This is a genomic window from Rosistilla carotiformis (assembly GCF_007753095.1).
Taxonomy (GTDB): Bacteria; Planctomycetota; Planctomycetia; order Pirellulales; family Pirellulaceae; genus Rosistilla; species Rosistilla carotiformis.
The window spans coordinates 5,261,796-5,492,481 of record NZ_CP036348.1 but is presented as its reverse complement, the minus strand read 5'-3'; the positions used below and the strand labels follow the sequence as shown (position 1 = coordinate 5,492,481).

At 57.7% G+C, this 230,686-nt stretch carries 170 protein-coding genes, 3 tRNA genes and 3 pseudogenes (2 of these 176 only partly in view); 98 read left to right on the top strand and 78 right to left on the bottom strand.

Annotated elements, in window-relative coordinates; translation table 11 throughout:
- The 4 genes from recO to Poly24_RS19875 form a co-directional block, all read left to right on the top strand.
- Window positions 1–732 carry the 3' portion of a DNA repair protein RecO gene (recO, locus tag Poly24_RS19890; RefSeq protein ID WP_145099611.1) on the top strand. It extends 42 nt beyond the left edge of the window, so only the last 732 of its 774 coding nucleotides appear in the window; its start codon lies beyond the left edge, outside the window; its stop codon occupies window positions 730–732.
- 82 nt (window positions 733–814) lie between these two features.
- A complete protein-coding gene (locus Poly24_RS19885) occupies window positions 815–2,026 on the top strand; it encodes a tetratricopeptide repeat protein (protein WP_197452038.1) in 1,212 nt (403 codons plus the stop codon).
- An 8-nt stretch (window positions 2,027–2,034) separates the two neighbouring features.
- A complete protein-coding gene (gene lptE, locus Poly24_RS19880; protein ID WP_145099605.1) occupies window positions 2,035–2,586 on the top strand; it encodes an LPS assembly lipoprotein LptE in 552 nt (183 codons plus the stop codon).
- 111 nt (window positions 2,587–2,697) lie between these two features.
- Window positions 2,698–2,768, top strand: a tRNA-Gln gene (locus tag Poly24_RS19875).
- A 511-nt stretch (window positions 2,769–3,279) separates the two neighbouring features.
- On the opposite strand, the gene Poly24_RS19870 is transcribed toward Poly24_RS19875, so the two are convergent.
- The 3 genes from Poly24_RS19870 to Poly24_RS19860 all read right to left on the bottom strand — a co-directional run bounded on the left by Poly24_RS19870 (window position 3,280) and on the right by Poly24_RS19860 (window position 6,285).
- A complete protein-coding gene (locus tag Poly24_RS19870; RefSeq protein ID WP_145099602.1) occupies window positions 3,280–3,585 on the bottom strand; it encodes a hypothetical protein in 306 nt (101 codons plus the stop codon).
- A gap of 32 nt (window positions 3,586–3,617) precedes the next feature.
- Complete coding sequence (locus Poly24_RS19865) at window positions 3,618–4,586, bottom strand: DUF1559 domain-containing protein (protein ID WP_197452037.1); 969 nt, start codon at window positions 4,584–4,586, stop codon at window positions 3,618–3,620.
- A gap of 463 nt (window positions 4,587–5,049) precedes the next feature.
- Entirely contained in the window at window positions 5,050–6,285 is a 1,236-nt protein-coding gene (locus Poly24_RS19860) for a Glu/Leu/Phe/Val family dehydrogenase (protein WP_145099599.1), read from the bottom strand.
- A 318-nt stretch (window positions 6,286–6,603) separates the two neighbouring features.
- Here Poly24_RS19860 and Poly24_RS19855 point away from each other — a divergent pair, with 318 nt between their 5' ends.
- The 4 genes from Poly24_RS19855 (at window position 6,604) to Poly24_RS19840 (ending at window position 12,068) form a co-directional block, all read left to right on the top strand.
- On the top strand, window positions 6,604–7,020 hold the full coding sequence (locus tag Poly24_RS19855) for a PilZ domain-containing protein (protein WP_145099596.1): 417 nt from the start codon (window positions 6,604–6,606) through the stop codon (window positions 7,018–7,020).
- Window positions 7,021–7,056: 36 nt separating this feature from the next.
- Entirely contained in the window at window positions 7,057–8,940 is a 1,884-nt protein-coding gene (locus Poly24_RS19850; RefSeq protein ID WP_145099593.1) for an efflux RND transporter periplasmic adaptor subunit, read from the top strand.
- 2 nt (window positions 8,941–8,942) lie between these two features.
- The gene (locus tag Poly24_RS19845) at window positions 8,943–11,084 is read left to right on the top strand and encodes an HlyD family efflux transporter periplasmic adaptor subunit (protein ID WP_145099590.1); all 2,142 of its coding nucleotides are present in this window, start codon (window positions 8,943–8,945) and stop codon (window positions 11,082–11,084) included.
- 81 nt (window positions 11,085–11,165) lie between these two features.
- Window positions 11,166–12,068 (top strand): efflux RND transporter periplasmic adaptor subunit, encoded by a 903-nt coding sequence (locus Poly24_RS19840; protein WP_145099587.1) that lies wholly within the window; start codon window positions 11,166–11,168, stop codon window positions 12,066–12,068.
- 33 nt (window positions 12,069–12,101) lie between these two features.
- Here the strand turns inward: Poly24_RS19840 and Poly24_RS19835 are convergent, their stop codons facing one another.
- Together Poly24_RS19835 and Poly24_RS19830 are read right to left on the bottom strand one after the other, a co-directional pair.
- Window positions 12,102–13,067, bottom strand: coding sequence for a ZIP family metal transporter (locus tag Poly24_RS19835; protein ID WP_145099584.1), 966 nt, complete (start codon window positions 13,065–13,067; stop codon window positions 12,102–12,104).
- Between the two features lie 179 nt (window positions 13,068–13,246).
- Window positions 13,247–14,275 (bottom strand): class I SAM-dependent methyltransferase, encoded by a 1,029-nt coding sequence (locus tag Poly24_RS19830; protein ID WP_145099581.1) that lies wholly within the window; start codon window positions 14,273–14,275, stop codon window positions 13,247–13,249.
- A gap of 363 nt (window positions 14,276–14,638) precedes the next feature.
- Between Poly24_RS19830 and rpsB the strand changes: the two genes are divergently transcribed.
- From rpsB to pyrH, 3 genes are all read left to right on the top strand, one after another.
- Window positions 14,639–15,388 carry a 30S ribosomal protein S2 gene (gene rpsB / locus Poly24_RS19825; RefSeq protein WP_145099578.1) on the top strand — a complete coding sequence of 250 codons (750 nt, stop codon included), beginning with the start codon at window positions 14,639–14,641 and terminating at the stop codon, window positions 15,386–15,388.
- Between the two features lie 183 nt (window positions 15,389–15,571).
- Window positions 15,572–16,405: a translation elongation factor Ts gene (tsf, locus tag Poly24_RS19820; protein ID WP_145099575.1), complete on the top strand. Its 834-nt coding sequence runs from the start codon at window positions 15,572–15,574 to the stop codon at window positions 16,403–16,405.
- A 123-nt stretch (window positions 16,406–16,528) separates the two neighbouring features.
- Window positions 16,529–17,278 (top strand): UMP kinase, encoded by a 750-nt coding sequence (gene pyrH, locus Poly24_RS19815; RefSeq protein WP_145099572.1) that lies wholly within the window; start codon window positions 16,529–16,531, stop codon window positions 17,276–17,278.
- 198 nt (window positions 17,279–17,476) lie between these two features.
- Here the strand turns inward: pyrH and Poly24_RS19810 are convergent, their stop codons facing one another.
- Window positions 17,477–18,361 (bottom strand): ATP-grasp domain-containing protein, encoded by an 885-nt coding sequence (locus tag Poly24_RS19810; protein WP_145099569.1) that lies wholly within the window; start codon window positions 18,359–18,361, stop codon window positions 17,477–17,479.
- 650 nt (window positions 18,362–19,011) lie between these two features.
- Here Poly24_RS19810 and Poly24_RS19805 point away from each other — a divergent pair.
- Window positions 19,012–20,703, top strand: coding sequence for a DUF1598 domain-containing protein (locus tag Poly24_RS19805; RefSeq protein ID WP_145099566.1), 1,692 nt, complete (start codon window positions 19,012–19,014; stop codon window positions 20,701–20,703).
- 21 nt (window positions 20,704–20,724) lie between these two features.
- Here the strand turns inward: Poly24_RS19805 and Poly24_RS19800 are convergent, their stop codons facing one another.
- The 4 genes from Poly24_RS19800 to Poly24_RS19785 form a co-directional block, all read right to left on the bottom strand.
- Complete coding sequence (locus tag Poly24_RS19800; RefSeq protein ID WP_145099563.1) at window positions 20,725–21,075, bottom strand: rhodanese-like domain-containing protein; 351 nt, start codon at window positions 21,073–21,075, stop codon at window positions 20,725–20,727.
- A gap of 99 nt (window positions 21,076–21,174) precedes the next feature.
- On the bottom strand, window positions 21,175–24,360 hold the full coding sequence (locus tag Poly24_RS19795; RefSeq protein WP_231753240.1) for a hypothetical protein: 3,186 nt from the start codon (window positions 24,358–24,360) through the stop codon (window positions 21,175–21,177).
- Between the two features lie 181 nt (window positions 24,361–24,541).
- Window positions 24,542–25,534, bottom strand: a complete 993-nt coding sequence (locus Poly24_RS19790; RefSeq protein WP_145099557.1) for a hypothetical protein — start codon at window positions 25,532–25,534, stop codon at window positions 24,542–24,544.
- A gap of 121 nt (window positions 25,535–25,655) precedes the next feature.
- Window positions 25,656–27,005, bottom strand: coding sequence for a PQQ-binding-like beta-propeller repeat protein (locus Poly24_RS19785; protein WP_145099554.1), 1,350 nt, complete (start codon window positions 27,003–27,005; stop codon window positions 25,656–25,658).
- Between Poly24_RS19785 and arfB the strand changes: the two genes are divergently transcribed.
- From arfB to Poly24_RS19740, 9 genes are all read left to right on the top strand, one after another.
- Window positions 26,992–27,414, top strand: a complete 423-nt coding sequence (arfB, locus tag Poly24_RS19780) for an alternative ribosome rescue aminoacyl-tRNA hydrolase ArfB (RefSeq protein ID WP_145099551.1) — start codon at window positions 26,992–26,994, stop codon at window positions 27,412–27,414. The genes Poly24_RS19785 and arfB overlap by 14 nt on opposite strands.
- A 255-nt stretch (window positions 27,415–27,669) precedes the next feature.
- The gene (locus tag Poly24_RS19775) at window positions 27,670–29,433 is read left to right on the top strand and encodes a c-type cytochrome domain-containing protein (protein ID WP_197452035.1); all 1,764 of its coding nucleotides are present in this window, start codon (window positions 27,670–27,672) and stop codon (window positions 29,431–29,433) included.
- Between the two features lie 259 nt (window positions 29,434–29,692).
- On the top strand, window positions 29,693–30,874 hold the full coding sequence (locus Poly24_RS19770; protein WP_145099544.1) for a hypothetical protein: 1,182 nt from the start codon (window positions 29,693–29,695) through the stop codon (window positions 30,872–30,874).
- Between the two features lie 93 nt (window positions 30,875–30,967).
- The gene (locus Poly24_RS19765; protein WP_197452034.1) at window positions 30,968–32,836 is read left to right on the top strand and encodes a caspase family protein; all 1,869 of its coding nucleotides are present in this window, start codon (window positions 30,968–30,970) and stop codon (window positions 32,834–32,836) included.
- A gap of 620 nt (window positions 32,837–33,456) precedes the next feature.
- Entirely contained in the window at window positions 33,457–34,515 is a 1,059-nt protein-coding gene (locus Poly24_RS19760) for a Gfo/Idh/MocA family protein (RefSeq protein WP_231753239.1), read from the top strand.
- 149 nt (window positions 34,516–34,664) lie between these two features.
- Entirely contained in the window at window positions 34,665–35,081 is a 417-nt protein-coding gene (locus Poly24_RS19755) for a secondary thiamine-phosphate synthase enzyme YjbQ (RefSeq protein WP_145099539.1), read from the top strand.
- 50 nt (window positions 35,082–35,131) lie between these two features.
- Window positions 35,132–35,689 (top strand): molybdopterin adenylyltransferase, encoded by a 558-nt coding sequence (gene mog, locus Poly24_RS19750; RefSeq protein WP_145099536.1) that lies wholly within the window; start codon window positions 35,132–35,134, stop codon window positions 35,687–35,689.
- Between the two features lie 87 nt (window positions 35,690–35,776).
- A complete protein-coding gene (locus Poly24_RS19745; RefSeq protein WP_145099533.1) occupies window positions 35,777–36,697 on the top strand; it encodes a hypothetical protein in 921 nt (306 codons plus the stop codon).
- Window positions 36,698–36,726: 29 nt separating this feature from the next.
- A complete protein-coding gene (locus Poly24_RS19740; protein WP_231753238.1) occupies window positions 36,727–37,389 on the top strand; it encodes a class I SAM-dependent methyltransferase in 663 nt (220 codons plus the stop codon).
- Window positions 37,390–37,733: 344 nt separating this feature from the next.
- Here the strand turns inward: Poly24_RS19740 and Poly24_RS19735 are convergent.
- Both Poly24_RS19735 and csrA read right to left on the bottom strand, forming a co-directional pair.
- Window positions 37,734–37,806, bottom strand: a tRNA-Glu gene (locus Poly24_RS19735).
- 268 nt (window positions 37,807–38,074) lie between these two features.
- Window positions 38,075–38,272: a carbon storage regulator CsrA gene (gene csrA, locus Poly24_RS19730; protein ID WP_145099527.1), complete on the bottom strand. Its 198-nt coding sequence runs from the start codon at window positions 38,270–38,272 to the stop codon at window positions 38,075–38,077.
- A gap of 451 nt (window positions 38,273–38,723) precedes the next feature.
- On the opposite strand from csrA, the gene Poly24_RS19725 reads away from it, so the two are divergent.
- The 19 genes from Poly24_RS19725 to Poly24_RS19635 all read left to right on the top strand — a co-directional run bounded on the left by Poly24_RS19725 (window position 38,724) and on the right by Poly24_RS19635 (window position 66,680).
- Entirely contained in the window at window positions 38,724–39,305 is a 582-nt protein-coding gene (locus Poly24_RS19725) for a pyroglutamyl-peptidase I (RefSeq protein WP_145099524.1), read from the top strand.
- Between the two features lie 454 nt (window positions 39,306–39,759).
- Window positions 39,760–41,118 (top strand): sigma-54-dependent transcriptional regulator, encoded by a 1,359-nt coding sequence (locus tag Poly24_RS19720; protein ID WP_145099521.1) that lies wholly within the window; start codon window positions 39,760–39,762, stop codon window positions 41,116–41,118.
- A gap of 387 nt (window positions 41,119–41,505) precedes the next feature.
- On the top strand, window positions 41,506–42,933 hold the full coding sequence (locus Poly24_RS19715) for a glycosyltransferase family protein (RefSeq protein ID WP_145099518.1): 1,428 nt from the start codon (window positions 41,506–41,508) through the stop codon (window positions 42,931–42,933).
- Window positions 42,878–44,830: a MutS family DNA mismatch repair protein gene (locus tag Poly24_RS19710; RefSeq protein WP_145099515.1), complete on the top strand. Its 1,953-nt coding sequence runs from the start codon at window positions 42,878–42,880 to the stop codon at window positions 44,828–44,830. Before Poly24_RS19715 ends, Poly24_RS19710 begins: the two co-directional genes overlap by 56 nt.
- A 164-nt stretch (window positions 44,831–44,994) precedes the next feature.
- Window positions 44,995–45,732: a TetR/AcrR family transcriptional regulator gene (locus Poly24_RS19705; RefSeq protein WP_145099512.1), complete on the top strand. Its 738-nt coding sequence runs from the start codon at window positions 44,995–44,997 to the stop codon at window positions 45,730–45,732.
- On the top strand, window positions 45,729–47,096 hold the full coding sequence (locus Poly24_RS19700; protein WP_145099509.1) for an efflux RND transporter periplasmic adaptor subunit: 1,368 nt from the start codon (window positions 45,729–45,731) through the stop codon (window positions 47,094–47,096). Before Poly24_RS19705 ends, Poly24_RS19700 begins: the two co-directional genes overlap by 4 nt.
- A 42-nt stretch (window positions 47,097–47,138) precedes the next feature.
- Window positions 47,139–50,354, top strand: a complete 3,216-nt coding sequence (locus Poly24_RS19695; protein WP_145099506.1) for an efflux RND transporter permease subunit — start codon at window positions 47,139–47,141, stop codon at window positions 50,352–50,354.
- A gap of 161 nt (window positions 50,355–50,515) precedes the next feature.
- Entirely contained in the window at window positions 50,516–51,799 is a 1,284-nt protein-coding gene (locus Poly24_RS19690; RefSeq protein ID WP_145099503.1) for a prepilin peptidase, read from the top strand.
- 148 nt (window positions 51,800–51,947) lie between these two features.
- Window positions 51,948–52,634, top strand: coding sequence for a cytochrome c3 family protein (locus Poly24_RS19685; protein ID WP_145099500.1), 687 nt, complete (start codon window positions 51,948–51,950; stop codon window positions 52,632–52,634).
- Window positions 52,631–55,981, top strand: coding sequence for a TAT-variant-translocated molybdopterin oxidoreductase (locus tag Poly24_RS19680; RefSeq protein ID WP_197452032.1), 3,351 nt, complete (start codon window positions 52,631–52,633; stop codon window positions 55,979–55,981). Before Poly24_RS19685 ends, Poly24_RS19680 begins: the two co-directional genes overlap by 4 nt.
- A gap of 112 nt (window positions 55,982–56,093) precedes the next feature.
- Window positions 56,094–57,512, top strand: a complete 1,419-nt coding sequence (nrfD, locus tag Poly24_RS19675) for an NrfD/PsrC family molybdoenzyme membrane anchor subunit (protein ID WP_145099494.1) — start codon at window positions 56,094–56,096, stop codon at window positions 57,510–57,512.
- A 140-nt stretch (window positions 57,513–57,652) separates the two neighbouring features.
- On the top strand, window positions 57,653–59,386 hold the full coding sequence (locus Poly24_RS19670) for a quinol:electron acceptor oxidoreductase subunit ActD (protein WP_145099491.1): 1,734 nt from the start codon (window positions 57,653–57,655) through the stop codon (window positions 59,384–59,386).
- A gap of 132 nt (window positions 59,387–59,518) precedes the next feature.
- Window positions 59,519–60,763, top strand: a complete 1,245-nt coding sequence (locus Poly24_RS19665; RefSeq protein ID WP_145099487.1) for a hypothetical protein — start codon at window positions 59,519–59,521, stop codon at window positions 60,761–60,763.
- A gap of 116 nt (window positions 60,764–60,879) precedes the next feature.
- Window positions 60,880–61,194: a hypothetical protein gene (locus Poly24_RS19660; RefSeq protein ID WP_145099484.1), complete on the top strand. Its 315-nt coding sequence runs from the start codon at window positions 60,880–60,882 to the stop codon at window positions 61,192–61,194.
- Window positions 61,181–62,080: an SCO family protein gene (locus tag Poly24_RS19655; protein ID WP_197452031.1), complete on the top strand. Its 900-nt coding sequence runs from the start codon at window positions 61,181–61,183 to the stop codon at window positions 62,078–62,080. The genes Poly24_RS19660 and Poly24_RS19655 overlap by 14 nt, the downstream gene beginning before the upstream one ends.
- 12 nt (window positions 62,081–62,092) lie before the next feature.
- Window positions 62,093–63,148 (top strand): cytochrome c oxidase subunit II, encoded by a 1,056-nt coding sequence (locus Poly24_RS19650; RefSeq protein ID WP_145099478.1) that lies wholly within the window; start codon window positions 62,093–62,095, stop codon window positions 63,146–63,148.
- Window positions 63,149–63,252: 104 nt separating this feature from the next.
- On the top strand, window positions 63,253–64,965 hold the full coding sequence (gene ctaD, locus Poly24_RS19645; protein ID WP_145099475.1) for a cytochrome c oxidase subunit I: 1,713 nt from the start codon (window positions 63,253–63,255) through the stop codon (window positions 64,963–64,965).
- Between the two features lie 127 nt (window positions 64,966–65,092).
- Window positions 65,093–66,265, top strand: a complete 1,173-nt coding sequence (locus Poly24_RS19640) for a cytochrome c oxidase subunit 3 (protein ID WP_145099472.1) — start codon at window positions 65,093–65,095, stop codon at window positions 66,263–66,265.
- A 67-nt stretch (window positions 66,266–66,332) separates the two neighbouring features.
- Window positions 66,333–66,680 carry a cytochrome C oxidase subunit IV family protein gene (locus tag Poly24_RS19635; protein ID WP_145099469.1) on the top strand — a complete coding sequence of 116 codons (348 nt, stop codon included), beginning with the start codon at window positions 66,333–66,335 and terminating at the stop codon, window positions 66,678–66,680.
- 443 nt (window positions 66,681–67,123) lie between these two features.
- Here Poly24_RS19635 and Poly24_RS19630 read toward each other — a convergent pair whose 3' ends face one another.
- The 5 genes from Poly24_RS19630 to ubiE all read right to left on the bottom strand — a co-directional run bounded on the left by Poly24_RS19630 (window position 67,124) and on the right by ubiE (window position 72,290).
- Window positions 67,124–67,948: a hypothetical protein gene (locus Poly24_RS19630; RefSeq protein ID WP_145099467.1), complete on the bottom strand. Its 825-nt coding sequence runs from the start codon at window positions 67,946–67,948 to the stop codon at window positions 67,124–67,126.
- A 687-nt stretch (window positions 67,949–68,635) separates the two neighbouring features.
- Window positions 68,636–69,781, bottom strand: coding sequence for an aminofutalosine synthase MqnE (gene mqnE / locus Poly24_RS19625; RefSeq protein ID WP_145099464.1), 1,146 nt, complete (start codon window positions 69,779–69,781; stop codon window positions 68,636–68,638).
- 207 nt (window positions 69,782–69,988) lie between these two features.
- Complete coding sequence (locus tag Poly24_RS19620) at window positions 69,989–70,921, bottom strand: UbiA-like polyprenyltransferase (protein WP_231753237.1); 933 nt, start codon at window positions 70,919–70,921, stop codon at window positions 69,989–69,991.
- A complete protein-coding gene (locus Poly24_RS19615; protein WP_145099461.1) occupies window positions 70,918–71,559 on the bottom strand; it encodes a UbiX family flavin prenyltransferase in 642 nt (213 codons plus the stop codon). The genes Poly24_RS19620 and Poly24_RS19615 overlap by 4 nt, the downstream gene beginning before the upstream one ends.
- Complete coding sequence (ubiE, locus tag Poly24_RS19610) at window positions 71,556–72,290, bottom strand: bifunctional demethylmenaquinone methyltransferase/2-methoxy-6-polyprenyl-1,4-benzoquinol methylase UbiE (protein WP_145099458.1); 735 nt, start codon at window positions 72,288–72,290, stop codon at window positions 71,556–71,558. Before ubiE ends, Poly24_RS19615 begins: the two co-directional genes overlap by 4 nt.
- A 166-nt stretch (window positions 72,291–72,456) precedes the next feature.
- Here ubiE and Poly24_RS19605 point away from each other — a divergent pair, with 166 nt between their 5' ends.
- The 5 genes from Poly24_RS19605 (at window position 72,457) to glpK (ending at window position 81,018) form a co-directional block, all read left to right on the top strand.
- Window positions 72,457–72,885 carry a thiol-disulfide oxidoreductase DCC family protein gene (locus tag Poly24_RS19605; protein WP_145099455.1) on the top strand — a complete coding sequence of 143 codons (429 nt, stop codon included), beginning with the start codon at window positions 72,457–72,459 and terminating at the stop codon, window positions 72,883–72,885.
- 301 nt (window positions 72,886–73,186) lie between these two features.
- Complete coding sequence (gene topA, locus Poly24_RS19600; RefSeq protein ID WP_145099452.1) at window positions 73,187–75,928, top strand: type I DNA topoisomerase; 2,742 nt, start codon at window positions 73,187–73,189, stop codon at window positions 75,926–75,928.
- Between the two features lie 49 nt (window positions 75,929–75,977).
- The gene (locus Poly24_RS19595) at window positions 75,978–77,969 is read left to right on the top strand and encodes a thioredoxin domain-containing protein (protein ID WP_231753236.1); all 1,992 of its coding nucleotides are present in this window, start codon (window positions 75,978–75,980) and stop codon (window positions 77,967–77,969) included.
- On the top strand, window positions 77,966–79,525 hold the full coding sequence (locus Poly24_RS19590; RefSeq protein ID WP_145099448.1) for a glycerol-3-phosphate dehydrogenase/oxidase: 1,560 nt from the start codon (window positions 77,966–77,968) through the stop codon (window positions 79,523–79,525). The genes Poly24_RS19595 and Poly24_RS19590 overlap by 4 nt, the downstream gene beginning before the upstream one ends.
- On the top strand, window positions 79,522–81,018 hold the full coding sequence (gene glpK / locus Poly24_RS19585) for a glycerol kinase GlpK (protein WP_145099445.1): 1,497 nt from the start codon (window positions 79,522–79,524) through the stop codon (window positions 81,016–81,018). Before Poly24_RS19590 ends, glpK begins: the two co-directional genes overlap by 4 nt.
- A gap of 6 nt (window positions 81,019–81,024) precedes the next feature.
- Here the strand turns inward: glpK and Poly24_RS19580 are convergent, their stop codons facing one another.
- Window positions 81,025–82,038 carry a sugar phosphate isomerase/epimerase family protein gene (locus tag Poly24_RS19580; RefSeq protein ID WP_145099442.1) on the bottom strand — a complete coding sequence of 338 codons (1,014 nt, stop codon included), beginning with the start codon at window positions 82,036–82,038 and terminating at the stop codon, window positions 81,025–81,027.
- 224 nt (window positions 82,039–82,262) lie between these two features.
- Here Poly24_RS19580 and Poly24_RS19575 point away from each other — a divergent pair, with 224 nt between their 5' ends.
- Both Poly24_RS19575 and Poly24_RS19570 read left to right on the top strand, forming a co-directional pair.
- Window positions 82,263–82,943 carry a GntR family transcriptional regulator gene (locus Poly24_RS19575; protein WP_145099440.1) on the top strand — a complete coding sequence of 227 codons (681 nt, stop codon included), beginning with the start codon at window positions 82,263–82,265 and terminating at the stop codon, window positions 82,941–82,943.
- A gap of 3 nt (window positions 82,944–82,946) precedes the next feature.
- Window positions 82,947–84,590 (top strand): sodium:solute symporter, encoded by a 1,644-nt coding sequence (locus Poly24_RS19570; RefSeq protein WP_145099437.1) that lies wholly within the window; start codon window positions 82,947–82,949, stop codon window positions 84,588–84,590.
- Here the strand turns inward: Poly24_RS19570 and Poly24_RS19565 are convergent.
- Together Poly24_RS19565 and Poly24_RS19560 are read right to left on the bottom strand one after the other, a co-directional pair.
- Window positions 84,587–85,336 carry a metallophosphoesterase family protein gene (locus tag Poly24_RS19565; RefSeq protein ID WP_145099434.1) on the bottom strand — a complete coding sequence of 250 codons (750 nt, stop codon included), beginning with the start codon at window positions 85,334–85,336 and terminating at the stop codon, window positions 84,587–84,589. The genes Poly24_RS19570 and Poly24_RS19565 overlap by 4 nt on opposite strands.
- Window positions 85,337–85,455: 119 nt before the next feature.
- A complete protein-coding gene (locus Poly24_RS19560) occupies window positions 85,456–86,208 on the bottom strand; it encodes a metallophosphoesterase family protein (protein WP_145099431.1) in 753 nt (250 codons plus the stop codon).
- 160 nt (window positions 86,209–86,368) lie between these two features.
- Here Poly24_RS19560 and tsaB point away from each other — a divergent pair, with 160 nt between their 5' ends.
- On the top strand, window positions 86,369–87,151 hold the full coding sequence (gene tsaB / locus Poly24_RS19555) for a tRNA (adenosine(37)-N6)-threonylcarbamoyltransferase complex dimerization subunit type 1 TsaB (protein ID WP_197452030.1): 783 nt from the start codon (window positions 86,369–86,371) through the stop codon (window positions 87,149–87,151).
- Window positions 87,152–87,199: 48 nt separating this feature from the next.
- Entirely contained in the window at window positions 87,200–89,101 is a 1,902-nt protein-coding gene (locus Poly24_RS19550; RefSeq protein WP_145099425.1) for a 6-phosphogluconolactonase, read from the top strand.
- On the opposite strand, the gene Poly24_RS19545 is transcribed toward Poly24_RS19550, so the two are convergent.
- The 3 genes from Poly24_RS19545 to Poly24_RS19535 all read right to left on the bottom strand — a co-directional run bounded on the left by Poly24_RS19545 (window position 89,098) and on the right by Poly24_RS19535 (window position 93,832).
- A complete protein-coding gene (locus Poly24_RS19545) occupies window positions 89,098–91,353 on the bottom strand; it encodes an efflux RND transporter permease subunit (protein ID WP_145099422.1) in 2,256 nt (751 codons plus the stop codon). The genes Poly24_RS19550 and Poly24_RS19545 overlap by 4 nt on opposite strands.
- Window positions 91,354–91,400: 47 nt before the next feature.
- Complete coding sequence (locus Poly24_RS19540) at window positions 91,401–91,793, bottom strand: hypothetical protein (protein ID WP_145099419.1); 393 nt, start codon at window positions 91,791–91,793, stop codon at window positions 91,401–91,403.
- Between the two features lie 128 nt (window positions 91,794–91,921).
- Window positions 91,922–93,832 (bottom strand): hypothetical protein, encoded by a 1,911-nt coding sequence (locus Poly24_RS19535; RefSeq protein WP_145099416.1) that lies wholly within the window; start codon window positions 93,830–93,832, stop codon window positions 91,922–91,924.
- 253 nt (window positions 93,833–94,085) lie between these two features.
- On the opposite strand from Poly24_RS19535, the gene Poly24_RS19530 reads away from it, so the two are divergent.
- The 7 genes from Poly24_RS19530 to Poly24_RS19505 all read left to right on the top strand — a co-directional run bounded on the left by Poly24_RS19530 (window position 94,086) and on the right by Poly24_RS19505 (window position 102,257).
- Window positions 94,086–94,739 (top strand): BON domain-containing protein, encoded by a 654-nt coding sequence (locus Poly24_RS19530; RefSeq protein WP_145099413.1) that lies wholly within the window; start codon window positions 94,086–94,088, stop codon window positions 94,737–94,739.
- A gap of 11 nt (window positions 94,740–94,750) precedes the next feature.
- On the top strand, window positions 94,751–95,530 hold the full coding sequence (locus tag Poly24_RS19525) for a M90 family metallopeptidase (protein WP_145099410.1): 780 nt from the start codon (window positions 94,751–94,753) through the stop codon (window positions 95,528–95,530).
- Window positions 95,531–95,930: 400 nt separating this feature from the next.
- Window positions 95,931–96,533 (top strand): helix-turn-helix transcriptional regulator, encoded by a 603-nt coding sequence (locus Poly24_RS19520; RefSeq protein WP_231753235.1) that lies wholly within the window; start codon window positions 95,931–95,933, stop codon window positions 96,531–96,533.
- A complete protein-coding gene (locus Poly24_RS27950; RefSeq protein ID WP_449314252.1) occupies window positions 96,451–96,624 on the top strand; it encodes a hypothetical protein in 174 nt (57 codons plus the stop codon). Before Poly24_RS19520 ends, Poly24_RS27950 begins: the two co-directional genes overlap by 83 nt.
- Window positions 96,621–98,150, top strand: coding sequence for a GIY-YIG nuclease family protein (locus Poly24_RS19515; protein ID WP_145099408.1), 1,530 nt, complete (start codon window positions 96,621–96,623; stop codon window positions 98,148–98,150). Before Poly24_RS27950 ends, Poly24_RS19515 begins: the two co-directional genes overlap by 4 nt.
- Before the next feature lie 302 nt (window positions 98,151–98,452).
- Complete coding sequence (locus tag Poly24_RS19510) at window positions 98,453–99,907, top strand: SWIM zinc finger family protein (protein WP_231753234.1); 1,455 nt, start codon at window positions 98,453–98,455, stop codon at window positions 99,905–99,907.
- Between the two features lie 142 nt (window positions 99,908–100,049).
- Window positions 100,050–102,257 (top strand): DUF1549 and DUF1553 domain-containing protein, encoded by a 2,208-nt coding sequence (locus tag Poly24_RS19505; RefSeq protein WP_145099405.1) that lies wholly within the window; start codon window positions 100,050–100,052, stop codon window positions 102,255–102,257.
- Between the two features lie 49 nt (window positions 102,258–102,306).
- On the opposite strand, the gene bcp is transcribed toward Poly24_RS19505, so the two are convergent.
- Entirely contained in the window at window positions 102,307–102,786 is a 480-nt protein-coding gene (gene bcp, locus Poly24_RS19500) for a thioredoxin-dependent thiol peroxidase (protein ID WP_145099402.1), read from the bottom strand.
- A 438-nt stretch (window positions 102,787–103,224) separates the two neighbouring features.
- Between bcp and Poly24_RS19495 the strand changes: the two genes are divergently transcribed.
- Together Poly24_RS19495 and Poly24_RS19490 are read left to right on the top strand one after the other, a co-directional pair.
- Window positions 103,225–104,280, top strand: a complete 1,056-nt coding sequence (locus Poly24_RS19495) for a cytochrome c family protein (RefSeq protein WP_145099399.1) — start codon at window positions 103,225–103,227, stop codon at window positions 104,278–104,280.
- A gap of 511 nt (window positions 104,281–104,791) precedes the next feature.
- Window positions 104,792–105,220: a type II toxin-antitoxin system VapC family toxin gene (locus Poly24_RS19490; RefSeq protein WP_145099396.1), complete on the top strand. Its 429-nt coding sequence runs from the start codon at window positions 104,792–104,794 to the stop codon at window positions 105,218–105,220.
- Between the two features lie 6 nt (window positions 105,221–105,226).
- Here the strand turns inward: Poly24_RS19490 and Poly24_RS19485 are convergent, their stop codons facing one another.
- Together Poly24_RS19485 and Poly24_RS19480 are read right to left on the bottom strand one after the other, a co-directional pair.
- Complete coding sequence (locus tag Poly24_RS19485) at window positions 105,227–114,259, bottom strand: beta strand repeat-containing protein (RefSeq protein ID WP_145099393.1); 9,033 nt, start codon at window positions 114,257–114,259, stop codon at window positions 105,227–105,229.
- 346 nt (window positions 114,260–114,605) lie between these two features.
- Window positions 114,606–116,225, bottom strand: a complete 1,620-nt coding sequence (locus tag Poly24_RS19480) for a hypothetical protein (protein WP_145099390.1) — start codon at window positions 116,223–116,225, stop codon at window positions 114,606–114,608.
- Window positions 116,226–116,743: 518 nt separating this feature from the next.
- Between Poly24_RS19480 and Poly24_RS19475 the strand changes: the two genes are divergently transcribed.
- The 8 genes from Poly24_RS19475 to Poly24_RS19440 all read left to right on the top strand — a co-directional run bounded on the left by Poly24_RS19475 (window position 116,744) and on the right by Poly24_RS19440 (window position 130,293).
- A complete protein-coding gene (locus Poly24_RS19475) occupies window positions 116,744–121,726 on the top strand; it encodes a DUF11 domain-containing protein (RefSeq protein WP_145099387.1) in 4,983 nt (1,660 codons plus the stop codon).
- A gap of 344 nt (window positions 121,727–122,070) precedes the next feature.
- Entirely contained in the window at window positions 122,071–123,912 is a 1,842-nt protein-coding gene (locus Poly24_RS19470) for a hypothetical protein (protein ID WP_145099384.1), read from the top strand.
- A 164-nt stretch (window positions 123,913–124,076) separates the two neighbouring features.
- Window positions 124,077–125,168 carry a dipeptidase gene (locus tag Poly24_RS19465; protein WP_145099381.1) on the top strand — a complete coding sequence of 364 codons (1,092 nt, stop codon included), beginning with the start codon at window positions 124,077–124,079 and terminating at the stop codon, window positions 125,166–125,168.
- A 486-nt stretch (window positions 125,169–125,654) separates the two neighbouring features.
- Window positions 125,655–126,008 (top strand): hypothetical protein, encoded by a 354-nt coding sequence (locus tag Poly24_RS19460; protein ID WP_145099378.1) that lies wholly within the window; start codon window positions 125,655–125,657, stop codon window positions 126,006–126,008.
- Between the two features lie 257 nt (window positions 126,009–126,265).
- Window positions 126,266–127,309, top strand: coding sequence for a tetratricopeptide repeat protein (locus Poly24_RS19455; protein ID WP_145099375.1), 1,044 nt, complete (start codon window positions 126,266–126,268; stop codon window positions 127,307–127,309).
- A gap of 80 nt (window positions 127,310–127,389) precedes the next feature.
- On the top strand, window positions 127,390–127,896 hold the full coding sequence (locus tag Poly24_RS19450) for a thioredoxin family protein (RefSeq protein WP_145099372.1): 507 nt from the start codon (window positions 127,390–127,392) through the stop codon (window positions 127,894–127,896).
- 30 nt (window positions 127,897–127,926) lie between these two features.
- On the top strand, window positions 127,927–128,526 hold the full coding sequence (locus tag Poly24_RS19445; RefSeq protein WP_145099369.1) for a DUF4332 domain-containing protein: 600 nt from the start codon (window positions 127,927–127,929) through the stop codon (window positions 128,524–128,526).
- A 90-nt stretch (window positions 128,527–128,616) separates the two neighbouring features.
- Entirely contained in the window at window positions 128,617–130,293 is a 1,677-nt protein-coding gene (locus Poly24_RS19440) for a DUF4332 domain-containing protein (protein WP_145099366.1), read from the top strand.
- Window positions 130,294–130,323: 30 nt separating this feature from the next.
- Here the strand turns inward: Poly24_RS19440 and Poly24_RS19435 are convergent, their stop codons facing one another.
- Window positions 130,324–132,144, bottom strand: coding sequence for a sigma 54-interacting transcriptional regulator (locus Poly24_RS19435; RefSeq protein ID WP_145099363.1), 1,821 nt, complete (start codon window positions 132,142–132,144; stop codon window positions 130,324–130,326).
- Between the two features lie 161 nt (window positions 132,145–132,305).
- Between Poly24_RS19435 and cysC the strand changes: the two genes are divergently transcribed.
- The 4 genes from cysC (at window position 132,306) to Poly24_RS19415 (ending at window position 135,723) form a co-directional block, all read left to right on the top strand.
- Window positions 132,306–133,004: an adenylyl-sulfate kinase gene (gene cysC / locus Poly24_RS19430; RefSeq protein WP_231753233.1), complete on the top strand. Its 699-nt coding sequence runs from the start codon at window positions 132,306–132,308 to the stop codon at window positions 133,002–133,004.
- Window positions 133,004–133,852, top strand: coding sequence for an amidohydrolase family protein (locus Poly24_RS19425; RefSeq protein WP_145099357.1), 849 nt, complete (start codon window positions 133,004–133,006; stop codon window positions 133,850–133,852). Before cysC ends, Poly24_RS19425 begins: the two co-directional genes overlap by 1 nt.
- Before the next feature lie 162 nt (window positions 133,853–134,014).
- Window positions 134,015–134,422 (top strand): hypothetical protein, encoded by a 408-nt coding sequence (locus tag Poly24_RS27150; RefSeq protein ID WP_197452029.1) that lies wholly within the window; start codon window positions 134,015–134,017, stop codon window positions 134,420–134,422.
- Window positions 134,423–134,754: 332 nt separating this feature from the next.
- A complete protein-coding gene (locus Poly24_RS19415; protein ID WP_145099354.1) occupies window positions 134,755–135,723 on the top strand; it encodes a serine O-acetyltransferase in 969 nt (322 codons plus the stop codon).
- Window positions 135,724–135,801: 78 nt separating this feature from the next.
- Here Poly24_RS19415 and Poly24_RS19410 read toward each other — a convergent pair whose 3' ends face one another.
- The 3 genes from Poly24_RS19410 to Poly24_RS19400 form a co-directional block, all read right to left on the bottom strand.
- Complete coding sequence (locus Poly24_RS19410) at window positions 135,802–136,332, bottom strand: helix-turn-helix domain-containing protein (RefSeq protein WP_145099350.1); 531 nt, start codon at window positions 136,330–136,332, stop codon at window positions 135,802–135,804.
- Between the two features lie 360 nt (window positions 136,333–136,692).
- On the bottom strand, window positions 136,693–140,052 hold the full coding sequence (locus Poly24_RS19405; RefSeq protein WP_145099347.1) for an aminotransferase class I/II-fold pyridoxal phosphate-dependent enzyme: 3,360 nt from the start codon (window positions 140,050–140,052) through the stop codon (window positions 136,693–136,695).
- 402 nt (window positions 140,053–140,454) lie between these two features.
- A complete protein-coding gene (locus Poly24_RS19400) occupies window positions 140,455–141,771 on the bottom strand; it encodes a replication-associated recombination protein A (protein ID WP_145099344.1) in 1,317 nt (438 codons plus the stop codon).
- Window positions 141,772–142,166: 395 nt separating this feature from the next.
- On the opposite strand from Poly24_RS19400, the gene Poly24_RS19395 reads away from it, so the two are divergent.
- The 5 genes from Poly24_RS19395 to Poly24_RS19375 all read left to right on the top strand — a co-directional run bounded on the left by Poly24_RS19395 (window position 142,167) and on the right by Poly24_RS19375 (window position 145,439).
- Entirely contained in the window at window positions 142,167–142,724 is a 558-nt protein-coding gene (locus Poly24_RS19395) for a TetR/AcrR family transcriptional regulator (protein ID WP_197452028.1), read from the top strand.
- A gap of 441 nt (window positions 142,725–143,165) precedes the next feature.
- On the top strand, window positions 143,166–143,741 hold the full coding sequence (locus Poly24_RS19390; protein WP_145099338.1) for a carboxymuconolactone decarboxylase family protein: 576 nt from the start codon (window positions 143,166–143,168) through the stop codon (window positions 143,739–143,741).
- Between the two features lie 78 nt (window positions 143,742–143,819).
- Window positions 143,820–144,290, top strand: a complete 471-nt coding sequence (locus tag Poly24_RS19385) for a nuclear transport factor 2 family protein (RefSeq protein ID WP_145099335.1) — start codon at window positions 143,820–143,822, stop codon at window positions 144,288–144,290.
- Window positions 144,291–144,301: 11 nt separating this feature from the next.
- Window positions 144,302–144,910: a pyridoxamine 5'-phosphate oxidase family protein gene (locus Poly24_RS19380; protein ID WP_145099333.1), complete on the top strand. Its 609-nt coding sequence runs from the start codon at window positions 144,302–144,304 to the stop codon at window positions 144,908–144,910.
- A gap of 43 nt (window positions 144,911–144,953) precedes the next feature.
- Window positions 144,954–145,439, top strand: a complete 486-nt coding sequence (locus Poly24_RS19375) for an anthrone oxygenase family protein (RefSeq protein WP_145099330.1) — start codon at window positions 144,954–144,956, stop codon at window positions 145,437–145,439.
- A gap of 324 nt (window positions 145,440–145,763) precedes the next feature.
- On the opposite strand, the gene Poly24_RS19370 is transcribed toward Poly24_RS19375, so the two are convergent.
- From Poly24_RS19370 to xseA, 10 genes are all read right to left on the bottom strand, one after another.
- A tRNA-Lys gene (locus tag Poly24_RS19370) sits at window positions 145,764–145,836 on the bottom strand.
- Between the two features lie 106 nt (window positions 145,837–145,942).
- On the bottom strand, window positions 145,943–149,965 hold the full coding sequence (locus tag Poly24_RS19365) for a hypothetical protein (protein ID WP_145099327.1): 4,023 nt from the start codon (window positions 149,963–149,965) through the stop codon (window positions 145,943–145,945).
- A gap of 220 nt (window positions 149,966–150,185) precedes the next feature.
- On the bottom strand, window positions 150,186–151,121 hold the full coding sequence (locus tag Poly24_RS19360) for an AAA family ATPase (protein WP_391556923.1): 936 nt from the start codon (window positions 151,119–151,121) through the stop codon (window positions 150,186–150,188).
- 47 nt (window positions 151,122–151,168) lie between these two features.
- Window positions 151,169–152,437: a hypothetical protein gene (locus tag Poly24_RS19355; RefSeq protein ID WP_145099321.1), complete on the bottom strand. Its 1,269-nt coding sequence runs from the start codon at window positions 152,435–152,437 to the stop codon at window positions 151,169–151,171.
- On the bottom strand, window positions 152,434–153,330 hold the full coding sequence (locus Poly24_RS19350) for a DUF4129 domain-containing protein (RefSeq protein ID WP_197452027.1): 897 nt from the start codon (window positions 153,328–153,330) through the stop codon (window positions 152,434–152,436). The genes Poly24_RS19355 and Poly24_RS19350 overlap by 4 nt, the downstream gene beginning before the upstream one ends.
- Window positions 153,327–154,265 (bottom strand): hypothetical protein, encoded by a 939-nt coding sequence (locus Poly24_RS19345; RefSeq protein ID WP_145099315.1) that lies wholly within the window; start codon window positions 154,263–154,265, stop codon window positions 153,327–153,329. The genes Poly24_RS19350 and Poly24_RS19345 overlap by 4 nt, the downstream gene beginning before the upstream one ends.
- Window positions 154,255–155,235: a stage II sporulation protein M gene (locus Poly24_RS19340; protein ID WP_145099312.1), complete on the bottom strand. Its 981-nt coding sequence runs from the start codon at window positions 155,233–155,235 to the stop codon at window positions 154,255–154,257. The genes Poly24_RS19345 and Poly24_RS19340 overlap by 11 nt, the downstream gene beginning before the upstream one ends.
- On the bottom strand, window positions 155,232–156,224 hold the full coding sequence (locus Poly24_RS19335) for an RDD family protein (RefSeq protein WP_145099309.1): 993 nt from the start codon (window positions 156,222–156,224) through the stop codon (window positions 155,232–155,234). Before Poly24_RS19335 ends, Poly24_RS19340 begins: the two co-directional genes overlap by 4 nt.
- Window positions 156,225–156,360: 136 nt before the next feature.
- On the bottom strand, window positions 156,361–156,960 hold the full coding sequence (locus tag Poly24_RS19330; protein WP_145099306.1) for a 2Fe-2S iron-sulfur cluster-binding protein: 600 nt from the start codon (window positions 156,958–156,960) through the stop codon (window positions 156,361–156,363).
- Window positions 156,961–157,114: 154 nt separating this feature from the next.
- A complete protein-coding gene (gene xseA, locus Poly24_RS19325) occupies window positions 157,115–158,368 on the bottom strand; it encodes an exodeoxyribonuclease VII large subunit (protein ID WP_145099303.1) in 1,254 nt (417 codons plus the stop codon).
- Between the two features lie 390 nt (window positions 158,369–158,758).
- Here xseA and dapA point away from each other — a divergent pair, with 390 nt between their 5' ends.
- The 3 genes from dapA (at window position 158,759) to Poly24_RS19310 (ending at window position 161,084) form a co-directional block, all read left to right on the top strand.
- Window positions 158,759–159,649: a 4-hydroxy-tetrahydrodipicolinate synthase gene (gene dapA, locus Poly24_RS19320; RefSeq protein ID WP_145099300.1), complete on the top strand. Its 891-nt coding sequence runs from the start codon at window positions 158,759–158,761 to the stop codon at window positions 159,647–159,649.
- Window positions 159,650–159,896: 247 nt separating this feature from the next.
- Complete coding sequence (locus Poly24_RS19315) at window positions 159,897–160,229, top strand: hypothetical protein (protein ID WP_145099295.1); 333 nt, start codon at window positions 159,897–159,899, stop codon at window positions 160,227–160,229.
- 129 nt (window positions 160,230–160,358) lie between these two features.
- Window positions 160,359–161,084, top strand: coding sequence for a hypothetical protein (locus Poly24_RS19310; RefSeq protein WP_197452026.1), 726 nt, complete (start codon window positions 160,359–160,361; stop codon window positions 161,082–161,084).
- 185 nt (window positions 161,085–161,269) lie between these two features.
- Here the strand turns inward: Poly24_RS19310 and Poly24_RS19305 are convergent, their stop codons facing one another.
- Window positions 161,270–161,653: a DUF3127 domain-containing protein gene (locus Poly24_RS19305; protein ID WP_145099292.1), complete on the bottom strand. Its 384-nt coding sequence runs from the start codon at window positions 161,651–161,653 to the stop codon at window positions 161,270–161,272.
- A 258-nt stretch (window positions 161,654–161,911) separates the two neighbouring features.
- Between Poly24_RS19305 and Poly24_RS19300 the strand changes: the two genes are divergently transcribed.
- Window positions 161,912–163,510, top strand: a complete 1,599-nt coding sequence (locus tag Poly24_RS19300; RefSeq protein WP_145099289.1) for a C25 family cysteine peptidase — start codon at window positions 161,912–161,914, stop codon at window positions 163,508–163,510.
- A gap of 2 nt (window positions 163,511–163,512) precedes the next feature.
- On the opposite strand, the gene Poly24_RS19295 is transcribed toward Poly24_RS19300, so the two are convergent.
- From Poly24_RS19295 to Poly24_RS19275, 5 genes are all read right to left on the bottom strand, one after another.
- Window positions 163,513–164,514: an AAA family ATPase gene (locus tag Poly24_RS19295; RefSeq protein ID WP_145099286.1), complete on the bottom strand. Its 1,002-nt coding sequence runs from the start codon at window positions 164,512–164,514 to the stop codon at window positions 163,513–163,515.
- Window positions 164,515–164,616: 102 nt separating this feature from the next.
- Window positions 164,617–165,075, bottom strand: a complete 459-nt coding sequence (locus Poly24_RS19290) for a hypothetical protein (RefSeq protein ID WP_145099283.1) — start codon at window positions 165,073–165,075, stop codon at window positions 164,617–164,619.
- Between the two features lie 15 nt (window positions 165,076–165,090).
- On the bottom strand, window positions 165,091–166,185 hold the full coding sequence (floA, locus tag Poly24_RS19285) for a flotillin-like protein FloA (RefSeq protein ID WP_145099280.1): 1,095 nt from the start codon (window positions 166,183–166,185) through the stop codon (window positions 165,091–165,093).
- Window positions 166,186–166,267: 82 nt separating this feature from the next.
- A complete protein-coding gene (locus tag Poly24_RS19280; protein WP_145099277.1) occupies window positions 166,268–166,870 on the bottom strand; it encodes an NfeD family protein in 603 nt (200 codons plus the stop codon).
- Between the two features lie 122 nt (window positions 166,871–166,992).
- Window positions 166,993–167,538: a PSP1 C-terminal domain-containing protein gene (locus Poly24_RS19275; RefSeq protein ID WP_145099274.1), complete on the bottom strand. Its 546-nt coding sequence runs from the start codon at window positions 167,536–167,538 to the stop codon at window positions 166,993–166,995.
- 301 nt (window positions 167,539–167,839) lie between these two features.
- Here Poly24_RS19275 and Poly24_RS19270 point away from each other — a divergent pair, with 301 nt between their 5' ends.
- The 4 genes from Poly24_RS19270 (at window position 167,840) to Poly24_RS19255 (ending at window position 172,539) form a co-directional block, all read left to right on the top strand.
- Entirely contained in the window at window positions 167,840–168,766 is a 927-nt protein-coding gene (locus tag Poly24_RS19270; RefSeq protein ID WP_145099271.1) for an ABC transporter permease, read from the top strand.
- A 40-nt stretch (window positions 168,767–168,806) separates the two neighbouring features.
- Window positions 168,807–170,033, top strand: coding sequence for an ABC transporter permease (locus tag Poly24_RS19265; protein ID WP_197452602.1), 1,227 nt, complete (start codon window positions 168,807–168,809; stop codon window positions 170,031–170,033).
- Entirely contained in the window at window positions 170,030–171,010 is a 981-nt protein-coding gene (locus Poly24_RS19260; RefSeq protein WP_145099265.1) for an ABC transporter ATP-binding protein, read from the top strand. Before Poly24_RS19265 ends, Poly24_RS19260 begins: the two co-directional genes overlap by 4 nt.
- Window positions 171,011–171,180: 170 nt before the next feature.
- On the top strand, window positions 171,181–172,539 hold the full coding sequence (locus Poly24_RS19255) for a Gfo/Idh/MocA family protein (RefSeq protein WP_145099262.1): 1,359 nt from the start codon (window positions 171,181–171,183) through the stop codon (window positions 172,537–172,539).
- 379 nt (window positions 172,540–172,918) lie between these two features.
- Here the strand turns inward: Poly24_RS19255 and Poly24_RS27480 are convergent.
- Window positions 172,919–173,187: pseudogene (locus tag Poly24_RS27480) on the bottom strand (sulfatase-like hydrolase/transferase); the annotation flags it as partial.
- A gap of 544 nt (window positions 173,188–173,731) precedes the next feature.
- On the opposite strand from Poly24_RS27480, the gene Poly24_RS19245 reads away from it, so the two are divergent.
- Both Poly24_RS19245 and Poly24_RS19240 read left to right on the top strand, forming a co-directional pair.
- Window positions 173,732–173,947 carry a hypothetical protein gene (locus tag Poly24_RS19245; RefSeq protein WP_145099259.1) on the top strand — a complete coding sequence of 72 codons (216 nt, stop codon included), beginning with the start codon at window positions 173,732–173,734 and terminating at the stop codon, window positions 173,945–173,947.
- A gap of 109 nt (window positions 173,948–174,056) precedes the next feature.
- A complete protein-coding gene (locus tag Poly24_RS19240) occupies window positions 174,057–174,533 on the top strand; it encodes an SET domain-containing protein (protein WP_197452024.1) in 477 nt (158 codons plus the stop codon).
- 28 nt (window positions 174,534–174,561) lie between these two features.
- Here the strand turns inward: Poly24_RS19240 and Poly24_RS19235 are convergent, their stop codons facing one another.
- From Poly24_RS19235 to Poly24_RS19215, 5 genes are all read right to left on the bottom strand, one after another.
- Complete coding sequence (locus Poly24_RS19235; RefSeq protein WP_145099256.1) at window positions 174,562–176,034, bottom strand: sigma-54-dependent transcriptional regulator; 1,473 nt, start codon at window positions 176,032–176,034, stop codon at window positions 174,562–174,564.
- Between the two features lie 7 nt (window positions 176,035–176,041).
- Entirely contained in the window at window positions 176,042–177,415 is a 1,374-nt protein-coding gene (locus Poly24_RS19230; protein WP_231753232.1) for a sensor histidine kinase, read from the bottom strand.
- A gap of 99 nt (window positions 177,416–177,514) precedes the next feature.
- Window positions 177,515–178,255 carry a dienelactone hydrolase family protein gene (locus Poly24_RS19225; protein WP_145099253.1) on the bottom strand — a complete coding sequence of 247 codons (741 nt, stop codon included), beginning with the start codon at window positions 178,253–178,255 and terminating at the stop codon, window positions 177,515–177,517.
- Window positions 178,256–178,391: 136 nt separating this feature from the next.
- On the bottom strand, window positions 178,392–179,900 hold the full coding sequence (locus tag Poly24_RS19220; RefSeq protein WP_231753231.1) for a TonB-dependent receptor: 1,509 nt from the start codon (window positions 179,898–179,900) through the stop codon (window positions 178,392–178,394).
- 195 nt (window positions 179,901–180,095) lie between these two features.
- Entirely contained in the window at window positions 180,096–184,166 is a 4,071-nt protein-coding gene (locus Poly24_RS19215) for a VWA domain-containing protein (protein ID WP_197452023.1), read from the bottom strand.
- Window positions 184,167–184,784: 618 nt separating this feature from the next.
- Here Poly24_RS19215 and Poly24_RS19210 point away from each other — a divergent pair.
- The gene (locus Poly24_RS19210; protein ID WP_145099247.1) at window positions 184,785–186,254 is read left to right on the top strand and encodes a DUF1501 domain-containing protein; all 1,470 of its coding nucleotides are present in this window, start codon (window positions 184,785–184,787) and stop codon (window positions 186,252–186,254) included.
- 123 nt (window positions 186,255–186,377) lie between these two features.
- Here the strand turns inward: Poly24_RS19210 and Poly24_RS19205 are convergent, their stop codons facing one another.
- Window positions 186,378–186,770: a VOC family protein gene (locus Poly24_RS19205; protein ID WP_145099244.1), complete on the bottom strand. Its 393-nt coding sequence runs from the start codon at window positions 186,768–186,770 to the stop codon at window positions 186,378–186,380.
- 1,182 nt (window positions 186,771–187,952) lie between these two features.
- Between Poly24_RS19205 and Poly24_RS27945 the strand changes: the two are divergent.
- The 4 genes and pseudogenes from Poly24_RS27945 to Poly24_RS19195 all read left to right on the top strand — a co-directional run.
- Window positions 187,953–189,179, top strand: a pseudogene (locus Poly24_RS27945) (preprotein translocase subunit SecA); the annotation flags it as partial.
- Window positions 189,153–190,001 (top strand): annotated as a pseudogene (locus tag Poly24_RS27940) (preprotein translocase subunit SecA); the annotation flags it as partial. The pseudogenes Poly24_RS27945 and Poly24_RS27940, both read left to right, overlap by 27 nt.
- On the top strand, window positions 189,987–191,660 hold the full coding sequence (locus tag Poly24_RS27935; RefSeq protein ID WP_449314251.1) for an SEC-C metal-binding domain-containing protein: 1,674 nt from the start codon (window positions 189,987–189,989) through the stop codon (window positions 191,658–191,660). The pseudogene Poly24_RS27940 and the gene Poly24_RS27935, both read left to right, overlap by 15 nt.
- Window positions 191,661–191,813: 153 nt before the next feature.
- Window positions 191,814–193,175, top strand: coding sequence for a 3-deoxy-D-manno-octulosonic acid transferase (locus Poly24_RS19195; protein WP_231753230.1), 1,362 nt, complete (start codon window positions 191,814–191,816; stop codon window positions 193,173–193,175).
- 129 nt (window positions 193,176–193,304) lie between these two features.
- On the opposite strand, the gene Poly24_RS19190 is transcribed toward Poly24_RS19195, so the two are convergent.
- The 4 genes from Poly24_RS19190 to Poly24_RS19175 form a co-directional block, all read right to left on the bottom strand.
- Window positions 193,305–194,180, bottom strand: coding sequence for an MIP/aquaporin family protein (locus Poly24_RS19190; RefSeq protein WP_145099238.1), 876 nt, complete (start codon window positions 194,178–194,180; stop codon window positions 193,305–193,307).
- A 165-nt stretch (window positions 194,181–194,345) separates the two neighbouring features.
- Entirely contained in the window at window positions 194,346–196,403 is a 2,058-nt protein-coding gene (locus Poly24_RS19185; RefSeq protein ID WP_145099235.1) for an efflux RND transporter periplasmic adaptor subunit, read from the bottom strand.
- Window positions 196,400–197,344, bottom strand: a complete 945-nt coding sequence (locus Poly24_RS19180; protein WP_197452022.1) for an HlyD family secretion protein — start codon at window positions 197,342–197,344, stop codon at window positions 196,400–196,402. The genes Poly24_RS19185 and Poly24_RS19180 overlap by 4 nt, the downstream gene beginning before the upstream one ends.
- 90 nt (window positions 197,345–197,434) lie before the next feature.
- On the bottom strand, window positions 197,435–199,417 hold the full coding sequence (locus Poly24_RS19175; protein WP_145099229.1) for an HlyD family efflux transporter periplasmic adaptor subunit: 1,983 nt from the start codon (window positions 199,415–199,417) through the stop codon (window positions 197,435–197,437).
- 403 nt (window positions 199,418–199,820) lie between these two features.
- Between Poly24_RS19175 and Poly24_RS19170 the strand changes: the two genes are divergently transcribed.
- Complete coding sequence (locus Poly24_RS19170; RefSeq protein WP_145099226.1) at window positions 199,821–200,741, top strand: sugar phosphate isomerase/epimerase family protein; 921 nt, start codon at window positions 199,821–199,823, stop codon at window positions 200,739–200,741.
- Window positions 200,742–200,847: 106 nt separating this feature from the next.
- Here the strand turns inward: Poly24_RS19170 and Poly24_RS19165 are convergent, their stop codons facing one another.
- From Poly24_RS19165 to hemP, 3 genes are all read right to left on the bottom strand, one after another.
- Window positions 200,848–201,834 carry an adenosine kinase gene (locus tag Poly24_RS19165; protein WP_145099222.1) on the bottom strand — a complete coding sequence of 329 codons (987 nt, stop codon included), beginning with the start codon at window positions 201,832–201,834 and terminating at the stop codon, window positions 200,848–200,850.
- A gap of 244 nt (window positions 201,835–202,078) precedes the next feature.
- Entirely contained in the window at window positions 202,079–202,249 is a 171-nt protein-coding gene (locus tag Poly24_RS27140) for a hypothetical protein (RefSeq protein WP_197452020.1), read from the bottom strand.
- Between the two features lie 10 nt (window positions 202,250–202,259).
- A complete protein-coding gene (gene hemP / locus Poly24_RS19160) occupies window positions 202,260–202,436 on the bottom strand; it encodes a hemin uptake protein HemP (protein ID WP_145099219.1) in 177 nt (58 codons plus the stop codon).
- Between the two features lie 457 nt (window positions 202,437–202,893).
- Here hemP and Poly24_RS19155 point away from each other — a divergent pair, with 457 nt between their 5' ends.
- Entirely contained in the window at window positions 202,894–204,444 is a 1,551-nt protein-coding gene (locus Poly24_RS19155; protein WP_145099216.1) for an outer membrane beta-barrel protein, read from the top strand.
- Window positions 204,445–204,452: 8 nt separating this feature from the next.
- Here Poly24_RS19155 and Poly24_RS19150 read toward each other — a convergent pair whose 3' ends face one another.
- The 3 genes from Poly24_RS19150 to Poly24_RS19140 all read right to left on the bottom strand — a co-directional run bounded on the left by Poly24_RS19150 (window position 204,453) and on the right by Poly24_RS19140 (window position 208,503).
- Window positions 204,453–206,615, bottom strand: coding sequence for a serine/threonine-protein kinase (locus Poly24_RS19150; RefSeq protein WP_145099213.1), 2,163 nt, complete (start codon window positions 206,613–206,615; stop codon window positions 204,453–204,455).
- A gap of 62 nt (window positions 206,616–206,677) precedes the next feature.
- Complete coding sequence (locus Poly24_RS19145; protein WP_145099210.1) at window positions 206,678–207,286, bottom strand: sigma-70 family RNA polymerase sigma factor; 609 nt, start codon at window positions 207,284–207,286, stop codon at window positions 206,678–206,680.
- Window positions 207,287–207,417: 131 nt separating this feature from the next.
- Window positions 207,418–208,503: a redoxin domain-containing protein gene (locus Poly24_RS19140; RefSeq protein WP_145099207.1), complete on the bottom strand. Its 1,086-nt coding sequence runs from the start codon at window positions 208,501–208,503 to the stop codon at window positions 207,418–207,420.
- Window positions 208,504–208,658: 155 nt separating this feature from the next.
- Here Poly24_RS19140 and Poly24_RS19135 point away from each other — a divergent pair, with 155 nt between their 5' ends.
- Window positions 208,659–210,488: a DUF5691 domain-containing protein gene (locus Poly24_RS19135; protein WP_145099204.1), complete on the top strand. Its 1,830-nt coding sequence runs from the start codon at window positions 208,659–208,661 to the stop codon at window positions 210,486–210,488.
- A 246-nt stretch (window positions 210,489–210,734) separates the two neighbouring features.
- Here Poly24_RS19135 and Poly24_RS19130 read toward each other — a convergent pair whose 3' ends face one another.
- Genes Poly24_RS19130 through Poly24_RS19120 form a run of 3 tightly spaced genes read right to left on the bottom strand, consistent with a single transcriptional unit; the run spans window position 210,735 to window position 215,105 of the window.
- Window positions 210,735–211,943, bottom strand: a complete 1,209-nt coding sequence (locus Poly24_RS19130) for an efflux RND transporter periplasmic adaptor subunit (protein ID WP_145099201.1) — start codon at window positions 211,941–211,943, stop codon at window positions 210,735–210,737.
- Window positions 211,944–211,966: 23 nt separating this feature from the next.
- The gene (locus tag Poly24_RS19125) at window positions 211,967–214,330 is read right to left on the bottom strand and encodes an ABC transporter permease (RefSeq protein ID WP_145099198.1); all 2,364 of its coding nucleotides are present in this window, start codon (window positions 214,328–214,330) and stop codon (window positions 211,967–211,969) included.
- A gap of 52 nt (window positions 214,331–214,382) precedes the next feature.
- Window positions 214,383–215,105 carry an ABC transporter ATP-binding protein gene (locus tag Poly24_RS19120; RefSeq protein WP_145099195.1) on the bottom strand — a complete coding sequence of 241 codons (723 nt, stop codon included), beginning with the start codon at window positions 215,103–215,105 and terminating at the stop codon, window positions 214,383–214,385.
- Window positions 215,106–215,402: 297 nt separating this feature from the next.
- On the opposite strand from Poly24_RS19120, the gene Poly24_RS19115 reads away from it, so the two are divergent.
- Entirely contained in the window at window positions 215,403–215,834 is a 432-nt protein-coding gene (locus Poly24_RS19115; RefSeq protein ID WP_145099192.1) for an NINE protein, read from the top strand.
- Window positions 215,835–215,838: 4 nt separating this feature from the next.
- Here Poly24_RS19115 and Poly24_RS19110 read toward each other — a convergent pair whose 3' ends face one another.
- From Poly24_RS19110 to Poly24_RS19095, 4 genes are all read right to left on the bottom strand, one after another.
- Window positions 215,839–216,453, bottom strand: a complete 615-nt coding sequence (locus tag Poly24_RS19110) for an amino acid kinase family protein (RefSeq protein ID WP_145099189.1) — start codon at window positions 216,451–216,453, stop codon at window positions 215,839–215,841.
- A complete protein-coding gene (locus Poly24_RS19105) occupies window positions 216,450–217,505 on the bottom strand; it encodes a hydantoinase/oxoprolinase family protein (RefSeq protein ID WP_145099186.1) in 1,056 nt (351 codons plus the stop codon). The genes Poly24_RS19110 and Poly24_RS19105 overlap by 4 nt, the downstream gene beginning before the upstream one ends.
- Window positions 217,502–218,587: an ATP-grasp domain-containing protein gene (locus Poly24_RS19100; RefSeq protein ID WP_145099183.1), complete on the bottom strand. Its 1,086-nt coding sequence runs from the start codon at window positions 218,585–218,587 to the stop codon at window positions 217,502–217,504. The genes Poly24_RS19105 and Poly24_RS19100 overlap by 4 nt, the downstream gene beginning before the upstream one ends.
- A 65-nt stretch (window positions 218,588–218,652) precedes the next feature.
- Window positions 218,653–219,858: a VWA domain-containing protein gene (locus tag Poly24_RS19095; RefSeq protein WP_145099180.1), complete on the bottom strand. Its 1,206-nt coding sequence runs from the start codon at window positions 219,856–219,858 to the stop codon at window positions 218,653–218,655.
- A gap of 346 nt (window positions 219,859–220,204) precedes the next feature.
- Here Poly24_RS19095 and Poly24_RS19090 point away from each other — a divergent pair, with 346 nt between their 5' ends.
- The gene (locus Poly24_RS19090; protein WP_145099177.1) at window positions 220,205–221,365 is read left to right on the top strand and encodes a baeRF3 domain-containing protein; all 1,161 of its coding nucleotides are present in this window, start codon (window positions 220,205–220,207) and stop codon (window positions 221,363–221,365) included.
- 98 nt (window positions 221,366–221,463) lie between these two features.
- On the opposite strand, the gene Poly24_RS19085 is transcribed toward Poly24_RS19090, so the two are convergent.
- From Poly24_RS19085 to Poly24_RS19060, 6 genes are all read right to left on the bottom strand, one after another.
- Window positions 221,464–222,735, bottom strand: coding sequence for an aminotransferase class V-fold PLP-dependent enzyme (locus Poly24_RS19085; protein WP_145099174.1), 1,272 nt, complete (start codon window positions 222,733–222,735; stop codon window positions 221,464–221,466).
- Between the two features lie 20 nt (window positions 222,736–222,755).
- Window positions 222,756–223,193, bottom strand: a complete 438-nt coding sequence (locus Poly24_RS19080; RefSeq protein WP_145099171.1) for an iron-sulfur cluster assembly scaffold protein — start codon at window positions 223,191–223,193, stop codon at window positions 222,756–222,758.
- Between the two features lie 164 nt (window positions 223,194–223,357).
- Complete coding sequence (locus Poly24_RS19075; RefSeq protein WP_145099169.1) at window positions 223,358–223,756, bottom strand: acyl-CoA thioesterase; 399 nt, start codon at window positions 223,754–223,756, stop codon at window positions 223,358–223,360.
- Window positions 223,757–223,834: 78 nt separating this feature from the next.
- Window positions 223,835–224,917 carry a M42 family metallopeptidase gene (locus tag Poly24_RS19070; protein WP_231753229.1) on the bottom strand — a complete coding sequence of 361 codons (1,083 nt, stop codon included), beginning with the start codon at window positions 224,915–224,917 and terminating at the stop codon, window positions 223,835–223,837.
- Window positions 224,918–224,962: 45 nt separating this feature from the next.
- A complete protein-coding gene (locus Poly24_RS19065; RefSeq protein WP_145099161.1) occupies window positions 224,963–225,409 on the bottom strand; it encodes a DUF1499 domain-containing protein in 447 nt (148 codons plus the stop codon).
- 29 nt (window positions 225,410–225,438) lie between these two features.
- A complete protein-coding gene (locus tag Poly24_RS19060) occupies window positions 225,439–225,933 on the bottom strand; it encodes a hypothetical protein (protein ID WP_145099158.1) in 495 nt (164 codons plus the stop codon).
- Between the two features lie 453 nt (window positions 225,934–226,386).
- On the opposite strand from Poly24_RS19060, the gene Poly24_RS19055 reads away from it, so the two are divergent.
- Window positions 226,387–226,680: a Trm112 family protein gene (locus Poly24_RS19055; protein WP_145099155.1), complete on the top strand. Its 294-nt coding sequence runs from the start codon at window positions 226,387–226,389 to the stop codon at window positions 226,678–226,680.
- On the opposite strand, the gene Poly24_RS19050 is transcribed toward Poly24_RS19055, so the two are convergent.
- Together Poly24_RS19050 and Poly24_RS19045 are read right to left on the bottom strand one after the other, a co-directional pair.
- A complete protein-coding gene (locus Poly24_RS19050) occupies window positions 226,655–227,917 on the bottom strand; it encodes a PDZ domain-containing protein (protein ID WP_145099152.1) in 1,263 nt (420 codons plus the stop codon). The genes Poly24_RS19055 and Poly24_RS19050 overlap by 26 nt on opposite strands.
- Before the next feature lie 53 nt (window positions 227,918–227,970).
- Entirely contained in the window at window positions 227,971–228,585 is a 615-nt protein-coding gene (locus tag Poly24_RS19045; protein ID WP_145099149.1) for a DUF4254 domain-containing protein, read from the bottom strand.
- Between the two features lie 282 nt (window positions 228,586–228,867).
- Here Poly24_RS19045 and Poly24_RS19040 point away from each other — a divergent pair, with 282 nt between their 5' ends.
- Together Poly24_RS19040 and Poly24_RS19035 are read left to right on the top strand one after the other, a co-directional pair.
- Window positions 228,868–229,848 (top strand): aldo/keto reductase, encoded by a 981-nt coding sequence (locus Poly24_RS19040; protein ID WP_145099146.1) that lies wholly within the window; start codon window positions 228,868–228,870, stop codon window positions 229,846–229,848.
- Window positions 229,849–229,971: 123 nt separating this feature from the next.
- Window positions 229,972–230,686, top strand: partial view of a YjhG/YagF family D-xylonate dehydratase gene (locus tag Poly24_RS19035; RefSeq protein ID WP_197452601.1) — the beginning only. 1,271 nt of this gene lie beyond the right edge of the window; only the first 715 of its 1,986 coding nucleotides appear in the window; it begins with the start codon at window positions 229,972–229,974; its stop codon lies off the right edge, out of view.

Genomic DNA, 230,686 nt, shown 5'->3' with positions numbered 1-230,686 from the left:
CCGTTCAGCGAATCGAGCGTCGTTTTAACGATGTTGACGCGCGATTTCGGGAAAATCTCGGCGCTCGCCAAAGGGGCCTATCGGCCCAAAAGCGCTTTTGAAGGCGCGATTGACCTGGGCTGCCATTGTCGCGTAGTGTTCATCAAGAAGTCCTCCGATGCCTTGGATCTATTGACCGAAGCCAAACTGGAACGCCGGTTTCGCGCGGCCAATAAATCTTTGCAGCGGTTGTACGTTGGTTATTACATTTTGGAACTTTTGCGTGAGTTGACCGAATCGGATGAACCACATCCCGACTTGTTCGAACTCGCGCTATGGACACTCCGGAAGATTGATAGCGCCGACCTAAACCCCGGCGATCTATTGGACCTTGTGGCGACCTTTGAATTGCAAGCTTTAAAACACCTTGGACACGCTCCCTCGATGGACGTTTGTGCTACGTGCGGCAAGACTGTCGGCGAGATGCCATCGGTCCCTTTTGGGATGATCAGTGGCGGTGTTTTGTGCTTGGCGTGCCGTCCCATCTCGCGACAGGTGGTGATGCTGTCAAAGCAAACCCGTGATGCGATGCGACAACGGATCAATGGACCGCCAGGGCTTCCCGCGGTAAACCAAACTCAAAAAAGTCAACGAAACGGCGAACTGCGTGGCGTGCTGCGTCGATATATGTCGCATCACGTCGGCCATGAATTAAAGATGCCTCGGTTGATCGATGGCATCGGCGGCGGCTAGACCGCAGCGTTGCAAATCCCGTTGCCTCAGCAACCGGTTTGCCAGAGACCCTTTTATTAGCTCAGCGACATGGAAGTCGATCATGCGAATTAATATCTTCACGCTGCTTGCGATCGGATTGATTGCCGTTCCCGGCTGTAGTTCGTTTCAAAAGACTCCGTGGGGTGATGGGCTGGCGGCGCAAGAGATTGCTTCACCACCGAACAGTCCCGATGCCGGCGAGGGCTTGGAGATCGAAGACAAACGCAACGCCGCGGTAGCGCTAACCGATTACGTGACGGGCAAGGGGCCTGCGGATCGGGAAAAGGCGCGGCAACTGTACCGCGACGCGGAGGCATTGTTCGAACAGGCTTCGGCGGCGGAAGGGAAGCCGCGGATGAAATTGTTCCGCAAGTCGGCCGGTGTGTTTGTGAAGGCTTCCAAGGAATGGAAGGATTCGGCATTGGAAGAGGACGCGCTGATGATGGCGGGAGAAAGCTATTTCTTCGCTGACGATTTCCCCGAATCGGACAAGATGTATGGCGAGTTGTTGGAACGGCATCCGCGCAGCCGGCACATCGATCGGGTCGTCGCACGGCGTTTTGAGATCGCCAAGTATTGGTTGGCGGTCGACAAACAGGGTGGCCAAATCTTGCCGGTGAACCTGACCAACCACCGCCTGCCGGCACTGGATGTCGATGGCTCGGGAATCAAATTGTTGGATCAGATCCGTTACGACGCGCCGACCGGCAAGCTGGCCGATGACGCTACGATGGCGGCTGGGTTGGAGTATTTTGAACGCAAGAAATGGACGACTGCCGACGGGTTTTTCTCCGACTTGCGGGAATCGTTTCCCGACAGCAACCATCAGTTCAATGCGCACCTCTTTGGCTTGAAGTGTAAACTGGAAATCTACCAAGGTCCGAAGTATAGCGGCACGGTGTTGAACGAGGCGGAAGATTTGGTGTCGCGGATGCAGCGACTTTTCGCCAACGAGCTGGAGAAGCAAGAGAACCGCGACATGGTCAGCAAGGCTGTCGCGGAGATCGACCACTTGCAAGCCGAACGGCTGTATTCTCGGGCCCAGTTCCGCGAACTTCGCTCGGAAAACGGGGCGGCGAAATTTTATTATCGCCAGTTGATCGAAGAGCATCCCAAGACCAGTTACGCCGAAACGGCTCGCGAGCGGTTGGCGGCGATCGAAGGGAAACCGGACAACCCGCCACAACGTTTGGCTTGGTTGAACAAAATTTTCCCCGACAGCGAGCCAGCAAAACCAATCATGGTTGGCAGTCCCAGCAACATGCTTAGGTAAACAGTCCTGTGAGATCGATTTACATTGGGTTGGAAACTCGGTTTGCGGTACGGATGGCATTCGCTTGCCTGTGGATCGCCGTCAGCGGATGCGCTGGCTACCAATTAGGCAACCAATCCCTCTATCGTAACGACGTGCGGACGGTTTACGTTCCCGTGATTCGCAACGATTCGTTCCGCGAAGACCTGGGCGTTCGGCTGACTGAAGCCGTCCAAAAGGCGATCGAACAGCGAACCCCGTTCAAAGTCACCGGCGATCCGACCGCTGACAGCGTGCTGACATGCCGCGTGATCGGCGACAGTAAACAGGTGCTGACCGAAACCAACACCGACGAACCACGCGCGATCGACAACGCGATCGCGATTCAAGCGAGCTGGATCAACCGACAGGGAAGCGTGTTGATGGAAAACCGCATCCTACCGGCCGGCCAGTTGGCGTTCTATTTCCGGCAGAGTAGTCGGATGGTTCCCGAAGCGGGACAAACGAGCGCCACCGCGTTCCAGGAAGTGATCGACGATCTTGCCAATCAAATCGTCAATCAAATGCAGGTCCGTTGGTAACGATCGGCCGACCGGAGGCGAAAAATAGCCTCAAGAAAATTAGCAAAAATCCTGTGAACCCCTGTTACCCAAAACCGATCTTTTCAGGTACACTTTCCCACAGTTCAAGGCTGCCCGATGGTGTAATGGCAACACTACGGTTTTTGGTACCGTCATTCTAGGTTCGAGTCCTAGTCGGGCAATTTTGATTCGTCCTGCCAGTCGAGTTGGATGAGTCGCTTGTTATTGAACAAAACGATGAAAGGCTCGCCGTGAATCACGGTGAGCCTTTTTTCGTGATCTTCATGGCGTTCGCCAGCCCGCTCACTTCCGACGGGGCTCGGCTTGAACGTTACGCGGCAATCGTCTTGCCGCCTCGTTCAGTTCTCTGCCTGCGGCGCGTCGAAAAATCGGTGCCCAGACGCCCATCGGGCGATCGCCGCGCAGGGCGCCTCTGCCAAGCACCGCTGGCCGTAATTCGATCGGAGCGGTCGCTAATTCAATGAGGTCATCCATGAAAAATCCCCCCACCGGTAACGACCAGCAGGGGGAATGCACGCAACGGTAATCGTGGTGAATGGATGAACCTGGATTGAAAGCAGGCGGGATATTGTGAGCGGCCGATTCTATCGGGCAGGGAAAGGGATTTGCGGAATGCCGCGTCCTCCCCTTCACCCAAATCTGAGCGGACCCGACCCCACCGAACTGCCCGTTTTAGAGCAGTTCCTGCATGCCCTTTGCAATCGAAAGGACCTTCGACTTCGGGGCTTCTTCCAGTTGTTTGCATTCCGCTTCCAACTTGGCAGCTTTCTCCGGATCGGTTTCCTTGATCACTTCGATATTTTGTTGAATGGTGAGTAACTCGCTACCTACAGTACCCGAATCGATGATGTACTGAAGGTCCGCCCGAATCGATTCCTCCGGCGGTGTGGTGCTTGCCGGTACTGGCGTGCTGCCAGGCCCGCACCCCAAACATGTCCCAATCAAAACGCTGGCGACGAATAATTTTGCATGAACCATAATTTTACTTTGCTCGAAATCAATGCGGATTGCTACGGAAGTTGAAGCGGCGTGCCGTCGTTGCGAGCGCCGAAGTTTTGCCAGGTGCTGAGATCGATGGTTTCTCCGACAAACCGGACCGACGCGTCGCCGACCGTCGCCATGACGCCTCCGGGGTGTCGGCTTCGCGGAGTGTAGACCCCGTCACGATCCGAGGCAAAACCGCTCGAGCTTGTTTGACAGTTTGGGTACCGCCAGTTGGGCGTTGCCAAGGTGTTGATCATGGTCTGAGTTGGCAAGCCGGTAATCCAGAACTGCCCATTCGAACCGTTGTGGTCTGAAACGGCCTCGCAAGCAGCACCAAACGTATCCAGCTGGGCTTGCGTTGGGAACGTGTTAAAGCCCGCGGAAGATCCCTTGCGAGGTTCCGAGGAATTGCCGTTCATCAGCGAGGAGGTTTCGTTATCGCCAACCAAGTGTTCGGACATCATCAACGTGTTGGACAATCCATCAAGCACGTCACGCATCTTTGTTTCCACACCTGGTTTGGAGTGATCGGTTTGCGGCCCACGGAACATCCCGTTTTGATTCGTGGGATTCGAAAACGAGGTGGTGGTTCCGTAGCTAACCGCGTAGTTGCAGCCCGGACTGCCCGACGGATAGGCTAAATCGGAAGGACACAGGAATGCGTCAACCTTGGCGTTCTTGTATTGAGAAGCGACGTTGTGCCACCGTTTGTAAAACTGATCCGACGATTGAACGATCCCTTGGTGCAACGCGTCTTGCTCAATGAATGGCAGGATCTGCACCCAAGCGCTATACCCCAAATAGGCATAACCGTCGTCTTCATTTGCTGTGTAATTGCAGGCGGGAAAGGCAAGATGGACGTCGTGGTAGTTGTGCATCGCCAGTCCAAGTTGCTTCATGTTGTTCGAGCAACTCATCCGACGCGCCGCTTCGCGCGCCGCTTGAACCGCTGGCAACAGCAGGCCCACTAGGATGCCGATAATGGCAATCACCACCAGTAGTTCAACTAGGGTAAAGCCGCGTTTAGAAGGTGATCGGGGTAACATAGACTGACTCCAGGAAGGACGTGATGATAAACGAGCTAGTCTGAGGGGGGAGAGTGCCGCCACGTGATAGAAGTGGCTTGTTGGCAACCCTTGAGTGGCTAGCTGGGGATTTTAAGGCACCATATTACTCTTCGTCATTGCGCATATCAATGGTGGACTTACACTGCGGTTCGGGAAATCTCTTTACCCATCCGCTAAAGGTTCCCATCGTACAGTATGAAGCGAATTCTCCGTGAGGGGGGGCGGTAGAGGCTCCCGATGAAAGGGGCACATTCGTCGGCGTTTACCCCAAGGGAGGGGTGACGCAGGATCGGGGCTCGCATTCCGCAGTTGCAGCGCTGCGCGTCAAACTTTGGCTACCCGCTTGGCTCCCTGCGGGAGCCAAGGTCACCGTCGACAGCAAGATCCGCTATTAGAACGAACCCGAAAGTTCGGTGGCCCGTTTGACCCGTTGAATGCCGACGCCAAAAGCCGCCTCGCGCAGCGATATGCCTTTATCTTGCGCTGTATGCCAGACATTCTCAAAAGCTTCGCTGAGCGTGCGGTCGAGTTCTTGCCGCACGCGGTCGAGACTCCAACGGTAGTGCTGACGGTTCTGCACCCATTCGAAATAGCTGACCGTCACGCCGCCAGCATTGGCCAGGATGTCGGGCAGGACGACCACGCCGCGCTCGTTCAATTGTTCATCGGCGTCGGGCCAGATCGGGCCGTTGGCCGCTTCGATGATGATTCTGGCCTGGATCTGGTCGACGTTTTCGCCGGTAATCACGCCGCCGAGGGCCGCCGGGATCAGCACTTCGCAATCGGTTTGCAGCAGCGCCTCACCAGGCAATCGTTCGCACTCCTTGAAACCTTCAAGCGATCCTTTGTGCATCAGCGTGTGCCGCAGCAATTGTGGGATGTCCAAGCCCCGCGGATCGTAATAGGTGCCGCTGACATCGCTGACTGCCACGATTGGAAATTCCGCTTCGTGCAAAAATTTGGCGGCGTGCGAACCGACGTTGCCAAATCCCTGAATCGCCACGCGGGATTCGTGAGGGCGGCGGCCTTTGCGTTTGAGCAGCTTGAAGGTTAGCAGGCCCACGCCGCGGCCGGTCGCTTCCTCGCGTCCCTTGGCTCCGTACTCTTCGACCGGTTTGCCGGTGATCACGGCGGGATTAAAGCCGTGGTACTTTTCCCACTGATTGCGAATCCAAGCCATCGTTCGGTGATCGGTGCCCATGTCGGGGGCGGGAATATCGGTGTCGGGGCCAATCACATCATGGATCTGATCGACAAACGCCCTGGTCATTCGTTCCAGTTCCGATGGGCTGAGCGTCTTGGGATTCACCCCAATCCCCCCCTTGGCCCCACCATACGGAAGGTCGACGACGGCGGTCTTCCAAGTCATCAGGCTGGCCAACGCTCGCACTTCATCCAGGTTGACTTCGTGATGATAACGGAGTCCCCCCTTCATCGGACCACGGCTGTTGTTGTGTTGCACCCGATAGCCGACGCAATTCATCACGCTGCCATCGTCCTTGTGGAACGAGACTTGAACCTGCAGTTCCCGCTTCGACATCTGCAAGCTCTCCCGCATGCTGTCGCTCATTTCGACGTGCTCGGTGGCGCGGTTGAAGTAGGTTTGCGTTGCCTCAAATGCATGCATAGGTTCTTCCTTCTCGTGATACCTAAATTTCGGGGACCCGATAACGCACGTTCTTGGGGACCAATACCGTGGCAATCTCTAATATAGCCCATCCCTGCGGTTCGCCGACCGCGGTGGGAACGTCTTGTCAGGTTTTGCTCCCCCACGCAACCGATCGGCCCGTAGCCAGACATCGTGTGGTGCGGGCTATTCCGAATATGCCAGCCATGGTGGCGCAACGGTGGGCCGAACCGGTGCCTGTTTGCCTGCTTGCGCCCCGGGTTGACCTAGATTTTCTCAACCCGTCCATTCCGCGATTTTCCGACGAAGGCACAGATCATGCTTGGCGAACATCTAGTTGCAGGCGAACAACTGCTTGGCGCAGACAACGATCTCCGCGCGCTCGAAGAGCTTTGCCGCACGACAAGCAACGAATCACAACGCGTCGCCGAACGGCGGGCGCTCGATACGCCGGTTCATATTCAGCCCGCCAATTCGCGGGAGCGGAACGCTTGGAAACTGGCTGGAAAGCTACGCGATCTGTCGGAAACCGGCTGCGGCGCGCTGACCGACAAACCGCTGATGGTGGGCGACGTCTACTGGATTTCGACCTCCGAGGGATCGTTGCAAATGGGAAACTTCTTCGCCCGCTGTGTCCGTTGTCGGATGATCCGCGAAGGAAGTTTTGAACAAGGGTTCACGTTTTTCAGCAATCCACGGCAGGATCACAGTGAATCGTTAACGTCCGCGTTTTAATCGGCGAACCGGTTTTTCATCTCAAGGATTCGCCGCATGTCAGCTCCCGCAAACATCGACCAACCGAGCACATCCAACAATTCCAGCGCCGACACGTTTGTGTTGGGGCATCTGTCGCGATTGGTTCGCCAATTAAGCGCCAACGGAACCTCCGCGGCCGCGGTTTACCGTCAGTTGTTCGCGACAATCGTCGACCACTACAAGCCGCTGGTTGCCAAGATCGATGTTCGCGGCCAAGCCACCAACTACAACGACTCACATCAAAGCCAGCGATTGTCGGGAACGATGCTGATCGAAGTTGGATCGATCGCCGTTTCCGAAACGCTGACCGACGCGATCTGCGAAGAAGCGCCGGTCTTTCGGATCAATTCCCTCGACGCCACGAAAAAATATGTCACCATCGGTGTTCCTATTCGCGATCCCTTGCAACGCGAGACGACCGGCGGACTTTCGGTAGCCTTGGTCCCACGCAATCAATCCGACATCAACGCGTTGGTTGCCGAATTGAATTCGTTAACCCTGGCCGCGGCCGGATGTATCAATTCAAGTCCCACCCAGGATAAGACGCACCGCAACGCCGACTGGGCGCGTGTGCTGTCGCGCGTTGCCAAGATGGGCGACCGCCATGAATTTGCGATCACGTTGGTCAACACCTTGGCCGACCGCTTTGTATGCGGCAAAGCGGGGCTCGGATTGATTCGCGGCAAGCGTGTCGAAGTGCGAGCGATTTCAGGACTCTCGACGATCAAAGCGAACAGTCCGGGAGTGGCCGACATGCGGCAGGTGATGGAGGAATGTTGCGACCTCAAAACCCCGATCTTTGCCAGTCGGCGGAACGACGAACAACAGCGGACGTTGCCGATACATCGCGGTTGGAGCGAGCGAAACAACTGCGCCGCCATCAGCGTGCCGATCATGCTCGACAGCGACGTGTTGGCCGTTGTCACGTTGTCGCGCGGCGCCGATAAACCGTTTTCCAATGAAGACTTGGAATCGATCACGAAACTGTTGGAGCCCTTTGGCCCCTCGCTGCAATTGATCGAAAAATCGAGTCGATCGATTGCCGAACATGTGCGTGAAGAAGGCCGCGGTGCGATCCTGCCGTGGTTGAAACCTCAGTCGCATGCGCGGAAGGCGGGGATGATCACCGCGGGATTATTTTTTGCCTGGTTCCTGTTTGGCAGCTTAACTTACCGGCCGATGTGCGAAAGCGTCCTCTCGCCCGCTCAAGTGGTCAACATGGCCGCGCCGTTGGATTCAAGAATCGAAAGCGTCTTGGTCAGCTCGGGGGATCGCGTTGAAAAAGACCAGGTGTTGGTGGTCTTGGACAGCCGCGAATTGCAGCTGCAACGCAATCAATTGCGCGCTCAAATCGCCAGCAGCGAAGTCGTCGTTGGCCAAGCGATCGCTGATCGCAAAGTCGGCGAAGCGGCGTTGGCCAAGGCGGATGTCCGCGTCCTGCACAGCCAATTGGACAGCATTGAAAATCAAATCGAACAATCGACCCTGCGGGCTCCATCCGCTGGAATCGTGGTTGCTGCAGATCTGAAAAAACGCATCGGCCAAGTGCTGCCTCAGGGCGAACCGTTGGTAACGTTCGCGCCGGGAGAACGCTGGGTTGTTGAGATCATGGTTCCCGACCATGTCGCACCGTATGTTGCTCAGGATCAGTCCGGCGTGTTCCGCGCCTATTCGCACCCCGATCAATCGATCGCCTTTAAGATCGATTGGGTCGGCGGCGCGGCGCAGGTTGTCGATGGGAAAAACGTCTTCATCGCCGAAGCGGAATTGGATTCGCAAACCGATTGGATGAAGGCGGGAATGAAAGGCGTGGGCCGGATTCAGGCTCAACGCAAGGCGGTTTGGTGGGTCAGCATGCATGGCCTGCTCGATTATTTGCACATGAAATTCTGGCTGTAGCGATGACCGATTCCCCCGCACCACCGACTCTTGCCGAGCGTCTTGCCGACGCCCGAGCGATGCTGCGCAGCGATGTCACCGTCAGCCGGCATCTGTTTCAGGGCGAACCGTCGTACATGCTGCACGATCCGATCAGCTTCCAAAACCATCGGTTGAGCTTACAGGATTATTCGATCGTCGCTGGACTGGACGATGCACTGACATTGCAACAATGTTTTGAAGCGATGGTCGACCGCGGCGACCTGGTCCCTTCCGAGCAAGAAGGCTACTACCGGTTCGTTTTGAAACTGCAGTCGCTGGGTGTCTTGTCGTTGCCCGCGAACAACGGTCCCCAGCTGTACGAACGCTACAAACAGACTCAAAAAGCCAAGATGAAATCGCTGCCGATGCAGCTGATGTCGCTGCGCATTCCGTTGGCCCGGCCCGATGCGTTTTTGGATCGAACCGCGAGCTGGTTCGGTTGGCTGTTTTCGATATGGTTTGTTCCGGTGTGGTTGTTTGGTCTGGCGGTCGCGACTTCGATCGTGGTGCTCCGCCGCGACGAATTTTTTCAACCGCTCAACGCAACCCTCACGACATCCAACGTGGTCACGCTGGCGGTTGTATTGGCGATTCTCAAAGTGTGGCACGAACTGGGGCACGGATACGCCTGCAAGCTGTTCGGCGGTCGCGTTCCCGAGATGGGGATGATCCTGATGATGGGAGCGCCGCTGGCGTATGTGGATGCCAGTGCCGCGTGGACTTTTCCCCGCCGCATCCATCGCTTGATCGTGTTGGTAGGTGGGATGTACTTTGAGTCGCTGGTGGCGATTCCGGCGGTCTTCGTGTGGGCCTTTTGGGGACCTTCGACATTGCTGGGATCGATCGCCTACCAACTGGTTTTTATGGCCACCGCGATCACCGTCTTGTTCAACGCCAACCCGCTGATGAAATACGACGGCTATTTCATCCTCAGCGACTTGCTGGGAGTTCCCAACCTTCGCCAGCGGGCGACCAACGAAATCAATTCGACATTCCAACGCCACGTGCTCGGCTTGCGAAACATCGCTGCCGGCACGGCCCAGCCGTCGATGCGAATCGTGTTGCTGGCCTACGGGATTTCGGCCTCGATCTATCGCTGCTTCGTCTTCTTAGGACTCGCGGCACTCTTGGCATCGCACGCTTTTTTGCTGGGCATGTTCTTGGGGGCGCTGTTCCTTGTTTATTCGATCGGCGGCAGTCTGAAGAAGTTCATCAACTATCTATGGTACAGCGAACAAACCGCGTCGGTGCGGCCGCGAGCCTATGCGATCAGCGTGCTTCCGTTGGTCGTGTTGCCGCTTGGGTTGATGGTTCTGCCGACGCCGGGCGGAATTCGTGCGACGGGGGTTGTCGGCGGCCAGCAGGAATTTGTGATCCATGCCGATTCGCCAGGGTTCGTCGAACACGTGGATGTTCGTGTCGGCCAACCGGTTGCCGCTGGAGAACCCTTGGTTCGCTTACGCAATCAAAATCTTGAACTGCAATTTGCAACCGATCGAGCGTTATTGGAACGCGCCGAATTGGAACTGCAAGCCGTTGGGCAAGCCGACCTGTCACAGATGGCCCAGATGCGGCATCAGGTCCACAGCTTAAAACACTCGCTGCTGCATGCCCAACAAAACATGACGAATCTCGTCGTCCGCGCTCCCGCCACCGGAGCGCTCGTCGAAAGCATGACGCCGCGCGATCAAGGACGTTTTGTCCAAGTGGGCGATCCGTTGGCGACGGTCGTCGACGGCACCACCATCGTCAACGTTTGGTTGACGGGGGAACAGATGCGGATCATTTCGCCCGAGATCGGCGACCGTGTCAATGTCCGTTTTCCGGGGGCTCGGCTCGGTTCGTTCACAGCAAAAATCCAACATGTCGCCCCCGCGGCTCAGGTCGAAATGGACGAGATCGCCGCAACCCATCTCGCTGGCGGCGATATCCCCATCGATCCGGTGACGGGCAGGTCGATCGAACCGTTGGTTCAGCTGAAGGTCGAATTGCCCGAGACGATTCAAAAATTGGTCCGGCACAAAAGCCAAGCGAGTCTGAACTTTGGTCGCCGCTACGAACCTTTTGCGTTCTGGATGGCCCGGAGATTGATTGTCTTCATCGAAAAACTGTCGATGAGCTAATCCGCGTCGCGGGTGCCCAGGTTTAACCCGAATCCCAGGCTGCAACCGAACGCTAACTATTGATTGAATGAGACGACAATTATGAAAGCTTTTTATCTTCTGTGGATCCTGTTGCCGGCGGTGGCGATCGCGTCGGGGCTGCCGACGCGCGTTGTCGCAATCGAGCCGGTCGGGGCAGATAAATGGGATGCGTTCCCTTACGACCGATCGATTCTCGAAACACGTAGCCAATTGCATGGCATCGCGCGAGGGAAATTAGACAGCGAGATGCGGTTCGAGATTCCCGGAGTTGTCGCAAACGTTCATGTCCGCGATGGCCAATGGGTCCAGCAGGGAGAACCTTTGTTGTCGTTAAACGATGCCGTGGTTCGGGCCGCCTGGAAAGTGGCTCAAGCCCAGGCGTCGCAGTACGGCGCAGTGGAATCGGCGCGACTGCAAGCCGAACTGGTGGGGCGACAATTGAAACGCTTGGAACTCGCGTTTCGCGAACAAGCGAGTTCTGAATTCGAGCTCGATGAAAAAAGGAGTCAATTCGCTCAGGCCCAGGCGGTGCTGACCGTACAGCAAGAAGAAGCCAAAGCGGCGGAAGCGAATTTGGAATTGAAGGCGGCTGAACTGCAGAAGTTTCATCTGATCGCCCCATTTGCAGGTCAAGTCGTTCGCATCGACAAGAAGCAGGGGCAGCCGATCGATCCAAACGAAACAGCGCTAATGATCGTCGACGCGCGGCAATTGGAGATCGAGATGTTTTTGCCGATCGCGCTGTTTGGTGACATCGTTGTCGGCCAAACGTATTCGATGCGTGCCGATGCGCCGGTCCACCAATCCTTGCCGGCAAAGGCGATCTATGTGGCGCCAGTCGTCGATGCGACCAGTGGGACGTTTCGTTGTGTGTTCGAGATCGAAAACGCCGATCGAAAACTGCCCGCGGGGTTCGCAGTCCGGTTGGAATTGAAATCCGATCTGGCATCGGTCCGCCAATAAACCGCCATGCCAACCGAGCGACAGCCGTTGCGTTTACGAATGCGTGTGTAGGGCTTCGATCGCGATCGCGATGAACAAACCTAAAAGCAACGCAGCGGTTAACTTGCCGCGATCGTGCGAATGGAACTGGACTTCGGGCAAGAGATCTCCCAGGGCGATACACAAGAAAAACCCTGCGGAAAAGCCCAGGCTGCATCCCAAAAACAGATCCATCGTCGGCGAGCCGCCCAGCGATGCCAGGCTGCTCCAAGCCAAGATCGCGCCCAACGGACAGGCCATCGCAAAACCGCAATTGACAAGCATCTGATTCTCCAGCGACGTGCCACGCGCACGCATCAGCGAAGTAATCGACATCGCGTCGAGTGGCTTGTGCAACATCACCGCCAGGAACGTCCCCAGTCCCAGGAAGGTCATGCTGCCACCGGATTCGCTGCGCACGCTGGCTGCCAATGCTACTCCATCGATCAACGTGTGAATCGCCAAACCGACAAACAGCCCCTGCCAACTGAATCGGCTGGGAAGTTTTAAGTTGACGACTGCATCGTCGTGTGCGTGGTCATGGGAGTGGCTGTGTGAATGATCGTGTGAATGGCTATGGTCGTGAACATGAGGATCTGCGTGGCCTGGTTCCGAAAGCGTGACCAAATGCGGATCGCCATCGACCGATTCGGCGACCGGATGGTCGGCATGATCGTGATCGCAACGACTGTGATCCGGATCGGTGTGGTGATGAACGTGGAACACCCGCAGCAGGAAGAACATCATCACGACGCCGCCCAGCATCGAATAGGCGACCGGCAGAAACGAATCGACGCGCATTGCGGCGTGCGGCAGCATATGGATGATCGCCACGCCGAGCATCAGCCCGGAAACGAGGCTCATGACGACCTGCATCCGCAGGTGGGTCAGCCGCAGGATCGATGGCAAAAGTCCACCCAAAAGCGATGCGGCCACGATCATTGCGCAGTACAGAATGATCAGAAGGGTCGGTGGCAGCATGGACTTGAAAGGTTACCGGCAGCTTAGGAGCAAGAGACTCAAGCCCCCGAGAGAGACTTGCCCGCCAGACCACAAGACACTTCCGCCTCGCAATCCGTTAGGGCTGCCACTTTACGCCGGATGCGGCTTTTAGACAATTCGCCATCCGCGAACGACGAACCGCTACCGCTCCGAATCTCCTAGCCCGAGGCGCAAACAGCACTCGCCATAGCGGTTTGCGGCAACGAGCTATTCCCCGAGCGAACGGTGCTGACTACAGGTCGGTCGGCTCGCAGCCGAGCCACCTGGCTCGATGCAAACAAAAACTCGTCGACGTGATCGATCGCCTTGCCGATCGCCGTCCGCAATTTGGCTGGCCGCAAGTGGTACTCCAGCGGCGTATAGCGATGGTATGCATCGACAGCCATTCGATAGCCGTTGACCATCGGAACCTTCTCCGCATCGGGATCGGGAGTCAAAACCATCGCGAGATTCGGCAAATGACTGCTCTTCAGCGAGACCGGCTGGGTTCGGAAGCCAGCTTTGTGTGCCACGTTGCGGAGCGAGATCTCGGTGAAATTGTAGATATGTCCATAATGAAAGACACGATTCGGGGCGGCGTGCGGACGGCCGAAATCGGGGACTTCCACAAACAGATGGCCATCGGGTCGCATCAGTTGACGGATCTGCCGCAGCGCGTCGACGGGGTTGGGCAGGTGTTCGAGGACATGCACTAACAGGACCAGCGATTGATCCTGCCGCGCTTCGTCGGCTAAATCTTCCAGGAAGGCACAGCGAACGTTCACGCCCAACTGCTGTCGAGAATATTGGCAAAACCCTTCACCCGGCTCGATTCCGTTGACCGAACAGCCAAAATTTTCGAACTGCCGTAAATTGCAACCGATTCCCGAACCGACCTCGAAAACTTGGTCTCCCGGTTCGACAAAGGGTCTCAGAGCGTCAAAACGCTCGCGTCCGCGACGCCATTCGCGATAGACGCGGCGGTTGCTGGGAGTCGCTTCGCCGTTGTAGTCGATTCGGTACTGGGAGCTGTAAAATTCCGCAAGCTCTTCGCTGGTAGGGATTTGCGCGTGCTGAACGAGTCCGCAACTAGTGCAGACGACGGTTTCCAAAGCCTGGCGTCGGCGATCGCGGGTCGAAATCAGTTCCAGCCCAGCGGAACTACAGATGCGGCAAGCGGCTTGGCCTGCTGTTTTCCCAAGAACCATGGCGGCTTCCAAAAATTAACAATCGGGCTCCTGCGGCACCTTTAGGGTGGATTGGGAGCTTGAAAAACCGATCAATAACAGATGCAGCGATCGCAAGTAAATGACAGATCTGCCGCCGATGGGGGGGGGGCGTCGAACGATCAGCAATTGACCTAAATTTCAGGCTGCGATAGACTTAGCGGCACGAGATTTTGCGCATCCACCCGGTCGGTCGCCACAAGCGATCAACCAGGGTGTTCAAAACCACTTTTTTATAGCTTGGGGAAGGCGAAGGGCATGTTGCCCTGGACGGCTTGCTTGCGGCAAACGCCCGCGAAGCGTCCGTCTCGAACTCCCGTGCTCACTCTGGAGAAGAATAAGTCGATGTCAGATTCTATCGTGAAGGACATGATCGAGGCGGGTGTTCACTTTGGACACCGAACCAGCCTTTGGAATCCTAAGATGGCCCCGTACATCTTTGGACGCAAAAACCAGGTTCACATCCTCGACATTCGCGAAACACTGCGTGGCATGTTGCGTGCCAAAAAGTATCTGTCGCAGGTCGCCGCTGGCGGCAGCTTGATCCTGTTCGTGGGAACCAAGCGCCAAGCAGGCGAAGCGATCGAGAAGGAATCGCTGCGTTGCGGCATGCCTTTCGTTTCGGAACGTTGGTTGGGAGGAACGTTGACCAATTTCCGAACCATTCGCAGCCGCCTGACTCGCCTGGAAGAGTTGGAAAAACTGCGCGACAACAACCAAATGGACATGTACAGCAAGAAGATGCAATCTTCGCTGAACCGCGAACATCGCAAGATGTACCGCAACCTCAACGGTCTGCGAACGATGAATCGTATTCCTGAATGTTTGGTGATCATCGATCCAGGCAAGGAACGCAATGCGATCCGTGAAGCCAAGCGATTGGGAATCACCACCATTGCGTTGATCGATTCGGACAGCGATCCCGATTTGGTCGATCTGCCGATCCCAGGCAACGATGACGGTATCCGCTCGATCGAATTGATCGTTCGCCAATTGGCCGACGCCGTACGCGAAGGCAAGGGCGAAAGCGCGAGCGAAGAAAAGGATAGCGCACCGGCTGTGGAGACCATGGCACCCGCTCCGGCAACCACGTAAACCCGATTCGGGAAACAAGACGTCGCACGCAAGCATCGCTTGGTGCATGGCGTGGACGTCGGGAATTCGGCAACGGCTGGCCACAACGGTCAGCCGCCGCTGGGATTCCCGTTATCACATCTCACAACCCCACCGGCGGCGTCACGGGCGTCGCGACGGAATCAGACAGGGAGAATCTTAGAAATGAGTCAGGTTTCCGCAGCAGCGGTTAAGGCTTTCCGCGTTCGAACCGGCCTTCCATTGATGGACTGCAAGAATGCGCTGCAAGAGGCAGGTGGCGACGAAGAAAAGGCGTTCGAACTGCTCCGCAAAAAAGGCAAGGACATGCTCGATAAGCGTGCCGATCGCGAAACCGCGTTTGGTCGTTTCGGGATGTACATGGGGCAGGACAAATCGAGCGGAGCGATGGTGGAACTGCTGTGCGAAAGCGCACCGGTAACCACGAACGAAGGCTTCGTTCAACTGGCCAACGACTTGGCTCAACAATTGGCAACCGGCCCCGGCGCGAGCACTCCCGAAGAACTGCTCAGCCAGCCCTCCCCTTCGGACCCCAGCAAGACTCTGGGCGATCAGAAGGACGAACTGTTCAACAAGATTCGCGAAGTCTTCAACGTTGGACGTCTTGTCCGCGTCGACAATACATGTGGCGGATACCAGCACAACGCGGGTACCGTTGCAGGCGTATTGATTTCGGTCGAAGGTGGCAGCGACGAAGCGGCCAAAGACGTTTCGATGCACATCGCCGCCATGCGTCCTTCGGCGCTCAGCGTCGACGAATTGGATGCCGACGAAGTTGCCAAGGAGCGTGAAGTTTTGCGTACCGCAGCGATTGCTGAAGGCAAGCCCGAAGCGATTGTCGACAAGATGGTCGAAGGCCGGATGCGCAACTACTACGCCGAAAAGGTGTTGTTGGAGCAATCGTTTGTGAAAGAAGAATCGCAAACCGTGGGCGAATACGCCAAAGACAAGGGAATGACCGTGAAGGGTTACACCCACTGGATCTTGGGCGAAGCGTAATCGCGAACCCGAGTGTCGTTTGAAATCGAAATCCCGGTTTGACTCCGCTGTCAGACCGGGATTTTTTTGGGCTCAAGTGCCCCGTCCCTGAATACCCTTGTTGGGAAACCTACCGGAAACATCATGACCATCGAATCTGCTAGCCCCGCCCTGCGATACAAACGCGTCGTCCTTAAACTCAGTGGCGAAAGCCTGGCCCATTCGGGTGAACGCGGCATCAGCATGGATGAAGTCGGGGACATCTCGGCGCAAATCAAACAAGCCACGCAAAGCGGTTGCCAAGTTGCCGTGGTGATTGGAGGCGGCAATATCCTGCGAGGGGCGCAGTTCTCCGGTCGCAGCAGTTTGATCAACGAGGCGACAGCCCACTACATGGGGATGTTGGCAACGGTGATGAATTCGCTGTCGCTGCAAGACGCGCTCGAACAGATCGGCTGTCCGACTCGCGTGATGTCTTCGATCCGCATGGACGGCGTTTGCGAAACCTTCGTCCGTCGCCGCGCGATCCGGCATCTGGAGAAAGGACGCGTGGTCATTCTGGCCGCTGGAATCGGACGCCCCTTTGTGACCACCGATACCGCGGCAGCGCAACGAGCGCTGGAACTGGAAGCCGACGTGGTGCTCAAAGCGACCCGCGTTGATGGCGTCTACAGCGAAGATCCCGAGAAGAACCCGCACGCGCTGCTCTATGACCGATTGACCTTCAAAGAGGTGATCGAACGGAACCTTCGCGTGATGGATGCCACCGCGATTGCGATGTGCCGCGAGCATTCGCTGCCGATCCTCGTCTTCAATTTCAAGAAAGACGGCAACATCGTCCGCGCTGTTTCCGGCGAAAACATCGGCACCCGGATCGAAGAATCGGTAGGGTGATTAACCGGAGTGCGGTTCGTGTTGGGCCGCCAGCGAATTCCCGCACCTGGCATTCTTCCCTGGCTAACATGAGTCCGGCTTGAGTGTGCCAGCGTGATCGCGCATTCCATCCGTGGATCGCAAAATGAGTAACGATCTCGCTCTGTGGCGTAGCGCTGGCTCGCAGCATGCTCCGAACTTCTGCCCACAGGCTGTGCCTTAATCGCCGCCTGAATTTTGTTCGCCGTAGCGGACGATCGCGTTGGCAAATAATTTTGGCGAGTGTTCGGCGAATTCGAAATAGAGTCGTGGTTCGATGAGCTCAAGTTCCATCAATGCAAACGACTCTTGTTGTGTGCGAACGAGGTCGACGCGAGCGTATAACGGAACATCATCCAGTGCCGCGATCACTCGGTCAGCGGCAACAACCAGTGTCGCTTCCGGTTCTGGGATGAATGTCACTCCGCCGCCGTGCTGGGACTGAACGCGGAAGTCGCCGTCGCGGACCGTCTTCAAAATCGTGTGGCTCAATTGCCCATCGATGTAGATCAGCGAGAACTCCCCTTCCGCAGTGATCCCATCCATAAACGGCTGGATAAAACAAGATCTTCTCGCAAGCGTTTGACAGTGGCTTACGAGATCCTCCTGCGCGGTTGCCTTCGTGATGCGGAAGGTATCGACCGAACCCGCGCCGACGGTCGGCTTGATCACGATCTGTGGTGCGTCAAAGTGCACTAGCGCTCTCCGGATGTCAGCAGGTGTCGGAGATAGAACGTGCAATGTTGGAACGGTTTCGATCCCGCGGCGTTGCAGATCAAACAGGTAGCTCTTGTCCGCATTCCACCGAACGGTCGCCAGGGAATTGCACAGCGTCGCACGGGATTCGTCGATGTCCTTGAGAACGTCCAGGAACCGATCCATCGCGTATTGATAATCCCACGTGCTGCGAATCACCACGACATCCAGCGCGTTCCAATCGACATCGCCATCCCAGGCCAAATCGACAACATCCCACCCCAGTTGTCGCAAAGGTTCATGGACCAGATGGTCGTCGATCTTCCAGCCGTCTTGGTTGGCAATCGTCAGAAAGGCACAACGTGGCATTTTGCTGTTCGGTTGGTGAGAGGGTGCTTGAGAAAGATATCCAGCCGTTTAAGAATTGGACGGTTCAGGATAGGCTGTTCCCGTCAGATGCCGGAAAGGCGTGTCGACGGTTCCCAACACTTTACAATTACTTTTATGGGAGGCAACTCGCGGAGTGCTTGTCCAATGACGATGGCTCGAAAGTATCTCATCGATTCCGTGGTGACGCGTTGGTTTCATGCTATCTCACGTCGTGTGCGACAACGCTGCCTCCATTGAACCTCGCTACCTGCTCACCTGGAAGCAACCAAATGCGCGTCCCTCCTTTGTTGACACGTGTTCCAACTTCACTCCCATAGGGACATCCAAAATCTGATTTTGAACCAATCACACCGCCGGTTTCTGGACTCCCTGAGGGCGATCTTTGTTGACTGTGGGCAGCGAGCCTATGACTGCAACCGCTGGGGTGACGTGATCTCACCTGCTGGGGGCAAAAGCCCTCGCTTGTGCCTCGTGTCGCAGTCGGCCAACGCGATTGAGCCTGTTCGTAACCATAAGAAAGCTTGACTTACGTCTCCGATAGCGTCACGATAGATCGCACCGTGGTCGCCGGTTCGGTTGGCGACAAGCCCCCAACGGACCGCTTCTCTTCTCGATCGCTAGGTTTGGTCATGTCACGACGCCGACACGCAGCTTTGCTGCTGGCAGCTATCGCTTGCCTGTTTCCACTGGCCAATCCGGGGGCCGCCCAGCGGCCGACCGATCGCGCCCGGCGGCATCTGGCCGCTGGTGAGTTTGCGGCGGCCAAGCAGATCGCGCTGTCGCTGCCGGTAGAGAATCGAGCTGAGCTGTTAGCGCAAGTTGCCGACGGACAAGCTGCCACGGGGAGCCCAACCGCCGCGGCTAGCAGCCTGCTGGGGACCAACGGTCTCAGCGGTTCGGCCGCTCCGATGGGAATGCCCGCCGCTGGAATGGCTGGCGGAGGCGCGATTGCCGACTTCGATTCGTTGATGGAGCTGATCCAAACCACCGTCGTTCCCGACACGTGGGAAGCGTTGGGCGGCCCGAGCACGATGAGTCCCTATCCAGCGGGTGTGTGGGTCGATCCCAACGGCTTGATCCGCGACGTCGTCGCGACAGCAGACGCCGACCAATTGACGCTGTTACGATCGCAGAGTTTGCGACAATCGGTGTCGCTCCAACGCGACTGGATGGAAAAATCGCCGCTCCGCAAAGTCTCGCTGAATCGGTTGCAGCACGAACTCGCGCGACAGCTGCTCAGCGGTTGCTCGCTCGATTCGGCGATCCGCAACTTGGCGGGACTGAGTACGATTCAGTACGTCTTCCTGAGCGAATCGGGAGACGACGTGATCCTGGCCGGGCCGGTCGGCGGGATTCGCCTGGATGCCGACCAACAACCTATCGACATCGAAACGGGGCGAGCAGCGCTGCGGATCGATTTGTTGGGGATGGCATTGGCTGCCGTGGAGCAGCGCCAGCCGTTTGGATGCACGATCGAACCAACGCCCGAAGGCATCGTCCGTTCACAACAGGTTGCCGCCGATATTCAATCGGGTAACCTCGCCGCGGCGGCGGCGAGCCCCAAGCTGAAGGAAGCTCTGGGGCTACAAGACATTCGCGTCTTCGGAACCGCGGATGACACGCCGATGGCGATGCTGATGATCCAAGCCGATCGGCACATGAAGATGCTTGCGTTGGGAACCGAACCAATGCCCCGCGGCGTTGCGAATTACATGGAGATCGTCGAAGCGACACTCGATCAAGGTCCGTTGACGGGAAGCTTCTTGCGGATGTGGTTCGCGCCGCAACAGCTGGACGTCCGCTGCGATTCGCAAAAGCAGTCGTTTGAATTGTCGGGCCTGCCGCTGCGATTGATTACCGAACAACAGGCATCCGACGCGCAAGGGGAACGGTTTGCCGTGGCTGCCGACCCGCGAGCTCAGCAATTTGCGGAGACTTTCAATCGACATTTCGTCGACATCGCGCGGCAGTATCCGCTGCACGATCGCCTGCGTGGCCTGTACGATCTGACCGCGATCGCGCAATTGCTTCACAATCAGATGCCAGCCGAACAACGGATCGCTTCGACAGGACTTCTAGCACGCCCCGATCAATGGGTGGAGCCGAATGCCCAACCGGCGCGGCAGACCGAATCGCTTATCGTCCATCGCCGCTTCCGTAAAGGGAAGACCATTCATTCGGTGGTCGTTGCCAGCGGAGGAGTCCTCTTGGAACCGAGCAGGCCGCTGACCAACGAACCGATTGTTTACGCGGCGTTGTCGAACGTCGCAGCGGGGCAAGCGAAGCGGCCCGCGCGGCAAGACCATTGGTGGTGGGACTGAACCGTCGATCGATGCGAACCGCTAGTACCGCGGTACCGCAGCATCGATCTGTTGGGACCATTGATCGATTCCCCCGGCCATGTTTTGGACGCGTGGAAACCCGTTGGCAAGCATCATCTGGGTGAGCCGCATGCTGCGTCCGCCGTGGTGGCAATGGACGACGACGTGGCGTTCGCGGAGTGGTTCCAGTTCGTTAGCCTTCTGCGCCAGTTCGCTCAACGGAATCAAAACCGAACCATCGATCTTGGCGATCTCGTATTCATTCGCTTCACGGCAATCGACCAGAACGAAGTCCTGGTTCTGATCGAGCATCGATTTGACGGTGGTGACGTCGACTTCCAGCGGAAGGGCATCGTTTTCGGGAGTCTGCATGGGAAGAGACCAAGGTGGTTAGCGGGACGATCGAATGGTGGCAACCGAAGGTCGCCGGAGGATTGCGGCGACCATGATCGCATACCCGCCCCAGGCAGATCAAGCGGCGTCTTCTTTCTTGAACGGAACCACATCGGGTTTCGAAGCGACGTCGGACATTTGCCCGATCTCACGACGCATTTCGCGGATTTGCGCGGTGCTTGTATGCAGCCGATTTTCCAATTCGCGGACCTGTTCTTGCGCCTTCGCGTTGGCGTCCAAACTGGCGTCGTATTCGCCGCTGATCCGTTTCAGATGAGTCTTCGCTTCGTGCAATTGGGCACGCAGGTCTTGTAACTGTAATTCCAGTTCCTCACGCAGGCCGACGTCTGCCTTCAAGCGGTTGGTCAATTGCACCTGGCTTTCCAGTTGATCGATTGTCTTGGCCTGTTCTTGCGATGCTTTCGCCAATTCTTTCTGAGCGTGCGCTTGGTCGCGTTGCAGTTGCTCGATCAGCTTGGCTTGTTTGTCGACATCGCGTTGCAATGTCGCATGTTGATCACGCAGCGCGTGGCTGGCATCAATCGCTCGGTCGCGTTGGGCTTCGGCCTGTTCCAATTGATCCGATTTGACACTGAATTCCGCCTGCATCGCTTCCAGTCGGCTTTGAATCAAATCGAGGTCGTCGCAACGTTCGTGCAGCGTTTCGTTCTCGGCCAACAGGGCCGTGCTCGCCTTGCGTAGCTTGTCATTTTGAGTGACTTCCGCATCCAGCTTGCTGGAGACATCTTCCAATTTCTGTTTCAGCCGCTGCAGGACTTCCAGTTCGGCAACCAATTCGCTGCGCTCTTGTTTTTGCTTTGCGACGACTTGTTCGAGGGTTTCATTGTCGTCGCGTTCTTCCATCAGTTCCGCCTGCGCGGTCGCCAACTGAGCTTGCGTCTTGGCCAAGTCCTTCTGCAGCGGTTTGATCTGCTTGAGTTCGGCTTGCAGCGCTTCGTTGTGCGTTTGGTGCTGGGTCACTGTATCGGTCAAGCGATCGATCGTCGCACGTTGGGTGCGGATCTCGTTTTGCGATTTGTCCAAGTCTTGCTTGATCTGTCCCAAGACTTCCAGTTCGCTGGTCAACGCGTCGTTTTTCTGTTGCCGTGCGTCGAGCGAACGCCGCAGTTCGGCACAGGTCTGCGTTTGTTTGTGCAATTCAGCCGATGTGGCAACCAGTTCTTGTTTCAGTTGCCCAAGCGATTCCAGTTCTTCGCTGAGACGGACGTTTTGCGTTTTGAATTGTTGCAACGCATCGGACATCTTGCGATTCTCCAAACGCTCGTTGCCCAATTCTCGTGTTGCGGTTTCCAGTTCGACACGCGTTTTCTGCAGGTCGTCCATCGCGGTTCGAACATCTGCCAGTTCGTCCAATTGCGTCGTCAGCCCGGCAATCTCTTGCTGTTTTTGCGTCAGCGTCGCGGACAAGGACTGATTCTTGTCGACCTGCGCCCTGATTTGTTTCGCTTGTTCGGCCAACTGCTTCTGCGATTCGGAATCTGCCTTGGCAAGCTTGGCTTGGAAGTCGGCAATCGTTTGACGCAGCTGAGCGTTGGCTGGTTTCAGTTCACCGATCTGTTGGTTCAGTTTGTCCTTGTCGGCTTGGACGCTTGCCAACGTGGCGGCAACCGCAGTTTGCTGTTGTTGGGTATGGTTCAGCGACGCCAAGGTCGATTCAAGCTTGGAGCGTAGTTCGGCGTTGTCGGCTTCGCGCTGGGCGATCGCGTCCCGCAATTCGGCCGATTGCTGTTGTTCGGTCTGTAGTTTGGTTTGCGTGCCGGCGAGTTCCGTTTGGATGCGGTTGCGGTCGGAAACGTTTTGCGTCAGTTCGGCGATTCGATCGCGTAGCTCTGAAGCGATCTTGCCCCGTTCGGCGATCCCGGCCTGCAATTGTTTCCGCTCGCGATCGAATTCGGTTTGCTGTTTCTGGGCCGCCTGCAATTGCAATTCGTTTCGCGCCAATTGTTCGGCCATCGCAGCCTTTTGTTCGGTCAGCGATTCCATCTTCGCAAGCGCCGCGGCCAATTCGGTTTGAACGCGATCGCGATCCTGGGCGACCAGGCTGCCCGATTTCAGTTCTTCCCGCAGTTCATTGGCTTGAGATTGCAGATCCGCCTTCTCCGCACGTTCGGCTTGCAAATCGGCATGGGCGTTTTTCAGTTGCTTCTGAACGTCCGCGATCTGATCGGCTTGCGCGTTGAATTCCGAACGCAAGCTGGCCAATTCGTCGCTGGTTGAAGCCAGGTTGGCGGCCACCGCATCGTGCTTCTGTTGCAGCGGGCCTAATTGGGTGGCGAGTGCTTCGAGTTCGGTGATCCGTTGGCCGCGTTGGTCGATCTCGAAACTTAACGCTTGTTTCTCTTCCGCGCGTGTCCGCAGTTGTTTCTGCATTTGGTCGCAGGCGTTGGTCGCTTCGGTCAGCTGTTGTTGCTGAGTTTGGACGACCTTTTCCAATTGAGCGATCTTGCTGACGGCTTGGTCGCGGGCTTCGCTTAGTCGCGGGATCTGGCGGTTGGCAATCACCAACGATTCGTTGCGACTTTGCTGTTCGCCCAGCTGAGCGCTCGTCTGATCGTAATCGCTTTGCAATTCTTCAACATGCTTTTCGATCTCGTCGAGATCCGCTTCCAATTTGGCGACCAGATCGGTTTTCAGCTGCTTCTCACGGTCCAAATCTTCGCACTGCGAGACCAGTTTGCCGATCGCGTCGTCGGCATTGCAGGATCGAGCTTCGAGTTCGCGCGTGACGCCGTCGAGCTGCAGTTTCAATTGTTTGGCTTGCTTTTGAGCCGATGCGTTCTGATCCAACAAGACGCGCAGTTCTTGGATCTCGCGTGTCTGTTTGGTGCTGTGCGCGGAACTTTGTTGCAGTTTGACTTGCAGTTCGTGCAGTTGTTGGTTGAGCCGTTCGTGCTCCAGATCAAATTCCTGATTCGCACTGACCAGGTTGTCGGTGATTCCCTTGGCGGCGACCAATTCCGCTTCGGCGGCTTTCAGCTGCGTCGCGAGCAGTTCGTTTTGGTCTTCGTGTTGCCGCGCAGTGGCCTGCAGCGTGCGGAATTCGCGGTCCAGCGTGGTCAGTTCTTCGGATTCGTCCGATCCATTGCGGTTCGATAGCAAATAACCAACGATGATTCCGACAAACAGGACTGCGAAATAGGCAGTGATCATGAAACCGAACTCCGAACCAAGGACATGAGACAAAGTAAATGACTTCGCCCACTGAATTGCATTGCTAGCGGCCGCTAATCCAAATGCATACATGATGTGGATTCGGCGGGTTGCCCCAATGCTCTTAACTGAAACGATAAAAACGATCAAAGCTAATAATGCTGGCAGCCTGCCGGAGGTTTAGGGTGCCCAGTGCAGCGGACGACCGTAGCCTGTTGCCTAACATGTCGATGTCTGTCCGGTCGCGATCGAGAAGTGTGATGACGATCGGCGGCTACCACGGTGTGTTGACCATCATGCCAATATAGAGGCCGACATCGAAGCGATCGGCGATCGTTTCGTCGGTCGATGTTCCCGCTTGCAGCCCGGCTTCGAAACCGACACGTGTGCGTTGATCCAAGCGGATGGGGCGGCCGTTTTGATCGAGGACCGCGGGAGGTTCGGGGCCGATCGGAAACTCGTACCGGAAGCCGATCGAGCCGACACCGATGGGAGCGCCCCCGCCGTCGGTGCCACCATTTGATAGCGCCGTTGTGATCCCAAGCCCCAGCGTGGCGCCAAATCGCCAGCCGAGATCGTGCAGCGACACTTTTTTGCTGTGCTCATCGGCGAAGAAGTCGGTGACAAGCTTCAGCGGTTTATAGATCTCCAAAACGTCCAACGATGCCAGGATCGAACCGTTGCGAAACAGATCGAATTCGGAATCGTTGTCCCGTTTCAGATCGAAGAAGACGCGGGCCTTGGGCTGCAAAAAACGGACCTGCGGTCGCCACGATTGGTCGTCGTGGACCTCGATAAGATCGCCGTGCACTCCCTTTTGGGTGATCTCGCTGTGCAGCAAAATCTCGTCGTCGGGAACTTCGTAACGGACGACCCGAATCGTTTTTTGGGCTGGATCTTCGGAGGGAATATCCATCAGTTTGCCTTGGATGCCATTGGCTCGAAACAGACTGTGGGCCGTGTCTTCGCTCAGCGGCACGTCGTAGCGAACGATCCGATGATCGACGCCCGACGGCGAAGAGTGCAGGTACGAAGGGATCCGTTGGGCGGCGGAGATCACGTTGGGCGTGGCTGGTTCGGAAGTGGCGATCGACATTGCGCCGGCGAGATCCAAACGCAACGGTTCGGAGGGGGATTGGTCTGCAGCGATCGGGTCGAAACGCAGCGAGGGGGGCGGTTCGACCAACGAGGGAGGCATCTCAAATTGCTGGGCGCGCGCAGCGTGGCAGCAAACGCAGGCTGCCATCAGCAAGAGATATCGTTGCACGCTCCATCACCTTTCCGCAAAAATCGCTCCCCCGAACGAGTCCATTGGGCAGATTACGAAATCAGGCGATGACCAGGCAAGATGGAATCTATGGCGGTTCGACAATGCTAGCGAGTGCCCGCTATGTCCCATCCGGTGGGATCAGCTGGAAACAGGCGACGCGGTTGGCTCCGCGAACGTACAGCAATCCGTTGGCAACGATGGGGGCGGCCCAACAGGGGGACCTTAAAAACGGCCCCTCGGTGTCGCCGAGCGCTTCGGAGAGATCGATCTCGGTGACCGGTTGATACGCATCGCTGCTGTCCTTGATCAATTCCATATGTCCGCGTTCGTCCAGGACGACAAAATGATCGTCGATCCACAGCAGGCTGGTGCGGATCCGGTTCGGTTTAACCCACATCACTTCACCGTCGGACCAACGGATGCAACGCAGATCGCTATCGGGTTCGTTGCGTCCGCTGCAGCCAAACAGATAGCCTTCGTGTTGGATCGGCGTCGCCCAGTGGGCTCGCATCGATTGGTTGCGGCGCGACGCGGGATCTTGTCGCAATAATTGATAATCGTTTACGGTGAACTCCAGCAGTGCACTGCCGATGTCGTAGCATTCCGAAATCAGCACTTCGTTGTCGCGAACGATGGGTAGCGCCGCGTTGACGCTCTCCAATCGCGGCGCACGCCACGGGAAGTGCCACAGTTCCTTGCCCTTGGTGGGATCAAAGGCCAGCAGGCCGCCGCGCATGAAGGCAAGTCCCACATCTTGGCCATCGACGTTGGCGATCACCGGAGTGCTGTAGCTGGCCAGTTCGTCGGACAGCTGATAGACCAGTTTGCCATCGGATTGGCGGAACGCAACGATTCCGGAATTGTTGCCGCTGACGCGATCCAGGCTCCCCAACGGCAAGCGTTGATCGGCGGCCGGGCTGCCGCCAACCATCACGATCACCATGTCTTTGTAGATCACCGGGCAACAGGAGACGCCAAAGAAGTTTTGGATCACACCAAACTCTTCGTTCAGTGATTGCGTCCACAACAGCTTGCCGTTGGTCTTGTCGAAGCAGCTGAGTCGTCCGGCGACTCCGTAAGTGAAAACACGACTTCCCGCGATCACAGGCGAACTTCGCGGCCCGTTGTTGTATCCATACATATCGCGGTAGGCGACCGGTTGATCGGCGTGCCAAATTTCGCGACCGGTTTGGGCGTCCAAGCAAATCAAACGCTCGACGTCGCCGACGCGATCGAATTGGAAATAACGTCCCTGATCGACCGCTCCGATGCCATAGCTGGTATCGAGATCGAGAGTCCACATCAGCTTCAGTTTGCCGTCGCTCCAATCGGTTAAGATGCCGGTCTCGGTCGATTTCCCATTGGCCGTGGGGCCAAGAAAACTAAGCCAATCGGCGGCGGCAAGCGGCCCGCTGGTTGACACGAATACAACGAGCCAACAGATTGTCCAGGCGATGAAAGATCTCATAATCAACTCTCGGGTGACGATTCCAGCGGACCAGCTGACGGTGACGCATGCCCGCAGCAGCGGGCCAGGTGGGCAAAATGTCAACAAGGTGAACTCGAAAGTTACTGTATCTTGGCAGGTCGACGACAACAACATCCTCGATCCGGAATGGACGCGTCGCGTGCAAGTGCGACATCAAAATCGCATCAACCAGCTGGGACAGTTGTCGCTGACCAGCCAGCAATACCGCCAACAACCGCGGAACCTTGAAGATTGCCTTAGCAAACTTCGTGAACTGCTGCTGCAGTGCCAACATCCGCCCAAGCGCCGCCGAGAAACAAAACCGACGTTTGGGTCGAAATTGCGGCGTTTGGAGACCAAGCGACAACAGAGTTCGAAAAAACAGTCGCGTGGCGGGAAGTGGGACTGATACCCCCCCGCCCGGTTCGTTAGCATCACTCGTGCAAACCTTGCGCGCTTTGGCGGGGAGACGTGTGCGGGGAAACTTTGCTCCCCATCGCTGGAATCCCTGTCCGCTGCGGGGACGTTTTCGGGATAGTCAGCGATAGCACGCGACGCGGAAGCTTTATGACGTCGATCGATCGGCGACTGGAGTGCGCCCCGGCCCTACGACGCTTCCTCGCAAGTTTACACTCGGTCAGTCTTCGCCTGGAGAATGCTTTCGATGATCCGATCTCTGCCCTTGGCCCTTGGCCTCATCTGTAGTTTGTCGGCGATGGGAGTTCACGCCGCGGATCCCGATTTGGCGGTGCGTGCGGCCGGGATCTTGAAAAGTCGCTGTTACTCGTGCCATGGCGTGAAGTTTGAAGTGCCTGGTTTCGATGTGCTTAACCATGCCACATTGGTCGCTCAACCGGCCGATGCGATGGCCTATGTGACTGCCGGGGATCTCGACGAATCGATGCTTTGGCAGCGCGTCGCGGTCGACCAGGACATGCCTCCCAAAGTGGTAAAGAACAAGGTCACCGAGCAGGAATTGGAAGTGCTGCGTCAGTGGATCGTCGCGGGGGCTCCGGCTGCGACGTACACCGGACGTGAATTCATTGACGAAGCCGATGTGTTGCGGGCGATTCGCAACGATTTGCAGGAGATGCCGCCGGAGAATCGACTGCATCAACGGTACCTCTCGCTGCACGCGATCAGCAATAACCCACGCTACACCGATGCCGACCTGCGGCTGTATCGGGCCGCGGTGGTGAAACTGCTCAACAGCGTCAGCCGCCGCAGCCGGATCGTCCAGCCGCCAATGGTCGACGCCCCTGCGGAACGATCGACCGAAGGGACGGTCTTTCGCGTCGACCTCCGCGACTTTGGCTGGAAGGCGTCGGATTGGCAAACCGCGTTGCAAGGGTATCCGTTTGGGCTGTCTTGGAACGACAACAAGTTGCAAGGGTATTCCAAAGACATCGAACAGCTGGTCGGTTCGCTGTCGTTCGACGGCATCGCATACGTGCGGGCCGATTGGTTCGTGACGAAAGCCTCGCGAACCGCGACCTACCATGCCCTCTTGAATGTTCCCGAGACGGTGGAGGCATTAGAAGCTCAGTTGGGCGTCGATCCGCAGCAGGACTTTCTGCAAGATCGACTGATCCGGGCGGGGTTTGCCGGCAGTGGCGTAAGCCATCAAAATCGTTTGGTCGACCGGCACGAAGGTTCGGTGGCGTCGTATTACTATCGCAGCTACGACTTCGACAAAGCGTTCGGCCGCGGCGTCTTGTTCCGCTTTCCGTTGGGACCGCGGTTCACCGGGAACCCACACGATCAATTCGCCTTTGAACACGCAGGGGGTGAGATCATTTGGGACTTGCCCAACGGGATGCAAGGTTACATGTTGATCGACGCCGACGGAAAAAGGATCGACAAAGGGCCGATCGAAATCGTCCGCGATATGCGTGAAATCGCGGGTACGCCGGAGATTGTCAACGCGGTCAGCTGCATCGGTTGCCACCGCCATGGTCTTTTGGATTATCGCGATATGGTGTCGGGATCGCAAAGTTTGACGTCCGACGCGCGAACGAAAGTCGATGCGTTGTTCACCCGTCCGGACCGATTGCAGGAAATTTTGAATTCCGACCGCGACCGCTTTCTAGCGTCGCTGAAGCGTGCGATCGGCCCTTACGTGCAACTTCACGAGGCTTCGGAAAAGGCGATCACCGAGTTTCCTGAACCGATCAGCACCGTGGCTAAATGGTACGACCAAGACATGTCGCTTGCCGATGTCGCCGCTGAGCTGGGGTTTGAGGATGCGACGGAGCTGGGGCCGACGATCCAGTTCAACCAGAAACTCAAGGACCTCGGTCTGGCTCCGCTGGCGTCGGAGTCCACGATTCCGCGACGCATGTGGGACACGCAACAGGAGAGTCCGTCGTCGATCTTCCAGCGGACGGCCGTTGCGTTGGGCGTCGGCAGTGGGTTGAACCCCAACTGAGCGTTTGTCCAGATTGTTCAAGTCGCCACCCCGGCGGGGTCGCGTCAACGAAAAGCCCGTGGTTGTTAAACTGCGGGCTTTACTCGTCTTGTGGGGGCGTGAGACGACTGGAAATGCGAAGGCTTCTCAAAAAAATTCCGCAAATGGTGTCCACTGGGGATCTGAAACCGGTATTCATTAGGGGGGGGGCGACTCTGCGTTTCTTCCCCCCGCGTCACCAGGAACGAACAACGATACACCTCACAAGGACAACGGAACGATGAGAAGCAGTTCTTGCCCGCCGCAAGCATTCAGAATTTGGAGCTTGATCGGTTTAGTATCGGTTGTGATTTGGAATCCCGTTTCGGCTGCCGACGGAGACGTGACGCCGACAGTCAACGAGGCGATGATCAAATTGGGCGACGAAATCGCCCGTTACGTTGCGAGCGAACCCGACGCTAAAAGGCAGTTATCGATCGGAGCGTTTCAAGGACCCTCCAGCAGTGGCGCAGGCGCGCGGATCGTTCAATCGCTGCGTGAGAATCTGAAATCGAAATGTGAACTGGTCGATGTCGGAGCGGCTTATACGGTCAGCGGTCGCTTCATGGGAAAGAAGATCGATGGTCAATTTGTCATCGTGATCGAAGCGGAGATTGGCGATGCGTTGGGAAATTCGGTGCAGAAGCTACGTCGCAAAGTAGTCACCGCGCTCGACGAAGGTTTGGCATTCTTTGGGCCCAGCAGTGTCGACCTGTCCGCCGAGTCGGCCACCGCCAAATCGGATATTCCGGCCGTTGAACAGCCCGAAGACGATGCGACGGTGACGGCGGAGAAACTGGTCAGCAGTATCGTCAAACCGCAGACACATCTGGACGCCAGCCGTAAGACGCGGATGAATCCCTCCGACAATAGCCCCTACGGTTTGGAGATCGTTGTCAAACAGGCCGACGGCACCTATCGCAGTCTGTCTGTCAGCGATTCCGATGGAATCGCCACCGTCGATCTCCAGTCCGACCAGGTCTACGCGGTCCGATTGTTCAACGACTCGCCACGTAACGTCGGCTGTCGGCTGACGATCGACGGTCTGAACGCGTTTGCCTTGAGCTTGGACGCCAATTTCCGAGGCAAGGACACGATCATGGAGCTGCGGCCACGCGGCAAGTTTCTGATCAAAGGTTGGCACCACACCGGCGACATCAGTCACGAGTTTCGGATCAGTGACTATGGCGACACTCCGGCGGCCAAGTTTGGTGTCTTTGATGGCGTAGGGATGGTGACGGCCACCTTTTATGAAGCCAAGGTCCCCGACGGGTATTACGCCACGCGTGAATTCGCCACGGGGATCGGCGATGAAACTCAGATGAAATATAGCGATGGGAAGTCAACGTTTGGCAAACCGGTCGCCGCCGTCAGCGTTCGCTATGTGCGTCCGGTCCATCCGACCGATCTTCCGGTCGACTAACCGCTTGAGGGAACCATGTTCTTAAAACAAAACCAAGCAACCCGTATCCATCACCTTTCCACCGACTTTCAAAATTTGCCACGGAGTAGTGCCATGATGACGCCAAAGATTCGAATTGCGATCCCGCTTCTATTACTGGTGTCGCTGGCCAGCGTTAGCGTCGCCGCCGAGAACACCAAGCTGCACGCGATGGTGATTGGAAACGGAGAGTACAAAATCGGCAAGCTTGCCAATCCGAGCAACGATGCCCACGCGATGTCCGCAGCATTGAGCGAACTTGGTTTTAAGGTCACCACGGAAACGGATCTGACGCATCACAACATGGACCGTGCCATCACGAAATTTTGCCAACAGGTCGACGAAGGGGGGCTCGCGTTTTTCTTCTTCGCGGGACACGGGATTCAAGTCGATGGAGAAAACTATTTGATCCCGATCGACGCGGAAATCCCCGACCAAAGCTTTGTGAAGTACAAAGCGGTGTCGCTCAGTTTGATTCTTGATTCGTTGGGCAAATCGCGCAGCAACATGAACGTTGTTGTGCTGGATTGCTGTCGCAACAATCCTTTCGAACGCACTTGGTCGACCCGTTCCTTGGGCCAACGCGGTCTCGCCGCCCAAAACAACATTCCCGAAGGAACGATCATCGCGTATGCCACTTCGCCCGGTAAAACGGCTGCGGATGGCGACGCAGGCAATTCACCTTACACCACCGAACTAACCGCCGCACTCAAACAGCGTCCGCGAACTGGATTGTTGCTGCGGGATGTATTTTTCACCGCCAGCCGCGCTGTGAAGGAAAAGACCGGACAGAGCCCATGGGTCAATATGGAAGCTTCGTTGGATAACTTTTATCTACATCCAAGCGAAGGCGACGAGACCGCTTCGGTTCCACGTCCGGAGCCCGAAGTGGAACTGGAGGTGATTCCTGCGGGGTTGGCGAAGCCCGAACCGATGGCGGCGGCACCGGTTCCTGCGAAACCGTCGATCAGCCTGGAGGACAAGACGCTGTTCGATCAAGCCGAAGTCTACTTGCGTCAAGGGAAATACGACAACGCGATCATGGCTTATACCGCGATTCTTGAAAGCGACTCATTGTCCCCCGCCTCCCGGCAAAAGGCCCGCAAGAGTCGTGGTGCTGCCTACTTGGGACGGGGCACAAAAAAGGATCTCAACTATGGGATCATCGACCAACTGGCTGCCGGGCTCGATGGGATTCGTGTTACCGTGCGAACCGATGCGGCCGATTTGAAAGTCGGGACCTCGAAGAGTGGCTACGTTTCCCGAGGTCAGGTTTTGCTAATTACCAAATCGATGGAACACAACGCATTGGATTGGTTCTGGGTCGCAGCGGTCAATGGCGATGAAACGCTCAAGGGCTGGGTCCCTGCGTCTGCGGTCGTCAAGTCGGACGATTCCAGCAAACCTGCATCCCTTGCGACCTCCGCGACGCCACGTCACCCCGCTTCCAGCGGATTGCTCGGAAGTGGTTCCGTATCGGAGTCGTTGCCTCGTCCTCAGAGTTCGCAGCCTCAGCCGCATGTTGTGCAGACACCGTCGACGCCGTCATGGCAAGACAATCGTTCGGCGATTCCGCAATCGCAAAGCGGATTCAGTCCATCTCGCAATTCCGGGGTGACATCCAATAGCGTCGTTCGTCAACAGCAAACACCGATGCAGCCACAGTCCAACGGCTGGCAAGGCAATGCCTGGCGAAGCAATAGCAACCACAACAACTTGCAAGGCAATACCCAAAGTTGGAACAACAACCAAGGTATGAACTTACAGAGCAATAATCGTTGGCAGGGCGGTAACAATAACAACAACTGGGGGCATAACAATCACGGGAGCGGCAATGGGGGGATGCGTTCCAATTCGGGTGCGAAAAGCATCTGGGCAACGCCCAAATGGGAAACGCCCGCGGAAATTCGTCGCGGCATCGCCAATGGAACGCTCCGCTGGTAATTGGAGGATTGAGGATGCCCCGCTTGTTCAACAGGCGGGGACGCAGGGGCTCGCGGGCTACGATTCCTCGCGGTGGATTCACGTGGCAATTTAAAACAACCCTGTTCTTCAACAGCCCTAACTTTCCGAAACACTCTGCCCACCAACGTCACTTCCATCGCGTTGCATCCGCAGCGAATTCACTGTTGCCACGGACGGCTCCGAGCACACGGAGCCTTCCGACGTTTGGGGATCTTCCACGGTGTGTTTCCCGACCTTCGTGGCACGCTTTTTTTCTGGTCCTCGTCGCGGACAGATAGGGCCGTGGCGGAGGCTCTCTTGTTGCCACCGACGGATCCGAGAACACGGAGCTCCGTTTTTTTGCGAACGTCTCCGTGGATTCAGTGACCTCGGTGGCGAGCTGCTATTTTTAGACGTGCTTGGACGATGTGGCGCCATGTATGGGAATCCCGTTCAGAATCGTTTCTCGAAGCCAGAGAATCCACGCAGGCCGCTCGGCTGAAAAATATGGGTGGACTCCATTTTTGGACTGTCCCTAACCGGTCGCGATGGCAGCGAGTATACTCAGGGTCCCCAACATTCCAACGTTGCCCGCCCCTCTCCTTCGAAGGTATCCCACCATGCAGTTCTCTTATTTGGCTAAGCGTTTCATGTTCCCCGTGTTGGCTGTCGCCGTAGCTTTATCTTCCGCAAGTGTCGCATCGGCCGATGAGCCACTGAAAGTCGGCATCATCGGTTTGGACACGTCGCACGTGACAGCGTTCAGCAAAGTCATGAACGATCCCAAAGCGACCGGTGACTTGGCGAAGATGAGTGTCGTCGCCGCGTTCCCCGGTGGCAGCCCCGACATCGCGTCGAGCCGCGATCGTGTTGAAGGTTTCACCAATCAATTGCGAGATATGGGAATCGAGATCGTCGATTCGATTCCGGCGCTGTTGGAAAAGGTGGACGTTGTGATGCTGGAAAGCGTCGACGCGCGTCCTCACTTGGAACAAGTCCTGCCCGTTTTCAAGGCCGGCAAACGCGTCTTCATCGACAAGCCGCTGGCTGCGTCGCTGGTCGATTGTCTGGCGATCCAGCAACTGTCGAAGAAGTACGATGTGCCGTGGTTTAGCAGTTCGTCGCTGCGATTCAGCCCCGATATCTACCGCTTCCGAACCGGGGATCCCAAGGTTGGCGCTGTATTGGGCGCGACCGTCTGGAGCCCCTGCTCGCTGGAACCGACCCACCCCGATCTGTTCTGGTACGGCGTGCACGGTGTCGAAACCCTGTACACCATCATGGGAACCGGATGCACCCAGGTCTCTCGCGTTTCGACAGCCGATAGCGACGAAGCGACGGGCGTCTGGGAAGGCGGCCGCGTTGGCACCTTCCGTGGACTTCGCGCCGGCAAAAAGGGTTACGGCGGGATCGTCTTTGGCGAGAAATCGATCGCCGACGCGGGCACCTACGCCGGTTATCAACCGTTGGTACAACGCGTTGCATCGTTTTTCTTGACCGGTGAAGTTCCCATCGACCCGAACGAAACGATCGAGATGTTCGCCTTCATGACAGCCGCCGACGAATCGAAGAAGGTCGATGGCGCCGCGGTTTCGATCGCCGACGTGATGAAAGCCGCCGAAGCGAAGGTCGCCGACCGAATCGCTGAAGTCGAAAAGCAAATCGCGGCCAGCAAATAGCGGCTGCGACCACGGTGGCCTCAAGCCGTGGTGCGGAACCGAACCGAAGTTCGTAGACTGTGCTGGCCGCAACGTGTTTGCGGCCAGTCCAGTCATCCGGTACTGGACTGTCTGTCGCTTCGATCCCATCGAATCAGAAAGTCGCTGTCGTGTGGTTCCAAAAACAGATTGCACTCGCTGCGAAACCGCGAGGCTTTCATCTGGTGACGCGTGAAATCGTGTCCGCGTTGCCCGAACTTGCCGAGGTTCAAGTTGGCCTGCTGCATGTCTTTATCCAGCACACAAGTGCCAGCCTCACAATCAACGAAAACGCGGATCCTGACGTGCGGACCGATTTCGAAATGGTTGCCAATCACCTGGTCCCCGAATCGTTGCCCTATGTCCATACGCTCGAGGGAAGCGACGACATGCCGGCTCACGTCAAAGGAGCGTTGATGGGATTCAGCCTCTCGATCCCCATCTCCTCGGGGGAACTGGCTCTGGGGACGTGGCAGGGGATCTATCTCTGTGAGCATCGCAATCATGGCGGTCGACGCCAGTTGGTGCTGACGATTCAGGGCGAATAAGCAGGCCGCCAAGGCGAGCCCCTTCGCGGTCCAATAAAAGGGAAACGAAAATGGCTGACCCCAAGCCCGCGTCGATCGGTATCGTCACGGTATCGGATCGCGCCAGTCGTGGTGAATACCAAGATCGCGGCGGTCCAGCGATCGACGCCTATTTGCAGGAGGTCTTGCAAAGTCCATGGCAAGCGGTCCTCAGGTTGGTTCCCGACGACATCGATGCGATCGCCGATACGCTTCAAGAATTGGCCGAACAAGGATGTTGCTTGGTCATAACGACGGGTGGGACCGGGCCAGCGCTGCGCGATGTCACCCCCGAGGCGACCGAGCGGGTATGCGACAAGATGATGCCCGGCTTTGGCGAACAGATGCGGCAGGTTTCGCTGCAGTTTGTCCCCACGGCGATCCTCTCGCGGCAGACCGCCGGGATCTGCGGCAGCAGCCTGATCGTCAATCTGCCGGGGCAGCCCAAAGCGATCGCTGAGTGCCTTGATGCGGTCTTTCCAGCAATCCCCTACTGCATCGACCTGCTGGAAGGGCCTCGCCTGGAAACCGATCCCGCCCGCTGTCAAGCGTTTCGTCCCAAGAGCAAGCCGGCGTCGGATTCCCAATAGCGGCCGAAGCGGCTGGATTTACGTCGCCCAAGTTGCCTGCTAATTTACGATTCCGATGAGGTCCGCCCGTACGATAAAGGAAAACCGATGGCGACTGCTCTGGCCGACGGATCGCAAACGACCGACAGTCGGCTGATCCGTTCGCTGGAAGTCCCCAATTGCCTCTCCTTGGACGCTCCTTTGGTGGCGGTAACGTGGCAATGGTTGCTGGCAAGCGTCTACTCGAATTCCCCTTCGACCGATGGCGTCTCACGGGCGATGGATCGATCTCAATTGGCCGCGATGGCTGTCTTGTGTGTCACGGTTTGGCTGATCTACATGGCCGATCGGCTATTGGATTGCCGGCGATTGAATTTCACCCGCGACGTTCCCTGGCGACACCGTTTCGCCAACCGGCATTCGCGAATCCTGTGGCCGATCTGGTTTGGGATGCTTGCCCTCGATGGCGGCCTTACGCTGCGGATGCTGGATCGGCAGTTGCGGATTGCCGGGGCGGGGCTGATGGGAATCGTGCTCCTCTACTGTGTGGCGGTACATGGTTCCCGTTGGTTGCGGGGCGGAGTTCCTAAAGAATTTGTTGTCGGAACCGTCTTTGCCGCCGGCGTCTGTTTGCCAATCGCTTTGACGGAGTTCTCGTTGTCGTTGGTCCTGACCGCTTGCGTGATGGCGGCGTTGTTTAGCCTGAACTGTTTGTGTGTCGCCAAAGTCCAAAGCGGCAGCGACCGCCAGCAGCAGGTCGGATCGGCGATCTTGATGTTCCCCTGGCTTGCATCGCGGCTGCCGCTGTTTTCGGGGACGCTTGCGATTCTCGCTACCGCGCTTGGCTGCTGGGGCTTGATTCCGGCGGCGATTGCCGGGGCGACGACACTCGGTGCCGCCGGCTTGTTGGGAATCGGCTGGACCATCGACCGTGAACGAGGCTGGATCGATGCCGCCAGCTGCAGTGCCCTCGCCGACTACGTGCTCCTTTCGCCACTGCTGGTGCTCTTGCTGGCGAATTGGCTGTGAACGACAGGCGGCGATCGGGATACGACAGATTGGCCCCTTGGTACCAAACGCTGGAACAGCTGCGGTTTGGCAAAACGCTGCAAAGAGGAAGAGTTCGTCTGTTGCCAGAGCTTGCTGAATACTTTTGCTCACGTTCGTCGGCGCAGGCTCCGCGAGTCCTGTTCCTAGGCGACGGCGACGGACGTTTGCTGGAGGCGTTTCTCGTCGCCTGCCCGGAGGCTCGGGTGACGAGTGTCGACATCAGCCCACGGATGGTGTCGCTGCAGAAATCTCGAGTCGGTGAGCGGGGCATGGCAGTTGGGTGGCAGGTTGCCGACGTCGAAGCGATCGAATTCCCGGCGGGCCGTTTTGAGCTTGTCGTGACCCCGTTTTTCCTCGACTGCTTCGACGCGGTGGAACTTGACCGTCTGATTCCCCGTGTCGCAGCCTGGCTGGCTCCCGCTGCCCTTTGGTATGTCGTCGACTTCCAGGTCCCTGCAGGGGGGCTGAGGCGGCTGTGGGCCCGATTCTGGTTGGCAGTCATGCACGCCTTCTTTCGCTGGCAGACCGGATTGCGATCGCGGCAGGTGGTCGATCCGGCTCCCATCCTGCATTCGCTGGGGTTTCATTGCTGGGTGGATCGGCATGTTCATGCCCGCATGGTTCGGTCGACGCTGTACCGGCGCAACATGGGGGTAGGCGAAGGTCGCTAGGGCTCGCAGAAGGCTAGCTTTCTAGAACGTCGCTCACGGGAAAAGTGTGCCTGGGGGATTGCCAGCCCCCTAAGGTGTTTTGGCAGAAGGACGCTGGCCCACTTTTCTGGACGCGAACCCCCAGAATGGTACGGGGTTTGCATTTCGATTCACCCGCACAGTTAAGTCACCGACGGGCGGAAGAATGAAATACCGATATCAAGCAGGATCGCTTTGCACGCGGCACGCAGCCTTCGCGGAGAAGGCATGGGCGCGTCGAGTGGTGCCGAACGACGTAGGCACAAAAAAAAACCCAGCGTTTCTGGCTGTGGAAGCCGGAGAAACGCTGGGTTTAAGTCAAAAGATGACCCCAACGGGGTTCGAACCCGTGTTGCCGCCGTGAAAGGGCGGAGTCCTAGGCCGCTAGACGATGGGGCCGCGACATGCCAATGGTTTACCAGTGACAGCATGTTGTCGTCAAGGGGCACGGCACAAAATTCGCGACCGCTCCTGACAAATTTGATATCGGGCCGGTTCCCGACTGGACTTCAGCCAATGATTAATAAATGGCATCAATCAACGAAAATAGCACGGCAGCGACTTTGGGGAGACGATGACGCAACGATTTCGTTGGCGCAAAACGAACCAGCCGTGCCTCATTTAAGGCTGTGTGGTGCCCCGTTATGCCGCATGGTGACCCAATGGATCAGCTGTCGATCGATTCCGCAGAATCGTCCTGCTGGCTACGCTGAATCGCATCATAAACTTCGCGACGATGAACCGGCACTTCGCGTGGAGCTTCCACCCCTAGCCGGACTTTATCGCCCCGAATTTCGACGACAACGATACGAATATCATTGTTGATTACGATGCTTTCGTTCTTTTTACGTGATAGCACTAACATGGTGCATTCCTTTGTGACCGGCGTCACTCTCCTCTACAAATCAAAAATTCCTACCCCGGTGGGTGCAGGCTTGATGCCTTTGCTCAAATTCGGGCCTCACCAAGATAGGTTCTGAGCGTGAAACCGCTATTGTGACTCAATGTACTCTACGTCCACTTTAGGGAAAGTCAAGAATGTTTGTTTGTCAACCCGGCTTTTATTTTATTTTCCTTGAAGAATTGGCACGATAATCGACGAAAGAGGGCGTTTCCCCAAGTTTTTCATTGGTAAGCGACATTTGTTGTTACAACGAATTTCCCGGCATCCGCGATTAAAAAAACGACTCGGCACCGCCGGTGGGCTATGATTTGACCGGTCAGCGACCCAGCACGCAGCCGCCTTTTAGAAGGTAGGGCCTGTTGTGGCGACGCTCTCAAATCCCACATTGCTCATCGATTACGAAGCGCCCGCGATGCCAAGAGTCCTCATAACCGCGTTTGAACCCTACGAAGAATGGAGCGAGAACAGCAGCTGGTTGACGCTGATCGAGCTGACTCGCTGGTTCGACGCTGGGGATGATCTGGTCACGCGCCGATATCCCGTCGATTTCCAAGCGGTTAAACATCGGTTGGCGATCGACATGCAGCAGGATTTCGATTTGATCCTGCATCTCGGGCAGGCCCCCGGGGCCAGCGTGATGCGGTTGGAAGGATTTGCCGTCAACATGGGTAGCAACCATTGTCCGTTGGCTGACGATGGACCGGCGGCCTACAAATCGCAGTTGCCGCTGACGGCTTGGACCGACAAGCTGCACGGTCGCGGGATCCCTGCGCAGGTCTCCTACCACGCGGGAACGTATCTCTGCAACGCAACGCTGTATATGAGTCAATATTATGCGGCCCGCGAAGCGTTGCGTACGCAATCGACCTTCTTGCATCTTCCCGTCTCGCCCCATCAGGTGGCAGCGCGACAGAAACCGATGCCGTCGATGAGCGTTCCGTTGATGGCCGCGGGGGTTGCCATGCTGTTAGAAGACTTCCTGCAACGTAAATAAACGAGTGCCCGTCTACGGAGGCGCGCAGTCGAAGTCTGAATCTAGCGCGATGCTGATTTCGTAAGTCGCCAACCTTACTAAGAGGGGGGCTGCAGGATGTGTGCAGCCCGCCAATGGAGCGCGCCCATTCGCACCCGCAGCGCGCTAGGTTGCACGGTCGGTGCGGATCGAAAAATCGCTCGCGAGCGGTATTCGTTTATTTCGTCAACACGCAAGCTAGCGACCCTCTGCGGTGGCGTCGTGTGATGTGATCCAAATCCCAGGCTTGCAGGTTTCTTCGGCATTAGAGTTGCGTTCATTAACGGTTGGGTTTCTTCTCGCTTCGGTCGATCCGGATTTGACTTGCGAGAGAAGCTTGGGAGCCGTTGCCGCTTTGTGTTGAAGGGGTTGGATTGCGCAGGGAAGACATGCGTGAAATCCGTCGGCAGGATGGGTCTTTTGCATGGGCAGATGAATGAACGTTCTGGCATTCGAGCGCGATGCGATCGCGGTGCTTTGGGTCGACACCGATGGATGGGGGGCGGCCGCCGCGAAGCGTTGCTTGGGGGATTGTGGGTACCACGTTGGAGAAGTCGAGTCGGTGACGGCGGCGTTGCAGGCGGCGAGATCTCAGCGATTTGACGTCGCAGTCGTCGGGTTGCCAAGGATCGACCAACATTCGCTGGAACTACTCGGCCGGCTACACGCCACAGCGAAGTCGATGCGAGTTCTTGTTGTGGTTGACGAAGCGACCGTTGCGACCGCTGTTTCGGCAATGAAGGTTGGGGTGAGCGATGTGCTTGTCAAACCCGTCGGCGATGGCGACCTGGAACGTGTGATTCAGGCGTCGGCGGAGGATGCGAAGGTGTCCTCTTGTGCCGCGGATCCGCCTTCGGGCGGTGCGTCCCGCGCTGGCAGGTCGTCGATCTTAGGGACTTCGGTGGCGATCGGAACCGTGTTGCAATGGATCGATCGGGTGGCGCCCAGCGCGATGCCGGTGTTGATCGAAGGGGAGAGCGGCACCGGAAAGGAATTGGTGGCTCGTGAAATTCATGCTGCCAGTCGTGTGGCCGATCAACCGATGGTCGCAATCAATTGCGCGGCGGTCCCGGCGAGTCTACTGGAGAGTGAATTGTTTGGGCACGAACAGGGGAGTTTCACTGGGGCGATCGCCAGCAAACGCGGGTTGTTCGAAATGGCCGATGGCGGCACCTTGTTTATCGATGAATTTGGCGAGCTCGCCGGTGGGCTGCAGGCAAAGCTGCTGCGGGCGATCGAAGACGGTCGGATCCGTCGGGTCGGTGCCACCGAAGAACGGCAGGTCCGCGTTCGCTTGGTGGCAGCGACGAACAAGACGCTGAGCGACGAAGTGCGCGCCGGTCGATTTCGCGAAGATCTGTTCTATCGCATCAATGTGCTGGGCATCCGGCTTCCGTCGCTGCGAGAACATCCCGAGGATATCGGTCTGCTGGTGAAGCATTTCCTGGGCGATTCCTGGACGTTGGGGGAGGGTGTGTTGAAGGCGTTGCAGCAATACGCTTGGCCGGGCAATGTGCGCCAATTGTGTAATGCGTTGGAACGTTCCAAGGTGTTGGCCGCGCAGCCGGGGATCATTGCGATCGAGGACCTGCCGCGGGAGATCGTCACGGCGGGGGGCGAACCGCCGTTGGAGATCGGCGGGAACGTCGACCTTGAAACGCTCAACCGCGTCCATGTCTTGAAGGTTCTCAAGCAGCATCGGGGCAACAAAGCGAAGACCTCGCGGGTGTTGGGAATCAACCGACGTTCGTTGTACCGGTTGTTGGAAAAGTTTGGATCCAAACACGGCGGGTAAATCAACGGTTTCGGATGGTGTCTCGCAATCGACGTTGGCCGGCGCCGTCATTCGATTGCGCAGGGCGGAATCGGCAAATGCGTGGCAGCTCTCTGCTTCGCGGGAACCGATCGGTCCTCCCGCTGGCTTCAGGCGTTGGGGCGTTTGAAACGGAAACGTAGCGGGGCGGCCGACGTTACCGCGAGCTGCTGGGCTCGTGATTCGGCGTGCGGGTTCAATCGGAAAAGCTTGTACAATCCGATCAGGCTACCGAGAGATAACCTTTTGCAATCTCCAGCGGAACCCCTCAACACGGTTGCTGGTTTTCCGCAGCTGTTTATCCTTTACAGTGAACACTTCGATTCGATTCACTTCGAGCCTGTCGATCCACGCGGGTACGGACGATCCATGAGCCAAATTCTATTCCATTATCAGCGCCCCGACCCAGTCACCTGGGTCTATCTGTCGTCGCTGCTGATTATTGGGCTGTTTTTTGTTTTCTATCGTGTGTGGAGCCTGCGCAATGTCGACATCCTGCTGCTGTTGTTGCTGTCTCCAGGGCTGTTGATGGTTCACGAAGGTCGCCAGCTGCGGGTGGCGGGGGAAACGATTGTCGAAGCCGCTCACCCTCCGCAAGCAACGATGCCGCCGGAGATCGCTGATCGTATCGAAGCGGCGACGCCCGATGAGTTGCTGGGTATGGCCGACGCGACCGCTCCCACGGCGCCGCCGGAGGTGCTGGTGGCAGGAGTGAACGTTGCCGATGTTGAACGTTGGGGCTTTATTTGGTTGTTGGGTGTGGCAGGATTGATCTGCATTCGCATGATCCTCGACCCGATTTTGGTACGGCGGCCGTTGTTGGATCCGAATCTGTCGACCGGTGGGTTGTCCTTTATCGGGATCGCGATGTTCATCTTTTTGATGGCCAACGTGATCACCAGCACGGCGGAAATCCAAGCCGCTCAGGGGCCCAAGCCGGGGCCGGGGTACCCGTTGGTCAATCGGCTGCCCGCGATCCCGACAACTCCCGACGCCGAAATCGCTGGAGAAGTCCAGCCGGTTCGCTACGCGGGGCTCGCGCGTGCCTTGGCGATCGCGTCGCAGTTGGCGACCGTCTTGGGCGTGGTCTTTATCGGCCAGTTTCACTTTAAAAACATTCGTGCCGGCGTTGGCGCGGCGGCGCTTTATCTGTTGCTGCCCTACACGGCCCAGACCACCGGGCGCGTCGATCATGTGCTTCCCGCGGCGTTATTGATTTGGGCTGTCTTCTGTTACCGGCGTCCGATTTTGTCGGGGGTTTTCATCGGTCTGGCAGCGGGGTTGGTCTATTACCCGCTGTTTCTGTTGCCGTTGTGGGTCAGTTTTTACTGGCAGCGTGGGTTGCGGCGATTCATGTACGGCGTCGGGCTAACCGTTGCCGTTTTGGCGGCATTGCTGTTTCTGGGGGAACGCGATCTGATCTTTGACCGCGTGCAGCAGATGTTTGGGCTATGGTTGCCTGTGACCAAAGGTCTGGCCGGGATCTGGGGCCTGGGTTGGAATCCAATCTGGCGGCTGCCGATCCTCGTCGCGTTTGGTGTGTTGAGTGGATTTTTTGCTTTCTGGCCGGGGCAAAAGAATCTCGGCACCTTGATGAGCTGTTCCGCTGCGGTGATGGCGGCTGCTCAGTTCTGGCACGGTTACGGGGGTGGGCTGTACGTTGCTTGGTATCTTCCACTAATGTTGTTGACTGTTTTTCGGCCCAACTTGGAAGATCGCATCGCCCTGAAGGTGATTGGTAATGGACGCAAACGTATCGGAATCAACGAACTCGGCGCCGACAGCGAAGCCGCTTGACCCGGCATCGGTCAGCGAAACAGGGACCGCCCGCCAGCGTTACGTTCAGCGATTGGATGCGCTTGCCGGCGAGGTGGCTGCGTTTGAAGCGCGGAACCGCCAACTGAATATCATTCGCGGCCTGCTGTTCTTTGCCGGATTGATCCTTTTGGTCGTCGGATACGCCGCGGGCAAGGGGGCGCTTCCGCTGGTCGTGCCGGGGTGGATTGCGATGGCCGCCTTTCTGGTTGTGATCACGTGGCACGAATACGTTCGCGATGCGATGACCTCGATCCGTCGTCGCCGTTCGCTGTACCGGCAACTGCTCGCACGCCTCGACCGTCGCTGGTCCGATCTGCCCGTCTTTGAACTGCCCGAGGACGTTTCGTGGCTCGATCGCAATGGCCGCGCCGTCGCGAAAGACTTGGATTTGTTTGGCGTCGGATCGCTGTATCAACTGGTTTCGTTGGCGGGCACAGCGCCTGGTAAACTGACGTTAGCCCGGTGGCTTTGTGGTCCGGCGATCCCCGAACAGGCGGCCGCTCGCAACCAAGCGGTTCGCAAGCTGGCCAGCTTCCACGATCAGCGAGAAGTCTTCTACGCCCGCGCTCGCGACGTTGCAGGGCAAACCGCATCGCCTGAAAACTTTACTCGCTGGGCCGTCGCGCCTGCTTGGTTGGACGGTCCGCGCCGTTGGATGTTACCGTTGGCCCGCGTGATTGCGATCACGCCTTTTGTGGTTTGGCCGTTGGCAGCGCTCGGCGCGATTTCGATCTCCATCGCCGCGGCCATTCAGTTGACGATGATTGCGATCGCCATCATTGTGACTGTCGGTTTCTTGGGGCCGGTCCATGAGATCTTCAAATCGGTGGCGACACGTCGGGCGGAAGTTGAAAATTACATCCGCCTGTTCGAAGCGGCCGACTGGATTCCTGCGGACATCGAGATGCTGGCTCCCGTTCGGAAGCGGATCTTGAATCCGGAAACCGGAGCGATCGCAGGACTGCGAGCGATGGGCGGTGTCTCGACGATGACCAGCCTGCGGCACGCGCCACTGTTGTTCCTGCCGTACGTCGTGTTGCAGTTGACGGGGCTTTGGGACGTGCATGTGCTGTCGCTGATGGAGCGTTGGAAGGCCCGGTATGGAAGCGATGTGCCCGAGTGGTTCGATGCGTTGGGCCAGTTGGAAGCGATCCTGTCGCTGGCGGCCCTTGCCGACGAATACCCTCAGTGGGCGTCGCCGACGTGGAACCAAGCGGGCCCGCAGGGGAAGGTTGCCGCCCGCGCGTTGGGTCATCCGTTGCTCAAAGACTCCGCCCGCGTCGTCAACGATGCCGGGCTGGGGCCTGCCGGTACGTTGCTGTTGGTGACCGGTTCGAACATGTCGGGCAAAAGCACGTTGCTGCGTTCGCTGGGGCTGAACATCAAACTGGCGGGTGCCGGATCGGTCGTTTGTGCGACCGAATTCGAACTGCCGTCGTGCGAAGTGGCCACCAGCATCCGTGTCGACGATTCGCTCCGCGAAGGGGTCTCGTTCTACATGGCCGAATTAAAACGGTTGCGTGAAGTCGTCGATCACGCCGAGCGGATGCACGCTTCGAAAGATCGAATGCTCGTTTATTTGTTGGATGAAATCCTGCAAGGGACCAACAGCCGCGAACGCCAGATCGCCGTATCCACGGTGTTAGATCATCTGGTCCACATGCAGGCGATCGGCGCAATCAGTACCCACGATCTCGAACTGGCGGATGATCCGGCGATGCAATCGGTCGCCACGATCGTCCATTTCCGCGAGCACATCGAAACCGATCAGGCCGGACAGGAAACGATGACGTTCGACTACAAGATGCGTAGCGGCGTAACGCCCACGACCAATGCGATCCGGCTGCTGGAAATGGTCGGGTTGGGGAAGCGATAACTCAAACGCCCCCTCGGTTGGAGATTGCTCGTCAGTTGGACATTTGGGTACTGGAACCGGATCGTTCGGCACCGCGAGCACGGCGAGGCCGAAATTTGCTGCAAAATGGGGCATCCGAAAAGTGACGCCTTGTCAATTTTGACGCTGCGTCATATTTTTGCGGTATGCAAACTCTGACACCGAAGCAGCGTGAAATTCGCCAACGCGAAACGCGAATCCTCGATCTCGCCCGGCCGATGGTCGCCAGTGGCGGGATCTCTCTGTTGAGCATGGACGCGATCGCGGCGGAGCTGAAGACCGCCAAGGGGACCGTCTATAACCATTTTCCGAACAAGGAAGAGATCGTCCTGGCGTTGGCGATCCAGGCCGTCGAGTGTCGGTTGGGCCTATTCAATCGCGCCGCCATGATGCGTGGTTGTCCGCGCGAGCGGGTCGCAGCGATCGGAATCGCGTGTGAATTGTTCGCCGACCGTTTTAATGAACTGTTCCGCATCGAACAGATCATTCGCCATGATGCGGTTTGGGACAAAACGTCTCCCAAGCGTCAAGATCTGCTGCGGAACTGCGAATCGCGGTGCATGCACACCGTGGCCGGAGTGGTTCGCGATGCGATGGCGTGTGGCGATCTGGAAAATCGTGCGACGCATGCGGTCGAAGATCTGGTGTTTGGGTTGTGGTCGCTGGTCTACGGTGGATTGATGTTGGAGATGACCAGCCCGTCGCTGGCAGATCTGGGAATTGAGAACGCCCGCCGCGCGATTCGCCGCAACTGCAACGGGTTGCTCGATGGACTGCAGTGGCAACCACTGTTCGAACCGAAAGCGTACGAACGATGGATCAAGAAAGTGCGAACGGATTTGAACCGTTGGTTGGATGACGCACAGGAACGGGGGGACCAATGAGTTTTCCGCGATCGAAATCGATGTGGCTGCTGATGGCCGGTTTGGTCAGCGGCGTCGCGATCTTTGTGGCCGCCAACGCATGGTCTGGCGATTCGCAAGCGTCCGGTGACGCGGCGTCAAAAATTGTCATCGCGACCGGCTCGCGTCCACTTCCGGTGACGGTCTTATCGTTGGGGGAGCTCTCCGCGCCGCCGCGGGTTGACGATTATCGAGGCACGATCGAAGCGAGCAAAGAAGCGGAGTTGGCGTTCCGACGCAGCGGTCGCGTCTTCTCGGTGGCCGTTGAAGAAGGGGACGTCGTTCGCCGCGGTCAAACGCTGGCGCAATTGGAGGTCGACGATTTGGCCGCGATCATCGAAGCAACGCAGGCTCGGATCGACGAAGCCGAAGCGATGTTGGCCGAATTGGAAGCCGGTCCGCGAGCGGAGACCATCGCGGCCGCAGCGGCTGAAGTCAGCCGATTGTCGGCGGCCGTGAAGTTGGCGCAGATCACGACCCAGCGTGAATTGGAGCTCCAACGTTCGAACTCATCCAGTATCCAAACCTATGACAACGCCCGCTTCCAGGCGTTGCAGCAAGAAGCGGCATTGGAGGCTGCGACGCAACAATATAATGAATTGAAGGCGGGGACGCGGTCCGAACAACTGGTGGCGCAACGGGCCCGGGTGGCGATGTTGCAGGCGGAGCTGAAGGGCTATCAGGTCGATCTGCGCGACGGCCGTATCGTGGCCCCGTTTGATGGGGTTGTTGGAAGACGGTACCTCGACGAAGGAACGATCGCCGGTCCCGATCGTGTTGTTTTGCGGGTGCTGCAGACCGATCCATTGGAGGCACGCTTTGGCGTTTCGCCTGAAGATGTCCGCGGTCTCGCGCCGGGCCAACCGGTGACGGTGACGTTGGGCGAAGCCGCGATCCAAGCGGAGATCGGGCGGATCGAACCGGAACTGGATCGCAGCACGCGAACTCAGGCGGTGCTCGTCAAGATTCCGCGCCAGCAGCCGCGTCCCGATGGCAGCTATGCCGATGGAATCGTTCCTGGGCGAACGGCCAGTCTCTCGTTGGGGGCTGTGCGGAACGGCGGGGCCGATTCGTATTGGGTTCCGATCACGTCGCTAGCGCGGTCGACACGCGGCTTGTGGTCCTTGATGGCGGTCGTTGAAGGTCCCGCGGGACAGAGCATTGTTCAGCGTCGCGACGTCCAAGTGTTGGAAACCGATACGCGGCTTGCCCGTATTTCCGGCGGCATGATCGCAGCGGGAGACCGCGTCGTGGCTGCCGGTCTGCATCGCTTGACGCCAGGGATGGCGGTTGCCCCTGTCGATCGCGAGGCTTTGCGGCAGGTCGAATCGTTGTCACTGAATTAGCGTTTTCCCGCATCTCGCAACTCACGCTGCGAAAACGAATCCATGCAAACGCAACTTTCCCAACCCACGCCACCGCAACAGGCGGACGATCGACATCGCCATGGTTGGACCAATCGCTTGGTTCACGACAAACGTTCGTTGATATTGATCGTTGCCTTGGTGGCGGTCGCCGGTTTGTCGAGCGTTGCGATCTTGCCGCGGATGGAGGATCCGGTTTTGATCAAACGCGCGGCCTTGATTGTGACAAGGCTGCCTGGGGCCGATGCGTCGCGCGTCGAGGCGTTGGTGACCGAAAAACTGGAAGATCGGCTGCGCGAGATCGAAGAGATCAAGGAGATGCGATCGCAAAGCCGGTCGGGAGTTTCGTCGATTTCGATCGAATTGTTGGACCAAGTGGCCGAGTCGGAGATCGTTTGGGCGAAGATCCGCAGCAAGATCGAAGACAGTCTTCCCGAATTGCCCGCACAGGCGTCGCGCCCCGAGTTCGACGATCTCGAGGTCCGGGCGTACGCACGCATTTTGTCGGTCGTTTGGGATTTGGAGACGCCCGTCGATTACGCCGTTCTGCGGCGGAGCGCGAAGCGACTGCAGGACGCGTTGCAAGGCATGTCGGGGACCGAATCGGTCGACCGCTTTGGCGATCCCGGGGAAGAGATCTTGGTGCAAGTGGATCCACAGCGGGCTGCGGCGATGAATCTATCAGCCGCGGAGATCGCGGCGCAACTGAAACGTTTCGACGCGAAGGATGCCGCGGGCCAGATGCGTGGTGCGGGCTTGGACCTTTCGCTGGAAGTCGGCAATCAGTTCGATGACCTATCGGATGTGGGGCGGGCCGATGTGCGGGCCGCCGACGGCCGGTTCGTACGATTGGATCAAATCGCTGACATTTCGCTGGCCACGCCTCAGCCGATGCCTCGCTTGGGCTGGCATCGCGAGCGCCCTGCGATTTCATTGGGGGTCTTGATTCGTCCGGAGACGCGGATCGATTTGTGGTCGCTTGCCGCCGATCGTGTCGTCGATGATTTTCGCGGTGAGTTGCCGGCAGGGATCTCGATCTGCCGAGTGATGGATCAGAGCGGTTATGTGTCGGCGCGACTGGAAAGTTTGCTGGCCAATCTGGCGATGGGAGGTGTGGCGGTTTGTGCGGTGATCCTGTGTCTGATGGGCTGGCGCAGCGCGATCGTCGTGGCGTCGGCGCTTCCGTTGACGATGCTGACGGTGCTTTTTGGCATGCATCTATTGAAGATCCCCGTCCATCAGATGTCGGTCACGGGATTGATCATCGCGTTGGGGTTGTTGATCGACAACGCGATCGTTGTGGCCGACGAGATTCAGGTGGAGATGTTGCATGGATTGTCCCCCGGAGACGCGGTCGCCAAGACGGTTCGCAAGTTGGCGATCCCTTTGTTAGGCAGCACGCTGACGACCGCTTTGGCGTTCGCACCGATCGTGTTGATGCCTGGCCCGGCGGGGGAATTTGTCGGTTCGATCGCTGTCAGTGTGATCATGGCGATCTTCGCTTCGCTGTTCTATTCGTTAACGGTGATCGCTGCGTTTGCCGCGTTGTTCATTCGCGTTCACGATCGGGATCGGAAGCCTCGCGGTTGGGTGGGCTTCCTGCAAAACGGGGTGTCGCCAAGTTGGGTGATCGGTGGTTACCGGCATGTGTTGCGTTGGTTGATCTCGCATCCGCGAGCCGCGATTGCTGCGGCGATGGTCCTGCCGTTGGCCGGTTTTGGCGTCGCACCGATGTTGGCTGAGCAGTTCTTTCCGCCCGCCGACCGCGATCAATTTCATATTGAAGTCGAATTGGCAACGGGGGGTTCGATAGCCGATACGCAGCGCGTGGCCAAGTTGGTTGATGAGGTCTTGGCCGACGAAGCGATCCAGCAGATCGATTGGTATTTCGGCGAGAGTGCGCCGACGTTTTATTACAACGTGTTGGCAAATCGCAAGGGAACGCCCAACTTTGGGCAAGCGATCATTCGCGTTTCTGATGGTGTCTCGGTCAACGAGATGATTCGCCGCTTGCAGGTTGCGCTGGACGCAAAGGTACCCGAGGCGCGGGTCTTGGTTCGGCAGCTGGAGCAGGGGCCGCCGTTTAACGCGCCGGTGGAGGTGCGAATTTTCGGTCCCGATCTGCTGAAGCTACGCGAGTTGGGGGAACAGGTCCGCGCGGTGTTGGCGAGCGGGCCCGACGTTACACATACGATGAGTTTGTTGAGCGAGACTTTGCCTAAGGTTCGGTTGCAGGTCGATTCCCAGTCGGCGTCGCTGGCGGGATTGTCCCCCACGCAGATCGCCGACCAGGTGCAGGCGAGCTTCGATGGCGAGTTGGCCGGGGCGGTGATCCAGGAGACCGAAGAGTTGCCGGTTCGTGTCCGTGTCGAAGATCGGTCGCGTACGGCGATGTCGGGTGTTCGTTCGCTGGAGCTCTCGGCGACCGCTGAAGGCGCCGCGCGGATGTTGCCGCTGAGAGCGGTTGCGGATTGGTCGTTGGAACCCGAGACCGGAGTGATCGTGCGTTTGGATCGGCGGCGGATGGATGAGGTCAGTGCGTTTTTGACCGCGGGGACGCTGCCGGCGACCGCGTTGGCCGATTTTCGAAAACGTTTCGAGGCGAGTGGTTTCGAATTGCCACACGGCTACGAACTGGCTTACGGCGGAGAAGCTTCCAAGCGAGACGACGCCGTCGGCAATCTGATGGCCAGCGTGGGGCTGTTGATGGTGATGATGGTCGCAACGCTGGTGCTTTCGTTTGGATCGTTTCGCTTGGCGGCAATCATCGGCTTGGTTGGTTTGCTTTCGATCGGACTGGGGTTGGGATCGCTGTGGATCTTCGGCTTCCCGTTCGGATTCATGGCGATCATCGGCACCATGGGCTTAATTGGTATTGCGATCAACGATTCGATCGTGGTCCTGGCGACGTTGCAGGAAGAACACGGAAGAACCCCGGTTGGGGTCGAATCGATTGTGCAGACGGTGGTCAATTGCAGCCGCCATGTGATCGCCACCACATTGACAACCGTTGCCGGATTCCTGCCGCTGATTTGGTCGGGCGGAGGGTTCTGGCCGCCATTGGCGATCGCGATCGCCGGCGGTGTCATCGGGGCGACGCTGTTGGCGTTGGTGTTTGTGCCGTCGGCCTACCGATTGGTCTATTGCGTTTCCTGCTGCGACGCGTCCGAAGCCAAAGCGGGGCTTGGGGCGGTAGGGTCCGGTGAGGATGCCGCGATCGAGTTTGCAGGGGCGCATTGACGGCCTGTCGTGCGATTGCGTCGAACGCGATGGATTGCCCCTAGCTTCAAATAGGGTGAGTGTGCTTGCCTCGGGGTGCGGATTGTGGAACCATTGTGGCTCGCGCCGCTCGCTGGGAGCGTTGCTGAGCTTCAGCCACCCATCTATATAAAACATCCCGCGTGACTTACCTCTTGATCGTTCTGGTCGGTGTCGTCTTAGGAGCGTTCATAAACTGGGCGGTTTATTCTTGGGCTTGGTTTCCGCGTGCGATCAGTCCGTGGAGTCCACCGGACGATCGGGCGTTGCCCCGTCGGGCGACCGATCGCATTCCTGTCTTAGGCTGGCTGGGCCTGCGTCGCGAAGCGGACATCCACGGGCGAATCTTCTGGCTGAGGCCGATGTTGATCGAACTGTTGTTCGGGCCGATGTTGGCGGGGCTGTTCTGGTGGGAAGTGATCCAGTTGGGGTTGTTGCCGGTCGGTGCGGCCGATGCGATGCCGGCGGCGATGTTGCCGATCGCCCGGCAGTGGATGCTGATCATGTATCTGGGGCACGCCCTGATGATGACGTTGTTGATGATCGCCACGTTCATCGATTTCGATGAACAGACGATCCCCGATGCGGTCACGGTTACCGGCACGCTGCTGGCGCTGGCCTTGCATGTGATCGCCGCACTGATGATGCCGCAGATCGGAGCGCCTCTTTGTTTGCCGTGGGCGACCGAAGGCGGGTTGGCAGCGGTGATGTTTCCCTCGCCTGCCCCCGTCGAGGCGAAGTGGATCTCACCAATGGGGCTGGTCGTGGGGGAAGCGATCTTCGCAGTCTGGTGTTTCGCGTTGGCAAACCGACGGTGGATCATGCGGAAAGGGCTTGCCAAAGCGATCCAGTTTTTCGCCGCAGGGCTACTGAAATACGAAACGATGCTGTTGGGCCGTTTCCGAATCAAGGTCTGGACGCTGTTGGTTGCGATCTGGATGGCCGGAAGCGTTGCGATCGCTGCCGTTTACTTTGGGCTGAGCGAATCGGCCTGGTTGGCGCTACTGAGCGGATTGGTCGGCGTGGGGCTCGGGGGTGGACAGATCTGGGCGGTGCGGGTGTTTGCGAAGCTTGGGTTGGGCAAGGAGGCGATGGGGTTTGGTGACGTTACGTTAATGGCGATGGTCGGGGCATTTATCGGATGGCAAGCTGCGCTGTTCGTCTTTTTTTTAGCTCCCTTCACCGCGATCGTAATCGTGTTAGCCAGTTGGTTGTTGACGGGCAATCGGATGCTTCCTTTCGGGCCGTACCTTGCGGCGGCGGCGATGTTAACGGTGGTGTTCTGGGACCGTATCTGGAATCAATGGGGCGCTGGCGTGTTCATCCTAGGGCCATTGATTGGCGCGGTTTTGATGTTTGCGTTGGTTGCAATGTGCGCGCTGTTGTTTCTGTTTCGCGTGGTTGAACAGAGGTTCTTCGGAACTTAGTGCGGTCAAATGTCGCGAGTGGCTGGTAGCCCTTGTCGAAGTGGGTACAAAACAGCGATACTGCGTCCACGTGGGCGCATGAAAGCGTTCAATACCTAATCAAATTGTCTCTAACAGAGCCTTTAGCACTGGTTCTTTGAACAAAATTATGGATCGTTTTCTATTTCCCCGCTGGGTGAATCGGTTCCTGATGCTAATGGGCGCGTTGGTCGCGGGCGGTGGTGCCTACGCTGGCGTGGTGTTCATTGGCGCGACCGATCCTGGAACGTTGAATACCGGCTATCAACCCGATCAACCCATTCCCTTCAGCCACGCGATCCACGCGGGCCAATTGCGAATGGATTGTCGGTATTGCCACAACACGGTTTTCGACGCCGCTCACGCTGCGGTACCACCGACAGCAACCTGCATCAATTGCCACAGCCCTGCTGACGAAGCGGGGCAAACGGCGTTGTCGGCCGTTCACGCCGACAGCCCGAAACTGAAGCCGCTGCACCAGAGCTGGGAGACCGGTAAGAGTGTCGGTTGGAAACGCGTCCACAACCTGCCCGACTTTGTGTACTTCAACCACGCAGCCCACGTGAATTCGGGTGTCAGTTGCGTGCGATGTCACGGCCGGATCGACAAGATGGATGTCGTTTATCAGGCGGAAGAACTTTCGATGGCGTGGTGCTTGGATTGCCATCGCGGCGTCGATCCAGCGGATATTCGTCCTGTGGAATTTGTGACGAAGCTGGATTGGAAATCGGATGAGGATCCGATCGCATTGGGCGAAAAGCTGATTAAAGAAAAGAACATTCACCCTCAGACTAATTGCGCTGTATGTCATCGATGAGCGAGACAACCGAACCAAAACCTCGTAGTCGCTATTGGCGTAGCTTGAACGAAATCAAGCAGACGCCCGATTTCGAGCAGTTTATGCACCGTGAGTTCCCCGTGGGCGCTTCCGAGTTTCCCGAGGGGGTTTCACGCCGTCGCTGGATGAAGCTGATGGGTGCGTCGATTGCCCTGGGGACGCTAAGTGCCAGTGGCTGCCGGTATGCCGAAGAGACGATCGCGCCGTTCGTGATCCGACCCGACGGACGCGTGCCTGGCGAACCGCACTTCACCGCCACAAACATCGAATGGGCTGGCCGTGTTTACAACCTGTTGATCACCGGCGTCGATGGACGTCCGATCAAGGTCGAAGCCAATGCGCAACATCCTTCGCCGGGCGTGGGAACCGATGCTTTCGTTCAGGGGGCGATTTTGCAGTTGTATGATCCCGACCGTATGGACGGCGTGATCTCGCGATCCGGGGGTATGAAGAACCCGGGGCTCGACGACTGGGATTCGTTTGCCGCCGCTGTCGACAACGCAATCGGTGTCAAAGGTTTTGGCGCCGTTCGCGATGGTCTGGCACGCAACGATGGCAAGGGCTTCGGGATTCTGATGCCGCCGTCGCAATCCCCTTCGGTCGTTCGTCTGTTGACCGAACTGCAAGCCAAATTCCCGGCGATGACGATCGGTCGTTACGACGCGGTACGTGGCGATGCAATGTCGCAAGCCACCACCAAGGCGATCGGTCGCGTGGGCAAGCCGGTCTTGGATCTGGCCGCGGCCAGCGTGATCTGCAGCATCGATGCGGACATCCTTGGTTCGGACCACGGTTTTGTCGCGAATGCCGCAGGTTTTGCTGACGGGCGATCCCCCGAAGTCGGCAAGATGAACCGCTTGTATTCGGTTGAATCGAGCTTCACCAACACCGGCATGGCAGCCGACACACGTTATTCGCTGCAGCCATCGCAGATGCCTGCGTTCATCGCGGCGTTAGAAAAACAAGTCGACGCTGCGTTGGCTGGTGGTGCTGCAGCGCCTGCCGGCGATACCGAAGGTGGCTTTGATAGGCTTCCTCCGGCCGAGAAGCTGAATCTCTTGATCGAAGTCATGGCTAGCGACCTGGTCGCCAGCAAGGGCAAGGCGTTGGTTGTTGTTGGCGAGCACCTGGGCCCCGACGCGGTGGCTGCTGGCATTCGCTTGAACAGCAAGCTTGAAAGCCTTGGTAAGACGATTCGCTTTGCCGAACCGATCGACAGCAAACTGAAGACGGTTGGTCTGGCAGACTTTGTCGCCAAACTCAACTCGGGCGACATCAAATCGGTTGTCGTGCTGGGCGGGAATCCTGTCTACACCACAACGGGCGACGTCGACGTGGCGAGCGCGTTGGCAAAGGCTTCAGCAAGCGTTTACGTTGGCGAATACGACGACGAAACTGCGGTTGCCTGCCAGTGGGTGCTGCCGCAATCGCATCCTTTCGAAAGCTGGGGCGACTGCCAAACCGACGACGGTTTCTACGGCGTGACTCAACCACAGATCCTGCCATTGCTGGGCGGTAAGACCGTTCTCGAATATCTGGCATGGTTCCTGGGCGACGACAAGGCCGATGCGGAAGCGATCGTTCGCAAGACGGCGGACGCCGCAGCGGGTGAATCGTTGAGCAACCGTCAATGGCGGAAGCTGTTGCATGATGGCTTCGAAGCGGCAATCAAAGTCGAAGTGCCTGCGGCGACCTACAGTGGTGGCGATGAGCCGTTGACCGATGTCGCGGTCGTTCCGACCAGTGAATACGAATCCGAAGGCGTCGACGTGGTGATCTCGGTTGCCGACGGCGTTTACGACGGCCGCTTCGCCAACAACGGTTGGTTGCAAGAGATGCCTCAATCGGTGACCAAGTTGACTTGGGACAACGCTGCGTTGATGTCTCCAGCGACGGCCGCCAAGATTGGTGTCAGCCAAAACAAGATGGTCGCCTTGGGCGACGGTGATGCCGCGATCGAACTGCCGGTTTACGAATTGCCGGGGGCTGCAGCCGGGGTGATCACGGTAGCGATGGGCTACGGCCGACGTCGTGCCGGTGCCGTGGGTGGAAGCGAAGATCTGGGTTCGGATCCTGTCGGATTCGATGTCAGTGGTTTGCGAACAACCGGCAATCCTTTAATGGCAGCAGGAGTTGTGGCGCGTCCGCGATCGACCACGTATGAACTGTCGACCACGCAAGATCACTTCGCCATCGATGAACTCGGCTTCGAAGAAACCGTCGATCGCAGCCACCGCTTGATCCGTGAAGGCACGATCGAGAAGCTTGAAAAAGATCCCGAATTCGTCAAGCACATGGGGGTTCACAGCCCGGCGCTCAAGTCGTTGTGGACCGAACCGATGGAGATCTTCGAGAAGGAAGAGATCCAACGCCCTCAGTGGGGCATGTCGATCGATTTGAATCGCTGTGTCGGTTGCAACGCGTGTGTTGTCGCTTGCCAGTCGGAAAACAATATTCCGATTGTCGGCAAAGAGCAGGTCTCGATGGGACGCGAAATGCACTGGATTCGTGTCGACCGCTACTTCAGCGGCGATCCGGAAAACGTGGATGAATCGCCTCAGATCGTTCAGCAACCGGTAACTTGCCAGCACTGCGAAACCGCTCCGTGCGAACAGGTTTGTCCCGTGGCCGCGACCGTGCATACCGAAGAAGGTATCAACGCGATGGCCTACAACCGTTGCATCGGTACGCGATACTGTGCGAACAACTGTCCTTACAAGGTTCGCCGATTCAATTACTTCAACTTCAACGAAGATGTGGGTACCGGTTACGGCATCGACGCGTTCCCCGACAAGGTCGACGACGCGAATCGCAAGCTGCAACAATTGGTTCTCAACCCCGACGTCAGCGTTCGCGGTCGTGGTGTAATGGAGAAGTGCACCTACTGTATCCAACGTGTTGAGCGTGGCAAGATCGAAGCCCGTAAGGACGGCGGTCGAGCGATCCAAGATGGCGATGTTGTTACCGCGTGCCAGCAGGCTTGCCCTTGCAAGGCGATCGAATTTGGTAACCTCGCCGATCAGGAATCGGCGGTCTCGTTGGCGCACAAAGACGACCGCGCCTACTACATGTTGGACCACTTGAATGTGAAGCCACGCACCGCGTATTTGGCTCGCATCCGCAACACCCATCATCGCCTGATGACCCAAGCTCAATTGGAGCAATTGGCTGCCGAGTCGCACGGCCATCATGGCGAACATGGCGGTGACGATCACGGTCACGCTGAAGAACATGGCCACGATCATGACCATGATCACGGCGACAAGAAATCGGATGAGAAGAAGTCGGCGATGTTGCCCGTCCTGGGTGATGCCGCTCGCGTCTAGAGTTTTGTGAGTTAGTAGAAGAAATGTCCCCGGGCCTCGGCTTGGGAATTACCCGAACTGAATCGCGCCTTGGCAAGTTGTCCGGGCCCACGACACAGCAGTAGACAAAACAATGGCGATTGCCGTTCCCAACAAACTCGACAATACCTTGGAACAACCCGACCAACGCGCTCCGTTGGTACTGGGGGATTCAACGACGTATCACACGATTACCGAATCGGTGTCGACGATCGCCGAACGCATGCCGAGCAAGGCTTGGATCGTTGCGTTTTTGATTAGTTCTCACGTCGCGGCGTTTTTTGGTCTGTTGATCGCTTACCTGATCTACACCGGCGTCGGTGTTTGGGGTAACCGTTCGCCCGTGTTCTGGGGCTGGCCGATTGTGAACTTCGTGTTCTGGGTCGGTATTGGTCACGCCGGTACCTTGATCAGCGCGATTTTGTTCCTGTTCCGTCAGAACTGGCGAACCAGTATCAACCGGGCGGCCGAAGCGATGACAATCTTCGCGGTCGTTTGTGCGGGTACTTTTCCCGGTATCCACGTCGGGCGTGCTTGGTTGGCGTTCTGGTTGTTCCCGTATCCAAGTTTAAACCTTTGGATGTGGCCTCAATTCCGCAGTCCGCTGTTGTGGGACGTGTTCGCCGTGAGCACCTACGCCACGGTTTCGCTGTTGTTCTGGTACATGGGGATGGTTCCCGATCTGGCGACCTTCCGCGACCGTTCGAAGAATAAGTTCCGCCGCTTTGTATACGGTGTGCTGTCGTTGGGGTGGAGTGGATCGGCGCGTCATTGGCACCGTTATGAAAAAGCATACGCGTTGTTGGCCGCACTGGCTGCTCCGCTGGTTTTGTCGGTACACACGATCGTTTCGTTTGACTTTGCGGTCAGTCAGGTTCCCGGTTGGCACACGACGATCTTCCCGCCGTACTTTGTTGCCGGTGCGGTCTTCAGTGGATTTGCGATGGTGGTCACGCTGTTGGTCCCCTGCCGCAGCATGTTCAAGTTGGAGAACTTGATCACGATCCGCCACCTTGAGAACATGAACAAGATCATCCTGGCGACCGGATCGATTGTCGGATTGGCTTACGGTACCGAATTTTTCATCGCCTGGTACGGTCAAGTGCCCGCCGAGAAGTTCGCCTTTATCAACCGGGCATTTGGACCCTATTGGTGGGCGTATTGGATCATGGTGACCTGTAACGTGATCAGTCCCCAATTGTTCTGGTTCCGGTTTTTCCGCACCAACTTGGTGGCGATGGTGATCGTGTGCATCTTTGTTAACATCGGGATGTGGTTCGAGCGGTTCGTGATCGTTGTCAGTTCGCTGTCGCGAGATTATCTGCCGAGTGCTTGGGGATACTTCTCGCCGACGTGGGTTGACGTGGGAATGTTGATCGGAAGTTTTGGATTGTTCTTCACGTTGTTCTTGCTGTTCTGTCGGTTCCTGCCGATCATCGCGATGAGCGAGGTGAAGGCGGTGCTGGCTCACCAGTTACACGCCAAGCACGCGCACCACGACGACAAGCACTAAGAAGGCAGCGGTGTGATCGCGGATCGCGGTCGCACGAGAGAAGGTATTCGCGGGTTTAGGCCCGATCGAAATTTTGGCCGTGACGTATCACCGTCACACAGTTTTTATCGCACCTCTACAGAACGGACGGTTTGCCGACGATGGCTGACTCCTCTGGCAATCAATCGAAATCCCGTGGCGTTGTCGCTGAATACGACACTCCCGAAGCACTGATCGCTGCAGCGAATCGCGTGCGAGAAGCGGGCTATACAAAAACCGATGCGTTCAGCCCCTTCCCGGTGCATGGCATCGATGAGGCGATTGGCATCAAGCCGACGATTCTGCCATGGATCGTGTTGGCTGCGGGCACCACAGGCTGTCTGACCGGGTTGACGATGGAAACCTGGATGAACGCCATCGATTATCCGTACATTATCTCGGGTAAACCGTTCCTCAGCTTGCCTGCGTTCATTCCCGTTGCGTTTGAATTGACGATTCTGTTCTCCGCTTTTGCTGCCTTCTTCGGCCAGTGGGCGCTGAATGGATTGCCTAAGTTCAGCAACGCGATGTTCACCAGCCCACGCTTCGACGCGGCGACGGATGACAAGTTTTTCTTGTACATCGATTCACGCGATGCCCGATTCAATGACGCGGGCGCCCGGGCGCTGTTGGCGGATACCAGTCCAGCGAATCTTGAAGATGTTTACGAAGACGAATCGCCAACAAACGTTCCGCGGTTCATCTACCTCGCGGTCTTGGTTCTGGCGGTGTTGAGCGTTTTCCCGTTGTTGATTATCGCGGACATGCGAGTTACGAAGAGTTCGAAGCCACGCTTCCACATCTTCTGGGATATGGACTTCATGCCTTCGAAGGGCCCGCAGGAAAAGACGATCCTGTTTGCCGATGGACGGACGATGCGTCCGAATGTCCCTGGCACGGTGATGCGTGGCAGCGGCGATTTGGACGTGGATGATCAAACCGGAATCCAATTGGAAGCAATGGCCGAGGGTAATCGCGGCGACGCGACGCAATTGGTCGCCTTTGCTCAAGCTGGCGATGCCGCCGCGGGCGAAGCTGCCGACACCACGCCTTGGGTTGAGGAAAACCCGCTGACGATTGACCGTGCGACACTGGATAAGGGTCGTGAGCGATTCGACATCTACTGTGCGGTTTGCCATGGCCGTGATGGTTTTGGCAATGGATTGGTCAATCAGCGAGCGAAGAAAATACTGGCGACCACATGGACGCAGCCTTCCTCGCTGCATGAAGAACGGCTCGCTGCCGGCAAGATGGCCGACGGCAAGATCTTTAACACGATCACCAACGGTATCCGCAAGATGCCTGGTTATGCGGGGCAAATCACGGTGGAAGATCGCTGGGCGATCGTCGCTTACCTGCGTGTGTTGCAAGCGAGTCGAGATGTTTCGATCGATGAGATCCCCGCGAACAAGCGATCCAAGTTGGCTCGTGAAGCGGATCAGCTGAAAAAGCAAATCGAAGCCGAGGAAGCCGCCCGACTGAAGAAGGCAGCTGAAGCGAAACCAGCAACTGAGGAAGCGAAACCAGCGGCTGAAGAAGCGAAACCAGCATCTGAAGAAGCAAAGCCAGCGGCTGAAGAAGCAAAGCCAGCGGCTGAAGAAGCAAAACCAGCGGCTGAAGAAGCAAAGCCAGCGGCTGAGGAAGCGAAACCAGCAACTGAGGAAGCGAAACCAGCAACTGAGGAAGCGAAACCAGCAACTGAGGAAGCGAAACCAGCAACTGAGGATGCGAAACCAGCAACTGAGGATGCGAAACCAGCGGCTGAAGAAGCAAAACCTGCGGCTGAAGAAACGAAACCGGCAACTGAAGAAGCTGAGCCAACCGCTGAAGGCGAAGCATCGCCAGACAAAGAATAGCGAATAGAAATCGGCTGATCGAAGTTGCGGCTACCGAAGGGTGAGCGTGACACACCAACCGATCGCCCCTTGAACTGCAATCATTTACTTAAAGACGACGCCGGAATCTTTCCGGCCTTACCAAAAACAACGATGACAAAAGAACCAAACGATCGCTCGTTGCAACTGCCCGAATCGCTCAGCGGCGTCCAACGTCCGTTGCTGGCTGGAGGAGGGATCGCCGTGTTGGTTGGCGTGATCGCCGGCTTCATGTCGCCCAATGGCGTCTCGCATTCGTTGCACGCCTATCTGACGGCGTTCACCTTTTGCTTGACGATCAGCCTTGGGGCGTTGTTCTTCGTCATCATCCAACATCTGTGTCGCGCTGGGTGGAGTGCTTCGGTGCGTCGCGTGGCCGAAATCATGATGGCCGTGATTCCTCTGTTGGCGATTCTGTTTTTGCCCATCTTGGTCTACGTGTTGTTGTTCGATCATGGGGCGCTGTACCCATGGAACGCAGAGGGGTGGAGTTCGCAAACGGCCGCAAACCATGAAAAGGCAAAGATCCTCAATCCGGTGGCCTACCTGATCACCTCGGTTGTGCTCTTCGGTGTCTGGATTGCGATTACCCGGTTTTTCTGGACCAACAGTTGCAAGCAAGACTTAACCGGTGACATCGCGTTGACAGCGAAATTGCAACGCTGGAGCGGGCCGGCGACGGTGTTGTTTGGCTTGACCGTCACGTTTGCTGCCTTCATTTGGATCATGTCGTTGGATCCGTTGTGGTTCAGCACGATGTTTGGCGTCTACCTATTCGCCGGATCGATGCTTTCGTTCTTCGCGTTGATGAGCAGCAGCATCTACTTCTTACAAAAGAAGGGTGTCTTGGTGGACGAAATCAACGAAGAGCATTTCCATGACCTGGGAAAATTCACGTTTGGTTTTATCGTGTTTTGGGCTTACATTGCATTTAGCCAGTACATGCTGATCTGGTACGCAAACATCCCGGAAGAAACCATTTGGTTGTTGCATCGTCAGGGCGACGGATTGCATGGCTGGAGCCTGGTTTCGATATCGTTGGTGGTCCTGCACTGGTTGGTTCCCTTCTTTGCCATCATGTCGCGGCACGTTCGTCGTTGGCCGAAGTGGATGGCGTGCTGGGGTGTCTATATCCTTGCGATGCACTATGTCGATCTGTATTGGGTGATTATGCCCGAAGCAGGGCATGAAAATTACCTCGTCTTCGGTGGAGTGATGGGTTTCATCAGTTCCCTGTTATGTGCGGTTGGTATGTTCGCCTTGTACGTGGGGGTGATGTTGCGAATCGGATCGGGGATTCCATTGGTCGCTGCAAAGGACCCGCGATTGCCACAAGCACTGGCGTTTGAGAACATTTAATTGGAGTTCGCGAAAGACAAACTTCGCCTCTCCATGGTAACAGAATAAGCAACCCGCCGGGCAAACAACTCAGCGGCCAAAACATACGACATTTTCACTCATAAATAGCATTAGCCATGGCTCAATACGACGACTTGGACAACAAACAAATTTTCGCCTACAGCGCAATTTTTGTCGTCGGCACAGTGATCACGATCATGTTCGTTGCCATCATTTTCCACTGGATGGATGAAGGCGAACTGAGACGAAAAATGTTGAACACAGAATACACACAGTTCAATCAGGTCTTGATTGAACAGACCGAGAGCTTAAACGAATACGTGGTGGTGGATCCGGTTACCGGGCGGTTCGGTATCCCGATCGAAAACGCGATCGAAGCGGCCCTCAAGGACAAACCTAAATCCGATGCAGGAACAAGTGACGAAGCCTAACGCGACACCGATTCCATTCCGCATTTTCTTTGCGGTCTGTTGGTCGTTGGTTGTTTCCAACGCAAACGGCCAACTGATTAAGGACCTTCCTACGAACGTCCAAGAGGTGGGTGTCGAACAAAGACTGGGTGAGCCGTTGCCCTTGAATGCGGTGTTCTTCGATGAACGCGGGCAAAAGGTACGGTTGCAGCAGTTTTTTGACGGTCAACGTCCTGTTTTGGTCACGCTCAATTACAGCGATTGTCCAATGCTGTGTAGCTTGCAATTGAACAAGCTTGTCAGTGCTTTGGACGCGTTGGATTTGGACGTTGGCAAAGATTTCCAAATCGTAACGATTAGCATCGATCCGAAAGAATCGCCGTTTAAGGCGCAAGAGACAAAGTCAAAGTACGTAAGTATTTTGCCTCGTGAAGGAGTCGCCGACGGCTGGCACTTCCTAACCGGGAACCAAGAATCCATTACAAAAATTGCTGACGCGGTAGGTTTTCGGTACAAGTTCATTCCCGAAACTGGGCAATACAGCCACGCCGCGATGCTCGCCTTCTGCACGCCAGAAGGGACGATCAGCAGTTATTTGTTATTAATCGATTACCCTGCCGATCAGGTGAAGCTTGGTCTTTTGGCGGCTGGTGGCGGAAAAATCGGCTCGTTAGTCGACAACTTCGTTTTGTATTGTTCTGTCTACAATCCGTTGGAAGGCAGCTATACAGCCAGCGCATGGAAGATCATGCGGTTGTGCGGCGCAGCGACGGTTGTGCTGTTACTGGTCGGACTTGTTCCTTATTGGCTTGGACGACGCAAAACGTCGGCGGACCTGAGCGACCACGAATTACCTAACCCAACGCGAATGAACGTGCAGCATCCCGCTGGCCACCATTCACACTAGAGTTTCAAACCGATGCAAACATTACAGAACCTTTCGTTCGTCCTCGCCGACGTTTCCGACGGTTTTTGGTTTCCGAAAACCGCGTCGAATTTTGGCACGGAAGTGGACTTCATGTACAAAGCGATCCTCTGGATCAGCGTCGCGTTTTTCGTGCCGATGATGATCTACATGGGGTGGGCGGCGTTCAAGTTCAGTAAACCCAAGGGTACCAAAGCTGAAGGGAAGGCGACGCACAACACCGCGTTGGAATTGGCTTGGTCGGTGGGACCTTGCTTCCTCTTGATTTGGATGTTCTACCGAGGCAGCGTTGGTTATCTCGACATGCGAGAACCACCAAGCGACGCTCGCGAAGTGCAAGTCACGGCGCAAAAGTGGTCGTGGTTGTTTGATTACGGCAGCGGGATCATGAACCCGGAACTGCACGTCGTCAAAGACCAACCCACCAAGTTGGTGATGCGTTCCAAGGATGTGTTGCACGCGATGTACATCCCAGCGTTCCGTGTCAAACGTGACATTGTTCCCGGACGTTACAACATCCTTTGGTTCACGCCCACCATCGCAACCGATTCGTTGACCGACGAAGAGATGCAATGGAAGAGCGACGATCCAGCCGAAGCGGGGAATATCCTCAACCAAGGCAAATACTTCGACTTCTTCTGCGCGGAATATTGCGGCAAAGATCACTCCAACATGCAAGGGAAAGTCGTCGTTCATGAAACGCAGGACGACTATGACCTTTGGCTCGAATCGGCCAACCGCCGTCCCGATGATCAAACTCCCGAACAGTACGGGGAGTTCTTGTACACGACACGCGGTTGCAAAGGGTGCCATTCGGCGGATGGTACCGCCGGCCAATGTCCGACTTTTTTGAACAGCTTTGGCGCCGAACATGAGATGACCGACGGCAGCAAGGTTGCTGTCGATGAGAATTACATTCGCGAATCGATCCTGAACCCGAAGGCGAAGGTTGTGAAAGGCTATCCCCCTGTCATGCCGTCCTTCCAGGGTCAGTTTAATGACGATCAAATCGATTCGGTGATCGCGTACATCAAGTCCCTTAAAAAGTAAACCGGTGTAAGGCCCTGCAGACGCCACAGGCAAGGCGTGCGGGTTTCTCCGGTGATTAAGTTACAACTACTACATAACCACGTTTGAAAAATGAGGACATGAGCATGTCAAAAGCAGCCACTGCAGACCATGCGTCCGACGACAACTACTTGACCAATACCAAAGGCATCATGTCTTGGATTGTCACACTGGACCACAAACGCATCGGTTTGATGTATTTGATTGGCGTGATGGTCAGTTTCGCGATCGGTGGAACGCTCGCGTTGATTTTGCGAGCTCACCTGTACAACCCACAGGGCAGCTTCCTTTCCAATGACGCCTATAACCAGGTGTTTACGCTGCATGGTGCGGTGATGATTTTCTTGTTCATCATTCCCAGCATCCCGGCAGCATTGGGGAACTTTTTGGTACCCGTGATGTTGGGTGCCAAGGACGTCGCGTTTCCAAGATTGAATCTAAGCAGTTTCTATCTTTGGTGTGCCGGAGCGGTTTTTTTCCTGTTCGCGCTTTGCACCACGGGACTCGATACCGGATGGACGTTTTACACGCCCTACAGCACCACGACATCGACGTCGGTCATCGCTGCGACGACCGGTGTGTTCATTCTCGGTTTTAGTTCGATCTTTACCGGGTTGAACTTCATCGTGACGGTCAACACGATGCGTCCACCGGGTATGACCTGGTTCAAGATGCCATTGTTCTTGTGGGCGATTTATTCGACGGCCGTCATTCAAGTTTTGGCGACCCCTGTGCTCGGCATCACATTGTTGCTGTTGATTTGCGAACGTCTGATGCATATCGGTATCTTTGATCCCGCGTTCAACGGGGATCCCGTCGCGTTCCAGCATTTCTTCTGGTTCTATAGCCATCCCGCTGTTTACATCATGATTTTGCCCGCCTTCGGCGTGATCAGCGAATTGATGAGCGTTCACAGCCATAAGAGCATTTTTGGTTACCGCTTTATCGCCTTGAGTTCGATCGCTATCGCGTTGTTGAGCTTCTTGGTTTGGGGACACCACATGTTCACAAGTGGCATGTCGGAGATCACCACGATCATCTTTAGTGCGCTGACGTTCACCGTATCGGTGCCGTCGGCGATTAAGGTGTTCAACTGGCTGGCCACGATGTACAAGGGCTCGATTAGCTTAACGACGCCCATGTGTTACGCGTTGGCGTTTATGTTCCTGTTCACGATCGGTGGTTTGACTGGTTTGTTCTTGGGAACGTTGACAACCGATTTGCACCTGCACGATACCTACTTTGTTGTCTCCCACTTTCACTATGTGATGATGGGCGGAACTTTGGTCGCCTTCCTTGGTGGTCTGTTCCACTGGTGGCCGAAGATGACGGGCAAGATGTTCAATGAAACGTGGGGCCGAATTTCGGCAGCGATCGTCTTCATCGGGTTCAACTTGACCTTCTTGCCACAGTTCGTTTTGGGCAGCCGCGGCATGCCTCGTCGATACGCCAGCTACGATCCGGAATTCACCGGCTTGCATCGGATGTCGACCGTGGGGGCATTCACCTTGGGATTTGGCTTGTTGGTTGCACTGATCGTGCTGCTGCACTCGCTGTATCGCGGTAAGAAGGCTCCACGCAACCCGTGGGGTGGTGCAACGTTGGAATGGCGTTGTTCGAGTCCGCCGCCTTATTACAACTTCGAACGCCCGCCTGTGGTTGGCAATCCGTATTACTTCGGTGATTTGGAATACGACGCGAAGTCGGATGACTATGTGTTCACCGAACCCGACCGCGAAGTGGTGCCGCAGAAGCTTGAGCCTGCTCCGCAGCATGTTGATTCCAAAAAGGACGCATAAGGCGGGCGAATCTTTCACCGAAGGATTTGTTAACCCCTGGAACACGTTCGGGAGTCTAGTAAACGGACCCCGAATCGAGATTCAAAACACAGTTTTCACTTAACACTAGAAAAAGAACGGCCAGCCAATGGCAACCGCTGAAATCGATCAAAACAGCCATGCTCATGACGAGCACGAACATCCTTCGTTCCTGGCGCACCACTTCGACACTCCCGAACAACAATATGATTCGGGTAAGTTGGGTATGTGGTTGTTCCTGATCACGGAAATTCTGTTCTTCAGTGGGTTGTTCTGCGCTTACGCGATCTACCGCTCACTGCGTCCGGAGGTCTACACCTACTGTAGCCAGTTCCTTAATACGGAACTGGGCGCGATCAACACCGGAGTTCTGCTGTTCAGCAGTTTGACGATGGCGTGGGCGGTGCGCGCTTCACAGTTGGAACAACACAAGACGACCGTCGGAATGCTGGCCGCAACGCTCAGTTGTGCGATGATCTTTTTGGGAGTCAAAGCGGTCGAGTATTCGCACAAATTTGACCTTGGTCTGTTGCCTGCCGGCTTTTATCACTACGACCCAGCCGCACCGCATCACGAAGGACTCTCGCACTATCTTGTAGCGCTCTGCATTGTTCCCGCGATTCTGTTGGTGGGGATGATTTGCCTACTGGGCTATTCGAAGCTCGTCGGCAACGTTTTTATGACGAAGTGTGCGATGCCTTTGGTGGTTGTCGCAGCTTGCTTTTTTGTCGGCGTTGGATTGGGTACGTTTCTTGAAAGCCGGGCCAGCAACAAAGCCGTAGCGCACGGCGAACACGTCGCTTCGGAGGCTGAATCCGCAGCGCACGATCATGAGTCGCCTAAGCTGGATGCCGCCGAGACCGTCGCGGTTGAAGAAGTGAATTCGCCAGCCGGTACCGAAGTTTTGGGGATGTTGGCTAGCGATGCGACGAACACGGGCGTGCGATCCGAATTGAAGGCCTTAGAGGCGCAAGGCGCGGCGGCGACCGGGGAATTTGTGGAAGACTACACCGGTATCGATCCGTTCTACGATCGTCCCGAATTGGATGTGAATTCCAACTCGCTGGCGGGTGTGTTCTTCAGTATCTACTATTGCATGACCGGTCTTCACGCGATCCACATTATCGCGGGAATTGGAGTCATGACTTGGTTGTTGGTGCGGGCGGTTCGTCAAGACTTCTGCAGCCAATACTTTGGTCCCGTCGATTATGTGGGCCTGTATTGGCACATCGTCGACTTGATTTGGATTTACTTGTTCCCGCTGCTGTATCTGATTGGTTAGTCCACGCGGCGACTGTTTTACAAACCCATCCCTCGATCATCCGTTTTATACGATAGGCGTTCTAATTATGAGTTCTCACAACGAACACGCTGACGGTGAATTTGCCCATCCAATGCCGGTTTGGATGCTGCTGGCCGTGTTTTTTGCACTCACCGCCCTGACCATCCTGACCGTGTTTCAAGCGAGCTTGCACTTGGGGAACTGGGAGATTTGGATTGCAATGACCATCGCGTCGGTCAAGGCGACCTTGGTGATGGCTTTCTTCATGCACATGTTATGGGATAAGCCCTTTAACATCATCATGTTCTTAAGCTCCTTCTTGTTCGTGACGCTGTTCGTCAGCTTTCTATTGATGGATACGCACGCCTACAACCACAATATCATCCTGAAACCGGTTGCGGAAAGCGTTCAGTAATCTTGTTGGGGCGTGGGCGTCGTCCACGCGATGAATGCCGTAGCGGTCTTCATGAAATCGATATTAATATGGCACACGACGCTTCGATGCGTCGTGTGTTTTTTTATGGTGGATCGTGATCGTGGAGGAGTTTCGGTCGAGTGCGGCTTTGTCTGGGAACATCACCGATTGCTACCCTATCGCCGTCTCTTTGACGCTCCGTGGACCTTGGGCATCGGTGCTGTCTTTGCGTGAGGATGCTTGAGCTGGAACGGCACGAGGAGTCGACAAGATGTCGATAGGCTCGTCAATTGAGTCCGCCCCGATTCGTGTTCGAGATCGTTGACGGCTTTTTATTGATTGCGTTTCGAGGGCGGAGGGGCACGAAAAAACGGTTGGCGTTTCCGCCAACCGTTTGCTTCGTACTCAGTGGAGTCGTCGTTAGGACGTGTGACTCGAAGGACTTAGTTACTCTTTTCTTCGCTTGCTGGCTTCGCGTCAGCGGCTTGCTTTGCCTTTTCAGCGGCGGCTTTGGCTTCCGCTTCCTGCTTTACTTTTTCAGCAGCAGCTTTTGCGTCGGCAGCTTCTTTCGCCTTGGCGTCTGCTTCCATCTTGGCCTTGGCTTCGGCTTCTTTCTTGGCTTTGTCAGCAGCAGCCTTGGCTTCGGCGGCCTTCTTCGCCTTGGCGTCTGCTTCCATCTTGGCCTTAGCTTCCGCTTCCTTCTTTGCCTTCTCAGCCGCAGCCTTCGCTTCGGCTTCCTTCTTGGCCTTTACTTCGGCATCCATCTTGGCTTTTGCTTCGGCTTCCTTCTTAGCCTTGGCTTCCGCGTCTTTTTTTGCCTTTTCTTCAGCCGCTTGTTTCGCCTTCATGGCTTCTTCGTCGCGTTTTGCTTTTGCTTGTTCGCGGCGCTTTTGTTCTTCTTGTTGACGCTTCTTTTCTTCGTCGATCTGCTTTTGTGCCGCAGCCATCTTGTTGGTCAATTCGGCGTTTTGGCTGGTCAGCTGTTCGACTTTCTTGCTCGTGTCAGCCAACTGTTGCTTGAATTTAGCAACCGCTTCGTTGTTGGCTTTCTTCGCCGTAGCCAAGGCGGACTGTGCTTCTTTAGCCGCTTTTTCAGCTGCTTCGGCCCGTTTAGTTTCCTTCAACGATTCCGCGATCAATTGTTCCATCCGCGACTTCTGCGTGCCGACAAGAGTTTCGGCTTGCTGTAGCGCTTCGCTGGTTTCAGCGGCTGCCGCTTTCATGTTCGCCAGCTCTTCACGCAAGGCGACCAATTCGGTGGTCAGCAAGATGTTCAATTCACTGGGATTGTCGTAAGCCGTGCTCGACGATGAATAACAGCCCGAGCTCGCGGCAACGGGTTGAGAACATCCGCAGCCAACGGCTGTCGAACATGGGTCTTTCGCGATGCTCGGTTGAGCCGTCAAAGTCGCCAGGGCGACGCTGTAAATTGCTTTTTTTATCATTCTCGTACTCCGCTTGCCAACGTTGAATCCTTGTGAACTGTGTGTACATGCCCCACGCTACTAATACTGGCTGGGTTGATCTGTTCCGGAATAGCCCGGACGGAAGAACTAGAAAACAAGATTTGCAACTTATGTTAATTGCTGAATTCTTCCAGGGTGGGAGATCGCTTCCACTATGATCCGAGGGGCGAATCATTGCAAACCCTTAGGTTGCCTTTATCAGAAATCCTTACCGCTGATATTTCCGTTTGTGCACGCTATAACGCTTGTCCGAATTGCCGCTAGGGAGCGGCCCCCTGGATGGCAGTTAAGGCACTTTCAAGCCGCGTAAAGTGGTTCGAGTCGCTGCTTGAAGGCAACGCATCTTCCCTTGGCGGTTCGTGCTGGTGTCGCGATCAATCGGTTCCTTTGGTGGAATCGATTGCGTTGGAGGTACCTGCCCTTCTCAGGGCGTGAACTGCCGTGCGAGGGCAGATCGGTCGCCTTTGCAACGGCGCTGGGTTCCAGTGGCTACGATACCGGGAGCGTTTCGCCGATCGACCAGTTCGAAAAATCGTTAGGGTCGCGGATCACTTCCTGATAGATCGTGTTGCGTTCCACCGGCACGCGGCCCGCTTCGATGATCAGTTCTCGGATCCTGTCGACGCTCAGGAATTCGGGAGTCGTTGCTCCGGCATCGTGATAGATCAACTCATGCCGCACGGTGCCGTCGATGTCGTCGGCGCCGTAGGAGAGGGCGGTTTGAGCGGTTCCGATTCCCAACATGATCCAGTACGCCTTGATGTGCTGGATGTTGTCCAACAGCAATCGGCTGACCGCAACGTTCCGCAGATCGTCCAATGCCGAAGGCTTCTTCAGATGGCTCAGCTTGGTGTTTTCAGGATGGAACGCCAGCGGGATGAAGACCTGGAATCCGCCGGTTTCATCCTGCAGTTCCCGCAGTCGCAACAGGTGGTCGACGCGGTGATACGCCTGTTCGATGTGTCCATACAACATCGTGCAGTTCGATCGGATCCCCAGCTGATGAGCGGTCCGATGCGTATGGAACCAAGCGTGCGTGTTCGCTTTGTGTTCGCAAATCTGGTCTCGAACCTCGGGGTGGAAAATCTCAGCTCCACCGCCGGGCAAGCTGCCCAGCCCCGCTTCCCGCATGTCGTTCATGACCCACTCGGTCGAGTTCTTCGTCTGAAACTCAAACCAATTGATTTCGACGGGCGTCCAAGCCTTCAGATGCAGCTTGGGGAAATTCTCCGACAGCGTCGACAGCACGCCGCGATACCATTCGTAGGGACGCTGGTGGTGCAGTCCGCCGACGATGTGCATCTCGGTGCAGCCGTTGTCGGTCGCTTCCTGCCCACGAGCGATGACCTGTTCATCATCCATCGCGTAGCCTTTGGGATCGCGGAGGTCGGCGCGAAAGGCACAAAAGCGGCAGCGGTAGACGCAGACATTCGTCGGATTCAGATGCGTGTTGATGTTGTAATACGCAACGTTCCCGTTCATCCGCTGGCGAACCAGATCGGCCAATTCGCCGACTTCGTGCAGCGGCACGTCGGGTTGATACAAGAACAAACCATCATCCATCGTCAATCGCTCTTGCGATTCAACCTTGTCGCGGATCGTTCGAAGCCGGGCGTTGATTTCCGTTGCAATCATCTGATTTGTGTTGGGGTTAACATTTATTATTAGCGAGAGCTCGCGATCGCCCAGTCAGGCGTTCGATTCGAGCACGATTCATTTCGACGACGATCAATGGCCAGCCGGATTGTACGTTCCGTTTGCATTGGCGTGAACCTGAAGCAAACGCTGCGGGTCCAATCATCCCATACTTCGCGGTCACGTCTGGCGACCGGCATCCTTCCCTCATCCCATCCAGCAATCGATCCCCGCGGCGACCAACAGGCCAACGCTGACGATCGAGTTGACTTGGAAGAAGGCTTGGTTGATTCGGTCCAGGTCGTCGGGACGGACCAAACAGTGTTCGTAAACCAGCAGCGCGGCGATGCTTCCGATCGCGGCGTAGTAGATCCAGCCGAGGCCTAGGGCAGGCGCGACGCTTGGCAGCACCAACAACACCAAAACCATCCCGGCATGGCAAGCGGCGGCGATCCGAAACGCCCCCTTGGCACCAAACCGAGCGGGCACGCTTTGCAGCCCCTCGCTGCGATCAAAGGCTTCGTCTTGGCAGGCATAAATAATATCGAACCCAGTCACCCACAGCGCCACCGCCGCGGCAAGGATCACTGCCGGCAACAGGTCGCTCGGATCGGCAAGGACCGCCGAACCGCGAAGCGCCGCCCAAACGCAAATCGGCGCCAGGCTCAGGGCAACGCCCAGCCACAGGTGGGCGGCAGCGGTAAATCGTTTTGCCAAACTGTAGCCGCAAAGGAACATCAGAACGGGGATCGACGCCGCCAGCGGCAGCCAATTGGGCAGGAATAACGCACACCCGACCAGGAATCCGACGGCACACAGGATCGCAAAAATCGTCACCTCATGCCGGCCCAGCAATCCCGCCGGCAGATGCCGCCCTGCGGTTCGCGGGTTCCCCGCATCGATCGCTTGATCGGCCAAGCGGTTAAACGCCATCGCAACGCTGCGCGCGGCGACCATGCAGATCAAGATCGCGACCAGATCGAGTGGTCGAACGCGCACCGCGGTCCCCTCGGGCAGCGGCAACTTAATCGCCATCACCGTCGCCAGTGCGGCGAATGGCAACGCGAAGATCGTGTGGCTGAAGCGAATCATCTCCAGCATCATCCGCAGCTTGCTCGGCTGCGCCATGGTGTCGCTCATGCTTCACCCCAACGTTGCATCAAGTGGTTTTCGATTCCCAATTGGTCCAGGATCCGGGCGACGACAAAGTCGACCAGATCGTCCAGGCCACGCACGCCGTGGTACCAGCCCGGCATGGCGGGCAACAGCGTCGCACCCGCTTTCGCGGCCAGCGTCATGTTCTCCAGTGCGATCACCGACAGCGGAGTCTCTCGCGTCACCAAGACCAACGATCGGCGTTCCTTCAAATGCACCTCGGCCGCCCGATGGACCAGATTGCTGCTCGCCGCCCGCGCGATGCTGCTCAACGTGCTGCCGCTGCAAGGACAGACGACCATCCCGTCGGTCAGGAACGATCCGCTGGCGATCGGCGAGAAGTAATCGTCGATCGCTGCGTACGTCAATCGCTCGCGCCAGTCGTCGGGCAACTCGGGAACCGATTCACTCCACGGCGACCGATACGTCACCAACGGCTCGGCATCAAAGCCGGCAACGGAAAGGTTTAGTTCCAGCTTCAATTCCTGCCGGATCACGTCGGCGCCGCTGCGGCTGAGCATCAGAAAGACCTCGCGTCCGCCGGCCAGCAAAACTTGCAGCAACCGAACCGCGTAGACCGCTCCGCTGCCACCGGTGATCGCAACCACCAAGGGACGCGTCATTTGATCCCCTCGTAGATCGTGGCAACGCCAAACGTCAGCGGAGTGAACTTCACATCGTGCAGCCCGTTTTGCTGCATCCGATCAGCCAACGCTTGGCCACAGGGAAAGCTGCCGACCGATTCGGGCAGATACTGGTAGGCACTCTTGTCGTTGCGAGCCAGCATTTGGCCGATCCGCGGCAGGGCATGTTTGAAATAAAACTGATACGCCTGTTTCAGTCCCGGCGCGGTCGGCTGAGAGAATTCCAGCACAACAACTTGTCCACCCGGACGGCAAACGCGAACCATCTCCTGCAGACCGCGATCGGTATCGGCGACATTCCGCAATCCAAAGGCAACGGTGACGACTTGGAATTGGTTGTCGTCGAAGGGGAGATGTTGCGCGTCGGCTTCCAGGAAATTGACGTTTGCCTCGGGCTGCTGCTTGCGTTTCTGATCGCCGATGGCGAGCATCGCGTGACAAAAATCGGAACCGACGACGGGCGTCTCCGCTCCAGCGCGGCGGCTGATCGCCAGCGCCAGGTCTCCCGTTCCGGTGCAGACATCCAAAATCGGGGCGTTCCCTTCGATCCGCAGCCGGCTGACGGTCTGGTTGCGCCAACGCTTGTCGATGTTCAACGACAGCAGATGGTTCATCAGATCGTAGCGAGGCGCAATCTGGCGAAACATCTCCCGCACCCGCGCGTTCGATTTGTCCAATTCCTTCGTGTTGGTTGCGTCCACAGTCGCCATCAGAGTTGTTTCACATAAAATAAAGGCAAGAATCTCGTACCTTTATGACCGCAAGGGAGCCCCCTGCACAACCGGGCTGTGAATAACCGGCGTATGGTATGTTACAAGCGGCCGCAAAATTGCGGTTTGTCTGCTGTCACGCCCTCGTTTTTACTGAGCTTTTCCCGTGTTTAAGTCGCCCGATCTCGCCGATCCCGATTCGCGACCCGATGCCGATGTGGTCATCTTCGATGGCCAGTGCAATTTTTGCCGCGGTGGGGTGGAGCGATTGAACTGGTTGGATCGGCGAAACCGACTAGCGTTCATCTCGCTGCACGACGAACGAGTCGCCGAGCGCTACCCCGATCTGTCGCATGACGACCTGATGCAGGAGATGTTTGTCGTCGATGGCGAGGGTAACAGGCATGGGGGCAGCGACGCCGTTCGTTACCTCAGTCGCCAACTCGCTTTACTTTGGCCGATCATGCCCGTCCTGCACCTGCCCGGATCGGCGGGGCTGTGGCGATGGATGTACAAGCAAGTCGCCAAGCGTCGCTATCGCCTGGCAGGAAAAAACTGCGACTCGGGCGGCTGCAAGATCCATCTGAATTCCTAGATCCCCGTCTGCCGCGTGCCGGCGGCGGCTATCCACTCGCCGAAGGTGGTGCCGAATTCCGCCAGCTGCCTATTCAGGGGGAATGCGAGTTCTGGGCAAACAATCGGCGGTCAAGAGTTCCTATAAAGAAACTGTCGGCGTACTTGACAAGCACAAGGTTGGCATATTAAGGATTTTGCCGAGGGTCTTATGCCATCAATCTTCCGATCGCAGACATTATTGCTGCCTGTCGCTTAGGTTGGGTCATATATAACGTAGACCGTTCGTAAACTCCGCCCCCGTCGAGATGTGACGAAACCGCATGGCTAAACGCTCCGCTAAGAAATACGCATTTGATCCGAAAGAAGTCACCGGGAAACACCTGGTGATTGTCGAATCGCCGACCAAGGCGAAGACGATCAATAAATACTTGGGCAACGATTATTTCGTGATGGCCTCGGTGGGCCATGTCCGCGATCTGCCCAAGAGTGCTCCCAAGGGAGCCAAGCGGAAGGACCATCCCGTTCCAGGGGTCGACCTGCAGAACAACTTCTCGCCGACCTACGAGGTGATGCCCGATAAGAAGCCGACGGTCACCAATCTGCAAAAAGCTGCCAAACAAGCCCAAGACGTCTGGTTCGCGACCGACCTCGACCGCGAGGGAGAGGCGATCGCTTGGCATCTTGCCGAAGCGTTAGGCGTCCCCACCGCGCAAGCTAAACGCGTTGTCTTCAACGCGATCACCAAGGGCGATATCGCCCGAGCGTTCCAGAACCCGCGAACGATCGCGACCAACGTCGTCAATGCGCAACAAGCCCGCCGGATCGTCGATCGGATCGTCGGCTACCAAGTCTCGCCGCTGCTGTGGCGGAAGGTCGCGGGCGGCCTGAGCGCCGGCCGCGTCCAATCGGTCGCCGTCCGTTTGGTGGTCGAACGCGAACGGGAGATCGAAGCTTTCATTCCGGACGAGTTCTGGAAGATCAACGCGCTGTTTGCCACCGACCTGGCGAAAACCGGGGAGATCGCTGGCAAATGGAGCAGCTGGAGCGGCGAGGAAGAGCGAACGCTGAAGCAGCAAAACGAATGGCTCAGCCAACAGAAGTGTCTCCGCGCCGAACTGGTCCGTTTCGGCGGAGCCAAGTTTGAACCGAGCGACCGCGCCGTTGCACTCGACGCAGCCCAACAGCTTGGTTTCTCGCTCGACGAAGCGATCGAAACCGAAGATCCCAAAGGCAAGGGCCCGGCGAAGAACCGCGTCACTTTTGTCGGCAAAGTCGGCGATGCCCCCGAATACAAGATCACGTCGATCGAAACGCGGCGAACGACCAGCCGCCCTTCGCCGCCGTTTATCACTTCGACGATGCAGCAGGCTGCGGCCAACCGGCTCGGTTTCCAACTGCAGCGAACGATGCGCACGGCACAACAGCTGTATGAAGGTATCGATCTGAAGGGGACTCGCGGTCAGACCGGTCTGATCACCTACATGCGTACCGATTCGACTCACTTGTCGGGCGAAGCGCTCGACATGTCTCGGACTTTCATCGAGCAGAACTACGGCAAGGACTACCTGCCCGAAAAACCGAACTTCTACAAATCGTCGAACAAAGACGCGCAGGAAGCTCACGAAGCGATCCGGCCAACCGACGCCACGTTGACTCCCGCAATGGTCAAGTCGCACCTCAGCGACGAGCAGTACAAACTGTACAAACTGATTTGGGAGCGGTTCATCTCGTGCCAGATGTTGCCCGCGCAGTGGGATTCGACATCGATCGAGATCCAGCCAACCGGCGTCGATGCGACGCTTAAGGCGAGCGGCCGAACGCTTGTCTTCGACGGCTTCTACCGCGCGTCGGGCGTTCCAACCAGCGACGACATCGTGTTGCCAAAGTTGAACGAAGGGGAACAACTGGGGCCGATGGAAATCGATCCACAACAGAAGTTCACCAGCCCACCGCCACGATTCACCGAAGCCAGCTTGCAGAAGCGGCTCGAGGAAGAAGGGATCGGCCGGCCGTCGACTTACGCGGCGATTATCAGCACGATTCAGGACCGCAAATACGTCGAACCGGTCGCCCAACGCGATCGCCGTCTGAAGGCGACCGATATCGGCAAAGTTGTCACCGACAAGCTTGTCGAAGCGTTCCCCGAGATCATGGATGTCGGTTACACGCGGCGGATGGAAGCCGGACTCGACGAGATCGAAACCGGCCAGGAAGAGTGGCAGAAACTGCTGCACCGCTTCTACGATCCGTTCAAAGACGCCTTGGAACAGGCGATGGAGAACACCAGCCACGCGAAGGCGGAGTTCGAACCGGCACCGGATCATCTGAAGTGCCCCAAATGCGGCGCCCCAACCTGCTACCGATTTGGCCGCAACGGACGCTTCCTCGGCTGCACCAAGTTCATGGTCGAACCGGTCGAAGTGCAAGCCGAAGGGCACGACGGAACCTATCTGTTGCAGAAGGCCCGCGGCAAGGCGCGGCCACAATTGCTGCACAAGGAAACGTCGGCCAAGTTGGGTTGGATGAAGCTGACCAAAGACGATAAGGCGAAGTTTCAAAAGATCTCCGACGAGATGCCCGAGCGATGCGATTATGCCGCGCCGATCGACAGCGACGGCAACCCGATGCTGCCCGAGGAGACCGACGTGTTGTGCCCCGAAGATGGCACGCCGCTGATCAAACGGACCGGTCGTTTTGGGCCCTTCCTGGCTAGCCAAAACTACCCCGAGGTGAAGTTCATCTTGAAGCTGGATCCGAAGAAAGGAACCGTCGTCCTGCCGAAGACCGAACCGATGGTCAGCGAATTGACGTGCCCCAAATGCGAAGAGCATCCGCTGTACGTTCGTGACAGCAAACGCGGGCTGTGGCTCTCTTGTTCCAGTTTCCCCAAGTGCCGCGGTCGCGTCGGATTTTCGTCGCTGGAAGAGGATCAACAAAAGAAGATCGAAGCCGATTGGGCCGCGTGGGTTGAGGCCCATCCGTTGCCGGTGATCAAGACGATCGAAGGCCAAGTCGTCGAAGATGGCTACGAGCCAAAGCTGCATACGATCGCGCCAGCTTAAGCGAATCGCCGCAAGCTCACGCACCGATCGGTTGTGGTACGATGAGGGCATGTCGCACGCACCTACCTCCCGATCGGTTGTCTTTCGCCCCTTCCCTGCCGCGATGGTTTGCATCGCGGTGCTCTCCGCAGTCGTCCTTTCGGGACGACCGGCCGGGGCCGATGAGCCGCCGGGCAAGCAGCATCCGCCCAATCGATTAGCTGCCGAAACCAGTCCCTATCTGTTGCAGCACGCTCGCAATCCGGTCGACTGGTATCCGTGGGGCGACGAAGCGTTTGCCAAGGCCAAGGCGGAGAACAAGCCGATCTTTCTGTCGGTCGGGTACAGCAGCTGTCACTGGTGCCACGTGATGGAACGCGAATCGTTCGAGGACGTGGAGATAGCGAAATACCTGAACGAGCACTTCGTTTGCATCAAGGTCGATCGCGAGGAACGCCCCGACGTCGATGCGATCTACATGCAAGCGGTCCAACTGTTAACGCAGCGCGGCGGCTGGCCGATGTCGGTCTTTATGACGACCGACGCAAAACCGTTTTACGGCGGCAGCTACTTCCCCGCTCGCGATGGTGACCGCGAAGGAGCCCCCGGCTTTCTCTCTCTGATTCAAGCGATCCAGACCGCCTGGGAACGCGACCACGATCAGATCCTTGCCAGCGGCGACCAGATGACCGATGCGCTGCAGAAGCAGATGGACCTGGCATCGGTTCTTCCCGCGGCAGAACCTTCTTTAGGTCTGGTCGCACGCGTCGGGCAGCGACTGGCCGAAGAATATGATGCCGAACACGGCGGCTTTGGGTTTGTCGAGAACCAACCGAATCGTCCAAAGTTCCCCGAGCCGGCAAACCTCTTCTATCTGCTGCATCGGGCAACCGATGAATCGCTCGATGAACCGGTCCGCGATCAAGCCCTTGCGATGCTCACCCGCACGCTCGACAAGATGGCTGCCGGCGGGATCCAGGATCATCTGGGGGGCGGTTTCCATCGCTACAGCGTCGATCGATTCTGGCAGATCCCACACTTTGAAAAGATGCTCTACGACAACGGTCAACTGGCCAGCGTCTACGCTCGGGCGTTTACATTGACTGGAAATCCCGAATACCGCTGGATTGTCGAGGACCTGCTGGCCTGGTCGTCTCGCGAGATGCTGTCGCCCGAAGGTGGCTTCTATTCGGCGATCGATGCCGACAGCGAAGGGGAGGAGGGAGCGTTCTATCGTTGGACGAAAGACGATCTGAAAGCGTTTGCTGCCGATCCAAACTACGCCCGTTTTGCCGCGACCTATCATCTGGATGGCGAACCAAATTTTGAAGGCGAATATTTTGTCCCACAGACTGACGAACCATTGGCTACGATTGCGGAGCCTTTGAAGACCGATGCCGCCGCGTTGCGAGAGACGCTTGCGCCGCTGCGATCCACGATGCTGGCGGCTCGCGGAAAACGAACCGCTCCGATCACCGACACCAAGATCTTGACGTCGTGGAACGGTTTGATGATCCGTGGCTACGCCGATGCCGGTCGTCTGCTGGAGCAGCCCGAATATGTAGAGGTCGCCAAACGAGCGGCCACGTTTGTTTTGAAATCGTTGCGGCAACCCGACGGCACGCTCTTCCGAACCTATTCGGCGGGCCAGGCCAAGCTGAATGGCTACGTCGATGATTACGCATTTTTCGTCGACGGATTGATCGCGATCCACCAAGCGACCGGCGAACCGCAGTGGCTCGACGCCGCCCGAACGCTGACCGACATTCAGATCGCCCAGTTCTGGGATGAACAACGGGACGGATTCTTTTTCACCTCGCAAGATCACCAATCGCTGATCGCGCGGGCGAAAGATCCCGTCGATAGTGCGATCCCATCGGGAAATACGGTCTCCGCCGAGAACCTGTTGTATTTGGGCGAGCACATCGAAGCGCCGACATCGTACCACGACTACGCTCAGCGAACGATTGCAAACGTCGCTGGGCTGCTGAAACGCTCTCCCACCTCGGCCCCGCGCGCGGCGGTCTCGATGGCCAAGATCCTTGCTGAAACCAAACCATGAATGATCCGATCCTGATCCTCGGCGGCGGCATCAACGGCGTCGCGATCGCGCGGCAACTGTTGATCAATGGCCAATCGGTCGTGCTGGTCGATTCGGCCGACATCGCTTCGGGGGCGACCGCCTATTCCAGTCGCCTGATCCACGGCGGGCTGCGATATTTGGAATACGCCGAGGTGAGTTTGGTCCGCGAATCGTTGGACGAACGCTCGCGGTTGCTGAAGCTGGCGCCGCAGTTCGTCAAACCGTTGGAGCTGTTCATTCCCAGCCAGTCGCGGTTGGGCGGAGCGGTCGCGGCGACGCGGAACTTCCTTGGGATACCGGCCAAACGCTCCACTCCCAAACCGCGTGGCGCTTGGTTGGTCGGGGTCGGATTGACGATGTACGATCTGTTCGCGCGAGCCAGCACGTTGCCCAAACATTGCCGCCGCAAAGTGTCAGCTCCCGACGTGCCCCCTGTCGATCCGAAGCGTTACGGTTGGCTCAGCTCCTACTACGACGCTCAGATTCGTTTTCCCGAACGGTTTGTCGTCGGCATGATCGCCGATTGCGAAGCGCTTGCGAAACAGCATGGCGTCACGTTCGAACTGCTGACCTACCACACGACGCATCGCGATGACGCGACGCTGCGACTGGAGCCTCAACTGGCGTATCCACCCGCAGAGACGCGGACGCTGCGCCCACGAGCTGTCGTGAACGCGACGGGATCTTATGTCGATCGCGCGTTGAAAAAGATCGACGTCGATTCGAAGCGATTGATGGGCGGGACCAAGGGAAGCCATCTGATCACGTTCCATCCCCAGCTGCGTCAGATGCTCGCTGGCGGCGGTGTTTATGCGGAAGCGGACGACGGCCGCCCCGTCTTTTTGCTCCCGTTCGGCGATTGCTGCTTGATCGGGACGACCGACATCTTCTTCGACGAAAACCCTGCCAAAGCGAAAGCTTCCGACGAGGAACTCGATTACCTGGTCGCTGTTGTTAATTCGTTGTTTCCGCAAACGAAGTTCAGTCGTCAAGACATCGAATGCTTTTACTGTGGCGTGCGTCCGCTGCCGTATCGCGAGAGCGGCAAGTCGGCCGCTTCGGTGACGCGGAACCACATTCTACACGACCATCCCGACCAACCGTGGCCGATGCTGTCGATCATCGGCGGGAAATTGACCACCTGTCGCAGCCTGGCCGAAGAGACGGTCGAGTGGCTGGCCGATCGAGTCGGTTTTGAGGCGAAGGATCTTGGCCGCGATCGTCCTTTCCCCGGTCATGAGGATTGCCGCGAAGCGACGACGGCCAGCGGCGATGGCGAAATGCTTGTCGGCACCCAAATCCCGCTGGCCGTGGTCGATGCGATCATCGCCGACGAACACGTTCGCCGATTGGGCGATTTGGTGGAGCGTCGGTTGATGTTGCTGTATCATCCACGGCTGTCGCGAGCCACGTTGGACCAACTGGCATCGCGGATGGTGGCGGCTGGAATTCTGGAAGCCGACAGCGTGGGGCAGGAAGTTGCGGAGTGTGAGCAGCGGTTGTTAACGATGTTTGGAAAGCAGGTGGCGAGTTGAAGAAGACAAAATTCATCCTGGCGTTGGATCAAGGGACGACCTCCAGTCGGGCGATCCTGTTCGATCATTCGGGACAGATTCGCGGGGTGGCGCAGCAGGAATTCCGGCAGATCCTTCCGCAACCAGGGCACGTCGAACACGATCCTGAAGAGATCTGGAGCAGCCAGTTGGCAGTCGCTCGGCAGGTGATCGAGGAAGCGAAGCTGACGCATGACGACATCGCTGCGATCGGGATCACCAACCAACGCGAAACGGTTGTCGTCTGGGACCGCGAGACGGGCAAACCGATTCAGAACGCAATCGTTTGGCAGTCCCGAATCACCGCCGACCTGTGCGATCAATTGACGCGAGACGGAATGGCGGACACCTTCCGCAACAAGACAGGACTTTTGATCGATCCCTATTTTTCGGGGACCAAAATAAAATACATCCTCGATCGTCACCCCGGATTAAGAGCGCGAGCCCAACGGGGCGAGGTCCTGTTTGGTACCGTCGATTCGTTTTTGTTGTGGCGGTTGACCGGCGGAAAACATGTGACCGATTACAGCAACGCCAGCCGGACGCTGCTGTACAACATCCACGATCTCGACTGGGACGACGAACTGCTGACGGCGCTCGACATTCCGCGTGCGATGTTGCCCGAAGTGCTCCCATCGAGCGGAAGCTTTGGCGAAACGAAACCGGAGTTTCTCGGCGGCGTGATCCCGATCGCGGGCGTCGCCGGCGACCAACAGGCGGCGACGTTTGGGCAGGGTTGTTTCGAAGAGGGGAGCGCCAAGAACACCTACGGCACCGGGTGCTTCATGCTGATGAATATCGGTGAAACGCCCAAGCTTTCCGACAATCGATTGCTCACCACAATCGGCTGGGGAATCGATGGCAAGGTGACCTATTGCTTGGAGGGTTCGGTTTTTGTCGCCGGAGCGATCGTGCAGTGGTTGCGCGATGGGCTGGGAATTATCGCGGAATCGCGCGACGTCGAATCGCTGGCGTCGAAGGTCGACGATGCGGATGACGTGATCGTTGTGCCGGCCTTGGTTGGGCTGGGAGCACCGCACTGGGACCCGCACGCCCGTGGAGCGATCTTGGGAATCTCCCGCGGCACCACGGCGGCTCATATCGCTCGAGCGTCGATCGAATCGATGGCCTTTCAAACGCGCGATGTGCTCGATGCGATGCAGCAGGACGCGGGGACTAAGCTGAAAATTCTGAAGGTCGATGGCGGAGCTTGCTGCAACGATGCGTTGATGCAGTTCCAAGCCGACATCTTAGATACGGCGGTCCAACGCCCGAAGGTCAGCGAGACGACCGCTTTGGGAGCCGCGTATCTGGCGGGACTTGCCGTCGGCTATTGGAAAAATCTGAAAGCCGTCAAAGAGAACTGGGCTTTGGATCGCGAGTTCACGCCCGCGATGGATCCCGAAATTCGCGAGTCGCGATATCACAAGTGGCAGATGGCCGTCGAACGCTCCAAAGGTTGGGCGAACTCGTGAGCCGAATCAGCCCTGCTTGATCCCCAACATCCGGTCCAGCGAATCGGCCGTCTGGTAGACCAACGCTTCGGGGAAGTGTTGGTAGGGATGGAAATATTCGAACGTGAGATAGCTGTCGTAGCCGATCTGGTCGAAGGCGGCCAGCACCGCGGGCCAGTTCGTGGTCCCATCCAGCAGCGGGCGGAAGGCTTCCAACGAATGGTCGCTTCCCTTTTTGGTGAACTCTTTCAGGTGAACGTTCTTGATCCGTTTGCCCAGGATCGGAATCCAGTGCTCGGGGAACTGGTACTCCATGATGTTGCCGGTGTCGAAGTGGACTTTCACATGCTCGCTGGAGAAGCTGTCGACAAAGTCGGCCATCTCCATCGGCGACATCAGAAAACCGTTGAAGAAGATGTTTTCCATGTTCAGCGAAACGTTCAGCTTCTCGGCTTGAGGCAACAGTTTCCCGATCGCTTCGCGGGCCCGGCGATCGCAAACATCGTTAGGAGTCGGATCGTGATCGGCTCGCCACGGCATGTGGACCGCTCCGGGAACGACTAACAAATTTTCCGTTCCCAAATCGTGAGCGGCTAGCGTCATCTTGCCCGCCAGCTCCATCCCGCGGGCCCGCTCTGCAGGGTCGTTGCTGGTCAGCGGAAACGGCCAGAACAGGAACGAACAGACGCCGCTGATCTCAATCCCGATCTCGTCGGCCATCCGGCGGATCGCATGGAATTCTTTGGTCCCCGATTTGGGCGATAGTTCGCTGTCGAGATCGTAATTCAGCTCGATGCCGTCGAAGCCAGCAGCTTTGGCGAGTTCCATGCACTGCCGCAGCGACATCTTGTCGGGGTAGGGGAAGGCCCACAAATTGATCGACTTCTTCATCGCATACCGAGGCCGCGGCGGATCGGTCGATTCTCCCTGAACCGCTACCGAGCCGGCTCCATCGGCCTGACTGGCGACAGCCCAAGCGGCGCTGCCAAAAGCTGCGTAGGTCAACAGATCGCGTCGTTTCAGAGAGGATTCGGGTTGCATCGGCATCGCCTATCGAGATCGAGAATTCGGGGCCCCCAAAGCAGATCGGTTGCGATATGATACCACAACGGGAATCGCAGCGTCGCGACAAATGAGCGGTGTAGCAACGCTTGCTGTGTGAGAGTCTTCCGCTTAGTCTATAGACTTGCGGCAAGCGATACTCCGCAAAAGCTTCGCAGCGGTCTTCTACTCATCCTCTAATTCTGTCGCGAGAGAATCTACCGATGGCAGTCGAAACCAACGCAGGCCGCGCCTATCGCCATCTCCGCAGCAAGTTGCTGGCGGGCGAATTTGAACCGGGAACGCGGCTGTTGTACGGACCGATTGGCAAGGAATTAGGGATCAGCGCAACACCGGTTCGCGAAGCGGTTGGGCAATTGGTCAACGAAGGGCTTGTCGATCTGGTGCCTCAGCTCGGCGCGATCGTCCGCAAGATCGACCGCGATGAATTGATCGAACTGTATGAGGTTCGCGAAGCGATCGAACCGTACGCTGCAGCTCGGGCAGCGGAGCGGGCGGCGACGAAGCAGTTGAATCAGATTAAAGCACAAGTCGATCGGATGCTCGCGTTGACCGATCAACTGGCAAATTCCAGTTCCGAATTCGCCAACAAACGGATGACCGCCCAGTTTGAGAAAGCCGACTTTGCCTTCCACATGTTGATCATCGAAGCGACGGGCAACCAAGCGCTCGCGCGAACGGCGGTCCGCTCGCATGTGCTGACGCGCGTGTTTGGAATCCGCCGCCACCGCTACGATGTCGCCACGATGCGCAGCACCTGCGACGACCATCTCCAGATCCTGACGGCGATCCAAGCGGGCGATGTCAAGAAATCACGCTCTGCCTCAGCGACGCATATCAGCCGCGGGCTCAAAGCCTCACTCAAAGCAATCGACGAAAGCTAACCCATGCAAGCGCAATTCACGATCATCGATTGGTCGGTGCTGATTCTCTACTTTGTCGGCGTGATCGGCATCGGACTCTACTTCTCCGGAAACAGTCGTTCATCGGACAACTTCACCACCGGCGGCCGTTCGCTTCCCGGTTGGCTGTGCGGTCTGTCGATCTTCGCGACCTTCTTGAGCAGCATCAGCTATCTAGCGTTGCCGGGCAAATCCTTTGTCGACAACTGGAATCCGTTTGTCTTCTCGCTCGCCCTGCCGCTCGCCGCGCTGATTGCGGTGCGGTACTTCGTTCCGTTGTACCGATCGACCGGAGAGGTCTCGGCGTACGCGCTGTTAGAACGTCGCTTCGGTGCCTGGGCACGCGTTTATGCCAGCGCGTTCTATCTGCTGTATCAGATCGCTCGGATCGGCGTGGTGATGTATCTGATGGCGCTGCCGATGGCGGTGATTTTCGGTTGGGATATCCGTTGGATTATCGTTTGCACCGGAATCGTCGTGACCGTCTACGCGTTCATCGGCGGGATCGTGGCGGTGATCTGGGCCGATGCGATCCAGGCGATCGTGCTGTTGGCCGGAGCGTTGATCGCCGTGGCGGTGATTTTGGTCGGCTTGCCCGAAGGGCCTGGGCAGGTCTTTCAAATCGCAAACGATTCCGAAAAGTTCTCGCTCGGCAGCAGCGAAATCTGGACTGTTTCGCAGCCAACGATTTGGATCGTGCTGCTGTTTGGACTGTTCGAGAACTTGAAGAACTTCGGTATCGATCAGAGCTACATCCAACGCTACATCGCGGCGAAGAGCGATCGCGATGCGGCTCGCAGTCTGTGGATCAGCGCCGGACTGTACGTTCCGGTCAGCGCGTTGTTCTTCTTCATCGGGACGTCGCTGTTCGCCTGGTACTCCAGCTATCCCGACGACCTCGACCAAGTCCGGCAGATCGTCGCTCGCCAGCGGTTGATGCAGCAGGGCGTCGATCCAGAGTTCACCCTGTCGGCCGACAACGTCGAAATCTACTCGCCCAGCTATCAGGAACAGCTATCCACGACAGCGGCTTCGCTGACGCCGCGCGATTTGGGCGACCGCGTCTTCCCGCACTTCATCTCGGCTCACCTTCCACAGGGGCTCTCGGGGCTGTTGATCGCCGCGGTCTTTGCCGCCGCGATGAGCACGGTCTCCACGTCGTTGAACTCTTCGGCGACGTTGGTGATGAGCGACTTCTACCAGCGATTCGTTCGCCCCGAAGCGACCGATCGGCAACGGATGCGAGTGCTGCACGTCGCGACCGTCGTCTGGGGCCTGCTGGGGACCGGGATGGCGATCGCGTTGGTCCGGTTGACCGAAAGTGCGCTGGACGTCTGGTGGACGTTGTCGAGCGTTTTAGGAAGCGGGATCGTGGGACTGTTCTTGCTGGGCTTGATCAGCCAGCGGGCGAACAGCCGAGCCGCGCTCACAGCGGTCGGTAGCGGTTCGCTTGTGATCGCTTGGATGGTGCTGTCGACAAGCGGTCTGTGGCCGGAAGAGCTGGCCGAATTGCAGAGCCCGTTTCACCAGTTCTTGGTGATCGTTGTGGGGACGGTAAGCATCGTCGTGATCGGATGCATTGCCGGACTGGCGACGAGCGGCATGCGGCCGCCGGCGAAGGAGGCTTAACGGCCTTCGCGGAGCCGATAGCCAAGAAAGTTATCGAGGTCGGCTTCGGCTTCGATCATCCGAACCGTCTTTTCGATATCGTATTCGACGCGGCGGAATTCCAGCCGGCGATCTTCGACGATCACGTAACAGCTGCGTGGATCGCCGTCGCGCGGTTGCCCAACGCTACCGACATTGACCATCGCCTTCTTCCCCGACAGTTCGTAGACGTGACCGGTTTCATCGGGGCGAACGAACTGATTCTCGTGCGTGAAGACTCCCGGGACGTGGGTGTGCCCCTGGAAACAGACCTCGGGAACCATCGAGAAGATCTTTTCCATCTTGCGAGGATTGTAGGTGTCCTCGGGAAAGACGTATTCGGTCGTTGGTCCCCGCGCCGAACCGTGGACATATAACATGCCGCCGCGGCGATAGGTTCGTGGCAGATTGCACAGCAGGTCCAAGCGTCGGCGGCTGGCTTCTTTGTCGGTGCCGTTTTCCAGCTGACGCCGGGTCCAGAAGATCGCTTGTTCGGCGGCGGCGTTGAAACCTTCGGGGTCGAACAGCGCGCTGAGATCGTGATTGCCGAGGATCGTGAATTCGAATCCCGCCACGACGTCCAAGCACTCACATGGTTGCGGACCGTAGCCCACAACATCTCCAAGACAGGCGATGGAGTCGACGTTTTGCTCGGCGATGTCGGCGAGCACGGCTTGAAGCGCGACAAGGTTTCCGTGAATGTCGCTAACGATCGCCTGACGCGGCATGGAGTATTCCTAGTTTCAATCAGCCGCGACGGCGGCTGGTGTTGCAGCAGGGGCTAGCCCCGGCAGATTATTCAAATCCAGCATCGGCTGGAGTCTCGCAGTTCCAAGCCGTGTCGTCTTTACCGCCCCAGTTTAATACGATCACCCAACATGTTGGCAAGATCGGGTTCGTCGTAAATTTTCTGAGCCGTTTTTTCGACGTCGTATTCGATCCGCCGAAACTCGATCTTCATCGATTCGTCGTCCAAGACGACGTAGCAGGAGCGGCGATCTTCATCGCGTGGCTGTCCAACGCTGCCCACGTTGACCATCATCTTCTCGGGACCCAGCTGGTATTCGTAATTGCATTCCTCGGGCGTCAGGAACTCACACTGCGTCGTGAACACACCTGGAAGGTGGGTGTGGCCTTGGAAGCTGTAATGTTCGATACGAGCGAACAAGATTTCCATCTTCCGCTGATCGTAGACATATTCGGGGAAGACGTATTCGTTGGTTGGATCGCGGCTGCTGCCGTGCACGAACATAAACGGATCGGCTTTGTGCAGACGGGGCAGGGTGCCAAGAAAATCCCAGCGGCGATTCGATTCGCTGGCCGGGCCGCTGTCCAATTTGTCGCGCGTCCAATAAATCGCTTGCAGGGCGACGGGATTGAAGCCATCGGGATCGAACAGCGCCGCCTGATCATGGTTGCCCAAGATCGTAATGGCACAGCGTTTCATCACGAGATCCAGGCATTCGCATGGATTGGGACCGTAGCCGATAATGTCCCCTAAACAGACAATTTCGCTGATGTCTTGCGAATCGATATCGGCAAGGACAGCGCGCAGGGCTTCCAGATTTCCATGGATATCGCTAATCAGAGCTCGCTTCACGCTAATGCACCTCGTGGATGGAACGCTTGTTCAAGGGGAAACTATAGCCCGTCGTTGTAGAGAGTTCCACCACATGCTATTCCTCTTGTCCCTCGTTACGGGAAACAAGCTATTGTAAATTCTACGTTTTTCCGGGCACAATCCCACAATGATCTGGCATTTGGCAATTGAAACAAGCGGGCGCGAAGCCTCGATCGCCTTGTTACAAGGCAATCACCTGGTCCGCGAACTGAATTTGACGGTAGAGCAGCGTACGACGGCCAGCTTTGCCCCCGCGATCCAGACCTTGTTGGGGTTGATTCCGGCCGGCGATCCGCCGCTGGGACTTGTCAGTGTTTCGGTAGGGCCGGGATCGTTCACCGGTCTGCGAATCGGAGTGACCGCGGCAAAAACGCTCTGTTTTGCTTTGAAAGCCGATCTTGTCGCCGTCGATTCGCTGGCGATCATCTGCCAGCAACAGCGGGAAGCTTGGTTGGCGAACCCCGAACAATTTCCCGCTACGGCGCGACGAATCGCCGTCTGCACCAACGCCTACCGGGGGCAGTTATTCATCCGCACCGAGCACCTGGACGAACAAATCGACCCGGACGAAGGGGCGACCGAAATTGTCGATCGAAGCCGATGGGATGATTTGCAGGCGACGATGGACATTTATGCGGTGGGACGCCGCGTTGTCGAACCGCCGCCGAGTCGGGACGCTTCGGCGACGGAACCTTCGGCCGCCGATGAGGTCGAATATGGGACGACCTTTGATGGCTGGCCGCGGCCGATGGCAGCGACGCTCGGACGGCTCGCTTGGAAGATGTATCAATCAGGCAAGCGGGACGATTACTGGTCGTTGGTGCCGCGTTACCTTCGTAAGAGTGCTGCCGAAGAAATGGCGGATGAAAAAGACAATCGCCAAAATTCGGCTGGCACGTATTCGCAAGCAAAGAAAATTTGACACAATTGATGCGGCTCGATTGTCCCCTTTCCACCCAAGGCCGATCCCTTGCTCGTATCCAGCTCCAGTTCTACCGCTCCCGACCACAGCCGCTTTGTCGACGGAACTGCCGTCACCACGCTCGCCTTTGATCGCAGTGGCGATCTCGCCGCGTACGCCGCCGCAGCGATCGCTGAATCGATTCATTCGCACAATCAAGCTGGCAAGCAGACCGTCTTGGGATTGGTGACCGGTTCGACCCCCACTGGCACGTACCGCGAATTGATCCGGCTGCATCGCGAGCAAAAGCTCGACTTCTCCAACGTTAAGATCTATCTGTTGGGCGAATACATCGGGCTGAATCCCGAGAGTCCGCAGAGCCATCTGACTTCGATTCGCCATTATCTGACCGACCACGTCAACATCCCCGCGGAAAACGTGTTGGTCCCCGACACCACCGTCAGCGTCGACCGGATCGAATCGGTCTGCAACGCTTACGAACAAGCGATTCAGGACGACGGCGGATTGGACATCGTCGTCTGTGGCATCGGTCGCAACGGGCACGTCGTATTCAACGAGCCTTTCAGCATCCGCAACAGCCATACGCGGATGTGTACGCTCGATCCAGTCACCCGCCGAGCCGCTGCGAGCGACTTCTTCGGCGAGGAATACGTTCCAACCCATGCCGTCACCGCCGGCTTGGAAACGATCCTCAACGCGCGCAAGATCCTTTGCCTGGCGTTGGGGGAACACAAAGCCGGTCTGGTTCGCGAAGCGTTTGAAGGGGGAATCACCGATCGCGTTCCCGCCAGCTTCCTGCAAGAACATCCCAACCTCGAACTGTTGCTGGACCAACCCGCCGCGGGGATGCTGACCGGCATCGCGACCCCATGGTTGTTGGGCAACATGTCGTGGGACGAACCGATGATCAAGCGGGCGGTCCTGTGGCTCAGCGAAGTCGCCGGCAAGGCGCTGCTGAAACTGGACGACAACGATTTCCGCGTCAACGACCTGCACCAATTGCTGCGTCACTACGGCCCCGCCGAACGATTGGCTCATCGCGTCTTCCGGATGATGATGGACACGATCGATTACCATCCGGCCGGTCGCGATGATCAGGTCTGCTTGTGCTTCAGTCCCCATCCGGACGACGACGTGATCAGCATGGGCGGCACTTTGATCCGCTTGGTCGAAGACGGTCATCAGACGCATGTCGCTTATATGACCAGCGGCAACATCGCCGTCTTCGATCACGACGCGCTCCGCGTTGCCGATCTGGTGACCGAATACAACCGCCTGTTCAACATCGATCTAGATCGGTCGGCGGAAGTTGAAAAACAGGTTCGCCGCGGTCTCGATTCGAAGCGACCGGGACAGCCCGATTGCGAAGAGATCCAACGAATCAAAGGCCTGATCCGCTGGAGCGAAGCTCGCGCGGCAGCCGTCAAAGCGGGCTGCAAAGAGGAGAACCTGCACTTCTTGGATCTCCCGTTCTACCGCACCGGAACGGTCACCAAAAATCCGGTCGGCGAAGAGGATGTGCAGATCATTTACGATCTGTTGCTGAAAGTGAAACCACACGTCGTCTTTGTCGCTGGCGATCTGGCCGACCCTCACGGCACGCACCGCGTCTGCGCCGAAGCGATCTTCCTGGCGCTGGGACGATTGAAGGAAAAGAATCAACCGGTTCCCGAGGTGCTGCTGTACCGCGGGGCGTGGCAGGAATACGCGTTGCACGAGATCGAGATCGCGGTGCCGTTGAGTCCCGACGATTTGGAGCTGAAACGCAAAGCGATCTTCATGCACGAGAGCCAGAAGGACGAAGCCCTGTTCCCCGGCAGCGATCCACGCGAATTTTGGCAACGTGCCGAGGACCGCAACCGCGGCACCGCCGACGCGTACAACCAATGTGGGTTGCCAGAATATTACGCGTTGGAAGCCTTCACGCGCTGGAACGGCGAACCGATCTAACGCGTTGGCACCATCGCGCGGCGAGGCCAGCGAAGCGGAGCCCGTTTGCGAAATGCAACCATCAGCAGCGCAGGCAACAGAATCAGATCGCCGATCAACGCGGCGATCATCGTGATGCAACAGAGCGCTGAGAACAACTTGATCGCGGGCATGGGATTCAACAGCATCGATCCAAATCCAGCGACCAAGATCCCAGTCGTCAGCAGCAGCGCTGGCCCGACGCGGAGCATCGTGATGCGAACCGATTCGGCGACCGGGCGTGTCGGTCTTCGATCCTGTTGAAAGTGCGTGATCACATGGATCGTGTCGTCGACCGCCAGGCCAAGGCACAGCGAAAAGGTCAGCGCCGAAGTGATCTGCAGCGGATAGCCCAAGATCGATAATCCGGCGGCGGTGATCAACAGCGGCAACATGTTGGGGATGAAGCTGATCAAGCCGATCAACAGCGATCGAAACTGGATCGACATCACCGCGAAGATCAAGACGCTAGCCACCGATAGACTGCGAGCCAAATCGCCGATCACCGCTCGCATGTTCTGCGCCGCGGCAACGACGGTGCCGGTGACTTCGATTTCGAAATCGGGATGCGTCGCCATGATCGGCTCCAGCTTGGCATCCAACCGCAACAGACGCTCCTCCAACGCGATCGCTCCATCGTTGGGCACCCGCGTGCTGACTAGCATCTGCCGCTGATCGGGGTTGAAGATCCGATCGACAGCGCCGCGGCGACCTTCGATCAATTGATACTTCTCCTCCCACGAACGCCCTGGGAATCCGGCCAACGTGTTGTAGATCGATGCTGGCGGAGCGAAGCCTGTTGTCTCTTTGACCGCTTTGGAGACCCGCCCGGCAACGACGTTGATCTCCGACGCCGGGAACGACAACGTCTCGGGCCAGCGGATGATAATCAGCACCGGCAGCGCGCCGCCAAGCTCCGCGTCGGCAAGCCGCAGCGCCTCGTTCGTCTCATCCGCCTCGGGGATCGCTTCGGTCCAGCGGATATCGACTTTCTGATCGATCGCAAAAGGCAACATCGCAAAAAAGGCAACGATTCCCAGCAGCGAAACGCGAATCGGAACCCGCAGCGGCATCCGCGAAACTCCCGCCATCATCGATTCCATCCACGGGACGCTGCTGCCGCGGCGGCTGTGCAGATGCGATTCGGGAAGGAAACGAATCGCCAGCGGCAGCACGCACAGGTCGGCGATCAACGCCGCCGCCGCACCGATCCCGGCCCACAAACCAAACTCCGCGACCGCATCCAACCGCGACAATTGCAGCGAACCGAAGCCGATCATCGTCGTCAACGAAGTCAATAGACACGCCGGGCCGACACGCAGTAACGACGCATAGATCGCGCGGCGCCGCGTGTGCCCGGCGGCCAAGCGACGATTCGCTGCCAACAGCAGATGGATCGCATCGGTCAGGCCGATCACGAAGATCAGCGACGGCAGCGAACTGGTCAGCCCGCCGACAGCCACTCCGCACCAGCCCATCAATCCAAACGTCCAGATCGAACCGAGCGTCGGCCCCAACATGCAGACGCCAACCGGCGCCAGGCCGCGGAACAGCAGCAGCGACGCGGTCATGCCGGCGATCATGGCGAACGCCGATCCGTAGAACAGTGACCCTTGGATCGAAGACAACACGCCGTCGCGAATCGCCGGATGGCCCGCTTTCCAAACGCGCAGACCGCTGTCGGTTTCAAAGCCTTCGATCACGGTGTCGATCGGCGCGATCGCCGATCCGATCTGCGATTGGGTGAGATCGCGTCCTTTTAACAGCACCCAAAAGACCATCAGTTCGCCGCTGTCGCTGATCAATTGCCCCGCGGCCGATGGATGCGATGTCAGGTCGTGGCGGATCTTTTCCGCATCCCAGCCCGGCGGAATCGCTTCGGGCAGCACGGGCAACATCGCCCCGCCGCGGCGCAAATCGAAGACGCTTGCGACGCCAGCGACATCGTCGAGCGATTGCAATTGGTCGCGGAGAGCTCGCAAGCGATCGATCGATTGCGGGTCTAAAAGACGATCCCCTTCGATCATCAACAACAGATCGTTGTCATCGGGGCCGAAGACCTCGTGCAGATCGCTCAGCTGATGACTAGAGCGGTCGTTGGACGAGAAGACCGCGTTGGGAGAGGTATCGAAGCGAAGTCGCAGCAGGCCCATGCCACAGCTGACGGTCACCGCCAGCACGATGCATAAGAATAAGAACGGTCGGCCTACCGTCAATCGCGCCCAGATTCGCATCCGTCGTGTTCTCCCTAACCGACTTCAAGCTTCACCAAACGCAGGTGCTACAGTTCGGTTTGGTTGCGAGATTCGGGAGTCGACACATCCAGGGAACCATCCGAACCGCGGTCGACTCGCACCCGTGGCGTGTCGACTTCGACGTTGCCATCGCGATTCGCTTTGACCTTCACGTTGGGTGTCTTCACGTCGACGCCACGTCCCGATTCGTGATTGACTTCGACGCCACCGGCTTTCACGTCGACACGCTGTCCCGGTTTCACATCGACATCGACGCCCGGTGCATCGACCTGAACACCGTTCTCCGCATCGTAAGAGAACCCGCCTCCAGGCCATTTGATATCGATGCCATCGGATTTTCCCGACTTCTGCGACTGCGACTCCTCGCAACCGGTTAACAAAACGGCGAGACCGATCAACGCGACAGAGAAAGCTTTCATGGCACTAGCCGTATGTGGGAGGTAATGGGCTTCATGGGGCGGACAAATTCAACGTACCGGATCCAGGTGCGGTTGAACAGATCGGATCGGTTCTCGATCGCAGCCCCAATCCCCCCGCAGCGATCGCCCTATTCGCTCTTCAGCCCAAAACTGGCCATGTGCAGACCGCTGGTATCGTCGTAGGCGAACGAACCGGCGGGGGCCATGTATTGGGTGAAAACCGAAAGCGGCGGCAGGTCGTTGTCTTCCAAGGCATCGTGGAACATCTTGGCGACCGGATTGTTTTCGGCCAGCCGACGCAGTCCCTCACGCATCGGCGGTGCCTTCAGCATTTCGTAGACAGCTCGGAACGATTCTTCGGGACGGGTGAAAGAGAACATGAACGGCGGGCGACCGTCCAATTGGCCCGACAGTTCGCCGGCGATCAAATCGTATTCGATCAGATTCGAGATCGGTCCCGGGCCGCTCCCCGTTTCGGTCTTGATCGCCTGCTCCAGGAACTGGCGACTGTCGGTGTAGACCAGATGGTCTCCCACGATCGCAACGTGTGGTTGGCCGCGACGCATGTACTCTTGCATCGACTCGGGAATCTTCGCCTCGCGTCCGGCGTACAGCGTCACTCCGGCAAACTTTTCCGCATTCCAGTCGGGCAGGTTGGCCATCGCTTTGCCGAGCGTCTCCTCCGCGGCAACGGGATCTTTTAGTTGAGCGCCGAACAAGTTGACTTGGCTTCCAAATCGGGCTGGCGTTTCAATCCATCGCGACGTGGTGAAGCGGCCGGTCAGTTGCGAGATCAGGTCGGTCTGCAGATCGACTTTCAGCTGGCGGTTCGCTTTCCCAAAGATGTCTTCGTTAAAACTGCCTGCACCACGGATCTGATCGTAGACACGTCGCGCACCATCCAGCGACTTTTCGACCTCCCAGTTGATCGCCATGAAACCCGTGGCATCGGACGGGACAAAGCTTGGCGGTCCGACGGGGCCCTGTTGCGGTCGCACGACCGACAGCACCCCGCCGCGACGCGGATCCAGCAACAGGTGCATGTGCGATATCGATTCGAAGCGTTTGCCGCCGGTAAAAATACTGCCACCGACTCCCTTGATTCCCTCGAGTCCCAGATTTTGAACGATGAAGAAGAACATCCCCGCCCCGCTCCCCGAAGCGGTTGCTTTGTCGAGGATACCGTAAGGATCGACGTAGAAAGTCAGCTGAGGTCGCGTCTCTTCGGTCCCAACGCAGTGGCTCATCACGGTCGTAAAGTTCGAATTGCCCGACAGACGTTCGTCGTCCAATGAACCCTTCCAGCGCATCAAGATCTCGCGAACCGAATCGAGCTCGCTGCCGATGACCAAAGTGTCGTCGTGGACGAGATAGTGCATCGATTGGGGGCGATTGCCCATCTGCAACGAAACGATCTCGACGTTCTGTTCGGTTGCCACGGTCCGTTGGAAGCCGTTTTCTGTCATCTGTCCTTCGGCGGTCTCCAACAATCGACGCAGCACGGGCGTTTGGTCTCCCGATTCGATGATCGCAACGATGCCAAAGGAGAGCCGCGTGGTCAGTCGCTGTTGGCGACGTTTTTGCTGCAGTCGCTCGCGAATCGCTTCGGGAGACTCATCGTCAACTTTGGGCGTGTTTTCCGTGGCATCGCCGTTGACGGGAGCCTCTTTCATTCGTTGGAGCCTCGCTTCGGCATCGGTTGGAACCAACGCGACCGAAAGCTCCCCTTGAGAGATCGATAGCAATTCGTCCAGCGTCACGCCCAGCTGCTCGCTCATGTTGGCGATCAAATCCTGCGCCCCTGTATAGACTTGGGATACCAGCGGTCGGACTTGCGGATCGGCAGCCATTCGCCCGGCGGCGGATTCTCGCATGATCTGGCGGTAAGCGGCGGTATCGTCGATCCGGAAATAGGCCAACGATTCGCTCGGCAGCAGCCGCGGGGCGGTCGGCCGCGGATCGGACTGGCCCATCGAAACCGACACGGTCAACAGCGATAGCAGGCATGCGGAGAGCCCGCAGCGGACGGAGGAGTACATTCGAAGGCCACCTGTTGGAAGATTTGAGTTATCGAGTGGAGCGATCTCAATTTGGGGGGAGTGCTCGCGTGAATTCATTCTATTCGTGGAGTTATTGCCGTACTTGGCCGGTGTAAGAATAATTTTTGGTATCTTTGCGATAATCGATACAATCGGTTACTGAGGCCGCAAGTTTGTGCGGCATGTTCGTTACAGCCGAAATCATGAGTACGATGGTTGTATAAGTTTCAAACCGCATTTCGAGCCCGACCCGATGAAGCATCTGATCACCATCAGCATCCTGCTGACAGCACCTGGATTGGTCGCGAGCGTCCACGCTCAAGGCAACGCCGGCAATGCGGGTGGAAACCTGTCGACGACCGGACAAGTCGCCGGTGGCGAACTGGCGACGATCGACGTGGAGTCGGCGTTTGCCGGGGGCGTGCAGCGCGATGGCACGATCGGTGCCTCCGGGAGCACCGTCCCGGCCTTCAGCACTCAAGGCCAAGCGGCTCAAGGTACCACCGGGGCGCGATCGACCGCGCTGGGTGGCGGTGCGATGGGGGGAGCCTTTGGCGGGGCGTTCAATCAATTGTTTGGTGCGGGGGCTCAAGGCCAGTCGCAATCGAACCAGAAAACCTTCCGCACGCGTCTGCGTGGCGAAATCGAAGTCGACCGTCCGAGTGTCGCTTCGCGGCAATCGACGATTCAAAATCGTTTGGTCAATCTGCCCGTTGCCGCTCGCATGACGGGAGTTCGTTTGAAAATGAACGACCGCACCGCCGTGTTGACCGGCAACGTGAAGACGGAAAAAGATCGTCGCATGGCCGAGATGCTGATGCGGCTGGAACCGGGCGTTTCGAAAGTCGACAACCGCTTGATCGTCGAAGGGATGGGCGAACTGATCCCACCCGGTACGGCTGAATAGGCGACGCCGCGATGATTTTTAGCTGGATTGCACAGCGGCGGCGCGACCGCATCCGTCGCCAACCGATGCGCAGCGATTGGTCGCAGATCATCGATCGCAATGTCGCATATGTGCATCGCTTAAACCACGACGAGCGAGCCAAGCTCGAATCGGACGCGCTCGTTTTCATCGCGGAAAAAAATTGGGAAGGCTGCAAGGGCCTTACCATGAACGATGAGATTCAGGTCACGATTGCAGCTCATATCAGCCTGCTGTGCCTCGGTTTCACCGACCAATTCTTCGACATGGTTCAATCGATCCTTGTCTACCCCGATGTCTATACGGCCAAGAGTCACACGTCGATCGGATCGGGAGTCCTGATGGAAGGCGTCTCGCATCGCGAGGGAGAAGCCTGGTATCGCGGCCCAGTCATCCTTTCCTGGGCCGATGTTTTGGAAGATGGCGACCGCGACAATGATGGCAACAATCTGGTGCTGCATGAATTTGCACACCAATTGGATATGCTCAACGGACGCGTCGTCGACGGAACGCCGCCACTGGAAACGCAAGCTCAGTTCGACCGCTGGCAGACGCTCATCGAGCGCGAGTACGAGCAATTGGTATCCGATTGCCAATACGGACGCTCTCACGTGATCAACAGCTACGGTGCCGAACACATCAGCGAATTCTTCGCCGTCGCTACCGAAACCTTCTTCGAACGCCCGCTATCGTTCCGCGCCCGACATCCGGAACTGTACGAGATCTTCTCGCAATACTATCGCCAAAATCCCGCCGCGCGTTTCGACGGCTAGACAGCTTTCGCCGGCATGAAGCATTCCGCCCTGACCAATGGGATCCGCTGCGATCCTGCGGACGGATCGGCGGGAGTTCGCTCTTCAGGAATTCGCGTCAGAGGGTGCTGACCTTCTTGATTTGCGCTATCCGATTTGGAATCAGCCGATTCAGGGATCGCCACACTTTGCCCATCAATTTGTGGCTGTCCCCTTCCGGACTTCTCTTTTTCCTGATTTCTGCCCCGACAGAGCGATTGCCCGACTCCCAGAATCCGCCCACCTGGACATGCTATGTCCACCACCCCCTCTACCGGGTAAATGTTCCGTTATACTCTTGTCGACGCGTTTTGTTGGGGTGCGCAATGCACACATGGGGTATAGCGGTGAGCCATGACGGCCTGGAAGCGAGGTTTGGTTGATGAGCATGGGAACGCAGCGGACGCGTCATCCTCGTTTACTTCGGTTGATTGCGCTCGAACGACGCGACGAGACCATCAAGACGCTGGCGAAATCATTGGGCGTCGGTGAGAAAACGGTCCGCCGAGACATCGCGGGGCTGCGTCAGCTCCCGTTCGCGATTCAAGAGTACGCGGAGCAGAACGGTCGCAAGACCTACAGTTTGTCCCGCGATGCGATCGAGCAGGTGCGGTTCACCTACGACGAAGCGTTCTCGTTGATGATCTGCCAGGCCGGCACCAGCGGTTTCGAACACATGTTGATCGGCGACGCCTCTCGCTCGGCATTTGAGAAGATCCGAGTCGCACTTGGCGGCAACCGAGCCGATTATTTTGAGCGGATCTCCCCGTGGCTCCTCTGCTCGCCAGGGGATGGGAATTGCCACGAGCGACCGAGTACTCGACGCAATCACGCTGGGGATTGGAGAGAGCGGAGCGACCTTCATCGCCAACCGCTCAGCCTGCTCGATCGAGCCTGTCACGCTGACCGGCACGATCGAAATCAAAAGCTACATCCTCAGCTTCGGCCCAGCCGCCGATGTCATCGAACCCGAGTCACTTGGTAAAGAAGTCGCCGATGAACTTCAGCCAATGCTCGCCCGCTACACGAGCGAATCACCTTCACGAATCAACAATGCTGCGAGTATGAGGAAATGAACGAACCACAAAAAGTCACACGCTATTGCCCCGAGTGCAAAACGAAGGTTACTGCGGAGGAACAAAGGTTTGCGACCCCGCAAATCTGCCCGAAATGCAAGACCCGCGTGCTGTTCGTCGATTACTTCAACGTCCGGCCCGAGCTCCCCCCTGTATTGGTCGAGTTTGTCGGCTCCGGCACTCCGTTGAGTCAACCCAAGGTGCAACTGGTTGGCTTAGTTGCAGTTGTCGCCCTAGCAATTGCTTTCATCGGCGCGGCGTTCTCGGGGATTTCCATCGGGTTGTTCATCGTTGCAGGTGCTACCTTCGTACTGGGACTTGCGGGGGGCGCGTACTGGTTAGATCACGGCACCAAAACTAACCAACTGCGGCAATCCTATCGCGACCTGATGCAAACGGCGGAACAATTGCATCGCCAACAGACCGCACTTGTACAGCAATGCCACGGTTTTCAATCGAATTTTGAACAACTCATCGCTGTGGAAACCGCGACGATTCAGCAACAGCATGCCAAACTATTGGCCGATGCGGCCACCGATCGCGAGAATGCCGCCAATGAATGGTCTGCTGTTCAAGTTCGCGTGTCAGAAGCAATGGACGAGGCAAAGACCGAGATCGCCTCGTACGAGGCCGCCGCCGCAGCAATCGCAACCAGATATCTGACCGAAGTTCGCAAAGGAATCAAATCCAAACTCAATTCCAACAACTACCACAAGATGCTTGAGACGTATGAAAAAGCGGTCGAGTTTTGCGGCAAGAAAGGATATCCGGTTGCTCCCGAAATTTATGAGTCCGTCAAAGCAGAACTAAAGGAAGACTATGCAGAAGCCGTTCGCAAGGAAGTTCAGCGGGCCGAGCAGGCACGAATTAGAGAACAAATAAAAGAAGAACAAAAAGCCGAACGAGAACTCGAACGCGAAATGAAACGGATCGCCGCGGAACGCCAAGCCATTGAAAAGGCCTTGGCGGAAGCGTTAGCACAAACTCAAGACGAGCATTCCGCTGAAGTGGAAGAATTACGACGTCGACTGCAGGAAGCCGAGTCGAAGGGCCAACGCGCCCTGTCGATGGCTCAGCAAACCAAATCGGGGCACGTGTACGTGATTAGCAACATCGGCAGTTTCGGCGATCAAGTCTTCAAGATCGGAATGTCGAGGCGACTTGATCCCATGGACCGCATCAAAGAACTTGGCGACGCATCGGTTCCCTTCCCGTTCGACGTCCACATGATGCTGGAAAGTTCCAATGCGCCGGCTTTGGAAAACGCCCTCCATCGCGCGTTCCATGATCGCAGAGTCAACGGAGTCAACCTACGCAAAGAGTTCTTCCGCGTCTCGATTCAAGAGATCATTGATCTCGTCGAAGGCCTGCAAGACGACGAACAACACACCATCCCCTTCACTGCGGGTCCATTCACGATCGAACCCGAAGCCGATCAATATCACGCAACACTTGCGATGACCGACGAAGACAGAGATATGATCGATTCGACCTATGAGTCTGAAGCAGATACTGCCAATGCATGAAAAGGGGCGTAAACGGTTTCGGATCCCTATGTTGGTTTACGAAAACTTCTTAGACATCTATCGTCCACAAGCAAGGGGCGATTTGGAGACAGCCACAAACTGGATTACTTGCCCAGCGGACTACGGGGCGTAATGCACGCCCGCCAGGGCTAGTCCGCGTTGGAGTTTAGGCGAATCAGCTTAAAACATAGACTACACCTGGCACGACGCGCGGGGCGATGCCCACGTGGTTAAACTAGAAAAATTCGTGCTGGCTGGTTCGTCCCCCTTTTCCCTGCTCTGCTTCTCGAAGGATCGTCCCCATGATTTCAATCGACCAAACGTTTGTAGATTCGGAGGCGCCCAACAGTAACGCGATCAGTAACGGGCGCGGTTTGTTGGTCAAAGGAAAGTTCGTCGCGCTGCATAAGAGCGATGACGAGACGATCCTGTTTGGCGAGTGTAGCGGCAGCGGACGGACGAACTATCACTGCTCGTGCGACTTCATCACGCCGGGCAAAGTCACCTACCGCTGCTCCTGTCCCAGCCGTCAGTTTCCCTGTAAGCATTGCATCGGGCTGATGTATGCCTTTACCGACGGCAAGCCATTCGCTGTGGCTTCGGTTCCCGAAGACCTTGCCGCCAAGCGGGAGAAGTTGGAACAGCGGGTGGAGAAAAAGAAAGCCGATGCGACCAAGCCTCGGAAGGTCAACAAGTCGGCTCTAAAGAAGAAGATCCAAGCTCAATTGGACGGCCTGACGCTGCTGGAACAATTGACTCACGAATTGATTCGCACGGGGATGGGGAACACCAACGCCAAGACTGCGAAGAACATCGAACAACAAGCCAAACAACTGGGGAACGCCTATCTGCCCGGCGCCCAATCGGCGCTGCACGCTTATACGAAACTGTTCTCTGGCGACGACGGCGGCTTTGATTCCTCGGTCGCACCACAGCAGCGCGAAGCGATCTACAGCCAGGCGTTGGATCAATTGACTCAATTAAACGCGTTGATCAAAAACGGCCGCAGCTATCTGAACGATCGACTGGCCGACCCCGAACTCGCCGCGGAGACGCAGTCGACGATTGCGGCTTGGCTGGGGCATGCGTGGCAGTTACGTGAGTTAAAAGAGGCGGGGCTGGTTCAAGAAAATGCCGAACTGATTCAACTCGCCTTCAACTCCTACGACGACATCGCGCGGCGGGAACTTGTCGACACCGGAATCTGGATGAATCTAGGGGACGGCCAGATCGGACTGACTCTAAATTTCCGGCCTTACAAAGCCCTGAAATTTGTCAAAGCGGAGGACAGCTTTTTTCAGATCGCTCAAGTTCCTGAACTCTGCCTATATCCGGGGGACATCAATCCGCGAATCCGTTGGGACGCGCTCACGCCACGCCCCGTTGAGGCTTCCGATTTGCAAGCCGTCCGCCGGCACGCGCACAGCGATTTCGCCACCATCCTGAAGACGATCAAGACGCATCTGAAGTCGCCGCTGGCTGACCGGCGACCGATCGTGGCACTAAACTATGCTCAGATCGGCAAGGTTGGCGACGATCTGGTCGTCGAAGATGCCGCCAAGACGCGGATCGTGTTCACCGAAACGGGACAGGCCGAAGAGCCGGCCAGTTGTCATTTGTTGCAGTTGCTGCCGCCGGAGATGTTCCAAAACCAGACCTTGATCGGCCGCTTCCATCACGACCTGCGAGCCCGTACGCTGCGAGTGAAACCACTGAGTATCGTGACCGCCAGCCAAGTCTTCCGATTGACGTTTTAAGCAGTTCAATCGGTCAGCCCTTGTTGGGGACCAATGCAAACGCTGCCGGAGCGAATTCCAAGTAGAACCGAGCAGGGGGAGGCGTTATCATAGATCCTCCCCCGACGGTGCCTCCCCCCAACTCCATCCTGCCAGCGTTTTCATGATGTTTCGCCTTCCCATTGCCCTATTGCTGATCGTTGCTGCCGGTTCGCTGCCTGCTCAGTCGCCAGAGTTTGCTGTCGATGTGATGTCGGTGTTGTCCAAAGCGGGCTGCAATCTGGGAACCTGCCACGGCAATCTCAATGGCAAAGGGGGGCTGAAGCTGTCGCTGCGTGGACAGAATCCACGCGATGACTTCCGGACTCTGGTCGAAGAAGCGCGCGGCCGACGCGTCAACGTGTTGGCTCCCGATGCGAGTTTGATCCTGCAGAAGGCGACGGGGGCTGCGGCGCATCGCGGCGGGATTCGCTTCGATGCCGATTCGCAGGAGTACCGCGTGATCAAAGAGTGGTTGCAACAAGGAGCTCCGGCACCTTCGCCCGATGCCGCTCATGTGATCCAGTTGGATGTGACGCCACCGGAAGCTGTCGTCGCCGCGCCGCAGACCGATCTGCAATTGAAGGTTATCGCGCAACTGTCCGACGGCACGTCGCGCGATGTCACCGATCGCGCCTGCTATGAATTGTCGAACTTGATCGCGGAGATCAGCCCCGGCGGCCGAGTCACTCGACTCGCCCAAGGCGAAACCACGCTGATCGTTCGCTATTTGAACATGCAAGTTCCGGTCTCGATCGCATTCATCGATGCCCGTCCCGAATTCGTCTGGGACGCGCCACCGATCAATAATTCGATTGATCGTTTCGTCTGGGACAAACTGAAACGTCTGCGGATCAATCCGTCGCCGCTGTGCGATGACAACGTCTTCATCCGCCGCGCGTATTTGGATGCGATCGGACGAGCTCCAACGGCGACCGAGGCACAACAGTTTGCAAGCGATACGCGATCGGACAAACGCCGGCGTCTGATCGACGAGCTGTTATCGCGGACTGAATTTGCAGACTACTGGGCACTCAAGTGGGCCGACGTCCTGCGAACCGAAGAGAAGGTTCTCGATGAAAACGGTGTCGAGATTTTTCATGGCTGGATTCGCGATGCGATCGCATCGGGACGCCCTTGGACTGAATTTGTCAGCGACCTTGTGACGGGAGTTGGCAGCACGTACGACCAGCCCGCGGCGAATTACTACCGGGCCAATCGCGATCCGGCGACGCGTGGCGAGACGACGGCGCGGCTGTTCTTGGGAACGCGGCTGCAGTGTGCCAAGTGCCACAACCATCCGTTTGATCATTGGACGCAGAGCGATTATTACCAGTGGTCGAGTCTGTTTTCGCAGCTCGATTACGAACTGGGGGAAAACAAACGGAAGGACAAGCTGGACAAAAACGAGTTTGTCGGCGAACAGGTCGTGCTGGTCTCGAAGCAGGCGGAAGTCAAGAATCCCACGACCGGCAAGGTCGCTCCCCCGAAGTTCTTGGGCGGACCGACGTTAGATGAAAAGGCGCGCAAGGATCGTTTGCAATCGGTCGCGGATTGGTTGACGACCGAGGACAACGAACTGTTCGCCCAGTCGCAGGTCAACTTCATCTGGTATCACCTGATGGGGATCGGGCTTGTCGATCCGATCGACGATTTCCGATTGACCAATCCCGCAAGCAACCCGCCACTGATGCGGTATCTTGCCGATCACTTCGTGCAACAGAACTTCGATCTCCGCGCGGTGGTCCGCGAGATCATGAACTCGCAGACCTACCAGTTGTCGGCGCTCCCCAACGCCACCAACGCGCACGATCAAACCAGTTACTCCCACGCGATCGTGCGACGCTTGCCGGCTGAAGTGCTGCTCGATTTGCAGAGCGATGTGTTGGACGATCCAGCAGCGTTTGATGGGTATCCCAAGGGGATTCGCGCGACGCAGATTCCCGGTGTTCAGAAGCGGCGCAAACGGGACGCGAGGCTTCAGTTGGGGGATCGGTTCTTGAAAACGTTTGGCAAACCGGAGCGGATCCTGGCCTGCGATTGCGAACGTTCCAACGAAACGACGCTCAAGCAGGTCTTCATGTTGATCGGCGAAGGACTGAATCAACGTCTGGCGTCGCGCAGCAACCGGATCGCCCGCTTGGCGGCATCGGAACTCAGCGGAGCCGAGATCGCCGATGAACTCTACTGGACCGCGCTGACACGTCCGCCGAGCGACGCCGAACGCCAACGGGCGGCGCAGTTGATCGACAACGCGTCGGATCGACGTACCGCCGTCGAAGACCTCGCCTGGGCGCTGCTGAACGCCAAAGAGTTTTTGTTCCGGCGATAGCGAACGAGACGATTGTCGTTCGCGCCAAGGAATCTCTTCGCGACGAAGATTAAGCTTCGGTCAATGCTTTGATCGCGTCGATCACGTGCTGATCGTGACCGTCGACTTTGACACGCTTCCAAACTTTGGCCACTTTGCCTTCGGCATCGATCACAAATGTCGAGCGTTGGATTCCCATGCTTATTTTGCCGTACATGTTCTTTTCTCGCCACGCTCCATACGCTTCGGCGACTTTGTGGTCGGGATCGGCCAACAGCGGAAAGTTGAGTTCGTATTTGGTGCGGAACTTGGCGTGCGAAGCGGTGTCATCGGGGCTCACGCCCAACACGGTCGCACCCAATTCCTTGATCTCTTCGCTGCGATCGCGGAAGGCGCACGCTTCTTTGGTGCAACCGGGCGTGTCGTCTTTGGGATAGAAGTAGAGGACCACAGGGCTCCCCTTCAAGCTGGACAAACGGATCTTGCCCCCTTCGTCGCTAGCCAAATGAAACGCGGGAGCCTTCTGGCCTGCTTCGATCCAGTCTGACATGAGTGATGTTCCTTGAAGTTGTTAGATATCGCAACGCGTTCTGGAAAGAGGTGGGCGTTGCAAGCGGTTGGTTTCGAGTTGTTTTGGGGATGGCGGCGAAGCCTTGCGGCGACGCTGCACGCCCATATTAGGCGCGTTCGGGCGATCCGAAAAGCAGGCGGGCGACGATGCAGACGGCCGATGTGTGCAGCGAACCGTGGGGCTGGCTGGAACGATCGGCTTGTTGCTTCGCTGGGAACGCGCAACGGAATGACTGGAACAATCGGTGCGACCGCGCGTCGAACCGCTGCGCGACGGCCGAAGATGGCGGGCGTGGCTTCGCTTTCTAGCAAATTTCCCTGCCTCTGATTTGTTCCGACAACACCCGTAACGTAGGGTTCCTTGGCATTTCTGCCCATTCCATCGAATCCATTCATGACGTTGTAGCGGGAGTCGTTCGTGTTGTTTGCCAGTCTTTGCCACAAGCGTGTTGTGTTTGTTGGGGTGATCGTGTTGTTCGTTGTTGCCGGAGCTGTCTTTGGCACAACGCGTGGCGATCAGACCGGACATGTTCCACCCGCGATCACGCCGATGGATCCGAACCTGGTGCTCGGGTACTCCACGTGCGCGAAGTGCCATCCCAACGAGATCGAAGTTTGGAAGGGAACGCCTCACTACGCAACGTTCGAAGAACTGCATCGTCGTCCCGAAGCGAAGCAGATCGCGCAGAAGTTGGGCGTTTCGTCGATCAAATACGACGGCCGTTGCATCTCGTGCCACTACACGCAGAAAACGGAGAACGGCGAAGTCTCCGCGATTTCCGGGATCTCTTGCGAATCGTGCCACGGGCCTGCAAAGAACTGGATCGATCTCCATTACAACTATGGCGGCGCCGGGATCACGCGTGAAAGTGAATCCAAAGAGCATCGCGAGAAACGGATCGCCGACAGTATCGCCGCCGGGATGCGGAATCCGCACAACATCTACACGATGGCGCAAAGCTGTATGAAGTGCCACACCGTTCCCGATGAGGAACTAGTCAACGTCGGCGGACACAGCAGCGGCAGCCTCGATTTCGAAATGGTCTCATGGTCTGAAGGAATGGTACGACATCGCTTCTTGGCCGGCGGCGGAACTCACAACGCCAAGCACACGGCCGATGAGTTGAATCTGTTGTTCGTTAGCGGGATGATCGCCGATCTGGAATTCAGCTTGCGAGCCACCAGCAATGCGACCTCCAAAAGCACCTACGGTTACACCGTTGCAAAGCGTGCCTCGGCAGTCGCCAAACGCCTCGCCTCGGTCTACAAAAAGACACAGATTCCTCTGTTGCGAGAGATCATCGAAACCTACATGTCGGTGCCGCTGAGCATCAACAATGCCGACGCGCTGAACGATGCGGCTGACAAGATCGCGAAGCTCGGTTATCAGTTTGCCGAAGAACATACCGGCGCCGAACTGACAGCCATCCAGCCCTACGTACCGGGCGAAGAACGTTGGCTACAGCAGCGATAGCCGCTAGCTATCCACCAAGTGTCGAACAAAGCACGGCCGTTGTCCCACCAAGGACTCCGCCGTGCTTTTTTCATTGGCACGGCAAGATCCACTCAAATCCTTCGTGCAGGTTACGGCTGCACGATGTCGATTGCCGCGTGGTATGATGGGAGAGGTCAGTCGTATTGTATTTCCTCGTTTAACCGCGAGCTCATTGGGGCGTGCGGCCCTCAAAAACGTGGTGCGATGCCCACGCGGTTAATAAAAAAATCCGTCCTCTCTACTAGACTCCAATTCGGTAACGCGGGAAGGATGACGAAACTATGGGACAAACGCTAACGAAGGTCGAAGAGCGGATAGCCAAACTTGAGAAAGAAATGGTTCAGCTTCGCGAGATTGTAGATCGGAAGCCACCGCGGGCGGGGTGGATAAAGAGGCTCGTGGGTTCACATAAGGAAGATCCGGTTTTCGATGAAATGGACCGCCTGGGGCGTGAAGCTCGGCAAACGGATCAGATGGAGTACGAAGACTAGTGTTTCTTCTGGACACCGATCATGTGAGTGTCTTGCAGCGTGCCACAGGTCACTCGTTTGAGCAGCTGATACGCCGCCTTCAAAGCGTGCCCGAAGAGAATGTCTTTCTGTCGATCGTTACATTTCACGAACGTTTTCGTGGTTGGACCAGTTTGATTGCCAAAGCAAAGACCGATGCGAGCGTTGTTTTAGCGTATCAGCGATTGAGAGAAACATTGCAAGAGTTCTCCGACGTGCAGTTGGCCGATTTTGATGACGCGGCAGCCAAAGTCTTTGCCTCATATCGGTCCCAAAAGATTCGCATTGGAACGATGGACCTGCGGATCGCATCGATCGCGATCGCCAACGATCTGACCCTGCTGACTCGCAACACCGTCGATTTTGTTCGAGTGCCGAACCTGCGGTTCGAAGATTGGACGGCTGCCTGAATTCGTTTATTGCCAATCGCCCGATAGACGTAAGATGAAGTCGAGTGCTTGGCGATCGGCCTGATCGCTTCCGCCGCTGGAGATCGCTTCGACAAACTCGTTCGCGATCGATTCGATCCGCAAGTTGGCTGTCTCCAAGATCGCTTGATCCGCCGCGGCGGTCAGCCGATCGTTGCCGGCGGTGTCGCGGAAGATCACGTCATCGTCCCCACCGCCCCCTTCGATCCGGATCACGCTGACCTCGCTCGCATTGATCGATTGCGTTGCTCCATTGATCGTCAGGATGTGCTGCCCCGATGCACTCGCTGCTGGCGTGACCTCGATGATGTCGCGATCGTCGGTTCCCAGAATGGTCAAGGTTGCACCGGATCGCTGCAACTGAACGCCCTGAACTTCCGAACTCGAGACGGTGTCGCGATCGATCGGTCGCGAGAGGATACGTCCCGAGTTGACGTATTGGGCTTTCTTTCCCGCTTCCATGAAGCTGTTGTTTTGCGAAACGCCAGCCGGTTCCAGGACGATCCCGGTGATTTGGTTCTCCAAAACCGTCCCGCCCGTGCTGCCGGCAACCGCGTTGCCGTCGTGGTAATCGGTCGGTTGCTGTTGCGTGACGGTGTAGGTTCCCGCCGGTAGGTTGGTAAATTGGTAGCGTCCCAACGCATCGGTTGCTGTCGCGGCCGTGATCGCTTGTCCTTGGAGATCGGTTCCCGACAATCGCACAGTGATCCCGCTGAGCATCATTTCGCCCGCGTCGGCGGACGTGTTCTGGTTCGCATCGACCCACACGCTGCCTGAAATCACGGCGGTTCGTGGATCGTCTTGAATCTCGACGGTGTGCCTGCTGGGGGAACCAACGCTGACCGCCCCATCGACCGCATCTCCCGCGACGGCGATTTGGAAGACCGCGGTTTCAAAAGGCTCTTGGAGATTGTCGTCGGTCAATTGCAACTGCACCGGCAACGTCGTTCCCGTTGTGCTTCCGGCGGGGAAGGTGATCGAGGTCGTCGTCAGCGTGTAGTCGGCGCTTGATGCCGTCCCCGTTCCGGTTGCAGTGATATTCACCGTGACCGCTTCGCCGATCGATCCGCCAGCTCCCGCATCCAAGCGGACGTTGAACGAATGCGAACCGGCAGCTTCTTGGACCGTGCTGGTGGCGGAGGTGAAGGCGAACTGAGCGGTATCGTCGTTGGTGATCGTCGCTGTCGCAGAATTGTCGGCAAGCGTCACGCGATCGCCGATTCCGGCGGGCAGCCCCGCGAGCGCGTCGAGTATCAACTGGAACGTCTCATTGCGTTCGACTTTGGCATCACTGCCGATTTGCACGACGACGCTGCGTTGGGTGACGCCATCAAACGTGAGCGTTCCGTTGGTGTTGACGTAGTCGTTGTCGGCAAGGGTTGCGGTGCCATCGGACAACGAATATCCGATCGAGAATCCCCCCTGCACGATCGCACTGGCTGTCACATTAAAGGTCAACGCGCCGGCCGATTCGGAACCGCTGACATCGGCGACCGTGATCGTTGCGGTGTCGTCGTCGACGATCGACGCCGTGACGGAGGTAAAGTCGACGGTCACACGATCGGCCAATTCGTTGGGAACACCGATCAGATTGCCAAACGCGACCGAAAACGACTCGTTCGCTTCGACGATGTTGTCCGCCGCGACGACGATCCGGACGGTCTGCGTTTCACCAGCGGTGCCGACGAAGTCGAGCGTCGAATCGACTGCCGTGAAGTCGCCATCAGCCGCTCGCGCGGTGCCATCGACCGTTGCGTAAGGCAAGCTAAACGACGATTGGATAGGATTCGATAGCGTCACGGTGTAAAGGAATTCGGTGCCGGTGGCCGAGGTTCCTTCGTTCTGCGTGACACTCGTTTGATCGATCGACAGGGTGGTTGTATCGTCGTCGACGATCGTCACGATCGCGCGGCTGTCCGGAATGTCGACGCGTTGCCCCGAAGCGAGCTGCTGCAACTGGCCCAAGTTCAGTTCGAACGTCTCGTCCCCTTCGACGCGGTTGTCCTTGATGATCGAGACGGTGATCACCTTCGTTTCCCCTGCATCGCCGTTAAACGTGAGCGTTCCATCGTTGTCGATGTAGTCGCTACCGGCGAACGCAGTCCCGTCATCGGTCGTGTAGGGCAACACAAAGCCGCCGGGAACGGCATCAGTCAACTGGACCATGAACGAGAGAACCGTCGCGTCGTCGCCGGTTCCTTCGGTCTCGCTGGGGGCCAGAGGCGAAAGGATCAGTCGCGGGAAGTCGTCGTTCTGAATCGTTGCTGTGGCGGGCGAGCCTTCGATGTTGAGTTCGCTGAGTATCGAAGCCGCAGGTCCCGTCGGAGTCCCCAGCGAAACGGAAAAGTTCTCCGACGCTTCGACGCGATCGTCCTGGTTCACATCGATCGTGATCACCTTGGGCGTCGTCGAGCCATCAAAAAAGACGAGCGTTCCGGTTCGGGCGACGTAATCGTTGTCGGCAACGGTGGCGGTCCCGTCGACTGTGCTAAAAGGGATTCGCAATTCGCCTTGGACCGGCGCGGACAATTCGACTGTGAAATCGAACGGCGTGGTCGTCTGCGAAGATCCTTCGTCGGTCGCCGCTGGCGGAATCAAACGCAGCGTCGCCGAATCGTCGTTGACCAAGGTGGTCGTGATCGACGGATCGACCAGCGTCAACTGGCTCAAGATCTCGGCGGATACGTCGGTGATCGGACCGATCGCCAACTGGAAGGTCTCATCGGTTTCGACCTTATTGTCGCGTGTGATCTGCACGCTGATCGTTTTTGTCAGCTCGGTCCCTGAAAAATTCAGCGTTCCCGAATTGGCGACATAGTCATCCCCGGCGGTCGCGGTGCCGTTGGAACTTGCGTAGGCGAGAGAGAATCCATCTTGAACCGGGTTGGAGAGCGTGACCGTGTAGTCGATCGTATCGTTTCCGGTGGCCGTTCCCTCATCGCGACTTCTCTGCCCCGTGAGCGTGACGGTTGCCGTGTCGTCGTTGACGATCGTCAGAGTGATCGGGCTGCCGCTGATCGTGATCCGATCGCGAATCGAATCGGTGGTGGCGGTCAACGCGCCCAATGCGAATTGAAACTGTTCGTTGAGTTCGACGATGTTGTCGTGATTGACCAACACGGTCACCTGATGTGTCTCCCCGTCGGTGCCGACAAAGGACTGTGAACCGTCGTTGTCGATGTAGTCGCCGCTGGCCGCGGTCGCGGTTCCATCTTCGGTTGCGTAGTCGATATCGAAGCCACCGGTGACACTTCCGGTCAGGGCGAGATCAAACGTGAACGCGGTGGTCCCGCCTGCGGTTCCTTCGACCTGCGACGTCGTCACTGCGGTGACTTGCAATGTCGCCGTGTCGTTGTCGCGATTGATGACCGTGAGGTCGCGTGGGTTGAAGCCACTGAAGCGGACGTCGTCGCTAACAACGGCGGACGTGACGATCGTGGTCGCGATGTCGCCGTCGACACTTGCGTCGTCGACACCGGTGGCCGTCACACGCTGTGGAACGTCCCAGTTGTCGGGCGTGAAGACCAGCTGGATGTGCGAAATCGTGACTTCGCCGCTGTCATTGCTTGCCAGATCGAAGCGAACTTCGCCCGTGGGTTGTTTGGTCAGGACGGCATCAAAAAAGGTGGTCGTTCCGTTTTCGGAGGTTTCCAGATCGCCGGCGGGAGTGAAGCGGACGCCCACCTCGTCGTCGATGTTCGATGCAGTGATCGCGGGAATCACAACAGCCGCATATTTCGCGTCGTCGCTGCTGATCGTTGCGTCGACGGTATAGTCGACTTGGTCATCTTCCAAGCTGTCGTCGATGCCGCTGACCGTGACCGTTTGTGCGATGTTCCAATTGGCGGGGGTGAAGGTCAACGTTTGCGGATCGACCGTTCCTTCGGTGGTGTCGGACGAGACAAGCGTCACCGTCACGTCGCTGGTCGGTTCGCTGTTCAAGACGACGACAAATTGATCGGAGGTCCCGTCCTCGCCGGTCGTTAGATTCCCAGGAGGCGTGACCGTGACGCCGGCGGTGTCGTCGTTGAGGTTTTGGAACGATTGAGCTGGCAGCGTGAGCGCCGCGTATTTTGCATCGTCGCTGCTGACACTGAACTGAATCTGGTAATCGATGTCGCCGTCGTCGACGTCGTCGTTCACTCCGCTGACGGTAACACTCTGCGGCACGTTCCAATTGTCGGCGGTGAAAACCAGCGAACTCGCCGAGACGGTCCCTTCGGTCGTGTCGGTCGATGTGATCGCGATCGTGACGTCCGATGTCGGTTGGCTGTCGAGAACGAATTGCATCGTCGCAGCCGTTCCGGTCCCCGCTTCGCTCGTCTGCGTAGTCGTCGATGGCGTGAGCGTGATTCCGGCGGTATCGCCATCGTCTTGGTTGGTCAGCAAAATGTCGCGGGGATCGAATACGGAGAATAGCGGATCGTCGCTTTGCACGACCGACGTGATCACTCGGAAATCGACATCGCCATCGTCGATGTCGTCGTCGACGCCGCGAACGGTGATCGTTTGCGGAACGTTCCAATTGTCCGAAGTGAAGAGGACCGAATCGATGTCGATCGTCGCTTCGGTCGTGTCGCTGGAGGAGAGTCCGATCGTGACATCGCTGCTGGGCTGTTCGTCCAAGACAATCGTAAACGTCACCTCGGTGCCGGTCTCGCTGGTTGTGGCCGCCGACGGCGCGGAGATCGTGATTGGGACTTCGTCATCTTGATTGGTGACAACAACCGATGCGATCGGGATCGCGTTATAGACCGAATCGGTCGAGGTGGCGGTCAGTTGAATCGAGTAGTCGACGTCGCCATCCTTTTCCGCATCGTCGACGCCTGTGGCGGTGACCGTTTGCGGCACGTTCCAGTTCAACGTGGTGAAGGTTAACGTTTGCGGAGCGACTGTTCCCTCGGCAGTGTTGTCCGACGCAAGGGCGATCGTGACGTCGGCTGTCGGTTGTGAATCCAACTGCACCGTGAAGATCGCCACGCCCCCATCTTCGCTTGTCGCCAACGGGCCATCGGATTCGATGCGAACCCCCGCGACATCATCGTCCAAATTCGAAACGACAAGATCCGCGGTCTCGATCGCGTTGTATTTCGGATCGGCACTCAGGGCATTAAAACGGATCGAATAATCGACCGGACCGTCGTCGATGAAATCATCGACTCCCGTCAGCGTGACGGTCTGTGGCGTATCCCAGTTGGTGGCGTCGAAGATCAATTGAGTCGGAGCGACGGTTCCTTCGCCGGTATCGCTCGAGATCAGCTCGACAATCACCGACGCTGTCGGTTCAGAGTTCAGGACGACGGTAACCTCGGTCGAACCGTCGGCTGCCGTTTCGCTGGTGGTCACGTCGACACGTGGGCTGACGTTGATCCCCGCGACGTCGCCGTTGTCGTTGTTGGTCAGCAACACATCGGCCGGCTTGAGCCCTGAAAAATCGGGGTCGTTGCTGACGACGGCCGCCGTGATGATGCGGTAGGCGACGTTGCCATCGTCGATGAAATCGTCGACTCCAGTGACCGTAACGGTTTGCGGAGTGTCCCAGTTTTGGCTCGTGAAAGTCAACGAAGTCAGGTCGATCGTCGCTTCGCCAAGGTCGCTTGACGAGAGGTCGATCGTGACGTTGTCGGTCGGTTGTTGATCCAAGACGACAGTGAACGTGACGCTGGTTCCGTCCTCGCTGGTCGCACTGGAGGACGGTGCGGAGATCGTGACCGGAATCTCGTTGTCTTCGTTCGTGATTTGGACGGTTCCGACCGCCAAGGCGTTGTATTTGGGATCGGTCGATGTCAACGCGAAGCCAACGGTGTAGTCGACGCTGCCATCTTTCACGTCGTCGTTCTGGCCGACCACGGTGACGGTTTGCGGTTGGTTCCAATTGGTCGATGTGAAGGTCAGCGGTTGCGAGGTGACAAGCCCTTCGCTGTTGTCGCCGGATTGCGGAGTGACGGTGACGTTTTGCAACGGTTGAGAAGTCAATTGAACGGTGAAGGTTGCCACCGCCCCATCTTCGCTGGTCACAAGTCCCGTGGCAGGCGTTAGGTTCAGCCCGGCAACATCGTTGTTGGTGTTTCGTATCGCTTGATCGCTGACGGCTAGATCGTTGTACTTTCCGTCGGCGCTTAGCACGTCAAAGCGGATCGAATACGATGCGTCGCCATCATCGACGAGATCATCGACTCCGGTCACCGTGACGGTCCGGGGCGTATTCCAATTGCTCGTCGTAAACGTCAACTGAATTGGATTGACCGTTCCCTCGGCGGTGTTGCTGGACGTTAGATCGATCGTCACCGGGGCGACGGGCTGTGTCGCCAACGCGACGGTAAAGGTCGCGGTGCCTCCCGATTCGGTCGTGGTCAGGTTGGGATCGGCGTTAACGACAACGGCGGCTTGATCGCCAGCACTTTGGTTGACAACGGTCACGTCGGCAGGGTTGACGCCACTGTAGTTTGGATCGTTGCTTTGAATCGCCGACGTAATGATCGTGTAGCTGACGTCGCCATCGTCGATGTTGTCGTCGACGCCGGTCACCGTGAAGGTCTTCGGCTGGTTCCAGTTCTGGGGTGTGAAGACGACCGACGCGGGCGATACCGTTCCCTCGGTGAGATCGCTGGACGAGAGGGCGATCGTCACGTTGGAGGTCGGTTCTTTGTCGATGCTGACGCTGAAGGTCGCCTGCCGTCCCGTTTCGTCGGTGATCGCATCGCCGACCGGTTGGATCGTAACGTTGACTTCGTTATCGGCATTGGTCGCCGAGATCGATGGAGCTTGCAGGTCATCGTAAGCCGGATCGTTCGAAGCGAGCGAGAGGCTGATCGTGTAGCCGATATCGCCGTCCTGGACCGGATCGTCGATGCCGGTGAGCGTCACCGTCTGGGCGACATTCCAGTTGGTTGTCGAAAACGTAATCGGGCTCGGCGCGACGGTTCCCTCGGTGGTGTCGCTCGATGTGAAGCTGACGACGACATTGCCCGTCGGTTGCGAATCCAAACGGATATTAAAGCTGTCGGTCCCGCCGCCTTCGGTCGTTCTCAGCCCCGAGGTGCGGCTGATCGTCACCCCGGCCGGATCGTCATCGACATTCGTGACGGGAAGGCTTTGGTTCAGCACGTACTTGGGATCGGTCGATGTCGATGAAACCTGGACTGCGTAGTCGATGTTGCCATCGGAGAGCGCATCGTTGACGCCGCTGATCGTGATCGTTCGGGGCGAGTTCCAGTTACTGGTCGTGAATGTCTGGCTTGCGGGTGATACAGTCCCTTCGCTCGAATCGGACGAAGCGAACGAGACGACAACCGTCGCTGTCGGCTGGCTGCTCAACTGAATCGTGAAGCTCGTATTCTGTTGGGCTCCACTCTCGGCAGTCGTCAGGCCCGTTGCTGGCGAAATCGTAAAACCTGCCGTGTCGGCATCGTCGGCGTTGGTGAGCGAGACGTTGGGGACTTCGCTGGCACTCAGTTGATACTTCGGGTCGGCCGAAGCCGAAGCCGTCGTGATCACGCTGTAAACGATGTCGCCATCGTCGACATTGTCGTTCAGGCCGGTAACGGTCACGGTTTGGGGCGTGTTCCAATTGGTAACGTTGAAGCTGAGCGACGACGTCGATAATGTGCCTTCGGTCGTGTCGGATGACACCAAACCGACAGTCACATTGCCCAACGGACGCGATTGCAATCGGACGGTAAAGGTTGCGGTGCGGCCATCCTCTCCAGTGACCAGCCCACTTGTCGGCGTAACGACAACGCCGGCGGTGTCGTCATCGACGTTCGTCACCGTGACCTCGTTGGCACTGAGCGCCGTGTAAGCAGAATCCGATCCGGTCGGCTTGGCTAAGACGATCTTGTACGATTGATCGCCATCGTCGACGTCGTCGTTCTGTCCGGTCACCGTAACGGTTTGCGGGACGTTCCAGTTGCTGGTCGTGAAGACCAACTGGCTCGGCGAAACGGTCCCCTCCAACGCGTTGTTACTAGTCAATGGGATCGTCACCGTCGCGGTCGGTTGGCTGTTCAGCACAACGCGGAACGTGTCGGATCGCGTTCCCGATTCGCGTGTTGTCAAATCGGTAGCGTCGAGGATCGTGATCCCGGCCGCATCACCATCGTCGAGATTGGTGACCGAGATGTCCGACGGATTGACGCCGCTAAACCGACTGTCGGTGCTGGTGATCGCAGTGGTGATGATTTGATACGGAACGTTCCCGTCGGCGATGCTGTCGTTGACGCCGGTCACCGTGACCGTTTGCGGCGTGTTCCAATTCGTCGATGTGAAGCTCAGACTACTCTTGTCGATCGTTCCTTCGGTGGTGTCGCTGGAGGAGAGATTAAACGACACGTTGCCGGTGGGCTGTTCGCCCAGGCGAACTGTAAAGCTGGAACTTCCGCCGGCTTCACTTGTCTGCAGACCGGTCGTTGGCGTGATGATGATGTTCGATGCGATTTCGATCGATGCGCCGACGAGTGCCACTTCCGATGCCGGGATCTGACGCAGGTCCCACATTTGAATCGAACGCGTTGGCCCATCGGCGTCGTCGATCGAAAGGTTTAGCGTGCCGGGAGCCGATGGGGTGATTGTCGTCGAGAACAGCAAATATTCCGCCGTCCGCTGGGTGTCGTTCGACGGTGGGGTCGCATCGGAATCGCTGCCGCCGACTTCATCGATCAACCCAGCGGTGTTCGTGTTGCCATCGGGCGACATGCTGTAGCCGGGACCATGGGTGATCGCGCCCGATGCGGCGGCCAAACTACTGTCGTAGTTTACGTCGAGGTAGGCGCGGAAGATCCCGTCCGGAGCGGCGGTTTGCACATCGCGGACATACGCGCGCAGCGTATAGTCCTCCCCCACCGATAGCGACGTCACGGCACTCTGCGCCGCATCGACGAACTCAAACCGCAACTGCACGTCACCGGCAAGCAGTTGGCGTTGTTCGAGACATTCGGACTGCAGCACCCGCCGCCGCAGCGCACGCCGCCGCGAAGATGTCGATTTTCGTAACAGTTTTCGCAGGGAAAGTGGGGTTCGCATCAAACCTGGCGCGGGTAAAAGAGACGGGATGGGGAAGCGATCGGGCACGCGGCGACAAACCGTTGGATACTACTTGGGCCCAAAAAATTCCGCAATTTATTCCATCGCGGGATCGGTTTGTGTTACAGGAATACTAACGATCCGCACGATTGTGCCGATTGCATCCCCTGATTTGCAAACGGGAAGGCGTCTCCACAGTGCAAACCTGGACCGCGTCGGGTGGGTTTGCATGCCGATGTTTCACGAATTTTTTGAGGCGATGTTTTTTCGTCGGCTACCAACAAAAAAGCGTGTGACGAGACGCCACACGCTTTGCAAATTGTTCGATTCGTCGTCGAAAGGACGACTACGGGATTAAGGTGTCGAAGTTGATGAACGGAATCATCACGTTGTCGACATGGTAGAAGTCGGCTCCGGCACCACCATCGATCTCAATCGTGCCTAGCAGGCCCGGTGGGAAATCAACGTTGTCACGCAATTCCAGCGTGTCGGTTCCGGCCAAGAACAGGACCTTGACCATCGACTTGACTTCCACATTTTCCATGTACAGCAAGTCGTCGCCGGCGCCAAAATTGATGTCCAGCATGTCCAATTCCAACTGGCTGGCAACGCCCATGAATTGGACGTGGTCTTCGCCATTGTTGAATTCAAGGATCACCATGCCATCAAAGGTCGAACCCGACGTTGTATCGCTGACGTTGAACACGTCGTCGCCGTTGTCACCGACAAAGAAGATCGCCGCGTCGACGCCCAGTGATCCGGTATCACGTCCACCGATTTCGCTGTCGCGGATATCGGTTTGGCTGCCCCAGTTGCCCGTGCCATTGTTCAGGCTCAAGCCGTACTGCATGGTCGAATTTTGAGACAGGAAGAGGTCGAAGCCATTGCCATTGGCGATCGTGACCGCGTCACCATAACCTCCATTGATCGGAACGACGGTATCGCGGGCCTTGTTGTCAGTACCGATGTTGCTGTCGACGATGACGGTTTCTGTGTGTCCATCGAAGTTTTCGATGTCCAAGTGCCCCAAGACGTCCGCCTGGTTGAAGACAACAATGTCAACAGCCACGCTCAAGCTGGAGGGTGTTGCGCCGCCAGCGGTCGGCGGAGCTACGATCAATCCGGGAGGCAGTTGATCGCCGTTGACGATGTTGATGCCACCGTAAATCGTTGGCCGCGAGAGGGTTCCGGTTGGCAGGAAGCCTGTCGTGTCGGGATCGTTGGCCGATGTAAACGATGTTAAACTGCTGCCATTCCCATTCGTAATGCTCACGACGGGATCGGCGGGCGTGCCTGGGCCACCGGGACGGAAGAACTGTGCCGAACCAATCGATGTGGCGTCGACGACGGTGACATCGTCGCCATTACCATTGACGATGATCAAGGTTCCTTCGATCTCGCTGTCGCTGATCTCCGTCTTCGTGTCGCCGACATTGTTGTCGATATCCACGTTGTTACGGATGATCGATCCATCGATTTGCAATTCGCTGTAGGCGATGTCGGTTCGCGAAATCAGCAAGTCTTCACCGATATCCACATTCCTGAGGATGTTGGTGTCGTCGTCACGATTGGTGATGATCAGGTTTTGACCAATCTCGGTCGGGTTAGAGTTGTCACCCAACGTAAAGATGTCATCGCCATGTCCAAGATCAACGATGATATCGTCGGTGATCCCGTTGACGGTCAGCGAGGAAAAGGTCTGAGCTCCGCCATCGAGTGTTAGCAGGGTTCCGTTTTCGCCCTCGATAACAAACTGTCCTGGAACCGCGGTCCCATGCACAGCGATCTGATTGCTCGAAACATTACCATCGAGCGTCAGGTCGCCGAAGACGGTCGTGTCGACGTTGACGACACCGGCCAACAAACGACGGTCTTCTAAACATTCAGCCCTCAGACGTCGACGAGCCTGCTGTTTTCGGCGCGTGGATTCGGAAGGCTTTTTCGATTTTCGAAATAGCGACAACATTCTAGATCTCCCCGTAAGTAGCACTCGATGGCAACTTAGAAAAAACGAAACTGACTTGCCCTCCCTGGCCGCACGCCGATCCACATAAATCGGGTGCCGCAACGACCGCGCCTCATTCTGGCGATTGAAAGGATTCTTCCAATGCCACGGTTTGACAGGTTCGTGCCACTTAGATCACTTATACTCACGGTGCCAAGTACCGACAAGCAAATCGTTTTCGAAAGCACAAATCTTTAACTAAGTATTTGATATCGAGGCGGCACAGATTAAGTGTCCGGTAAACTCGCAGCCATCGCGAAGCTCTCACCAATCGGTAAAGTTTGCCGTTTCCTGGTTCCAACAGGACAATTCATCTGACGAACACGAGAATCTTCTCTAGAACACCGTTGGGGGGCGGAATATAGTGGATCCACCGATTGCAGCGTATTTCCATACGTTGACACGTGGGGCCAGCGGGGGCGCTGGCACGTTGCAGTCACTAACGGCAGGGAGCCCAGGCAAAGTCAGGAGCTTCAGGCGTGTTCGGTTTAAATTTCTTCGGTTCGGTTCCGCAAAACTCAGCATCGGGCAGTGCCGCGTCGCGGCGGCGGAGTTCCAGTGCGGATCATCAACGCGCCCCAAAACGTCGTCGTCGAAACCAGCTGCGTCGCCAGATAGAGCGCCTGGAAGACCGCCAATTGTTGGCGGGTGATCTTGGCATCGCGTACGGCGGGATCGCGGATGGTTCGATCAGCGACACCAACAGTGGGCTGATCCTTGCCTTGGACACCACCGCTGCAATCGCAGCTCCATTGCACAACGATCACTTAACCATTGACACAGGGGTGAATGGAACTGCGTTCACCGCTGATGGTCGGTTGTTCATTGCGACCAACAACGCGGCCGGGGGCACATCGACCTTGCAGGAGATCGATCCACGTGGCGGAACGGCGATCGGCGCGGCCATCGCATTGCCCATTCGTGTCGATGACATGGCGACCGATCTGACCACCGATACGATTTATGCCTTGGGCGTCAGCGGTGGCGGGGTGGCCAGCCAGATGTCGTTGTACACGATCGATATTTCTGACGGATCGATTGTGTTGGCCGGACACGTGGCTGCTTATATGCCGGGCGGACTGGCGATCGACGCCGGTGGCAAAGCGTATGTGACGGCAAAAAACGCGAGCACTGGTGCCGCAATCGTGTTGGAGATCGATCCAAGCGATGGCAGCACGTTAGCCACAAAGTCGCTGGTTGGGGCGGCGGGATTTTCGGGAAGTTTCGCGGGGCTTGGCTATCGCAACGATGGGGTTTTGGTCGGCAGCGATGCGGCCAATGGTAAGCTGTTCCAAATCGATGCGGCCAGCGGGGCGATGGCCCTTGTGCCTCTGCAGGATCCCGTTCACGGTGTGTTCGGCGATCTCGCATTTTCCCCCAACGCCCGCGTGATCGATCAGGTCTACAGCGAAAACTTTAGTCTCGGTGATGGCGGGTTCACGATCGACAACACCGGCCGTACGATCAATGGGCTATGGCACCGGTCCCCAGGACGCCGATTTGATGGATTGTTGAATCACACGCCGATTCAATCGTTCTACTACGGCGCGTTCGAAACCGCTTATGGCGGCGGCCATTATGTTTTGACAGAGTCGCATCGCGGCACGATCACCTCGCCGTTGATCCAATTGCCCGAAAAAGGGACGACGATCGTCAGCTTCTCCTATCTGTTAGACACTCGCCCCGAATTAGACGCCGATTTTGTAAGCGTTTCGATTCTCGTCGATGGTGTGGCGACGCAGATCCTGTCGCGACAAGACGGCTCGCTGCCCGAGACGACGGTCAATCAGTGGCTGTCGGCGACGCATGACATCAGTCAATTCAACGGCCAAGAGATTCAGATTAAGTTCCTGTTCGACACGGGTGAAATTCCTCGGATCGATCCCGAGGGTTGGTACGTCGACGATATCGAGATCATCAACACGCCGCCGCCGGCGATCTCCGGCTACAAATGGAACGACCTGAACGCCGATGGCATCTGGGACGATGACGAATCGGGGCTCAACGGCTGGCAGATCTATCTCGATGCCAACGGCAACGGGCAATACGACGCCGGCACCGAACGGCTGTTTGAAACCCGCAACGACGGCACTCTGGATGGCGCCTATTGGTTCGACGATTTGGATCCGGGAACGTACATCGTGCGAGAAATTGTCCCCGAGGGATGGAAGCAGAGTTTCCCCGGTGTCGCGACAGGTTTCCAACATTTGGTGATGATCGATCCAGCGGCTGGAATCTGCGTCAACGGCGCGTTTGGCGAAGAACAGTTGCCGAACTTTGGCAACTACCAGGCCGACATCTCGGGCTACAAATGGCACGACGTCAATTTTGACGGTGCTTGGGACGCTGGTGAAGTCGGGCTCAACGGCTGGGAAATCTATCTCGATCTCGATAACGACGGAACGTTCGACGAAGGGATCGAGCCGATCACGACAACGGCGTTTGATGGAACGCATGATGGCGCGTACAGCTTCACCGGACTAGCTGCGGGAAGCTATACCGTTCGCGAAATCGTCCCCGAGGGGTGGAAACAACGCTACCCCGGCGCGGCATTTAATTTCCAGCACGTCGTCGCGATCGATCCGCCCAATGGACTACGACACGTTAGCGATTTTGAAGTGACCGAGTCGGCGAACTTCGGAAATTGGCGACCGCAGGTGATCGGATACAAGTGGGATGACATCGATGGCGATGGCGTTTGGGACGACGATGAACCGGGACTCAACGACTGGATCATCTACGTTGATCGAGATCGGGACGGCCAGCTTGACGCCGATGAACCTCGGTTCACAACACAAAACGATGGCGAGGATGATGGCGCGTTCTGGTTCGATGGACTGGAAGTCGGCGATCATTTGTTGCGTGAAATCTTGCCGGACGATTGGGTACAAACCTACCCCGGCAACGCGACCGATTGGGGCCATGAGATCACGATCTCGACGGATCCAAACGCACAGATCATCGGCCGTTTTGGTGAAGAAGAAGCTCCCAATTTTGGTAACAGCCAGATCGACATCTTGGGGCACAAGTGGAATGACGTCGATGGCGATGGCGTTTGGGACGATGATGAATCGGGGCTCAACGGTTGGACGATTTATCTAGACCTTGATAGGGACGGCAACTTCGATTCGACCGGCGACGATCCCGAACCAAGCTTTGTCACGACCAACCATCGCGGCCAGGATGGCGTCTATTATTTCAGCGGCTTGGAGCCGGGCGAATATCTGGTGCGTGAAGTCGATCGCGACGGCTGGCAACAGACGTATCCCGTGCCCATCGATTCGGTAGCCCGAGGACATGTGGTCACGATCGATCCGCCCGAGGGGATCCGAGTGATCAGCGATGCGGGCGTTGCGTCGGTCGCCAATTTTGGCAACACGCAGGTTGCCGATCTGAAGATCACGAAGACCGCGTTGGAGACGATGGTCACTGAAGGAGACTTTGTAATCTTCGAAGTCACTGCGGAGAACGTAGTCCCCGAAGGAGCGGACCCTACTGATTTCGCGACGGCGACCGGTATTGTGGTGACCGATCGATTGCCCGACGGGCTCGAGCCAATCCGCGATAGCGCTGGCGCGATCGTGCAGCCAACGGCAAGCATTGGCAACGCAACGATCCCGCCGGGGTCCGAAGTCTCGACGATCACCTGGAGCGGCTTCGATCTCGCTCCAGGCGAATCGGCGACGATGCGATTCGCTGTTCGCGTGAAAAGCGATGTGGGAGCGACACAAATCGAAAACGTTGCCACGGGAATTTCGGATCAGCGCGATCCCGATCCAACGAACAACGACGACACCAACCCCGAAGGCAAGGCGACTTTAGATGTCGCCGCGCTTGTCCAGTTCATTTTGCCGATCGGAACGCTGCGCGAGGGAACGCTGACGTACATTCCGCCGGTTGCCAATGCGGGGCCGACAATCAGTGGATTCCAGTGGAACGATCTCAATAGCGATGGCATCTGGGATGCCCAGGAACTGGGCGTCAGCGGATTTGGGATTTTTCTGGATATCAACGGCAACGGCGTTCTCGATCCCGAAGCGAATGAACCATTGGCGGTCACCGACGCCGACGGGCGATACACGTTTACAGGATTGGCGGACGGAACGTTGTTGAGCGATGGGACATATATTGTCCGACGCTTGGCTACCTCGCGTTCCGAAGGGACGCTTGAGATCGCGTCGTTCCCGGAAGCTTCCGACTTCCATGAAGTCGAAATCAGTGGAGGCGTTTCGGTAGCGGGGACGGAACAAACGACGGAGTCGCCGAATTTTGGCAGCTTCGAATATGTCCCCTATCTGCGTCCCGCCGATGATCTTGCGGGCCATTTGACCGCCTGGGCAACCAATCCTCAATTGGCCGGCTCCGCGAACGCAGATCGGATGGTCGCCGCGGTTCAGCCTTGGCAACATTTTGGCGTTACCAATACCACCGACGCCGCGATGACTCTCGATGGGTTGAATGTTTCGGGGATCGATCCTGGCATCACAGTGGTTCTCTATGAAGCCGATGCCAGCGGAAACCTACTGCGCGATATCGACGGACTTCCCGTCCTTCCCGCGTTTCTCTCCGGTAGTAGCGAACAGCTTGCAGTCGGCGAAACGAAATATTACATCGCCTTCTATGATCCAGCAGTACGAGTATCCGACGGTGCGCAGGTCACCCAACAGTCGCCCGATTGGTTGGCGGGAAATCAAACTCCGACTCACAACTTCGCCGCCGCAGCCGAGATCGCGTTGAGCTCTTCCGGGACCGATCTGTTCCGCGTTCGATTGGTTGGTGGATCGACTTTCGACAGCGATATTGTTCACTCGGGAAATGTCGACCTGAATGATTTCCTAAGTTACCAAACGGTGGCGGATGCAGCGGCGGCAGTCACTTCGACGATGGATGGTTTTGACTTCACATCAGATATGAATGCCCGCTGCCCTAACGGAGCCGAGCAAACAATCGACACGTGCACTTGGAGCATCGCAGGTTCCCCCAATCGAGAAATCGCTCTTGGAGACCTGGGCACCTTAAATGTCGAGTTTGGTTTTGTGCGGCCCGTATGGTTAGATCTGCAGCCCGATGTGAACCAAAGCGGATTGGGGACGGGGAACCAAGTCATTTCTACCGGAGAAACGATCGGTGTTGCCCCCAACGCAGTATTCGCGGCGGTCGACAATCTACCGCTAGAATCTCTTACAATCCAGATTCTTGGTCCGGTTGATCCAAGCGACATTTTGTCTGCAGATGGCGAGACAGCGCCATTGTTGACGTTCAACAACCTGACAACCTCAGCGGCGCAAGACATCTTGCGCCAACTGCAATTCAGCACAAGCGAAACGGGATCGGTTCGTCAGTTGACCGTCACAGTGACTGCGATTGTTGAAAACCGACCCGAGCTCAATTTTGTCGATACCAGCGAAGCGTATCGAACAACAATAGTTACCGCGAAGATCTTGATCCTGCCAACCTCCTAACGAGCTGTCTCGCGGACTTTTATTTTCTAGGATGTCGGTCCCCTCGGGGCCGCCGCCAGCGATGCGCTAGCAAACCGGGCGTGCTAGCAATCGAAAACCTGCCGGTATTTTTCAGGTTTGGCTCAAGTCATGGACTTGACGCGCTCCGCATGGATTTCTGACACTCCGCTGGCCGCGCAGATTCCTGCAGCGACGAGCGCAAGGGAACGATGGAACGTTCCTCTACTGCGGCGGCGGTTTCTCAACGACGTCATTGGATGACAGAAGTTATGCTTGGACAATCTCGACGCAGACGCCTTCGGACCGAGCGATTAGAGCCACGCAATCTGATGGCCTTGGTGGCCATGGATCTTCAAATCCTCGAAGATATCGATGGCCAGCCAGGTGCGCCATTGGTTCGTCCGCTCGAATCAGGAGAGACGTTTTTTGTCGAGATTCAAGCGTTGGAACGAGGTGACCAGATCGACGGTCTTGGCGGTGTATCGCTGGACATTATGTGGAACATCGATCACCTGCGTTCGCTGGAATCAAACGATACGCTGACCGCAGCGATCACTGACGATCTGCCGATGTTCCGCAGCGGGACGCTGCAAGCCGATCTCGGTCGCATCTTGAATTTGTCGGGTGCAAGCTACGAATCGGCGGGTGTGGGACGCCGGATCGGCGACGGCGAGTTCGAACATTTTGCCTTTTTACGATTTGAGGCAATCACACCGACATCGCTTACGGAAATTACTCTGCTCGAAGGTATCTCACAAACCGCAACTTACCCGTCGCTGTCGCTTCGCCACGAAGATCATGATTTCGATGTGGAGATGATCGAAATCGTTGCTGCAGATCCGCAGACGACGCTGCCCGAACAGGAACCCGATACTTCCAACGCGTTGCCCGATGGTGAAGTTGTATCCCCCGAGACGAATGAGCCGACGAAGCCGGACGCGGCAGATCCATCGCCAATAACTGAGCCAACCGACGAGATAACGTTCCCGACCAGTGATGAGTCGAAAACAACGGACGATGTAGTAGCGTCAACGGATGCAAACTCCGATGTCACGTTGTCGCTAGTCGCTGACGCAACCGGAGAGGTGCAGATTGGTGATTTGATCACGATCGACGTCCAGGTTTCGGAATCCGATCCCGATGCCGCGGGGGTCGGCGGGATTTCGATCGATGTCGATTGGGATCCGAGTGAACTTCAGTTGGTGAATCCCGGTTCGATTACCGACACGATTACCGAGAACTTTCCTGGCTTTCAGGGCGGAAGCGTTGACACTGCAGCTGGGTTTATCGATGAACTGACCGGCGCGTCGTTTGAATCGGCGGGGATCGGACGGGCGATTGGCGATGGTGTCGCTGAGACGTTTGTCACGTTGACTTTTGTCGCGCTGAAGCCGACCGATGGCTCTTCGATTACGGTCTCCTTGGGTGATGGCGGCGTCGGTTTGGTAGGCGACACGTCGGGCGCACCGATCGATGTCGCGGATGCCCAAACAAATGTAGAGATCGCCACCGCCGCATTGCCTCCCTTGATTCAAATCTCCACTTCGGGAACCGACGGCGGTTTGGAATTTGCGGCGTCGGGTGACAACGGCGTTCAATCGACAATGCTGCGTCCAGGAAGCGTCGATTCCTTGCAGTACATCGAGATCGCCAATGTCGGCGAGACCGTACTGGAAGTCTATGAGATCCAGTTGGGAGTCGACGGCCTGTCGATCGCTGCCAACGATTTGGCGCTCGCCGATGGGTTTAAGGTTGCACCTGGCCAATCGCAGCGGATCGCTGTGGAGTTCTCGGCAGGCGAAGCGGGAAGCGTCAACGCATCCGAAGGAATTGTTGTCGTCAGCAACGCTGGCAACCGAGGTCGTTATGCGATCAGCACCACGGCGGAAACTACCTTTGCCGCGGATTTGAATCTCGATGGACGCGTGAATATCGCCGATGTTGTCCTACTGGACAGCGTGTTTGGACAAACGCGTGGCGACGGAATGTACAGTGAAAGTCACGACCCAAACCTTGATGGCAGCATCGACTTGGGAGATTTTGGGTTGTTGAACGCCCAATTCGGGATGCAACGTAGCGCGGCAGCGTTCACGGTTGCCGATATCGAGGAAGATGACGATTCGCTCGATTCAACGCTCGATCTACTCGCCTTGGACGCTTTGAATCTTTCTGACGGCGTCCGTTGAACTGGCAACGTCCCGCAATGGGGCAGAGAAGAGAGAAGTTCTCAAAAACAGCAGTTCCTACGGGTGGGTGATATTGTCAAAGCGGGGTTTCCAAGGGAGTATGATAAACCGACGCATTGTCGTCTTTTCCCACCTCCCTACCTCGCAAGACAAAGTCCTTCCCGATGCGAACGATAATCGATGGTCACCTCGACTTGGCCTGGAATGCTACTTCTTTTGATCGCGATCTACGACTCTCCCTCGATGAGATCCGTACGTGCGAGCAGTCGATGACCGATCTGAAGTCGCGAACACGCGGCACCACCTGCTTTCCCGAACTTCAGGCGGGTGCGATTCGGATGTGTATCGGCACGCTGTTGGCTCGCAGCGGGCCTGTGACCGATCGGCAAACAGGCTATGCGCGGACCGATCTCGATTTTGCCCATCATATCGGTGCCTATGCCGCCGCGCATTCGCAACTGGCTTGTTATCAACTGTGGGAACAGCAGGGAGCGATCCGTTGGATCCGCACGCTCGAGGAACTCGAGTCGCATTGGACGCAGTGTGAAAGTGAATCCGACGGTCCGTTGGGAATGGTGCTCTCCATGGAGGGGGCCGATCCTATTTCGGATCCCGAAGAATTGCCCTATTGGTTTCATGCGGGGCTCCGTGCGATCGGACTTTCTCACTATGGATTTGGTCAATACGCTGCCGGGACCGCTGTCGAAGGTGGACTGACCGAAAAAGGGGAACGGTTGTTAGATGCCATGGCCGGGTTGGGCATGGGATTGGACGTGACCCATCTGGCGGATCGTGCAATGGATCAAGCGTTTGATCGCTATACGGGCGTCTTGTGGGCCAGTCATCACAATTCGCGAACCTTGGTTCCGGGGCAGCGTCAGCTGTCGGATCAACAGATGAAAAACGTCATCGAACACGATGGTGTGGTCGGTGTCGCGTTCGATGCGTGGATGCTTTATCCCGGCTGGACGCGTGGTGAAACCGATCCCGGTGTGGTGAATATCGAAGCGGCCGCCGACCATATCGACTTTGTTTGTCAGATGGCGGGGAATACAAACCACAGCGCAATCGGTAGCGATCTGGACGGCGGGTTTGGAACCGAACAGACGCCAGGAGATCTCCATTCCATTGCCGATATGCAGAAGCTGGATGGCATCCTTTCTCGCCGCGGCTATAGCGATGCCGATCTCGATGCCATCTTCCACGGCAACTGGATGCGGATCTTCCGAAAATTGTTCGCTGGATCGGCGCGGTAGGTTCGATCGTCTGCGACATCTTGATCCATGGCGTTACCCGCTGCACTGCGACGCGACGGCAGGGCTACTAGCGCGACCCGTTGGTACGTGCGTATTTTCGATCGACGATTCCGTCGATCGGTGCGTTGCAGGGGCATTGCGTTGTGTCGGTGCTCCATGCTGCGGTTTCCCACGAGTCGTCAGCGGGGGGGACGCGATCCACTCAAGCTTCCCAATCGCAACGCGACGGCCCCCTCGCTTGGACTTGACTCAATTCTATACTCACCAGACGCAATGTATGGGGTATAAGTATAGAAACCGCTTTGTGGTTGAGGACGCCTTCTTGGGCCGATGCACTCTACATAGAGGCGCTTGGCAGTGATAAGATTTCACGTGCGATAATGCGCTTTAATAGTTGAGCATTTATCACATTGTAGGCTTTCTGGATTGCGTAAATTGACTAGAATGTGGCGGGCGCAACACAAAAACTTTTGAGGAATAGAATCCGTGGCAAAACGAGCTAATTCGATGGCCAGCACCATCACTGAGTACTTGGTAGAGAATCCTGAGATCACCTGGAAGGACGCAGCGGCGACGCTGGAACCTCAAGGGATCAGCGAGAGCTACTTCAGCAACCAGAAGTCGAAGCTTCGCAAGGAAGGTGTGTTGCCGAGCTCCGGACGTAAGAAGACGCGTCGCAAAAACGCAGCCGCCAAGACAACGACCACCAAGAAGGTTGCTGCGAAGAAACCTGCCGTCGCGGGTGGCGAACTGGCATCGGCTGCTGAATTCGCTCGCACCGCAGGCGGTTTGAGCGAAGCTCGGCGTCTGTTGGATCAATTGAGTGAAGTCCAAATCTAGCGAATGGACAACGTTGGTCGCGCCGCCGTGATCGTTCGATCGCGGTGGCCCCAAGCGTTCCCGCGAGGGGACTTTCTGCGGCGACCGATGCGGTTTTCGCTCAACGTTTTCTTGAACATCGTTGGGCATCGGGCCATCGAAAAGGCCGATTTTATCTTTCTGCTAGTCCAAATCGCTATTCCCAACCCTCTGGGAACTTCGATACGCTAGGGGAATCGACTCTATCGTTCGATTCACGCCCCTTGGACTTTCGTAAAATGCTCAGGCAGCACCTGTTTATCGGATCCTGCATTTTGATCTGGGCTGGCGTCGCTGCGGCTCAGAACCCTTCGACGGCGGCGTTGCTGAAAACAGCCTACACGATCTCGAAGAACGCTTCGACCGAAGCTGATTACACGCGGATCATCGATCAGATTCAACAGTCCGCTTTAGCGGCGGCCGATCAAGAGGTGCGTGCTTACGGGAACCAATTGTTGGCTTGGGCCCTGAACCGTCGCGGCGAACTTCGCTGGGACCAAATCCAGGTCCCCGACGATGCGATGGCCGTGGCGGCTATTGAAGATTTTCGGAATTCGTTGAAGCTGGATCCCAACCGCTGGCGTGCCAAGCAGAATATGGCGTTTGTGTACGCCACGCGCGGTCAGATGAAAGAAGCCGAGGCGCTGTTCAACGATGTGATTCAAACCAAACCCGATCACGCCAACGCGTATTTCAATCGAGCCGAGTTGCGCTATGAGATGGGGAATCTGTCGTCGTCGATCGCCGACTACGATCGTGCGATCACGCTGCAGCCGGGTGAAGCGGATTTTTACACAGGTCGCGGCCATGCGCGGTTCCAGGCGGGCCAGGTCCAAGCGGCGATTGAAGATTATCATCGCGCGTTTCAGTTGGATTCGGACAACGCGATCCGCGCGATCGACCTTGCCGATGCCTTGCAGAACGGTGGGCAATGGCGGCAGGCCGCTGAAAACTATCGAAACGCGTTGCAGTTGGACCAACAGAATCTGCGGACCCGGCTGAACCTTGCCTGGTTGTTGGCGACCTGTCCCGACGGCAGTCTCCGCGATGGGCAGCAAGCGTTGGAGATCACCGACGGGCTGCGTGATATTCCCGCGTCCGAAGAATTCCGCTATATCGATACACACGCGGCCGCCTTGGCGGAAACGGGGCAGTTTGAAAAAGCGGTTCGCATTGCCCAGACGGGGGAAAGGCTCGTCCCCACGTCCGAACGCAGCGGATTTGAAGCTCGGCTGGAAGGTTACAAAACGAATCAACGATACCGCCAGGTGCCGGTCCGGTAGCTGAAGGCAGGCATCGCAATCCATCGCGCTGCGGGCCACGAAGGTCGGGCCGCGAATACTATCAGGGCAAGGAAGCTCCCATGAAAATCGATCGATCACGTCCCTGGCTCGCGCTTCCGGTGGCATTTGCGATGATCCTCAGTCTGTGCGGCTGCAATTCAAAACCACAGTTGGGGAACCTGATGGATGCCTTTGGGCAACCGAAGACAGAAGCCAGTGCCGAGGTGTGGGATGAACATACCGTCGGTTTGCCATTCCTGTATGGCTACGACGAAGGTCTTGCCAAGGCGCAGGCCGAGGGGCGGCCGGCGATGATCTTCTTGACGACCACGTGGTGTAAGTGGTGCAAACGGATGTCGGCGACCTGTTTGCAAGATCCCGAGATCCGCGGCCTTCTGGAACAGAATTTTGTCTTGGTGCTTGTCGATGGCGATCAAGAATCGGCCGTCAAACGCAAGCTGAAGAATACCGGCTATCCGCACATCGTCTTCATCTCGCCCGACGAACAGATCCTTGCTTCGCAGAACGGATATGCCGAACCGGATGCTTTCAAGCAGGTGATCGCCCAGGCGCTCGCCGCGCAGTAGTCCACGTCCCCCTTCGAGAGCGAACGCACGATGCGCAACTTCATCGCCCAATGGTTTCGAAAGCCGCAATCCAACCCATCGCCCGGGACGATTGTCGATTCGCCGACAGGTCGGCCGCAGGCTCAGCCGCAAACGGCGCGGCAGCGGCGTATGGAAGCGTCGTTGGCTTCGCTGCGTTTATTGCCCACAGGAGTGCTGCGGCAATTGGAATCCAGTGGTCATCGCCGAGTGCAGGATCTGTTGCGATTGAATCTGTCGCAATGGGCGACGGAGCAGCGTCTGACGGCATCGCAGCAGAGTCAACTGCGGACGGTACGACGGGCGATTCGGATGGCCTTCGCGCTGCGGGCAATGCACCCTCGCGAGGCCTACCTGTTGATCGCGATTCATCGTCGCAGCCCCGAAGACGTCGCATCCGATTCGCCACGGCATCTGTTTCGCGACCTGGAACGGTTTGCGTTGTCCAGTCGTGGTAGGGCGTTGACCCGTCGGATCGAGATCCCGTCGCTGGAACGCGTTTCGGCCTGGATCGCGGCAGCACAGGATCATCAGTTCTCGCGGCTTGCAACGTCCCACACCTCGAGTGCCAGCGACACCGCGGGGGTATCGCCGGCTCCGTCAGGTCACTAACGCCGACGGGATCAAAGCCAAAGTCATCGCCGATCGCGGCCGCTGGAAAATGGAAAACGCAACAACACAAAACAAATTACGGAGACAAGGATGTCGCAGATTCTGACGATCTTGCGCGCTGCCCACTGTCGTAGCACGCATCACTATTTCGCATTGGACGCATTGCGTTGCATCAACACTGAACGTGGCGGACGCTTGGCAGACATCCTGTTGAAGCACTACGACCAATATCTGAAAGGTGCCAAGGATCCCGATGCCAAGTTCCGCGACTTCCAGAACCACGTGCTGCACGTCGGCGATGGTGGTTGGGGCGGAGCGACGCGGGCCTGCGAAAAATGGCTCAAGACAGCGGTCAATCATTTGAATAGTGAAGAGTGGGAATACGCTGCCTACGATCTCGGGGTGCTTAGCCACTATTTCACCGATCCGATCATGCCTTTGCACACCGGTTCCAGCGACCCCGAAGGAGTTGTCCATCGACCGTTGGAATGGAGTGTTTGTCAGTCCTATGAATCGCTCTATGAACGCTGGAAGAGCGGCAAGGTTCGGGTGCAGTTCCAATTGCCCGAGGGGAACAATTGGATTACGCAAGCGGTCACGGCGGGCGCCGAACGCTCGCACGTGCATTATCATCGAATCATCGAAATCTACGATCTGGAACGAGGCGTCAAAAGCCCTCCCGAGGGACTCAATGCGGAGTCGCGGGAGATTTTGTCCGAGATGTTTGGGATCGCGATCACCGGCTGGGCGCGGATCTTGGAACGCGTCGCCGAACAAGCGACGTGCAAGCTTCCCAACGCGGGCCTAACCGCGGCAACGCTTGTCGCCGCGATCGATATGCCCGTCGCTTGGATCATCAAGAAGATCGCATCGGTGCAAGAGAAAGCAGCCGTGGCGGCGATCTTCGAAGAATTTCAAACCACGGGAACCGTGCGCGTCCATCTGCCACCGGAGGTCCGTAGCGTGCGGACCGAGATGGCGATGACGGTCAATCGGAACACCCCGATCAATCCGCCGACGACCGCGCCGCAGCCCGTGCCGGTGGTGAGCAGCACCGCGGCGACGGCAGCTTGGGCACCGGCGGCAATCCAATCGCCGGCACCTGCGATGGTTGCGACAACCCAAACCACGCAAGCCCCGTCGATCGCAACGCCATCGGCCGGCGAACCGTCGGCACCTGCCTGGTTGCCAGCGGCGTCGAGTCTCCACGAACCGGTTGCACAAGAACCGGCCGTGACGATGGAACCGGCTGCCGCGGCGGCGGCGCAACCGGCTGTCGCATCGGTTCCGTTTGCGGTCAGCCGTGTCGCCGATTCGTGGTCGACGCAAAGGCAGCCAAGCGTGTCGGAGCAAAGCGATTTGGTCGATGCCCCATCGATCGGGCCGAAGACGGCCGAGCGGTTTACCAAGATTGGCATCCATACCATCGGTCAGTTCTTGGCGGTGCAACCGGAAGTGTTGGCGGTGAAGTTGGAAACGCGTTGGATCAACGGCGACCTGTTGGCCGACTGGCAGGCCCAAGCCCGTTTGGTATGCGGCGTCGCCTCGCTGTGCGGTTACAAATCGCAGCTGTTGGTGGCTGTCGATTGCCGATCGGTCGACCAGTTAGCAGCGGAAGACGCCGCGGCGCTGACGGCAAGGATCTCGGACTACTGCGATACCAAGGCGGGAGAGCGGATTTTGCGCAGCAGTCCGCGTCCCGAGATGGAAGACGTTGGCGAATGGATCGAAGACGCAAGTCGCGGCGAGATTCGACAGGCGGCTTAGACGTCGCTCCCGAACTCGATCGCCCTTCGACTATTTCTCGATATCGAAGTCGGCGATCTTTCGATAGGCTGTCGCGCGGCTGATACCAAGCCGCTTTGCCGCTTCGGGGATGCTGCCGTTGCAGCGGTCCAACGCCTCGCGGATCAGTTTTTCTTCCCAGACATCCAACCGCAGCGTATCGGTCACTTCGACTCCCGCGTCGCGGAGACCGAGGTCATCAGCTTCGATCGTATTGCCATCGAACATCACGATCGCGCTATCGATCACGTTTCGCAACTGTCGCACGTTTCCAGGCCACGCGTAAGAAAGCATCCGTTTTTTGGCCGCTTCGGAAAACTGGATCGATGGCCGCGCGTGCTGGCGGGAGAAATGCTCCAGGAAGTGGTTCATTAACAATTCGATGTCTTGTCCCCGGTCGCGAAGCGGCGGCACGTGCAGCTCAAAGACACTCAAGCGATAATAGAGATCTTCGCGAAAGCGTTTCTCGCGGACAAACTCGGCAAGGTCGCGATTGGTCGCCGCGATGATCCGCACGTCGACGCGGATCTCATCGACACCGCCGACGGGAAGGAACGGATGACCTTCCATGATCCGCAGCAGTTTGGCTTGGCCTTCGAGTGTCAGTTCGCCGATTTCATCCAGGAACAACGTGCCGGTGTGGGCCTGTTGAAACCAGCCGATGTGATCGCGATCGGCTCCCGTGAACGAACCCTTTTTGTGGCCAAACAATTGGCTTTCGATCAGGTCTCGCGGGATCGCGGCGCAGTTTACGCTTAACAGCGGCCGCTCGCGGCGTCCGCTGTGTTGGTGGACATCGCGGGCGACCAGTTCCTTGCCCGCGCCACTCTCGCCACGGATCAGCACGCAACCGTTGGCTTTGCCGACACGTTCGATCTTCGATTTCAAACGCATCATCGGCGGACTTTCGCCGATCAAGTTATTCGTTTCCGCATTCCGCGTGAACAGCCGGTCGCGTTCGACTTGCAATGCCGCCGTCCGACGGGCGCGGGACAGCGCGACGCCCAGCAGTTGTCCGGAATTCAACGCTAGTTCAAAATGCCGTTCGTTGAAGCGATGGTCGTTGCGATACAGATGCAGCACGCCGGCAACTTCTTCACCGTGTTGCAACGGAACGCAGATCGCATCGGTCCATTGGGTCTTCTGCCCCGGCGAGGTCGATTCCTCTTTAAACCAAAACGCCTCGCCACCGTTGGTGACCCGGCGGGTCAGTTCGCTGCTGAGTTTGATCTTTTCGGCGGCGTCGGATGGGAAGACATATTCGGGTTGCAGTTTGCCATCTTCCCCCAGCCACATGAATCCGATCACGTCGGCTTGGGTACGGTCTTTCAAAAGTTCGGTAGCGATTTGAATCACCGAATCGGGATCGCCGCTGCCGATCAATTGCAGGCTCAATTGGTACAGATCGACCAAGTAGCCCACGTCGGCGATTTTACGCAACGGATCCAATGGGCCAAAGTTGCTGGACGACAGGCCACCGGAAATGGGACGGTCCAGAACGATCGTTTGTTCGCGGTTGTTGGAATCGGCTGAATCGCCGTGGCCATCAAAAAATTGCAGCTCCGATGTTCCCACCAGGATCGTGTTGCTGTCTTGCAGTGTGGCGTGGTCGGTCTTTTGTCCATTCACCAACAACCCGTTGCGGCTGTTGGTGTCGCGGACCTGCCAGTGCGAATCTTCGTGAAACAGCACCGCGTGATACCGCGAACTGACCGGATCGGTTAACATGATTTCGCAATTGGCATCGCGTCCGACGTGCAATGTATGCAGCGGATCCAAGCGGAATCGGCGTCCGGTATCGGGACCAGAACGAACTTTGAGATACGCCACCATAGAAATCGCGAATGGTTTTTAAACTGGGAAAACTCAGGTATTGTACAGTGAACGCTCGACCACGGGGAAGCCACAGCGAAACTCTCGCAAATCAACTTTGAACCCCCTCGGGCCATCGGTCGATCGCGATGCATCCTCCCAGCAAGCTCTTGGTATCTTTAATGAATGAACCGTCATCCAATCAACGTCCCGAAGTGGTCTGGCACGAACAAAGTGTCAGCCGCGCCGATCGCGAGCGTCAACTGGCACAGCGAGGTTGTGTGATCTGGTTTACGGGGTTGAGTGGTTGCGGCAAAAGCACGATCGCCAACGCCTTGGATCACAAATTAAGCCAGTTGGGGGCCGTTACTAGCCTGCTGGATGGCGATAACATCCGCCATCACCTGTGTGCCGGCCCCGATCGCCTGGCGAGCGAACATGGCGAAACGTTTGCAAACCGTTTTGGGTTGGGATTTGGTGCCATCGATCGCGAGGAAAACATCCGCCGGATCGGAGCGGTCGCCGAGCTGTTCGCATCGACGGGCATCATCACGTTGACCGCGTTTGTCAGTCCCTACGCACGGGATCGGCAAAGGGTTCGCCAGTTGATCGAATCGGTGGGGCGGCCTGGCGACTTCGTGGAGGTGTTTGTCGATACGCCGCTGGAAACGTGTGAGCAACGCGATCCCAAGGGGCTTTATAAGAAGGCCCGCGCCGGCGAGATTCAGAACTTCACCGGGATCAGCGATCCCTATGAAGCGCCTGCAGCCCCCGAGATTCATTTGCAAACCGCGGACAAATCCCCCGAGGCGTTAGCGATCGAGATCGTGCAGTATTTGAAAGACCAAGGTCTGTTGATCCGGGAAGGAGGCGAGGCGTGATGAAAATCGATAGCCATCATCATCTGTGGAACTACGATCCGGAACAGTACGGTTGGATCAGCGAGCAGATGGCGGTCCTGCGCCGCGATTTTTCGCCGACCGATCTCCAACAGGAACTTCGCGATGCGGGGATCGATGCGGCCGTTGCAGTGCAGGCGCAGCAGACGATTGCCGAGACCGAGTGGTTGCTGGAACAGGCTGGGAAAAATCCAGTGATCGCAGGGGTCGTCGGCTGGGTACCGCTGGCCAGCGACCAGGTCGCCGACGATCTGGACCGCTTGCATCAGAACGAACTGCTGAAAGGGATTCGCCACGTCGTTCAAGATGAACCGGCGGACGACTTTATCCTCGGCGACGACTTCAATCGGGGCGTGGCCAAGCTGGCTGGTTTTGGGTTGGTCTACGACATCCTGATCTACGGCAAACATCTCCCTGCGACGATCCCATTTGTCGATCGGCACCCGCATCAATCTTTCGTGCTGGATCACATCGCCAAACCGACGATTCGCGGCGGTCAGTTCGATGACACGTGGGCGCGGCAGATGCGTGAATTGGCGCGGCGCGATAACGTGGTTTGTAAGTTCTCTGGCGTGGTCACCGAAGTGCGCGATCCGGAGGCCACGATCGAAACCATTCGCCCTTACTGGGATGTCGCTTTGGAAGCGTTTGGCCCCGACCGTTTACTGTTTGGCAGCGATTGGCCCGTCTGTTTGTTGAAGATTTCCTACGGACAATGGGTCGAGATGGTAACGGAATTGTCGGCAGGTCTGTCGCCCAGTGAGCAGGAGAAGTTCTGGGGGCTCAATGCTGCCAAGGCGTATGGGCTGAGTCCTCGCCGTCCTCGATAGCATAAATTGCGTAAACCGGGAAGAATATTCATCGGGGGAGTTCTTCGTGTTCGTTCGGTTTTGACGATTCTTTCAATGTATTCGATCGCGACGGTCGATCCCTGACAGCAAGGAACGGTTTGGTTGATAACCGTCTGCGTTTGATCAGGGGAAGGATTCGCGATGAAACAGCTATTGGTCGTTGCCGGTTTGTTATGCTTGTTGTCGAGTACTGGCGGTTGCGCGAAAGCGTTGTCTCGTGGCGGATGCTCTTCGAATTCGTGTGGCCAGCAGTGTAACAGTTGCAATAATTGCAACACCAAGCAATGCAATTGTGGCCAGTGCGGCAATGGAGCTCGTGGGCTTTCGTCGTGTTGTCGTGGTGGTGTCAGCACCGGCTGTCGTCCGGGCAACCTTTCTTGGCAGCAAGGGGGGACCGATTACGGCCACAATTTGACCTACAGCGACGTCAAGCATGGTCAAATGCAACAAAATCCAGGGCCACCGTCGGCGTCGACCGCATACCCGTACTACACCACACGCGGTCCGCGCGACTTCCTGAACGCCAATCCGCCGTCGATCGGCTACTAGGTTTCGATTGAATGCCGCGCCACTTTCGGTTGGTCATAATCAATCCGAAACGCCGTGGGGCGGGGTTTCATCGCGACGGCCATGACGCATCCCTGAATGCGAACCGATTGGGACGCTTCGACAGGGGAAAGGTCGATTTATCGGGGCTGCCAGCGAACCGGCGGCTACAAACCGGAGTCGCTTTATTGATGCCGCACCGGTGTGTGGCATCCAACCAGGCCGAATCCCGATACAATTGGGTTCGCAGGGATTCGTGCTTCAATTGAAGTTGCCGGAGCGCAACGTCCGGGCTGTGGAGATCGCAGTCTGATGATCCGTACAGGAAGATCCCGATGGCTTCTGATTTTCGACTCAAAGAACAACTGCCCGAACTGACCGATCGCATCGTCGCGACCTACACCGCCGACGACAAAATAAACCATCTGGGGCATTGTCCCCTGCCCAGCTACGAAGCCGTGGTTTCGATCGTCGAAGATCTCAAGGAGATCATCTATCCAGGGTATCGGCGACGCACAGGGCTGCACCGCGGCAACGTCGGCTACCATGTCGGCTGTCTTGTCGACCGGTTGCACGATACGCTGACCACGCAGATCGGCCGCGCGTTGCAGCACGAAGACCGCGTGAAGCACAACCATGGGGATTGCGAATCGCAGGTCGATTATGAAGCCAAGGGCCAAGCGATGGCGGTGGAGCTTCTGAAGCGAATTCCCGATTTGCGAAGGATCTTGGCAACCGACGCGCAAGCCGCCTTTGATGGCGATCCCGCCTGCCAAACGACCGACGAGATCATCTTCTGCTACCCCGGCCTTGAAGCGATCACGGTCTTCCGGATCGCAAATCAATTGTTACAGCTGGGAGTTCCGTTCATCCCGCGGATGATGACTGAAAAAGCGCACATGAACACCGGAATCGACATCCATCCGGGTGCCACGGTCGGGGATCACTTTTTCATCGATCACGGCACGGGAGTGGTGATTGGCGAGACTTGCAACATTGGCAGTCATGTGAAGCTGTATCAGGGTGTGACGCTGGGAGCGTTGAGCTTTCCAACCGACAGCGATGGGCAGTTGATCCGCGGACAAAAACGGCATCCCACCATCGAAGACCGTGTGGTCGTGTATGCCAATGCGACCATCTTGGGTGGCAAGACGGTGATCGGTCACGATACGGTGATTGGTTCGAGCGTTTGGGTGACCAGCAGCGTGGCGCCGCGCAGCACCGTCGTGCTGGAGAAACCGAAGCTCCGCGTACGGGCCGAAATGCCCGACGATATGGCTCCCGAATTGAACTACCAAATCTAAGCGGGTGCCCTGCGAAACAGACGCCTTCAATGGAGTGCGTCTTCGGTCGCGGCGTGCTGTCGCGACGCTTCGGCACTGTCAGTCGGTCAGGGCGTCGCTATTGAGCCCGTCGAGCGAGATCGGTTGTTGGCCGATCCGTCCCAGTTCATCCTGAGGGCGACGGCTGCCAAAACTGGGCCATCCGGTGACTTCGGTCAATTCAGGCATCAGTTCCAACATCTGCTCGTGAAGCATCGTCGTGAGTCGCTGCGTTCGCTGGTCGCCGCCGTGTTCGCACAGCGTCAGGATCGTCTTCATCATGCGGACCAATTTCGCTCGGTGGGCGATCGATTGACTTAATCGCATATCGGGCTCGATCAGCAATTCCGACAACGGAACATCGAGCGCATCACGCCAGCAAAGAAGCACCGACATCGGCACGTCGGTCGATGGCTTTTCTTGTTCACGCAGGTCGCGCATCGGCACGCCGCTGCGCCGTGAGACCGTACGGATGGTGACGTTCTGCTGTTCCCGGACAATGCGGATTCGGTGGAAAGGGCCCGTCTTGGAATAGGGCTTCATGCTGGAGTGACCGTTGTCACTGTCATCGCTCCACGGAGCGCTACCCATGATGATGTGCCCGAGAAAGTATCAAATAGAACGGAGCGGAAGGGAGAGTTGCCATCGCGGGCGACGTTCGCTAATCCTAGCTCCGCCACACCGGCCAGAACACGGTCGCCAATCCTTGGATGCCTCTCTCCGGCCGATAGTTCCCACCTGTCTTGGAAAAATCTTGCCAGTTCCGCCGCGTTGGCTCCTGGTTTGCTGGGCTAGCAATCTCCATGGCGCGGCTTGTAGGAGCCGCACACCGCGTTCGGGGCCGGCAATCCGCGGTCGCGCGATCGATCACCATTGCCCAGCCCGCCGCGAGCCTGCGACCTGGCGGTTGGAGAATTGCGTTCAGCGGCAGCTTTTTCGAAGCCGAAAGCGTTACGCCTGCGGAGCCGCAGCCCCTTCGGGTAATTGGCCCCCGACGGCGACGTACTGTTTGGCGACCTCTTCGACCGTCTGTTGGATCTGTTGTTCGGAGTGTTCCGAAGTGATGAAGAATCGCAAACGGGCCGCTGCTTCTTCGACCGCTGGGTAAAGGATCGGTTGCACGTTGATGCCCGATTCGAACAAGGCGTGTGATAGCTTCAATGCGAGCAACGAATTGCCCGTGATCACGGGAACCACTGGGGTTCCGCAGCTTTGCCCGGTGTTCAGGCCGCGCGCTTGAGCTTCACGGACGAATTGGCTGCTGCGTTCCTTCAGCCGCGCGACCCGTTCGGGTTCGGCTTTCATCACGCGAAGCGACGCTTGCGCCGCGGCGGCCGATGCCGGTGGCAGACCGACGCTGTAGACAAAACCGGGAGCTGTGTACTGCAGGTACTCGACCAATTCCGCACAGCCGGCGATGTAGCCACCACAGCTGCCGAAGGATTTGCTGAGCGTTCCCATCCAGATATCGACCGATTTGGGATCGATACCAAAATGTTCCGACATTCCGCGGCCGGTCGCCCCCATCGTGCCGATGCTGTGCGCTTCGTCGACCATCAACAAACATTGGTGACGTTGTTTGATCTCGACGAATTTGGGAAGGTCGGGAAAGTCGCCGTCCATGCTGTAAACGCCTTCGATGATCACCAACACGCGGCGATACTGGCGCCGGACTTCGGTAAGGATCCGATCGAGCGATTCGAAATCGTTGTGTTCAAATGGACGTCGACGGGCACCCGACAGCAACGCCCCTTGGATGATGCTGTTGTGCGAAAGGGCGTCGTGCAAAATCAGATCGCCCGGACCGACCAAGTGGCCGATGGTGGTTTCATTGGTGCTGTGGCCCCCGACGAAAACGATCGAAGCTTCGGTTCCAATCCACTCCGCCAGTTCGCGTTCCAATTCGCCGTGAATGGTTTTGTTGCCCGAGACCAAACGGCTGGCACTCACGCTGGTTCCAAAGCGTTGCAACGCTTCGCTCGCCGCTCGGGTGACTTCCGGATCGCCCGACATGCCCAGATAGTTGTAGCTGGCAAAGCTGATCAGTTCGCGGCCATCAATTTGCGTGGTGTCGCGCGTCAGCCCTTCGTGGACGGTGAAATAGGGATTCGGCAGCCCGGTCACCAACAGGGTCTTTTCGGTTTGCTTGAGCCGTTGGTATTCGGGGAACAGGGCAAACGTGTAGTCTTCCGGGCGGACTTCGCGCAACGGCAGATCGGCCTGGTCGGCGGCAGCCGCCAGGATGTCGATCGGATTGCAATCCAGATGCTCGCGAATTGCCAGGGCAACTTCCGCGACGGTCTCCATTTCCTGGAGCGCTTCGTCGGGAAAGCGACCACCAAAGATCTTTTCCAGCGAGTGGGCGACCTCCAGCCGTTCCAGGCTGTCGAGTCCCAGGTCGATGGCGATATTGGTGTCTTCGTTCATTTCGTCAGCGCGTTCGCGAGCGATCGCTTTGACTTCCCGAATGACGACCGAGACGATCTCGGGCGAAACCTGTTCGCTCGCCAGACGCGGACGTTTGGGTTGTGTGTGATTGGAACCCGATTGCAACGGTTCGCTGGATTCCCATCGCGACCAGCTGCCGACGATTTTCAGTTCGTTCTCGCGGATCATGTCCAGACAAGCGTGTCGTTGGATCTTTCCGCTGCTGGTCTTCGGAACCGAACCGGCGCGGACCATGTAGATCGCGTCGGGGGGCAGTTCATGTTCGGCCGTGACCGCTTTGCGAATGCGGTCGATTTCCGCGTTCCAATCGTGATTGCGGATGCGGACCGTTTCGGCAACGATCATCAATTGCTCGCGCCCCATGAAGTCCATCGCCATCGCCGCCACGGCACCGCTTTGCACCACGTCGGAAGCTTGTTCGCAAGTCAATTCAATGTCTTGCGGGTAACGGTTCACGCCGCGGACGATGATCATGTCCTTGAGGCGACCGGTAACGTACAGTTGCCCTTCGTGCATGAATCCGAGATCCCCGGTCCGCAGGAAGGGGCCTTGGCCATCGGCGGTCGCCGCGCCAAAGACCGCCCGCGTCTTGGCGTCGTCGTTCCAGTAACCTTTGCCGACACTGGGGCTTTGCACCCAGACCTCGCCAATTTCTTGCGGGGCCAGCAAGCGGAAGCTATCCGGGTCGACGATCTCGACACGTTCGCCCGGGATGATCTCGCCACAGCCAACCAAAGCCCGCGCGTCGTCATCGTCGGCGGCGACCAACTTGACTTGCAAATGGTTCAATCCGTCGGCTGAAAAATGGCTGATCTTTGGCTGACCCTTGGGGCCCCCGGTGACGATCAGCGTGGTTTCGGCCATTCCGTAACAGGGCAGGAATGCGTCGCGGCGGAAGCCTACGCGGGCAAACTTCTCGGCAAAGGCGTCGATGGTGGTCGGGCGAACTGGTTCGGCCCCGTTGAAGGCTACCTCCCAAGACGACAAGTCCAACGTGTCGATCTCTTCGGGAGTGACTTTTTCGACGCACAACTGATACGCAAAGTTGGGGCCGCCGCTGATCGAGACCTTGTACTTGCTGATCATCTGCAACCAGCGAACCGGTTTCTGCAGGAATGCCATCGGGCTCATCAGCACGTTGGGCCGGCCGTAGAACAAAGGCTTCAGCACGCCCCCGACAAGCCCCATGTCGTGATAGGTGGGCAGCCACGATGCGCCCGAACCGGCGCGGGTTGGGGTGAACGCGTGAACGATGTATTCACAGTTGGCGATCAGGTTGCCATGCGTCAACATCACGCCTTTGGGATCGCCGGTCGATCCCGAGGTGTATTGCAACATCGCGATGTCGTCTGCTGCGATGGTAGGCATCTTCCACGCATCAGCCGCTGCATTGCTCGGGTCGTCGCTGGCGATCATTTCGATCGCCGACAGATCGGCCGCTTGGTCTTTGTTGCTGCGAATCTGTTCGATCACCGATTCGACCGACAGCGCGAAGCCCGCACCGGAATCTTTCGAAATCGAATGGATCCGAGTGGCTTTTCGATTGCGGCGAGGCGGGTAGGCCGGCACCGCAGTGGCACCGGCGGCGTGGCAAGCGAAGAAACCAACGACAAATTCCAACCCCGGTGGATACAGTAGCAGAACGCGACCGCCGGTGGCTCCACGTTGTTGCAAGTAACCGGCCAGCGCGCGTACCCGTTCCCACAATTGGGCATAGGTCAGCATCGCATCGTCGTCTCCACCATCGCCATCGGTCGAATAGAAGGCCGGCGCATCGGGCTGCTGCTCGGTCCAATACCGAATGATATCGACAAAGTGGGTGCGGGGCGGATTGTACGGGGCGAAAAAGCTTTCCAGATTCACAGTGTAGGATTCCGTTACGCTTCGTTGTTCAGTGGGAGCAGCAGCACGTCAACCACGCGATCGGTTTGCGACGTATCAGGCGAGGGGGGCCTGAACTGCGTAAATATGCTGTCGTGTTTCGGGATGCCGACAATTATGTCCCGCAATCCAAAACGGCGGGAGGGCAGTGAATTCAAATCAACTCGAAAGCCCGTATCTTTGGGGGAGGTTGTTGCCCGTGGCGTGTGGTCGGAAATTCGCGCTGCAAGCATGCAGCGACGTTTGGGGGCCCTCTAAAGATACACCATAGATCGTCTCGGCGAGGTGATTTCTGCCCACCCGCCGTGCAGGGAATGACCTTTAAGTGCCGGTTGTTCGCCATTGAGGCGGTTTTAGTGGTGCGGGTGGTGGGATCGATGCCAGCTACTTTGCCTGTTTCAACTTTTCGCGAATCGTTAACAGTCGTGCTGCCAGTTGTTCTTCAAATCCTCGCCCCGAGGGGGTGTAAAATTCACGATCGATCCCCAGATAGTCCATCGCGGCGATCCCGTCGGGATGATTATGGGCGTATAGATAGCCTTCGCCATGCCCCAAGTCGCGGGCCCCTTGGTAATGTTTGTCGCGAAGAGCGACGGGCACGGGGACTAAATCCCCTTTGCGAACTTCCTGCCGTGCGTTGCCGATCGCCGTCGTGGCGGAGTTGCTCTTCGGCGCCAAGGCTAAATAGATCACCGTTTGGCTGAGTGTCAGTTGGCATTCGGGCAGTCCGATAAATTCGCATGCCTGCATCGCGGCAACGGCCAGCGGCAGCGCCTGAGGGTCGGCGTTGCCGATGTCTTCGCTGGCCAGAATCACCAACCGCCGACATAAAAACCGGATATCTTCGCCCCCTTCCAACATCCGCGCCAACCAATACAGCGAGGCATCCGGATCGCTGCCGCGAAGGCTTTTGATCAACGCGCTGGCCATGTCGTAGTGTTCATCCCCGCTGCCGTCGTAACGAATCGACTTTTGCTGCAACGATTCGCTAGCCAGTTTCAGGTCGAAACGGACCGGCCGTTGGGAGCTGCTGAGCACGCCGATCTCGAGCGCCCCAAGCGCCTTTCGAGCGTCCCCTTCGACCATCGTGGCGATGTATTGAAGCGCTTCGGGCTCGGCTTCGATTGGAATATCCCCCAGGCCGCGTTGAGGCGTTCGAATCGCGCGTTGCAACAGATCGACAATGTCATCGTTGTTCAGTGGTTCGAATTGAAACACTTGCGATCGGCTGATCAACGCCGCGTTGATGGCAAAGTACGGGTTGCTGGTCGTCGCCCCGACCAACGTCACGATTCCCGCTTCGACGTCCGGAAGCAACGCGTCCTGTTGCGATTTGTTGAAACGGTGGATCTCATCGATGAATAAGATCGGCCGCGGGGCGCCCGCCGCCACGTCGTCGCGGGCTTGCGATAAGACTTCCCGAAGTTCTTTAACGCCCGACAGCACGGCACTGAGCGAATGGAAACGACCGCCGGTTTCGTGAGCGAGCAGTTCGGCGAGCGTTGTTTTTCCAGTCCCTGGCGGGCCGAAAAAAAGGATCGAACCAAGCTGACGGGCGTCGATCATCCGTCGCAGCAGTTTGCCCTCACCTAACAATTGCTGTTGCCCGGCGAACTCGGTCAGCACACGTGGCCGCATCCGCGCGGCCAACGGCTTATTTGATTCCAGGTGATCCGCTTCGGCTTCATCAAACAACGACATCGATTCTTTTCGTAGGGTTTCAAGAACATGATCGCGCCGCGGGGACATCGAGCGACTCGAATCTCCATCCGATGAAATCGGCGTCGTCGTACCGACGCCTCTCGCGATCGCAGACGCAATCAAGTATCTCAGATGTCGCCGATTGAAGTAACTGACCTCGATCAACAGGCCGGTGAAAACGGAGGTTCTTGGGATGCGACTGACCGGACGCCATCGGGGCCTTTCTCCGTATCCTTGTGGCCAGGCTGCGATCGGCGTTCGCCGGAATTCTCAATCCGTCGGATCGCGGGCGGGCAAATTTCGGAAAATCGTCGAGAATCCTTCTTGTTGCAATGTAGACAGGTCTGTATAGTTCCGATATGGACAATCCAGAGACAAAGGGAAAGCGGTCGAACGTGCGTCAGCGGATCGTGGAGACCGCGGAACGCTTGTTTTATACCGATGGAGTGCGTTCGGTCGGGATCGATCGGATCATCGCCGAAGCGGCCGTCGCGAAGATGTCGCTGTACAACCACTTCGCCTCCAAGGACGATCTGATCCTGGCGGTGTTGGAATTTCGGGAAGAGAAGTTTGACGCGATGTTTGAAGAATCGATCCAAGAGCACGTCGCCGCCGGGCACGATCGACTCGAAGCCTTCTTCGCCGCATTGAAGGACTGGTTTCAGAGTCCCGGTTTCCGGGGCTGCATGTTCATCAACTCAGTGGCCGAGTTGGCTGACGCCGAGCATGCGGGGACCAAGTTTTCGGCGAAACATAAACAGCGGTTCCAGCGGATGTTGAAGGGGATCATCGCGGAGACTGCCGGCGAAGAAGCCGCCAAGGCATGCACCCCTGCGATCGCGTTATTGGTGGAAGGGGCGATCGTCACGGCGCAGATGAATCGTTCGGCCAAGTCGGCCGACGTCGCAAGGGTTGCGGCGAGGTCGCTGTTAGCGGCAAACAACAAAACATAAATGAAACGGGAAGCGAAGTTGGAGTCGAGCCTTTAGGCGACGTGCGCGGAAAAATCCGTTCGGCTGAAGCCTCGACTCCAACGACAATCCGTTCCGCTGAAGCCTTGGCTCCAGCGACAATCCGTTCGGCTGAAGCCTCGACTCCAACGACAATCCGTTCCGCTGAAGCCTTGGCTCCAGCGACAATCCGTTCGGCTAAAGCCTCGACTCCAACGACAATCCGTTCGGCTGAAGCCTTGACTCCAACGACAATCCGTTCGGCTAAAGCCTCGACTCCAGCGGTTTTCGTATCGGGTTCAGCTGTGAAATTTTAAAGTCGACGTTTTTGGACGTCTTATTTATTTACAATTGAAATATACAGACCTGTCTGTATTGTGTGTTGCCGGGGATGTTGCCCGGCTTGGTTTTCGAAGAGTCTTGAGAATCGTAGGAGATGTTACGATGCAACGCCTTTCATCCGTTGATCCACAAGTTGCCCAGGGCCGCACCAAGGAGTTGTTCGATACGGTCGAGCAAGCGTTGGGAGGGATCCCCAATGCTGCGAAAGTGATGGCTCACTCACCGGCCGTGCTCGGCAGCTATCTCGCCTTCAGTACGTCGATGGGGGACGTGAAGATTGGTGAAAAGCTGCACAACCAATTGAAGCTGATCACCAGTGAATCGAACCAATGCGACTATTGCACATCGATCCTCACCGCGGTGGCTCCCGCGGCCGGTTTGTCGGCAGAGGATATTTTGGCGGGACGCACCGGAAGCTCGGAAGAGCGTCGCACCAAGGGGGCGCTGGCGTTTGCTAACGACGTGTTGGACAGTCGCGGCAAGGTGACCGATTCGCAACTGGCCGCAGCGCGCGACGCGGGCTTTGACGACCAAGAGATCGTCGAGATTGTTGCCAGCGTGGTTTTGGGTTGCTTCACCAACTTCCTGAACAACGTGGCCGACACCGAGCTGGATGTGGCCAAAGCGGAACCTGTCGAAGCTGCCGCGTGCACGTCGGGAGCATGTGCGACGCACTAGTCTTGTCACCGGAACGGGCAACGCGTTCGCGTCGGCGAGCGCGTTGCCCATTTGTCACCTCTGTTACTGGAGTTAATCATGTCCCACCCCACCGCGATCCGTCCTCCGTTTCATCTTCAATCGGCGACCGCGAAGGTCCGTGCTGCCGAAGACGCTTGGAACAGTCGCGATCCGCAGCGCGTGGCGCTCGCCTATTCGGAAGATTCCCAGTGGAGAAACCGCAATCAATTTGTTAGCGGTCGAGATGCGATTGAACAGTTCCTTGCCGATAAGTGGTCGAGGGAGCTTGACTATCGCTTGGTCAAATCGCTGTGGAGTTTTACCGACGATCGGATCGCTGTCCGCTTTCAATACGAGTACCACGATTCGCATGGAACGTGGTTTCGAGCGTATGGCAATGAATTGTGGGAGTTCGATTCTGCTGGACTGATGCGTCGCCGTGAAGCGAGCATCAACGATCTGGCGATCGAGGAATCCGAAAGAAGGTTCCGTTGGGCGGCGCCGGGGCCACGCCCTGCCGACGATGTTGGAATTCCAAACCTGCAATGAGGAGAGTAACGATGGGGACCTTCCCTAGCGACATCGCCTTTACACCATCGGTCAAAGCGCTCCAGACTCAAAAAGGCTCCCGAGCCACCTACGCCAAAGTCGAACAGGGGCGTGGTTGGCAAACCGAAGTCACCGAGTCGCTCGAAGCGTTTCTTGCTGGACTGGATATGTTTTATTTGGGGACGGCAAATGCTTCCGGTCAGCCCTACATCCAATACCGCGGCGGGGCGGCGGGATTTTTGATAGTGCTCGACCCGCAAACGCTCGGTTTTCCCGACTTCGGCGGCAACCGGCAATACATCACCCTGGGGAATCTCGCAGAGAATCCGAGGGCGTTCATCTTCCTGATCGACTACGTTCACAGTCGCCGGATCAAGCTCTGGGGAACGGCTCGCGTCGTGGAGGACGATCCCGATCTGTTGGAACGGTTGCGCGATCCCGACTATCCTGGACGCGTCGAACGCGCGATCTTGTTCACCGTCGAGGCGTGGGACATGAACTGCCCACAACACATTCACAAGCGGCTTCCACAACGCGATGTGGCTCCTGTGATCGAGCAGTTGCAAAGCCGCATCAGCGAATTGGAAACAAAACTATCCCGCTACGAAGCACGCGACTAAAACAGCCGCGCCGCTTCTCGAGTTCCCCATCCAAGTTTCATCGATGACGATACTCCTATTCCTCAAGCTGATCACGATCCTTGCCATCGCGGGCTGCGGCCTGATGTCGGGATTGTTTTTTGTCTTTTCGGTTTCAGTGATGCGTGCCTTGGCGCTCTTGCCTGCGGCCGAAGGAATCCGAGCAATGCAGTCGATCAATCGAACGATCTTGAATGGGGTGTTCCTGAGCACCTTCTTCGGGACTGAGGTTGCCTGTCTGGCCGTGACCGTAATCTCCCTTTGGCAGCGTCAACCGGGATGGGCGTGGGGGACCGCGGGCGCTGCCTGTTATCTAGTGGGCGGTTTCCTGATTACGGCAGCCTGCAATGTCCCGTTGAACAACCAGCTCGATCCGCTCTCCGCAACCGCTCCGGAGAGCGAAGCCCAATGGCAACGCTACCTTCATCGTTGGACGCGTTGGAACCATCTGCGAACGCTCGCTTCGACCACCGCTGTCATTCTGCTATCGATCAGCTTGCTGTCGCGGTAAAAGTCGAATTACCGTCGCGTGCAACGCGGCTCTTCCGTTGCGATCTGCGTTTTTTCGACGAGATCATTGCAGCCAAAATGGGTATCCGAGGCTTTCGCTGCAACCGGAATGTCGTTCGCCCGACGCGCCACGGTTGGCGTGAACGAATCGCCGAGCGGAGCTTCTTTTGTTGGTGGGGAGCGCGAACCGCGAAAGCATAAAAAAACCCAACGTTTCCGGATTGGAAACGCTGGGTGATATGCAATGCAACCACACGATTGTGGTCTTGGCACCCTTGGCTTCGATCGAAGCGTATCGAGACGCTTTTGATCGAGCGAAGTAAAGTGCCCCCGCAAGGGCTCGAACCTTGGACCCGCTGATTAAGAGTCAGCTGCTCTACCGACTGAGCTACAGGGGCATTTTTTGAACGAGGGAGAGTTTACCAATTTGTCGTCGGTCTGCAAAGCCGTGTTTGGGCATTGTCACAATGTTTGGTCCCGACCGTTTTTGAAGCCTCGATGGCATTATTCCATATGTGGTAAACGGCGGCCTTGGCGGTTGGCTTGTTCCAATTGGTCGATCAGCTCCTCGGCCGAAGGGAAGGTCGCTGCGATCGAGATCAGCTTGCGATCGTCGACCTCGTCCGCTTCCCGCTGCGCAATCACATTGTCGACCTCTTCTTCCAGCGATGCCAACCAGACGGGCAGATCGAGACCAGAACCCGACGGAGTGCGGGTCATCAGTTCCGCTTCCTGTTCCAACAGGTCAAACGCGTGCGAATATTCCTGTTTGTCGGCGTCGCTCATCGCCAATTTGATCAATGCCCGCATCCGGTCGATCGTCATCGGTTGGATAAACCGTTCGCTGATCCGGTCGGCGACGGTGGGCATTCGCATCGCGTATTTATTCTGCAGCTCTTGCAGTTTTTCCAGATACAGCTCCGCCTCTGCACCAATCCGTTCGACCAAGGACCGTCGCCAAGCGGCGGCGGCGGCATCGAAACCACTGCGGACCAAGATCTCATGCGCCCACATCACCGGTCGCAGGTTCCAGGCGATCCGGTCGTAGCGAACCCGCAATCGCAAGAAGTCCAAGAACATATAGATCAGGTCGCCACGATCGCTTTGCGTCGTCGTGCTGTTGTAGTCGCGATATTCGCTGTGATGATCCAGGATCGATTCGAACACGATCTCCAAATGCTGTTCGGCCTTCTTCAGCGGCAGCGCCCCACCCAGGGCTTCGACCATCGGAGTCCCCGCCAACGCATCGGGATCTTCCATCAAGCGTTGCAGCCAATTTCCGACGCCTTGGTGCAAGATCGCTCGAATGTTCCCCAGCTTCAGGAAGGCTTGAGTGAAGATCGGGTCGCCGTAGTCGCGAATGAATTGGACCAATTCATCCCAAGACCTTTCATCCGAAGCGGTCTCCAGCACCGACAGTCGCAGCGTGCGGCTGTGCGCCAGCCAGCTGCCCAATAGGGTTTCGGTCAGCTTCTCCAGCAGAGAAATCAATTCGCCCGCATCGTCGCGCGTTGTCGCATGCCACGATCGGACCGTATCGACCAGCGACTGGACCATGCTGCGAAAACCGAAGCCGAACAGCGAATCAAACTCGGTGACCGCGCCGGGACCGACCGGATTATGATGCTCCATCAGCCGAGCGGTTTCGACCAATTGGCAGGCCAAGGCCAGGTGTCCTTGTCGCGGCAACCACTGCAGCAGATGGGTGAGCAAACGTCGTCGCAGGCGGGTGGAAAAGATCTTCACCGGGTCGCCGCCACGCGCCAGTGGAATGTACAGCAAGCTTTTGGTTTGTATCGCCCGCAACACATCGGGGAATTGTTTTTTCACATCCTCGCCGCGGCCATCGATCAAGGCCGAGAACATCTGGATCACTTGCTGATCGTCGTCGCTCATCGCCTCCATCAGCTGCGATGCGACCACATCGCCCCCGGGTTCGGCGCCCAGCGATCCCGTCAGCACCCGCCGCGCATCGGAAGTTTCCACCGCTGTGCCGATGATCCGTTCGATCAACGAATCGCGGACCATCCGGCGACGATCGTAAGTGCTCATCGAATCGTCGTCAGCCCCACCGGTGGGAATCCGGTAGTGCTGGACCGCTTCTAACAGTTCCAACAAACCGGCTCGATTGTGAGCCGCTTGTTGCGTCCATTGAGCCATCAGGTCGACCCGTCGGCCGACCAGTTCGAGATCGTTCTGTTCCGATGCTTCCGCGTGAGCGATGCTGCGGAAATCGGCAGCGATGACCCACAACCGCGACAGCGAAGTCAGGAAGCTCAGGTGTTCGGCCAGCCGACGCGATTCGGCTTCCAATTCGTCTTGGCTGCCGTCTCCCTCTTCAAACACGGCCCCTTCAAAGCCGTCGTTGGTCGTGTCTTGGTAGGTGACGTTTTCGTACGCGGCGTCGAACAGGTCCTTGCCGTCTTCGTCTTCGTCATCCCCCTGTTCGACCGCTTCGAGTTCGCGATCCCAGTCGCGTTTCCGTGTCGAATGTTCGCCCAGTGCGAAACGTGGCGGTTCCCAAAACTCTTCCGCGTTGGCTTCCAGGTAGTCGAAAAATTTGTGTACCAGTTCCCAGGGGCGGGCGGCGCCGGGTTTGGTGCGATCGCCGCGGCGAGCGGTCTGTCGCAAGCTGGCCAACCAGCGTTCGGCGATCCGCGGGAAAGAGCTGTTGCCACGCTCGAGGCCGACTTCCGCAGCGTTCCCCAACCAGTGCATCAGCAGGGCCATCGAGGCGACAAAATCCTCGCGTTCCAACAACGCTCCGATCACCAACGCGTAGGCTCGCGGAGAATCAAAGGCTTGCGCGTGAGGGGCCCAGAATTTAACGTCCCCTACGGACGCGCCACCGCGATGCCAGATCCGCAACGCGCCGGCGACGAGCTTGGCCGATTCGTAAGTCTCCAACGGGTCGGTCGCTTCCAGGTCGGCAACTTCATGCGCCGCAAATTGCCGCCACCACATCGCCGCTTCACGAAACTGGTGATCCAGCAAGGCAAAGGCTTTTTCATCATCGACGGCCGCCGCCTCGCTCCAGACGCGCGCCGTGTAGCCGAACAACTGTTCCATCAACCCGATCAATTCGTCGACACGGTGATCGTGGACCGCGCTGTCGGGGCCGTGGAAACGAGAGAAATTTCCTGCGAATCCGATGATGTTCCACGGGTCGACCATCGCACCGCAATCGATGCCGCGGTGAACCAGATCCATGACTTGAGCAGGGACTTCGGAAGCCGTTGCCAAATCCCCTTTGTGCAACGCCCGCAGGCCTTCGGTCATCGCGCAATCGATCCGGCTCTGCATCCGCGCATTGGTCACATGGACGACATCGTTTTGTCGCTTGGCCGCGTCGGGATATCCCATCCGCGCGTAAAGCTTGGCCAGGTGAACGTGTTGCAGTTGTTTGGCGCGTTGCCGCGCGAGCGACGCGTTGAGATGCTGTCGCGCGCCGCCAAAGGCTTGATGGCGGACGAGCATTTCCGCTTTCAACCGCTCGCCATGCGGACCGCTCATGCTGTTGAGCAGGAAGTCGTAAAACTCATCGCGAAACTGAGCGATCTCGGGACACAGGGTTGCCAGCGTCACGGTCGATGCATGCGCCGATGGGCCCCATCCGCTGATCCCCGACGCCATGAGGATCGTCCCCGCCAAAACGGCGGCAGCCTCTTCGGCCAGTTGTTCCTTCGGCAGGTCGCTCTCTTCGTTCACTCGGCTCAGCAACGCGTCGAGCGTCACCTGTTGTACCAGGAACCGCCGATAGCGACCTTGGTTATCGATGACGTGCGGGTCCCAGGTGCCAAAGTGATAATTGGGGCGCCGATTGACGGGATGATCAAAATCGTAAGCGCGGGGATCGTAAGCGAGTTCCGAAAGGAGCCGAACGTCGAAATGCGCGGCGCGCAAAATCGATTCGTCGGTCGCCCGGAGGATCTCCAACGCGCGGGCGAGCACGTCGTGATAACGCCCCGACGCGACTCCGACGCCTTCGATATACAACGGAATCGGGGCGACCCATTCATGCGGATAAGGTTGGCAACGGCGGTTTTCCAACGTCGCTACAGGACGGTATCCGACGCAGTTATTGAGACTGGCGATTGCACCGGCGACGATCCGGTCGGTCTCTTCCCAGGGGCCTCCCTGCTGCAAGACCGCTTCGATGCAGCGGCCTAAGAAAAAGCTGTTGATCAAAACTTCGGGCGGTTGATGGAACAACAGGTCGCGGTGGAAATCGATGTACGCCGGCAGCAGATCGCTCCAGACCAAACGGACCACGGTCCGTGCCTGTTCGACACTCGCAAACGCGCTGCTGGTCCCTTCCAATTCGGCCAGGGCGGTCTTGATCCGATCGCCCAGGTTCAACCAAGCGGCTTGGCTGAACAACGGATCGGTCGCCAGCGAGGGCTGACACAATCGATCGATATTGGCCAGCGTGTGAGGGTCGCTAGCGCCCGACGAGAAGTTCAGGTAGCCAGCGATCTGGCGGATCGCGTCGTCGGCATTCGATGAGGGCGGGGTCTGGAGGGGCATTTAGAACAGTCCGTTGATCGTCGCAGCAAACGTTGCACCAAGCAATGTTGGCCGCGTTGAAACGCAGCTTGCCCACAATCCTAGGATAAAAGTGGGGTCGAGGTCTAGGCGGGGGCGACAGGCGGGGGAACCATTGCTAGCGATTTTAGAGGCACTGTGGGTGCCGTAAATGCTACGTGGAGGGAAGGATGGTGCGCCGAAGGGGGGTTCCGGCTGTGATTCAGCTGCGCGGGACTTCGACCGAACGGATCAGCGAAGTCAGCTCCTCGTCGACCCGTCGGCCTTCGACTTCCGCTTCGGCCGTCAATTGCACGCGATGGCGCAGCGCCGGCAACACGACTTCGACCACGTCGTCGGGGGTCGCATAATCGCGTCCGCCAAACGCAGCCAGGGTGCGAGCGGACTGCATCAACGCGATCCCCGCGCGGGGCGACGCGCCGATATGTAACGAGGGCCAGTTGCGCGTTAAACGAACGAGGCTATTGATGTAATCGACCAACGCGTCGTCGATCCGCACTTGCCCACAAAGCGCGATGATCTCACGAATTTCCTGCGGCGATGTGACCGTTTCAATCTCGTCGTGCAGTCGTTTGTTCAGGTCGATCTGCAAGCTGTGCATACGCAGGATCTCGGCCTCCTGTTGGCTGCTGGGATAGTCGATGATCAATTTGAACATGAACCGATCCAGCTGGGCTTCGGGCAGGTTGTAGGTTCCTTCGCTCTCCAGCGGATTTTGAGTCGCCAGGACCAGGAACGGTCGCGGCACTTCATGGCTCACGCCGTCGATCGTGACGCGGTATTCCTGCATGATCTCTAACAGAGCGGCATGCGTTTTGGCGGGCGATCGGTTGATCTCGTCGGCCAGCAACAGCTGAGTGAAGACAGGGCCAGGATGAAATCGGAACTCCGATTCCTTCATGTCAAAGACCGGCGCGCCGGTGATGTCTGAGGGCATCAGGTCGGCAGTGAATTGAATCCGTCCGAATTGGCAACCGAGCACTTTGCCCAACGTGCGAACGAACAACGTCTTGCCCAAACCCGGGACGCTTTCGATCAACACGTGTCCATGGCTAAACAGTGCCGTCAACGTGCCTAACACCAATTCGTCTTGGCCGACGTACAGTTTGCCGATCTGTTGGGTGATCCTTTGATAGATCTCGCGTGCCCGTTCAAAGCGCTCTGACGACGGCGGATTGGTCTCGATCACGGTGTTTCTCCTGGTGGTTTCTCATTCGCAGTGGGAGCGGTTGGCAGCACCCATGGGCCCGAATCCTCGCCGCGAACCTGCACGAAGTATTCGGAAATTCGTTGCCGCGCATAGTCGGCATCTCCGCTGCGCCGAAGCATGTCGGCGACGGCCGAGACATGTTCGCCGAAGTCGCCCGTGGCGGGTGGGGGCAGTCGTCGCGGCCGGCCAAAGATCGGTAGCAGTGCGAGGATCGCAACAAATCCCAGCAACACGACATGCATCGTTGTCATGCTCAACGGCCACTGCGTCAGCAATTCCATGCCCGCGGCCAGTTCGTCGTCGGAATCTCCTTGGACACGGGCACCAAACCTATCGGTCCGCAGGAATCCGACCGTTCCCGGCGGGCCCGATGCGGCGATCAAGCGCTCGGCAAACGCGGCGTTGATCGGATCGGCAAGCGAAAGGTTCAACAACGGTTCGCCGGTGCACAGCACCAGGACTTGCGAATCGGGCCACCAATCGGAGGTCACGCGCGCGGCGACCACGTCTCCGGCGTCGGAGGTTACCAGCGGATCGAACGCGCAGTCTGTCGGTTCTTCCTCGTCGACGGTATCGCTGCTGAAGGTTCCCGCAGTCAGTTGGTCGTCGGTGTCTGGATCGTAGGGGCGGATCGTCGCACGCGTCGTCATACGTTGCGGCAACCGCAGGGGCTCCTGGGACCAGTCGCCAGTAAACCCTCGGGCGGTTCTCCAACGCGGCGTAAAGTCGGCAGTGAACCAACCATTGCTGAACGAATTTAAACCGGCAATGGGCTTCGCCCCTGGAACGGAAGCTTCTTCCACGATCTGTGTCCGAATTTGCCGCCGCCGAAACTCCATTCGATGCTCGGCTTCGGCATCGGCCATCGCTTGTTTCCAATACATCGGTTCGGTCGATTGCAGGCCACGCAGCACATAGATCAGCGTCCGCGGTTTGTTCGCCAACCATTCGTCCAACCACTGGGTCGCTCTGCGGCTGGGAACCTGTTCGGCATCGGGAAACCAGACGATCGTGTCCAGCGATTCGGCCGCGAGCGACAGTCGCTTGAGCGTTTCGGTCTCCCAGTCGCGCAGTTCGTACATCCGCCGAAACCCCGCGACGCCATTGATGCTTTTCGTTCCTTGATGGGAGTAGGAGTATCCGTACGGCGTGGTCAATCTTTGTGGGCGGGTGAGGATTGCATAGATCCCCCACGCGATCACGACCAACACGATCAGTCCCCAAGGGCCCCAAGAGCGTCTCATGCGGAGGCTCCTTTGTTGCCCGTTTGATCAATCGCCGCGTGGAAGTTGTCCAGCTGTTCCCAACAACGTTGAAAGCGTTGTCGCGTGAGGGTGTGATCGCCAAAGAAGGCGTCTTCAAAGGCGTGGATCGTGTCGTGCAAAATCGCTTGCAGCGCATTCGACTGACGGATTTCACGCAGGTATTGACGATTGGTTTTGCCACGCGCTAGCCGCAGCAATTGGTGTCGATCCAGTTGAACCAGTTCGTGGCTGAATAGATAGATGATCGCTTCGTTGTAACGCCCTAACTCCATCAATCGCCGGGCTTCGCCCAACAGGTTCGATGCGGGGTGATCGATCCGTACCGGCAAGCGTTCGAGTCGTTCGGCCGTTTCGCTCGGGTCCTCGCGGTGGTTTCCTGCCGCTCCCCTCCGCCGGGCGCGGTCGCGTTCGTGCAGGATGAACGCATAACCGATCGCCGCGAAGATCAACAGCAGCACGACCGCCAACAGCGACCATGCGATGACTTGCCCGATCATTTCCAATATCGAATCGAAGTTCTGGGGTGTCGTGGATTTGCCGTTGTCGATGCCGACGTATCCCGAGGTTCGCGCCGCTACATCGGCGTCGGATGCATCGGTGCTTTCGACCGGGACCGCTTTGATCCGATCTTCGTCACCGCTATACCACGGCACCTTGCCCAACGACCGTAGCGCTTGGCGGCCGATCGGTTGGGAGGTTTCGGTCACGCTCGCGGCCGGCATCGCTTCTCCGTGCGCCGCGGGAACCGATGTGTTCGCCGCCAGCGTAAGCCAGCTGACGAAGAGGAACATTCGCCAACAGCAAGCGTCTTCAATAGACGGCCGACGATCCAAGATCACGCGAACCACCGCGTCGATTGATTTGACGATCATCCGCCAACTCCTGGAGCCGGTTGCTGCGATTGGGGATCTCCAAATTGACGCTGGACCTCGGCGCGAAGCCCCAGTTCGACGTCCCATCCTTCCAGCCGAATGCGATTGTCCAAATAGCACAGGAATCGGAACAGTACGGTGTATCCGGCGACGATCCACATCGCGGCCGGCACATAGACCAATTGGGCGACAATGTTAAACGACCATCGCTGGGCAAAGACGCCCTGTAAGAAGATCATCGCGAAGAACAGCGATACCGTCAGCATGCCCGACAACAGCAACATCGTCACGAAACGGTTGACCGAATCCCCCGCGACGGGCGTGTGAAACAAGTGGCTGCGGTGGCTGTAGGTGACCGCCCCCGTCGCGCCGCGTCGCAAGGGGCAGCGTTCCAATAGCAGGATTTCGGGCGTGTGAGGGCGGAAGGCTCGCAGGGTGCCGACGTACATCAGCAGCAACATCATAAAAAAGACAGCCAAGCCGTCGGCGTCGCCTAGCGACCAGGTCCAAACCAGCAGCAGTACCGCGGGCACCGGCCCTCGCAAGACGCCTAATTTCCAAACCCAACGGTGCCAGGTCGCCCAGGCATCGCGCGCCACCTGTCGCCAGGTAGGTCGCTGTTCAAAGACGGCTTGGCCGATGTAAAGCGTTGCAAAAACCCCCGCCAACGGCGCCTCGAGGAAGATCAGCGAAGCCATCAAAAACAGATATTCGCTGCGCCAAGCAAAGGTCTCGTCGTCGCCAATCCCTTCGAGTTCGGCTTCGATCGGCAGCCATCCAATCAAGGCAGCATTCATCAAGGCCAGCGGCAGAACGCCGGCCAGGAACGCGACGCACAACGGAATGCAATACTGACGCATCAACAACAGCGTCAGGTCACATAGCTCGCTATTGGATCGCGGGCGAACAACAACGTGTGTGCGGTCAAGTTGCATCGATGCCCGCCCTGGGAAATCCCAACACCACAAAATAGAAGGTCATCGCGCCGCTGGAAAGGATCGCCCACATCGCTTTGATCGTGTACGGAAGCGGACTGGGAGACAGAAAGCCTTCGGTGATCGCCGCCAGGAAAAACAAAACCGATGCGGCAGCAATCACCGGGATCGCGCGGATCGCGCTGACTTTCAATGAATCCCCACGTCGCAAACCGGTCGTCGAAATCAGCCCCAACCCCAACCGTAATCCCGCCGCTGCCGAAAGCACGATCGCTGTCAGTTCGAACGGTCCGTGGGCGGTCACGAATTCGAAAAAATTATCGCCGCCCGTGGTTGAATCGCGAGCCATGTATCCAAAGCTGGTCCCGAGCGCCACCGCGTTGTAAGCCAACGTGAAGATGCAAGGAATGATCAGGATTCCATAGGCGAAACACTGCAGGCCGATCCCCGTGTTATGCCGGATGTAGAAGCTGGCCATCATCACGTAATGGTCAAAGCCGGCGTCGAGTTCGGCTTCGAAGTTCGATTCCATTTGCTCCAACTGCGCTTCGCCCACCACTTGCGCGGGAAAATCGGGCAGCCGTTCTTCCGACATTCCCAACAGCATCGAAAGCCAGAACAGGCCGAAGAACAATATCCCGCAGACGTGCACGCATGGGTCGGCAAAGATCTGTCGCGGTGCCTGACGAACCAACATGTCGACCGATCGGTCGAGAGAAAAATTGCGGCTGCGATACAGTTGATTGTGGGCGCGGCCTACCAAGCGATGCAGGTATTCGACCGTTGCCGGTGGCAATTGATAGGCCTCGGCCAAAGCCAGGTCGGCGCAGGCAGAACGATACAACGAAGCAAACCGTGTCGCACCGGGGGCTTTTCCACGCGTCCGACCGCGACTCTGCATTTCATCGCACAATCGCTCCAGTTCTTCCCAGCCGTGGCGACGCTGTTCCAACAGGGAGACAATGTTCATGGTCTGGATTCCGGAGGAATGGAAGCTTCGAGGTCGCGATCGGGTTCCATGACCACGGCGACTTCGACGAGCGATGCGTCGGAACTGTCGGCGACCGGTTCGGCCGCCACCAAGTGCGCGTCTTTTAACATCGGACTGTATCCAGCCAACGGTTGTAAGTCGACATCTTGATCGCGCGCGTCGGCTAAAAACGTCCGCCAATACAATGCATACAATAACAGATCGGGATCGAGGTCTTCGCGGAATTCAAAGCGGTCGCCGAGCCCCGCGGCTAGATTTTTGGCGAGTTCGCGTCGCCGCTGTGGGGACAGGAACATGCGGCGTTCGGCATACAACGCCAAGACCTTCGCCAACGAGGGACTGACCCGATAGTCGGGTGGAATATAGCTGGCCAGTGCCGGAACCCGCGTGTCTTCGACTCTGGCCACCGGCAGCGTCCAGCCTCGTTCATCGATCACCACCATCGTCCCAGCGGCTAGATCTCCCAACCGTTGCATTCGCCGCGTGCAGGTCATCGCAATCAACGCGGCGATGCCGGTCGGGATCAGATAAACGGGGGGCGCGTCTTCGAAGAAAAATTGCAGCGACAGCGGTGGTGCCAGGTCGGCAACACAAACGAGGTTCCGCAACATCGCCTGGACACCACCGATCGGATGCCCCGAGACGGTGACCACGCGGATTCGCATCGCCATCTTGCCCAGCGTGCGGCCGTTGCACCAGGTCTCCATCGCCACGCCGTAGAACCACCAGACCATGAACCATCCGATGTTGATCGCGGCGAATCCAAAGACGCCGATCAATTGGCTGCCGGTGATGCCAGCCAACAACGCGACGGCGAAGACTGCAAACAGGATGATCGCCAGCTTGACCAACACGTCGATCAGGAATGCGGGCAACCGTCGAAAGGGGCCCGCCAGTTGATACTTGAACGCAATGTTTTCAGGCGTCACCACTTCGATCGTCGTATCCAGTGGTGCGAGCTGAGACATGGGCAAAGCGATCGAGTGGTTCGCGGGAATTGGGCACAAGCTGCCTCATTCTAGCAATTTTCACCTGAACGCAACCGTCGCCCTGCGTCGCCCACGGGAAAACCGATCGACGGCAAGTGGTCTGTCGAATCGCAGCCTACGAATGGATTGCCAGTTGACGCTCGCGAGCCATTTGTCTCAGTTTCGCCAACGGCACGGTCGCCTGTTCGGACATCGCGGCACGATGGCGCCGAGGGGCGATGGGCAGGCGTCCCGAAGCGACGCTCAACGCTCGGATCACTGAACCACTGGACCGAAACGGCGCCGCTTCGATCGCAGGCTGGTTCGAGGGCCGCATCGCGGGTTGGATGTCTCTGGGAGCGGTTGGGGGTTGAAGGCGCGGCTGCGGTTCGGCTTTGGAATCCGACACCCAGACGGTTTGACTCAAATTTTGTCCCCACACGCCGCCAAATTTTTCGACGTCCAGGTCGCCATGCACCACGCATTGGCATGCCAGCCGCAAACCTGCCTCGGCCGCATGAGGTGGCATGCGCAGACGCAACGCTTCAAGCTTCGTTGGCCACGACGCGCTGCCACGCAATTTGACAGCGCAGGTGCCACAGGTGCCCAAGCCGCGACAATTGGCGATACGTGCCAATGGGTGATACAGCGGCAATTTTGCCTTCAACAAGACACGGCGCAGGTTGGCCCCTAAGTCGCATTCAATTCGAACGCCGCCGAAAGTGACGATGGGCATGACAAAAGATTCCTGGCCGACAAGGTTCCGATTGGGGTGTCTTCTATTCTGAGTCGCGATGGGGCAAAAGCAAGCCACGAAAGCGATCGCTGCGGAATATGACGCCTCTACCGATGAGGGAACCTCGCGGGTCGATGTCTGTGCGTTCGGCCAATCATCCTTTTGCGTTGTCACGGTTCTCCGTAAGGGTGTCGACCGTGCTGTGCACGATGCCGTCGGCAAGGACTGTCTGAATCGATTGGCCCACCTGTAATTGCTCCACCGATTGCACCAGCTTCCCCGCGTCGGCCGTTTGCGTAACGCTGTAGCCGCGGGCGAGCACTTTTAATGGCCCCACCGCGTCCAACAGTTCCGCGGTCGATGCCAATTGTTGACGCATCTTGGCGACGACCTGTTGGATTCCGCGATTGAATCGCAATTCGGCTTCATCGAACCACTGCGATTGTTGCGCGATGCGATCAAACGGACGGGTGAACACTGGGCGTCGCGACAATTGCTCCAGCTGCGATTGCACGGTGGCGTGCTTTTGAAAAATCCGCAGCCTCAGATCGTCGGCCAATTTCGCCAATTCCTTGGCGAGGTCGTCGCGCGAACGGACGACCAATTCACCGGCTTCCGACGGCGTCAGCGCGCGGCGATCGCTGGCCAGGTCGCTCAGGGTGACATCGATCTCGTGGCCGATCGCCGAGACCAAAGGAATCTGCGACGCCGCGATCGCACGGACGACTCGTTCGTCGTTGAAGCACCACAGATCTTCCAAACTGCCGCCACCGCGGGCGACGACCAGAACGTCTAGTGCGGGCTGAATCCGATGGGCGGCGTCGATACCGGCGACGATCTCGGCGGCCGCTTCGGTCCCTTGAACTTTGGTGGGAATGATCAGCACGTTCAGATCGGGCCAACGCCGTTGGGCGACCTCTAAGAAATCGTGGACGGCTGCGCTCGTGGGGCTGGTGACCAGGCCGATCCGCCGCGGAAATCGCGGCAGCGGACGTTTCCGCGCTGGATCGAACAGCCCCTCGGCCTGCAGTTTCTGCTGCAGCTGGCGAAGCGCGAATTGCAGATCTCCGACCCCGCGTAACTCGACCCGGCGGATCACCAATTGATACGTCCCGCGGGCACCGTAAACATCGACATCGCCTTGGCACAGGACCGATTGCCCATCCTGTAGATCGAACCGCAACCGCTCCGCCGCGCTTCGCCAAATCACACCGCGAACTTGGCTTTGTTTGTCCTTTAGCGTCAGATAGATGTGGCCGCTGTGAGGCCGCGCGATATCGGTGATCTCTCCCGCCACCCAGATGTTGCGAAACCGGCCCTCCAGCGTCTGCTTGACCTGATCGTTCAACTGAGTCACCGACAGGGCGGTCGGCTTGGCGGCGGCAGGGTTGGAATTCGGAGTGTTCAACGGTTCGCTCAAACGGAGATGGGCAGGGACCTACGGATTGGCAATGGCGATCCGCAGGCTATGGCAGCGGCGATGGGCAGTCAATCGATCGCGGCGGGTTTCCTGGCGACCGATCCGAACCGTGGGGCGACCGATGGCGGGAATTCGCCGCAGGGGCCTGAACCGCCAGCGGTCGGGCGTGTCTTGTTGAACTCTGGCGGGCCGGCCGTCGTCACGCACGTGGCGTCGCCGGCTTGCGATTCCGCGACGTCCCAGGGGCCCCTTGGACGTCGCGGCCGGGTTGCTTTATCCTGCTGTGGTAGAAAATGCCATTGGCTAAACTTCCGAGCATTGCTCACCGCAACCCAATCGATACAAAAAACCGGTTAATAGCTAGGATTGACGCGAAAGATGACTCAACGCAAAGGTTCCGATTACGCAGGTCTGTCGGTAGCAATCGTGACCCCGTTCCGCGACGGCGAGGTCGATTATTCGCTGCTGCGAGCGCAGATCGAATTCCAGATCGAAGCAGGCACCAACTGTATTGTTCCGGTCGGAACGACGGGCGAATCGCCAACCCTCTCGCACGATGAACACGAACGTGTGATCAGCGAAGTGATTCAGGTGGTGGCCGGTCGCTGCAAAGTAATGGCCGGAACGGGCAGCAACAGCACCGCCGAAGCGTTGCGATTGACGCAGCGGGCCGAGCGCGAAGGGGCCGACGCGACGCTGCAGGTCGCACCCTATTACAACAAGCCGATGCAGGAAGGGTTCTACCAGCACTTCAAAGCGGTTGCCGAAGCGGTTTCGATTCCGGTTTGCGTTTACAATATTCCCGGCCGAACGGGGAAGGTGATCGAAGCCGAAACGATCGCGCGGCTGGCTGAGCTGCCAGGCATCACGATGGTGAAAGAAGCCACCGGTTCCTTGGACATGTGCTCGCAGATTCTCAACCAAACCGATCTGACCGTCCTCAGCGGCGACGACAGCCTGACGCTGCCGATGTTGGCGGTGGGGGCCGAAGGGGTCGTTTCGGTCGCTGGAAACATCGTCCCGAAGGACATGCGAGCGCTTGTTGAATCGTTTGCTAAGGGTTCGGTCGAAGAGGCCTTGCGGTTGCATCATCAATTGTTCCCGCTGTGTAAAAACATGCTGGGCTTGGCGACCAATCCAATTCCGTTGAAGGCTGCGATGCGGCTGTTGGGACGCGATTCGGGCGAGATGCGGTTGCCGATGACCCCCTTGGATTCGGCGTCCGAAGCTCAGTTGGTGAGCACGTTGAAGGCTTACGGCCTGCTGTAGGTGTCTGTGAGCGATCCCAGCTTAGGGGAGGATCGGCCCCCCGACTGACGGCATCTGTTGCTTTCCTACAACACGTGTTGACGAGTAGCGCCGCCGGTTCGAGGAATGTCGGTTTTTTTGCCGACAAGTGGCGCGGCAGGTTTTCCTTATCGTAGGATTTTCCGAGAGGTGGACGTTTCATCACGCGGTGCGACGTCAAGGACTCCGCAGATCATGGGCGATCCCAACACTCAGCTCGGATTACACGATGACTTGTCATGAATTGGCCAAACGGTTGCTCGAACTGCAGCCGGAACTTTCGCCACAAAGCGTCGCACAATTGACCCTGCTCATTTTGAACGGGGCCAACGATCCGAGCGAATTGGCCGACGAGCCGACGTTGCTGCGTCACTGGCACAGTGCCAGCTTCCGATTGCAGGCGGCCGCCGATCAGCACGCCGCGATGACCGACGAATTGGAAGCGTTGGCGGGGGACGGTCCGGTCAAGTTCGAACCCGATCAGATCTGGACACTGTTGCGGGCGATCAAAGTGCAAAGCCAATTGTTGGAACTGTATACGGACGAGCCAGCCATGGTGTAGTGCGATGGCCTACGATTGAGTGGTGCGGGCTGGCAAGCTACATTATTCGCCAGAGAACCCAAGAAATGGATCGCGGCGACGAACTGTTGCTAGAGTCCCCGGGCCCCACCATCGAAAAGGAAGTTGCGAATGAGCGGCGACGAAACGAACATCGAGAACACCCCCAAAGCCCCCAAGTCGCAAAAGATCTACTTAGTTCCGTTTCCTAAGTTCATCTTCATGTATCCGACCTTTATCGTTTCACTGCTTGCCTGGGCGGTGTTGGCAATGAGGGGTTACAAGACGGTCACCCCCGACGATTCGTTGCCGGTGATGATGACCGGAATCTTTCTCGGCGTGTTGATGCTTAATACGTTTGTGATCGTGTTCGATTTCCCCCGCGCGACTTCGTTGACGTTGATCTTTATTTTGACCACGCTGGCGCTAGGCGGTTGGATGGCGGTTAGCATCAAGCCGGATCTGCTTCCGGCAGTCGAAAACTGGGTGATGGCGCTGCGTCCGGCGGCCAATTCGACCTTCTACGGATGCATCAGCGTCGCGATGCTGTTGATGTATATCGCAGTCTTCGCCAGTGTGCGGATGAATTATTGGGAACTGTCCAATAACGAACTGTTGCATCACCACGGGATCTTGAGCGATCTGAAACGCTATCCCGCACCGCAGTTGCGTGTTGATAAAGAGATCAACGACGTCTTCGAATTCATCTTGTTGGGAGCGGGCCGATTGATCCTGCATCCGGCCGGTGAAACCCGAGCGATCGTGCTGGACAACATTCTGTTTGTCGGCAACAAAGAGCGACTGCTGACCCAAGCCCTCGGATCGATCAAAGTCAAGATCGGCAACGATTCGGCGTAAGGTCGAGACGCGATTCACCAGACGAGACGCCATTTCGCTGGCGTCTTCATTGGAAAGAACCAACGCAACGCCCTTTCGGCTGGCGTCGCTTTGGCTCAAGCCAGCATGCTTGAGCCGAAGAGTTGATTGAGGGCGGAGTGAGGGACGCCGACGGGGCTTCGTCCCCACGCGGGTGTCGTTCTAAACTAGAACGGCACGTCGCCTTCGTCGTACGAAACTTCCGAGAACGCATCGTTGGCAGATGCCGCATCGCCACGTCCGCCTGCAGCCGGCGCGTTTCCGACAGCCTTGAAGCCCATCGCTTCAGCGCTAAGGAAGTACTTCACTTCGCTGTTGCTGTCCTTTTGCCACTTGCGGCCGTTCAGCCGATAATTGACTTCGATCTCATCGCCGACGTTCAGGTCGTTGGCCAAATCGCAGTTGTCGCGGGTGAATTCCAGCGGAACGTAGTTCGTAAAGCTGCCGAAATCTTGGCTCAACACCACCATGCGTTTGCGGAACCCCTTGGCTCCGTAGGTCTTGGTTTCTTCGACAAGGTGGACAATGCCTTTTACTTTTGCTTCACTCATAACACGGCTTCCATCACGGACGTTGCGAAATCTTCAACTGGATCAGTAAAACTGACACTCTTCGCTATCCTAGCGATTTTCTCGGCTAAGTTGAACCGGTTGGCGCCGCGACGCCCGAAGGAAGTCCCTTTACTTTGGCAAACGCGAGCCGCTAAGATCGATTACGTGCTGCTTTCCTATTAAAGGATTCAGGTAGGCACGAACTTGCCCCCCGAACAGCGAGTCCGCCTCGGGTCACACCTAGCAAAAAGGGAAAGCATGCTTTTGCGAACGCTCAGCGCAATCCTCGCACTGGCGCTTGTTTCGACCGCGACGGCTCGCGACGTGATCGTTGTTTGTGCGACCGATCTGCGACCGGCCATCGCGCCGTGGGTTCAATACCGGCAGAGCCAGGGGGTGGCCGTTCATGTCATCGACAGCAAACCGCTGGCGGGCGACCTCGTAACCGATTTGCAGGCAATCGTGGCGACCGGCAACGTCCGCCCCGAAGCGATCGTGATTTTTGGCGACTGCCGAATCCAAGGTCCGCGTTGGCCCGTCGATCCCCGATTGCACGTTCCCACCCATCATCTGCCCAGCCCTGTCGCGGCATCCTTGGGATCGTTACCCACCCTGGCCACCGACAGCCCCTACGGCGACCTCGACGGCGATGGCGTGCTGGACGTTCCGGTCGGGCGGATCCCTGTCGATGGGGCGGCTCAGGTCGCGTCTTTTGTCGAACGATTAAGGCAATACGAATCGAGTCGCCAGTTCGGACCCTGGCGCCACCAGGTCGACCTGACCGCGGGCGTGGGCGGCTTTGGCCTGTTGATCGATACGGCGTTGGAATCGGTGGTTCGTGGCATCTTAACCTCCCAATTGCCCGCCAGTATTCAGACACGGGTCACCTACGCGAGCCCGACGAGTCCCTTCTTTCCCGGCGCCAACAATTTTTGCAGAACGGTCATCAACGGATTTAATGGCGGTGGCTTGTTCTGGGTCTACGCCGGGCACGGCCACGTGACCCAATTGGATCGGGTTCCGGCAACGGCCGAAGGCATGCCGATCCTGGACGATAAGACCGTCGGCCAATTGAAGCGTCCGGCCGAACGGTCGCCGATCGCGTTGCTGTTGGCCTGCTACACCGGCGCGTTCGACGCCAAGGACGACTGCTTGGCGGAACAGATGCTGCTGGAACCAGGCGGTCCGATCGCCGTCTTTGCCGGATCGCGGATGACGCTGCCTTATGGGAACGCGATCATCGCCACTTCATTGATCCAATCATGGTTCGAATCGCGACCCGAGACGCTTGGCCAGGTTTGGCTGGAAACCGTCCATCGGGCGACGCGAGAACCGAGCCAAGCCAATGCGGCCGCTCCCAGCATGCTCGATGCGATGGCGGCGATGATGAGTCCGACGTCGGATCGATTGCCGCAAGAACGCCGCGAACACACCCAACTGTACAACCTGTTGGGCGATCCTTTGTTGCGGATCTCGCATCCCGAACAGGTGTCTTTAGAATGCCCGGTCAGTGCACAACCCGGATCGCAAATCACCGTCAACGGGATGGCACCCCACGGTGGCAAGTTGACGTTGGAATTGCATCGTCGGGGCGAACCGAGTCGCGATGAACTGCGTGAGCTGAGCGACGTCGATCGGCATCGCGCGGCGAGCGATTCGTTGCTGGAGAGCACCGTTTGCGAAGTGGAACCGGGAGCGTTTGCGGTTCAGTTGACGCTGCCAGCGACGCTAACGAAAAGTTCCTTGGTGCTGGCCCGGATCGAATCGGCGGACCGCTACGCGTTGGGGACCGATCGGATCCTAATCGATCTGCCGAAGCCGCAGGAGTCGGCGACGCAACCCGCCGCGGCGCGGTAATCTCAGTCGGCCTTTTCGGGAACCTTTTCCAGGATCTCCAGGAGCACGCGATCCGGTTCGATGCCTTCGGCTTGGGCTTCGAAGTTGAGTAGAACGCGGTGTCGCATCGCGGGCAGGTAGACTCGCCGCACGTCTTCAAAGCTGACGTTGAAGCGACCTTCCAGCAGCGCCCGCACTTTTGCGGCCAGTGCCAGCGTCTGAGCTCCCCGCGGGCTGCTGCCCCAGCGAACGTATTGGTTCGTGATCGGGACCGCCAGCGGCCCGTCGGGATGGGTCGCCAAGACCAAGCGGACGATGTAATCCTGGACATGCGACGCTAGGATCACTTCGCGGATTAGATGCTGCCAGCGAATGATTTCGGCCCCATCCATGACCTTGGTGGGATGGACTGTTTCGCCGCTTGTCGTTCGGGCGATGATCGTCGCCAATTGCTCGCGGGAACTATAGCCGACGACCAGTTTGAACATGAAACGATCCAGCTGAGCTTCCGGCAGCGGGTAGGTTCCTTCCTGTTCGATCGGGTTCTGCGTCGCCAACACGAAGTAGGGTTTGTCCATCGTGTATCGCGTGCCCCCGGCGGTGACCGTTCCTTCCTGCATCGTTTCGAGCAAGGCGGATTGGGTTTTGGGCGTGGCGCGGTTGATTTCGTCGGCTAGCAGGATTTGGGTAAAGATCGGTCCACGTTGGAATTCGAAATTCTTTTGACCATCGCGTTCGACGATCATGTTGGTGCCCAGGATGTCGGCGGGCATTAGGTCGGGGGTGAATTGGATCCGGCTGAACTGAAGGTCCAGCGTTTCGGCAAGGGTTCGCACCAGCATCGTCTTGCCCAGTCCGGGAACTCCTTCCAGGAGGCAGTGCCCGCCGATCAACATCGCGGTCAATACACCGTGGACGATGTCATCGTGCCCGACAATCACGCGACCGATCTGTTCTCGCACGTCCGCATAGCGGCGTTGAAATTCTTCGGCTTGTTGCTGCATCGAATCGGCCAAAGTGCTCATGCGCCATCGTTCCTAAAGGCTATGCGAAGAGAGGGATTTCCAAGCGGAGTCGCCCGGATCGACGTCGCTGGCGGAAGTTGCCGCCGCGAGCGCGGTGAAGCATCAGTCCCAGCGATGGGTCGGGCGTTCGATGATATCGTGAAGCAGGAAAGCTTGCTGGACACCTTGGGAAGATTGTAACAGGGCGATCAACGTTTTGGCGATCTCGCCTTCGGCAATCGATTGAGCTGCCGAAGGGGCAGGATCGTTCGGCAACTGGCCGACTTGGTGATCGAAAACCTTTTGGATGTGCGCGTCCATTTTGTCGTCGGCTTGTCCGACCGCGTTGGCCAGGTGTTCGCCTTGGAGATGCCGGTTTGTCAATTGGCTGATGCCGGCAGAGTAGTCTTCGACGATCTCGGGTTCGACAAGATCCTCGGGGCGAATCTCACGGATCTTTCGCTCGGCGCGACTGTCGGTGTACTCGGGTCGCGGCTTCGCAACAGGGGCTGCCTTTTTGGCGGCTTGTTCCTTGCGGCGTTGGGCGGCGCGGCGGAGAAATGCTTCGATGTCGTCAGACATGATTTCGCTCTCGGGTTAGCTCTGGGCCTGGGCTTGTTGTTGCTTTTGGATGGCCAGTTCGCTGGCGTCACGCGTCGATCGCGAGATCGCTTTTCGCATGTCCGTGTCGGCGTTGATGTTCTGCAATTTGTAGTAGTCCAAGATTCCCAGCTTGCCGCTGCGGAACGCTTCGGCCATCGCCAACGGAACTTCGGCTTGCGCGGCGACCAACATCGCTTGGCTGTTTTCGATTTCGGCGAACTTTTCTTGTTCTTCAGCTACCGCCATCGCGCGCCGTCCTTCGGCCCGAGCGCGGGCGACACGTGTGTCCGCTTCGGCTTGGTCGGCCTGCAATCGGGCCCCCACGTTGACCCCAACATCGATATCGGCGATGTCGATCGAAACGATCTCAAATGCGGTTTGCGAATCCAAGCGTTTGGACAACACCCATTTGGAAATCAGGTCGGGATTCTCAAGGACATTCTTGTGGCCGTCGGCGCTACCGATCGCGCTAACAATTCCTTCGCCAACGCGGGCGATGATCGTTTCCTCGGTGGCACCGCCGATCAATTGTTGCAGGTTCGCACGCACGGTCACGCGGGCTTTGACCTTCAACTGGATGCCGTCTTTGGCAACTGCGTCCAGCGAGGGTTTGACCGAACCTCGCGGCGGACAATCAATCACTTTGGGATAGACGCTGGTTTGCACCGATTCGAGCACGTCGCGGCCGGCCAGGTCGATCGCCGTGGCTTCACGAAAGGTCAAGCTGATCGTCTTCGCCTTTTTGGCGGCGATCAATGCTCGGATCACTTGGGGCACGTTGCCGCCAGCCAAATAATGGGCCTCGAGCGCTTTGCTGGTCAGTTCGGGATCTTCGATGCCCGCTTGGGTCGACATGATCTTGCCGCGAACGATTGTCCGCGCGTTGACGTTCCGAAACGTCATCCCCAGCAAGTCGCCCAGAGAGACCTTCGCACCGGTCAATAACGATTGAATCCACAGCCCAAAATAGCTAAAGAAGACCATCGCGAAGATCATCATGCCGATGACGACAAAAACGATCACCGCCAGCCAAAGGATGTTCGCGTCTTGGGCTTGAGCTAAGAACAACAGTGAATTCAACGCCGCCATGGTGCTTTCCTTAGTTGTAGCAACAAATTCTATGGATCAGGTGTTACCCCACGTTCGCGGTCAAGTCAAGCGATCGCGACGTTTATGCCAAGGGATCTTCCAAGCTGTCGATACCCAACTGTTCGATCGGTTGGTCCAAGGGGGAAACGGTTGGTTCGGCATGATCCCGATCGGCGTCGATCGCTCGCGTTGTCACGCGGACATGCAGTTTGCCCGATTCGATTCGAAAAACTTCAATCCGCTGCCCACGATCGATCGCGCCACCGGAACTGATCGCGTCGTACCGCTCTCCATCGATTTTAATCGTTCCGTTGGGCAACATGTCGCTGTCCGCCATGCCCACGCGTCCTTGCAGCGATTTAATCTTGCGATGGTATTCGTCGTCGGGCAGCACGTCGGGCAACGGGTCGCCCGGTTGGCGTGCCATGATGCTGCGTCCCATCGGTGTTCGCGGCCATAATCGGACCGTGATTCCAAGGGCGATCGGGACGAGCGTTACGACCACGACGACCATGATCATGCCCCAACGGGGACTGACGGAGAAGCCGACGATGATACAGCCGATCATCGCCAATCCGCTGGCGATCGCCAGGAATCCGCCACTGGGGACAAAAAATTCGACGATCATCAGCAGCAGGCCTGCCGCTAACAATACAAAGGACCAGAACAGAGGACCATCCATCATATCGACTCGATTCGCATGAGACTTCGACCGGTCGCCGTTGAACGCCGGCCCAACGACGTGGCCCGGGCGATCGATTGCGCGAAGCGTTTAGGATGGAAGCCGCGCCGCGACATGACGAACCTTTAGGATTTCTTGGCAGCCGAACTGCAAGCCGAGGCAACCACGCAGACCGCGCATCCACCGGAACACCCGCCGGCTTCTTTGGTTCCACAACCGGGACCGCAACCTTCGCTGAGCAGTTTGGCGAAATGGCGGCTACGCACATGTTGTTCGTATGCGTCGGCAAGTTCATTGGTGATCGCTTCGACATCGTCGTTGGTTTCTCCCAGAAAATGGAAGAACAACGTTCGGCCATCAAACAATTGTTCGACTTCCAACAGCACCGCGTCGATCCCGGCGGCGACCAATCGCTCGCGACACTCTTGCACCGCTTTGCGTTTGTAACGCTCCAGTCGCTTCTGCAGCAATTCGTCCTGATCGGTCATCCGTCGCAGGATCCGGCCCGCGGCCGCATCGGCATCGACATCGGCGACGATTTCGCCGATCTCCAAACCGCGCGACGTCTCGCAGATCACGCGGTCCCCGCGACGATAGCTGCCGCCGTCGACCGGCCGATGCTGTGAGATGTCGCCCCAGGCACCCGTGCGAACCAGATAATGGCTGATCAAGTAAAATTCATCCGTTGGTGGAATGCGGCGCGGCGACGGCCGACGCCTGCTGAAACCGGAAACTGAAAATTGGCGATTGGAAGTGTCGGCTCATTTTCTAGGCATTGATGACGGAGTGCAACCCGCGAGCCACGCGGTTCTCAAGCGGCCCTCGTGGCCGAGCCGCACGACAAATCGATCCTGCGTAGGGCGAAGCGGGCAAACCAGGGTGGGCCTCCGACGCCCTGTCCTGTAGGATTTCAGCACGTTGACGGCATCGCCGCCGCGGACAACGGGTTGTTGCCTCCATGAGAAAACTGTCGTGCAGGACTTGATCACCTTTCTGATACGTCGACTCGGCTGGATGCTGCTGACGCTGTGGATCGTCTTTACCGTCTCGTTCTTCCTCATGCGGTTTGTCCCCGGCGGGCCATTCAGCAGTGAGAAAAACGTCCCCGAGGCGATCAAGCGAAACATCGAAGCACGCTACGGTTTGAACGATCCGCTGCCCACGCAGTACTTTCGTGAACTGGGACGCGATCTGACCGGTGATTTTGGCCCCAGCTTCCGCTTGGAAGATTTTTCCGTCAACGAAGTCATTGCCCAAGGCTTCCCGATCTCCGCTTCGTTGGCGATCCTGGCCCTCTCGTTCGCGTTGGTTCTGGGCGTGACCGCGGGCGTGGTTAGTGCGTTGAAGCCCGGATCGATCGGCGACCTCACGTTGATGATCCTGGCGACGCTGGGGATCGCGATCCCGAACTTTGTCCTGGCCAGTTTGCTGATCATCGTGTTTGTGTTCGGATTGAATCTCTTTCCGACCGCCGGCTGGGGCAGTGCATGGCATCTGGTGCTCCCGGCGCTCTGCCTTGGTGCTCCCGTCGCCGCCTACATCGCGCGGCTGACACGCGCTGGTTTGTTGGAGACGATCGGCCAAGATTACATCCGAACCGCCAAGGCCAAGGGGCTGCCGATGTACAAGGTGATCGGTAAGCACGCGCTCCGCGGAGCGCTTCTGCCGGTGGTCTCTTATTTAGGTCCGGCCGCGGCCCGGGTGCTCACCGGTTCGATTGTGTTGGAGCAGATTTTTGCGATCCCGGGGATGGGCAGCCACTTTGTCGAAGCGGCGCTGCAACGCGATTATTCGTTGGCGATGGGCTTGGTTTTAGTTTACACCGCGCTGTTGTTCTTGATGAACACGCTGGTCGACCTGTCGTATTCGATCATCGATCCACGTGTCAAGCTGGAGTAGTTCACCGAAGATGGCTGATCCCGAGATCGCAACCGAGAAGATGACCGACCAGCAGCGGGAGCACTACCGCCAGCTGCTCGCCGATGCGCAACGAATCCAAGGCGTCTCGCTGTGGCAGGATGCTTGGCGACGGCTGCGGCGCAGGCGGGCTTCGATGCTGTCGCTCTACTTTCTGATCGCCCTGGCGGTGCTGGCCTTCCTGACGCCGGCGTTGCCGCTGCAGAGTCCGCTAGATAAAGATCTGGACAACCGTCGCGGCATGTCTCCCAATCTGCAGGCCTACCGGATGGGGCAGCGGAAGGATTTGAAGTTTACCGATAACAGCTTGGCGGCGGAGGTGAAGCAGGTCAACGCTTCGGTCGCGACGCTGCGGCAAGAGCGTGCCGATGCGACCGATCCGGCGGCGCGGGAGGCCCTGGACGCCAAGATCGAACAACTGGAGACGACCGCCCATCCGTTCAGCCAAATGTGGAACCAATTGGATCCGCTGGCATGGCAGCTGACGCGGCTGCGAGTCGCCATCTTCGGCGACTGGGCTGTGCCGAGCCTGTGTGGGACCGACGACCTTGGTCGCGACATGCTGGCCCGACTGTTCTGGGGTGCTCGTGTGTCGTTGGTTGTCGGCGTGGTGGCGACGATCGTTAGCCTGTTAATTGGTGTCTCGTATGGAGCGACGTCGGGCTATTTTGGCGGCCGCGTCGATGCCGTGATGATGCGGATCGTCGATGTCCTGTATTCGGTTCCGTTCATCTTTGTGGTGATCTTCCTGATGACGTTTTTAAGCGAGGAATCGATCGCGGCGTCGCTGAAATCGTTTGGTATCGATCAGATCACGATCTTCTATATCGTGATCGGCGCCATCTATTGGTTGACGATGTCGCGCGTTGTTCGCGGCCAAGTGCTGTCGCTGAAACATGAGCAATTTGTCGACGCGGCTCGGACCGTGGGGGCCTCGCAACGGCGGATCATCTTTCGCCATCTGGTCCCGAACGTGTTGGGAATCGTGATCGTTTACCTAACGCTAACGATCCCCGCGGTGATGTTGTTCGAAGCGTTCCTGTCGTTCCTGGGCCTGGGCGTTTCCCCGCCAGACGTTTCCTGGGGGCTGTTGGTCAACGATGGCGTGCAAGCGATCACGCCGCTGAAATCGCGGTGGTGGTTGGTCGTCTTTCCGGGAAGCGCGTTGGCGGGCACCTTGTTTGCGTTGAACTTCCTGGGCGACGGGCTCCGCGACGCATTGGATCCGAGGATGAAGAATCAATCATGAACAAGCCGCTGTTGTCTGTGGAAAATCTGGGTGTCGGTTTTGGTACCGACGACGGAATGTTGGATGCGGTGCGTGGCGTGTCGTTTGATGTCGCCCCCGGGGAGACGGTGGGGATCGTCGGCGAATCGGGCTCGGGCAAGAGCGTTACGAATCTGGCAATGATGGGATTGATCCCGATGCCGCCGGGAAAGATTACCAGCGGGCGGGCGATGTTCGACAGCCAAGATCTGCTGGCGATGTCGCAGGAGCAATTAAGCGCGATCCGCGGACGAAGGATCGCGATGATCTTTCAAGATCCGATGACGGCGTTGAATCCGTTCCTGACGGTCGAAGATCAGTTGACCGAAGTCACCCGTTTGCACTTGGGTTTCAATCGTCGTCAAGCGACCGAACACGCGATCGAGATGCTGACGCAAGTTGGCATCAGCGCCCCGGAAAAACGCTTGCAAGATTACCCGCATCAATTCAGTGGCGGGATGCGTCAGCGGGTGATGATCGCGATGGCGCTGTCGTGTAATCCCGAGATCTTGATCGCCGACGAACCGACGACCGCGCTCGACGTGACGATCCAAGCGCAGATCTTGGATCTGTTGAAAAAGCTGCAACGCGAACACAACACCGCGATCATTATGATCACGCACGATCTGGGCGTTGTCGCCAATATCTGCCACCGGGTGCTGGTGATGTACGCCGGGCGGATCGTCGAAAAAGCACCCGTCGATCAACTGTTCGCCAAGCCCCAACATCCCTACACCCAGGGCTTGCTGAATTCGATCCCTCGCTGGGACCAGCATGGAAGCGAATTACTGAAAGCGATCGAGGGGCAACCACCCCATCTGGCTGAATTGCCCAGCGGATGTGCCTTTCACCCGCGCTGTCCTCACAAAATTGATCGCTGCTTGGGCGAGGATCCGCGATTGGAAAACACATCGACTGAGCGACAACGGGCTTGTTTTGTCGACCTGAACGTCAGCTGAATCGATTCTGATTGGCTGTCAGAATGCGGGAATGGGTCGAACGTCGCCGCTGCGGCTGCTATTATGGGGCGGGATCGTTACGCTAACGATTTCGCCACGCGGGACGCTCTGTCGAGCGACGTGCGTGCTGGACGTCTGACTTCAGAAAACAAAAGCCCAAGATTTTCCTGATGAGCAATCAAAATCGTCGCGACTTTTTGCGCACCTCCGCCGTTGTGGGTGCCAGTGTTTCGGTCCCCTACTTCTTTTCGCACAGCCAAACACTGGCCGACGAAACCGAGGCGAAGAACGATCGGATCCCGATCGGGCTGATCGGTGCCGGCGGGATGGGACTGGGGAACATGAAGTCGGCCGAAGACTATCTCAACGTGGTCGCGATTGCCGATGCGGACAAGTCGCGGCAGGAGGCAGCCAATCAGAAGCTCAGCGGCGGTAAGGCGGATATCTACGACGACTACCGCAAGATCTTGGACCGCGACGACATCAAGATCGTGCACATCGCCACGCCCGATCACTGGCATACCAAGCCGGTGATCGAAGCGATGTTGGCCGGTAAGGACATCTATTGCGAGAAGCCGCTAACGCTGACGATTGATGAGGGCAAACTGATCCGTAAGGTGCAGCGCGAAACGGGCCGCATCGTCCAGGTCGGCACGCAACAGCGCAGCACGTTCCATCTGTTCACCAAAGCGATCGCGATGGTCCAACAAGGACGATTGGGTAAGATCTTGCGCGTTCAAGCAGCGATCGGTGGCGCACCAACCAGTCCGGCGATCCCCGTTGCCGAAACGCCGGCGGGACTCGACTGGGAGCGTTGGTTGGGGCCAGCACCCAAAACGGATTATCGATATATGAAAGGTGGCAAGCGAGGGTTGACCAACGGTCACTATGAGTTCCGTTGGTGGTACGAGTACTCCGGCGGCAAGCTGACCGATTGGGGAGCTCACCACGTCGATATCGCCACCTGGGCGCTCAGCGTCAACGGCCAACCCACCGCGCCGATTTCGATCGGCGGCACCGCCAGCCATCCCGTCGAATACAAGGATGGAAAGCCACTGCAGACCGATCGCTACAACACCGCCACCGCGTTCAACTTTGTTGCCAAGTATGCCGACGGTACCGAAATGATCATCCGCAACGACACCGACAACGGCGTGCTGATTGAAGGTGAAAAGGGACGCCTCTTCGTCAACCGCGGCAAACTGGTCGGTGCCCCTGTCGATGCGCTCAAGGACGATCCGTTGCCCGAAGGCGCGCTCCAGAAGGCCTACAAAGGGCTGCCGATGGAAGAGAACGCGCGGAAAGCCCACTGGGCCAACTTCTTGAACTGCACGCGGACCCGCGACGAACCGATCTCCGATGTCCATTCGCACATGCAGATGCTGAATGTCTGCCACTTGGCGGGGATCTCGGCGCGGCTGGGGCGGACTTTGAATTGGGACGCCGAAAACGAGCAGATCACGGGTGATAGCGAAGCCAATGCGATGCTGGCCCGTCCGTACCGCGAAGGCTACGAAATCGAGATGTAGTCGATCGGCAGTGAATGCTCGCTGTGGATACGAAAACAGCACAGCCGCACGATCGGCTGTGCTGTTAACAAAGGTGAGTTGCTTCGTTCACAGAGTTGTTGCGACGCCGCCTTGGAACCTATTGCTTGGGCGTGAAGCTGCCCCTTTCTTGACGCGGTGGGAACTCTTTAAACGACCCGATAAACCTCACAACGAGAGCTTTCAGCGGAACCATCACGTCCATGTGGCGAACGACCCAGTCGTCGTAATGCGATGAATCTTCGGGGGGCTGCTTCAAACGGGTCGGCTCACAAATCGATGATCAACGGCGCTTTGCGCGGTTGTTGCGCGAAGAACCACGATCCCATTCTCGCGTTGTTTTGCGTGGAGAAGTGCAACTTGTACGCTTGGGGGACTGACCGGTGATGAAGGCGGCCGCCCCGCAGTGCAACTTTGTTGGACGTACGCGTCGGTGAACATCACCCCTTCTTTGGCGATCCGATCGATGTTGGGCGTCTGGTAGCCCATCATCCCATGGTTGTAACAGCTTGGGTTAAACCAGCCGATGTCGTCCCCCATGATTACAACAATGTTCGGTTTATCCGCCGCTTGGATCGCCCCGCCAAAGGCGATTGCGACGCAGAGGAAACGCAACAAGAACAACTTCATTTTGACTGCCTCTTTCAAGATGTTTGGAGCCCGATCGTCCAACCGTAGATAAGGTCTCGAATGCTGGAAATGGAGCCACACGACCGACCAAGGCAAGCCTCAAGCAAAACGAGGGAGTCGCCAACGGGAGACCAGAAAGGTCGTCGGTTTCCGGACCGTCGGACGGCTTCAGGGGTGTGCGCTGTCACGTCGATGCGGTCGGGAAACGATTCCGATTTTTCTCAGCCGACAAGGTCTGGGGCATCGGCCCATGACATCTGGGAAACAGCCCATTCTTCGCGCGGTCTTCACACCCTGGTGCGATGCACGGCATGGGGACACGTCGCGGCGGATCGATTCGACCTGGCGACGGTGGGGGCTGAATTAATTGAATATGATTTGGAACTTCGCTGGATTCGTTTAGCGGATTGGTCTCGTTAGCCCGATGACGAAGAGGTGGCCTAGAAAAACATCTCTGAATTCTGGTCATTTAGCGTGATTTTGCTTCGGCAGCAGCGCCCAACAGGTTATTGTTCCTGCTGACAAGCGAAATTTAAAATCCCCCATGCGCGATGCGAAAGGCGATCCTGTGACCGAACCCTTGGAAAACGATGAGATGGAAGCGCTGCGTAACCAAATCTGGGACTTCGTCTACCGTGCTGGCAACCCGCAGACCATCACTTCGATCGTCGACGACTTGCACTTGTCGGACGCTTCGGTTCGCCAAGCCGTGCATCACGCCTGGTTTGTTTGTGAGGGAGATACGGTCGCAATCGCGTAATCTGTTCGCGAATGCCGCAGACAAGGGCTGGTTGAATTGCCAGCAAAGCACTAACCTTTTCCTCTAGCCACGACGGCATCTCAACAGCGCGTGTTGGAGGAACCATCCCTTGTTGAATTCTGAAACTTCGTCGACCGCCGATTGTGAACCCGATCCAGCGGTCAATGTCCGGTCGACACCGATTGGCAAAGGCGTGTTTGCCGACCGCGATTTCCAAGCTCACGATGTCGTGGGTTGGATCACCGGCAAAGTCCACGACGACCCCGAGTATGGTTCGGAGTACTGCATCGACATTGGTGGATCGATCACGTTGGAACCCGATGCACCGTTCCGATTTCTGAACCACTGCTGTGAACCGAACAGCCAGTTCACATGGGATGAGAACGAAGACGATCCCGAGGCGATCCCCGAGGTCTATCTCTTAGCGCTCCGCGACATCGAAGCGGGCGAGCAGCTGACGATCGATTACAACTGGGCCGCCGATTGTGCCATTCCCTGCCAATGTGGTGCGGACAGCTGCCGCGGATGGATCGTTACACTGGACGAAATCGACCAATTGCCTGCGAGTAAAAAGAAGCGGCGTTAATCCGGTCGGAGACCGTCCAGGTGGGCGATCAGTCTCCGTTGGACGCATCCATCTGGTAAGCTCGCAAGCGATCGCGCAACGTGCCGCGATGAATCCCCAAGATCTCCGCCGCCTTCGCTCGGTTGCCCGCGGTGTATTCCATCGCGATCCGTAGCAGTGCGGGTTCGCTGGCGGCTAGAAACCGCGCGTGCAGGTCGGTCAACGGTTGCGTATTGGTTGCCAGTGTCTGCGTGGCCCACGCGGCAACACTGTCGGTCAAGGTCGCGCTCGACGGAGCCAGCGCCTCGCCGCGTGCCGGCGTTGCGGGCGGAAAGTCGCTCGCTTCCAATGCTCGACCTCGCGCCACGACTGCCGCATGTTGGACTGCGTTCTTCAATTCGCGGACGTTCCCGCTCCACGGACGCGATTGCAGCTCGGCAATGAGGTTCGCATCGATCGCGGCATCGAGCCCCGGATAATCCATCGCCGATAAAAAATGTTGGCACAGCAGCGGGATGTCTTCGGGGCGGCCCCGTAGGGGCGGAAGGTGGATCCGCACGCCCGTCAGCCGGTAGTACAAGTCCTCGCGGAACGTTCCCTGTTGCACGCTTTGATGCAAGTCGCAATTGGTCGCGGCGATGATCCGGACATTGGCATGCCGGACGCGCAAGTCCCCCACGCGGCTGTACTCTCCTTGCTCCAACACCCTCAATAATTTGACCTGCGCGGCTAGCGGTAGGTCGCCGATTTCATCCAACAGAATCGTTCCCCCTTGGGCCTGTTCAAACAGTCCCGCCCGATCGTCGGTAGCGCCGGTGAAAGCGCCTTTGGCATGACCGAACAATTCGCTTTCAATCAGGTCGGGATTCAGCGCTACCGGCGAGATGGGGATGTAGGGTTTGTCGGCGCGTTGGCTGTTGCGGTGGATCGCGGCGGCGACCAATTCCTTGCCGGTTCCCGTTTCCCCCGTAATCAGCACCGACAGGTCGCTGGCGGCTACCAATGCGATCTGCCGGAACGCTTGCTGCATCGCGGGAGATTGCCCGACCAATACCTGTTGGCCGCTTGGCATCGGATGGGGCGTGGCCGGTTGGCTGCGGCGATCGAGCGCCGATCGCAACGCTTGCCGGCAGGTCCGCTGGGCGTCGGCCAGCCGAAAGGGTTTGATCAGATAATCGCTCGCTCCATTACGGATCGCGCTAACGGCCGTGTCCAGATCGCCAAAGGCGGTCATCACGATCACCGCGGCGTTGTTGGTCGCCGCGAGGAACTTGGGGAGCGCGGAGATGCCGTCTTCTTTCGGCAGCCGCACGTCCAGTAGAACCAGTGCCGGCGAGTGCTTTTCTGCTAACGACAATCCCTCTTCCGCCGACGACGCCGTCAGCACTTGGTGCCCCTGTTGCGACAACATCTTTTCAAAGGCCCAGCAGATCGACGGTTCATCGTCGACCACCAAGACGACCGCGGCTGGGTCGGCGACGAGCGTGGAGGTGTTCAATGGCGTTTCGGTTTCGTTTTGCATGATTCGTTTATGACACAATCCGGGCGTAGAAGTCAAACACGGTCTGTTGCGATCGACGCAACCAGACGACGTGGCCGTCTAAATGCTCTGCGGCGCGGGCCACGACCGGCAACCCCAATCCCAATCCTTCGGGACGGGAGGTAACAAAGGGCTTGAACAGATCATCGACCAGCGCTTCGGCGACTCCTGGGCCGTTGTCGATGACCGCAACCTGCACCCATTGCTGGTTGCGGATCCTTGCTTCCACGCGCACGCTGTCCCCTGTTTGGATAGCGTTGAGGACGAGGTTGGAGATCGCCGACGACAGGCTGGCTCCATCTTTGATGCGATGACCGTCGATTCCAGCGTCCAGGTCCCATTGCAGGTCGACATTTAAATGGCGTGCGATTGGCGATAGGCTGTCGCGCACATCGCACAGGCAGGTCAACGCATCCAGCGGACGGTCTTCCGCTTGACGCCCCGACGCGACCAATAACAATCGCCGCACATAATCTTCGGCCTGTTCGATCTGACCGATGGCAACCTGCAACCCTTCATCGGCGTCCTCGCGACAATCGTTGGCGTGCAATTCGATCGCCATCCGTGCGCCGGTCAGGCTGTTTCGCAATTGATGCGCTAGGCCGCCAGCAATTTGATGCAGCAGTTTTTCGCCTTCCTGGTGATGAACCGTCGCCCATAATTGTTTCAATTGGTTGGCCATCGTTTCGACCGCCGCCCCCAGGCGTCCTAATTCATCGCCGACGTTGTCGGAGACTTTCGATTCGAAGTCGCCCGCCGCTACCCGTTCCACGCGTCCTTGTAACGAAGTGATCCGCCGCACCATCCGTTCGGTCACAATCAGGGTGATCGACGCCAGGGCAACGATCGTCGACAGGCCGGTTGCCAGCGGCAGGATCGCCGCGCGACGTCGGGCATCGCGGAGCAGTGCTTCGTCAAACAGGATCAGCACACTTTCGACGCGGTCGGAACGCTGCGCGGGGTTCCGTGTTGGAAACCGATACGCGACGTAGCGGCTATCGGAAAGTTTCAGCGTCGGCACGGTGGCAGCTTCGCCAGCGCGATCCGAAATGGGAAGTTCCGCCGCGAATTCCGCAATCCGCTCTACCGGCGCGTCGACCGTTCGCTGCAGCACCGCGCCGGAAGAATCGAGCGTGACCAATTCCGACTGTGTCAGGTCCGCCAGCAACCGCAACACGACCAAGTTTAATGGGAACGTCGATTCGGAGAGCGTGCGTTGAATCCCCACCCAACGCGCTTGCAAGTCCCGTGTGGCCCAACGTTGGGCCAACCCATACGAGACCGCCGCGACGGCGACCGCTGCCAGCAGAGAGCACAGCACCAGCGGCGCGAGCAAACGAATTCTTAGCGAACGGAATGTCACCACAAAACGTTCCAGCGGTTGAAAGGAGCGGGTTGTTCGAACGGGGACCTCGCGACACACGATCGCCCGATCGGTGGAGCCTTGGGGGGCGGGAGGTTGCTATCTCAGCTGAGTTGTCAAAAATTGGCAGACCATTGCGTACAACGACAACGCCAGCGCCGGATCATATCGGTGCCCTTCGTCGCGCATGAACGCGTGCTCTCCATTGAATTCGTGCCAGGTGAATCGAGTTGCCGCCGCGGTCAAGGCATCATAAATCAACCGTCGACCTTCCACCGGAATGTGTGGATCTTGGCGCCCCCAGATCATCATCAACTCAGCTTGGATTTCAGGAATCCGCGCCAACGAATCGTCGGCCATCCCGTGCCCTAAGCTTCCCTTGTGAATGTCGGTTGCATAAAAACAAACCCCGGCGGCGACTTCCGGGTTCATGGCCGCGCGAAACGCAAGATGCCCACCTAAACAGATTCCCACCGTCGCAATCCGTCCGCTGCAACCGGCGTCGCTGCCAAAGTAATCGATCACCGCGCGCGCGTCGGCGTCGTAGCTGGCAAGTTCCTTGGTCGTCTTTAATGCATTGCCGCGGTCGGTTCCCGCTTGGTCGTAAGCAAACGCTTCGCCCAGTTCGGTGTATTCGTGGTAGACATCGGGGACCGCGACGACAAAACCATGACCGGCAAGCAACGCCGCGGTGCGGGCGATCGGCGCGGTCATCTGATAGATTTCCGAATACAAGATCACGCCCGGAAACTTGCCTTCGACCGCGGGGCGAAACAAATGGGTTCGCATGGTGCCGCTGGGCGTGGATAAGTCGACGTGACTGGCCGGGTGAATTCGCATGAGAGTTCCTTCAAGGAGCGTTGATTTGGGTCCCTGAAGGATAGCAGAGCGGAGGCGGTTTTCACCCAGGGGGCGAGGTTGGCTTCTCCGCGTTCACTTTCACCGCGAGGAATCATTTCCCCGCACTCATGTCACGCTAGTGAATTGATCCGGCAAGTGCGGGGATCATCGCCCCTTGATCGATTGGCAACGGAGCGATCGGCGGTGCGGCGAGCGCCGCCGGTTGGATCCGTTCAGATGGCGGTGTGCGGCGACAACCGAAGAAGCCTCGTTGTTGGATCAGGTCGGCGACTGCAGGAGGAACGTGCTGGACCCAGCTGGAATCATTGACTTGAATCTGACGCAGCACTTCACGCGAGAAGGTCGACAGATGCGCGGGGTTAAAGTTATCGAGTTGTTCGATGCAGCCCTTGTCGACCAAATACTGGTACAGCGTCCGCAGTTCGTTGGCGATCTTTAGGTTCTCGATCGTCGTCAGTTCACCCGACTCACGATCCAACAGCGGATAGATGTACAATTTCAGATCGTTCTTAAACAGCCGACCGAACGATTCCAAGATCCCGCCATCGAGTTTGGTGTAGTACTTGTCGTCGAACAATTCGATCAGACTGGCCGCACCCATCGTGATCCCAATCTTCTTCTTGGTATACCGCGCCAGGTAGGCCGCCAAGCGATAGTATTCGAAATAGTCGGAGATCAGGACGGTCATCCCACATGCTGCCAAGACATCGACGCGGGCGAGGAAGTCGCGGAGGTCGATGTTGCCGTTGGCTTGCAGGTTTCGCATCGTAATCTCTGCCAGCGTGACCACTTCCTCGGGGTCGACGTCGGCTTCGAGATGGAATTTCTCTTGAGCGGCTTCCAGCATATCGAGGTTGACGTTGGTCAGCGGGCGAAAGCTGCCGCGTTCGACAAGGATCGGCTTTTTGTAAAGCACTTCCGACGGCTGCAATACTTCACCATCGGCCGAGAACATCGCGGCGCTGCTAAGCCCCAGTTGCACCAACCGTAGACTCATCACGCGGTTATCGACGTGGCGAAACGCGATTCCGGAGAATTCGATCATATCGATCTCGATCCGCCGGGTGCTGAGATTATCCAGCAACGATTCGATCAATTGATCGGGTTCGTGGTTCAAGAAGAACGCACCGTACAACAGATTGACGCCAACGATCCCAAGCGCCTCTTGTTGCAGCGCGTTCTCGGTGTCCAGCATCCGTACATGGATGATGATCTGGCTGTCTTGATCGCGGGGATGGGCTTGGAATCGGATTCCCATCCAGCCGTGGCAATCGTTGGTGCCGTGGAAATTGCGGGCCGAAACGGTGTCGGCAAATGCAAAGAAGGCGGTCGTGTCGCCGCGGCTTTCACGCAGACGTTGCAAATTCAAAGAGTGCTCGTGGTCGAGCATGTCTTCGAGGCGTTTGCGGCAGACGTAGCGTTCGCATTGGCCGTAGATCGCGTCGCTGACCGACATGTCGTAGGCCGACATACTCTTGGCGATCGTTCCCGCGGCGGCACCGACGCGAAAGAACCATCGGACGACTTCTTGCCCCGCTCCGATCTCCGCGAACGACCCGTATCGGCGGGCGTCTAGATTGACGTCAAGCGCCTTGCGTTCTGTGTTTGGTCGTTCCGATCCCATGCCCGTCTGCTCCCCGAAGATTGCGAAAGTTTAAACTCACCGCAATGCTTATAGGACACGCAGACCGCATCGGCAGAAGAATTCTCAGGCAATCGTTCGGGCGCGCGAAAGTTGCATGGTTACGTTTGGCGCAGTCGGAATAACGCTGCGCCAAACGTTCCCTGAGAAGCTTGAAGCGAAGAACCTCGCGGTGGGCTACAGCTGGCCGCCGCCGCCACCAACGCCGCCACCAAACGAACCACCGGTTCCACCGCCGCCGGTGCCCGTGCCTTCGTCACCGGTGACGAAGTTAAACGTGGTCACGTCGCCGATCTGTGAAAAGAACGGGCCGGGCGTGATCCGCACGTAACGGCGATCGGCCGAAATGATTCCCAACACCTGCAACGACGCACCTTCGGGAAGGATCGTGATGTCGGGACGGAAGCCGACGGCACCGCCATCCAAGAAAGGATTGCGGCCGCGGTTGCCGTTGCTGAGCGCCATGTCGCGGTAATAATCCGCCGCCGAACGCAGGTCGACCGGTGCACTGGACGATTGTTGCGCCAGGATGTTGCGGTTGATTTTGTCCTGCTGTTCGCGAAGATCGACAAGTTTTGCTTCGGCCACCGGTTGTTTTCGACGGCCGTCTTGAACCTGGAACGTGATCAAGGCGTTCTGTTCGGTCAACGGAATCTGACGACGGAAGTAATGTTGTTCGGGACGACCGACGTCGGTGATCACATCGACGGTCACATGCCCGGTGGAAACATTGCCCCACACGCGACGCAACAGGATCCGGTACTCACCCGTAAAGCCTTCGGGGCAAACGTACGATTCGGAGAAGCCTGTCACTGAGGGCTCATCGCCACTGAAGCTGTCTCCCAACAACACACCCCCACCAGCCGATCGTGGCGTTTGTAACGAACAAACCGTTCCCGAGGGCTCTTCGACCATTAAATCGATGTCGGCTTGGCCAGTCCACGAAACGCGGACGACACAGTCGCGAACGACCGATTCAGAAACGTTGCTCTCAAACTGTTTCGCTTCCAAGACACGTCCCTCTTCCAACAAGCGTTGGTAGGTCGAACGTGCGGTCAACCGAGCTTTGTCCTCGATGTGTTGCAGCGATTCGGGCCACGCTTGACGCAACACTCCCGCACATGCCCAGGTGATGCCTTCCAGGTCATCGGTTTGCCGGGCAATCCCGAGCCCCATCAGATAGGCTTCGCTTTTGTAAGGATCCAACTGGGCCGCCTTCTTGCACAGACTGATCGCCCGGGCTTGCATGTTCATCTGATTCATGTGGCGCGCGATGTTCAGCAGGTCGTCGGTCGATTCGGCAAAATCGGCAGCCGACAACATCGCCCGTTCCACCTCGCTCTGATCCGCACCGGTGCCCTGCAAAGCAAGCGCCAGTCCGTGATACATCCAAGCTTGGGCGTGTCCTTGACGCAACGCGCCACCCACCAGATCGCAGATCCGTTGGAATTCGACCTTCGTCTTTTCCGCGTCCCCCGCTTCGTCAGCCTTCTCGGCGCGTCGCAGTCCTTGGCGAATCGTCATCCGCAGTCGCGAATCGTGGATCGCGCGTTGACGTTCGTCGGCAAACGAAAGGTCGGCGAAATATTCGTCCCACGCTTCCGCTTCGGTTTGTCCTTCGGAAGGTGTCACCTTAATCAATTGATTCAATTGAACCGCCAGCGGAACCGATTCAGGCTTTGCTGCGGGAGCTTCTGACGCGGACGTCTTCTCGGACAAGCGAACCTCGTCGGGTACGGCGAACATACCGCCGCCGCCGCCCATTCCGCCCATGCCGCCGCCCATGCCGCCACCCATGCCGCCACCCATGCCGCCGCCCATACCGCCGCCCATGCCGCCACCGCCGCCGCCGAAGCCGCCGCCGCCGCCCATGCCGCCGCCCATGCCGCCGCCACCAAGTTGGATCACGGGAACGACGAGATCGCCGACCGGATAAACCTTGGTCACGAGGTTGGTTTCCGCTGCATCAGGTGTGGTGATCTGCAACACTTCATCTTTGATCATGTAAGTCAGATCGAGATCCTGCAGCAGCAATCGGAGACCCGAACGCAGCGAGACGCTTTCCAGGTTCTTGGTCACAGGAATATCAGGGGTCAGGCCCAGATCGTCCAACGCTCGCAGATCGATCACGATCGGGATGTTGTGCTTCTCTTTCAGGATGTCGACAACGTTTTCCAACGGTTCGTCGATGAACTTCAGCGACGTGTCGTCGTTCAACGCTTTGTAGATCCGACGTTCGGCCGCGTTGTTTCCGGTCAATTCGATCGCACCATAGCGATCCAAACGACGTCGGCTCATGCGTTGCCAGGTTTCGGCGTCGGTGTAGTGCAAGGGTGGATCATCCACAAACGGGATAAACGCTTCTTCGTTCAGCAGCAGCGAATCGACAAAGTTCCGCTGACGCATCGATTGCGCTTTCTTCCAACGCCGGTAATTGTGAACCATGTGCCCGTGCGTGTTCAACGAATTGGAGATCACCGTGTCGGGCTCCAGCTCTGCGACTTGCGGTGCGACCTCGAAGACTGCTTCCTCGGTGCGATTTTCATCCATCAGCGAGGCGAATTGATCGACAAGCGTTTTCACGCGTGCTTCGTGCCGGAAGGTATCCTGCAACAAACGTTCGGTGGTCGCCGCTTGAGCTTTGATTTCTTGTTGGCGTCCTTGAGTTTCCGAGAACCGAACTTCGGAGCGTTCCGAAACTTGGATCGCGCTGACGATCTGAGCGGCCAATTCGTCGCGAACTCGCACGTCCAGATTGTTTTCAGCTTGTACCGAATCCAACAAGATCTTCAGCGAAGCTGCGACACCGGTAGGATCTTGCGCCAGGCGTTGACGCGCGGCCTTCAATTGAGCCCGCACCTCCGCCCGCACACGACCGGTCAATTGATCGCGTTCGGCTTCGACCGTGTTCATGAAAACGCCGGGAGCTTCCAATGGATCGGGCGCGATGGCGGGAGCTTGAGGATCCAGCAAACCGCTCCCTTCGGCGTCAACAACCTGAGCTGTCAATTTGGTCTGGTTGGATACCAGGTTCGAGACCGACAGCGCTTGTGGATTGGTGGGGTCGATGCTGAGTGCCATGTCGGCGACCGCCGCGGCTCCCTTCAATTCGCCACGCTTCAGGGCCAAGGCGCCTGCTTTGGCCAACTGGTCGGCGTTTTCGGTCATCATCCGAGCGGTTTCCCGCAGGTAAACCGAACCGGCCGTGGGCAGGAACAGCCCATCGGTTTCGCTACTTTGGGAGACCAACGAAGGCAGGAAAGCAAAATCAGGGTTGCTGGGTTCGCGTTTCAAATCCCAGTTCAAATCGATTTGTTTGTCGGAAGCGGTCGTGCGAACCATCAAATGGTCAGCACCTTCGCCTTCGAAGCGACCGATCAAAACCGAATCGCGATCGGTTCGCAGCGGCGGCAAGCGATCGCCATGGGCGCTGACAAAACCGGCGGGCAGCGTGGCCGATTGAACCCACAACGGTGAGTGGCTGGCAGCGTTTGCCAACATCGTTCCCATCTGCAGCGGCGAGTTCTTCGAATCGTCGGCTTGCACCAACGTCACGCCACCGGTTTGGTTGGCGATCGATGCCAGCAGTTGCACGTTGGTCGTCGGGCCAATTGCCAGCGAGTGGACGGCGATTTGATGACTGCGAAGCGAATCGGCGATCTTTCCGAACGCCTGTTCGTCAAGCACGTCGCCGATCGAGCTGCCGTCGCCGACGTAGACCATCGCGCGATGCCCCGACTGCGGTGCGAGCATCGCATCGGCAGTTCGTAACGCCGAAGCCAAGTCGGTGTTGCCCAGTGGCAAACGGTTGGCAAGGTTCTTCATCGCCTTGGTGGTCGTTTCCGAAGCCGGCTTGGCGAACTGATCGCTCAAACGCGTCGCTTGGACATCGACCGCGACGATGCTGACGGCAACGTCGGCATCCAGTCCGGCCAAGACCGAACGGACCGCTTCAAGCGTTTGGTTGCGGTAATAACCCGATTGACTGGCCGACGTATCGACAACCAGCACCACGCTGCGGGGACCCTGGGTGACCGCCGCCATTTGCTGAGGATCCAGCTGAGGCGTGACGCTGATGGCGAAATATCCATCCCCGGCAGGGGTCTGGTAAGTCGCCAAACGGCTGTTCGATTCGGGCGATTGAGCCGTTGCCAGATGGCTGGTCAACGTGATCGCAAGCATCAACAGCACCAGTCGCGCAAGTTTGGGCTGGCGAGGGATGAGGTGTTTCGGACGGTGGATTTCCATGCGCGGGGTCTCCCGATGACCTTGCAGAAGAGAGGTGGTGTCGAAGTGGTTGTTCGTGGCGTCACCAAGGGCGGCCGTGGCCACCGATCGGTTTGGATAAGCACTGCGGAAGGCAGCGAATGGACGCGCCCCGTTCGATTCTATTCTGACCATTGCCACACTTCCAAGAAAAAAGCCAACTTGTCGCAATCTGTAGCGTTGCATTTTGCCGCGACAACCGTTGTTGCAAGTTGCAACAGTTGTAGCGAGGCAGTGAAAAAACGGCGGCAAAACAAAGCCGTTGAGTCACCACGCTATGGGAAGCAAATGGGGTGCCAAATCACGTTTCAACGCCTCTTTACGCCCTACACCACGGTTTCCATGGCCTCCGCGTGCTGGTGGCGGTTTGGCGCGGCCGCCCCTGGCTGCGGCCTGGCGGCATCGCGATCTCCGCCGGTTTCAAGGAGCGGCAATGGCACCAAAAAGATTCCTAAAGAGACTCATTTTCCCCGTTTCGCATCTGATACAATAAGCCTCGCCGTTCCCACCCTCCGATGTCCCTGCCGCGGTTTTCCCCCACCACGGCCACGGGAGCGCAGATCGATCCACCTCTCCCTTCCCTACCGAAAAGGATGAATCATGCTGTCGATTAAAGGTGCTGCTGGAAAAGATTTGTGTGATCCCAGTTTAAAGCCGACCCGCCGCGACGTTTTACGCGTCGGCGGTTCAGGGATGTTGGGACTGTCGCTCGGATCGATGCTCAACCTGCAGGCCCAGGCGTCGGAATCGCCCGTTGGCGGCGGACCGGGTTGGGGAAAGGCCAAGTCGATTATTCTGGTCTATCTGCAAGGTGGCCCCAGCCATATCGATCTGTGGGATCCCAAGGAGCATGTCCCCGACAACGTAAAAAGCGTGTTTAACCCGATCAGCACGAAGATTCCCGGGATTCAATTCACCGAGAATCTGCCCGGACTGGCCCAGCTGAACGATCGCTTTACGATGATCCGTTCGATGAGCTACACGCCTAACGGATTGTTCAACCATACCGCGGCGATCTATCAAATGATGACCGGCTATACGACCGACAAGGTCAGCCCGTCAGGCCAGTTGGAGCCGCCCAGCCCCAAGGATTTTCCCAACTTTGGATCCAACCTGATCCGTCTGCGTCCTGTCGATGAACCGATGCTGCCGTTTGTGATGCTGCCTCGCCCGCTGCAAGAATCGAACGTCGTCGGGAAAGGGGGCTCAGCCGGTTTTCTGGGGAAAGCCTACGACCCTTACACGCTGTATCCATCGGGGGATGACATGGATATGGAAAAGATGAGCCGTATTAAGATCGACGACCTAATGCTGCGACCGGAGGTCTTCAGCGTTCGCTTGCAACGCCGGGCACGGTTACGCGACCTGATCAACAAGCAGATGCCGACGATCAATAAAGCGGTCGAATCTTACGAATTGGACGAATATTACGATCGTGCACTCTCGTTGATCGTTTCGGGACGGGCTCGCGAGGCGTTCGATATCGCTTCCGAACCGGTGGCGTTGCGCGAACGCTACGGTCAGAACACCTTCGGACAAAGCTGTCTGTTGGCTCGTCGCTTGGTCGAAGCGGGAACACGCGTGGTCGAAGTCGTTTGGCCGAAGGTTGCCAACAGCGACAACCATTCGTGGGATCAGCACTCCGGGCTCTCCAAACGGATGAAAGACCAGTCGGCACCGATGTTCGACGCCGGTTTCTCGACGTTGATCGCCGATCTGGACGATCGCGGAATGCTGGATGAAACGCTGGTCGTGGGAGTCGGCGAATTCGGCCGCAGCCCGCAGCGAGGGGTAAGCACCAGCGGCAATAACAACAGCGCCGACGGTCGCGATCACTGGCCTTATTGTTACACCTGCGTCGTCGCCGGTGCGGGCACGCGCCGTGGCTATGTGCATGGTAAAAGCGACAAAACCGCGTCGGCACCGCTGGAAGATCCCGTCCATCCGGGCGAATTGTTGGCCAGTATTTATCACAGTTTCGGCATCCATCCCGAGACGATGGTCTACAACCATCTGAATCAGCCGCGGGAACTGGTCAAAGCTCAAGCCGTCACGAAGCTATTTGCGTAGCATTCCCCAATGCCGATGCCGATGCCGATCGTGGTGGGGCGGCAGCTCCGCCCGCGGCATCCCGCATCCGAATGTGACGCCGAACCGGCATCCTTTCAAAATGAGACGCGTTCTATATTCGAGTTAGGACGCGGGCGGAGCGGCGTCTCCACTTCCATCCCCCTCTTTATCCGACCAGACCGCCAGTTCATTGCCGCTGGGTTCGGTGAAATGAAAACGTCGGCCCCCGGGAAAGCTGAAAATCGGCTTGACCACGACCCCTCCGGCTTGCGCCACCTTGGCGAGCGTCTGCTCCAGCGAATCGCTATATAAGACGATCAATGCGGAACCGTTGGCCGTGTCCGCCGCTAAATCGGCTTGGTAGAATCCCCCATCGAGACCTTGGTCGGAGAAGGCGACATATTCGGAGCCGTAATCGACAAACGTCCAACCGAACGCCGCGCTAAAGAAAGCCTTGGTCGAAGGCAGGTCGCGGGCGGGGAATTCAACGTAGTTGATCGCTTCGTGTCGGTTCATTGTGGCCTCGGCTGAGTGCGATGGAATTCGGTATCGATCGGATTCTAACCTCTCCCGCAGCTTCGCAAATCAGCAGCCCGGGCGAACCGAGGCCCAATTGCGGCGGAGGCGACGAAGGATGTCGCCTGAACCGCTGTTAATCCACGAAAAAACGGGCTGTCAGAAGACAGCCCGTTAATATGGATTGGATCGCGGAACTGAAAAGCATAAGCTTTCAAAACGCGAATGGTGCCGATGAAGGCACACCCAGTTGAACTAGTTGCAGCAAACTGGAGCTGGTTCGCAGCATACGGGCTTGCAGCATTTCTTTGCAGCGATCTTAGCACGGATGCGAGCGAACAGACCTGGCTTCTTGCAAGGATCGCAGCAAGGAGCTGGTTCGCAGCATACTGGTTCTGGGCAGCATACTGGAGCTGGTTCGCAGCAAACAGGTGCTGGTGGTGGGCAGCAAACAGGAGCTGGTTCGCAGCATACGGGTTCTGGGCAGCAAACCGGTGCTGGTTCGCAGCAGCTCTTCTTCTTGAAGCAACCGAAAAGGCCAGCTTCAGCCGAAGGAGCGGTGATCGACATCAAAGTAGCGACTACACAGACAGCAAGAATTGAACGCATCGTAAGGTCTCCAAGGAGTGTTCTAAAGGAAGGTGGGTTCACGGAGAGTTTACTGCTTGAATATGCAAGGTCAACTGGGTGGCATGCGTAGTTTTAGATAAATATGAACTTTAGGGAGGTTCTGCGGAAATAATTGGTTCCAAATGTAGGCCGATTTTACCGCTTACGGTACTACCGATACGAACCATTCTGGCGAACCGGTCGGGTGGGACGTCAATTGATCGCGGTTGACCCAAATTCTCCAAGCCCGTAACTTTAGAACATGTCGACATTTACGGTCCGAATCGCCGCCGCAGGTCAGTGACCTGGGCGGTTCGCCGCTGGCGAGATGGCTGGATTGATCTGCAGGGGCACCGGTTCCGCAGGTTTTACCACGATGGATCGTGGCGTTTTGTCGCATGCGCAGCATTCAAACAACAATGAATAGGTTGTCTTCGAATCCTTGCGGAATGCAGGTACCGCGATTCCCCGCGATTGTGTTGTCTATTAAGGGTAGCGCAAGGAATCGCCTGCAACGGGCAGCCGGGAACCGGCCACCCCAGGGATGATCGATACGACTGGATTAGGAATACGATGGCTATATTGGAACGCATCTGGGAATTGCTCGGCCTGGTCTTCGGCGGCTTATTGGGCTTCGTCGAGCGAGGTGCGACCGCGGTTTTTGGGTCGCAGAACGCCCGACAGATCAAAAAGTTTTCGGCGCGGGTCGAGCAGATCAATGCGCTTGAACCAAAATATCAAGCCATGGGAGACGACGAGCTCCGCGAGCAAACCCAATTGTTCCGCAATCGGTTGCGCGAGGGCGAAACGCTCGACGACATCTTAGAAGAGGCGTTTGCGGTCTGTCGCGAAGCCGGCCGGCGTTGGCTGAACATGCGTCATTATGATGTCCAGATGATCGGCGGTATGGTGTTGCATTCGGGCGCGATCGCCGAAATGGTCACCGGTGAAGGAAAGACGTTGGTCGCCACCCTCCCTTGCTACCTCAACGCGTTGGAAGGCAAGGGCGTCCATGTGATCACGGTCAACGATTACTTGGCCCGCCGCGATATGGAATGGATGGCTCCGTTGTACATGGGGATGGGGCTGACCATCGGTACGATCCAAAGTGGGATGAGCACCAGTGCGCGACAAGCCGCCTACGCGTGCGACATCACTTACGGAACCAATAACGAATTTGGATTCGATTACCTTCGCGACAACATGCGTCCCGCCGCTCGCGGCGACGATCGGTTCCCGAAAGAGATGCAGCAGAGCCAAGGGCCGCTGAACTATGCGATCATCGACGAAGTCGACAATATCTTGATCGACGAAGCGCGGACGCCGTTGATCATCTCGGGACCGGCACACACCGATCCTCAGAAATACGCCGAAGCGAATCGAATCGCCAAGCAATTGCAGAAAGAACTGCACTTCAAGGTCAACGAGAAAGATCACTCCGTCACGCTCAGCGACGAAGGCGTCCGCGAAGCCGAAAAATTGGCGGGCGTAGAAAGCTTCTACACCGCTGGCAACATGGAATGGCCGCACTTGATCGACAACTCGCTCAAGGCGCTGCATCTATATAAACGCGACGTCAACTATGTTGTCAAAGACGGCCAGATCGTGATCGTCGATGAATTCACCGGGCGTCTGATGGAAGGTCGCCAGTGGTCCGACGGATTGCATCAATCGGTCGAAGCCAAAGAAGGGGTGCGGATCAAAGAAGAAACGCAGACGATGGCGACGATCACGCTGCAAAACTTCTTCAAACTGTACAACAAGCTCTCGGGCATGACCGGTACGGCGATGACCGAGGCCAACGAGTTCTGGAAGATCTACCAATTGGATGTGGTCGAGATCCCGACCAACCGCGTTCTCAAACGGATCGAAAACCCGGACGTGATCTACATGTCCGAGCGAGAGAAATACGAAGCGGTGGCGTTGGAAATCGAACGGGCTGCAAAGTGGGACATCTTGGAAATGAAAGATGGCTCCGAAATCTGGGGTGTGATCCAGTCCGAAGAGGACGCCGAAGTTACGATCATTGCCAAGGGCGAAAAGAACAAAGAAAAGGTTCCGCGCAGCAAAATCGCCTCGATCGAGCGCTCCGGCCGTCCTGTTTTGGTCGGTACCGTGTCGATCGAAAAGAGTGAACGGTTGGGGCATCTGTTAGAGAAACGGGGCATCAAGCACGAAGTCCTTAACGCCAAACAGCACAAGCGCGAAGCCGAAATCGTTGCTCAGGCGGGCCGGCTCGGAGCGGTTACGATCGCGACCAACATGGCCGGTCGCGGTACCGACATCATCTTGGGTGGTAATCCTGAAACGATGGCCTGGGCACAACTGCAAGACAAATATCCGACACGTTTGGAGGTTCCCAAGGACGAATGGGATACGTTGGTTCGCGAGATCCAAGAACGTGAAAAGATGAAGGAAGCCGCCGAAGAAGTTCGAACCCGCGGCGGTTTGATGGTGATTGGTACCGAACGCCACGAATCGCGACGGATCGATCTCCAGTTGCGCGGACGTTGCGGTCGCCAAGGCGATTTTGGTTCCAGTCGGTTCTTCTTGTCCCTTGAAGACGACCTGATGCGGATTTTCGCCGGCGATTGGGTCAAGAGCGTGATGGTCAAATTGGGCATGACCGAAGGGGAAGCGATCGAAAGCGCGATGGTATCGCGGCGGATTGCATCGGCACAAAAGAAGGTCGAAGAACGCAACTTTGAAATCCGCAAAAGCTTGCTCGAATACGACGAAGTCATGGACGAACAACGGAAGCGTGTTTACACCTACCGCCAACAAATCCTCGACGGCGTCAGCTGCAGCGAATTGATCCTTTCACAGATCCAGGGACAGGTCGATCACTACATCGATATCCTAGCCTCGGAGCACTACGGCGCTGAATCCTTTGCGGCCTGGAGCGGTAGCCAATTGGGATGCCAGTTGGAACCCAAAGACTTCCGCAACATGGACTACCAGGCGGCCGAACAGTATGCGAAAGACCAAGCGGAACGGGCGGCCGAAGCGATGGTCCTCGAAGCGGTCGAAGAGAACTTGCCCTACGAAGAGGACTCGGCCGATTGGAATTGGAATGCGTTGGTCAATTGGTGCAACACCAAATACGGAACCAACTACCGCGACAAAGATTTGAAGCAATTGGAACGTCACAAGCTCGAAGAAGAGTTGACGATGGCTGCTGGCAAATCGATCTCGCGTGTCGACCTGACGCCCGGTGAAATGTTCTTGGCTGCCGACTTTGGCCTGCAAACCATTGCGAATTGGGTTCGCGATAAGTTTGGGATCGAAGTTACCGTCGATGAAATGCGCGACTTGGAAACCAAAGAGATCAAAGCTTTGCTGGTCGATCGTGCCAAACAGGCTTACACCGTCAAAGAGGCCGAGTACCCGATTTTAACGGGATTGTCACGGTTCTGCGAAGTCTCCGGTGGTCAATCTCGGATCGATCGCGAAGGGCTCGCCCTGTGGGCGCAAGATCGTTTTGGCGTCGATGTGTCCGTTGAAGATTTGCGCGGCCTGCAACGCGATGAACTGAAGCAATTGCTAGTCGATTACAGCAGCCGATCGACCAACGTCGCAGGGGACATGCACCTCAAAGCGCGGAAACGCGTCGACGATTTGTTTGCCGGAGCCGACGAGGGAACTACGGCGACCATCGCCGCGGGCAACGACGGTTCGTTGGAAGCATTGACCCAATGGATGCACGAGGAATTGCGTGTTCACGTTCCCAAGGATGAGATCGCACGGATGGATCGCAGCACGATGTTGCGAACCGTCGAAGGTGCGGTCGATGAACGCTTTCATCCGGAAATGCGTCGCATGGAACGCCAGGTGCTGTTGAACATCGTCGACACCGCGTGGAAAGATCACCTGCTCGCGATGGACCATTTGCGCAGTAGCGTTTCCTTGAAGAGCTATGCTCAATTGGATCCCAAAGTCGAATACAAACGCGAAGGCATGCGTTTGTTTGAAACCATGTGGACCTCGATTGGCGAACGCACGACCGATCTGATCTTCCGAATGGAAAGCTTGAACGAAGAATTTGTTCGTAGCACGTTTGTGGCCACGCACGAGCGCCACGACGACACGCCTAGCGGGCTGATCGGAGACGGAGACGATGCCAGCGCCGCGAATCGTGCCGCGAGTGCCAGCCAAGAGGGAGAGGTGAAGATCGAACCGGTCCGCAATCGCGGCGAAAAGATTCGCCCGAACGATAAGTGCCCCTGTGGCAGTGGGAAGAAGTTCAAAGCGTGTTGCAAACGGCACGACTCCATCGCCTAAACGGGGCCAGCCGATCGCCATGCAATGCGAGCAATCGAGTTCCGAACTCCGTGACTCGCATTTGCCTTGTGTGAAAATCAGCAGTACCTCACATGGCTATTGCGTCGCCCGCGCGGTTCATGGTTGAATCGTAAGGCCATCGGGAAATCATGGATGTGTTTCCGGCCGGTGCGTGTGGCGGAATATGGCAAGGATGCTGAGATGACCTATCTGTTGAACATTGTGTATCTGTTGGTGGCGATCGTCGTCTCGCCGATACTCGTTTGGCGGTCGGTCCAGACGGGGAAATACCGCAGCGGATGGTCTGCGAAATTGTTTGGCAACGTTCCCAGTCGCGACGGCGACGCGCCCTGTGCTTGGTTGCACGCGGTCAGTGTGGGGGAAGTCAACCTGTTGACGAATGTCGTCAAACGCTTGGCGCAAGCGCGCCCCGACATGCAGATCGTGATCAGCACAACGACCGCGACCGGCATGCAATTGGCCCGTTCACGGTTCCCAGACCACTGCGTTTTCTATTGCCCGTTGGATTTCAGCTGGGCCGTTCGCCGCGCGTTTCGCCGCATTCGACCCAATGTCCTGGTGCTCAGTGAATTGGAGCTTTGGCCAAACCTGATCTGTATTGCGCGGCAGAAGCAATCCGAAGTGGTTGTCCTCAACGCACGGCTCAGCGAACGCAGTTTCCGCGGTTATCGCCGCGTCGCGTCGTTGCTGCGACCAACGTTTCGACGGCTCTCGCTGGTCCTGGCTCAAGACGAAACCTATGCCCGCCGGTTCTTGCAACTTGGCGTCGACCACAGTCGCATCCGTGTTACCGGGTCGATTAAATTCGATGGCGCGCGCACCGATCGCCACGCCCCCGATGTGATCGCGTTGCGGAAACTATCGGCCGCCAGCAAAGACCAGATTGTATGGATTGCCGGCAGCACGCAATCGCCTGAAGAGCGGATTGCGCTTGACGTCTATCGACGTCTCTCCTCGCGGTTCCCTCAATTGCGATTGGTTCTGGTACCGCGGCACCCCGAGCGTTTTCATGCCGTTGCCGATCAAGTGGTTGGGGCGGGAATGAAGCTGCGTCGCCGTAGCGAATTACAAACACCTGCCGAATCGTGGCCTAGCGACACCGTGCTATTGGTCGACACGATCGGTGAACTGGGGTGTTGGTGGGGGCTTGCCGACATCGCCTTTGTCGGTGGCAGCATGGGGTCGCGTGGTGGGCAGAACATGCTCGAACCGGCGGGCTTCGGCGCTGCGGTTTCGTTTGGCCCCAACACAAAAAACTTTCGCGATATCGTCGCCCAATTGCTGGCGGCCGATGCGGCGACCGTCGTAAACGATAAGGCTGCGATGGAACAGTTTGTCAGCAATTGCATCGAGAACCCGGTCGCGCGCCGCCAACAGGGCCAGCGTGCCCAAGTTCTCGTCGTTGGGGGCCAGGGAGCAATCGACCGCACGATCTCCGTCATCGAACAAATGTTGCCACCGGTGCAAAGCATCCCCGCCCGGCATGCAGCGTAGCAGGCTGCTGAACAAAGGGCCGCGCAGCACACCACGAACATCCGTCGCAAGACGCGCTCGGACACGGGGGCATCGTGGATCGCGGCCCGGTTGTTATTAAGACGTTGCCGAGTCGTGGATCCGTCGCAACTAGGCGGCTTCGCTAGGGGCGGCCGCTTCGTGTTGACCGACCCAACGTCCCAGCATGCCCTGGTAAAGCCCGGTCCCCAGCAACGCCCCCACGATCGGCGAGACAATATAGACGGTCAGAAATCCAGTCCCCTGAGCTCCTGGGATCGCAATCGAACCCCAGCCGGCAAAATAAGCGAACAGCCTCGGGCCGAAGTCGCGTGCCGGATTAAAGCAGGCCTGCGTCAGCGGAGCGATCACGCAGATCAACGCCGCGACGGTGAGGCCGATGAAGACGGGAGCGAAGGCACCAGGGCCCTGTTGATTTTTTGAATCGGTGACCGCCATCACGACCAACGCGAGGATCGCGGTTCCGATCACTTCGATCAGGCACGCGAGCGGTTCGGTGACCAATTTGTTGTGGTCGGCGTGAACGGCTGCGTCGTAGCTGTCGGGGCTGCCCGCCATGCCTCCCGGATTCGGGAAGTATTCACCATAACACATCGCCGTCAATTCGCTTCCTGCCCCGCCACGGACGATTCCCTTTTGCGCTTCCTTCGCCGCCAGATAGGGTTCGAACAGCGTGAACAACACGGCCGCCGCCAGAATCGCGCCTAACATTTGAGACAGCACGTACCCGGGGACCCGCGACCACGGAAACAAGCCCCAAGTCGCCAGGCCCAGCGTGATGGCGGGATTGATATGGGCGCCGCTGATCGAACCAACCACGTAGATCGCCAACATGATCGAAACACCCCAGACGATCCCGACTTGCCACAAGCCCTGCAGGTCACCGGTTAGTACCGCCACGTGGACTGCACCGCATCCAAAAAACACTAACAGAAACGTGCCTAACGTCTCGGCAATACAACAAGCAGGCAGCGGGCGATTGGACATCTGCAGGAGGTCTCACGGTGTGAACGGTGCATCAGCGATTCAGCTCACCCTGTCATCGACAGGGGCCGCTAGTTTCGCACGAACCAATCGGGAAAGCAACGCAGCGATCTGCAATCGGTGGAACGCTCACCATCCGCTCGTCAAGCCGTTGCGGGGGCATCGATTTTAGAAGGTCTCACGCCATGCCCGCACGATTCGATGGATGAGTGGTTGGGGGGAAGCCGTCACTTTCGCACGGACCTGGGTTCCTGCAAGCGCCGTCGTTGTGTTGGGCAGTTTGCAAACGACCCGAAACTTTTCGACTTCGCCCGTTGCCAGCGCATCGCCTCCGCGGCGAATTTCCGAAATCGCATCCACTCGGGTCACGACAACGCCAACACCATTCTGATCGAATCGAACCCGCACCCGGCTGCCCGGTTCGATCGCTGACCGGGCATCGGCGTCCAGTTCCAAAACAACCTCTCGCCGAAGCGGGTCGCCGATCCGGCACAGCTTGGTACCTTCGGTCAGATGTTGACCGGTTAACTCGTCCAACGAAATCCTTGCCGCCCGGTCGGGGTCGATCATCGGAAGCACCACACCCGCGGCGGTACTTTGAATCGCCAGTTGCTGGACCTGGCGATCGAGATACGCAACGCGTTGTTGCAGGCTCTCTGCAGTCGCTTGCTGGCTGTCCCATTGTTCCATCAGGTCAGGATTCGAAAGCGCGCGGCGGCGCAGCGATACCACCCGCAGACGGGCCTCCGCGTTTTGAGAGACCAGTTCCATTTGTTCCTTTCGCAAGGAGGGACTCTCCAGCTGGATGATCGTTTGCCCGGCCTCCACCGGTTGTCCAAATTCGACTTGCACGCGATCGACCCGCCCTTCGCTGCGAACGTACAGCGTGGTTGCGTCGGAATAATCCACGATCCCAGTCGCTGATAATCGCCGTGGCAACGGGACGAAAAGGATCGCGAGCAATCCGGCTGCGAAAGCTGTTACCAAAATTGCACGTCGCATTCGATGGACTCCCTTCCAAGCGTCGTCTCCACTCGCTAAACCGATCCCCTTTCGAAACATCGGCATCACCGCCGCTGCGATCAAACCGCATGCGGCCAAATACCCAAACGGCAACAACCGTGCCGTGTCGGCCACGGCGATCACCCAATAAGCGATTGCCACCACGGCCATCCACCGCCACGCGGTCGATGCGGCATGGAACAAGACAAGCCAGCGTGCGCCGCGAGGTCGCCGTGGTGAAGCGTTGCGAAAGGCATCGCCACCCAACGGCGCAAGGACCACCGATCGCCACGCCACCGCCGCTTGGCTGCGAAGGTTGGGGACATTGACCAAATCGCTGAGGACATAATAGCCGTCGAACCGCATCAACGGATTCATATTAAAGACCAGCGTACTGACGCCGCATACAAACATTAAATTCATGCACGTGAAATAGACCGGCCCGACCCGCGCGAACCACCAGATCAAAGTCGCCACGGCGGCAAGGATCGCTTCGACATAAACGCCGGCCAGCATTACCGCGGCGCGTTGCCAGCGGCTGGGCAGCGACCACGTATCGGTCACGTCGCAATACATGCATGGCGTTCCGCACAACAACAGCACGCCGATCTCGGGACACCGAGCCCCAAACCGACGGCAGACGATTCCGTGGGCCAATTCGTGAAGCACTTTGGTCGCCAGAATCGTCACCGCCAACGATAGCCAGTTCTGAGGACCGAAGAACGTATGGAACGATGGCAACGCCTGCACGAATTGGCGGCTGTGGGTTAGCACCATCGCCATCGCCAACGCCATGATCACGCCCCAAAACAGGACAGCGCGAATGCCGAACAACCATCGCGTGCGTGGGACCAACCAACCAAGCAAGCCCTCGGGGTCGACGCCGGGCAGACGGATATAGAACGGATTAAAGCGGCTTTCAGAATGGCCACGCCGCGATGGCCGAACACCTTGCAGCAACTGCTGCTCAGCCGCTTCGGCGATCAATCCCGGATCGGCGTCCTCGATTTGCTGCAGTTGCTGATAATCGGTCTCCGACAATCGCACGACCTGACGCGCCAACGGATCTCGAATCAACCAATACCGACGCCCCTGATGATACGTGGCCGTCGCATGAAGATCCGATCGCATCCGAACTCGCGGCGCATCGCCGGTCGTGCTCCGGTCCGATCGCGAATCGGCGGGGCGCTGCGGCGCATCGGCAACATCGATCGGAGGGGTCAATTCTCGCGGTCCTTCCGTTCGGGATGGACCTGCATCGCAACTTCCATCCCAGGAACCAACACCCAGGCATTCCCCGACCGCTTGTTTTCAATCGTCGCGTGCAGTCGGTAACGTTGACCGGTCAAGATCTGCGGATCGACCGAATCGATCACGCCACGCAATTGATGCCTCTGGTCGCCGTTTTGCCAAACGACACTGACCTGCAAGCCGGCCGCCTGCTGAGGCGGCAACTGCTGGACCGACAAGAACGCGTCGATCCGCAATTGATCCATTCGCGCCACGGTCGCTATCGTCTCCCCCTCTTTGATCCATTCCCCTGCACGACGGTCCAGTGAAAGGATCACCCCTGCGATTGGTGACGCGATCTTCAATCGATTCAATTGATCGTCGATCGCGGTCAGTTCCGCAGAACGCAGTTCATATTGGATCTGGGCCAACCGTAACGCTTTCTCCGCCCGCGCGATTTCTAAACGAGCACGCTCCACACCTAATTCGCTCTGTCGGAGTGTGCGCAACGAACCGCCACCTTTTTGATAAATGGAGGAGTCGGCGTCGCGCTGTGCAACCGCTTCGGCATACAACGCTTTGGCATAATCCAAATCGACTTCATCGCTGGTTGCTTCGCGAGCGGCCGTCTGTTGCCAAACCGCGGCCCGACGTCGCAGCAGTGCCGCCGAATCATCTTGGCGCGCGAGCATCTGTGTCGCCGTTACGATGTCGTTCACCTGTACCCTGACTTCGACAACCCGTCCCGCTTCGACGGCGGGTATGCGAATTTCTTCGGCAAATCGAACCGCGCAGTCTTCGACGTCGATCGCCGCCGCCGACGACTGCGCGAAACCGTGCGACGCAATCGTCGTCGCGACGACCACGATCAGCAGCCTCGCGCGCATCGCCGCAATCGCGACGCGTCGGCTCCAACATCGTGTCGACAGTGACATCGGATGGGAACTCGGATGCGGAGTTGGCGGGCGACGGTCGTTTAGGATTTTATAATTCATTGCGGTACGCGGGTACGTTGTTGGGACAACCTACAGATAAACACCAATCGCTTCGGACACGGTCCGGATCAAATCTTGAAAGGCGACATAAACCAAGGGCTTGCGGCCACAGGGAATCGCCACGGTCGCGGTGGCTCCCGGTTCGCGAATCGGGAGCGCCGCAGTTTCCACCCGGATCTCCGCCATTCCCACCGCGGCTTCCGATTCCGACGTCACCGCGGCCAGGCCCACGTTGCGCAAAGCGCCCGCAATCGGTTGGTTGGGGAACGACCGAAAAATCAATTGGACATCGACATCCGCCTCGCTCGCATCGATCGCACCCAGCACATGATCGATCCGTTGCTGAGGGACGCCCGCATGGACAACCCACCGTCCATCGGGATCGACAACTTGCAACAGTTTCTGGCTGCGGTGGACCGGGCGATCGGTCAATTCCTGCTGGATTTGCCAGCCGATGATTTGGCCCGCTTGATCGGCTCGGAGGGTCAATTCCGCCCGCTGATCCTGCAATAACTGCAACTGCCTCGCGATGCCATCACGTTTCTGTTGGACGATTCGAAATTCGCCTTCGATCCTTTCGCGTTCTTCGCTCGATTTCCGCGCCATGGAAATCATCATGGCTTTCAGTTCGCGATCGCGTTCTTCCAAGACGTTCTGCTGCCCAAGGCAGTCGTCGATTTGTTGATCTAATTGGGGGTCAATCATTTCGGCCAACAGGTCGCCTGGGCGAACCATGTCGCCGTGTTCGACATGCACTTTGGTGACCACGGCATTCCGTGGCGCGTAAACGATTTGTTTGTCCACCGGCTCCAACTTGCCATCGGCGGAAACGACCATCGGGACTGGCAGCATGGCGATGAAGGCCAACAGCACCGCGATTGCGCTGGCAAGGAGAAGCTTCCGACGCGAGCCCTCGACACGTCCCCCGGCGGTGAACAGCTGCGATTGCAGCGAGGCGCAAGGAATCGATTCGAAGCGATCGGTGTTGGCCCATGCCGATGCGGCATGATCGGCAAAGGCGAGCCAACGTTGCTGTTGGGCCACAGTCAACGGATCTCCCGTTCGTTGCAACAACAACATTGCCGACGGGCCCAGCGGTAAACGTCCGACCACCGGGATGATGTCCCCGGCCGTATCGATCGAATCGGTTTCCCACGATGCGCTCTGGTTGGACGTTTGATGCACAGCGACATATCCGGCCAGGGCTTTCACGGTCGGCGCGTGGCTGTCGAAGTCCGGGACGCCGCTGATCGCGACCACTCGCCAATGGCTGCCGTCGCGCCGCAGTAAACTGACGCGGTCGATCTCAAAGGTCGCTGCCGCGATATCGACGATCCCCGCGGCGGTCTGATCGAAGGATAGCGAACGATGCAAGTTGGCGACGTTGCGCCCCAATCGAACCCATGCTTGTTCGTCCAACCGAGATTGTCGCAGCGTTTCCGCCCTCAAGAACTCTCCCGCCAAATCGCCCATCTGAGCCGCGAAGCGTAAGTACCCGCGTTGCGTTGCCAGTCCGCCGCCGGTTGGCATCAAGACCTCGAGAACCGCTTCACTGCGGCCATCGACCAAGATCGGTACCAACACGGCCAACGAATCGGTCGTGTTGCTGGCCTGCGTGTGATCGGAGCTTTCTGCCGTCGGTGGAACCAACACCGGTTCGCCTCTCGCCGCAACTTCTGCGACCAATTGAGCGTGACAGCGGACCGATTCGGCATCGCCATCGGGATGCGAGGGTTGCCCCACGCGATTCCCCTGGACGGCAAGCTCTTCGTGCATGCTCCAGAGACTGACTTCGTTTGCGGCCGTGGCCCGATGAACGCGGTCCAAAAATGCAGGCCAAAAGGTCTTTGCGTCGCGGCTGCTGTGAACCAAATCGGAGGCTTCGCGAACCAAGCGTTGGATTTCGCGGCGTGTCTGGAGCACCAAGTCCTCGTTCGACGCGTTGCCGCTACCGGTCGCAGTCGGAGACTGGGCCGAGAAGCGAAACGGTTCGTTCGGACAAAGTGTTTCCATGCGTCTGCCTGTGCCAGCTTGTTGGTTTGGAGAAGGCTTCGATGGGGGCGGAGAAATCCACGCGAAATCGACCAATAACCCCTATCGGCCAAACAGGGGCACGCTAGCAAACCCGAAACATTTCCGCCGCTACAAACTCACGCGGAAGACGAGATTGCAGGATCTTCTGGTTCTTTGGGGGGCGACCGCGATGGCGACGGACAAATTGCATGCAACCAGAAGAGAGACGGCGGTGTTATCACAAAGCCAGCGAGGGCTTCGGACGAATGGGGGCAACACGCTCGAGAGCTTTTTGACTACACTACCTTTAACTCCAGGACGCATCGGAGGCGGGGCTTGATGGCCCCCTTAGCTATCCATAAGCGGACCGATCATTCCCACAATCCTTCAAGGAACAACTTCCATGGTTCAAGCTACCAGTCGTCGCGGATTCCTCCGCACCGGTATCGCCGCCAGCGCCGCGGCATTTTCGCTCAGCAGCCTTGGCTCGTCGGCGTTTGCACAAGCTGCAACGAAACCAAAGTTCAAGATCTCGCTGGCCGAATGGTCGCTGCATCGCACGATTCGCGGCGGCAAATTGGACAACTTGCAATTCGCAGAGACGGCCAAAAATGAATTTGGCATCGAGGGGATCGAATATGTGAACCAGTTCTTTAAGGACAAAGCGAAAGACGCGGCGTATCTTGCCGAATTGAATAAGCGAGCCGAGGACAATGGCGTCAAGCAGCTGTTGATCATGATCGATGGCGAAGGTCGCTTGGGCGATCCCGACGACAAGAAGCGAACGCAAGCTGTCGAGAACCATTACAAGTGGGTCGAAGCGGCCAAGGAACTCGGCTGCCACAGCGTTCGCGTCAACGCCGGCAGTTCGGGCGAATACGAAGAACAACAGAAACTGGCTTCCGATGGCCTTCGCCGTTTGAGCGAATTTGCCAAGCCGCACGGTTTGAATGTGATCGTGGAAAACCATGGTGGCCTGTCGTCCAACGGCAAATGGCTTGCGGGCACGATCGAGATGGTCGGACTGGACAACTGCGGAACGCTCCCCGACTTCGGCAACTTCTACATCAATCGTGGAACCGGCGAAAAATACGACAATTACCTTGGGACCAAGGAATTGATGCCGTACGCGAAGGCGGTTAGCGCCAAGGCACACAAGTTCGACGACCAGGGGAACGAAGCCAATCTGGACTACGCTCGCTTGATGGAGATCGTCCTGGCTACCGGCTACGACGGCTGGGTCGGAATCGAATGGGAAGGCGGAACGCCGGACGAATACGAAGGTATTCGATTGACCAAGAAGCTGCTGGAACGCTTCCAATAAGATAGTCGGTCGGCCCGCCGTATTAGGTGGCCGCAGACACGCCATCATCGACTCTGGCAGGAATTCGCCTGCCAGAGCATTGGTTGATTGGACAACTGCGTGGCGACTAGGCCATCAGTTGCTTAATCTCTTCGGGGCTGAACTTCTTTTCCATGCGGGCGCCCAGCTGCGATACGATGCGGCTGGCCGCGTGCGATCCCAAATGCCCCGCTTGTTTCCACGACAAACCGTTGGTGATGCCGTACAACACGCCGCCGGCATACATGTCGCCAGCGCCCGTGGTGTCGATCGCGTCGGTCGCGACACCTTCGATCGGGAACGATTCACCGCCATGCATGATGATCGATCCGTTGGCCCCTAAGGTCATCGCAACGTTTTCGCAGTGCTTGTGAATCTCTGCGGCGCACGCGATCGGATCGGTTAGTTTCGTCAGGCTCTTCGCCTCTTCTTCGTTGCAGAAGAACAGGTCGACGGGCCCTTCGATCAGGCTCCAGATCTCGTCGCGCATCGTGTTTACCAAAAAGGGATCCGATGCGGTGAAGGCCACTTTGACGTTGTTCCGCTTGGCGCAATCGATCGCCTTGTAAGCAGCCGCTTTGGTCGATTCGCCGGTCAATAGATAGCCTTCGACGTACAGGTATTTCGCCTGGGCGATTTCCGCTTCGTCGATGTCGGCTTCGCTGAGCGTGATCGAGACGCCAAGATTGGTCAGCATCGTTCGCTGCGCGTCTTCGCTGATCAAAACCGCACAGGTTCCGGTCGGTCCCGATTCCGCAGGGGCGACTTCGATCGTAACGCCCAGTTCCCGCATGTCTTTCAGAAAGAAGCCACCGACTTCATCGCCGCTGACCTTCCCCGCGTAGGCGACCTTGCCGCCAAAGTCGGCGATTCCGACGATCGTGTTCGCTGCCGATCCGCCCGCACAGCGGTTCAGCGAAACGTCGCCCAAACTCGACAGCACGCTTTGCTGTTGGATGTCGTCGACCAGCGTCATGATCCCTTTGTCGAATCCTGTGGCGGCCAAGACTTGGTCGCTGACGCGGGCTTGAATATCTACCAAGGCGTTTCCAACGCCGTATACGTCGTACTTCATTGTCATTTGGTTGGGTTAAAAGGAATGCGTAGGAAGCCGGTTCGCGGGGAACGAACATCGCGAGCGCAACAAACCGGGAGACCGCCGGACGGATGTCCGGGGAGGTTTGTTTATAACGCTTGAAGCCGACTAGCGGCACCTGTCCAACCCACCCGCTCCCAACGCGAGGGTTCGCAGCGATCGGAGAGTCCGCGAAGAAAGAGTTCAATGTCGTGGCGTTTGCCGCCAAACGGGGCTACTGCGTTTAAGCCTTTTGCATCGCGGAGGCAATGCTCTGTGGTTTGCAGAGCAGCTTTTTATCGTTCGCGGCGCGTCCACACTTCAGGCAGACGTGGGTCGGTTGATCGATCAAACGGACGTACATCCCGATTTCGCCACGCAATGACTTCTTAAGTTTGCAGAGTTCTTTGGCCATCGACAGGATCTCATTTCGTAAGGATTAGTTTGCCTTGGCGGGTCTTCCGCAACCGGTAGGTGATCCCGTCCAGCTCGATCCAAACCTCCTGCCGATCTCCCGATAGCGTGGAAAACTCGAATACTTTGGGGAGGATCGCCGCGCCGCCGAGATGGGCGAGGTCGACGGGGGGCTTAGGCGAGTCCATTGCGTAGGGTCCGATTGACGGCGGGAAGTCTCGATTCTTAGAAACCGTCGCAACCGCGCTGCGGCGGGTGGCTTCAAAAATCATTTACGCTGCCATTGTTGTGAAAAATGGTGCCCCATGCAAGACAGTAATGATACTGATTCTCATTAAATGCGTTTTCGGGCCGTCGCTTTTCAAAGCGATGGGGTGCTATTGGGCAGGATAGGCAAGCGATGCACGCCGTTCGATTCGCTGGTTCCGGACAAAGGGCTGCGTGGGTGGGTGGGGTTGAGGAGACTTGGTAATTGATTCCGAATTGTCGCAATGGGAGATCGCATTTTAACAATTTTAGTGCCAAGCCTAGGCATTGCGTGTTCCCGCGGATCAGCCCGAGACGATTCCGAGACATACACTTTTGTAGATAACAAAGGTGTTCAGTGTTTCACGTAAGTTCTTCCAAGGATGGGAAACTATAACGATGCGGAAAAGTATCTTGGGTGCGCTGTCGATCGCCCTGGCGATTGCCACACAACACAGCGCCTTATGGGCTGGCAACCCCGCCAGCTGTTCGGGTTCCGAATGCGATGCCGGAATGATTCGTGGTGATGGTTGTGCTGCCGGTTGCAGTAGCGGCCTCGCTTCTGATTGCGACGGGTGTGGATCCGGTTGCAACAGCGGTTCCAACGCCGGTTGCGACGGATGCGGTGCCGGCTGCAACAGCGGTTCCATCGCCGGTTGCGACGGATGCGGTGCCGGCTGCAACAGCGGTTCCATCGCCGGTTGCGACGGATGCGGTGCCGGCTGCAACAGCGGTTCCGGTGCGGGATGCGACGGATGGGGTTCCGGCTGCGGCAAGGGGGGACTGTTTTGCGACAGTGCTGGTGGCGACAGTTGCTGTGCCGACGGCCTGTTCGGGCTGGGATTGCTGGGAGGAAATCACAGCGGTTGGAACATTTCGGGTTGGGTCGATGCCGGCTTCATCGGAAACACGTCGAGCCCTGACAGCAAGTTCAACGGGCCCTACAACGCTGTCGATCGTAGCAACGAAGGGATGTTGAACCAGCTGTACATGATCGTCGAGAAACGGCTGCCACGTGATGGCGCTGGCATCGGTGGCCGCATTGATATTCTCTACGGCGAAGACTACTTGTTGGCTCAGTCCAACGGTTTGGAACGCCGCGACGATGGGTCGGCTCGCTGGAACGGCGAATATTATGGCTTGGCATTGCCACAAGCTTATGTTTCGATGGGAAACGAAGACGTCTCGCTGCAGGTCGGTCACTTCTATTCGGTTGTCGGTTACGAAGGAGTCATGGCACCGGATAACTTCTTCTACAGCAAATCCTACAGCTACCAATTTGCCGGTCCGTTCACTCACTGGGGTGCCCAGTTGAACGTCCGCCCAACCGACGCGTTGAGCTTTAACCTGGGAATTCACAACGGCTGGGATTCGTTAGATCGCGAGAGCGATAAGCCCGGCTTCATCGGGAAGGTCCGCTACGATTCTCAGTCGAGCAATGCGTGGACCTCGTTTGCGATCACGACGGGCGATTCGAGCAACAACCTCTCTGGCAACGCATTGAATCCCGACTTCACCAACCGCACACGTTACAGCTGGTTGATGGCGTTGCCCGTGACCAAACGTTTGGACTACGTGTTCCATCACTGGTTGGGCTTCCAAGAAGAGGGTGCCGCCGACGGCAGCCGAGCCGATTGGTACGGAATCGACCAATACCTCACCTACAGCTTCAGCGACTGCGTGAAGGGTGCGTTGCGGTTCGAATGGTTCCGCGACGAAGAGGGGACACGCGTCGGTTTGAACCGATCCAGTAACCCCAACGATCCGCCATTTGTGGGCGACTTCTACAGCCTGTCGGCCGGTTTGAATCTAGCGGTTTCCAAGAGCCTAACGATTCGCCCTGAACTGCGGGCCGATTGGTTCGATGGCACTGCCGTCCGTCAACCGTTTGACGATGGCAACGACGACAACCAGTTCATGCTGGGAATCGATGCGATCTTGCGAATCTAAGACGAACCTCACTCCGATTCGTAAAACGCGCGAGCCGCAGGATGTAGGGCCAAGCCTTGCCATTCTGCGGCTTGTTGACGTGTGATCATTCGCGGCACGGAGATTTCGTTCCGATAGAGTGCTTCGAGCGTTGCGGTTACCAGCACCGACGGCGCGTTGCGACGGGTCGCCAGAAACGCGGTGGTGCCAACGGTCGCGATCCCGTCCTCGGGCAGGTCCGCCGCCGGATAATCGGTCGGCAAGATCTGCAACGGCCGCAGCGTTGGATGGTCCAACGAGATATTGAGTGGATCGTCCACCGCCAGCAGCCGGAACTGCTTACTCTGCAACGCGGCAGCCACGATCTTGCTACCTCGGGCAACGCAGACGATCGAGATGGGAATCGTTTCGTCCAGCCGTGACTGCTGGAACGGTTGGTAGACAAATTCAACCTCGCCATTGTCCAGCCCTAGCGAATCGAACAGCATGTGAGCCGCCAATTGCGAACCGCTCTGCTGGCTACCGATCGCCACGCGTTCTCCAACGATCTGTGAAAGCTTCTTAATTTCCAGATTGCTGCGCGCGATCAGATGCAGGGCCTCATAATACAGTGGTGCAATCACGCTCACCTGTTCGCCACGGACGGCGCTGGCTTGCAAGATCGCCAGGTCGACGTCGCCGGCCAGCAAACGTTTTAGATTGTCAACCGATCCCTCGGTCGTCAACGCTTCGACGGGACGATCAACCGCTTGTTGCAACCGGTTGGCCAGCTCACCGGCGACATGGGCATAGACATCCCCGGTCGGGCCTCCCGCGATCTTCGGCTCCGATGGCAAGCGGTCGTGCAGCATTCGAGCGCCAAACAAAACGGCGGCCAGGATCATCGGCAGCGATAAGACCAGCAACAACATCATCGATTGAAAGCGCCGATGGCTGTCGGACGTATGCATTAACCGGCGTCCGATCAGCGCAGCGAAGATCGGCACTTCCGACAGCCAATCGAGCCCGCGTTGCAGCGGCGTGCGCGGGCGAGCCCTAATCGGCTGGCCATTCAAAAAACGATCCAGATCATCCGCCAACGCTTCGGCCGTCGCGTAACGCTGCTGCGGCTCTTTCTGCAAACACTTCTCGACGATCGTTTCGAGATCTGCCGGCGCATCGCAGAACGATCGGAGCGCCGGCGCTGGCCGATGGATCACCTGCATCAATGTCTGCATCACCGAATCGGTGACAAACGGCGGCCGACCGGTGATCAAGGCGAATAGGATCGCCCCCAGCGAGTAGACATCCGATTGTGGGCAGGTCGCTTCGTGGTCGCCGCTGGCCTGTTCGGGAGCCATGTAATTCGGCGTTCCGATCGCGGCGCCGCTGTTCGTCAGACTGCTCTCGGCATCGACATGTTTGGCCAATCCAAAATCGGTCACGTGGACTTGGTCGCATGCATCGATCAAGACGTTGCCCGGCTTCAGATCGCGATGCAGCAAGCCCCGTTGGTGGGCATGGTGAATCGCCGCGGCGACATCGCGGACATACCGCGCTGCCTCGCGACAGTCCTGAGGTCCGTCGTCGACCTTCTTCGAAAGATCGAAGCCTTCGACGTAGTCCATCGAAAAATAGTAGTGCCCCGCCTCGAGACCAAAATGATGCACCGCAACAATATTGGGATGCTTCAACTTCGCCGCCGCTTTGGCTTCGGAACAGAAACGCTTGATCTCATCGCGGCCGGCCAGCACGCCCGACCGAATCATCTTCACGGCGACCGGCCGATCGAGATTCTTCTGGTGACCAAGGTAGACGACTCCCATGCCGCCGCGTCCGAGAACGCTCTCCAGAACGTAGTCCCCCATTTCAAAGGGCAACTGCGGACCGGCGCCCTCTCCTGGGACCGGCGTGATCGCTAGCGTGGCTTCGAGATCGTCGCCGATGCTGTCGATCCGCACGCCCGCCCGCGTATCAGCCGCGGGATCGGCCTTTTCAGTCGCACCGTTGGAGCCCGCCAGTTGTTCGATCAGATCGGCGGCGTCGAGAAGTTCGGAGAGCTGCGACTTCAGTTCGGGGAATCGTTCGATGAAGTCGGCGCGGCTGTCCGATCCACCCGCATCGCGCGCTTTTAAATACGCGACAAACGCCTCGTCGATCGGATCGGGAAGATCGGACTCCTCCGGTTGATTGGAACTTGTTGGATCAGGCATCCCCGTTTTACCGCTCTCAATTCACGAATTGCTTCATTTAAGTGTTCGTATTGTGGACCAGACTATTGGCTCTCGTCCAACAGAATTTCCCGCAGCCGTTTCAGCCCTCGCTTCAACAGTCCGCCGACAGCCATCTCGGTCTTCCCGACGGCTTCGCTGATCTCTTTCATGTTCAGCCCCTCCATATAACGCAGCTTGATCGCCGCCGCCTGCATCTCGGGCAATTGATCCAACGCGTCCAACAGCGCCTGCGAAGTCTCCGCCCGCATGATCTGTTGGCTGGGGCTGGTCGTGCTGCCCGCCAATTGTCCCGCCAGTCCCGGACCGCGCGATGAATCGTTGGCCAGCCGAACTTCGTGAGCGACCGAGCGTTTTTGAGTGATCACGTGCCGAGCGACCGCCGACGCGAGGTTGTTCCGCAAGATGTTGCGGATCCAAACGACAAACGCCGCCGGTTCCTGGCCTCGAAACGCGGGAAGGTCGCGTTGGGCTTCCATGAACGTGATCTGAACCAGATCGGCCGGATCGATCCGTTGCCGCAACCGATCGTCGAGATAGCGATGCGCTAGAATCCACAGATAGCTGCGATACTGTTCCAGCAGCTCGCCAAAAGCGTCGGCGTCCCCTTCGCGGGCGCGGTCGAGCAGAAATTGAGTGGTGGATTGGGACAAAACTGTGGCTCGCTGACCGACGTCAAATCGAAAGATCCGAGGTCATATTGTCGCACAAAGCGACCGCGCACACCAACGGGCTATGGCCGATGGAGCCCATTTCTACAGAGTCACCAATCGATCGGTGCGGCTTAGCCTTCTTGAAGCAATTGTTCGACCAGGTCCTCGATCGTCTTGTCCCCGGTCGCCCCTTGCCAATTCAATTCACCTTGCCACCAGTGTCGGATGTACCCCTGTTTGTCGACGACGTAGACGGTTGGCCACATCGTGTTTCCCCAGGCACGCCAATTTTGCGAACCCAGGTCGACAAGGATCGGAAACTCCAGATGACGCTCGACCGCCGCGGCCTGCACCGCCCGGGGATCGCGTTCCCGCGAGGTCTCCGGCGTTTGGATACCGACCACGACGACGCCCTTGTCGCGCAGTTCGCGATGCCAGCGTTGGTAATGAGCAAAGTTGGCGTGGCAGTTGTAACACTGGAACGCATAAAAATGAACCAGCACCACCTTCCCTTTCAGCTCGCGGATCTGCAGCGGCGGCGAATTGATCCAGTGTTCGACGGCGACGAATTCGGGAGCCATCGGATAGGTCCGCTTCAGCTGGCCGGTGTCGAAGGGCTCTCCCAAAACCTGCCCCAGTTTTTGGATCTGCTGTGGCTTGAGCACCTGTTTGTAGCCCTCGCGTTCCGCGGCGACTGCCTTTTGCAATTTCTCGGTCAGTTCGTCGGTCGGCTGTTTGGCGGCGGCCGCCTTCTGAAGGCGTTGTTCCAGATCGCGACAGGTCTTTGCCAACGCGATCAGCTTGGTTTGTTGGCCGCGATCGATATCCAACTGCGTCGCCATCTCATCGGTCAACAGCATCCGCACGCCTTGCGAATAACATTCCAGTTGCTTCAGTCGTTGCTGTTGTTTCGCAGATGTGTTGTCGGCGAACCACTTGCGAACCGGTAGCTCGGTCTGATCGATGATCTTGTTCTGTTGGTCGGCAGGCAGCAGACGCGATTGAAACCAAGTCGAATCGACACTTTGGAAGACGTTTTCCAAATCTGCGATCTGCGCTTCGGAGAGCTCCAGTTCGGCATGGACCTCGGGAGCATGGACCATGGCCAAAAAATAACGGGGGACCAAATCGTCGGCGGGCGCCGTGGGGGAATCGTCGGCGCGTGCGGAGGTCGCGGCGGCGACGACAGCCATCGCGATGGCGAGGAGGGATTTCATGCGATTGCTCCTGATCGAGATCGGATAAGCGAAGAGAAGATGAGAACAGTTGCTCGGCGCGACCGGGCAGGCCTACAATTGTACCGCTGCGGCCAGATGCCCTATGTGACTTAGCTCACGCTTTTCGAGAAACCATCGCTCCCAGGAAACGCCCGATGAGTCTAGCGGTCTTAAATCAAGTCTATGACGAAACGCGGCGGCTCGCGATCGCTGGCAGTAATCTCGCCGCCGGGGACTTCCGTTTGACCAAACTGGTGGATCCGTTGGAGAAGTCGGCCGCCAAGGCTCCCGTATTCGGACAGGTCGCCGCGTCGATCCAACGGCTTGTTGACGCGCCGGCCGACGAATCGGCGCAGGCGCTGTTGGACCTCAGCTCTCTCGTCTCGGCCATCCTTTATACGCAGGGGCAAACGACGATCCAGGGCGATCTGGAGCCGATCGCGACGTCCAGCCTCGGAACCCAGACGACTCAGGTTTCGGCCAAGTTGATGAAGCCCTTGATCGAAGCCCTTACCTCGACCGGTTCGGGGCGGATGGAAACGATTCGCGAGGCCTTCGATCAGGGAGCGTTTGCCGATTTGAGGATCATCAATTTGGCAGTCGCCGCGTTGGACGATACCTATCCCGAACTGGCCGATTTTGTCGCCGATCGGATCCTGCCCGGTTACGGCCGCGCGATCGTGCCGTTGATCGCCAAAGAGATCGACATCAAGGGACGGGCTGGGAACGTACGGCGGTTGCGAACGCTCTACCGCTTGGATCCGCAAGCCGCTCGCCCGCTGGTCTTGGAAGCGTTTGAAAACGGTTCGAAAGAGATGAAGATTGCCGCGCTCGGATGCCTTGGCGATTCCGACGACGACCTGCCGCATCTGCACGACCAAGCCAAGGCGCGTTCCAAAGAGGTCCGTCGTGTCGCCCTGGAACGACTGGCCCGATTCGACGACGACAAAACCATCGCCATCTATTCCGCCGCTTTGAATTCAAAGGATCTCGAACTGGCCGCGATCCCGGTCAGTCAGAACGCAAGCGCCACGTTGGCCGAAGTCGCGCGGGAGACGGTCCGGCAACAAGCGACCGATTTGCTCGAATCGAAAACGCGTACCAAGCTTGGCCCGTCGCTTGTCCGTTTCCATACGTTGTTGTTGACGTTGCAAGAACGCAGCGATGAGCCGACGTTGGAATTGTTGCAGTGGCTGTTTGCGCAGCACCCTGCGTTGACGGCGCTCAAGGGGACGCCGGTCTCCGGTGCCGACGTGGTGCAGCAGTTGACGCAGGTGATGCTCAGCACCGGCGCGGCGTCGATGCATCAATTGCTTGTCGAGAGTCGCGATGAGTTGCCTGATGATATTTTTGTGAACTGTTTGCGAGCGGGAGTCGAGTCGTTGACGCCGCAAGAAGTCTACAAAGTCTTCTCCCCCTACTATCAAGTCGGCAGCAAGTCGCGAGGGAAAGCGAAACAGCGGCACGAGGCGGTTCAGCGTTTCATCGTCTACGGTGGCGATCGCGATCTCTGGTACATGCACTCCCGCGTCGCCGCGGCGCATCGCGACAGCGATGGCGACGAAGCCGCCCCATCCCGACCGCGGGTTTGGGATCCCGCTTGGCTCGACGACGCGATTGCTCAAGACGATCTGGAGGCGGTGACCGAACTGGCGACCGTGTCGACACCGCCGCTGGACGAATATCTTTCGACGAAGTTTGCCGCTCTTTTGAAACGAAGCGCCCGCGTCTATGAGCTTCGCAACGTCGTGGCGGTGATGATCCGCATCGGTCACGCCGAAGCGACCGACAGCTGGATCGCGGCGATCGAAAAACTGGGCAGCAAGAGTAGCGGATACGGCCTGTACTGGATAACGCAGCTGGCGGGCGACCTTCCCGCGGCAGAGATCCCAAAAGTCGAAGCGATCCTTCCCACGTTGCCCGAATCGGCAGTCGACGAAATCGTCGCCGCCCTCGGCCCGCGGAGACAAGAAGCCGGGACGTAACGCGTCGTTAAGCCGCAATACCGTTCAACGAAGCGTAGTGGACGAGGTTACGAGTCCTTTTGCAGCAGACCAAATCGCTGGGACTCGTAACCTCGTCCAATACATCCCGCCGCGAATTCTTTCGACGGTCCGAGGCTCCTACATTGAACGGTATTGCGTTTCACCGCGTGCCCACCGGGCCGCGCGCTCACGCGCCGAAACGTGGACGCGCGGGGCGTTGCCGCCGCGGTGAAACGATGTGCGGGATCACGGGACGCGTGGGACCGGTTTGACTGCGGTTCCAGGGCGGATCGCGTCGCTGGGGTAGACGATCACTCGATCACCCGCGCTCAACCCGTCGGTGATCTCGGTCTCCGATTCGCTCTGCAATCCGATCTGCACCGGTTGCAGGTTCGCTTTCCCATCGACGATCGACAACACATGCCATTTCCGCTGGTGACGAAACAACGCACTGTTGGGGATCTGCAGCGCTTTGCTGAGTTCCTTGACGGTAATCCGAGCTTCGATCCGATAACCGTCCCCCAGCGAAGCGATCCTTTCCGCCGGTTCGTTGAAGTCGGCGATGATGTTGACGCGTTGCTCCTCAACCCCCAGCGATGAGATCTTGGTGAACGCACCCGGTTCGATCACGCGGACGTTGCCCGAAAGCGGCGTGTCGCCACCCCAGTGTTCGACCATCAATTCGGCTCCCGGTTTGATCCGGACCGCGTCGGTGGAGAGGACGTCGATTTCGATCTCCAGATTACTGGGATCGCCCAACTCCAACAGCGGCGTCCCCACGGCAACGACCGTGGAACTCTCTTCAAAAACTCGCAGCACACGCCCCGAGATCGGCGCATAGATTTCAAACGGCTCCGCCGACGATTCCTTCTGTTTATCGGAGAACTGATCGACGGCGGCTTCGGCCATCTCCAATTCAAAGCGGGCGATCTCGGTGTCGAAACTGGCGGTCTTGATCGCTTGAGCTGCTGCCAAACTTTCGGCTCGCACGACGTCGTACTGTTCCTGCGAAATCGCTCGACTGGCCAACAGCGTCTCGGCCCGTTCCAGTTTCGATTCGCTTAGTTCATGGTTGATCCGAGCTTGTTCGGCGCTGGAGTTGGCTCGCTGCAGCGCGGCTTCGGAAGCCAGGACTCTCGCATTTGCTTCAGCTCGCGCACGCGAATCGAGGATCGCCGGATCGCTCGGCAGGATCACGGCCAGTAGCGTTTTCTCGTCGCAATGGTCTCCCGCGTCCAATTCGATCCGAGAGATTCGTCCGGAGACGGGAGCCGACACGATGTACTTTTCGCGGATCCGCGTCTTGCCATCCTCTTGCACTGTCACGCGCAGCGGCACGATCGTGGCGGTCGCAAATTCGACGGCGACCGGTTTGGGGATCAATGTGAAAGCGCTGGCCAATGCCAGGGCAACGAACATCGTCAACCAGATGAATGTTTTGAGTGAGAACTTCATGATCGAGGAATATCTATAGGGAGTTACTCACGCATCTTCAACACGGCGACAAGATCCAGTTCGTTGATTCGCCGTTGCACGATCAAGCCCGACAGGAACGTCGCGACGACAACGACCATCGCAGCCAGAGCGAAGGTCTCGCGGCTGACAACCAACGGGATCCGGTAGTTGTCGGTATCGAGTCCCGCCGCCATCACGCCGGCCAAAGCGTAGCCCAACAAACAGCCTATCGGAATCGCGCACACAGTGAACAGGCCGATCTCACCCAACAGCACGATCGAGACCTCTCGGCGGGTGAAGCCAACGACGCGCATCGTGGCCAGATCGCGGCTGCGTTCGGACAGCGAAATCCTTGCACTATTGTAGACCACGCCGATCGCGATCACTGCGGCAAACATAATGATAAACGAACGCATCACCAGGATGTTTTTGGCGACCGTCTCGTTGAAACTCTCCAACACCGCCAACTTGATCGCCACGCTGCCGACGCCCGGTCGTTGCTCCAACTCGCGAAAAACATCCTGCAAACGGCTCGAATCGACTTTTAGATAAGCCCCCGACGCAACCTCCGATTCTTTCAACAACTTGTGCAGTTGTTGTTTGTTCATATAAGCGTTGACGCCTGTGTATTCCTCGACGATCGCGGTGACTTCGATCTCCACCGTGGGGCGTTTGTCTTCCAGGATCTCCAGCGTGACAAGATCGCCTGGCCGGGCGCCCAGCAGATCGGCGAGCTTGCTGTTGAGCATGATCCCAAAGTCGGGAACCTGGACTACTTGTTCGCGACTGTCGAGCAAGCGATACAACTGAGGATCGTGTTGCAGTCCCAAGATCCCAACGCGTCGCGAGCGGTTCTGAAACTTCACCTCCGCCGCGACCGAACGCATCGTTTCACTCTCTTGCACCCCCGGCAACCGAGAGACTTCGTAGACGACCGATGCGGTGGCCGGTTCGACAAAAGTGACCGAGATATCCTGTCGCTGTGCCAAGCGGAATTGGAAGTCCATCATGTAGTTGATCGAGTCGAGCGAAAAGTTGCCGACGATCATCACCGCGACGGCCATCGCGATCCCCAAAATCGAGAGGCTCGCCTTCAAAGGCTTTCTCGCCACATTGCGAATCACCATCCGAACCTCCGACGGCAGTGATCCGGCGGGGACAATCCTTTCGATCAGCGTGGGACGATAGTTTGCTGGCGGTGCCGGACGCATCGCTTCAGCCGGCGGCAGCGTGATCACTTCGCGAACACTCAACCAAGTGCCGATCAATGCCGCGGCGGTCGTCAACAGGAACGCCAGTGCGATCGCCAACCAATCGACTTGGAATTCGAGCTGTGGGAATTTGTAGAACTCTTCGTACAGATGAACGATGTTGGCCGCCATCCAAAAACCGAGCCCCGCCCCGATCACCGTGCCGGTCAACGAGATCACCAACACCATGTGCAGATAGTGCAGGCCGACTTCGACGTGCGTGTATCCGAACGCCTTTAGCGCGGCGATCTGTTCTCGCTGTTGTGCGATGATCCGCGAGATCACGATGTTCAGCAGAAACGCGGCGACCGAGAGGAAGATCGCGGGGGCCATGATCGCGGTCGAACGCAATTGCGCCATTTCGTCGGACAGGAATTGGTGTGAGATCTGTTGATCGCGATCGTACGCGCCGACGCTGCCATACGGCTTGAGCAATCGATCTAACTGGTCGATCACCTCGTCGACGTTGCTGTCGTAGGCGAGCTTCAGCGTGACACTGTTAAACGCCCCGGTCATGTCCAACGCCGCTTCGAGATCGCGTTGGTTGATCCAGAAAACGCCAAACCGCTTGTTGTCGGGCATGATGCTGCCCGGTTGCACCTGGATCACGTATTCGGGCGAGAGCGCGACGCCGACGATTTTCAGCGTCTGACGCCGGCCATTGATGATCGCATCGACGGTGTCGCCGGCGACGAAGCCGTGGGCGTCGGCGAAGACTTCGGAAACGACGACCTCTCCCGTTCGGCCCGCTTCGAGCATCCGGCCGCGAGCGATGTACAACTTGTTTAGCACCGCGTCGCCGCGTTCGGGGACCGAGATCAGCCGAGCGGTTGCGGGATCGGCCATCTCCGGAACGTCCAGCAGCACGTCGTCGACGATCCGAGCTTCGACCGACGCGACGCCCGAGATCTGGGCGATCCGCGGCAGCATCGTGTCGGGGACGCGGCGGGCCGACGAAAAGACATCCGCAAAACGGAACTCGCGATAAAACGAATCCTTGCTCGTCGCCAGCGATGCGTAGGAACACATCGACATCACAAACGTCGCCACTCCGGCAGCGATCACCAGCACGATCGCGACCACTTGCCCTTTCATCTGCATCAGGTCGCGAATCAATTTGCGATCGAGCTTTAACATGCGTGCCGCCGATTCGTAGCGGGGAACTCGCGTCGTCGGGTGTCGCTTGGGATCACCATTGCAACGCCTGAGCCGATCGTTTGTCGGTGTTAGTCTGCACGCCCGCGATCTGCCCATCGGACAGCGAGATCACGCGATCGGCCATCTGCGCGATCACAGCATTGTGCGTGATCACGGCGGTCGTGGTCCCCAGTTCGCGATTGATCCTGGCGATCGCTTCGAGGACGACGATCCCGGTGTGAACGTCTAACGCGCCGGTTGGTTCATCGCACAACAAGACTTTCGGTTTCTTAGCGATCGCCCGCGCGATCGCCACTCGCTGTTGTTCGCCGCCGGACAATTGAGCGGGAAAGTGATTCGCTCGGTCACGCAACTGAACCAGTTCCAACGCTTCCAACGGATCCATCGGCGAGCTGGCGATCTCGGTAATCAGTTCGACATTTTCTCGAGCCGTCAGGCTGGGGATCAGATTGTAGAACTGGAAGACAAAACCGACGCTCTGCCGCCGGTATTGGGTGAGTTCGGCATCGTCGCTTGCTGTCAGTTCGCGGTCCAAATAGTGAACCGTTCCGGAGGTCGGCGTATCGAGCCCGCCGAGGATGTTTAATAGCGTCGACTTGCCGCTTCCGGAGGCCCCCAGCAAAACGATAAACTCGCCGTCGAACAGGTCCAACGAAACGCCTCGCAGCGCGTGCACCTGGACTTCACCCATGCGATAGATCTTCGCGACGTCGACTGCTCGGAAAACTGCGGTTTGCGAGCCTGCGTGCGACATCGTTGCTTTGAAATCCAGGGTCTTAAGGACGGAGAGAATTTAAAGACGGATTGGCCGTTGGAGTCGAGCCTTCAGGCGAACTCTTCTGCGATGAATCGGAGCATCGATCGGCTGAAGCCTCTACTCCAGCGCCCATTATCAATGGGAACCGAAGCCGCGTACACCCAAAACGTCAGTCGATTCTTGGCATGAGTTTTGCGACAATGCAAAACAACGCGGCGAATTGTGCCAAGATCGACAACCTGGAACGAATTCCTTTCCGAATCAACGCTCGCAACCCTGCCAAGGTGAACCATTATGAATACCTATCAACCACAAACCCACTCGACCACGGTCGGCTACATCTGTTGGATCTTCGGATTTTTTGGAGCCCATCGATTTTATTTCGGTCGCCCGATCAGCGGTACGATCTGGGCGTTTACCCTCGGCTTCTTCTTGATCGGTTGGATCGTCGACCTGTTCCTGATCCCAAGCATGAGCCGCACGGCGAACCTTCGCTACAACAGCGGCCCGTACGACTTCAACGTCGCGTGGGTTCTCTTGACGTTTTTAGGGATGTTCGGAATCCACCGCTTCTACATGGGCAAGTGGCTGACCGGCGCGCTGTGGTTCTGTACCGGCGGGCTGTTCATGCTTGGCTATCTGTACGATATGTGGACACTCAACGCGCAGGTCAGTGAGTGCAATCACGAAGCCTACGCCGGCCATTCGGCGATGTCGATGGGCTAGTCGTTTACTGAATCGCCGTCCCCGGCAGGTGATCCTTTAGATTCACCAGTCGCACGTCGGGGATGCCTTCGATGAATTGTGGGAAAGCGGCGTCGACGATCTCGCGTCGCGCGGCCTCTCGCCAATCGATAGTCTCCGAGACGGAGCAACTCTTCAACAGCACCAGCTCCGTTGCTTCCAATTGCTGAGCCAACAGCGCTGCGATCGAATCGGTTGTCGTCGCCCAGTTGGTGGGCAGGCTGATCGGGCCGCGAGTGTTCGCATCGTAGAACGCATCGACAGCGACCAGCGCCGCCGAACGGTTTCCGCGGTCGAGGCTCCACCGCTCTAATGCCTTCGCGTCGCCGATCGGTATAAGCTCGGGCATCAGCTCCGAAACGATCTCGAATGTGTGCCGCAACAACCGAATACACCGCCAGTGCATCGCTGTGAGATCGAGTTCGAAGCGGCGGTCCATCCCTCGCATCACATCGATCAGTTCGCCGCCGCCAACGATGATCGCTGTCTTTCGTTGCGACTGCGCCGTCAACCAACGACGAACCGCCACGGCGAGGCCTGGATTGACCAGTAGGCTGCCGCCTAGTTTGACGACTCGCACGGCAGGCGTTTTGTCGGTCATGCGAACCTCGATTCGGCGAGACAGGCAAGGGCGTAGGCCGGGCCGACACGGGACCGCTCGACCCCAAGTTCTTGAGCCAGCGAGATCTGCCGCGCCACCGACTCGGGCAGCAACCAGTCGCCATGTCCGGCGATGACCCACGCGGACGCATCGCTTGCAACTTCGGCGATTCCGGCGGCGATCCGGTCCTTCAAAATCGCTTCGATATGTTTGGACGCGACGATCGCATCGTCGAGGGTGAAGGTGCGGTGATCCAAGCCGATCATCCGTGCGATTCGGTTGATGCTGTGCTGGACCGTCCGCGGCTTGCCATCGGCCGAATCACAATCCTCGGGCATCGCGGCGGTTCGACCGAGGACCAAAAAACAATCGTCCGTCGTCGCGAAGAACTCCGCCATCACCGGAACCTCGCGGCCGCGAAACGGCAGGGTCGAAGTGACGGCGCACAGTGGAGTTCGCCCCACGCCAAGATAGAGCAATTCGGAACGTTCCAGGCGGTCGAGGTCGGTCCGCGAAGACGTTGGTACGCCGCGGGAATCGACCGCGATCAGATCGGTTGTCGTCGACCCGATGTCGATCATCAATCCGGTTTCATTGTCGCCGAGATATCGTGCGGCGTAGCTGGCCGTCGCGTGCCAGTTCGCCGCCGCGACGTCGTCGGGGGACGACTTCGCCTCATCGGCTCGCAGCCACTGGCCGTCCAAGCTGTAAACCCTCAGTGGATCGACGCCGGCGGACGCTTTCAATTGCGTGGCTTCCGCGACGGCGTCGACGATCTGGCGAACACCTTGCGGGCGATCGACGAAACAGTCGGCCAATTCGCCGGTCATCGTCAGGGCATAACGCGTTGCTGCGGTTGGTGTTGGCAGCAACTGTCTCAGTTGATCCGCTAGACGTTCGGGATACTTCCACAACGCAAAGGGTTCTGCGCAGGTCCAGCCCGATGTATCGGCCGCTTTGATGTTGGCACCGCCGACGTCGATTCCGATCCAACGCATGTCGGGCGGTTCGGATTTCGAGGCGGCTGCTTGGGCCAACATGGCGTCGTTCATTGCGATTGCGGAATTTTGGATGGGTTGCGGCGGCAGGGGCCGGAGCCGGTCGGCGATATGTCGACTTGCCCCGCCCCGTCCCAACGGACTGCGGAAACGGAGGGATCAAGGGTCAGCGGCGCCGCGTCGAGGCCGAGCATTGTTGCAGCAAGATTGCTTTTCATCAAATGGCGAACGCCAACATAAGAGGTCGTCAATCGAGGATTGATCTCGATCACGACATCGTTGCGCGGGTCGTCGGCGAGAACTAGGTCGATGCCAACGTAGCCGACCGGGCTGGCGGCATCGTCGCAGAGCGACGATCGGTCGATCAGGGCATCGAGCGCAGCGGCTGCTAACGATTCGGTACGGTCGACGATCGCGGCGGGGAGCGGGCATTTGCCACCGTGATAAGTGAAACAGGGGGACTCGATTTTCTGCAGACAGGCCGGCAACCAATGGATCGCACTGGGAGTCACGATCGCGGCGATGCTGACCGCTTGCCCAGGGTGATAGGCTTGGATAATCCAGTCGCCGCTACGGCGTCGGCGTTGGTTGTCGGCGTGGGTGAAGGAGCCAAAACGCTGAATCTCGATCGCTCCGCAGCCGTCGTTTGGTTTTAAGATCCATCCCTTGTCCCTTGTCTTCTGCGGAGCTTGCCGTGGCCCAAAGGAGATCGGATGAGGAATCTTCGCTTCCCGTAAACGTTGGCTCAGTTGTAGTTTGTCGGTTGCCGAAGCGAGGAAGTTGGCATTCCCTGCGATCACGTTGCGGCCGAAGCCTCGAAACGCGGCGACTAGTTTGTAGAGCAGCCGATCGGATTCCGGTGCGATCAGGATCGCGGCGTCGCAGTCGGCCGACGCGGCCAACCATTGCGAGATCAGGTCGGCGGAGCTATCGACCGGGATCGTTTGGATCGAATCATCGATGCGATGGGGCAAACGGGAGTCGATCGTCGTGACCACGCGGGCACATCGGCTTGCGTCTTCGCAGATCGCGTGATGCATGGCGGTTCCTTCGGCCAGCAAGCTCTGCGGAAGCGAGGCCAAGGGAGTTGAAGCGAGACCGCCGCCGATTGTGTATTCACCAATGAAGACCTGCATGATAAACCTGCCCTGAATATGATTGCCGGTGCCAGTCGCGAAGCTTGGTGATGTCGACTGGCATTTTAATGCGAGTCATCAGACTTAATTCGAGTTGCCAGCGATTGCAAGTCTTGACCGCGAAGTGCCCCTTCGACCAATTCGGGCAAACGATCGGGAGTGCAGGCGAAACAGGGGATTCCGAGGGCGGAAAGTCGCCGTGCAAGGGCTTCGTCGAAACAGGGAGTTCCGCTGTCGGAGAGGGCCAGCAAGCACAACACGCGGACGCCCGATTCGACCATTTCGCCCAACCGACGGACCAATTGCGCTTGGTTGCCTCCTTCAAACAGATCGGTCAGAAGGATGAACAACGTCTCGCTCGGTTCGGTGATAAATTGTTCACAGTAGGCGACCGATTTGTTGATGTCGGTGCCGCCGCCCAATTGAACGCCAAACAACATGTCGACCGGATCGTCGCCGCAGGTCTCGGTCAGGTCGACGACTTCGGTGTCAAACGCGACGACGTGTGTCTTCAGGGCGGGGAGGCTGGCGAAGATCGAACCGGTGACCGCGCCGTAGACAACCGAATCGGCCATCGAACCGCTTTGATCCATATCGACGATCACGGTCCAGTTGTTCGTCCGTTGGGCCCGCGAATAGAAATAGACCCGCTCGGGAATCAAGCGTCCCAATTGGGCGTTGTAGTTTTTTAGATTCCGCCCGATCGTCCACTTCCAATCGATGCTGTTGGCGTGCGGGATCGGAGAGTGTTCGTTCCGATTGAGCGCCCCTTGGACCGCTTGCCGGATCCGTTGTTCCAGGGTGAGTTTGATCTTGTCGGCGACGGCTCGGACGACCATCCGCGCCGTCTCTTTGGTTCGCTCGGGAATCTGACCGCCAAGACTCAACAACGTCCCGACCAGTTGCACGTTCGGCTGCACGTTCTTAAGTAGTTCCGGTTCCAGCAACAGTTCCCGCATCCCTTTGCGGTCGATCGCATCCTGTTGGATCACCGCGACGACGTCTTCGGAAAAGTAGGTGCGGATGTCGCCGAGCCATTTCGCCAAGCGAGGTGAGGATCCGCCCGAACCGGCTGAACGCTTGCCGCCCGATTCGGAACCTTCCTGCGTCTGGTCGTAGATCGCCGCCAACGCTTCGTCCATCAATTGTTGGTCGGCGTCGAGCGACAACTGCCCTCCGCCGTATTCGTTCAATTGATCCTGCGAGCTTGCTCCGAGGATCAAACGCCAGCGACCGAGCTGTTCCGGAGCGATAGGTTTTGAAGTTGCCATCGGGTGTGAGCCAGTGCAGTGAAACGAGGAACGAAGCGAAAAGGCAGTTTTCGGAACTTGTTAATCCAGATGTTAGATGCGGACCAGTTTGCCTAAATTCGCGTTGCCGATAGACGCAATCCTAACGTCTTGATCTCGGACCAAGATCGCTCCTTGTCATTGGAACCAAGCACTACAAACGTCCTCGAGGACCATAATGCTTGCATCCTCATCAGCATAACGAACTCGCGATTGCGACACACCGAATCTGTCCATTTTTAAAACATTTTTTGCCGTTCGGAACGAACTTTGCGGAGCACACACAGATGTCCTATTTGCAGAAAATCTTTTACTCATGGAGGAATAAATGATTCATTCAATCAATCGCGACCAAGTGCGACGTCTCTCGGGCCTACAGGGAGCGCCTCATGTCACCCTTTTCTTACCCGCAGCTCCTGAACAGGGGCTTGCCTCGGATGCCAGCATCGGGCTGGCTCAACTGATCGACAAGTCGCGTCACCAGTTGGCACAGTATTGGATGTCCGCAACCGACGCCAACGACTTTTTGAAGCCGTTGTACGATCTGCAAGAGGATCCGGAATTTTGCCGCACAAAGCGTGGCGGAACTGCAATTTACTTATCCAACGACGTGTTTGAGATCGTCCCGGGATACGAGGAAAAAGAGGCGCGAGCGATCGTAGCGGAAACGTTTTGCCTGCGTCCGATGCTGCTTGCGGAAAATCAATTCGCGGACTTTTACCTGCTGACAATCACGAAGCAAAAGCTTGCGTTGTACCGCGCCAACTTGACGGAGATTACCCAAGTTCATAACGCGGGGCTGCCGGCGAACTTTGAAGAAGCAATGCGAACGACGGCGTTGGAACCGATGCTGGTTCACACAGGATCCGAGGGGATGCACTCGTTAAACACTTCCGATTTTGACCATCGAGCCAACGATCCTTCCGTGGCCACTCCAGCCTGGATCGGATACCTCGAACAGGTGGATGAGGCGGTGTGTGCATATTTGCACGATCGTACGGGATTCTTAATCGTCGCCGGGTCCGAACAGGAAACGGCACTGTATCAACAACGCAGTGTCTGTTCGCAACGTGTTGGGCCGACGCTGCACGGGAATATTGACCAATACTCCCCCGAAACACTACTCCGCGAAGCCCGGCCGGTCGCCACCGAACAGCTCCGACTCCAACGAGAATCCGACGCGCGGGAATTCCGGGAACGGCGTCGGCCCGTTACCCTCGACACGAGGGAAATCTTGTGTGCCGCACAGGTGGGCCGAATTGACACACTTTTCTTCGATCGCGACGCGACACTCTACGGTCGTTTCCACCGCGATCGCAACATTTTGCAAGAAAGTGGTCAGCCTCCTCAGGGGCGGCCTCGCGAAAATTGCCGTGATTTGATCGAAACCGCGATGGTGCAGACGATCTTGCATGGCGGATGTATCCACGCAGCACCGGCCAGCGATATGCCGGTTCGAGCAAAGATGGCAGCGACGTTGAAGTATTGATCGGCATCGCGTTTCTACCAGGCGCAAAACGCAGTGTTGTCACTGCGTCGCGCGCCGGTAGTGGCGGCAACGGCGTGGGGCGATCCCCGGTTGCAAGCCTAAGTCCGCTTCCGCGGACGGTTGAATTTGTCCCGCGCACTGCGCACCGCGGCGGCAAACTGAAGCACTTCGTCGGGAGTGTTATAGAAGTAGAAACTGGCTCGGGTCGAAGCCGAGATCTGCAGCAGTTCGTGAAGCGGCATGGCACAGTGGTGCCCCGCCCGGACGGCGATGCCGCGTCGATCGAGCCATTGCGAAATGTCGTGTGGATGCACTCCATCGATCGCAAAGCTGACGATGCCCGCTTTGTGTTTTGGGTCGGGCCCCAAGATGTGCAACCCTTCGATTTCTTGGAGTGCTTCGTGTGCGAGCGTGCACAGTTGCAGCTCGTAGGCGTGAATCCGATCGAGTCCGACGGAGTCGACGTAATCGATCGCCGCGGCCAAGCCGATCGCTTCGGCAATCGCAGGCGTTCCCGCTTCGAACTTCTCGGGCAGGCCCGCCGGTTCAAAACCAGAGGTGGTCACGCGGTGGATCATCGCACCACCGCCGAGGAAGGGAGGCATTGCGTCGAGCAATTTTTGCTTGCCGTGCAAGACGCCGATCCCTGTGGGACCGCAGACCTTGTGTCCACTGAAGGTCACGAAATCGGCGTTCCATTGATTCACGTCGACCTGCGCGTGCGGGACCGCTTGGGCCGCGTCGACCAACGTCACCGCTCCGGCATCGCGGGCTTTGGCGACTAATTCGGCGACCGGATTGATCGTCCCCAACACGTTGCTGGCTGCGGTCAAGGCGACCAATTTCGGTTGCAAGTCGGATAACCGTTTGTCGAAGGATTCGATGCACAGCCGACCGTCTTCGGTCAGCGGAGCGAATTCGACGCGGCAACCGGTCCGCTGGGCAAGCTGTTGCCAAGGGACGATGTTGGCGTGGTGTTCCATCATCGTCGTCAGGATCACATCGCCCGATTGGATGTTGGCATCGCCCCAGCTGCGAGCGACGAGATTGATCGCGGCGGTCGTGCCGGCGGTGAAGATCAGTTCGCACTCGTTGGCAACCGACAGGAACTGAGCGACTCGCAGCCGAGCATCTTCGTATTTCTGGGTCGATTCTTCGCTGAGCGTATGGATGCCGCGATGGACGTTTGCGTAATAGCCCTCATAGCAGGCATCCATCGCATCGATGACCGCTCGCGGCCGCTGGGTGCTGGCGGCGTTGTCGAGATAGACCAACGGCACGCCCTCGCGCAATTCGCGCGAGAGGATGGGGAAGTCTTGGCGATAGGCCGCAGCATCGATCGCCAGCGGAGAGCGTTCTGTCGTATTCAATTTGGTTCCAATGATGGTTGTCAGTTTTCCTCGCCGAGATGTGGTCCGCCGAAGGTCGGTCCGTCGCCGAATTCATCCAGCGGCGATTGCAGCGCCAATTGAAGCACTCGCCAAGCCAACAGCGCACACTTTTGTTGGCTCACGGCGATCGAAGGACCTACCTGTTCCAACATCGCCCGGGTGTCGAAGTCGCGGATCGCATCGGGCGTCATCCCTTCGATCGTCTCCATCAACATCGATGCAGCCGCTTGGCTGACGACACATCCGTCGCCGTCGAACCACGCCTCTTCGATCTGGCCATCGCTGGGGCTGATTCTCAGTTGCACCTGCATCGTGTCGCCGCACAACGAATTTTCTCCCTCGGCCACGTGCGTCGCCGCTTCGCAATCGCCACGGTGGTAGGGATCCTCAAAATGATCGATCAACGTCTGATCGATCGCTCCATAAGAATTCGACATGGTGGCGGCTGTAGAGGTTCGGTTGGGCGCGTGATCCGCGGGGTCAAAGGGCGGTCGGCGAGAGACCGTTCCCGCCTCTGTCAGTTTATTGACTGGGGCGGACAGACGATAGGAGCCGACCGGATGGCCCCGCCTGACGGCCTACTTTCATTATAGGAGAGAGGCTAGGATCGGCGTCGGCCCTGCTGTAGTTCCGCCGGCAGGCGAGTGGCTCTTCCATCGGAGCGAACGCATGCGATCACCGATTCGGCGAAGACCAATAATTCGTCGTCGCGGAAGATCTCGTACCGATGGCGGATCCTCGCACCGTGAGCTTCCAGGACCGTTGTCGTCAGCGTCAGCTCGTCGTCGAATTCCGCCATCTGGTGGTATTTGACGTTCATTTCGGCGACGACCAACATCCGCCCGTCGGCTTCGAACTGCTTGTAGCTGGAACCGAGACTGCGGAGCAATTCAACGCGGCCACGCTCGAAGTAGTTGAGATAGTTGGCGTGATGAACGCGTCCCTGGCCATCGGTTTCGTGGTAGTTGACGCGGATCGTGAGCGTGTGTTGTTGCGACATGTTCAAGCGTTTGCGGTGGAGAAGGAGGGCCGGCCCAAGAGCTTGCTTGGACCGGCTGTCTTATGAAAAGCGAAAAGATCAAACGCTGGGGGTGAAGTCGTCTTCGGCGGTCAGTCGCGCTGCGAAGTTGGCCAACAGTTCGGCGGCGCTGTCGAGATCGTTCATCGAAACCGTTTCGACGGCGCTGTGCATGTAGCGGTTAGGAATCGCGACCAAGCCGGTCGCCACGCCACCGCTGCTGATCTGCAATGCGTTGGCGTCGTTGGGCGTCGCTCGACCCGCCGCAGCCATCTGATACGGGATCCGCAGTTCGTCGGCGATCTGCACCAACCGCTGCACGACTTTCGGATTCATGTTGGGACCGCGGAAGATCACCGGTCCGCTACCGAGCTTGATGTCTCCCTGCTGCGTCTTGTCGATCGTGGGGCAATCGGTCGCGTGGGTGACGTCGACGGCGATTCCCACGTGCGGTTTGATGCTGGCGGCGGCTGTTGTCGCACCACGCAAACCGATCTCTTCTTGGACGGTCGAGACGCTGTAGATACCACAGGTGGGAGCCATTCCAGCGGCTCGGCGGAGTGCTTCGATGACGACCCACATGCCGGTCTTGTTGTCCATTCCTGGACCCGAGATCAGATCTTCTTGCAGCTGGGTCAGTTCCAGTTTCAGCGTGACCGGATCGCCGATGCGAACCAATTCGGACGCCGCCTGTTGGTCCTTGGCACCGATATCGATCCACAGTTCATTCAGATTGACAACCTTCTTCCGCTCGGCATCGTTCAGCAGATGGATCGGTTTCCGCGCGATCGAGCCGGGGATCGGGCCGGTTTTGGTCCAAACGATCATCCGCTGGCCGATCAATTGTTGAGGGTCCCAGCCGCCGATTGTCTGGGCGTACAGAAAACCTAACTCATCGATGTACGTGACAAGCATTCCGATCTGGTCGCAGTGGCCGGCGAACATCAGCCGCGTGTCTGCGGCTGGGTTGACGATCGCCATCACGTTGCCGTGGACGTCGGTGCGCACTTCATCGGCAGCGGGCTGAATGTATTCGCGGACCAGGGCTTGGATCCGTTCTTCGTAACCCGAGGGGCTGGGGGTTTCGATGGCGGTCTTCAGAAAAGCGTCGGCGGCGGGATTAAGTTGGTCGAGGCGGGACAATGGAACATCCTTTTCAATCATTGGTGCGGTTTGATGATCCCCCGATTATCGCGGCTCCTGCAAACTTGGAAAGCCGTCGATGCCTCGAACCAGCTCTTTCAGGTTCCGAGGGTTCTGGCCGAGGTCTCCTTTGCCCAGCCGAGATTGGCTTTCGGCATCCAGCTGCGCCCCGCCGTCGATCGGCGAAATGCGGACCTGAATGTCGTCGACGTAGTGGAACAGCGACGTCGTGCGCGTCAGATGCAGTTCGGTCCCATCGGCACCGCCGCGCTGTCGTTCCAGTTGCCAGTGGGCTGTCTTTTCAACAAACGCCAGGACGCGCGCGACAAGTTCACCGACCGATTCGGCTGCCAAAACCGGTCGCAGAATCGGGTCGTCCGCCGCCGGATCGAGCTGAGCGTGATTCGTCGTGAAATCGCGACGCCAGTCGTCGACTTGCCAAAAGATCCAACCGGTGACCAGCAGAACAAACGCTCCGATCGCAATTCCCATCTTTTTCCTTCGAGCGTTTCCGTTCACATTCACTTCGCTGAAATCGTTGCCACAACGGTTGTTTCATAATCGCCCGTCATGGTTTGAGGCCGCGGGTGATCCACTAATTCTACCCGCAAGCAAAGCCGCGCGTCCCCCGCTTGATTCGATTGGGCGACGACAGTCGCGATTGTCCGTCCCGCCGCGTAATCGGTTTGGTCGGAAGCCTGAGTCACTCGCCACCGCGAGGCTTGCGGTGGATCCAGCCGCATTCGGAGATCGCTTCGCTTGGCCGGATGCGATCGATGGCGGAACACCTGCTGCGATTCAAACACGACCACCGCGCCGGCGGGCGTTTGCGAAACGACATCAAAAGTTTGCGTTGAGAATTGTGGGTCGTTATCGGTTGGATCTCGTTTGGTGACAACCACACTTTCCGCGTCTCCCAGCCCCACACGTTGCGGGACATGTACACGGAAGATCTGCTGATCCGACGGACCATCAGCCGATGCGAGACCGCAAACGCCCCAGCACCCGATGGCCACGCACCCGGCAATACGGGCTCGTGTAGGTTGCCTACGAACGTTTCGCCGAGGAGATGTGCGCGGACGCATAGCGTTCCCAAAATAGCTTCGCCGGCCCACGATCTTTCGATCGCAGGTCGGCGAAGCAGTGCCCCGAAACACAACCGCAATCAACGATTCCCAAGGAAAACGAAAGCGAATCGTTGACTTGCCCAATGGAAACTCTAGCTCCGATTTGGCGATTGGCAATTTCATTTTCTGACTTTTAGAGACGTCATGCATGGGGGGACATTTGCTCGCGATTGAGATATAATGCACCGCAGCCTGGTGTTCGGTGGGTAGGGGGCTCGCTTGCTGCGACCCTTCCCATGATATTCACCACTCGCTGATCTACGCACTGGATTTTGCCGATCCCCCCGGTAGCGTGGCGGGCGGGTGCTGGGCTGCAAAAGATCCCTCACTGGAAATCCTACCGTGATCGACCCAAGCCTGTTTGAATACATTCGCTGTCCCGTCACGCAATCGATCTTGCGCGTAGGAGCGGATGATTTAATCCAGCGGATCAACCAGCGGATCTCCGATGGGACGGCACGCAACCGGATCGATCGCCCAGTTCAACGACCGCTCGATGCGGGGCTTGTCAACGCCGACAATTCGCTACTGTATCCCGTCTGGGCCGGTATCCCCACTTTGATACCCGACGAAGCGATCCCGATCGATTGCGCCTTGGACGCCGGGCGGGTTATGGAAACTGACGCTTCAGTTTGACCGTCAGCGGGATGGTCTTCTGGCGACGAATCGTGCGAATTAATTTTGGCGTCGGTTGACCGTCTTGTTTGGGTAGTTCCACTTCAACCTGCTCTTCAACGATTCGGTTAACGAGCATCGGAATCGGTTTTTCCGCCGCCGTATGTTTCGCAATCGCTGCTTGCAGATCGGCGAACGACTTCACGTCGAACTCTCCAAACTTCGTGATCACATCGCCCGATCGCACTCCCGCTTCAGCCGCGGCCGTGTTGGGTTCCACCGTTCCGACTTCACAGTTCGGATTCAAGGGACTGCAGCGGACGCCCAGAAAACCACCGCGACACTGAACATCCAAATTGGGGAACAGGGTTTTCAGTCGTTCGGAGCCCTCGAACGAGATGTCGGTGCCAAACAGAGTCAGGCCGCGCCGCAACGGGAGTTCGGCGAGCGTGTCGATCAATTCGTCCCCCGCCGAAACGTTGACCAATTGAAAGTGATCCAACCGCGATAGCTCGGTCAAACCCTGCAGGTCGTCGACAGTGATCGTGGTGTCGCGAATCACCAAATTCCGCAGATCGGGAATGTTGGCGACGTGCTTGACCACATCGGCGGTAATTTTATCGCCGCTCAGAATGACGGTCTCGACACCATGCAGCCATTTCAACCACGAGAGCGCAGCGACGTTTCCCGCCCAATCCTTGGGGATCCGCATGTGGTAATTGTTGCTGACGACCGACGAGGCGAGGTGATATTCGCCAAAGCCGATGAAGATTCCCGCGCCCGTCAGCACTTCCATTGCCCGCTGCTTGCGGTCGTCGCGAACCTCGTCCATCGCCAACTGGGCACGCGTGGCGGCTGACGACGCCCCGGCAGCGCCGATACGTTCCAGCGACTCCCAGGCGAGGTCGCGCGTTTGGCGTTGGGGATCGAATGCGACGGACAATTTGCGCAGCACCGACAAAATCCGCGACGTCGTTTCCAAGTCGCCATCCTGCAGCCCCGCTTCCAACGCTGGTACCGCGGCGGAACCGGCCAACAGCAATCGCGTGGTCGACAATTCACGCAGCCGGTACTGGTCCGAAGCGAGCTGTGCGACCCACTGCTTCAGCTGCGATTCACCGATCTCCGCCACCGCGCTTGTCGGCGGATCGGTGGCAGGACTTTCCGCGGCCGCGTCGGGCTCGTCACCGCGGCAGGTCGAGACCGCCGCGAAAAACAGCATGACGATCGTGGAGCACTTCAGAAAATTCAGCCTCATAACCAATCGACCTACTGATGCGGCTCCGCGGCAGCCGTGGGAAGGACTTCGATTCAACCAGCACGCAGCTTTTGGGCGGCGTACAAATACGGGTTCAACGTCGGATCATTATACATCTTCATCTGGCGGTAGGTGCGATGCGCTTTCCGCCCGGCGAACAGATCGACCAACAATTCTTTCAGCGAATTGGAAAGATCCCCCTGTTGCTGCTGGCACAACGCGATCCGCTGGGTGACCAATTCGCGGTGGGCGTCGGAGGCGTCGTCGCGTTCGAGCTGCTCTTCGTAGTGGTACAACCGCAGCGACATGATCGACAGTCGATCGATCGCGCTGCCGGAGGTTTCGGTGTTGATCGGAGCACCTTCCGTAGTTTCGACGCCATGTTGCGCGAGCATCAGCGTGATCGAATCGTCCAGTTTTTCGATCCAGTCGTTCCGCTTTTGGTTCAGATCGTCGATGTTCCGCTTCACTTGAGCGATCTCCGCGTCGGAAACATCCTTCGCCCGAGCGATGTCTTCTTGGTGCCACAGGCGATAATTGTGCTCGTGTTGCTGGCAAACCAGCTGCATGAAGTCGGAGTACGGATTCGCGATCGGGTCGCGATGCCACTGATCCACAGCATCTGCTTGTAATTGGACGATCGCGTCAACATCGATAGGCAGGGGCATTGTCAAACTCTCCTCTGGCTGGCGAAACAGCCTTGCGGTGCATTGCTTATATATTACCAGCACTCTGGCATCCGCTGCGGATAGTAGGGGAGGATCTTGCCTAAAATCAACCTCATCCCGCCGCCTGCGTTTTTCGTGCCGAAACACGGATTTCCGCAATGCGGGGCCGCGGCCGGTTATGCTCCACCCGGCGAAGGCCTTGCAATCGACAATCGATTTGCCAAGCTATCCACCTGGAACTCTATGAACTCACGCCCCGCCTCCTCCAAGGATCGCTTATCCATGATTCCCTCGCTTTCGCTCCGCTCTGGAGCCCAATTGCCCGTTCTTGGTCTCGGAATGTGGAAAATCCCCAACGAACAGTGCGCTTCGTTGGTTCAAGCGGCCGCCGAAGTCGGATACCGCCATTTTGATAGCGCTTGCGATTACGGGAACGAACGCGAAGTCGGCGACGGGTTGCGGGGAGTGATCGACAGCGGAGTCTGCCGCCGCGAGGATCTTTGGGTGACTTCGAAGCTGTGGAACACGTTTCATCGCAGCGAACATGTCGAAGCCGCCTGCCGCAAGACGCTCAACGATCTGCAGCTCGATTACCTGGATCTCTATCTGATCCACTTCCCGATCCCGCTGCGATACGTTTCGCCCGAGCAGCGGTATCCGCCGGGTTGGTTCTTCGATCCCGAAGCGGCCGAGCCAAAGATGGAGATCGATCGCGTTTCGGTCGCCGAAACCTGGGCGGCGATGGAACAACTGAAGCAATCCGGTCTGGTTAAAGAGATCGGCGTCTGCAATTTCAACATCGCCCTGCTCCGCGACATGCTCGCCTACGCCAACGATCCACCGGCGGTCTTGCAAGTCGAAACGCATCCCTACCTGACACAGGAAAAACTGTTCCAGTTCTGCCGGGAAGAACAGATCGCCTACACGGCTTTCTCGCCTTTGGGAGCCCTCTCCTACCACGAAATTGGGATGGCCGACGGCTCCGATTCGCTGTTGCAGATCGAACCGATCCGGGCGATCGCCGCCGCCCACGATCGCTCCCCAGCCCAAGTGTTGTTGCGTTGGGGCGTGCAACGCGGGACCGCGGTGATTCCGAAAACCACTAAAACCGAGCGGCTGGCCGAGAACTTCAGCCTCTTCGACTTCAGCCTCAGCGACGCGGAGATGGCAACGATCGACGGGCTGAATCGCAATCAACGCTACAATGACCCCGGCGTCTTCTGCCAAGCTGCCTTTAATACGTTTTGCCCTATCTATGAATAGTCAAACCGTTGGACCGAATACGTTTTGCCCTATCTATGAATAGTCAAACCGTTTGCCCACCAACATTTTGCCTTTATTGCGAGTGATCCATTGCCTCCCGCGTTTAACTATCCCGACGACAGTTTGTTTTCGCTCGACCAACACCTCGATGGCGGCGACGTCGCCGCGTCGGTGGTCACGTCGGCGTCGGGGCCGAGTGGTCAGTTGCCGTTGACCGACGAGATCCTTCGCTCGTGGAGCAGCGGCGATCTGTTTGGGCTGACGCAAAACGCCGGCATGGGCTGGGATCCAGCTCGCATGATGGGACCTCAATATCTGTGTCTCAGTACGCAGGGGGGCGTTCGCGATCACGATGGAACGCCGATCGCTTTGGGCTATCACACCGGGCACTGGGAAGTGGGGCTGTTGGTTCAAGCGGCAGCCGAACAATTTTCCGAGGCGGGCGGCGTTCCGTTTGCCGCTTTCTGCAGCGACCCTTGCGATGGCCGATCGCAGGGAACCAATGGGATGTTCGACAGCTTGCCCTACCGGAACGATGCGGCGATCGTGATGCGTCGGTTGATCCGTTCGTTGCCTCGCCGCCGTGGCGTGTTGGGCGTCGCGACGTGCGATAAAGGACTGCCGGCGATGATGCTTGCCGTCTGCGGGACCAACCACTTGCCCAGCGTGATCGTTCCCGGCGGCGTGACGCTGCCGCCGACGGTCGGCGAGGATGCGGGCAAAGTGCAAACGATCGGGGCTCGGTATTCTCAAGGCGAAATATCGCTGGAACAGGCTGGTCTCGAAGGCTGCCGGGCATGCGGATCGCCAGGGGGCGGTTGCCAGTTCCTGGGGACCG

Excerpts from the sequence above, each read along its gene's own strand:
- Poly24_RS19885 (WP_197452038.1), top strand. The coding sequence starts at position 815 with ATGCGAATTAATATCTTCACGCTGCTTGCGATCGGATTGATTGCCGTT.
- Poly24_RS19870 (WP_145099602.1), bottom strand. The coding sequence starts at position 3,585 with ATGGTTCATGCAAAATTATTCGTCGCCAGCGTTTTGATTGGGACATGT.
- Poly24_RS19860 (WP_145099599.1), bottom strand. The coding sequence starts at position 6,285 with ATGCATGCATTTGAGGCAACGCAAACCTACTTCAACCGCGCCACCGAG.
- Poly24_RS19855 (WP_145099596.1), top strand. The coding sequence starts at position 6,604 with ATGCTTGGCGAACATCTAGTTGCAGGCGAACAACTGCTTGGCGCAGAC.
- Poly24_RS19850 (WP_145099593.1), top strand. The coding sequence starts at position 7,057 with ATGTCAGCTCCCGCAAACATCGACCAACCGAGCACATCCAACAATTCC.
- Poly24_RS19845 (WP_145099590.1), top strand. The coding sequence starts at position 8,943 with ATGACCGATTCCCCCGCACCACCGACTCTTGCCGAGCGTCTTGCCGAC.
- Poly24_RS19840 (WP_145099587.1), top strand. The coding sequence starts at position 11,166 with ATGAAAGCTTTTTATCTTCTGTGGATCCTGTTGCCGGCGGTGGCGATC.
- Poly24_RS19835 (WP_145099584.1), bottom strand. The coding sequence starts at position 13,067 with ATGCTGCCACCGACCCTTCTGATCATTCTGTACTGCGCAATGATCGTG.
- Poly24_RS19830 (WP_145099581.1), bottom strand. The coding sequence starts at position 14,275 with ATGGTTCTTGGGAAAACAGCAGGCCAAGCCGCTTGCCGCATCTGTAGT.
- rpsB (WP_145099578.1), top strand. The coding sequence starts at position 14,639 with ATGTCAGATTCTATCGTGAAGGACATGATCGAGGCGGGTGTTCACTTT.
- tsf (WP_145099575.1), top strand. The coding sequence starts at position 15,572 with ATGAGTCAGGTTTCCGCAGCAGCGGTTAAGGCTTTCCGCGTTCGAACC.
- pyrH (WP_145099572.1), top strand. The coding sequence starts at position 16,529 with ATGACCATCGAATCTGCTAGCCCCGCCCTGCGATACAAACGCGTCGTC.
- Poly24_RS19810 (WP_145099569.1), bottom strand. The coding sequence starts at position 18,361 with ATGCCACGTTGTGCCTTTCTGACGATTGCCAACCAAGACGGCTGGAAG.
- Poly24_RS19805 (WP_145099566.1), top strand. The coding sequence starts at position 19,012 with ATGTCACGACGCCGACACGCAGCTTTGCTGCTGGCAGCTATCGCTTGC.
- Poly24_RS19800 (WP_145099563.1), bottom strand. The coding sequence starts at position 21,075 with ATGCAGACTCCCGAAAACGATGCCCTTCCGCTGGAAGTCGACGTCACC.
- Poly24_RS19795 (WP_231753240.1), bottom strand. The coding sequence starts at position 24,360 with ATGTATGCATTTGGATTAGCGGCCGCTAGCAATGCAATTCAGTGGGCG.
- arfB (WP_145099551.1), top strand. The coding sequence starts at position 26,992 with ATGAAAGATCTCATAATCAACTCTCGGGTGACGATTCCAGCGGACCAG.
- Poly24_RS19785 (WP_145099554.1), bottom strand. The coding sequence starts at position 27,005 with ATGAGATCTTTCATCGCCTGGACAATCTGTTGGCTCGTTGTATTCGTG.
- Poly24_RS19775 (WP_197452035.1), top strand. The coding sequence starts at position 27,670 with ATGATCCGATCTCTGCCCTTGGCCCTTGGCCTCATCTGTAGTTTGTCG.
- Poly24_RS19770 (WP_145099544.1), top strand. The coding sequence starts at position 29,693 with ATGAGAAGCAGTTCTTGCCCGCCGCAAGCATTCAGAATTTGGAGCTTG.
- Poly24_RS19765 (WP_197452034.1), top strand. The coding sequence starts at position 30,968 with ATGATGACGCCAAAGATTCGAATTGCGATCCCGCTTCTATTACTGGTG.
- Poly24_RS19760 (WP_231753239.1), top strand. The coding sequence starts at position 33,457 with ATGCAGTTCTCTTATTTGGCTAAGCGTTTCATGTTCCCCGTGTTGGCT.
- mog (WP_145099536.1), top strand. The coding sequence starts at position 35,132 with ATGGCTGACCCCAAGCCCGCGTCGATCGGTATCGTCACGGTATCGGAT.
- Poly24_RS19745 (WP_145099533.1), top strand. The coding sequence starts at position 35,777 with ATGGCGACTGCTCTGGCCGACGGATCGCAAACGACCGACAGTCGGCTG.
- csrA (WP_145099527.1), bottom strand. The coding sequence starts at position 38,272 with ATGTTAGTGCTATCACGTAAAAAGAACGAAAGCATCGTAATCAACAAT.
- Poly24_RS19725 (WP_145099524.1), top strand. The coding sequence starts at position 38,724 with ATGCCAAGAGTCCTCATAACCGCGTTTGAACCCTACGAAGAATGGAGC.
- Poly24_RS19720 (WP_145099521.1), top strand. The coding sequence starts at position 39,760 with ATGAACGTTCTGGCATTCGAGCGCGATGCGATCGCGGTGCTTTGGGTC.
- Poly24_RS19715 (WP_145099518.1), top strand. The coding sequence starts at position 41,506 with ATGAGCCAAATTCTATTCCATTATCAGCGCCCCGACCCAGTCACCTGG.
- Poly24_RS19710 (WP_145099515.1), top strand. The coding sequence starts at position 42,878 with ATGGACGCAAACGTATCGGAATCAACGAACTCGGCGCCGACAGCGAAG.
- Poly24_RS19705 (WP_145099512.1), top strand. The coding sequence starts at position 44,995 with ATGCAAACTCTGACACCGAAGCAGCGTGAAATTCGCCAACGCGAAACG.
- Poly24_RS19700 (WP_145099509.1), top strand. The coding sequence starts at position 45,729 with ATGAGTTTTCCGCGATCGAAATCGATGTGGCTGCTGATGGCCGGTTTG.
- Poly24_RS19695 (WP_145099506.1), top strand. The coding sequence starts at position 47,139 with ATGCAAACGCAACTTTCCCAACCCACGCCACCGCAACAGGCGGACGAT.
- Poly24_RS19685 (WP_145099500.1), top strand. The coding sequence starts at position 51,948 with ATGGATCGTTTTCTATTTCCCCGCTGGGTGAATCGGTTCCTGATGCTA.
- Poly24_RS19680 (WP_197452032.1), top strand. The coding sequence starts at position 52,631 with ATGAGCGAGACAACCGAACCAAAACCTCGTAGTCGCTATTGGCGTAGC.
- nrfD (WP_145099494.1), top strand. The coding sequence starts at position 56,094 with ATGGCGATTGCCGTTCCCAACAAACTCGACAATACCTTGGAACAACCC.
- Poly24_RS19670 (WP_145099491.1), top strand. The coding sequence starts at position 57,653 with ATGGCTGACTCCTCTGGCAATCAATCGAAATCCCGTGGCGTTGTCGCT.
- Poly24_RS19665 (WP_145099487.1), top strand. The coding sequence starts at position 59,519 with ATGACAAAAGAACCAAACGATCGCTCGTTGCAACTGCCCGAATCGCTC.
- Poly24_RS19660 (WP_145099484.1), top strand. The coding sequence starts at position 60,880 with ATGGCTCAATACGACGACTTGGACAACAAACAAATTTTCGCCTACAGC.
- Poly24_RS19650 (WP_145099478.1), top strand. The coding sequence starts at position 62,093 with ATGCAAACATTACAGAACCTTTCGTTCGTCCTCGCCGACGTTTCCGAC.
- ctaD (WP_145099475.1), top strand. The coding sequence starts at position 63,253 with ATGTCAAAAGCAGCCACTGCAGACCATGCGTCCGACGACAACTACTTG.
- Poly24_RS19640 (WP_145099472.1), top strand. The coding sequence starts at position 65,093 with ATGGCAACCGCTGAAATCGATCAAAACAGCCATGCTCATGACGAGCAC.
- Poly24_RS19635 (WP_145099469.1), top strand. The coding sequence starts at position 66,333 with ATGAGTTCTCACAACGAACACGCTGACGGTGAATTTGCCCATCCAATG.
- mqnE (WP_145099464.1), bottom strand. The coding sequence starts at position 69,781 with ATGATTGCAACGGAAATCAACGCCCGGCTTCGAACGATCCGCGACAAG.
- Poly24_RS19620 (WP_231753237.1), bottom strand. The coding sequence starts at position 70,921 with ATGAGCGACACCATGGCGCAGCCGAGCAAGCTGCGGATGATGCTGGAG.
- Poly24_RS19615 (WP_145099461.1), bottom strand. The coding sequence starts at position 71,559 with ATGACGCGTCCCTTGGTGGTTGCGATCACCGGTGGCAGCGGAGCGGTC.
- ubiE (WP_145099458.1), bottom strand. The coding sequence starts at position 72,290 with ATGGCGACTGTGGACGCAACCAACACGAAGGAATTGGACAAATCGAAC.
- topA (WP_145099452.1), top strand. The coding sequence starts at position 73,187 with ATGGCTAAACGCTCCGCTAAGAAATACGCATTTGATCCGAAAGAAGTC.
- Poly24_RS19595 (WP_231753236.1), top strand. The coding sequence starts at position 75,978 with ATGTCGCACGCACCTACCTCCCGATCGGTTGTCTTTCGCCCCTTCCCT.
- Poly24_RS19590 (WP_145099448.1), top strand. The coding sequence starts at position 77,966 with ATGAATGATCCGATCCTGATCCTCGGCGGCGGCATCAACGGCGTCGCG.
- Poly24_RS19580 (WP_145099442.1), bottom strand. The coding sequence starts at position 82,038 with ATGCAACCCGAATCCTCTCTGAAACGACGCGATCTGTTGACCTACGCA.
- Poly24_RS19575 (WP_145099440.1), top strand. The coding sequence starts at position 82,263 with ATGGCAGTCGAAACCAACGCAGGCCGCGCCTATCGCCATCTCCGCAGC.
- Poly24_RS19570 (WP_145099437.1), top strand. The coding sequence starts at position 82,947 with ATGCAAGCGCAATTCACGATCATCGATTGGTCGGTGCTGATTCTCTAC.
- Poly24_RS19565 (WP_145099434.1), bottom strand. The coding sequence starts at position 85,336 with ATGCCGCGTCAGGCGATCGTTAGCGACATTCACGGAAACCTTGTCGCG.
- Poly24_RS19545 (WP_145099422.1), bottom strand. The coding sequence starts at position 91,353 with ATGCGAATCTGGGCGCGATTGACGGTAGGCCGACCGTTCTTATTCTTA.
- Poly24_RS19540 (WP_145099419.1), bottom strand. The coding sequence starts at position 91,793 with ATGAAAGCTTTCTCTGTCGCGTTGATCGGTCTCGCCGTTTTGTTAACC.
- Poly24_RS19535 (WP_145099416.1), bottom strand. The coding sequence starts at position 93,832 with ATGTACTCCTCCGTCCGCTGCGGGCTCTCCGCATGCCTGCTATCGCTG.
- Poly24_RS19530 (WP_145099413.1), top strand. The coding sequence starts at position 94,086 with ATGAAGCATCTGATCACCATCAGCATCCTGCTGACAGCACCTGGATTG.
- Poly24_RS19525 (WP_145099410.1), top strand. The coding sequence starts at position 94,751 with ATGATTTTTAGCTGGATTGCACAGCGGCGGCGCGACCGCATCCGTCGC.
- Poly24_RS19520 (WP_231753235.1), top strand. The coding sequence starts at position 95,931 with ATGAGCATGGGAACGCAGCGGACGCGTCATCCTCGTTTACTTCGGTTG.
- Poly24_RS19515 (WP_145099408.1), top strand. The coding sequence starts at position 96,621 with ATGAACGAACCACAAAAAGTCACACGCTATTGCCCCGAGTGCAAAACG.
- Poly24_RS19510 (WP_231753234.1), top strand. The coding sequence starts at position 98,453 with ATGATTTCAATCGACCAAACGTTTGTAGATTCGGAGGCGCCCAACAGT.
- Poly24_RS19505 (WP_145099405.1), top strand. The coding sequence starts at position 100,050 with ATGATGTTTCGCCTTCCCATTGCCCTATTGCTGATCGTTGCTGCCGGT.
- bcp (WP_145099402.1), bottom strand. The coding sequence starts at position 102,786 with ATGTCAGACTGGATCGAAGCAGGCCAGAAGGCTCCCGCGTTTCATTTG.
- Poly24_RS19485 (WP_145099393.1), bottom strand. The coding sequence starts at position 114,259 with ATGCGAACCCCACTTTCCCTGCGAAAACTGTTACGAAAATCGACATCT.
- Poly24_RS19480 (WP_145099390.1), bottom strand. The coding sequence starts at position 116,225 with ATGTTGTCGCTATTTCGAAAATCGAAAAAGCCTTCCGAATCCACGCGC.
- Poly24_RS19470 (WP_145099384.1), top strand. The coding sequence starts at position 122,071 with ATGGATCTTCAAATCCTCGAAGATATCGATGGCCAGCCAGGTGCGCCA.
- Poly24_RS19465 (WP_145099381.1), top strand. The coding sequence starts at position 124,077 with ATGCGAACGATAATCGATGGTCACCTCGACTTGGCCTGGAATGCTACT.
- Poly24_RS19455 (WP_145099375.1), top strand. The coding sequence starts at position 126,266 with ATGCTCAGGCAGCACCTGTTTATCGGATCCTGCATTTTGATCTGGGCT.
- Poly24_RS19450 (WP_145099372.1), top strand. The coding sequence starts at position 127,390 with ATGAAAATCGATCGATCACGTCCCTGGCTCGCGCTTCCGGTGGCATTT.
- Poly24_RS19445 (WP_145099369.1), top strand. The coding sequence starts at position 127,927 with ATGCGCAACTTCATCGCCCAATGGTTTCGAAAGCCGCAATCCAACCCA.
- Poly24_RS19440 (WP_145099366.1), top strand. The coding sequence starts at position 128,617 with ATGTCGCAGATTCTGACGATCTTGCGCGCTGCCCACTGTCGTAGCACG.
- Poly24_RS19435 (WP_145099363.1), bottom strand. The coding sequence starts at position 132,144 with ATGGTGGCGTATCTCAAAGTTCGTTCTGGTCCCGATACCGGACGCCGA.
- cysC (WP_231753233.1), top strand. The coding sequence starts at position 132,306 with ATGAATGAACCGTCATCCAATCAACGTCCCGAAGTGGTCTGGCACGAA.
- Poly24_RS19425 (WP_145099357.1), top strand. The coding sequence starts at position 133,004 with ATGAAAATCGATAGCCATCATCATCTGTGGAACTACGATCCGGAACAG.
- Poly24_RS27150 (WP_197452029.1), top strand. The coding sequence starts at position 134,015 with ATGAAACAGCTATTGGTCGTTGCCGGTTTGTTATGCTTGTTGTCGAGT.
- Poly24_RS19415 (WP_145099354.1), top strand. The coding sequence starts at position 134,755 with ATGGCTTCTGATTTTCGACTCAAAGAACAACTGCCCGAACTGACCGAT.
- Poly24_RS19410 (WP_145099350.1), bottom strand. The coding sequence starts at position 136,332 with ATGGGTAGCGCTCCGTGGAGCGATGACAGTGACAACGGTCACTCCAGC.
- Poly24_RS19400 (WP_145099344.1), bottom strand. The coding sequence starts at position 141,771 with ATGTCGTTGTTTGATGAAGCCGAAGCGGATCACCTGGAATCAAATAAG.
- Poly24_RS19390 (WP_145099338.1), top strand. The coding sequence starts at position 143,166 with ATGCAACGCCTTTCATCCGTTGATCCACAAGTTGCCCAGGGCCGCACC.
- Poly24_RS19385 (WP_145099335.1), top strand. The coding sequence starts at position 143,820 with ATGTCCCACCCCACCGCGATCCGTCCTCCGTTTCATCTTCAATCGGCG.
- Poly24_RS19380 (WP_145099333.1), top strand. The coding sequence starts at position 144,302 with ATGGGGACCTTCCCTAGCGACATCGCCTTTACACCATCGGTCAAAGCG.
- Poly24_RS19375 (WP_145099330.1), top strand. The coding sequence starts at position 144,954 with ATGACGATACTCCTATTCCTCAAGCTGATCACGATCCTTGCCATCGCG.
- Poly24_RS19365 (WP_145099327.1), bottom strand. The coding sequence starts at position 149,965 with ATGCCCCTCCAGACCCCGCCCTCATCGAATGCCGACGACGCGATCCGC.
- Poly24_RS19355 (WP_145099321.1), bottom strand. The coding sequence starts at position 152,437 with ATGAGACGCTCTTGGGGCCCTTGGGGACTGATCGTGTTGGTCGTGATC.
- Poly24_RS19350 (WP_197452027.1), bottom strand. The coding sequence starts at position 153,330 with ATGATCGTCAAATCAATCGACGCGGTGGTTCGCGTGATCTTGGATCGT.
- Poly24_RS19345 (WP_145099315.1), bottom strand. The coding sequence starts at position 154,265 with ATGCAACTTGACCGCACACACGTTGTTGTTCGCCCGCGATCCAATAGC.
- Poly24_RS19340 (WP_145099312.1), bottom strand. The coding sequence starts at position 155,235 with ATGAACATTGTCTCCCTGTTGGAACAGCGTCGCCACGGCTGGGAAGAA.
- Poly24_RS19335 (WP_145099309.1), bottom strand. The coding sequence starts at position 156,224 with ATGTCTCAGCTCGCACCACTGGATACGACGATCGAAGTGGTGACGCCT.
- Poly24_RS19330 (WP_145099306.1), bottom strand. The coding sequence starts at position 156,960 with ATGCCCATCGTCACTTTCGGCGGCGTTCGAATTGAATGCGACTTAGGG.
- dapA (WP_145099300.1), top strand. The coding sequence starts at position 158,759 with ATGACTCAACGCAAAGGTTCCGATTACGCAGGTCTGTCGGTAGCAATC.
- Poly24_RS19315 (WP_145099295.1), top strand. The coding sequence starts at position 159,897 with ATGACTTGTCATGAATTGGCCAAACGGTTGCTCGAACTGCAGCCGGAA.
- Poly24_RS19310 (WP_197452026.1), top strand. The coding sequence starts at position 160,359 with ATGAGCGGCGACGAAACGAACATCGAGAACACCCCCAAAGCCCCCAAG.
- Poly24_RS19305 (WP_145099292.1), bottom strand. The coding sequence starts at position 161,653 with ATGAGTGAAGCAAAAGTAAAAGGCATTGTCCACCTTGTCGAAGAAACC.
- Poly24_RS19300 (WP_145099289.1), top strand. The coding sequence starts at position 161,912 with ATGCTTTTGCGAACGCTCAGCGCAATCCTCGCACTGGCGCTTGTTTCG.
- Poly24_RS19295 (WP_145099286.1), bottom strand. The coding sequence starts at position 164,514 with ATGAGCACTTTGGCCGATTCGATGCAGCAACAAGCCGAAGAATTTCAA.
- Poly24_RS19290 (WP_145099283.1), bottom strand. The coding sequence starts at position 165,075 with ATGTCTGACGACATCGAAGCATTTCTCCGCCGCGCCGCCCAACGCCGC.
- floA (WP_145099280.1), bottom strand. The coding sequence starts at position 166,185 with ATGGCGGCGTTGAATTCACTGTTGTTCTTAGCTCAAGCCCAAGACGCG.
- Poly24_RS19280 (WP_145099277.1), bottom strand. The coding sequence starts at position 166,870 with ATGATGGATGGTCCTCTGTTCTGGTCCTTTGTATTGTTAGCGGCAGGC.
- Poly24_RS19265 (WP_197452602.1), top strand. The coding sequence starts at position 168,807 with ATGACCGACCAGCAGCGGGAGCACTACCGCCAGCTGCTCGCCGATGCG.
- Poly24_RS19260 (WP_145099265.1), top strand. The coding sequence starts at position 170,030 with ATGAACAAGCCGCTGTTGTCTGTGGAAAATCTGGGTGTCGGTTTTGGT.
- Poly24_RS19255 (WP_145099262.1), top strand. The coding sequence starts at position 171,181 with ATGAGCAATCAAAATCGTCGCGACTTTTTGCGCACCTCCGCCGTTGTG.
- Poly24_RS19245 (WP_145099259.1), top strand. The coding sequence starts at position 173,732 with ATGCGCGATGCGAAAGGCGATCCTGTGACCGAACCCTTGGAAAACGAT.
- Poly24_RS19235 (WP_145099256.1), bottom strand. The coding sequence starts at position 176,034 with ATGCAAAACGAAACCGAAACGCCATTGAACACCTCCACGCTCGTCGCC.
- Poly24_RS19225 (WP_145099253.1), bottom strand. The coding sequence starts at position 178,255 with ATGCGAATTCACCCGGCCAGTCACGTCGACTTATCCACGCCCAGCGGC.
- Poly24_RS19220 (WP_231753231.1), bottom strand. The coding sequence starts at position 179,900 with ATGGGATCGGAACGACCAAACACAGAACGCAAGGCGCTTGACGTCAAT.
- Poly24_RS19215 (WP_197452023.1), bottom strand. The coding sequence starts at position 184,166 with ATGGAAATCCACCGTCCGAAACACCTCATCCCTCGCCAGCCCAAACTT.
- Poly24_RS19210 (WP_145099247.1), top strand. The coding sequence starts at position 184,785 with ATGCTGTCGATTAAAGGTGCTGCTGGAAAAGATTTGTGTGATCCCAGT.
- Poly24_RS19205 (WP_145099244.1), bottom strand. The coding sequence starts at position 186,770 with ATGAACCGACACGAAGCGATCAACTACGTTGAATTCCCCGCCCGCGAC.
- Poly24_RS27935 (WP_449314251.1), top strand. The coding sequence starts at position 189,987 with ATGGTCAAATTGGGCATGACCGAAGGGGAAGCGATCGAAAGCGCGATG.
- Poly24_RS19195 (WP_231753230.1), top strand. The coding sequence starts at position 191,814 with ATGTGTTTCCGGCCGGTGCGTGTGGCGGAATATGGCAAGGATGCTGAG.
- Poly24_RS19190 (WP_145099238.1), bottom strand. The coding sequence starts at position 194,180 with ATGTCCAATCGCCCGCTGCCTGCTTGTTGTATTGCCGAGACGTTAGGC.
- Poly24_RS19180 (WP_197452022.1), bottom strand. The coding sequence starts at position 197,344 with ATGTCACTGTCGACACGATGTTGGAGCCGACGCGTCGCGATTGCGGCG.
- Poly24_RS19175 (WP_145099229.1), bottom strand. The coding sequence starts at position 199,417 with ATGGAAACACTTTGTCCGAACGAACCGTTTCGCTTCTCGGCCCAGTCT.
- Poly24_RS19170 (WP_145099226.1), top strand. The coding sequence starts at position 199,821 with ATGGTTCAAGCTACCAGTCGTCGCGGATTCCTCCGCACCGGTATCGCC.
- Poly24_RS19165 (WP_145099222.1), bottom strand. The coding sequence starts at position 201,834 with ATGAAGTACGACGTATACGGCGTTGGAAACGCCTTGGTAGATATTCAA.
- Poly24_RS27140 (WP_197452020.1), bottom strand. The coding sequence starts at position 202,249 with ATGGCCAAAGAACTCTGCAAACTTAAGAAGTCATTGCGTGGCGAAATC.
- hemP (WP_145099219.1), bottom strand. The coding sequence starts at position 202,436 with ATGGACTCGCCTAAGCCCCCCGTCGACCTCGCCCATCTCGGCGGCGCG.
- Poly24_RS19155 (WP_145099216.1), top strand. The coding sequence starts at position 202,894 with ATGCGGAAAAGTATCTTGGGTGCGCTGTCGATCGCCCTGGCGATTGCC.
- Poly24_RS19150 (WP_145099213.1), bottom strand. The coding sequence starts at position 206,615 with ATGCCTGATCCAACAAGTTCCAATCAACCGGAGGAGTCCGATCTTCCC.
- Poly24_RS19140 (WP_145099207.1), bottom strand. The coding sequence starts at position 208,503 with ATGAAATCCCTCCTCGCCATCGCGATGGCTGTCGTCGCCGCCGCGACC.
- Poly24_RS19135 (WP_145099204.1), top strand. The coding sequence starts at position 208,659 with ATGAGTCTAGCGGTCTTAAATCAAGTCTATGACGAAACGCGGCGGCTC.
- Poly24_RS19130 (WP_145099201.1), bottom strand. The coding sequence starts at position 211,943 with ATGAAGTTCTCACTCAAAACATTCATCTGGTTGACGATGTTCGTTGCC.
- Poly24_RS19125 (WP_145099198.1), bottom strand. The coding sequence starts at position 214,330 with ATGTTAAAGCTCGATCGCAAATTGATTCGCGACCTGATGCAGATGAAA.
- Poly24_RS19120 (WP_145099195.1), bottom strand. The coding sequence starts at position 215,105 with ATGTCGCACGCAGGCTCGCAAACCGCAGTTTTCCGAGCAGTCGACGTC.
- Poly24_RS19115 (WP_145099192.1), top strand. The coding sequence starts at position 215,403 with ATGAATACCTATCAACCACAAACCCACTCGACCACGGTCGGCTACATC.
- Poly24_RS19110 (WP_145099189.1), bottom strand. The coding sequence starts at position 216,453 with ATGACCGACAAAACGCCTGCCGTGCGAGTCGTCAAACTAGGCGGCAGC.
- Poly24_RS19105 (WP_145099186.1), bottom strand. The coding sequence starts at position 217,505 with ATGAACGACGCCATGTTGGCCCAAGCAGCCGCCTCGAAATCCGAACCG.
- Poly24_RS19100 (WP_145099183.1), bottom strand. The coding sequence starts at position 218,587 with ATGCAGGTCTTCATTGGTGAATACACAATCGGCGGCGGTCTCGCTTCA.
- Poly24_RS19095 (WP_145099180.1), bottom strand. The coding sequence starts at position 219,858 with ATGGCAACTTCAAAACCTATCGCTCCGGAACAGCTCGGTCGCTGGCGT.
- Poly24_RS19090 (WP_145099177.1), top strand. The coding sequence starts at position 220,205 with ATGATTCATTCAATCAATCGCGACCAAGTGCGACGTCTCTCGGGCCTA.
- Poly24_RS19080 (WP_145099171.1), bottom strand. The coding sequence starts at position 223,193 with ATGTCGAATTCTTATGGAGCGATCGATCAGACGTTGATCGATCATTTT.
- Poly24_RS19075 (WP_145099169.1), bottom strand. The coding sequence starts at position 223,756 with ATGTCGCAACAACACACGCTCACGATCCGCGTCAACTACCACGAAACC.
- Poly24_RS19065 (WP_145099161.1), bottom strand. The coding sequence starts at position 225,409 with ATGGGAATTGCGATCGGAGCGTTTGTTCTGCTGGTCACCGGTTGGATC.
- Poly24_RS19050 (WP_145099152.1), bottom strand. The coding sequence starts at position 227,917 with ATGAGGCTGAATTTTCTGAAGTGCTCCACGATCGTCATGCTGTTTTTC.
- Poly24_RS19045 (WP_145099149.1), bottom strand. The coding sequence starts at position 228,585 with ATGCCCCTGCCTATCGATGTTGACGCGATCGTCCAATTACAAGCAGAT.
- Poly24_RS19040 (WP_145099146.1), top strand. The coding sequence starts at position 228,868 with ATGATTCCCTCGCTTTCGCTCCGCTCTGGAGCCCAATTGCCCGTTCTT.